This window comes from Shewanella sp. SP2S2-4 (genome assembly GCF_031932025.1).
GTDB lineage: Bacteria > Pseudomonadota > Gammaproteobacteria > Enterobacterales > Shewanellaceae > Shewanella > Shewanella baltica.
Window position 1 is genome coordinate 1 of the sequence record NZ_JAUOER010000006.1, and the last position, 207,636, is coordinate 207,636.

Consider the following 207,636-nt stretch of genomic DNA (forward strand, 5'->3'; position numbering starts at 1 on the left):
TTAGTTTCTGTGAGCACTTGAACGTCACAACCCTTAAGCCGTTTTTCTATATCACTAAACTCTTCATATAACTGATAAAAAATGGCCCGACCTTTGGTGGTCAGCGCATTGGTTTCATCCGCTAAAATATCTGGGAACTGTACTTTAAAAGCCGATTTACTTTTGGTTATCACAATGCCGTATTCCGCTAACATCCCTCGCACTTGGTTGATTAAGGCGGTTGATTGTTTAGTTAATCGTTCGCGCATTCGGTGGAGCAGTTGCACATCTTGCTGCTCGACGCTTTTGGGTTTTACAAACCGCATGTTGGGTCGCTGCGCAGCTTCAGCGATGGCTAAGGCATCGTTGTAGTCATTTTTGTTACCTTGTCGAAAAGGCACGACAAATTGAGGAGCAATTAACTTAACGCTGTGGCCCAACAGCTCAAATTCTCTGGCCCAGTAATTTGCGCCACTACAGGCTTCCATCACAATTAGGCACGGCTCAATTTGAGCGATAAAAGGTAGCAAGTCTTTGCGTCTAAGCATTTTCTTTTTAATTAACTTGCCAGCTTTATCGACACCAACAGCATGAAAAACAGACTTTGCGATATCTAAACCAATTGTAGTAATCTTCATAAGTGGACCCGTCCTCTTTCTGATGAGTTTTAGCGACTACATCGTGGCCCATTGTGAGGCCGATTAAAAGTGGATGGGTCCATTCCATTATCCATGCCGCCAACGGTCACTTACATGCAAGTGATTAATTTCACCAACACTTAAGTATGTCTGTAGCTACATGACTCATATCTCCGTAAACACCATAGTAACCAGTATCATACGCCCACTAAAAGTCACCTAACGGCTAACCCAGAGCCTGCGCCATCATCCATGATATCGCCACGGCATTTTTATCAAAATATTTCAACAGCTTCGCCGGGGAGAGGTGAACTTCTGTGGCATTAGAGTTAACATTTCGCATTAAAAGAGTTATGCATTTTCTGTCTTTTTTTGAGCGCTCCTAAGCATGTGATCCAGTTCGATAGGATGATTGAGCGGTTATCGCCAAACTGTATTCGGGCGATTCGCACTTGTTACGTGTGCAAAGGCCAATTGGCATTGATGGGATTAGACAGTAAGAAGTCGTATGCGTATTGGTTGAGAAGGGCTGAGATAGCTTTAATTAATTGAGAATAAAGAATAATATCACTGTTGTTGAAGTTTACAGATGAAATATAGGGCTAAAGCATGTATATAAGAATTATACGTTTTTGTGATGATTTAATGAGCCCAATCTTAGTTGGAATTATGGTTGGTTTGGTTTTATTTGGCTGTATCTTTATTTGTTTAGATATTCTTACCTTAAGCTTAGGTGTGTTAACTAACATCGTAATAGCCTTTGCATCCATCATCGCTGTCCTAGTGCATGGTAGTGGTTTGTATACACAAGAAAGATCAAGACGGTGGGAACTCAGGAAAGGTATTGTTTTTGATTTGTTGAATGCACTATCGAATAAGTTAGAGTTATCTAAAGAAATGTATGACATTTATATGCGTTTGAACCATATGCAAGAGGATGAGATAGATGAAATGCCAAGGCTTAAAGAGAGAGAGAAGGAGCTTATAAAAAGTTGGAATGATCTTAGTGCAAAACTCAATAATCAAGTTAGAAATATTTTGAATGTCTATAAGCCTGTAATGACTAAAGAATTTTCTGAATATATTGATAAATACAATGTAAATATCTCTGATTTAAATATGTTATCAAGACAAGAGTGGGTTGAACACGATGACTTGTTCGAGAATGAAATTGAAATTTTGTCTGAACTGCAAGCATATTTATTTGGCTTTGTCGCTGATGAATCAGGCCTAAATTAAATGGGTCTCTCAATAGTGTCTAAGTAATAATGTACATTTAACCAATCACTTAGTTTGTTCTTGTTAATAGATGTAGTGGCGCGTCATCACTCAAATAAGTATCATCCACCAGATAGAGCTTATTGGTGCGGATCATCTGACGAATCGCCTCAACATAGGCGTGCCCGCGCTCCGAATATCGGTCTAACGTCCCAGCGAGTTCAGAGCCTGTCACAGCTTGATTATCTTGTCTGGATTGAACACGAAGATCCCGCATCTTTTGATAGGCATTATGGGTATTCAAATTCAGTAGATACCCTTCTACCGAGGCAAGTGGTGTGTCGAAACGGGCTAAACCATAGTTTCCTAATCCTTGGCGTTTTTGCTTAGGTTCCATGCCATCCCCGTTGAAATCCCACTGTCCAAATAATGCATTACCTTCATGGGAAAATCGCGATGTTCCCCAACCGCTCTCTTTTGCTGCTTGTGCTAATACTAGAGATGGTGGCAGGATATCCACCCTTTTAAGCAGCATTTGTCTTTGGGCCTCTAACAGCGGCTTATCTGTACTGCTTAACACTTTGTACTTAACAGCCAAAGCAATCAGCGCTGTGTCATCAATATCTGCCGACATGATAACTTGTCTTTCTTGTAAAATTTTCTCATTAGCCAACAGCACTAAAGGTGTCATTAATCTAAAAAACACCGTTTTCTTTTGCTTCACAGGGAGTTGGCTTGACACTGAACGCCAGCCCTCTCCCACTGCATCAAAGGTCAATCTAGGTATCGATTTATTACCCTTATGAAAATTTTCTAGCGTGTAATCAAGTGAATCAAACAAGAGCATCAATTCGTTAATCGAAGTAATACTGACGTTTTGTGGCTTTAGTTCTGAACTGGGTAAAACGGGCTGTTGGGCCATAGGTGGGAATGGGAAAGAGTTAACGCCTGTCTCCACAACATTGCCTCTATTTAACTGCAAAAGAAAAGCCGTTACATATGTTGACGTACTATCGATAAGAAGCCGAGCACTCGTACTCATAGTTAAAGGATAGGGAGCAGTTTGAGGCAAAGAAGTGGATGTTTGAAATACCATTCCATTTGAAATCTGACTATTAGCTGGCGTCTTTTGTGGATATTCAAAAGAGTACACAACAAACGTACTCATGAATGTGAGCATCATTAACGAAAGCTTGAGCCTTTTAAACATGACATATCTCTAACTGAGGTAAAACGGTAGCAAAGGGACTAACCAATACATCGGGGGCGTAAGGTAACAATTAAAACCTGACAGTTTGCTTAATAGATATAAAAATGACCTTTAATAAGGTCATTTTTAAGGTAGAGAGGCGGAAGTGACCCTTATTACAGGCCACGTCTTACTTATCGCGAGTGGTTCTAGGCGGGTTTTAAAACCCGTTTTTACACTGGGACAGTGCATTAAAAAGCTTGAAAGAAAATCCCGAAGGCGCTGAAGATAGCGACAAACCATGAGAGGGATCGTAGGGTGCCTTTATTGGCAAGGTATAGGATGTGATACACAAAGCGGGCGGCGACATGGGTAATTGCCAACCACTCAGTGGTGGGGTTTACTTTACCCGTTGCGATTACCACTAATACCGCCAGACCAAACACTAACAGGGACTCGAAGGCATTTTGATGTCCTGCTAAGGCGCGAGCACCAAAACCGGTTAACTGTGCTTGCTGGGCGCGGGGATGATTATTATCATAACCGCCCGCCTTGGCCATCGCCCAAGCGACGGGGCCTTTCGCCAGATACGGCAATAACATGGCAACAAATAGGCAAATAAGTAAAATATTCATAGGTTAAGCTTCCTTTGATTGTTGTTCGAGTTCTGTTATTCAAGCTCTGCTGTTTAAGTTCTACTGTTTTAGTTCTGCTGTTTTAGCCCTGCGACTGCGAGTACTGCTGTTTTAGCCCTGCGACTGCGAGTACTGCTGTTTAAGCTCTACAGCGACGAGCCTGTTGCGAGTGCCGCTACGAGAATTTTAGTTAAAAGTGTATGGGTTAACAGCGTTATTTTACTATGTACATGCCTTCACTTGCGGGGCGGCTGAATTTAAAGCCAAACTTTTCATAGAGTTCAGGCACATCGGCCATCAAGGTAATATACGCGCCTTCAAAAGCCTCACGATCTAGATAGGCCATAATGTGCTGCATAATAAGCCGCCCTAATCCCTTACCTTGATGCTCAGGATCCACTGCGATATCGACAATTTCGAAGTTGAGTGCGCCATCACCAACCACACGTCCCATACCCACAGTTTGATCGGCGAGCTTTATTTGCACGCCATATAAACTCCTTGGCAAGGCCTTAATCGCGCCCTCCAATGGTCTAGGGCTTAAGCCAGAAATCTGTCGTAGGCGAACAAAATCATTGGCAGAAACAACACCTTCAAGCACTTGGTACATGATATTTCCTATTGTTTTATTCAGTCACTTGCTTTCAGTCACTTGGCTTTCAACTATTTAGCTTTCTATCACCTCAAGCTCAAAGCCTTCATCCAGAGTCGGCGGCTGAAAATAACCGCTCACATGCCAAAACATCGCCTCGGTATCGAACATAGCCCGCTCAGGGTGGCTTTGTCTGCGTTTATCGAGTTGGCTCAAACAAAGCGCATCGCTGTGGTTAAGGTAAATAAGTTTATGGGCGCCGCAATCGGTAAAAATGCTTCGAAACCACAGGCGTTGATTAACCGTATTAGCAGGAAAGTCCATCACCACAGACACACCCGAACAGAGTAGTTCCTGCACATGCTTTTTAAGCAAGGGCTTAAGACGAGCGGAATACTTCAGGTAAGTATCAAAATCGTTAATCTCATCGGGATATAGCGCAGCAAGCCATTCATCTTCTGAGATTAAAATACAGTTTTCGGCCTCGGCAAGTTGCCGCGATAGCGTTGATTTACCTGCACCCATTTTGCCACAGAGGAATATCAACGTGCCTTTACCGGCTTCTTGCCCTAACGCATTCTGCTGTGTCATCTTCACTCCTTGATTACTGGTCTTTTATCTCAGCCGACGATTTCACTCGCTATGACACCAATGAACGACAGTACAGAGCATCACATAAAGTATGAACACCGAGCAAGACTTGGGACGAGTTTAAGGTAATAAAATCCCATTACATTAATGACTATGCAGTGTTTAGACAGCAGACGTTTACCGCTATTCACGCATTCCACCGTTAGCTTTTTTTGAGATCTTACATCTCTTCGCCCGCTTATATCGCCTCGCTCTCTTAGCCCTATCCTTGCCTTAAATCAGGGAGAAATTAAAGCATTTAACTCGAACAATAAAACAATAAGCCACATTATTAATCTAACAATTAAGCACTAAAGTAGTAATTTACGCTTAGCAATAAAAACATTACCACCATTCATGCTATGACATTAATTTAGGCGTATGCTAGGGTAAGAATGAAAGGATAACCGTCATAAGTGCAAAGGAGGCTCTATGAGCACTGTCGTTCCGCGTACCGTCACTTCCCCTAAAAAATTCATTATCGGCAAGGGCTTATTAGCTCAAATGCATGATTATGTTAAGGACTTTGGTGACAATGCTTTTATCATCTGCGATGAATTTATCCTCAGCCGAGTTGAGAATGAAGCGGTCGCAGGGCTGGACCAAAATGGGATCAGCAACCATCTCGAAAAATTCAACTATGAGTGCAGCGAAGCCGAGATAAAGCGCTTAGGTGCACTAGCAGAACAGCATCATACCAACGTAATTGTTGGAGTTGGCGGGGGTAAAACCTTAGATGCCGCCAAAGCCGTCGCCTTCTATCAAAAACGGCCAGTGGTGCTCTACCCAACCATTGCTTCAACCGATGCACCATGTACGGCACTTGCCGTGATCTATTCCGAAACTGGTGAGTTTGAGCGCTATCTGTTTCTGCCACAAAATCCTGATGCTGTTGTTGCCGACACAGCCATTATCGCTGCGGCTCCCGCCCGATTTTTTGCAGCAGGCATAGGCGATGCACTGGCCACTTACTTTGAAGCCCGCGCCTGTTATCAATCCGATGGCGTCAATCTCGTATTGAAAAAACCTTCCCGCACTGGGCTGGGATTAGCGCAGCTTTGCTATCAGTTACTGACTGAAAATGTTGAAGCCGCTATGGATGCGGTGAGAAACAAGATAGTCACTCCCGCACTTGAGCAAACCATTGAAGCGACGATTTATCTCAGTGGTGTCGGGGCCGAAGCGGGCGGATTAGCCGCAGCCCATGCTGTGAACAATGGTATGTCGGCGGTAGCTGACCTACATAAAGCCCAACACGGCGAGAAAGTGGTGTTTGGCTTGCTCACCCAGCTAGTGCTAGAAAATGCCCCCAAAGCCGAAATCGATAACGTCATTCACATCATCAAAACCGCGGGACTGCCGCTCACGCTCGCCGATTTGGGGCTAAAAACCTTTGTCGAAGCAGAGTGGCGCAAAGTGGCTGAGATTGCCTGCGCAGAGGGCGACACTATGGGCAATATGCGGATGCAGTTAACCGCCGACGATGTCTATCAAGCCATGATCGCCGCCAATGCGATGGCTGAGCGTTATAAAAAGCTTGCGGTTTAAAACAGTTAAAAACGCCTCTGACAGGCGCCCATTATCCATTTGATATGTTTATCAAAGTTAACGGATGTGGCTAAAATTCAGCCTACCACTGCGCGAGTTTAAAGATCATCAATAACTCCCTTGCCTCACATTAATGCTAAGCAAGAGCGCAAGGGAGATAACAACAGACACGATATTTCCACCCTCAATGCCAAGAGTTGGCATTTACTCTCTATTCGTTGAACGCTTGGAGGAACATATGGCTTATGCAACGATCAATCCCTTTACGGGAGAGCTAGTTAAAGAATTTCCAAATGCAACAGATACCGAAGTCACGCAGGCGATAGAATCCGCCCATCTGGCATTTTTAAGCTGGCGAACCACGCCTTTTTCCGACAAGGCCGCTGTACTCACTAAAGCCGCTCACATCCTCAGAGACAGCAAGCCCGCTTACGCTAAATTGCTGACCTTAGAAATGGGCAAAGTCACCGCAGAAGCTGAGGCAGAGGTCGAACTGTCGGCGCAAATTTTCGAATACTACGCCGAACATGCCGAGTGATTGTTAGCTCCGCAAAAACTGCCCGTTGCCGATCCCGCCGAAGGTGAGGCGATACTGGTTAACGAGCCGCTGGGCGTATTGCTGGCCATCGAACCTTGGAACTTCCCTTACTACCAAATTGCTCGCATCCTCGCGCCCCAGCTTGCTGCCGGCAATACCCTACTGCTCAAACATGCGTCTAATGTGCCCCAGTGCGCCGCCGCTTTTGAAGGTCTAATGCGCGATGCCGGATTGCCCGCAGGCGCATTCCAAAACCTATACGCCACTCGAGAACAAATAGGACAGATCATCAACTCACCCAAAGTGCATGGGGTTGCCCTCACAGGCTCAGAAGATGCGGGATCGCACATTGCGGCTCAGGCCGGTAAGGCGCTGAAAAAGTCCACCCTCGAACTGGGTGGCGCAGATGCCTTTATCGTGCTGGAAGATGCCGAGCTCCCCAAAACCATCGACTGGGCTGTATTTGGCCGTCATTGGAATGCGGGTCAGGTCTGCACCTCCTCTAAGCGGATGATCTTAGTTGAAGCCATTTACGATGAATTTATGCAAGGCTATATCAAGGGGATTGAAGCGTTAAAAGCGGGCGATCCTATGGATCCCACCACAACATTGGCACCGCTGTCTTCCCAAGGCGCGGCCGATGAGCTAAAGCAGAAAATCCGTGATGCCGTAAAACACGGCGCTACAGCGACCGAAGTGGGGCCAAAAGTGCCGCAGCAAGGCGCCTTTGTGCAGCCAACAATACTGACGAACCTGACGCCAGATAACCCCGCCTACTATTGGGAATTCTTCGGTCCTGTGTCCAGTATCCACAAAGTGAAGGATGAGCAAGCAGCGATTGCCGTTGCCAATGACTCGCCCTTTGGACTGGGTGGCTCTGTGTTTACCGCCGATACTAAACGCGGGCTCGCGGTCGCGAAACAGGTTTCCACTGGCATGATGTTTGTTAATCATCCGACTATGGTCAAGGCCGACTTGCCCTTTGGTGGCGTGCGCCGCTCAGGTTATGGCCGCGAGTTGATTGATTTAGGATTGAAAGAGTTTGTAAACCACAAGCTGATTGATGTGGTCGATATAGACGCACCTTTCTAACTCCTTAAACAATAGCGACATCGGACTAAACGCCTGACGGAATAATCTGTCAGGCGTTTTTATTTAACGCGCTTTATCCAAGGCATCACATAGGGCTTGAACGCCAAGTAAGGCTCTGGGCGTCGCACGGTGTAATAAATCGGCATTGAGTTGATAAATATGCTGATTTTTAACGGCGGGAATTTCGGGCCATTGGCTCCAATCGACACCTTTAACATTGCCTTCCTCTTGGCTTTGCAAAATCACCTCGGGCAAGGTCAGCAACACATTTTCTAAACTCACCTGCGGGTAATCACTGGCGGCATCGTAAAACACATTTTGGCCATGACACACGTTGATAATTTGTTGAATCCAACTGTTTTTAGAAACCGTCATCAAGGGCGTAGACCAGAGTTGATAAAACACTTTAGGCTCTGATTTACTGGCATTATCAGTCCGTAAACGGATAAGTTCGGCGCGATACGCGGCGGCGGCCTTGCTCGCCTCTTCAACGTGGCCAGTTAATTTACCTAACTCTTCCAGTTCCTTGGCAACCCCTTCTAAGGTTTTGGGATCGCTACCATATAGGTTAAACCCCAGCGTTCGAAGTTGATTGATATCTTCAGCTTTATTGCCCGTATCCCACACCACAATCAGATCGGGATTAAGCTCCATCACCCGCTCCATTTGAATGCCATAGTAACCGCCAATACGCGGGATTTTTTTGGCAGCCTCGGGATAATCCGCATAATCGGTTGCGGCCACTATGGCATCACCCGCGCCTATGGCGTAGAGCATTTCTACCGCGTGGGGCGAGAGCGCAATAATACGTTTAGCGGGATCGGCCAACACACTGTGGGGAAGAAACAAGCTGAGCCCAAAAACGAGTCCAGCTAAGTGTCGCTTAATCATGATATGCCTTAATTTTTAAAGAGTTAAACTAGCAGCTCTGGCCAGCCATAGTGTTCGATATAGGTTTGTAGATTCTTGGGGCGATAGCTAGGGTCTTGATCCCAGCGGGCCTTGACCGAATGATGCAAAAGCACTGGGACTTGCTCAGGGTCGAGTGGCCGCAAATATTCCTGCTTTATCCGATAAAAGCTGCGCCTCGAATCATGCAAGGTGGCTAACGGACTCAGATGCGCACTCGCGGCTAAGTGTGGCTCTAGGCTTAAATCAAACTTCTGCGCCTCGGATATCATCCACAGCAACGCATTGTCCGACAGTAATGCACCGTCTTTATCGGGTTTATAACTGCCGCCAATATTGCTATGGGCACCGGCAAACCACACCTGTTGCATATCCATATTGTCACGCAGTTGCCAAATGGTGGGCTCAAAGTCACTGCGGTGTTCGTCTATGGCTAAGGCATGGCGGGCAACGCGCACATTGCGGCCAATTTTAGTGTCGTAAAACTCATCTTTATCTTCGAACAAGCCTAAAAACGAGATAGGGATCCCCATAGCGCCAACGGTATCCCACACGCCAACAAACTTGATGTCCCGCGATTCATGGCTGTATCTAGCTCTAAATTCGAGGGATTTTTCACCATCAGGCGCAAAGGGCGCACTGCTTTTTTTATAATGGTCGAAGGCTTGCTGGATCAACGCCGCATCGGGGCGTTTGAGTATGCCGCAGTTATTAATCAAGCCACACAGGCAACGCACAGTGTAAGCACCGCGGCTAAAACCAAAGAGGTAAATCTCATCGCCGGGGGAATAGTTTTGCACTATATAGCGATACCCATCCATGATGTTTTTATGTAAACCGCGCCCTGTCGCACCGCCAATGGCTTGATCGTAATAGGAACCCACGCCCCAATCATAAAATACCTGCTGGGGTTTACCATCAGCCGCTATCGGGCTGATAGCACGCGCGAGGCGCAGCACATTGGTTGGGAAATCGACCTTAAGATCTTTCTCGGGCCGATTCCAAGTCCCATCGGCACAAATCACAATACGTTTATTCATCGCATCATCCTTGAGAACACTTTGAACGCTGAACGGTTAGTGAATAACGGCTACTAGTGGCTAAAGACCTAGCTGCCAGCCAATAACAGATAGTCGCTTATGCGCCGACTTTTACCAAGTTCGATTAGTAATCAAAACCTTGCTGTGCCTTGATACCCGCTTCGAAGGCGTGTTTCAGCGGCTGCACTTCGCTGACCGTATCTGCAAGCTCGATGATGGCACGGTGGCAAGCACGGCCAGTGATAATCACATGCTGCATCGGTGGGCGATTTTTAAGTGCGCTAAGCACACGTTCCACATCCAGATAGTGATAGCTCACCATGTAAGTCAGCTCATCCAGCATCAAGCAGTCAATCGACTCATCTTGCAGCAGCTTTTCAGCGGCTTCCCAAGCGAGCACAGCGGCGGCGGTATCCTTTTCTTTATCTTGGGTTTCCCAGGTAAAACCTGTACCCATTACATGAAACTCAACTCCGGCGCCTTCGAGTAAATTACGCTCACCGCACTCCCAGGTGCCTTTGATAAATTGCACTACCGCGGCTTTTTTACCGTGACCGACGGCGCGGGCAACGGTGCCAAAACCTGAAGTCGATTTACCTTTGCCGTTACCGGTTAATACCAGCAAAATGCCCTTTTCTTCTTGGGCGGCGGCAATTTTAGCATCTACACCGGCTTTCACTTTTTGTTGGCGAGCCTTGTGGCGTTCAGCCTTGATTTGCGCTTGTTCGTTGTCGTTCTGTGCTGTCATGGTCTTCTCTTCACTCTGCTGCTAAAAATGTCTGCTTGTATAAATGGTTCAATAGACAGCGGCAAATGGTTAGTTTGTAAATGCCGCTCTCTTAATATCCGTTCTTTGCCGAATTCAACGCCGAACTGCAGCATCCAAAATAGTCTGTAATTTTTGCATGTCTAAATGCTCGGCTAACACATCGGCTAAACGATCGAGTTGCTGCTCACGTATTTGATTGATATCTATCGCCTGAGCATCGTTTAATCCCGCCCAGCGCAGGATCAGCTGACAGGCATCAGGGCTATCAAACAGCCCGTGTAAATAAGTGCCTAAGATTTGCCCATCATCACTTTGCAGGCCATCGGCAAAACTCATCGCTGGCACAGCTAAGCTTGTCGATTCTGGGATTAACTGCAAGGGCGGATTCGTTTGTTCAAGCCTAGGGATAAGATAACGTGATTCGCCGCAGTGGATTTCATAGCCCTGCACTGCAACCCTTTGCCCAAGTAACCTTAGCTCACCGCTCACCCGCCGTAACTGTTTATCGGCTTTCAGTTCTGTGCTCAATGGTAAGTAGCCAAGTCCTTCGGTATCGCCCGCACTGTCTTCAATCCCTAAGGGATCGGCAATGCTTTGGCCTAACATTTGGTAACCGCCGCAAATGCCGAGCACTTTGCCGCCGTAACGCAGGTGAGTGGCGATATCCTTATCCCAACCTTGCTGGCGTAAAAAGGCCAAATCGGCGCGCACATTCTTACTGCCGGGTAAGATCAATATATCGGCGGCGGGCAGATGAGTGGCGTGACTCGCGGCTTGGGTTTGCAATGACACATAGTCAAAATCGATATCGGGATGCAACCGCAGCGGATCAAAATCCGTGTGATTACTGATCCTTGGGTACACTAATACCCGCACTTTTAAGCGGCTGTTAGCGCCTTTAGATGGCGAGCTTATCAGCGCATCTTCGGCATCGAGATGTAAATCATGCAGATAAGGCAACACGCCTAAAACAGGCTTGTTCGTATAAGCTTCAAGCCAATCGAGGCCAGATTGCAATAGGCTAATATCGCCACGGAAACGATTGATCACAAAGCCCTTTACCCGCGCCTGTTCAGACTCAGATAACAGCGCCAGCGTCCCGATCAAATGGGCAAATACGCCGCCCTTATCGATATCGGCAATGATAATCACTGGGCAATCTACGGCTTCGGCAAATCCCATGTTGGCAATATCGCCCTCGCGCAGATTGATCTCCGCCGGACTGCCCGCGCCTTCCACCACTATGGTTTGATACTGGCCACTTAATCGCTCGAAGGATTCCAGCACAGCAGCGAGTGCCATTGCCTTGTAATCCTTAGATTTAGGCCCAAAAAAGGCCGAGGCTTCCAGCGTTGTCAGGGCTTTGCCGTGAACGATAATTTGCGCGCCCGTGTCCGAGCTAGGTTTAAGCAGAATAGGATTAAAATCGGTATGGGGCTCAAGATAACAGGCCGCGGCTTGCAACGCCTGTGCGCGGCCAATCTCGCCGCCATCAATAGTGACTGCACTATTAAGCGCCATATTTTGCGGTTTAAAGGGCGCAACCTTTACGCCCTCTCGGGCGAGCAAACGACAAATACCCGCCACTAAGGTGCTTTTACCCGCATCCGATGTTGTGCCCTGCACCATCAAGACTTTTGCGCGCCGAAACGAATTAACCGCAGGTCTATTCACTGCGGGATTCACCGCAAGATTAGCAGCAGAATGAATAGCTAAAGCGTCAGCGGTATCGAGTGCAGTTGCACAGCCTGTGTTGTCTGTGTTTGGAGAAGGCATAGGGTTAAAAACTTATTCTAGTTTGCAGGGATAAAGATAAAAGTTCAGTCTCAACATCACTTAACTGAGTTAGATTAAAGTGGTTTGAGTGCCAAGGGTAAACCCGCGACCACTAAGGTGACATTGTCAGCTAAGGCGGCAACGGCTTGGTTTAACCAGCCCGCTTCATCGACAAATTGTCGGCTCAACTCGCCTAAGGGCACAATACCTGAGCCCACTTCGTTACTGATCAACACCACCACACCTTCAAGCTCGGCAAGGGAATCCACAAAAGCGGTTTTCTCTGCCTGCCAACTCGCCAAAGCTTCATCGTTAGAGGTTGAACTGGCAGACGGTATAAAGTCTGTCGCATTCCACTCTGTCGGCGCGGGGTCATCATCAATCCTGGCGCTGGATGCGAGTAATTGATTGGTCAACCAAAGGGTTAAACAGTCCACTAAAATCACTCGCCCAGGTTTTGCTAAGCGCTTTAACAGTGCCGTAAGGGCGAGCGACTCTTCAAACAATTGCCATTCGATACCATCGTCCGTTCGTCCCGCTTGATGTTTGGCGATACGGGTCGCCATTTCATCATCCAGCGCCTGCGCCGTGGCCACATAGCAGGCATCGAAGCCTAGCGCAGTGTACTGGCGCACTAAGGCTTCACCGTAGCGACTCTTACCGCTACGGGCGCCGCCTAGGACGAGGTGGATCACAGTATGTTACCTACAACGAGCAATACAAAATAACACACGATTTCTGCTATTTGCTGCGCCGCGCCTAAGGTATCACCCGTGTAACCGCCAATCTGGCGTCTAAAGATCACTATGATCAAACGGCGCAGTCCTATCATCACTAACAGCAATGACAATGCCGCTAACCCCTTGAGGAATAACAGCACTAATACGCCGCTGGCGATCAGGATAAGCAGCTCATTAATGCCTTGATGTTGCGATAGCGGCTTAGACTTACTGGTCTCGTCATCGCGGACATATTTTTCACTAAAGATAATACTGGCTGATACCACGCGGCTGACTGTGTGCGCGACGATAAGTGCCGAGCCCGCGACCACAGGATCGTACAGCGCCAACTCGACTAACAACTGCCATTTCAGCAGCAGGGCCAACATCAACGCCAGTGCGCCATAACTGCCAAGGCGCGAGTCCTTCATGATCCGTAGCTTGTCTTCCGCCGTCCAACCACCGCCAAAACCGTCGAAGGTATCGGCTAGGCCATCCTCGTGAAATCCGCCCGTGAGCAAGACGCCAACCAACATAGCTAACAGCACAGAGACGCCGGCGGGGAGCCAGTTCTGCGTCAGCCAAAATACAATGGCACTTAACAGGCCGACCAAAAGACCGACGAGACCGAAATAACGGCTGGCCTTATTCAACTTATCGCTATCGACTTCGACCCATTTAGGCATAGGAATGCGGGTAAAATAGCCCATGGCAACTAAAAACAAATCTATCTCTTTGTGCCAGCTTTCGCGTTCTGACATAAAGCATCCTTAGTGAATTAACACTTGCTGCAAGGTTTAAGATTAAAACGGTTGGCTAAAAAGTTATTATTTTAAATAAGTAAAATAAGCGACTTAGCAGAGCACATCATACAACAGCCTCAATCCCCGCATCACTAAAACTCGCCATTTGATTGTAAAAATTTACTGAGGCTTGAATAAGCGGCAACGCCAAGGCTGCGCCCGTACCTTCGCCTAATCTCAGCCCGAGTGATAATAAAGGTTTCGCCTGCAAAAATTCTAACATCCGCTTATGGCCTTGCTCGTCTGACTGGTGGGCGAAAATCAAATAATCGCGCACATTGGGGGCAATTTGCACCGCGACTAATGCCGCAGCAGTAGCGATAAAACCGTCCACAACCACCAGCATTTTGCGCTCGGCGGCGGCTAACATCGCGCCCGTCATCTGCACAATTTCAAAACCTCCTAGGCAAGCTAACACTGACTTTGGCCCAGTTAAGGCGCTTTGATGCAGCAATAACGCCAGCTCAATCAGCATGAGTTTACGTTCTAAGGTTTCACTATTAATGCCAGTGCCTCGGCCGACACAATCAATCACATCAAGCTGCATGATCGCCGCCATAATGGCTGCCGCAGCCGAGGTATTGCCTATGCCCATTTCGCCAAAGGCGACTAAGTTACAACCTGCTTGATGGTGACGTTCAATCAAATCGCGCGCCATCGCAAAGCCTTTATCGACGGTTTCCAGCGCCATCGCGGGCTCTAAATGAATCGCCCCTGTGCCCGCGCCAAGACGCTGATCGATAATGCCTTCAACCCCTTCGACTGGCGTTAAAATACCGCAATCGATCACTTCGAGCGTAAAGCCCACCTGCCGACAAAAAACGTTAATCGCCGCGCCGCCATGGGCAAAGTTTTGCACCATTTGGCGCGTCACTTCGCTAGGGGCAATCGACACGCCTTCTGCGGCAATACCATGATCACCCGCAAACACTAACATGGTTGGCTGGACTATTTTGAGCACAGTATTTTGTGGCTGATCCGTTTGTTGTGAATCAGTCGCTTGCACGCGGGCAATCTGTAAGGCTAAGGATTCGAGCTGACCTAAGGCGCCGGGCGGCTTAGTCTTAAGATCAATTTTCTGCTGGATCAATGGATCCTGCGTTTTACTCACAGGGCTGATTTGAAAAGACACGGCTGACTGAGACATCCACACTCCACTTATTATCTTAAATAACCACAACGCATCCTGCGTCTATGACTAACATGTCCAATTTTGCATTTCCAATCGCGGGGCAGATATCAACAAAAATGCTGATTATCTCGCCAGTCTGCGCTTGCTAGATGACTCTAGGATTACGTTCTGACTAAGTGCTTACGCCATGACTCTGCGTTTACGCAAAATCAGCAAAAAGAACATGCTACCTATGGCCGCTGTGATAATGCCCACAGGCAACTCTTGATTGCCCAACAAACAGCGCGCCAGCACATCAATCCACACCATAAATAATCCGCCCACCAGCGCCGTTAATAGAATCGGCTGACGACCGGGAAACAGCATGCGCACTGTGTGGGGGATCATCAAACCGACAAAGCCAATCCCGCCGCAGGTGGCGACCAAAATCGCGGTAATCAAGGAGCAGAGCAGCAACATATTGAGTCGCAACTTAGGCACATTCACCCCTAAGGTATGCGCCGTTTCATCCCCCGCTTGCAACGCCATGATCTGCCGTTTCATGCCTAAAATAATGAACAAACTCGCGCCAATCACCAGTGTCGGCAGCACTAATAAGGACCAACTGGCCTTGGCAAAACTGCCTAAACTCCAAAACAAAACAGAAGCCGTCGCCTGCGGACTGGCGAAATACAGCAGCAGACTCGTTAGCGCGCCGAACATAAAGGAGGTCGCCACGCCTGAGAGCAACATGCGCTCCACTTGGCTATTGAGCCCAAGGCCAGACAAGGCCAGCACTATCAGTACCGACAAACTGGCGCCAATAAAAGCGCCGAAGGGCAAGCTAAACCAAAGCAAACCCGACAAGGCGCCCGAGCCACTAAAAATCCCCGAGTTCGCCGCCATGCCCGCATTTTCAAAAAATCCAGAGCCCGTGAATAACGTCAACATCACCACGGCGCCAAAGGACGCGCCAGAGCTAATGCCAAACAGATAAGGGTCGGCCAGCGGATTGCGGGTCACGGTTTGCAGCACACTACCCGCCAAGGACAAACCCGCACCCGCCACAAAGGCCAGCAAAATACGCGGCAGTCTGAGCTCCATCACGATGCGCTCCGTCATGCCATTGGCTTGAGTGAGGCTGGCCATTTTATTGATAAACACTTGGATAACATCCATAAAGCTGATGTTCGCCGCGCCAAAACTCGTGGCGGCAATGGGGGTTATCAAAGTGATTATGCCTAATGCGACCAGCATCAGTTGTTGTCTCGTCAAAGGTGTCACGATACGCCCCAAATGTGAGATGAAATGCTGTTTACTCCCTGAATCATCCGCCCTCGCCTCGCTCAGCCAAAGCATCAGCCATGTTGTGCGTCGAATCATGGTAGCCATAGAAGTAGCTGATTAAGGGCTTTTTATGTTGTGGATGGGTCGACACCTGAGCGCACACGCCGAACACATCGCCAATTCGCGCCTCGGTTAATACCTCTGTTGGTGTGCCCAAAGCGCTGACTTCACCGTTATGGATCAACAACAAACTGTCGCACAGAGCGCTGGCTAAATTAAGATCGTGAATAGAGGCAATCACGCTGATGCCAAGGCTACGCACTAATTCGAGGATTTGGATTTGATAACGCACATCGAGGTGATTGGTAGGCTCGTCGAGGATCAGCAGTTGCGGCTGCTGCACTATGGCACGGGCGATCAAGGCACGCTGCTTTTCACCGCCGGATAAGTGCTCGTACTGTTGATGCATCTTATGACTCAGGCCGACTTTCTCTAATGCCTTGGCGATGCGTTCGCCATCACAACTCGAATTGGTATCGAACATGCCCTTATGCGGCGTTAAGCCCATGCTGACCAATTGCTCTGTGGTTAGGTCAAAATAGTGCGGCGTGTCTTGTTGCACTACAGCGACACGGCAAGCAAACGCCTTGGGTGATAAACGCTCTATATCTTGATCAAACAGGGTAATTTTGCCCTGAGTCGGGCGAACAAACCGATACAAACAGCGTAGCAAGCTAGACTTACCCGCACCGTTAGGGCCAATCAAACCCAACATCTGCCCCGTTGGCAGCGCAAAGTTAATATTGGAAAGAATGGTTTTGCCATCGATGCACCAGCTTAACTGGCTGACATCGAGCGCGACCGTCTGGCTCGCTGACGGGCGAGTGTCGCTGTCATTCAAAGCATGGCTCGTTTGGATGGCAGAGAGTTTCACCAAAGTGGTGCTCCTAGCGAGTCCAAACCTGAATTAAAAAAGGTTGTGCACATTGTCATCGGCTCCCTCGAGTCACCCGCTCGAGAACTAAGGCTGCACGCAGCGATAACAGAAATAGGCAGGTCTCCTGACTCGTCACTTTTTGTATTGAAAACAATATAAAAAGTCACTCACAGTTGCGGGCACAGTTCGGGCTGACTGACAAGCAGCTCCCCGATTCCCTATTATGTTGAGATTGATTTCAAGCCTTTGCAGCGTGTCTCGGCAATAGTTGCCACAGAACACCCTCGCACCACTCAAAACTCCCAACACCTATTTCTGTGACGTCATCCGATACACTGCCACCAGCCTTGCAAGACCGTGTGCGTCGGGGACGTCAGGAAAAAGCATTATCCTATATTTACCTTAATAGGCAATCGACAATCACGCTGGTAAGACAAGAAAAATCTTCACCTTAGGGCAACGCGGATCACTCGCAGCGCCCGCTCGGCCAATCTAAACGCCAGTAACAAACGCCGTGCTCATCCTGCAGCACAGTAATGCTCACCACGGCCGCCACGGGTAAATCGAGTTGACTGTAAAATCCCACTGCCCGTTCAACCCCAAGGGCGCGCGCCATTAGGTGACGGATCACCCCGCCGTGGGTCACGACCCATACCTTGGCAGCCAGCTCCCCCGTACTCAAGCCCTTACCCACGCTAGCGCCCGTAACCTGCTCGGCGTTATCTGAGTCGATAATCAACCGTTTAAACTCGGCGGCGAGTATCTGGTCAATTGCGCCATTCACCCGCGACTCGAAGCTTGCCATAGTTTCCCCATTGGGCGGCGGTGTTTGCCAAGGGTTTTGCCAATAGGCCGCTAAACGTTCGCCCTCTTGCTGATACAGCTCATCGAGTCGACAACCGTCCCAATCGCCAAAATCAATTTCCTGTAAACCCGACAAAAACTGCGCCTGCAATGGCCTTGACTCTGATACCAACGCCGCCGTCGAATGCAGCTCGGCGGCAAAGGCTTGGGCAAATTCGCCGCAGCGGCGTGAAGTCGAACTGTAAATCGCGCTACAGGTACTTGCCTGCGCCTCAACCGCTGCCGACATTTGCTGCCAACCCTGTTCGCTTAAAGGCACATCCACACGGCCGCGTAAAATGGCGCCGCCTTCACACTCGCCGTGGCGTAACAATAACAATCGAACTTGTTTCATCGTATTCCTATGTCTATCACTCGTGGCACATTTTGTTGAAAGCCCACATTAGACCCGTCGTCCTATATACTCAATTACGCCTTAGCCCAACAACTAGCTCTACAACTAGCCCTAAAAAACGAGCCGTTAAACTGGGTGAAAAGTGCTGATAGGACTCAATTGTCGTCAGTCAATTTTGACCTTGCCCTGACAATCATAAGTCGCGTATTATGGACGTCTATACGTTTAAATGTCCAAAACTAAACTCTAACAATGAATAACTAAAACGAGTAGTCAAATATCGACCGAGCAGAATGGAATGCACTTAGCCTAACTAAGTTAGTGATCTAAGTTCGCTAAATAAGTTAGCTAATTTAGATCACTCACTAAGGTCGATAACGAGAGCCGATATCTGGACTGCACAACACGCTTTACCCTGCACTTAGCATAACAAGGGTCGATGCTTGGACTTAACTTAGCTGTATTTAAGGTAATTATTTATGACGATACCCTCTACCAAAGCCGGCCAGATATTGGCAGACATTCGTAAACAGCTTGCTGAGCGCATTCTAATCTTAGACGGTGCCATGGGCACTATGATCCAAGACCACAAGCTCGAAGAAGAGGATTATCGCGGCGAACGCTTTAAAGATTGGCACACTGACGTCAAAGGCAACAACGATTTATTGGTATTGTCGCAACCCCACATCATCAAAAAAATTCACACCGACTACTTAAACGCCGGTGCCGACATCATTGAAACCAACACCTTTAATGCTACGACTATCGCCATGGCCGACTATGACATGCAGTCGTTGTCCGCCGAAATTAACTTAGCCGGTGCCCGTCTTGCCCGTGAAGCCTGTGATGAAGTGTTTGCTGCCACAGGCATTCCACGTTACGTCGCTGGTGTGTTAGGCCCCACTAACCGTACGTGTTCGATCAGCCCCGATGTGAACGACCCTGGCTATCGCAATGTCAGCTTCGATGAGTTAGTGAGCGCTTACCGAGAATCCACTAAGGCGCTGATTGAAGGCGGCGCGGATATCATTATGGTCGAGACCATATTTGATACCTTAAACGCCAAGGCCGCACTGTTTGCGATTGAATCGGTATTTGATGACTTATTTGGTCAGCATTCTAAAGACAGATTACCGATCATGATTTCGGGCACCATTACCGATGCCTCAGGCCGCACCCTTACCGGCCAAACCACCGAAGCTTTTTATAATTCCCTGCGCCATATCAAGCCGTTATCTATCGGTCTTAACTGTGCACTCGGGCCAAAAGAGCTGCGCCCGTACGTCGAAGAATTATCCCGTATAGCCGAATGTTATGTGTCGGCGCATCCGAACGCGGGCCTGCCGAACGAGTTTGGCGGCTATGATGAAACCCCAGAGGACATGGCGAACGTGATTGAAGATTGGGCGCGCGAAGGCATGCTCAATATTATCGGTGGTTGCTGTGGTAGTACGCCTGAACATATCCGCGTTATTCGCGAAGCGGTCGACAGACATAACCCGCGCGTCTTGCCCAATATCCCCGTAGCCTGCCGCTTAGCCGGTTTGGAACCACTGACTATCGATGCCCAATCCTTGTTCGTTAACGTGGGTGAGCGCACCAACGTCACAGGTTCGGCCAAATTTTTAAAGCTGATCAAAGACGGTAAGTTTGAGCAAGCGCTCGATGTGGCCCGCGAGCAAGTCGAAAGCGGCGCGCAGATCATCGACATCAACATGGACGAAGGCATGCTCGATGGCGCCGAGATCATGCACAAGTTTTTAAACTTGATTGCCTCAGAGCCCGACATCAGCCGCGTGCCGATTATGATCGACTCCTCTAAGTGGGAAGTGATCGAAGCTGGCCTCAAATGCATTCAAGGCAAGGGCATAGTTAACTCGATTTCCCTTAAAGAAGGCGAAGCCAAGTTTATTGAGCAAGCAACACTGGTGAAACGCTACGGCGCGGCGGCCATTATCATGGCGTTCGATGAGCAAGGTCAGGCCGATACTAAGGCACGTAAAATCGAAATCTGTACCCGCGCCTATCGGGTTCTGGTCGATAAGGTCGGCTTTCCGCCAGAAGACATCATCTTCGACCCGAACATTTTTGCCATCGCCACGGGTATCGATGAACACGACAACTATGCCGTCGATTTTATTGATGCCATTAAAGCGATTAAAGCCACCCTGCCCCACGCAATGATTTCGGGCGGCGTATCGAATGTGTCGTTCTCGTTCCGCGGTAATAACCCAGTGCGCGAAGCGATTCACGCCGTATTCCTGTACCATGCCATCAAAGTCGGCATGGACATGGGCATTGTCAACGCGGGCCAGTTAGCCATTTACGACGATATCGATCCTGAGCTTAAAGTACGGGTCGAAAACGTGGTGCTTAACTTGCCCTGCCCAGTCGAAGGCTCAAGCAATACCGAGCAGTTACTTGAAATCGCGGAGAAATTCCGCGGTGATGGCGCACAGGTGGGTAAAAAAGAAGATTTAGAATGGCGCAGCTGGCCGGTGAGCCAACGCTTATCCCATGCGCTAGTGAAAGGCATTACCGAATTTATCGATGAAGATACCGAAGCGGCGCGCCAAGAAGCGAAACGTCCACTGGATGTGATTGAAGGCGCCTTGATGGACGGCATGAACGTGGTCGGTGACTTGTTCGGCTCGGGCAAGATGTTCCTGCCGCAGGTGGTGAAATCGGCGCGGGTGATGAAAAAAGCCGTGGCTTACTTAAACCCCTATATCGAGCTGGAAAAGGTCGAAGGCCAATCTAACGGCAAGATTTTGATGGTGACGGTAAAAGGCGACGTGCATGATATCGGCAAAAATATTGTCGGCGTGGTGCTCGCCTGTAACGGTTTTGAGGTATTCGATTTAGGTGTGATGGTGTCGGTGGAGCGAATTCTCGACGCAGTGAAAGAACACAATATCGATATCATCGGCATGTCGGGCCTTATCACGCCGAGTCTGGATGAGATGGTGCATAATGTGAAAACTTTCCACCGCGAAGGCTTAACCATTCCGGCGATTATCGGCGGCGCCACTTGCTCGAAAATCCACACAGCGGTAAAAATTGCGCCCCATTATCCCCATGGCGCCATTTACATCGCCGATGCGTCCCGCGCCGTGCCTATGGTGAGTAAACTCATCAACAACGAGACTCGCCAAGCGACCATAGACGAAACCTATGCCGAATACGACGACATGCGCACCAAGCGTTTGTCCCAAGCCAAGCGCAAAGAGATAGTGTCACTCGAAGCGGCCCGTGATAACCGCTGCCAACACGATTGGGCCAACTACACCCCATTCACGCCAAACGTGCTCGGGCGCCAAGTATTTGATAATTATCCGTTAGAAGATTTAGTTGAGCGTATCGACTGGACACCGTTTTTCCGCTCGTGGGAATTGCACGGGCATTACCCCGAAATCCTCACCGATAAAGTGGTCGGTGAAGAAGCGCAAAAGCTGTTCGCCGATGGTCAGACCATGCTCAAGCAAATCATCGAAGAAAAGTGGCTCACGGCGAAAGCGGTTATTGGCTTATTCCCTGCCAATACCGTCAATTACGACGACATTGAGCTGTATACCGATGAGTCGCGCACCACAGTTGAAATGACCACACATCACCTGCGGATGCAGCTTGAGCGTGTCGGCAACGATAACTTCTGTCTATCTGACTTTGTTGCACCAAAAGACTCTGGCGTCGCCGATTACATGGGCGGCTTTGCGGTAACCACAGGCCACGGCATAGACGAACATGTGGCGCGTTTTGAAGCCAACCACGACGACTACAACGCCATCATGCTCAAATGCTTAGCCGACCGTTTGGCCGAAGCCTTTGCCGAGCGGATGCACGAACGGGTACGTAAAGAGTTTTGGGGTTATGCGGCCGACGAGCAGTTAAGCAACGAAGCCTTAATCCGCGAGAAATACAAAGGCATACGCCCCGCACCCGGTTACCCAGCTTGCCCAGATCACACAGAAAAAGGCTTGTTATGGGACTTGCTCAAGCCCGATGAAACTATCGACTTGAACATCACCGAAAGCTACGCCATGTTCCCCACAGCGGCAGTATCGGGCTGGTATTTCGCCCACCCGAAATCGCGCTACTTTGGCGTGAGTAACATAGGCCGCGATCAAGTGGAAGATTATGCCAAGCGTAAAGGGATGAGCATTGCGGAAACGGAGAAGTGGCTGGCGCCAGTGTTGGATTATGATCCCGAGTGATTGGGATCTGCAATCACCCGCAGGGCTTAAACTTTCAAACTTCGTTTGAATTAAGCGTTAAAGTCGTGGGGCTTCACCCCACACCCGACCAAGGAGGACTGCTCGTCCTATCCTCCTTGGATTCTCCAAGACGCCCCTAGCGAAGTTACATGCATTAGTGACTGGCTTCGTGCTTATTCGAAAATCGCTAACGCTTCCGATGGGGCGTCCCTTCCCCCCGAAAGCTACGCAGACGTCCTGTCTGCGTCACGCTATTTTCTTCAACGCTCTTCAGCAACTTCGCAGGGGATCGGTGAACTTCTGTGGCATTAGAGTTAACTTTTCGCATTGAAAGAGTTATGCCAACTACACACGCCTTATTGTCCTCAACTTACCAATTTATATAGTAGACTCGAGCTTATCATTGATACTTTTATAAACTAAATATAAGTGTATCAACTCAACCAAAGCTAAATTAACTATTACGACAGTGAAATATTGAAGATGACACATAGCCCATAAGTTAAATAAAAAGAAAACTTCTATAAGTCGAAATTTAGACCATTTAAAGTAATTTGACGGATAATCTTTACCTATAAGCATAGGTAACAGTTTCAAATTAAAAGTGACTGCAATAGCAATATACACACAGAGCATGCTAAGTAACGAAAATAATAACTTGAAGCTAAAAATATTCATCTGCATAAAAATCGATTCAGACTTAAATTCAACCAAAAAATCAACAGCAAGGCCGATAACAAGTGTCAAAGCAAGCACTATGCTCATACCCAAAAAACTAATTTTTTTCATAAAAAACTCTTAAATCATCCCTAAAATAAATCAATAAACACAGTCAGCGAAACGTCTTGAAAGTGAAGTTAATCAAATAAATTCAATCTCTTATACTTTTTCACAAGTATATTAAAAACAAAGAACAAGGTCAGAAACATGAGTGTTTTTACAAAGATATCGATAAAACGTAATGGACTCATCCCGCCAGCTAATAACACATCGAAAACAGGCAGTGATGGCAGCACAACAAATGTAAAAAATGAAGTACCTAACACAGAGTAAATAAAATACCTTGGATACCCAACTCGATTAATAATCAAAGCACATGCTAAAGAAAATATGATCATCAGTGGAAGATGTATCCAAAAGCAAAATACAACCATCCCCAAGTTTTCACTTAATGCTTTTACATTGAAAGATAACAGTAAATCCCACCACCATTTGCTATCGACAGACAACCCACTTCCATGCATAAATATCGACACAGCTATGCCGAAGATAATCACTAAAAACTTCAATTTACCTCCAATTTAAAATTCCGGTAAGATGTCAATCCAAAAAAAAGTCTTTCATATCATTGACCCAATTAGGGACTTTACGATGTACATCTAATTCGCAGTATTTTTTTGCGAATTTAACCTTCATTCCAATCTGATCGAAAAATTCATCTAGAGAAGCTAATTCAGAGATTCTAAAGTCAAATGCAATTCCAGAAACAAGTTCATTTTCAAAGCCAATGCAACTATCAACAACATTTTCAAGAAGCCCTTTGTGACCTGTAGAGCAGTAATATTCCAACACTTCTTTAAATATTTCTGAATTTAAAACATTTTCAATTTCTGTAGGTGGAAAATGGGAATTATCAGATGCTTTTAAAAGCTCAACAGCTTTGCTCACACTGTTTATTTGCATTCTCCTCAATCTAAGATTCTTCATCGAATCTTTTGAAGAATAACCCTCGAATTTTTTATCTGTATCAAGAAGAAAGTAAACTTTACCATTAATATCGCTTCGTTCATCCTCTAGTGCCAAATATATATATTCATAAACTTTCTTAACATACTTACTTCCCCCAACAGAAAGAATGTTAAAACCTTCACCTTCCAAGAAGTGATTTAAATATATTTTATCTGAAGCGCCTTCACAGATAATCCATCGTTTATTACTACGAGTAATTGACGATATAACAGACTGAACAAAGTCATTAACACTTTTAAGCTCAATATTACTCGGCATTTTTCCTTGAGTTTCATTACGTATTAATCTGACATCCTCTCTGAATCTTGATAAATTAATCAAAAAAGAAACTCTATTATCTTCCGAGTCCGCAATATAAACAGCATTACCAGACGATACTGATGGGAAAAATCCGTACCAATGAGTTGAGATAAGTGTTTGCACTCGATTTTTTGATATTTCCTCTAATTTTTCAAACTGCTCAAAACAAGCTGAAGTATGAAGAGATACCTCTGGCTCATCCATAGCAATAACAACCGTTTTATTGTGTAAATCTCTTCCTGAATTTAAAATAAATGCTCTAGCTAAATCAATAATTGCTTTGCGTTTCTCGCCTGAACTAAAATTATATATCGGAGTAAGTTCAGAGTTAGACCTTAAATTTAGAACTTTTGACTCAAAATATGTCTCGATTATTTTTGATGTTAGATGAGTCAAATTGAATAAAGTCTGCATTTTAGCAGGTTTTTTATATTCATACTTTTCTAAATAGACCTCTACTTTTCTAAGGAACTCATCTAAGCCACTGTTTATATCTTTAATAACTCCTTCATCAATGCAATCTTTAATTATTAAATCAACAGAAGTCCCCATTAAAGATTGAATAGTTTTCCCTTCTATTTTTGTATAAGTATCATAATCTATTTCTGACGGTGTATAAATATACTCAAATTCATCCTTTACGTAAGAGTAAATCTCATCCAAAACAGAGCTTAAATCAACATTATGTTCATTAAACAAATCATCTGAGAATGATTGTATCGAGTCAAAAACACCTAATGTAAGCTCAGTATTACTACTAGATATCTTTTTAAATCCACAAGGAAATAAAAAATACTCATCATCACACCTTGAATTATGTAATTTCAAGGCATTAATCTGCTTAACTAATTGAGCAACAATGTGCTTATGGGTATTGTGCGCATCACCTTCTTCAATTTGCCACATTATATCGCTAATTGTTGATAAGTACTTATAAACGTTTCTGTTTTTATTTATCTTAGCCTTTTCAACAATGAAGATAGGACAAATGTTTGGCTCTCTATCAAACCCACTTTTAAGAATAGAGTGGTTATAATTCCACTCTGACATTGGTCTATTAAAGAAAGTATCTAAAGCCTCTAATATAGAGCTTTTACCAACTCCATTATCGCCGATAAATGCAGTAAAGTAATCACCAGTTGAAATAGGGACGTAATTCCAACCTCGATATATTTTAAAATTCCGTAAAAAAATTGAAAATATCAAAGTAACCCCTTTTTTAAAATAGTAAGCAGAATTAAACCCGCCAAAATCAACTGCTCATTTAGTGTATATAACTTTATTGTGGCAGTACTAATTCTCCTGAATCATACGCCCTATCAAATTCTGCTTTTGCATCAGCTTTGTGGTTGATGCAGTTGACCATGTGTTCGTCGGACTTAAAGTTTTTACAGTCTTCGGGGACTAGATAATACTTGCGCCATGCTTCGGCTTTACGTAGTCGCGCGGCCTCGTTTTGCTTGGCTAGTCTGGATTTTTCAGCCGCATTTTGTTGTAACTCTTGCTGAATCTGATACTCAGCAAGCTGGCGATCTTTCGCTGCCTGCTGGCGAGCTAGTTCCGTTTGCTTTTGTTGCATAGCAAACTCATTAAGCCCTTGTGTCAGGCGGTATTCGACATAACTCAAATAGCCAATTCGCACTAACAAAGTGACTAAGCCTGCTAACAATATCCCTAAAGTAATTTGTAAAACTGATTTCATCCCTAACTTCCAAAGTCCATTACTATTCTGAATTGTTATTTTTTAATCAGAGAACATAAATGCTAAGGGCTACACCCAAATTGGCATTGTTGCACCAGTGACGTTGTGAAAAATGGGAAGGTCATAGTAATACTGACCTCCCATTCCGGTGCTTACATCCCAGCGGCTAAATAGCTATATGTACCTATTTAGCAAACTTACTCCCATTGTTTAACAATTAGAGCTTTAATGATTAAATAATGTAGCACAATCAGTTTAATCTAAACTCTATTGCACCAATATCAATAACTTTTGTTCCATTATTATCACCGTCAATTGGTCTTGCTACACCATATAGATCGACATCTACTTTCAAGGGCGCACCTGCATCGATTGCTGGTGAGTTACTAAAAGGATATCCATTACTATCAAGCAAAGGATCAGCAAAAAGAGTATTCACCTCAACTTGTTTATCCTGCATATCTATATACAAGCTCTTAACTTCATTGACTAAATTGTTATTCAAGCTAATGCTAGATTCTGGAGTAAAACTATACAAAGTACTAGCATACGAAGCATTATCAATTAACGATCTAGATTTTGAAACGATATTGTTATCGATTGATATTTTATAATATGGCTCATCAACCCCATGATAAATAAGCTTCACCACAGATTCCAAACCCAAAAAGGTATTATTATAAACTTCTAACTCAGAAGACATACTCGCCCTTAGAAGCTGACATCCGAAATCTAAATTAGGCATATCCAAAAGATTACCAAAATATATATTATTAACTAATACAACCTTACTTTTCTGAGCAATAGCATAATTACCACTTTCAATCATAGGGCAATGGTAATCATCATCTAAATTGCTAGATATATAGCCTGTATCGAGAGCCTTGCCAAACAAAATATTTTGTTCGAAAAACATCACTCCGCTATTTAAAACATACACTGAACTGAGGTTACTTGGTGTACCATCAAATAAGTTACGTGTAATAGCACCACCAACATCACCCACCTTCATATAGTGGTTTGCCAATGTAAAACCATTTACACTACTGTTTTTATCAATAATGAAACTGGGTTGCAAAAATGAAGTTTTACCACTATAAAGCTTAGCCTCTTTTGATTTAGCCTCTAATATCACTTTCTTTTTAGATAAATCTACATCACCAATGTAAATTCCCGCTGGAACATTAATCTTTCCACCATCGACTGCCGTGTCAACCTGCTTTTGCAGCGCTTCCGTAGATTGGCCAATCACTATCGGAAACGGTATCGAAGATAAAGTAAGCTCACCAGTTGAAGCGCTGTAAACATTAAATACTAACTTTCCTTCACCTTGCTCCTTCCCCTTCATTGCAAGTGTAAAGCTATAAACCTGTTGGTAATTTTTGAAAATAATTTCGTTTCCAACCAAACAATCATAATGCTCAAAATTATTATAATCATTTACGCACTCAGCACTTAACACTGTCACATTCTCAGGTATTTCGAGTCGAATTTTGTTGCCAACCACTGGGTCAAATCCACCAAATTTAGATTCTTGTTGGTGAATGTTAAACCCTAACGTTTGTGGACTCCCAACTAACCCCATCATGTACTCTTGACGGTTCTCAATACTCATTCGATAAGAGACATCAACAGCATGTCTTGCAACATCAATCGATGCTTGATTATTCGATAAGTTCTCGTCATAACCAAGATGCTGTATTTTTGCAGTGATAACACTCTTAATCTCTGATACATTCGCTGTCTCAGCATTTAAATAGATCTCTTGAACAGCTTTATGTCCAGGGGATATATTATCCCATTTACAGGTCAGTTCGAGTCGATTATCTGATAAAGAACAAAAATTAGAATGAGTATAACTATCGCTATCAAAATAAATCGGAAGAGATGTTGAATAGGCCATCAACACTGTTCCGCTGTCAGTTGATTTTACATCATTTTCGACTTCAGCTTTTACTATAATCTTTTTAGAATAGCCTTGAGTTTCATGGGATAAGGTAACTCCGAGATCAGCAATTTTAGGAAGTATTTTTTTATCGCGAGGATGGCCAAAAGATAAGAACTCTTGCAAATTAGTAAAACCATCACCATCTAAATCTTGAGTTGCATCCAAAGCCGATGTTGGATTTAAACCAAAAGCCAACTCCCAACCATCAGTCATTCCATCGTTATCCGTATCCTCAAATGAGGTCATTATGGAAGGTTTATAGTATTCCTTTAAAAAAACATATTCTTTATCTATCATGCCACTATGTAGCATGATTTTATAATAGGTATAGTTAGAGGTTACGTTTCCTCTCAACTCATTATAAAATTCAACTGAAAATGTAGCTTGACTACTGTTACTTCCCCTAACAACAAACTCACCACTTTCTTCATAGGCATGCACCATAGTGTTAAGTTTAAATAATTTATTGGTTTGTACATCCCAGAATCCCAAGGATGAATCGAATACGCGACCTTGTATCCTAAAACCATCATTTCCACATAAAACCATCTCATTACCAGTTCTAATAAATTTAAAATTTGAAAATAAGATTTGTTTTTTATTATTTACATCTGAAAACATTAAATTATATGTTGCTTCAGTTTTTGCACAAGTTAAGTCCTGTTCTACATATTGTGCAGTACCAGCAAGTAAACTGTGACCTAAAGTACCTTTTACATCAACATCCTCAAAAATCACGGTACTATCAATAAGTAATCCATCAGTGGAAAATCGGTTTGCTCTAACAGTAGCTTTACCGTTAGTAGTCATGCCATCTTCAACGCAATTAGTGAAAGCAATATTTTTTTCTTTATCTGAACTTCCATTCGACACTTTAATCGTTCCACCACCAGAACAAGTCGAACCTAGTTCACCGTTTTGATCATTATAGTCCGGTAATAATTCAGGGATGAGTGTAAAGATGTACTTGTACACTTGGCCTAATGTTTCTGTATTCAATGGAGCTGCAGACTCAATGCCTGCATATTGGTCTTTAATATTGATAAATTTAGACAATGGATCTTTGGTGACAGGAGGTGGTGTTGGAGTTGGAGTTTCTGCTGAAGAATCTCCGCCACCACATGCGGAAAGACATAAACATAAAAGGAGTACAAGTGCACATTTCATATCATAACATCCATTCGATTGATTTTATTAAGTAATTTAAAATGTTCGGATAGGTATAACTTTTATTTGTTTACAACTGACAACGAGGTTACAGAAGTTCACCATCCCCTCGGAGTTGCCGCAGGGCGAATAGGCAAATTGCGTGAGTCTCGCCATGGATGGCGAGCTAGCTTTCGCAGGTGCAGGGATGCATCCTTCGGAAGCGATAGCAAATTTGGCAATGAGCCCAAGGGGCTTTCAACTCCGTTGGGGCGTCATGGAGCATCCAAGGAGGATAGGACGAGCAGTCCTCCTTGGTCGGGTGTGGGTTGAAGACCCACGACCTTGATTCACCTCGGCCGCTAGGCCGCAAAATTACCAGTTCACAACTTTGTGAAACGGCAAATTGTGAACCGACAAAGCTTCCCCATTGCTACCGCACTTCGCCAACATCTGTCAGCCAAGCCATCACTCAAAACAAGGTTGCACCAGCTCAAAACGCCCACTGCTGAACATTGAGCACAATGCCAATAAGCACTGTGGCAACAAGCATAAGTGCCAAAGCATATTCACCAATTTACAGGAGGAGTTGGGTATCTAAGAAAGAGAAAAGACACATCGTCCTGATGCAAGTGACTCGAATCGCGAGTACGCGATTAAAGCTCATCCTTGTTAAAAACCTAAGATAGCGACATAGCGTACACTTGTCTATAACTTTAGCATTACAAATTAGATAGTTAAGTGATGACTTACATACATTTACTTGAATGGATGCAGGCTTACTCAAGCCCACAAAAAACGAAGGGGCCCGTGGGCCCCTGGTTGATAGCGTATAAAAGTGCCTTATGCCGTGGCTAATAGAGGCTGATTTTTCGTTTTACGCAGATGATAGGCAGTGAAGAGCACAAACCACAGGGCGCTTACGGCGAATCCGGCTAAGGTTGAATGCATAATCCCCATGGCCAAATAGCCTAAGGTGGCACCAAAGGCGATAGCTAACGCATAGGGTAGCAGGGTCATCACATGGTTAATATGGTGGCAGCCTGCACCCGTAGCCGACAAAATACTGGTACTCGAAATCGGCGAGCTATGATCGCCAAACACTGAACCTGCGAGCACTGCGGCAAGCATAGGCAGCATTAACGCGATATCGCTGGCTGCGGCCATGTCACCAGCCAGTGGCAACATAATACCAAAGGTGCCCCAACTGGTTCCGGTGGCAAATGCCATGGCGCAGGACAACACAAACACCACCGCAGGCAACACTTCAATTGGCAAGTTACCGTTGGCAAGGGAGGCCAGATATTTGCCTGTCTCAACATCGCGGACAACCGCGCCAATCGCCCATGCAAATAGCAAGATATTGATCGCAGGTAGCATGGCCATCACGCCTTGCGGCGCGGCTTTAAGCCAATTTTTAGCGCCCAATTTTAACCGCAGCGCAAGCAGAATTGACACCGCCAAGCTGCACAGGGCGCCATACACTAGCGAGGAGCCCACATTGGTGTTTTCAAAGGAGCCAAGTACGCTAAATGGCAGCCCTTTTTCATCCAACACTGCCGCACCAGAAGAAATCATAAAATACACGGTCGCGCCTGTGAGGGTTAGGATCGGCAATACCATATCGATCATGCCACCGTTACTTTCTTCAGGGCTTTCCATATCTAAGCCGATTGGACGTGCCTTAGACGGATCCCAAAGCTTCCCCTCCAGCGCCCATGCTTCATGCTTACGCATCGGGCCGATATCCATTTGAAACGCGATCACCACCAGCACCATTAACAGGGTAAACACGGCATACAGATTCATCGGGATCATCTCAACAAAGGCTGAGATTGGGCTTTGCTCTGTGATGCCGTGGGCGGCCATAATGCCACCGATAAGCGCGATAATATAAGCGCCCCAAGAAGAGATTGGCATCAGCACGCACACGGGCGCGGCGGTAGAATCTAACAGATAAGCCAGTTTGGCGCGGGAGATTTGAAAGCGATCGGTCACCGGACGGCAAATGGCGCCAACCGACAAACTATGAAAAAAGTCGTCAATAAAAAACGCAAACACCATCACGCCTGTTAAGCCTTTTGCGCCGCGACGGGTCTTAGCGCGCTTAGCCGCCCACTCGGCAAAGGCGCGGGTGGCGCCGGAAACCGTCATCAGACTAATGAGTCCGCCAAGCAGCAACATAAATAGCAACATATTGATATTGTCGCGATTAAGTGCGCCATCGACCCAAAAAATCTTCAGCACGGTATTGAACATATAGTGCAATGAATCAAGGGGAGAAAACTGATTGAGTAACAAACTGCCGGCCACAATCCCTACGCCAAGGGATAACAGTACGCGGCGAGTGATGATCGCCAAGGCGACGGCTAACAAAGGGGGAAGCACTGACCAACCGGAGTCAGCAAAATGACTAATGTCCATGATCTCTTTTCACCCAAAAACGGGTGGAGATCTACCGAGAGGATAAAGAAACAAAACCTATGGGGAGGTTATACTCCCCCGCCCCTTCAGGTAGCGCTCCATAGTGGATGACTATGGCAGTCTTGCACCTATTTGATGCAAAACCAGCAGCTCGGTTTGATGACCTGGCTACTTCGGCGCTGACTCCTTTCCTTGTACATCTGCGGCATCACCCTCCGCACAAGTAGTCATAGGCAGCGCGCCTCTACTTAAAGGTATTCGAGCGGGCATTCTAGCGAGATGGGAACTGATAGCAAGTATTTTGATCCCACTCGCGTATAAAACAACGAGTCCCCTACAATTTGGCAACGGAAGAAACATCAGCTTTCCAAGCGTTGCAATAGTGCAAAATGGGCTTATACGAGTATATGTTTACCAAAAAAATCTAAGGTTCTTGTCCATGCCAACTCGGCGGTGGCTTTATCGTATCGTCCTGTAGAGTCGTTATGGAAACCGTGATTCACATTCGGGTAAAGATAGGCGACATAATCGGCTTTATTGGTTTTTAGCTGAGTTTCGTACTCGGCCCAAGTGTCATTAACCCGCTGATCCAATCCAGCAAACTGCAACATTAGCGGCCCTTTCACGCGGCTACGCAGCTCTGCAGCTGCTGGCGTGCCATAGAAAGGTACGCCAGCATTGAGTTCATCGGGAATCGTCGCGGCCAGCATATTGACGATATAGCCGCCAAAGCAAAAACCCACGGCACCGAGTTTGCCATTGCTCTGGGGATGGGATTTTAAAAACTGCGCGGCGGCAATAAAGTCCTGCTCGATTTTGGCTCTGTCTAAACTGCTTTGCATGGCGCGGCCCGCATCATCATTGCCGGGATAACCACCAAGGGAATAAAGTGCATCGGGGGCGAAGGCGATATAACCCTGCGCCGCTAATCGTCGAGCCACATCTTCGATATAGGGATTTAGGCCACGGTTCTCGTGCACCACTAATACCACGGCGGCTTTTTTAGTGGGATCTAAAGTCTTGGGCTCACCAGCGGCACTGCCCGCGAGCAATAATTCATTGGGTATCACTAAGTAGCCACGCCCTTCACCGTAACCATTGGGCGAGGGAAATTTAACATAGCTGGCTTGAATACTCGGGTCGTTAAAGGACACTTGTTCGGCAAGGGCATAGTTCGGCATGAGTGCGCCCGTGAGCGTTGTCAGGGTAAACCCTAGCGCCACCAGTCCTGCGAGCCGCCCCATAAACTCACGGCGGTCGATAATGCCGTGGGCATATTCGTCATACCAGTCAAAGGCTTCCTGCGGTATCGGTTGTACTTTCTGAACACTCATCTGGCTTGTTTCTGCTACGGCTTGCTTGTCTTGCTGTGTCATCGATATTCCTCCGTTGAACAAGCTAACCACAGGTAACCGTCTTCCCTAGCTTGTGGGTATTAAGATTTAACTCAAGAGTAAAGGAAGTATCGCACTTAGGGCAACTGACTTTAACGTGTGCTGTTTTGTAAGCTTGGTTTGAAATAACACACGATTGGCACAAACGGCTGTCGGTTAAGGCTAGGCTAGCTTAAAATAGCGATTTAGATTCTAGAGGGCTTGGCGTGATACAACATAGAGCTAGTCAGATGGTGATATTTCACACTCTGGTGACCAGTGGCAGTTTTACCCAAGCGGCAGCTAAGTTAAAAACCTCGACCTCCTATGTCAGCAAGCAAATTGGCGCGTTGGAAGCTGAGCTGAACTTGCTGTTAGTGCAACGCACCACGCGCACCTTAGTGTTAACTGATGCGGGCCAGCAATTTGCGCGTTATTGTGAGCAAGTGTTTGAAGCAACGCAAAATGCCGATGCCATGATGCTGGATGCCCGTGACGACATTAGCGGCACGATTCGCCTCGGTTCTTCCCAATCCTTTGGCACCTTACACATCATCCCCGCGCTGGAAGTGTTGCAGGAAAAATATCCCGAATTACGATTTGAGCTAAGCCTGTTCGACCATAAGGCCGATATGCTAGAAGAAGGTCTCGATCTGTGGATCACTAACCATGAACAGCTGAACGAAGGCTATATCGCCCAGCATCTCGCCGAGACTAACTTTGTGGTGGTCGCCTCCCCCGATTATTTGCTCAAGCACGGCGTGCCACACCATCCACGGGAGTTAGCTCAGCACAATTGTGTTATCTATCAAAGTAAAAGCCGTAATTATGATCGCTGGAGTTTTGCTAAGGATGACATTGAGCAAACCGTCAATGTCGCGGGCAATTACCGTGTCGACTTAGCCGAAGCCGTGCGTAATGCCGTGATTGCCGGGCGAGGCATAGGCTATGTGGCCACGTATTTACTCAGTGATGAATTTCAAAGCGGCAAGCTCATTCAACTCTTACCCGATTGGAAACCGCTGCAACAGATGCCCGTTTACGTGGTTTACCCAAGGCGGCGCCATTTACCGACTAAGTACAAAGTGATTATCGAATGTTTAAAGTCCCATATCGGCCACCCGCCCTACTGGGATAAAAAGCTCAAACCTTGGTTAGGTAAGACTGTCACCTAAGCTACTGCCACTTAAGCTGCATTTCAAACCTGCACTGACTACTGCACCAGCCTAAAGTCGTCTGTGGCGTGATTTCGATTATTGCCGCAGACACAAATATTATTTCCTCTGGGCAACAGTAGCCGAAATTTATTTTATTCTCCTTCATAAACAGCAAGTTAAACTGTTGCTATTTTCAACACTTTTATCGTAACAGCCCAGTAACGCCCTCGACTTGCCCTTACGCTGACTCGGCCTACAATGCGCGACTTCTTCTATCACTCAAAAGAATAAACCCATTATGACCGCGATATTAGGCATGATTAGCATCTTGTTTTTTGCTTGGTTACTGTCAGTGAACCGCAAGAACATTCCCTACCGCACTGTGATTTTAGCCCTAGGCCTACAAATTATATTTGCCCTGTTAGTGCTCTACGTCCCTGCGGGTAAGGCCGTATTGCAATCTGTTACTGCGGGCGTGTCGAGCGTGATAGCCTATGGCAACGAAGGGATTGGTTTCCTGTTTGGCGATCTCGCCACGGGTAAAGTCGGCTTCGTATTTGCGATCAATGTGTTAGGTATCATCATCTTCTTCTCGGCGCTGATTTCTGCCTTATACCATATTGGGTTAATGCCTAAGGTGATCAACATTATTGGTGGTGGTCTGCAGCGTTTACTGGGCACGGGCCGCGCTGAGTCTTTATCTGCCACGGCGAACATCTTCGTCGGCATGATTGAAGCGCCGCTGGTGATCAAACCTTATTTAAAGCACATGAGCGATTCGCAATTCTTTGCGGTAATGAGCTGTGGTTTAGCCTCAGTTGCGGGCGGCACTTTAGTCGGATATGCCGCTTTAGGTGTCGACCTTAACTATTTGATTGCCGCCGCCTTTATGTCTGCGCCCGCGGGTCTCTTGATGGCTAAAATCCTTATGCCGCCTAGCGAAAACGATAAAAACAGCTCAGATGAAATCACCTCAGTCGAACTGCCACGCGCCACCAATGTGGTTGAAGCCTTAGCCGATGGCGCTATGTCTGGCATGCGGATCTCAGTCGGGATTGGTGCCACTCTGCTAGCTTTTGTCAGCGTTATCGCCCTGTTGAACGGCATGTTAGGCGCTGTGGGTGAATGGTTCGGTTACCAGTTAAGCTTCGAATTTTTACTCGGTTATCTGTTCGCCCCTATGGCGTGGCTGCTGGGTATTCCTTGGCATGAAGCCATTACTGCGGGCTCACTGATTGGCCAAAAAATCGTGGTGAATGAGTTCGTGGCCTTTATCCAGTTAATGAAAGTCGAAGACCAACTGAGCGCCCATTCTCAGGCCGTAGTCACCTTTGCCCTGTGTGGTTTTGCGAACATTTCAACCATGGCAATTTTGATCGGTGGACTGGGTAGCATGGTGCCAGAGCGCCGTGAGTTTATCGCCCGTAATGGTTTTCGCGCCATTGCCGCTGGCGTATTCGCTAACCTCATGAGTGCGGCCATTGCCAGCGTGATCCTCTCGCTGTAGCTTGTTTTCGATAACAGCTTTCTGTCCTCGAGTATCAATCACTGATCTCGAGCATCGAAATAGAAACAGCGGATCCCAGCGTAAACCCAAATCAAGCACGCCTTGGTTTGGGTTTTGCTTTATCCCCCGCTTAATTATCCGCTTAAGCTCGTCTTTACTGCCGCAAGGCTGACCTAAACCTCGTCGCAAACAAAATAAGCACGGACAGTCTCTTTACCTTGCTTGCTCGCCTTTTAAGCTCACATTTTGATGACGTCGTTTTATTGCCTCAGATAGTTTTTGTGTATAATGTCGCCAAATCAAGATTAATACATTTACATTTCAATAACATGCGTAGCCAAGGGAGCACAAATGGCCACAGGGAAATACAAGGCAGTTCACGCCGCAATCGCACTGACAGTGGCAAGTATCACACTCTTATTAACCGCCTGCGATGACTCAACGACGTCCTCAGAATCGGTTACGACGAATATACCCGCAGATCGCGAGTATCAGATTATTTCTACCATAAGCCTCAACGATGGTTTCGAAACTCGCAAAGTGTTGCAGGCACGATTACTGCTGGATTACCAATTACAAGATGTAGAGGGTAAGGCGGCCAGCTTGACCACACCGTTAACCCATAACGCCCGCTTTTTTATCCAACCTAACCTGTTGCAAATTAGCGATTATGGCATGCCGATCCCGGTGAGCAATATTGACCCCAAAGGCAAGTCCAATGAGATCTTTCAGTTGGTTAAAGATGGCTTTAATGTGGAATTTAGTAATGGTGAAGTCCGCGAACTGACCCCCATTGCCAAGATGGATCAAAAAGATATCAAGGAGTTATTTGAGCGCTGGCAAAATCTTAATAACTTGTTTAAACAAGTCCCAACCTTGCCTGTGGCGCTTGAGCCTAGCGTCGGTTATAGCATCAACGCCCCCATGGATGCGCGCTTAACTTGGACGGTTGAGCAGGTCAGTGAAGATAAGTTGATCGCTGTTTTACAAGGGGAGAAAGACAAGTATAAGGCCTATGGCAAGTTCGAAGTTAACCGCAAAACCGGTTGGTTAGAGAGCATGGCGTTTTTTCAACGGGAAGAGCGCCAAGGGCGTACCTTTACCCACCGAGCCGTGATGACGCCTAAGGAGAGGCCGTATATCATGAGCACGCTTTGGCATGCCGATGATAGCTTTGATGCTGAGCGCGATAGGGATGATAGGCAAAAGGAGCTATACCGCATTAGCGATATACCGCAGGAATATCGCCCCAATAATGAGGCATTTATAAAATCCTTATTACCTGATCAACAAGGTATTTTAGATAATCTTGGCCCTTGGGGCACTGATACCCCTGAAGATCTGCAATTGCGCTTTGTCCACAATATGAGTCCGCAATATGTGGAAGCCGATGTGCGTTATGAAGACTTAACCGCCTATGACGCAAACGGCAAACCGATTGACATTCACTTCTGGCAGCATGGCCAAGGTTGGGCGAGGAATTATAATCCCTCGATTGAGTCTGCAACCGATATTATTGCTACGGGTTGGGATAACACCGCGAATAAACTCAAACAGATAGACCATATTACTGCCAAGCTAACACTTATCCCACAGACGAATAAGATAATCGAAAAGTCGTGGGATGAACTGCTGGCAACACCTTACAGGGTTGGCGATGCCAGCCTAACAATCCAAGTGCTCGATGCCGAGGCGAAACTCTTTAAAGTCGTGTCAAAGCAGAGTGAGGATCAGAGTATTAATCTGCCTTTCCAACAATTTAAAGGCATGATGGCTGAGGCCCGTCGCGAAGGTAATTATCCCTCTTGGCTAACGGCGACGGAAAAGGAACTGCTAGAGCAATTGATTGGAGCCGATGAGAGCCATCACCTCACCAGCAACACACTGTTACTCAAGCTGGATGAAATTCCTAAAACCCTGATGTTAATTGAGCAACAACCCCAGCCGGAGTTGACTCAAACCAAAACGATCCGCTTTGTACAATTTAGCGACTACAACAAAAATCTGGCGAATCCTCCCACCGAGTTTGGCAACGCTGGCCTAGGTAGCTTTATCAATCCGGCGCTAGATGCTGCAAAAAATGAGTTCAATACGATCCAAGGGATAAAACCTGTAACTGACAATGGTCATAATCTGTATATTCCCATGTCAGCTGCCTTGGCAAGCGCCTGCAAACCTGAAATAGATCAAAGCTTTAATGAGGGTAAAAATCCCGTCACTTGGCAGTTTGATCCCAACGCCCCAAACGGGGCAGCCTATAGTTTGATGACCCCAGACCGCGTGCGGCAGTTTTTCTACGATAAACAGATCAAGGGCAAGATCCATTGCCAAGGTGATATTCACTGGCAGCCTTTAGAACTGGCTGTAACCGACCGCCCTTGGTTAATCGATTTAGCGTCTTGGCTGACGCAAACCGGATATGGCAATGAGCCAAGTAGCGATCTTAAAAATTACTTTAAGGTCGAAGATGCCCAAGGCAATCTGTTAAGCATTCGACTCCCCGAAAATACTGAGCAGCGGATAAACGAGGTGCTGGTCGATGGCCGTTATTTGAGTATTGCAGGACCCGCCGCCAAGGTGAGTTATATGACTATCTCTAAAGACCCCGTCAATATCCCCTATGAATTCACCTTTAAACCTTTGCCATAAAAAGGAGCGGTTATGCGTCTATTTACAGTAAATCGGCTCCTTGGAGCACTCGTACTTATCAGTACCCATGCCAATGCAGAAAACGTGCTGCTCGATGCCCATTGGAAGGTTGTCAAAGATGAAAAACAGGCTTTGTACTATTTTGAGCAACCCGTTAATCTGACAGATGGCTACTATAAGGTCAAGGTTTACTACAAAGAAAAGAATATGCTTTTCTGCTCAACGGCCATCGCCGATAAAAATATCGGTAAGGCCCTCACTAGCGAGCAATTTCGCGGGCCCTATCAATGTAACTTCGACGATGGAAAGCCCTACGAACAGGGCTTTCGTAACGCACAAGGTCAGCTCGATGGCGTAATCAAAAAGTACATTGCCACTGGCCAATTATATACTGAGTCACACTATGAAAATGGTGTGAAACAAGGCCCTGAAACGGGTTATTGGAATGGCGGCAATATCCGCTACAAAACCGATTTTAAAGATGGTCAACAAGTCGGCATCAGCGAACATTTTGGCCCCGAAGGCGAAGTCACTGCCAAAATTTGCCATGACCCTACCTGTGTGAGCCAATACTTTAACCTTGGCAAACTTAACCGTGAGGAGCACAAGGTCGATGGCCTACTGCAAGGCACTGAGACCACTTGGGGGTTGAACGGGCAAGTCATCTCGACCCAAGAGTGGCTTAAGGATAAAAAACACGGCGACTATTTTGAATATTTTGACAATGGTAAGGTAAAGCGGCACTTTCAATATAAACAGAATTATAAGGTCGGTGAACAACTAACTTACTATGAAAATGGGCAGATCAAATTAAAGGAAGTGACCAACGATAAGGGGGATGTCCTCCAAGCCATCGAATACGATGACCAAGGGCAAATTAAAAAAACCACAGACAGCAAATACCAAGGTAATCGCTGGGTTTATCGTAAACAGCAGCGCTATCGCGATGGCCAATTGATTGAGACTCAAGAAGAAGACAAACTCAAAAACTGGTCACTCTCCGAAACCTTCAAAAAAGGCTTGTTAATCGAGCGCCAGGAGCGACTCAATAACCAATTGAATGGTTTACAGATCAAGTCCTTTGACTACAACGATGTCATCACCCTCTCCCGCGAATATTATGAGGAGGGTAAGCGTGAAGGCGCCTATGAAACGGTAAAAATTGAGCCTGCCACAGGGAAAACTCAGCTAGTAGAGCAAGGTCAATATGCCAAGGATAAACAAGCTGGCACTTGGAAGAAATTTCAAGACGACGCCACCCTCACCTATAGCCACGATGATAATGGTGAGCTCCACGGTGAATACCATAACGAGACCAACTCAGGCCAGTTGCTTGAGTCTATTCACTTTAAACATGGCAAGCCCGATGGATTAGTACAACGTTACGCCAATAATGGCCAAGTGTATGAAAAAGGCGTATACCGCAATGGTCAACAGGATGGCGATTGGATATTTACCGATGGTGAGTACGGTTTCCGCCCAATTCCCAACCCTGAAAGACGCTATTGGTATGGTCGCTTCGACCAAGGTAAACGAGTCGGCCATTGGGAATTACGCTCATCTGAAGACTATGTGCTCCAAATCGCCAATTATGACGAACTAGGCAGGCTTGATGGTAAACAATACGAGTTTAAGGATCATGGCTGGATACGGGTGATTAATAGCTACCATAATGGCCAGTTTTTAAATCAGGAAATGCCACCCCCTGTGGTCACTTCTGATGATGTTTTCCCTCGGTTTTAGCTTAAGCCTAGACGCTGTGCACTGCATTGAGTGCACAGCGCAATAGATAATTAAAATTAGGATTCTTACATAGGCCGTACATACCTTGGCCTTAAGACCCAGAACAAGGAATCAGCATGTTCAATACCCCATTTCGCGTGATTAGCCTCGCCATTGCAGGGGCTAGCATAGTGAGTCTCCATGCGCAGGCCACGCAAAATCTCTCCTCCATGATGGTCGAAATTCGTCAGCAAGACGGAATTCCCAGCTACTACAATCTCGCCACTGGCATGCCCTTAAATGGCGATATCGCCATAGTCCGCGATAACCAAGGATATACCTTAGGTCAGTTTTCCGAAGGGATACCGAATGGTAAATGGCAAGTATTTCATACCAATAACAGCAAGCTTATCGAAGGAAACTATCAGCAAGGTTATCAAGATGGCACTTGGCGACTGTTCGATTTAAGTGGTGCAGTCACAGAAGAGCAGCAATTTACCAAAGGCGTGCCCACAGACGAATGGAAGGAATACAACAGCAGCGGCCAACTCACCCAAACAACGCGCTATAAAGACGGTAAAAAAGAGCAAGTAAAACGCTTCTATGCCAGTGGTAAACTGCAAGCCCAAGAAAGCTACCTCGATAACCTGCGCCACGGTAAATGGGAAAGTTTCTATGAAAACGGTACTTTATCCCAAAGCCAAAGCTATGCGAACAACCAACTCTCCGGCCCCTATTTAGAGCAAAATCCCGACGGGCAAGCCTCTGTGACAGGCCGCTTCGATGCCGAAGGTCGCCGCCAAGGATTGTGGGAAACCTTCTTCGACGATGGAACTAAATCGAGTGCCAGCCAGTTCAACCTTAATCAGCTCGATGGTGAAGAACGGACATTTTATCCCAATGGCGAACTCGCCAGCCTATGCCAATATAAGGCAGGGCAACGCCAAGGCAAGTGTCAGCAATTTAACGATGCGGGTAAATTACTAGTTGAAGAACAGTATGTTAACGACGCTTTAGATGGGCAGCAGCAATATTTTAATGCCGAAGGAAACCTCACCAGCGATCTCAACTATAAGCAGAACCAACTTGCCGGTACGCAAAAGTATTTCTACGACAATGGCCAACTTAAGGAACTGCGCAGTTATCAAGACTCAACGCTAGCTGAAAATGGCCAATATCCGCTTCATGGCCCATCGGAGCGTTATGATGCCGAAGGTAATTTACTCGAAAAAAGCCACTACGACATGGGCATTCGAGATGGACTATTTGAGCGCTATAGCGCAGGCAAACTGCAATCTTCTGAGCAATGGCAACAGGGGCAGCGACACGGTGAATCACGCCGTTACCATAGCAACGGTCAACTGCGCAGCTTAGATGAATATGTCGAAGGTAAACTGACGGGTAAATCAGAGTCCTACTTTGAGGATGGCACTGTTAATGAGCGGGGCAAACGCATTAACGGTCAATGGGTTGGTCAATATGAATCCTTTTATGACAATGGCAAACCTCGCGAACTCGCCCATTATGCCTCGAAGAAAAAGGAGGATGCCAGCCGTTATCCGCTCGATGGCCATTTTGCCCGCTGGTATGCCAATGGCGATCCTAATGAGGAAGGCGAATATCAAAACGGCAACAAACAAGGCTTATGGATCCAGTACCGCGAAGGCCTAAAACAACGGGAGCAAACCTTTAACGATGGAAAACTCAATGGTGACTATATTGAGTATTACCACGGACGTCGCCGTGCTGCTGGGCAATATCTCGACAACCAAAAAACGGGTCTGTGGATTGATTATCGCTACGAAGAAAAAGACCCTACCTATGGCACGATTCCAGAAGGGAATATCCAACAAAAAAGCCATTGGCAGGAAAACAAGCGTCACGGAGTTAGGGAGTTTTACAGCTTTAAGCAAGTGGTTTACCGCTCCGAAACCTATGATAAAAATGATAAAACAGGCCCGTATGCCGAATATTATCCCAATAATGGCCAACTAAAACTCAGCGGCACTATGGATAAAGGCAATCAAACTGGACTATGGGAAAGCTGGTTTGAGGATGGGATGCAAGCGGCCAGCACTGAATTTTTAGACGGGCAAAACCATGGTCAATCGAAGGAGTACTACAGTAACGGCCAACTCAAACTAGAGGCAACATATGCCAAAGGCTCGTTCGATGGTCAGGTTAAACAATATCACCAGAACGGTAAGCCACAACTCGTTGAAACTTGGGTTAAAGGCCAAAAAGAAGGCGATGCCAGCTATTATCACAATAATGGCAAGTTAGCCGAGCAAGGCACGTATCTGAGGGATCGTAAGGAAGGTCTATGGCAAAGCTTTTGGCCTAATGGCGAAAAACGCACCGAAGGCAGTTACATCAGTGACCGAGAGTCAGGTGATTGGAATCACTATGATCAACTCGGCAAACTGATTAAAACCGAGCACCACGGCTAACCTAGAAATGGGGTTTAGGATTAAAAAGCGATCTAGCTCAAATAATTATCCTTAACCCCAAATCTAAAAGAAGTTTCATGCAAAGTGTGCCATAACAAGTGTCTATACTAACGGCCTTTTTTCGCTTTGGACAAACTGCCTATGAAGACATTTATGAAAGACGAGTTCGCCCTGCTACTGGGAATACTGACCTTAGTATTCTTCAAAACCGGTGGCGATAACCTACTCGCCGATGGCACTGCGCTCTCGACCTATATTCCTGCATCACTCGCCCTATTAGGCGTTGTCACTTGGGCTATCTTCTCAGTGGTGCGCCACTCTGATGCGCTAGCAATTAAGCTTGGCGATCCCTATGGCACCTTAATCTTAACCCTGTCGGTGATATCACTCGAAGTGGTGATGATCTCCTCCGTGATGCTGACAGGAGAACCTAACCCTGTGATGGCGCGCGACACTATGTTCGCCGTGGTCATGTTGATTATCAATGGCTTAGTGGGATTCACCTTATTACTTGGCGGCTGGCGTTACCACACCCAGCTTTTTAATTTAGATGGCGTAAAATCCTATTTGGTCGTCATTATCCCCCTCGCCTTACTCTGTTTAGTGCTGCCCAATTTTACCGAAGGCGGCACTATCGGCAGCATGTCTAAAGCCATGTCTTGGATGCTGATCATTATTTCGATTCTGCTCTATGGCGTATTTTTAGTCGTACAAACCAAGAGCCACAGTCATTTCTTTGTCGATGCCGATCATGAAGACCACGAGGAACACCACGGCATATTACGCAGTAATGCCTATCATACCGTGCTATTGATTGGTTACTTGCTTGTGGTGATCTTATTGGCAAAAACCTTAGCCATGCCAATCAATTACAGTGTCGCTACCTTAGGCGCACCGCAGGCATTAGGTGGCTTTATCGTGGCCTGTTTGATCTTGTCACCCGAAGCGGTGGGCGGATTTAAGGCGGCATTAAACAATCAATTACAGCGGGCGATGAATCTGTATTTCGGCTCAGTACTCGCCACAATTGCCCTTACCGTTCCCGCAGTATTAATTATTGGCGGCGTGATAGGTCAAGAAGTGCATTTAGGCTTGTCACCCGCCGACATGGTGCTGTTAATCACCAGTTTAATGGTCTGCAAGGTCAGCTTCAGCAGCGGTCGCACCAATGCCCTGCACGGCGCGACGCATATAGTGCTGTTTATCGTTTACTTGTTCTTAATGTTTGAACACGCCTAAACCTTCTTAAATCCAAAGCCGAGCGCGACTTATTTGCGTCTCGGCTTACGCTTTTTAACTGGGCTATGGCCCTCAATCTTCCGAGTCCCCTGAGCACCTCGAGCCACCTGAGCACCTAGAGCATAACGCAGCGAAAGGTAACCAACCCATAACCCACTCAGCAATCCGCCAACATGGGCAGCATTGTCCACTCCACCCAATAATCCTGCGACCAGACTTATGGTCACAAAAAATGCCAAGTTAATACTCAGTACCCAGTTAATATCCTCAGGGAAAATCTTTTTCCAAACCCAAATCACGAGTATGCCTAATAACCCCATAATGGCGCCTGATGCACCGACACTCACAGTGGCATCATACCAACAGATACTGGCGATACTCGCCAATACCCCAGTGATCAAATACGCCAAAAATAGTCGCCACTTACCGAGTACAGGTTCAAGAAAGCTGCCGACAAAAAACAAGCCGTAAAGATTCAGCGCTAAGTGGGCTAAACCGCCATGGATAAAGGTACTCGTGATTAAGCGCCACCACTCACCAGCAAGCACTTTAGGTCGAAAGTTAGCCCCCCATTCGAGCATGAAACTACCCTGTAAATTAATAAAATGTTGGCTTGACCATGCCATAAGGATAAACACTAATACATTGAAATACATCAGAATAGGAGTTGCAATAAAACCCGGCTTGGGCCGTATCATTTCAAAAAAATCGTTAAGCTCGGCGATTGTGCCCGCATGGTTAAAACGCTTTGTAACTGTTTCAGCTTTAAGCGCTTCTTCATCCAGTTTCACCCGTAGCAAGAGCACAAACCAGACTAAAGCACCTGCAACAAACCAAATCAGCATCCAAGCGAGTTTATTGCCATTACGGGCTTCAAATGGCTCAAACTTCGGCATAAAAATCGTTGGGTATTCAGCTTGATAAAGCGGACTTTTTTCCGCTGCGCTAAGTAAGTATCTCTGCAGCGACGAAGGGGCTAACCGTTCAAGGTAAACAAACGTTTGCGGGTCAAACTTATCAAACTCACGTTGGGATTGAGTCAAAAATGCCTTGTATGCTTGTTCTTTTTCATCGGGTTCGAGTCTATTACTGATCTCCTGCTGATAAGTTTTGCCATACCAAGCTAAGACAGAAGTTCGGCGACGATCGGCGCCACTCGCAAAAATCGGCATCGCAATATAGAGCGTCATATTCAAGTGACTGTTACTTTTTCCTGTCACCTCAATATTTCGCTGCACACTAATTTGCGTCTTATCAATATAAGCTTGCTGTAACTGGTAATACTGTGTCTTTTTATGCAGATACAATTCTTGGATCGATGCTAATTGGGTTAACTGACCCGTTGCTGTTTTAAGATATTCCTGCGCAATAATACAAGGCACAGCCACGAGCTGCACGGCGAAAAGTAGATAGAAAAAGCGCGAATTATCCTTAACAAACTTCAGCAGTTTTAGCCTTGGCCTCAGAAAAATAACCAACAAGAGCCATGACAATATCAGCGGTAATCCCAAATTGACCAGATCTTCATCTAAGCTAAAAAACTCAAATTTAATCAACAACAGCCAATGGATTAAGCTGTAGCCAGAGATAAATAACAGGCTCATGAATAAGAAGGGAAAATAGATCAGTTGAAGTTTTTTTAGCAGAACAGCCACGCGTATTTCTTCCTTGAGTACATCAATCACTATGGTAATAATACCACGGGGAATTTACCAAAAATCATCAAGGACTTACAGTATTAAAAAAACCAAAGGCCAGATGGATTGCTCATCTGGCCTTTGGTTTTTTAGTCTTTATAAAGCCGTTAAGGCAAGAGATATGCTCCTGCTCGACTTCTAGGTCAAAGCCTAGGTCTCACTCAACTTAGCTAATTGCTGCTGGCTACGCTGTTTCTTATATTGCTTAGCTTCGGCTGGGATCGGGGTGACTTTGCCAGTCTCTAACCAGTTACGTAAACGGTTTGCATCGGCGATATGGGTGTATTTACCGTAGGCATCGAGTACCACAAAGGCCACTTGGCGTTTTGCCATTTCGGTGCGCATCACTAAGCAATGCCCCGCTTCGTTAGTAAAACCGGTTTTGGTGAGATGGATATTCCAGTTATCTTTATAAACCAAACGGTTAGTATTACGAAAATCTAAGCTGTATCTAGGTTTAGCAAAGGTGACCGTCTTTTTCTCGGTCGAACTCAACTGGCCTAGCATAGGATAACCTTCACTGGCCTTAAGCAGCACAATTAGGTCGCTGGCGCTGGAGACGTTTTTGTACGACAAACCCGTCGGCTCAACATAACGGGTATTCTTCATGCCCAGTGCTTTAGCTTTGGCATTCATCGCCTTAATAAAGGCTTTGTGACCACCGGGATAATGGTGGGCAAGGCTGGCTGCTGCGCGGTTTTCTGATGACATCAAAGTCAGCAATAACATGTCTTTACGGCTAATTTCACTGCCGATACGCACTCTAGAATATACGCCGCGCATTTCTTTGGTGTCGTTAATATTAACCGCTAACTTTTCGTCCATCGCCAGCTTTGCATCTAAGGTCACCATGGCCGTCATCAGCTTAGTCACTGAGGCGATGGGCACCACGGCATTAGGGTTACTCGAATATAAAACTTCATTGGTTTTAAGGTCGACCACCATAGCGCTACTCGATGCCACTTCTTGCTGTTTTGCAGGTGCTTTTTTAGCGGGTGCATTTTTGTTGGCATGTTTAGTAGTGACAGAGGCCGAATCGGCTGAATGCGCTGTCGCGGCAACAGTGAGACTGCTGCATACAATGATAAAACTACTGAGCAGAAAACGGATCTTCATTTAGATTTCACTGAATAGATAAGGGATAGATTGTGCTATGGCACAAGGTTTGGCTAAGTATAGGAGTTCTACCGTGAAAGAAATAGAATGCAATTAGACTTTTATCTGCAAGATCAGCAGTTTCTCCTCAATTTTTATTATGTAAAACCAGCTTAACCTGTCACTAATCTTGAATAATCAAGCGGCTAGATCCAGCCTTTTGACTTACTACAGCAACTACGTCTTTAAAAGAGGGTTTTGGCAGTGGAATCATTGGCTATAAAAATAATGGACGACTTTTTGCACTTTTAACAAAAGCGGCTGCAGTTCAGGGATTTTAAGGATTGGAAGACGTGATTTATGGCGTATAAACGCATTAACATACGCCATAAATGCCGCGATTGTGCCGTTATAAGCTAACGTAAAACAAATTCGAGCAATGCTTCAGTATCTTGGCTCTCTTGAATTAATTGACCCGTCAGCACAAACCCGTGTTTTAAGAGGACTCGCTGGGAGGCTAGATTATGCTTAGCCACTTCGGCAAAGAGTGGCCTCGCACTCACTAAAGGCAAAAATTGCGCTAAGGTTTGGGTCGCGATGCCTTTGCCCCAGTAATCACGGTCAATCCAATATCCTATCAGCGCCTGCCCGTCACTATGCCAATGGCCTATGTTGCCCACAAACTTGCCATCGAAATCGATAGCCCTCGCTAGCACATTGACTTGTCCAAGAATATTCCCATGCCAATGCTTAAAAAACGCTTCCCGATCCCTTGGTGGAAACTGTGCAAGCTGGTTAGCAATGGGATCGCTTTGATGGGCAAAAATTGCCTCAAGATCAGTTTCATCAACCGGACGTAAACTCACGCTTAGTTGTGTTTCTAACGGTTTATCTCGCTCATTAGACATCTGTAATCATCCTGAATACTTTGTATTTCAACTGGGTACAGCATGCCATATTTAGGACGGGTCACAAGTAAAAAAAAGGCGCATAACTGAGAAGGTGTTAGCGCCCGAAGAGGCAAATTTGCCAAAATTGAGGAGTGTAAATTCAAGCCATAAAACTCACACGATAGAATTCAAAGCCTAGATAAAGATCAACGCAAAAACGGGGGCGCCTAACACCATAGCGATACCAATAAAAATCATCGTCAAACTGGCGATAACGCCCTCTTGCTGGCCGATTTCAGTGGCTTTTGCCGCGCCAGCACCGTGGGCCGAGGCGCCCAGTGCCACACCTTTACCTAACGAAGTACGAATCCGCATAAATTTGAATAACGGCTCACACACCAGCATGCCAATCACGCCTGTGATTAACACCATCATGGCCGTCAACTCAGGCACGCCGCCAAAGGCACTGGTGGCCTCCATCGCAAAAGGAGTCGACACCGAACGCACCAGCAAACTCTTAGACAATTCCACCGGCAGAGGTATAAATTTCACCAGCAACCAAGAAGATATCATCCCCAGAAATAATCCGGCCGTTACACCTAACCCTATCGTCAGTGGATACTGGCGGATCAAGTTACGCTCACGATAAATCGGCAAAGCAAAGGCGATAGTCGCGGGCGCTAACATGGCCATCAACCAATGGGTGTATTCAAAATAGGTTGGCAATGGGATCTTAAGATTAAACACCAATAAGGTAATCACTATCGGCGCTAACACTATGGGCGCTAACCACCAGACTCTGTGGTACTTATAGAGACGCTTAGCACCGAAGTAACAAAATACCGTCAGTAATAAACTAAATAGGGCTAATCCGGTCTGCGACAACACAAAATCCACCACTCTTGAGTCATTCATAACTAAGCAGCCTTAGCGTGGCGACGGGCCTGCTTTTTGATGTTCAGTTGGCGCTCAAAACGAAACACTCTGTCGACCACAAAACCAGTACCAAACATCACACACACACTGCCCATCACTAAGGTGAACAATATATTGGTGCCGTATTGCTCAAATAAACCTTCGTACTTAATGACCGAAATCACTGGCGGGATAAAAAACAGCAATAATTCACCAATCAACCAAGCGGCGCCCAGTTGCACGGCATTTTCGGGGATGAGTTTAAAACCTAATAAAAATAAGAGTATGCCTAAGCCAATCACACTCCCAGGAATAGGAGAATGTGCCCAAGTGGCGAACCAGTGACAAGCGAAGGACAGTAAACAGAAGAGGCCGATTTGGGTTAATAACAAAGCCCAATGTCGACACTGACGTATTGCGGCTTGTGGGAATGACATGATTTTCTCGGTTAGAACAAAGTTTTCTATGGGGCTATTCTAGGCTTGCTTATTTGATAAAAAAAATGAATATTAAGAATGTAATACATGAATTTTAAGAATACATTTAAAGGTGAAGCCCAATGGACCTCAAAGTTATTCGCTATTTTATCGAAATCGTCGATGCCGGAGGCTTTGGTAAAGCCAGCGATAAAGTCCACCTCACCCAACCTGCGTTATCAAAAGCCGTGCGCCAGTTAGAACAAGAACTCGATCTCACCCTGCTTGAGCGGGGTAAACGCGGCACCCAAGTCAAACTCACTCCCGCAGGCGAAGTCGTTTATCGACACGGTAAAGACCTGCTCGCAGGGCGGCAACGCATGCTCGCCGAACTCACGGCGCAGCGCAGCTTAACCGCAGGCGAACTCAATCTGGGATTAGCGCCGCTGGGCAGCGCCGAGATTTTTGCCCCCATTATTGCCAAGTATCGCCAGCAATATCCGCAAATTGATATGCACTTGCTCGTCCGTGGCGGTGTAGAACAAACTTCAGCGATCCAAAAGGGTGAGATTGAACTGGCCACAGGGATTATCGATTTTGATGATGGCTATGATGGTATTCGGGTGTTTAACGATCCTATGGTAGTGGTGCTTCCCAAGGAAAATCCGTTATCCACCAGACAGATATTGTCGTTTAGGGATCTCAGCGCCGATCCTCAAGTGATGTTCGAAACTGAATACACCCTCTATCAATTAGTGCTCAATGCCTGCCGACACGCCGGATTTGTTCCTAAAAACATTACCCGCGTCAGCCAAGCCGATTTCGGGATTGCCTTAGTCGCCGCGGGCACAGGGGTGATGGTATTGCCGCGCTCCATCGCGCGGCGCTACAGCGTGCCCGGCGTCGTGAATATCCCGCTGGCGAGTGACGAGCTGCGCTGGGAGTTATCGCTCTTTTGGCGCAAGGACCAAGTATTATCCTTCGCAGCTCAAGCCATGATCGCTTTAGTCGAGAAGCACTTAACTCATAAGTGACACTATGTTACCAAGGGATCACTAAGCTCAAACGCACTAGCGTATCGCTATCCCATGGCAGAATAGGCAAATACTCAGCCGAGTTAATATCGACTTTGGCATAGTGGTCTAAATTGTATTGCGTGTGCTCGGCGCTCAACACGAGCATGCTGTTAGGCCGCCAAAAATCGGTTTGGTAACTCAGCTCAAAGCGATATTGATTCTCTAACCATTTGCCCTCGTCTTGCCACGTCTGAGCGGCCACTTGCATATGTAGCTTAGGCGTCACATTAGCCCCTACACTTCCCATAAAGGTATAAGCAAACGTACCGTTGCCAAAATCGCCACGATCGTAACCTCGGGTTCTAGGCACATCGTCATCGATTTCGAGATAGTAATAACCCGCTCCCGCCTTCAACTGGGCCTGTAATTCTTGTCCGTCAAAGTTAGCCGTCAGCCCAGGAAATACCTTAGCTTGTTTCTCCACCGAGCTAACAGTATTACGCTTTCCCTGTAAATCGAACTGCCAACCCAATGAAAATTCGGGGTTAATACGATACAACTCACCACTCGCAGCATAGGCAGACTTAAACCACACTGGGATATGGTCAGGGTCGAGTTTATCGACATCTACGTCTATATAGGCATCCAGCGCCGCCGTCAGCAAAATATCACTTTGAGTTTTATGTTCTAACAATAGACTCGCATTCACCCCTAAGGTGTGAGAATCCTCGACCACAAAATCATGGCTGCCTAAGCTGTAATGCCACTGAGTTTGCTCTTCGGCCTGCAGTGCACCCGATAAGCACAGGGCTAAACACACTAATGCTGAGTTGAGATAGTTCACTTTTGACTCCTGAAACATCATTTCTGGCTTGATAATCAAATCAGCCAGAGGGTTAAACTGCATAAAATAGGAATAACACTAACTAAGGTTGCCGTTAAAGAGCGGCTAAACTAGCCAATTTAATCGAAGAATAATAGGCGATAGTTCAAATTATGACACTCTCATTGAGATGCTGCTAATAAACACCACAGAAGTACAGATAGCCAAAAACCTAACAGTAACAATAGATATAGACCAATACACAAGAATTCAACCCAGAAAAAACAACTTATACACAAATTTGTACGGGAAAGCAGCGGCCCTCAATCTTGCGACTGAAAACCGTAAAAATAAAATGAATTTTTAATCAAATTAACAGCATAATTATTGACACAACATGCTCATCTGCCTATAGTCGCCACACTGATAGTGAAATCGATAAGAGAGTCTTAAATGAAAAAATCCATGTTATTAGGCGGCCTGACCTTAACTGCCACCTTGTTGTTAGCTGGATGCGGAAAAAGCGATGACGTGTTAGTCGTTGGCACCAATGCCGCCTTCCCTCCTTTTGAATATGTTGGCGGCCAAAGTGGCGATGAAATCAAAGGCTTTGATATCGATCTGGCCAAGCAAATCGCTAAAGATGCCGGCAAGACGCTCAAAGTCGAAAACATGAAATTCGATTCACTGATCGTCGCGCTCAACTCAGGCAAGATTGATTTTATCGCCTCAGGCATGACGATTACCGCCGAACGTCAGGCAAACGTAAACTTCTCAGAGCCTTATTACGAAGCGACTCAAGTGGTACTAGTAAACAAAGATAACGATAGCATTCATACGCTTGAAGATATTAAAGGCAAACACTTTGCGGTGCAGTTAGGCACAACCGCTGACATCATGTCGAAAAAATACACCCAAAATATCACCGCCTTTAATACGGGTTTCGAAGCCATTATGGAGCTTAAAAATTCAAAGGTAGATTTAGTGTTATTCGACAGCGAACCTGCCGCTAACTATCTGGCTAAAAATCCTGAATTAAAGATGATTAAACTGGATTTTCCTGCTGAGTTTTATGGTTTCGCCGTGTCAAAAGAGCAGCCTGAACTGTTGGCGAGCATCAATAAAACACTGGCTAACATGAAAGCCGACGGCCAATATCAGACGCTCGTTTCTGCCCATATAAAGTGATATCAGCATGATAGACGCAATTAACAGCTCGCTGTTCAGCCCAATTGGCGAAGATGGCATGATAGGTATACTGCTGATATTAAATGGTTTGAAGGTGACGTTAATCGTCACTTTCTTCGCCATGTTATTAGGCGCAGTGTTAGGCATTGGCACCACTTTTATGAAGATGTCGTCTAAGTGGTATATCCGCTTCCCCGCCAATCTTTATGTCGGTGTTATCCGTGGCACGCCAGTGGTTGTACAGTTAGTGATCCTTTACTTCATCGTGCTTTCAGCCTTAGATGTCGATAAAATCACCGCCGCCATCATCGCCTTTGGTCTCAATAGCGGCGCGTATATCTCTGAGATTATCCGCGCAGGCATTCAAGCCGTCGACAAAGGTCAAACCGAAGCGGCACGTTCACTCGGTTTATCCCAAGCGATGACCATGAAGTCGATTATTTTGCCCCAAGCGATCAAGAATATTCTGCCCGCACTCGGAAATGAATTTATCGTGCTCCTCAAGGAAACCGCCGTTATTGGCTTTATCGGTGGCGTCGACCTTATGCGCGCCGGTGAAATCATCCGTAGCCGTACCTTCGAGGACAGTGTGCCGTTATTTACCTGTGCCCTTATTTACCTATTCCTGACCTACAGCTTCACGTTTGTGCTGTCGAAATTTGAAAAGAGGTTGAAGCAAAGTGATTAAGATAACCAACCTGCATAAAAACTTCGGCGATAATCTCGTACTCAAGGGCATTAGTGAGCATATTCGTCAGGGCGAAGTGGTGAGCGTGATCGGTCCAAGCGGCAGCGGTAAGAGTACCTTTTTGCGTTGTATCAATCTGTTAGAGCAGCCAAGCCAAGGCGATATCGAGATTGAAGGTCAACTCATCACAGCACCAAATGCGAGCGTAGATAAACTGCGGCAAAAAGTGGGTATGGTGTTTCAAAACTTTAACCTGTTCCCCCATAAAACCGTCATTCAAAACATCACCTTAGCACCCATCAGCCTAAAACTGATGACGCCAGCTCAGGCCGAAACGAAAGCCCTCGACCTACTGGCACAGGTTGGCTTGAGTGACAAAGCCAATGCCTATCCCGCCAGTTTGTCTGGCGGCCAAAAGCAAAGGGTTGCCATTGCCCGTGCATTAGCGATGGAACCTGATTTGATGCTGTTTGATGAGCCAACATCGGCACTCGATCCCGAAATGGTCGGAGATGTGCTTGACGTGATGAAAGACTTAGCGCTAAAGGGCATGACCATGGTGATTGTCACCCACGAAATGGGCTTTGCGCGCGATGTATCCGATCGAGTGATCTTTATGGACGGCGGTTATGTAGTTGAATCAAGCCCGCCAGATGATCTATTCACCAATCCCAAAGAAGCCCGTACCCAAGCGTTTTTAAGCAAGGTACTGCGCTAGCTTAAGCGGATTTAGTTAAATTCATTATTGGAGGCAGGGGCGGATTGCCATCTTGCATAACTCTCTGGCTTGCCTTTTTAGTACTAACGTAACCAGTAGATTTGAAAGAGATACATAAAGCGCTTTGGGATAAAAGTGCATTGGAAAATGTGCACGAATAGTAAGATGGAGTGACTTATAACTTAAGCTGTTGAGAACTGAATGCATAGGCCCCGACTTAGAGGTTTGCCATGGCATTCGCTCATCGACTCGCAGCCAGTCCATCCGTGGATGCTCGACCGCCCCGTCCATGGGGCGGACGGTCGTCTCGCTAATCACCATGGCTCACCTTTTGGCATTAGCGTAATCTGTAGATTTAAAAGCCTTACGCAGCACGCTTTGGGACAGAAACGTGATAGGCTCTTTGCTCTAACTCGTCAGTTTCGAATTAAAATTTCTATGGGTTTAACGCTGAGTTAAAGAGCCGAAAAAGCGTAGCTTTTTAGGTCCCAATGAACAACGCGAACGGTTGTCAACGCTTTGTTAGTTGCATTGCAGAAAGAAATTTCAACAACCTTCCTGAAGTATCTCCCTATATTCATCACTGAACCTTAATTCAGCGAAAGGATTATCTAACCTTTTCACCTGATCTATCTTGGGTTTAATTTCATCCCAGATATCTATGATGACTCGATGATATTTTTTCATACTGGGCCTTTGAAGGCTCCCTGAAAGGAAGAAATCTTCAGGCACTCCAGACTGCATATTTTTCCTCAGCCAGAAAATCCCTACAGAAAATGAAGACCAAGAAGTAATGTTTATAAGATCGAGACGACTCATATTTGAACCATTCGATTTCAGCAACTCTTGAGTAGAGTAAAATTCAAAAAAAAGAGGCATTGTATTTTCAAGCCTAATCAAAGGTGGAGGGTGACTACCTTCGGGTATTTCGGTGCTTGAATATGATTTAATACCATGAAATCTGTAAAGGACCAAAGCTAAAGCCGATGAGAAGGTCTTTATTTCATTTTCGAGTTCGTCGCTTTCAAAGTGACGCAATAAAGCGCTGAGTACTGATATAGTTGCAAAATAATCAGCAGCCATCTCAGTAGCGTGAGAAACCGCCGATGATTTTCCTTTGGTACTATTATATTTTTCATTGTCGTAGGAAGAGCAATCAATAACATCTGTACTTCCACTACAATCATATAATTTTCTTATATATCCATGTTCTTGAACCAAATGACCTAGCTCATGAAAGAAGATCCACGTTAGGCCACTGATAAACATATTTTTGCAGCAATGTTCTTTCTGCGATTCAGATGATAGGGATTTGGGATAATCAAAGCCTTCAAACCAGATATCAAATTTATCGTTATCAGCACCAAATTTAATATATTCGTAATAGTCTTCAATATCACGATAAAGCAATGTAGCGGTATCATAAGTCAGCTCTATATGATGCAGAGGCGGTTCTTCTACAGAGGACCTGACAGAAGCACAAGCATAAAAAGACCTTTTAGTGCTCCATTTTACAGATAAATTACCGTTCAAATCTTTGTATATCCCCTCGTTTAAATCACCAGATATTGTTGAAAATACATCACAAGCGAGCTCAATTATTTCAAATTTTTCCAACTTTTATTCCTTAAAGTCAACCATGTATAGAATTACCTCAAGAGTAACTAACGTCTCAATAACCGGTGCAGCTTTGCTGCGTACCCACGGGGCCATGAAATAATTTACCAAACTCTGTAGTGAGCTTAAGCCAATTGTCATGGTTAATATTGTCAGTAACTTAGCAACGAATTCACAGAATCCCTATCTAGCACTTCAATTAAGCTTCTTTGTGTTTCAATCATTCTCATCACTTACTCTAAAGCCAGTTTCAAAAATTTTTTGAAACTAATACCTGCCTTGATCACATTGTTTTTTACTTAAACCTGCTTAAAATGCTGCCATTGAATTTGTATTCCTTAATGATTTGGAGCCGTTACATGAGTGATTTAAGTTTCTTCGCCAAAAAGCGCTACACCACTAAGGCCTTTGATCCAACTAAGACGATTCCTGCGGATAAAATATCAGAAATCAAAACCTTATTGCAGTACAGCCCATCATCGACTAACTCACAGCCTTGGCATTTTGTGTTAGCGAGTACGGCGGAAGGTAAAGCGTTAGTTGCCCAAGCGACCGAAAACTATGCGTTTAATACCCAAAAAATTCTCGATGCTTCCCATGTACTCGTACTCTGTGCTCGTGCTCAATTAGATGAAGCACACTTACTGCAAGTACTCGAGCAAGAAGCGAAGGATGGCCGTTTTGCTAATGAAGAAGCCAAGCAAGGCCAACATAATGGCCGCTCTTTCTTCGCTAATATGCATAAATTTGAGCTGAAAGATGCCCAGCATTGGATGGAAAAACAAGTCTACTTAGCGCTTGGCACTTTAATGCTCGGTGCAAGTGTATTAGATATTGATGCGTGTCCGATCGAAGGTTTTGATGCCACTAAAATGAATCAAGTCCTAGGCTTAAGAGAGCAAGGTCTATGTGCCTGCGTGGTTGTTGCATTAGGTTATCACTCAGAAAATGATTTCAACGCTAAATTGCCTAAGTCTCGCTTAGATCAAGAAGTGATCTTCACCGAGATCTAGTCCTTCACTCTATGTAAAAATAAGCATGCCCTTGATTTTATGTGATATAAACAAGGGCATCATATCTAAAGCTAGCCCTCTCTTAACTACCTTCCCCTAAAACCTAACTGCTGTTAACGGCTTATTTACGCCGAGAAACCATCTAAAGTAGGAGTCAACCATCACGGTATTGCTCTAAAATTCATCTTTGCCTACACTTTGGCTCTGTGGCATAGTTTGCGGCTCAACTTCGTGAATGATCATTTATCGTCGCCTTTCGAGTCATCTTTGTTGCAGCACAGCGGTTTTATCGGCGCATTGGTAACACTCACAATTTAGGATGGGACAGTCAGTATGTTATTTGCCAAACCCTCACTCACTGAAGAATCTCAATCGATTCGAGTTGCAAACACTAAGGGCGATAACCCACTGATTTGGCCGTTGCTTACGGTTTTACAAGCTTCAAATCAAAGTTGGAAAATCCATCACTTAGCCACTGAATTACAAACCCAAGGGCTGATCCACCAGCTTGATGAAAATCCGGGTAACGATTTATTCAAACGTAACTTCCTACTGATGAACGCCCTGTTTGAGCTGCAAGAAATATTACTGCCCAAGCAATGGCTGCAAGTCAAAGCCATGGAAATTCAAATCTTCCGCTTAGTACCATCAAACGTTAACCTGCTGATAATGCAAGATACTTCCCTGCGTGAGTATTACCTCGATTGGAATAACTACGACACCAGCGAAAACGTAGTACGAGAATTACTTGAGGCATTCTGGAGCAATTATAAGAGCTATATTGGCTTAAATATCAATCTGATGAACAAAGGTAACGCGCTGCGAGTTTTCGAATTAGACGAGAGTGCTACCGCCCGTGATATCCGCAAGCAATGGCGTCGTTTAGCACTCAAATGGCACCCAGACAGGCCCGATGGCGATGCGGCGCGTTTTCGCGAGGTGTGCGAAGCTTGGCAGTCGCTTAGGGATATTGCGTAAGAATTTAGCCAGTGATGATGCAGAACGGGGCTTTAATCAACATGCACCGACTTAGCGATGCGATCCTGTCTGCAGTCCTGCCAAATCTAAGGTAAAACTTCCATTGAGATCACAGATTTAGCCTACTAGCTTCATGCCAATTCAGTCATAATTAAGCCTTTCCATTTAACCTGAACCTATGTGTCAACGCTGCCATTTGGGCTAGCTTAACTCCTAGGTTGAAGCTCACTCTATCTCTAATGTTGACCGTTGAATGTCAACGATAACAACGACTGACATTGTGAATTCAATCCCACCGAATTTGAGGAAACTATGATTAAACAATTAGCCTTGGCTGTAACCTTAGCGATTGCACCATTGAGCACCTTTGCCGCCAATTTTGTTGAAGGCACACATTACACTCAAATCTCGACCAAAGCGCCTAGTAGCGAACCAAAACTCACTGAATTCTATTCATTTTATTGCCATAACTGCTTCAATATGGAAACCAACTATTTGCCTGATATCAAGGCGAACCTCAACAAACAGATAAGTTTCGACAATAAGCATGTCGACTTTATGAATAGCGACATTGGCACCGAAGTGATGCGTTCATTAGCCGTGATCCAAAGCGTTGATAACAAAGACGCCTTAACCCATGCCATGTTTACCGCAATCCAAGGTGCAGAGGGCGCAAACGGCCACGATCATAGTGCACCAGACCATAAACACGAGCCGCAAATTAACAGCCGTGATGACATCAAAAAAGTCTTCGCCCAATTTGGTGTCGATGCTGCTAAATACGATGAATTAGCCGATAGCAAAGGCACTAATGAAAAGCTTTCCCTGTGGCGCACCCAGCAGAATGAATTCAAAATCGACAGCGTACCCGCCTTTATCGTGAACGATAAATATGCGGTAAATTTAAACAGCATCAAAACCTTAGATGAGTTAATTGGGTTAATTAACTACCTTGCTGTTGAGAAAGATGCCGCCCCCGCTAAAACCTCATCGGGTGGCAGTCTAGGCTGGTTATTTCTAGTCTTCGCCGCCGCAATTGGTGTGACCCGTCAGCAACGTCTTAGCTAATTCAAAACAATTGTTGAAATAAAAAATGGCCTCCAAATTAGGAGGCCATTTTTATGCGTGTTCAATCCAAGTGATTGGTATAAGCGCTCAATATGGGTTCTGAAGTTTATTGCCGAATAAAATCAAGAATATGGCTCGCAGCCAAGACGAGATGTAGGATCAAGAAACCAATAAAAGCCTGCGCAAAGACTTGGTGATAACCACGCCATGTCAGTGCCGTTGGCGTCCCTTGAACAATAAACCAAACGAGTCCCGTAACACCTGTAGCCACCAGCAACAGCATGCCAATACCTTCTATGGCACTAAACAGCCCTTTGCCACCAGCGACGGGGAATTTGCCTTTAGCAAGTCCAACAATATCTTGCTTTAACTGTGTCCAATCGCCCGCCAACCAGCCAAAGTATTGGTGCCACTTGCCACGCAAGGTATTGCTGAGTAAAAAAAGAATCCCAATCACAGTGCACGCTAAACCTAAATATACATGCAAATAATCCCAAAAACTGGCGTTATCGGGTATCCGTCGGCCCATAAAAATCCACGGACTGGAACACACGAGTAAGATAGTCGACACGACAATCCACACATGCAGTTGCGCCATCATGACTCGGAACAAGGAGCTGAGTTTACTCATCATATTTTTCATCCTACTTAATGCTTCCTTTGCCCTTTACGATGAATGCATTCGTGACGGCTTAATGAGCGCGAATAAAGTGGGCTAGGGGCAAAACGCGGCGCCGTGATTTAATGCCAAAATTAGGCGCGATGGATCTGCTCACCAAAATCAGCCACTTTCTGCCAATCCGTGTATTCCACATTCGTAACAGGATCCGTAGGTCCTTTAGTTAACCACATGATGAAACGGATGATATTTCTATCTAAGGCGTTATAGCCTTGGTAATTCAAATTACCACCAAAAACCCGCAACAACTGTGGCCGCCAAGTAGTTTTACTTAAGAATGCCTGCATATAAGGATTAGTTTCTGGGGTGTTTTTCTCGGGTTTACGTGCCACTAAGCTAACGGAGAAAAAACCACTGACCTTATCCGTCAACACGGCTTGATGCTTTTCGATAAATTCGTACAAGCTAGGATTATGTTTACCATGGCGAATACTGGCGCCTATGATGATTTTGTCGAACTCAGTGAGCGCGGGAGCGGCCTTAATATCGGCGGTAACCACCTCATTGTCCAAGGCCGTTAACTGCTGCGCGAGCTTAGTTGCAATCTTTTGGGTCTGGCCGTGAACACTAGAATAAATGATGAGAATTCTTTTCAATTTAGCCTCGATTAATCCCAAGTAAAATAACCATAAGCGGCCTAAAAAATACTGTTACTGGCGGCTTAATTTCGACTCTCTATGCCCGTTTTGCACATCAAGTGACATCACAACGCACAGACTAAATACACAAAAAGCAGCGATGGACACTCAGAGTCATTGGCATTCCCGTGGGATTTAACTGGATATGCAAACGTAAAATAACCATTAAGATATTTCATATTAGGTGATTTACCCTGCAATTTACATGAAATAGATCACGGGCTTAGCCCCAAACCACTCAGGTATATGCGGTAGTTTTAGCAAGCTCACAAAAAAAGGCAAACCCTGAGGTTTGCCCATACTGAAATACAGTAAACAGGATGAATCGACAAATCATCCTGTCACGCTTTACAAAGACATTAAAAATGCAATGACTTGCTCACGTTCATTTTTAGATAAATTCATAAAGGCAATTTGACTCTTTTCAGCTTCACCACCATGCCACAATATCGCTTCTTCTAGAGTTGCGGCTCGTCCATCATGTAAGAAACCGGCTTGAGGATTAACCGTCTGAGTTAAACCTATACCCCATAGTGGCCTTGTACGCCATTCGCTTCCCGAGGCTAAAAAGTCTGGTCGGCCATCGGCGAGCCCTTCGCCCATATCGTGTAATAATAAATCAGTGAAGGGATATATCTTCTGTCCTTTTAAGCTATCACTCATGGCTCGTCCACCAATGTCGCCACTCGTTTTAGTGGTATAAGAGGGCATATGACAAGCGGTACAATTAAGTTGAGTGAATAATCTCGCCCCCTCTCTTACATTCGGTTGAGCGACATTCCGCCTTGCAGGAACTGCCAAGGTTTCAGCATAAAAAACAACAGCATCACTGAACTCAGCTCCGACTTCAGGCGCACCATTTTCATCTTCCCCTGTATCAATAAAACCTGTTCGAGTGAGATAAGCATCGTGTAGCGCCGTACCTTTGATACTTTCATCGGGGAATAAAGGATTGGTTATGCCAATATCGCCACGCAGTGCACCTAGGGATTGTACACGCACACTTGGGGTATTCGCCTTCCAACCAAAACGGCCTAAAGACACAGGTTCCTGATCACCCGCTTGTGCCTTCACAGCATCAAAAACATAGTTTGCCCTTGCAGAAATCCCATCATGATTTGCATCATTTTCATCGACATGTTGCAAAATATCCTCCTGCGCAATCGCTTCGAGCAAACCTAAGCCAAATACTGGCATTCCATTACGCCATCCCATTAACACATCGTCTTGCAAAAGATTTGAGGTCAAATTGGGGCTTTGCTTAGTTTCTCCTGGCGCATCATAGGGGTTTTCCACTTCAAATAGCGGCTTCTTCAATAAGACTTCAGTACCGTCTGGGTAAGTCACTGATTTTGTATCATAGGATAAGTAAACATCCGCTTGCCCAATAAACTGATTCTGTTGCCAATCACCACGTGCTTGCAGTACGCCTCGATGAAACAGTTGTCCGCCGAAATCAGGTACTGGAATGGGTGCACAATAATCATTACTCACATCGCCTTTAATACAGACGTCATTGGCAGCCTTACTTATCCGCAAAAAGATGCCCGCATCTGATCCCAGTTTGACTCGTGCCTGACCTGCGCTAACTTGTGGAGTCGAGTTACGTCCATCACGTTGATGGCATGCATTGCAGTTAGCGTTATTAAATACGGGGCCTAAACCATCTAACTCAGGGTGTTCAGCGTTTGGCGCAGTGGTAAAAGAAGTCTCAAAAAACTTATCGCCCGCCATGTGCAGCGCAAGTTCAGTCGCGGTTAGATTTACCGATGGTGTAGAGAAACCATGTCCTGAATTGCCTGCATCAAAGGTTGTCGTTGCGCCACCGCTGGCAGTGATATCCGTATATTCAGGATAAACAATAGGTTCAGGTATGGGTGTATCAACATCTTGTGCATCGCCACTGCCACCACAGGCGCTCAGCTGTAAACAGCCAATGAAAAATGCAGGTAATAAAACGTGTCTGTTATTCATCAAAAATCTCACACAAATAAAATGACAAAGCAGCAACTATGCAATTGCATCCTTGCTGCTTAAGACATAACTCACCAAACGGGTTCCGTCGTTTAGCGTCATTTCATGACAATGCCAAGAACCTCTATCGCCTTAGCATTGCTCAGAATATGAAATTAAGATTTCCAACGAGAAAGTAATGGTATGACATCAGACTCAAGTGTGGTTTTCAGCTTAGTCAAGGCATCCACAGCCACTTGAGTTCGAGCTCTTCCTGCATCATCTTTAATCGCTTGGCGGAAAGGCTGTTGATTGCTGCCGGCAATAGCGCGGATCTTGATAATGGCATCATCGATTTCACTGCTAACACGTGTCGCTAAGTTCGCATCGGCAGCGGCCACGAAGTTAATGATGCCCTGACGATCACTGTTACCAGTAAACTCTCCTTGATATACATTTCGTACACCAATGATGTTATTGGCAAAGTCATCTAATGAGTTCCAAGAATATTGCGACTCCACCTTTGAAGTATCAGCGGTGGCAAGGGAATCACCAAAGGGATCAGCAATCTTACCGTTACCGACCTCATCGACAATCGCGATCATGCCATTGATCAACTCTTCAACTACAGCCAATTGCGATGAGTAAATAGTATTGCCTGCTACACCGGGATTCTTCAGCAACTCAGCATAGGATTTAGCGGCAGTATCTTGCGGATTGTGGTTTATCTGCCAAGCGTCGTCGAGCTGCTTAGTGTAATCACGGAACACTTCGGCCAGTGCAATGAGATACTCACGTTCTTTTGCTGTTAACTGACTGATAGGTTTAGTATTACCATTCACACCATCGCCGAATAATAAAAATTCAATGGTATGAAAACCTTGTACATCATCGTTCCAGCCCTTAATCGTCTCAGCATCAAAACCTGAGTTAGTATTTAGCTGTGTTTGTAGATCGGTCGTATTGAGTGGCCAGCTATCAAGATGTGGATCGATGCTAAGTGAGTCAACTGGGCCAAAAATATGTGATTCACCTTGTTCCCAAGGTAAACGTGCCGCTTTCCACGCAGCTTGAGCTGCGTCTAAATCCGCTTGTGCTGTTGAGTTAGTGAGCTTCTGAGTCGCCAGTAAAAGTGCTTCCGCTTTCGCGGCTAAGTCCGCATAACCAGCCACGATAACGTCATCGGTCAAGTTAATGATCATCTCAGTGGCGGCGTAACTAAAGCGATTATCCGGTGTAGTTGGTGTTGTGGGCGTTGAATCATCCGATCCAGAACCACCACAGGCAGCTAAGGTACTCATAAGGGCGATGGCTATTGCCGTTTTACGTAATGTCATAGTGCTTAATGTCCTATTTGTTCCATCAAAAGTGAATGTGACTAGAGCGAAAATTGATAACCCACGCCAAGGGCGAAGAAATTAGTATCTGGAATGCTCGCGACAGCCACTTGTTGTAAGCCTGCTTCCGCTTTAATCACTATCTGTGGGATAGGGAAATAGTTAATACCGACACTGGTCCAAGTATTTTCAAAACGCTGAGTCGCTGTGCCAGTTTCGACTTCCATCAAAGGATTGGAATAATCTATGTTGGCAAATACGGTTAACGGAAGAGAGGTGAAATGATTCAAATCGATGCCAGCTTCAACAAAGAAAGCCTGTGACTGCGATCCTAACTGTGCGAAGTTACCGGGCCTTAAGCCTGGCGTTGTTTTATTTGCTTGAGTAATGGCATCGCTGTCGCTCAAGGTACCGTAGAGATACTGACCGCGTAAGATCCAAGGACCTTCAACATAAGCCGCTGCGACGGACACTATGCTAACTGTGCCATCCACATTGATTTTATTACTCTTGTGACGATTACCACTGGTATTGCCATAGTAGTAAGCGACACCAACGGCGGAACCTTTCTTAAAGTTGCCGTAATCTAAACGTCCTGCAAATGCTAAATCGTCGCCATTAACATGCTCGAATCGTTTTTGATGACCCGACGCTGCCCAATCATAGGTTCTAAAATATTCTGAATTGAGACCACTGATAATTTGGGCCTGATAGTGGAAATCAGCCATTTCACCATATATACCGATACCGTTTTCATTCCAAACGGCGGGGATCATGGCGGCTTCGCTTCGATGACGCATCACGGTAAGATATTGATTTGGTTTGTGCAGCATACTGGTCAAGCCAATAGGAACATGGATATTACCAAATTTAATACCAAAGGCTTTAGACGGACGATAACGCAGCTCAGCCTTTTCGATCATCACCTCTCCGCCAGCTTCGACTTCTGTTTCAAATTCACCGAACTCATCAAAACCATCGTATTCTAAAGCGACGCCTGTGCCGCCATGCTCATACTCTATCTCGACTTCCATGCTCCAAGCATCGGTAAATTGATAGCCGAACTCAGTTACAACACGTTCTAAATCGAAACGATTACGGCGCTCTGGTGTGGTGTCTTGGACGTTATCAAAGTACTCATCACTGGTATAAACGGCGGTACCGTAGGATTCAAATGAAAACTTGCTAAGTTTATCGGCGGCGGTTTCAACACGATCTACCGCGACACTGGTCTTAGTTTGATAGTCTGTCTGCTGAACTTGCTGCTGTTTCTGTTGCGCAGCTAATTCTGATAACTGCTGCTTTAATTCTTGTAATTGAGCCTCTTGCCTTGCGATAGCCTGCTCTAAAATCGCAGGGTCCGTCGCTGCCTGTGCAGTACAATTAACACTACCTATGAACGCAGTGACCATGATGGCCAATGAACTCAACTTTAACTCTGCTCTCATTTCTTTCTCCGCGCTGTGTAACAGCTTCCCCGTAAATGCGCGAACAAAATAGATCAATTGAGAATGATTTGCATTAGAATTTACAATTAAATTTACAAACAAATTACATTAGTATCTGATTGTATACCGGATCTGACGGCCGTATTTCTATTCAAAGAAATCGCTATATTGACTCATAAACCACACACACTTTAAGCGTTAAGTGATCTAGCCTATTAGCCAAAAAAGCATTAGCATTTGCACACTTATCGCCTGAGTCCATATCCATGAAATCCATTCAAACCAAAGATCCTAAAGCACTCTTGCTGTGGATGACCTTTGTGATGTCGCTTGTGTTTGCCGTTTGGCAGGCACTGCTCAATAACTTCGTGATTGAAAAAGCCCAGTTCACCGGTGCTGAAATCGGCATGTTACAAAGCCTGCGCGAGATCCCAGGTTTCTTGGCTTTCACCGCTATTTTTGTGCTTTTACTCATTCGGGAACAAGCCTTCGCCCTGCTCTCGCTGGCCTTGCTTTGTATCGGCGTGGCGGTGACAGGTTTCTTTCCTCAAGTCATCGGCTTGTATCTGACGACTGTGTTGATGTCCGTCGGGTTTCACTATTTTGAAACCATCAACCAATCACTGACGCTGCAGTGGGTCGATAAAAAAGATGCGGCTGGTTTTATGGGTAAAGCACTGGCGTGGCGCTCGGCCGCAGCCTTAGTGGGCTACGCCAGTATTTGGCTGGTAATGACCTGGTTGAAACTAGACTATCAACGCATGTATCTGATTATTGGTGCGTTAGGTCTAGTCATGGTGCTAACTATGGCTTGGTATTATCCAAAATTTGAGACCACGGAAGTCCAACATAAGAAAATTATTCTGCGTAAGCGCTATTGGCTCTATTACCTGCTGACCTTTTTCTCAGGTGCGAGACGGCAAATCTTTATGGTGTTTGCGGGCTTTATGATGGTCGAAAAATTTGGATATAGCGTGAGTGAAATTACCGCGCTGTTCTTAATTAACTATGTCGTCAACCTACTGTTTGCGCCTGCGATTGGGCGATTCATTGGTCGGATTGGCGAGCGTAATGCGCTGACAGTGGAATACATTGGACTCATCATAGTCTTCATCAGTTACGCCTTAGTCGAGCAAGCACACATGGCGGCAGCGCTGTATGTTATCGATCATTTGTTGTTTGCGATGGCGATTGCGATGAAAACCTATTTTCAAAAAATCGCCGACAGCAAAGATATCGCCGCCACTATGTCGGTCAGTTTTACTATTAATCACATTGCCGCTGTGATTATACCTGTGCTTTTGGGCTTATTATGGTTAACCGATCCCGCCTTAGTATTTTACATAGGCGCAGGCTTTGCCGTATGTTCGTTAATGCTAGCGCTCAATGTACCGCGCCACCCTGAAGCGGGTAATGAAACCTTATGGTCTTGGACAAGCAAAAAAGCGAAATCCATCGCTAAAGCGGTCGAATAAAGCGGCATAATAACGAGCCAAGGAATCAGCTTAGCTCAATGTTGAGTCTAGCACTGAACGCTTAAGTGATCGCCATCTAAGCTAGGCAAACAAGTTAGACAGATAAAGGTGGGGGCTATGCCCTAACCTAACCCCAATGTAGGCTCAAGGATTAACGCGATGAAGGATTCAGATATTTTACTGTTGGCAGAAGATGGCGAGTCAACATCCGAGGCATCTGCTCGCAAAAAAGCCCTGCTGCTCGGCCGTCAATTAGGTTTAGCCAGTGAGCAAGAATATCGCCCCGCGAATGCTTCCATCGCCGAACGCGCCCAACATAGATCCCGCAAGTTATCGAGCCAGTATCAAGCTAATGTGGAAACCATTTTTGCTTTAGCCCTCAGCTATACGCCGTCGGATGTGACTGGAGTCGATCTCGATCCCGACTGGAGCCATCAATTCTTTTTAATGGCGGAGCAAATCCATAACCGTAGAATGCAAGACTTGTGGGCACGAATATTATCGAGCGAGATAGTCAATCCCGGTAACTTCAGTCTGCGTACTTTAGCGCTACTTAAGCAATTGACCCACAGGGAAGCACAAATCCTTGAAAAGGCCCTTGGCATGGCGGCTAAGGTCAATAGCGAACAGCGTCTAAAACTCATCAGTGGCTACCGCTTGTCGGGTGGGATTGGCCAATATTTCCGTAAAACAACCTCAGTCAATTTAGGTTTATCCCAGTTTGGCCTACCCTACTCCAGCATTCTGACCTTAGTCGATGCCGGGATACTGCACAGCAGCGAGTTCGAAACTGGTTTACTCAACAATAAAACCCCCATTCAATTTGCCCTACAAGGCATACAGATGAAGCTTACGCCCAAGAGCGGTAATCTGCTTTTTAGTTATTATCGCTTAACACCGATTGGTGATGAACTCGCCCAACTAGTGCAACCTAAACCGGATCAAGAATACCTCAAGGCACTGCAACTCTTGTTCGCTAAGGATTTTAAAATAGAATAATTACCCGCCATAAAAATAAATTATAAATCAATAGCATAACCAGTAAAACTCAGAAATAACAAAGGAGCCTAAAGGCTCCTTTAAAGTAAGATAAGGGCTAAATGTTAAGCTAGCGCTTTAGCCTTATCGGCATTGATAACATTGATTGCCGTTAGATAATCGATTAAGGCGCGCACTTGAGTCGCTAAATCGCCTTTGCTGGTATCTATGGTTAATTCGGCCGCTAATGGCGCTTCATAGGGTGATGAAATACCAGTGAAATTACTGATTTCACCACTGCGTGCTTTCACATATAACCCCTTAGGATCACGCTGCTCGCACACACTTAATGGCGTCGACACGTGCACTTCAATGAACTGACTGGCAGGGAAACGGGCACGAATGCTATCGCGCTCCTCACGGGTCGGGGAGATAAAGGCCGATAACACCACAAGCCCCGCATCCACCATCAATTTAGCCACTTCGCCGACACGGCGCAGGTTTTCGTCACGGTCTTCAACCGTAAACCCTAAGTCTTTACACAGGCCATGACGCACATTGTCGCCATCGAGCAAATAAGTGTGGAATCCCGCCTCAAATAACGCCCGCTCTAATGCACCCGCCAATGTCGACTTGCCCGCACCAGATAGCCCTGTAAACCAGAGTAATACGGGATTTTGGCCTTTCTGCTCGGCTCTGGCAGCTTGATCTACAGGATGTTGATGCCACACGATATTTGTCATAAAAACTCCTCAATCCTTATGCTGTCAAACGGCTAACACAAGGGCAATAAACTCAAGCTAATCACTAAAATGGAAAGATGATCGGCACCATAAATATCACTATCAGGGAATACAGCACAGATAACGGCAATCCTAGGCGGACGAAGTCACTGAAGCGATAATTACCCGCATTAAATACCATCAAATTAGTTTGATAGCCGTAGGGCGAAATAAAACTCGCGCTGGCACCAAAGACCACGGCCATAATAAAGGGTCTGGCATCGACACCGTAATTAAGCGCAATCGCGTAAGCGATAGGGAAAGCTAGCGCCGCGGCGGCATTATTGGTGACCAGTTCAGTCAACAATAAAGTCATTAAATACACACCAATAAAGGCGCCAAACACCCCATAACCATTAATAACCGAGAGTAATCCTTGGGCTAAACTGTCCGCAAGGCCAGTGCTCATCATCAAGTTGGCTAGCCCTAACGCACTCCCCACTATCACCACTAGTTCCAATGGAAAACGGCGTTTAAGCTCAGCTAAAGTAACTGCGCCGATGGCAAAATAACTCAGCAGTAGCAGCACTAAACCTTTAGCCAAGGGCAATAGATCGGTGACACTCAAAACGATAGTGACCGCAAAGCCCAGTAATACCCAACGACCACGGTGACTGTCTAAGCGCACATTCAAATCTAGGCCGCTGATCGCCGCAAATTCTGAACTTAATTTTGCGCTATTGCTAAAACCATCGCCGGGCGTCAATAACAACACATCGCCGGGTTGCAAAATAATGTCACCGAGCCCGCCTTTCAGCGGATGATTGCCACGGCGAATCGCCATCACGGCCGCATCGAACTGCTCACGAAAACGCGACTCTTTCAACGAACTGCCGACTAAACTGGATGATGGCGCAAGCACGGCTTCAACCAGATTTTGCCCCTTGGCCTGATGCTTACCAAACCAATCTAAACCGTCGAATTGATGTAATAATTCCACCGACTCCACCGCGCCACTAAAACGCAGTACGTCGTCCGCTTGCAGCACTAACTGGGGCGGCACTGGGCAAATACAAATGCCGCTGCGCTCTAACTCAACCAGATATAACTTTTTCAGTGCCCTGAGTTTGTTATCGACCACACTGCGGCCGACTAAGGACGAGCCCTTTGCCACATGGGCTTCGAGCAAATAAGGCAGCGCCTCTTCATCCGATTCTTCCCGTCTGTCGGGCAGAATGTTCGCCAGTAGGATCAGCAATAACATACCTGCGATAACGATCACCACGGCGACCGGTGTGAACTCGAAGAACCCTAAGGCGGGCAAGCCGGCGTTCTCCACAAAGGAGTTCACAATCAGGTTGGTCGAGGTGCCAATCAGGGTCAGTGTGCCACCTAAAATTGCCGCATAATTCAACGGTAATAATAACTTAGCAGGTGCGTGCGCTTGATTGCGACGCACAACCCCAATAAGCGACGCCACCACAGCCGTGTTATTGGTAAAGGACGACAGCAAGGCAGTAGATAACCCGAGTTTTGCCATTGTCTTAGGCAAAGAACTATTGCCTATGACTTGACTCAACTTTCCCAGCAGGGAGGTTTTTTCCAATGCCGTCGCGGCCAATACCAAGAGGACAAGTGTGACTAAGCCAATATTGGTAAAGCTTGTTAATGCGGTATCGAGCGCAACCATGCCAAGCAAGTAACAGAGCAAAAATGCAAATAAAAACAATACCGCAGGATTAATACGGCCGCTAATTAAGCCAGCCACAAGCCCTAACAAAATAATCGCTAACAGCCACAAGTCACTCACAAATTAAGCTCCAAGCTTAGAAATATCTATCGCTTGCCAATGAGGGAAGTGTTTACGCACTAAAGCATTAAACTCGACTTCAAAGGCACTAAATTGCGATGCGGTTTGTTTGTTAACATGCTGGCCCGACACCACCATCACTGCGGCAACCGTCGCATTGCTCAGGCGATCGATTAAGATCATTCCGCCCGTATCACGCACTAATGAATACGCATCGAACACTATGTCTTCGGTCAGCTCTAAGGTCACGCGAGCAATCGCGTTTAACCCAAGCGTGTCCGTCGCGCTGCGCGCTAAAGTATTAACATCAACCACATAATCGATGCCAGTCACAGAGGCTTGCGTCTTCTTACCGGCCACTTTGATGTCGTATAACTGGCCGAGTTGCAATGGCTTTTCATCCATCCACACTATGTCGGCGCTGATCACGTTAGCGACGGCAGGTGCAGAATCCGGTCTTGCCAGCAAATCGCCACGGGAAATATCAATTTCATCTTCCAACGTGATAGTCACAGCTTGGCCAGCAACCGCTTCTTGTATGTCGCCATCGAAGGTAACAATGCGTTCAACCTTGCTGCGTTTGCCCGATGGTAAAGCCACTAACTCGTCGCCGACATTGATAATGCCAGAGGCTAAAGTGCCTGCAAAACCGCGAAAATCTAAGTTAGGACGCGACACATATTGCACAGGGAAACGCACTGGCAATGAGCTGAGTTCACGTTGAGTATCAATGGTTTCTAGCAGTTCCAGCAGAGTACCACCTTGATACCAGTCGCTTTGCGTACTGCGCTCAACCACGTTGTCACCATTAAGTGCCGATAACGGCACAAAGTGGATATCGAGGTTACCGAAATCTTTAACGAAATCGGTAAAGTCAGCACGAATGCGATTGAATACTTGCTCGTCAAACCCAAGCAAATCCATCTTGTTCACGGCAACAACGAAGTGACGAATCCCCAGTAATGACGCGATAAACGCATGGCGTTTAGTCTGAGTCTGCACGCCGTAGCGGGCATCGACTAAGATCACCGCCAAATCACAGGTCGATGCACCCGTTGCCATGTTGCGCGTGTACTGCTCATGCCCTGGCGTATCGGCGATGATGAACTTACGCTTATCACTTGAAAAGTAACGGTAAGCCACATCGATAGTGATGCCCTGCTCGCGCTCAGCTTGCAGACCATCCACCAGCAAGGCTAAGTCGATAGCTTCACCTGTGGTGCCCATCTTAGCGCTGTCGCTCTTTAGGCTCGCCAATTGATCTTCATAGATCTGGGCGCTGTCGTGTAACAGGCGGCCGATTAAGGTACTTTTGCCGTCATCCACACTGCCACAGGTTAAAAAGCGCAGTAAGCCTTTGTGTTGCTGCAGGGCTAGATATTCTTTCACACCATGGAGGGTAATTTCTGCCGCCATGAGATTGGTTTTATTGACCGCTTTGTCCATCTTATTCTCACTCTTGATCTGCTTGGCTGAAGGTCGCGCTTTACTTGCGCCACCTTCGCGAAATAGGGCTAACCTTGCCGAGATTAGAAGTAGCCTTGACGCTTCTTCTGCTCCATCGAGGCACTTTGATCTGAGTCGATCAATCGACCCTGACGCTCGCTTGAACGGGTTAACAGCATCTCTTCAATAATCTTCTCTAGGCTGTCGGCCTCAGAATGCATGGCGGCCGTAAGTGGGTAGCAACCTAAGGTTCTAAAACGCACCACTTCTTCTTTAAACTGCTCGCCTTCGGCTAACTTCATCCGCTCGTCATCGACCATGATTAACTGACCACCGCGCTCAACCACTTGACGTTTAGCCGCAAAGTACAAAGGCACTAACTCAATGTTTTCTTGATAGATATATTGCCAAATATCCAGCTCAGTCCAGTTAGATAACGGGAACACGCGAATACTTTCGCCCTTGTTCACAGCGCCATTATAGGTGCGCCACAGTTCTGGACGTTGGTTTTTAGGGTCCCATCTGTGGTGACGGTCGCGGAACGAATACACACGCTCTTTGGCGCGAGATTTTTCTTCATCGCGGCGAGCCCCACCGAAAGCGGCATCAAAACCGTATTGGTTAAGTGCTTGCTTTAAACCTTGGGTTTTCATGATGTCAGTGTGTTTCGCACTGCCATGGTCGAAAGGGTTTATCCCCTGCGCCAACCCTTCTGGGTTGATGTGCGTCAGTAACTCGAAGCCAAATTTCTTTGCCTGCGCATCACGAAACGCGATCATCTCTTTGAATTTCCAACCCGTGTCGACATGCAGCAACGGGAATGGGATCTTGCCCGGATAAAAGGCTTTACGCGCTAAGTGCAACATAACGGAAGAATCTTTCCCTATGGAATACAACATCACAGGATTATCGAATTCGGCTGCAACTTCACGAATGATCTGGATGCTCTCGGCTTCCAGTTGTTGTAAGTGGCTTAATTCACGCCCGGCCATACTATTCTCCGTTTACCTTAAATTCGCTGCGTTACCACAGCATGGGTTAGCTTAATTTTCTTAATATATTTAACTACTTAGCACCTTTAACTGCTAAGTATCTTTAACTGTTTGCGGCTTAGCTTATCGACGCGGCGGCCGAGACTCTAACCGATTGAATCTGCTCATCACTGGCATGACTCGATTCAACCGCTTCAGGGTTGAACCAATGCAAAGTGTCACTCAGCGCAACCACTTCACCTATGATCATCAAGGCTGGCATTTGTAATTCAGGATCGGCGGTAAGCTGTTCAAGCTCACCTAAACGGCCGATAAAACGACGTTGTTCTTTAGTGGTCGCCTTTGACACTATCGCCACGGGGGTGTCAGGGCTTCGGCCCGCATCGACTAAACCTTGGCGAATAATGCCGGCGTTAAGGATCCCCATATACACGACTAAGGTATTGTTAGGATTTGCATAACCTTGCCAGTCCATAGGGCGACTCTCTAACTGACAATGGCCAGTGATAAAAGTGACGCCTTGGGCATGGTCTCTGTGGGTCAGGGGAATTCCCGCATAAGCCGATGTGCCGCTGGCGGCGGTAATGCCGGGGACGACCTCAAACTCAACCCCCGCTTCGACTAAGGTTTGCAACTCTTCGCCACCGCGACCGAAAATAAAAGGATCGCCGCCCTTAAGACGCACCACATTTTTACGGGTGTAGGCTTTAGTAACGAGTAACTGATTAATCTCGTCCTGTGCAGCGCTATGCTTACCCGCACGTTTACCTACGGCAATCTTTTCAGCGTCTTTAGGAATAAGATCGAGGATATCTTGACTGACTAAAGCGTCGTATAGCACAGCATCTGCGGTTTTAAGGATGCGCCATGCCTTTAACGTCAATAACTCAACGTCACCAGGACCTGCACCCACCAGCCAGACTTTGCCTTTGGCCGCTTGGCCCGGTAAAGATAAAATTTCCATCAGCATCCCCAAGATCACTTTAGTCTGTAGAAATATAGCGCGTCTTATATTCCATAATAAATAGATAATTATTAGTTTTTATATCTTTTAGATATAAAAGAAATCACTGACGTCGATTTAAAATGGAAAAATATTGAGTTTCAAAATCAAAAATGCCCCAACACACTAATAACCAGTTGAATTTAAATAACTTAATATAGATTCATCTGTTATATAAAACAAACACCGCTCAGCTAAGTGTGTGATTCTGGCACTATGTTATTGCCAAAAATTCTACCCAAACCTGCCCCAACAGGTCGAATACCTCACTAACAAGATAAATTGTCACCAAATGACGCAGAATTTTTACATAACCATAAATTCACTTTCTAATGGTAAGCTGGGCATAACTATCTTTGTTGAGTACGACTGACAAATACACAAATAAGCACATCAAGGAGGGCCGATGAAACGACTTTATTCAGGTATTGCAATGGCTGGGCTATTAGCTTGTACGAGTATAAATGCCGAAGAATCATTAGTAGAAGGAAGAGTCAAAGATGAACTTGCCACGGCAGAACTGCCTTTTGTAATTACACCCCATAAAGTGAATTACATTTTACCTGCGACCTATAGCCCAGATCCCAACATGGCACCGTTCGCTGAAGATGCCCTCATCAATCCCTACACTTTGGATGAGTTCGAGGCTAAGTTTCAAATCAGTTTCAAATTCCCTATTTGGTACAATGTCTTTGGTGATAATGGTCATTTATTCTTTGCCTATACCAATCAATCCTATTGGCAGGTTTATAACAAAGACACCTCGTCTCCGTTCCGTGAAACCAATCACGAGCCTGAAGTCTTTATGCTGTTTAATAACGATTGGAAAATCGGCAGTGTGACCAATTCCTTTTGGGGCGTTGGTGCTGTGCATCAATCAAATGGTAAATCAGGACCGCTTTCTCGCAGCTGGAATCGACTCTATGCCACTATGATTTTTGATGCCGGTCCACTCGCCTTCTCAACCAAAGTCTGGTGGCGTATTCCTGAGGATGAAAAAACCGATCCGCATCAAGCTCGCGGTGACGATAATCCCAACATTGATGACTACATAGGAAGAGCTGAGTTTATTGGTGTCTATGGTATCGATGAACATAGATTCACCTTAACCCTTAGAACAAACCTAGAAGATATCGACAGAGGTTCAGCAGAAGTAACCTGGAGTTATCCTATCATCGGCAACTTACGCCTTTATACTCAATACTTTAATGGCTATGGCGAGAGCCTAATCGATTACAACTATCACAACCAACGTATTGGTATCGGGATTTCGCTCAACGATATTCTGTAGCAAATATAAAAGTGACAGAGTACAAAAATCAGCCATAATTTGCTGCTAATCTACAAAACCTGCTGCTAAATTGCTCAGATGGACCTGAGTTTATGGCCGAGCGGGACGATTTACATTGATCCGAATGGCGTTTAAGCCGATAGTCGCACACCTTCTTGTGCCCTGAAGCCACGCCTTAACATCATGGAGGAATATGAGTTTTAGCTACCGCAGCATAGTCATGCTACTCAGTGTCATTATTTTCGCGAGCTTACTTAAGCTCGCGTTTTTTGCTGTGCCAAAAGATAACACTGCACCTATGCTTAATGCGCAAGAGGTACGCCAAGATCTCTATGCCTTATTAGATCAAATCGAGCAACACTCGGCGTTTTATGCGTTAACGCCCGACAAAGCCAGTCCGCAACTCAAATATATGGCGAGCCTGATTGTCGAGCAGTATCAAGACATCACTCCCAATGATCGCTTTGCCGCTGAAATCACTAAACTACTCAATAGCCTCAAAGATCCCGGTGCTCAAGTACACGACTTCAACGATCAAAGCGGCGAACTCCCGTTAACCTTACGACCACTTAACGACCAGTGGTTAGCCTTAGATAGCAATAATAGTCCAATCAACAACGACTTTCCCTTTGTGACTCATATCGACGGTTTACCTATGAGTAAATGGGTGGCAGCCAGCCAGGCCTATCTACCTGAGCCTGCAAAACAGAGCCAAGAAATGCAGTTACCTTGGCTGAAAAAACTGAACCTGCTGCGTGAAGATTTAGGCCTCAGCATCAAGCCCTATGTGCTCATTACGCTGATTAATGATGATCTGCAAACCCAGCAGGTGACCCTCGCCCTGCCAAGCCGCGAACCGCAGACTCAATTAGTGGAAAATAATCAAGAAGATCAGACACAAGATATGAGTGTTTTTGAATTCATTAATCAGTTATCTCAGTTTGAGCGCACCGAATTTCAAGACACTCCAAATCAATTAGAAACAGTTAACAATACTACGGTCAAACTGAAGATCAGCGATCTGTACGCCTTTGAATTGGATAGAGATCTACAGCAAGAACTGCTAAAGGGCATGACATATCCATTACTCATTATCGATTTACGTCATGCCAGTGGTTTTAGCCCAAAGCTATTAACCCTGTTATCGCGATATCAAGATACTGATTTAAATAACACTTTAGCGCCAAACGTGATGGGATTTGCACACTATCGCCGCTCACCAGAACTGAGAAATGACTATCTGCAGCCACTCAACTTTAAGCCTTTAGCTGCGCTCGAATACAGTGTGCCTCGACTAAAATCCCTCACCCGCAACTTACCCTCAGTCGATGAAGATAAATTCAGCCCTTGGTACGTTCGCACTAAACCTGCGGTGGCTCCTGAAGGGCGAAATCGCTTAGCGCTGCTCGTGAGCCCCAAATGCCGCCAAGAATGTGAGTGGATTGCCTATCGCACTAAATCTTGGTCTAGGGCGAATTTGATTGGTGAAAAAACCTCGGGCGATTTTGCTCGTCAGTACCATTTCAAACTGCCAAACAGTGGGTTAGACATAAGATTCAGTAGTTCGTTAACCTATGATGCCCAGGGAAAACTCTTGTCAGGTGCTGGGACTGAGCCCGATATTTGGCTCCCGCAAAACAGTGATATTCAATGGCAAGGACTAGTGAGTTTAGTGCGTTCGGCTAAGCCAAAAACTCAGCTCATTCAAACATCACAACCCACTAAGCTAGCTCAAGCTAAGCTGAATTGAATCAAAAAAAGAGCCAGCAATCTGCTGGCTCATTTCAAACATTGATTCGTTAACTGATATCAGTTAGCTAAAGAATGGATTCTAGAATTATTTCTTTTCAGTCGCTTTAGAATTGGCAACTGAACCTATAACCAAACCTTGCTTATTCACATCGAAGCTCATTTGAACTCGCATGTTGTAATCTTTAAGCATTTTCATTTCTTCAGGGATTGGCTCGCCGCTCATTTCTAACAACGTCAGCATTGGAGTGAACATCTTGCCGTAATCGGCAGATAAGCTATACATGCCATTCGCAGACAGTTTCTCGCCCGCTAATTTGTTTGCCAACGCCAGACCTTTATCACCGCTATACACCACTAAATGCTGACCTTTAATCGCGAGCATAGGCTTAACACCTAACTCAGGTGGCAACATCAATAGTGGTGATAAGTCAGTGGCATCGCCGTTATCGGCTAATTGCACTTCGGCCAACATAGGCGCGAAAGGTTTCACCATATTGAACAACATAGATGGGTTTTCGGCGCTGAGGCTGACTAACGCATCTAAGCTTTCTAACTTAGGCTCTTGATCTTGTGTGCTCATTTTAAAGTCGAGCAATGAAACGCTCATGCCTTTCACACCGTTCGCCATACCAGTGAACATGCCTAGCATAGCTGGGCTCTGTTGGCTCAACTCAGCTTGCAACTCGGCCAGTGGCGCACAGGTCAATTGCGGCTTTTGTAGATCATCCCAAATAGCCGTTAATGAAGGTGCAACTTCGTTGACATCTAAGCCTATGCCCATAGAGAAAATAGTGCTGTCGATATCCGCCAGATGTGCAGGAATAAAGCCACGCATCTTTTGCATTGCCGCAAGAATTGGTTGATTCTTAGTTTCAACCACAAATGAGGCCGCCATATGGCTTTCTTTTTCTGTCACAGAAAACGCGGTTAAACCCGCAACCGTGCGCGGCCAATTAGCCGCAATCGCGGTTAATTCGGTGCGACATTCTGGTGTTCTAATTTGAGCTAATGGATCTTCACCGACGCTTTCATTAGCAAAAAACTTCGTCAATTGCTTAGATAACATATTGCTATCGGCTGAGGTCAACGCCTTTACAATTTCCACATGGTTGATAAAGCTGATGCTGTGATCTTTAAAACCATGGGTTTTAATAATATCGTCCAATATGCCAGAAGCGGCTAATGACTGCGGCGCCTTCTTAATACCGAATGCCATTTCTAATAATTCAGGCTCGGTAATAGAAGTGCTGAAAGTAATCGTTAATATGCCATCTTTTTGGGCAAATAACAGATCAGCTTTTTCAGTTGAAGCTTCATCCGATAATGCATAAGCGCGATAATCAACATCACCCACTTTACGCATTTCGTGGGTCACGCCACTGTCTTTTTCGGCTTTATCTAATGCAGCCCAAAATGCATCCGCTTGATTGACGTCAATCTTGAATACAGGCAAAGCACCTAGAGTATAGAAATATGGTTTAATTTCATCAGGAAAACCAAAGGTTTTCAACAGTAAGGCTGGATCTTTAATGCCATCCATATACTGCTGATAAATGCTGACGAAGAACTTACCCATAGGGCTATCCAGCTCACCAAATTCGGCAAGCGCGTTACTTGGATATTGCTGATAATTTCCAGAAATAGACTGTAAATACGCTTTCAACGGGAAGGGTTTTAGCTGACCCGAAAATATCGGCGTATCAGCAGGCACATAGTCGAGCAAAGGATTTGCAGAGGCACTCGAGCTAGCACCATTCTGCGTATACCAATAACCACCCGCACCAGCTGCAATAATTGCCGCGGCAATCACAATCTTTTTCATTTAAGAAACTCCATTTAATGACAATTCAATTTTATGAAATCAATACCTAAAGTAATCCCTAGGTATTTGAATATTTATCCGCTCTTACATATCCCTTACGCAGATAATGCAAAATCAGAAAACTAAGGTATAAATTTTGCCCGATAATTTAACATTAAACCGATACAGAAGCGAACAGGATAGGGAATCAAACCGTTAAAACGCATCAGCGTTAACCTTAATTCAACAGGTTTCCAATCTTATTTCAATTCAGTAATAAAAGATCTTTAAGTCGTCGACGATTAACAAAGTGCCCAATGACACATAAATGCATCTGGGCCAAACTCACACGTCAGACCTTCATCCCGCTTCGTGGACTTTTTTAAGCGTGACGTCACCTAACTGGCGCATTTGTTTGCGGATCCAAGCGGAACGCTGCTGCACATAGGACGACGGAGGTGACACTTTATAACGCCAAGGATTGGGTAAGATGGCTGCGAGTAATGAAGCCTCATATTGGGTCAGTTTTGCCGCAGACTTTCCAAAATAATGCTTTGATGCCGCTTCGGCGCCGTAAATACCTGGGCCAAATTCGACGATATTTAAATACACTTCAAGAATGCGCGACTTATCCCAAGTCAGTTCCATCATTAAGGTAAACCAAGCTTCTAATCCCTTACGAAAAAAACTGCGGCTAGACCACATAAACAGGTTTTTCGCCGCCTGCTGACTTAAGGTGCTGGCTCCGCGAACTTTAGTGCCTTTCTGATTGTATTTCAGCGCCGAGCTTATCGCGGCTAAATCGAATCCCGTATGCTCGGCAAAACGTTGATCTTCTGCAGCGATCACCGCCAATTGTAACTCAGGAGAAATGTGCGCTAAATCGCGCCACTGATGCATGACTTCCCCCATAGGTGCAGGTGGAAATAAGGCGCGCTCAATCCGCCAAGTCCACATGGGTGGATTAACGAATCTGAGTAGGATGACCAATAAGATTGAGCAAATTAATGCCCATACTAATCCCTTGAATAACCAAGACAATAAACGACGAAAGCCACGCTTACTCCTTTGAGGAGCAGGACTACTCGACTTATTGGCACTAGGACGCCTGACATGATCTCGCATCGCATATAAAGGAGCCGTCATTTACACCATCTCATCCGCGCACTCTCATCTCTCGTTTATGATACCAGTCAAGCCAATCCATTAGGCATTCTTTACAACACCCAAGGCTTATTAGAAAACCGCCTAAAGCGTTAAGGGAATTGCGGGTCGATCATGCTACGACAATAGGGGAAACACCAAGGATATCTTACTCGATAATCAAAGATAGGCAGAGAAATAACCACAATAACAAATCACTATTGAAGATGGCGAGGGCTTGACTTAACTTGACCTCGGCAGCTTTGACGACAGCTGACCGAGGTAATGATGGCTGATTAACGAGGGCTAGCAAGTCAATCAAACTGCTTGATACTCGCAGCTGCGAGTCCGGTTTTCAACGCTTTCACTGCATCCAGTCGAATGATATCAATACACAGCAAACCCAGCCCATAAATACCGATATACAACCACTTAACCTCGGAAAAGACATGAATCATGTCAATTTCACAGTAAAATCCCTCAAAACCATCTACGGGAACTTCAAAATATAGTCCAGGCTTAACCAATGTGCATAACTCTGTGAGTAAAAATGTACAACATTTTTATCCTTTAAAGAGCCACCAACACTAACTCTATGAATATCAATATATCTCAGTGAAATGACGCTTAAATGACATAGCTTCGCTTTATCGTCAATCCAGAGTATTAAATTCAACCAAAGATAACACTTATCTTACAGAGATATAAAACGCCCCAATGGCAATTGAGGCGTTTAATATTTTAAATCAATAAGATGACTAGATATCGTAATGCAGACCACACTCACGTTTCAGCCCATTAAAGCGCGTTTCTTCCTCTGTCATCCCTAATTCAAGTGGTTTACTCGAATGGGTATCACCAACAGAAACATAGCCTTGATCCCAAAGTGGGTGGTACGGCAAGTCAAATTGAGTCAAATATAGGTGCACATCTTTATTCGACCACTCGATAATCGGCAGTAACTTAAAGCGAGTGCCATGAATCGCCAGTATCGGCAGCGCCTCACGAGTGCTGGCTTGGCTACGTCTCAGCCCTGCAAACCAAGTACCGACGTCAAGCTCGGCTAAGGCGCGTTGCATAGGCTCAACTTTGTTTAAACGGTTGTATTGCTCTAGCCCGTCTAACCCTTGCTCCCACAACTTACCAAAGCGTGCCTCTTGCCATGCAGCTGTCATCACTGCTTGATATACTTTTACATTCAGTGATAAACGCTGTGTCAGCTCATCGATAAACTGATAGGTTTCAGGGAACAAATACCCTGTATCCGTGAGGATAACCGGAATATTCGCCTGTGCCTGGCTCACCATATGCAGCATCACTGCGGCTTGAATACCAAAACTTGACGACAGTGCATGATTACCGGGCAAATAAGTTAAGCCCCACAACACTCGCTCTTGTGCGCTTAATCCAGCTAAGAACTGATTTATGCGTTCAAGCTCTATCGCTTGCTCGGCCTTAGGCGCACTCAATAGCGCCGTTAACTCGGCCGTGCTGACCACAGTCGGCACTGTATCACTGGTTTTTTGCTCAAGATCAACCATGAAAATCCTTAGCGGCATCAATCACCGCCTTCACAACGCCTACGCGGACGGTGAAGTTACCAAAGGTTTCGCCTGCATCACGCTCAACGGCGTAGCGGCCAAACAGGGTATCCAATTCGGCGAGAATTTCCGCCTCTTGGATATTTTCTCTGTGCATCTTGTTCAGACGAGTCCCTTCAAAGCTTGCGCCTAAGTACAAGTTGTAACGGCCTGGCGCTTTACCTACAAGCCCAATTTCAGCGGCAAATGGACGTGCACAACCGTTTGGACAACCCGTCATCCGCACCACAATCGCTTGTTCGCTGATGCCGTGTTTTGCCTGCAGCGCATCGATATGATCGATAAACTCAGGGAAGTAACGCTCAGCTTCCGCCATTGCTAATGGACACGTAGGCAAGGCCACACAGGCAATCGAATGACCGCGGGTTTGCGTCAACACTTGGCCCAGTAGTCCGTGTTTGCGGGCTAAGCCTTCAATCGTGGCTTTATCTTCTGCCGCCACACCTGCGATGATCATGTTTTGATTCGAGGTCATACGGAAATCGCCTTTGTGGATCTTAGCAATTTCACGCAGTCCCGTTTGCAGGGTTTGGCCCGGTAAATCTTTAATACGGCCACTTTCGATAAATAAGGTTAAATGCCATTTACCGTCAACGCCTTCGACCCAGCCATAACGATCGCCGCGATCGCCAATCACTACATCACGCTTAGGCTCAAACTTCACTCCTGCACGCAATTCGACTTCGGCTTTAAATTTCTCGTAGCCATGGTCAACGATAGTGTATTTAAGGCGTGAACGTTTACGGTTAACACGATTACCCCAGTCGCGTTGCACTGTCATGACAGCTTCGGCAAACTTCATCACGTCTTCAGTTTTGATAAAACCAAAGTCGTCAGCCAGACGTGGGAAAGTCTCCACCTCGCCATGGGTCGAACCCATGCCGCCGCCCGCGGTTAAGTTAAAGCCAACCAACTCACCGTTTTCAGCAACGGCGATAAAGCCTAAATCGTTAGTGTAAACGTCAACATCGTTATCGGGAGGAACCGCAACCGCCATTTTGAACTTACGTGGCAGATAAGTTTTGCCATATACAGGTTCAACGGTTTCATCTTCGGTTGAGAGTAACTTTTCTTCGTCTAACCAAATTTCGGCATAAGCACGCGTGTGTGGCAGCAGATGATCAGACAGTTGTTTCGCCACCGCATAGGCCTGCTCGTGTAGTTTCGATTCCACCGGATTAGGATTACACATCACGTTACGGTTAACGTCACCACAAGCGGCAATCGAATCCAGCGCTTCACGATCTAAGTCTTGAATAATAGTCTTTAAGTTACGCTTAGGAATACCGTGGTATTGGAAGGTTTGACGGGTCGTCAAACGAATGCTGTTCGAGCTGGTGAGCGTCGAGGCAATCTTGTCTACGCCTAACCATTGCTGCGGAGAACAAATACCGCCAGGTACACGGGCACGCAACATAAAGCTGTATAAAGGTTCGAGTTTTTGCTCTTTACGTTCGTTACGTAAATCACGGTCATCCTGCTGATAGAAGCCGTGGAATTTGATCAGCTGCTGGTCGCCGTCACTGAAACTGCCGGTTACCGCAGAATCTAAGCCTTCTTTAATCGTACCGCGCAGGTAATCACTGTCGGTCTTTAGGTATTCGTTTAACGCTAATTTTTGCTCACTCATGGCAACTGCCTCTTCAAATTCGGTTCGCTGACTGCACAGGTCATCACGTGTGCAGCTTTGGCTATTCTTATGCGTTTCTTATATGCGCAACGGTTGAGATTAATACACGTCTTTTTGGTAACGCTTATCGCTGCGCAGTGTTTCAAAATAGGCTTCGGCAGCTTCGGGATTCAAACCACCGACTTCAACAGCCACCTCAATCAAGGCTTGGTGAACATCTTTGGCCATACGTTCAGCATCACCACAAATGTACAGATGCGCGCCGTTTTGCAACCATTGCCACAGGGCTTGGCCTTGCTCTTTAATACGGTGCTGCACATATATTTTATGGGCTTGATCGCGCGAGAATGCCACGTCGATACGGCTTAAATCGCCATTTTTCAAATACTGTTGCCACTCAGTTTGATACAAGAAATCCTGCTCAAAGTGAGGATTGCCGAAGAATAACCAGCTATCGCCTTGAATACCTTGGGCCACGCGCTCCTGCATAAAGGCACGAAACGGCGCAACACCTGTGCCAGGGCCAACCATGATCACTGGTGTTTCTGGATTTTCAGGTAAACGGAAATGCTTATTAGGCTCAACATAAACCTTAACTTGCGTGCCTTCCTGCGCAGAGGCTAAGAAGTGTGACGCGCCGCCAAAACGGGCCGCGCCGTGACGCTCATCTTCCACTAACGCTACGGTTAAATGGACTTCGGTTTCCACTTCACTTTGGCTTGAGGCGATAGAGTAAAGTCTTGGGGTTAATGGGCGCAGTAACTCAAGCAATCTGGCCGCGCTTAACGTGACAGCGCTATTTGTTAACGGATACTGGGCGACTAAATCCGCAAATTGATGCTTAAGGATAAAGTGACGCACTTGCTCTTTATCTTCGCTCAACGCTAGCAGCTCAGCGCTGCCGCTCAGTTCGGCCCACGCTTTGACTAATCCAGGATACAACTGAGTCAGCTCTTTCTTCTCAAGCAAAGCTTGCTTAAGGGTCAAGGATTCTGTGCCTAAGGTCACTAACTCATCGGCGGCCAACGACAGACCCACGAGGACTTCATCGACTAACACTTCATTATTGCTAAACCACACACCGAGGGCATCGCCCGCTTGATAGCTTAAGCCTGAATCGCCAAGGTCAATTTCAACATGGCGCACATCTCGGTCTGAACCGCGGCCGGTAATTTTTTGGCTCGCTAGCACTTCAGCGCTATAGGGGTTTTGCTTAGTAAACTCGCTTTCGCCAATCGTTTTAGCGGTACCGATAGATACCACACTGGCGGACGAGGTTTCGATAAGCGGCTTAACGGCCTCTAATACATCGGCGTGCCACTGACCAGCGGCGGCTTCATAGTCCACATCACATTCAACCAAAGGTAACAATGACTTAGCACCCAGTAGCGCTAGACGAGTACTAAAGTCTTTACCGGTTTGGCAGAAGAATTCATAACTTGAATCCCCCAGCGCAAGCACTGAGTAATGTAGATTGTCTAACTTAGGCGCACGTTTCGATGCTAAAAACTTATGTAATTCAATCGCGTCATCCGGCGCTTCACCTTCACCATGGGTGCTGACCACCAGCAAGAGCACAGTTTCTTGTTTCAGTTGGCGAACATTGTATTCGCCCATTGAAGCCAGATTGACCGCATAACCTTGTGCCTGCGCCTTATCAGCGAGCGCTTTGGCGACACCACGGCCATTACCCGTTTGGCTGCCATAGAGAATCGTCACTGTTTGAGCAGTTTGCGCCTCTGCGGCGGGAGCTAGTTGGCCAGCATTGGCGGTGGCAGCAAGATAGCCACTCACCCAAGCCAGTTGCACAGCACTTAACTCAGAAGTGAGTTGTTTTAGCTTCTCGACTTGTCCTTGAGACAATGGCGAAGCCAGCGATGAAAGTTCTTTTAACAACATGAGACGGCCCTATGACAGTGTAATGTCCACAAGCTTATCGCGGTTTAAGAAAAGCAAAAAAGAATAAAATCGGATTTTTAATTCCATTTTGGAATATACAAAGTGCAAAATTTAAGCTACAAAAGTGTGCACTGGTTAAAAGTTTTTGATCCGACCAGTGCAGAAACGGCCTGCTTGAGAAATATGCACTTGTGCCAAGCTAAAGTATTGCCACAATGGTCATGAGCCTGTCGAACAGAAATTTCTGTTGCCCACAGAATAGTTTGTTTTTAAAACAAAAAGTGTCCATCCTAGATTGAATGCCCGAACTGACTCGAATCACCAGCCGAGTAATCGCTGGCGATGACAGATTTTGCAGTTGAGTACGATGAAGGAAGCACAGCAGGCGGAACGATTATATAAACCATCAGGGAGTAGTCATGCAGATTGGAATACCGAGAGAAAGTCTCGCCGGTGAAACTAGGGTCGCCGCGACTCCAGCCACCGTCGAGCAGCTTAAAAAACTCGGCTTTGAAGTTGTTATTGAGGCCAATGCGGGTCAACTGTCAAGTTTCGATGATGCAGCCTTTGAAGCTGCAGGCGCGAAAGTGACAACTGACGTTTGGCAAGCCGATCTGATTTTTAAGGTCAATGCGCCAAGCGACGCCGAAATCGAACAAATCAAAGACGGAGCAACTGTCGTCAGCTTTATTTGGCCCGCACAAAACCCTGAGCTGGTTGAGAAGTTATCTAAACGCAAGATCAACGTGATGGCGATGGACATGGTGCCACGCATCTCCCGTGCCCAGTCACTCGATGCTCTCTCCTCTATGGCCAACATTGGCGGTTATCGTGCCGTTGTTGAAGCCGCGCATCAATTTGGCCGTTTCTTTACCGGTCAAATTACCGCTGCCGGTAAAGTGCCGCCCGCTAAAGTGTTAGTGATTGGTGCCGGTGTGGCAGGTCTTGCTGCCATTGGTACTGCGGGTTCGCTTGGCGCCATAGTGCGCGCCTTCGATACGCGCTTAGAAGTGGCCGAGCAAATCGAATCCATGGGCGGCCAGTTCCTTAAACTCGATTTTGGTAACGAAGAAGGTGGCTCATCCGATGGTTATGCTAAAACCATGTCGGATGAATTTATTGCTGCCGAAATGGCGCTGTTTGCTGAGCAAGCCAAAGAAGTCGATATCATCATCACTACGGCGCTGATCCCTGGTCGTCCTGCGCCTAAGCTCATCACCAAAGCTATGGTTGATAGCATGAAGAGCGGCTCAGTGATCGTCGATTTAGCCGCTGCAACTGGCGGTAACTGCGAATACACGCAATCGGGCGAGCTGTTTGTCACACCGAACGGCGTAAAAGTGATTGGTTATACCGACCTACCCGGTCGTCTGCCGGCGCAATCGTCACAGCTTTACGGCACTAACTTAGTCAACCTGATGAAGTTAATGTGCAAAGAGAAAGACGGCACTGCCAGCATCAACTTCGATGATGTGGTCATGCGCAACATGACTGTGATCAAAGAAGGTGAAGTGACCTTCCCGCCACCACCGATTTCGGTTTCTGCGGCGCCGGCAAAACCTGCCGCGAAAATCGCGCCTAAAGACACCACTCCGAAAGCGCCATCTAAGCTCAAATACGTGCTCGCCGCCTTAGGCGTTGCCGGATTTGCAGCCGTGGCATCGGTTGCACCGCCAGAGTTCCTGTCTCATTTCACGGTATTCTTGCTGTCCTGCGTCGTGGGTTATTATGTGGTGTGGAACGTATCCCACTCACTGCATACGCCTTTGATGTCAGTCACTAACGCGATTTCAGGCATTATCGTGGTCGGCGCGCTACTGCAAATCGGTCAGGGTTCAACTTTGGTCACTGTACTGGCGTTTATCGCCGTGCTGATCGCCAGTATTAACATCTTCGGTGGCTTCACCGTCACTCAGCGCATGCTGAAGATGTTCCGTAAGGATTAAGGGGGTTTAACGTGTCTCAAGGACTGGTAACAGCAGCTTACATTATTGCCGCCATTCTCTTCATCTTCAGTCTCGCGGGACTGTCGAAGCAAGAGACGGCAAAACACGGCAATTTATTCGGTATCTTAGGTATGGCAATTGCCCTACTGGCTACCATTTTCAACCCTGATACTAACGGTATTGCGTGGATCTTAATCGCTATGGTGATTGGCGGCGCGATTGGTATCCGTTTAGCATTAAAAGTCGAAATGACTGAAATGCCTGAACTGGTTGCCATCTTGCACAGTTTTGTTGGTATGGCCGCGGTATTGGTTGGCTTTAACAGCTTTATCGACTTACACCCACAGGAAGTGTCGCAAGTTGTCGTGGCTGTCGGTGGCGATATTAATACGACCCTCGCCGCAGTGCACGATGCTCTAAGTGAAGCGGCCAAAGCCGCCAGCAAAGAACATCTCACTGGCGCCATGCTTAACATTCACTTGGTCGAAGTTTTCCTCGGGATCTTCATCGGTGCAGTCACCTTCACAGGTTCTATCGTGGCCTTTTGCAAGTTACGCGGCGTGATTTCATCTAAACCTTTGATGCTGCCACATCGCCACAAGTTGAACCTAGTGGCTGTGCTCGTGTCTTTCGCCCTGTTGGTGTACTTCGTCCAAACTGGCGGCACTATGCCGGCACTGCTGTTGATGACCTTGATTGCCTTCGCCTTTGGCTGGCATTTAGTCGCATCGATTGGCGGCGCGGATATGCCAGTGGTGGTGTCTATGCTGAACTCCTACTCAGGTTGGGCAGCAGCGGCAGCGGGCTTTATGTTGTCGAACGACCTCTTGATTGTCGTTGGCGCATTAGTGGGTTCATCGGGTGCAATTCTGTCTTACATCATGTGTAAGGCGATGAATCGCTCGTTTATTTCTGTAATAGCTGGTGGCTTTGGCACAGATGGTGTGGCCTCGACTGCCGATGAAGAAATGGGCGAATACCGTGAAACCAACGCCGAAGATGTGGCGGATATGCTTAAAAATGCTACCTCTGTCATCATCACCCCAGGTTACGGTATGGCGGTAGCACAGGCGCAATATCCTGTCGCTGAAATCACCAAAAGACTCCGCGATCTTGGCGTGAAAGTCCGTTTCGGCATCCACCCAGTTGCAGGCCGTTTACCCGGCCACATGAACGTACTGCTAGCGGAAGCGAAAGTCCCCTACGATATCGTGCTTGAAATGGACGAAATCAACGACGACTTTAACGACACTGACGTAGTACTAGTCATTGGTGCGAACGACACGGTTAACCCTGCGGCAATGGAAGATCCAGGTAGCCCAATCGCAGGCATGCCAGTGCTCGAAGTGTGGAAAGCGCAAAACGTCATCGGCTTTAAACGCTCGATGAACACAGGTTATGCTGGCGTGCAAAACCCACTGTTCTTCAAAGATAATACTCAAATGCTGTTTGGGGATGCCAAGGCCAGTGTCGAAGCGATTTTAAAAGCGCTTTGAGCCTGATGTAACTTCAACAGAGTAGAAATCGTTTAGGCGAAACACACTGTTTCAATGATAAAAAGGGAGCCGCTGGCTCCCTTTTCATTTCATATTTTTTTAAGCCTTTTAAGCTAGTCTCCGCCCCCATAGGATGTGAGTTTTTTTGCCCACAATCCCCATCGTTTTCGCAGGCAAAAATACGAAGTAGAATCTAACGCTATTTGAAGGAAAGAGTGAATGTTGCTTGGACTGTTTATCCTGTCTGGCGTATTAATCAAAACCTCATTACTCGGACTTGGCTGGATATCAATTGCCATCGGCCTGAGTGGATATCTGTTATGTCGATGGTTCGATTTCAATTTGGATATCAAACTAATTGATAAATTTAGACGCCTTTTCATCACTGGCGCGGCTTTGCATCTTCTGGTCTATATCGGCTTAATCACTAAGCTTTTCCTTATCGACAGCTTAGAAGACTTACCCACATTCCTGATAAGTCACTTAGTATTTCACCACATCATCAGCGCTGCTATTGCTGCCACATTAACCTTCTTGGCGATTCGCATCTATTTACAGCAGCAAAAACTAACTCAAGCCTATCGACAGGAATTAAGCTAACTCAACAAGGTTTTGATGACAAATGCCGAAGGAGAAAGACTGGTTAAATTCATCATTAGCTTAAGTGCCATAAAATAATGGGGTACTAAAACAGATCATGCAGAGGTGGTGTCAGCAACACTGAATTCATCAATGAATTCAAACATCAGGGATAAGAATGACCCCTGATGTTTAGGGAGGAGCTAAGCCAAGATACGTTAGTCTACGGTAATATCGTTATCGCTAAGCTCTTTTGACAGGGTTTCATAATTCGTTTTAAGCTTCGGCAAAGTATCTTCTTGGATCTTACTCAGTAAACTTTGCAGTAGGCCCTTACCGTAGGAAACACTGTAGTGGCGGGTTTCAATATTACTGATGATCTGCTCAGACTCTAAATAAAAACGACGAATATCGGACAAGATATGACTCGGCGTCTCTAGGGCATTGGCTGAATAGCGCATATTATCCCAAACAAACAGCCCCATTTGCGGGCGCATTTTCACTAAGCTATTACCGCTCACCGTTTCAACCGTGTCGACATAACGGCTCAAAGTGGCCACGTTGTCACTCACTTCATCATAGAGCGCGTGGCGCAGATGATAGTTGTTTTGCATATTACTTAAGTTATCGAACTTAATCGCCTGCGATAAACCTTCCTGCGCGGCTAAATACACACCGACAACCGTCGCAATGATCATAAAGACCTGACTCACCCAAAAACTGGTTTTGATGAGCTCTGTATTATCGAGCTTGATGTTACGTTTGGGAGCATCGGCGGCATTAGGGCTAGGGTTCATGTCCATATGTGTATCCTGTCAAATCAAGAGTAAAAAGCGGTATAACGCAATAAAGGGCCTATCTTACATGACAAAAGGATGAGTTTCCTCAGTAAAAATCACGATTTCCCCCCATAAAAAAGGAGCCATCGGGCTCCATTTTTATATTTGTTGGTCAGTCTTTTATGCTGCTTTTGCCACATCAAAATTGGACAACAACATCATAGCAGTACGGCCTATTAAATGGTTGATCGTGCGATCACCCGCTAAGCCTAACTCAGCAATCGCTTGTTGACGTGCTGTGCTCACAGCTCTAAAGAGAGTGATTTCATTGTTGGCACCACCGCAAAGACTAAAGAACAGTCTCAATACTGCGCGGTAATGCTCTTCCTGCATAGCCTGCATCCATGATGTTTCTAATGCCTCTTGGCTAGAAAAATCCAGAGCCGCAACAAATAGATTACCAATACGGCTATCTAAGCGAACGAGAAAATCGCTCTTGCGTGGAAAATGGTGGCTAATACCTGTGCGGCTAATCCCCGTTGCTTCAGATAACGTGGTATAAGACATAGTCTCAAAGCCGATAGTCAAAATTTGTCTTAACGCTTCATCCATAATCTGATTTATGGTTTGCTCAGTTTGTACTCGCGAGCGCTTAGCCATAGTAAAGTCTCCCCTCTTATTTTTAGGGGGAAAGCTTACCAAAGCCGCTCAGGGATTACTGCTGTTCACTCGGCTGCAACCAGCGTATTTCGCTTTTGTTCAGCTAGGGTTCAGTTTAAAACAGGCTTAAACATAGAATTCATTAACACCTTCATAACATTGAATTTTGTACCAACCAGTTATGCGCTTTTTCCTCGCCCATGAGTAAAACGAAGGTGGGTTGTAGATAATGTCCAAGTTCGGCTTTTCGCCAAAATAGATATTCAGGAAGGGGTTGCAACACACTCGCGCCAAAAGTGCGTTGCATTAAGCTCGAATACTCGCCTAATAACCTCGGCGCTAATTGCTCGGCTTTAGGATAAAAATCCGCCAAAAAATCCCGATAATCGGCAAAACTCGCCACGTGAGCCACCTTATAGCGGCGCAACACTTGTATCATCATAGGCGAACTCCAGTGCGACAAGTATTGCGGACTTGTTAACGCATCGAGATTGCGTCTATGGTATTGCTGCCATGCCAAGGTAAAATCACCTCGCTCCCGCGCGACACGCCAAACCAGATAGATATCGGCTAGCCATTCATGCTGATATGCGCTCAATTGAATCGGTAACACTGTCCCTTGCAGGGCGAGGTTCTCCAAATGACCGAGCTCATGCCATAGGGTTAATTGCGGCTGTTCGAGCAAAGGTAATTGATAGGTCACTAGATCGACACTGGCTAACTGCACTTGCGGCGACTGCAACTCGTTGACTAAGACTAGGCCCGCTATCTGATTGTCATCGACGGGCATAACCATGGCGCCTCGCTGGCCTAAATCGCGCCTAAATTGATCTAACGTAGCGGGCAGCTGCGCCAACACTTGCTTAGGCAATAATGCCAAGCAAGTGCCAAGCTCTGGTAAAGGGCAAATCAAAGCCTGCTTATCGGCAATGGGCGTCCAAGACAAGCTAGATGCGAATACCAGAGCAACTAAGCTCACTGATTAGCCATGATATTTTGAATAATCGCCGTGGTCGAAATGCCATCCTCAAAGCCCAGCACTTGCACTTGACCACCGGCGGCAATCACTTCAGCGCCGCCTGCGATATCTTCAAGCTTATAGTCGCCGCCTTTAACCAGTAGATTTGGCAGCAGTCGAGTGATAATGCGCTGCGGCGTATCTTCACTAAAAGGCACCACCCAATCGACAGAGGCTAAGCCAGCGAGCACGGCCATACGGCGATCAACCTGATTGACCGGACGACCATCACCCTTAAGGCGTTTAACCGAGGCATCATCGTTTACTGCAACAATCAAACGATCGCCTAAGGCTTTGGCTTGTTTGAGGTAACTCACGTGGCCCGCATGCAAAATATCAAAGCAACCATTGGTCATCACCACACGCTCACCGCGCAGTTTGGCCTGCTCTAGGGCATAGGCGAGTTGATCTTCACTCACCACCCCAAAACCCGATTCTCCATGATGCAAAGCTAGAGCTTCGATAAGTTCAATGCGGCTCACGGTAGAAGTGCCAAGTTTACCGACCACCACGCCAGCGGCGGTGTTCGCAATTGCGCAAGCCTGCGGTAAATCGGCGCCCGCGGCTAATGAGGTTGCTAAGGCAGAAATCACAGTATCGCCAGCACCCGTCACGTCATAGACTTCACGGGCAACGGTAGGAATGTGCAGCTCGGGCGCATTGGCAGTCACTAAGGTCATGCCCTTTTCAGAGCGGGTAACTAAGATGGCATCAAAATGATGTTGCTTAAGTAAACCACGGGCTTTTTCCAGCAGATCCGCTTCTGAGGTCACAGTGCCAACAACGGCTTCAAACTCGCTCATATTCGGGGTGATCAATGACGCGCCCTGATAACGGCCAAAGTCACTGCCCTTAGGATCGACTAACACCATCACACCTTTTGCGCGGGCAAGCGCAATGAAATCACGCGGCTGATCGATAGCGCCCTTCGCATAATCTGACAACACCACCACATCGACGGAATCGAGTAAGGCCTCTGATTGCTTGAGCAAACGCACACTATCGGCCTTGTCGAAGGCTTCTTCGAAATCGAGTCGGATCAATTGCTGGTTGCGTGATAACACCCGCAACTTAGTGATGGTTGGCTTGTCTGCAATGGTTAACCATTGGGGTTCAACCCCTAAGGTTTGCACGCCAAGCGTTAAGGCATGGGCGGTATCGTCTTGACCGACGAGCCCAGCAAGTTGGACTTGACCACCTAAGGTCGCGATATTGAGCGCCACGTTGGCCGCGCCGCCGGGTCTGTCTTCGACTTGATTAATCTTCACCACAGGTACGGGGGCTTCGGGGGAGATACGTCCCGTTGGGCCAACCCAATAGCGGTCTAACATCACATCGCCGACGACTAACACTCTGGCTTTTTCAAATGCTGGCAGAGAAACCTTCATAGTGCTCTTATCTTTATGCAGAAATTAAACCGTGATTGTACCTAATTTTCAGTAAAAATTGAGTTAGAATAAGCAGTAATTTTCAAAAGTAGTGAGTATTTTTGTGGTCGAGAAAGCCGAGTTTTCATCTTCTTTATATCATCCTAAGCATTGGCCCATGTGGTTTGGCGTATTCTTGATGCGCTTAACTCAGCTTCTACCGCTCTCATGGCAGATGAAACTGGGTAAAGGTTTAGGTCGCTTAGTGATGAAATTTGCTGGCAGTCGCACTCATACGGCGCGCCGTAACTTGGCCCTCTGTTTCCCTGAAATGTCAGAAGCACAGCGAGAAGCCCTACTCACGCGTAACTTTGAAGAAACAGGCAAAGCCATTTTCGATACCATCAATGCATGGTGGTGGTCCGATGAAAAAGTGCAGCAACACATGAGCATCACAGGCAAAGAACACGTGCAAGACACCCTCGATGCTGGCCACGGCGTTATCCTGTTTGCAGTGCATTGTTTACCGCTGGAAATGGGCGCACGTATTTTCGGCCAATTCCAACCCGGCGTGGGGGTTTATCGCCCACACAACAATCCTGTGATGGAATACCTCCAAGTTAAAGGCCGTTTACGCTCGAATAAAGGTCTCGTTTCTAAACGCGACTTGCGCCAAATGGTGCGCTGCCTACGTAATCCCGATGTCATTTGGTACACGGCAGATCAAGACTTTGGCCGCTCCAGCGCGGTATTTATCCCGTTTTATGCCATGCCAGATGCGGCAACGATTACGGGGGCCACCACGTTAGCCAAACTCGGCAAAGCCAAAGTCTTACCCTTTTTTGTGGAACGTACCGAAGGTGATGAGGGTTATCGGATTGAAGTGATGCCACCGCTGGATAATTTCCCCGGCGAGGATGAATTAGCCGATGCCATTCGCGGTAACAAGATTATCGAATCCATCATAGATAAAAACCGCGCCCAATATATGTGGTTGCATCGCCGCTTTAAAACCCGTCCAGATCCAACGGACAAATCTTTATATCAGTAACTCATTCCGTTTTTAATACAAAAATGCCAGCAAATAAGCTGGCATTTTTTATGGTGACTTTCGATTACAATTGTCGATGATAACTTTCAATGGCAATTGTCGATGACAACTTTCAATGGCAATTGTCGATGACAACTTTCAACTTCAACTCTCTATGGCAAGAAGCATCTAGCGCATGAGATTACAGCGAATGCTCGGTCGGTAAACGAATACCCACGTTAGTGACTTTGCCTTCATACAGCCCCGCCACCACCCAATGCAACGACTGCCATTGGAACTGATCGCCCAGCACAGGGTTTGCACCAAGCTGTGACACCACCAGATCGGCAACTGTCATATCGTCAGCGAGATTATCTAAACTCAAGCCATAAATTGGTGCGAGATCCGCAAGTTTAACGTCTGTTTCAATAAAGAAATCACCGAAGAAACGTTGTACTTCTTTATTTTCTGGCGCTTGGCTAAAGAGGTTACTCAAGGCTTCTAAACTGCGCTCCTGACCCAGCACGCAGAGTATATCGCCCGCTTCGAGGCGAGTGCTACCCGATGGATGCAGTAAAGTGTCATCCCTAAATACCGCCGCAATTCGTGTTCCATCTGGCATAGCTAAACGTTTTAACGGTTCACCAATACACCACTTACTTTCACTCAAACGATAAACAAACACTTCCCATTCGCTGCTCGGGTAAATTTCAACTCCCGAACGCGAAACGGGCAACGGCTTTGGGGGCAGTTCCACCTTAGCTAAACGCGCCGCAGTGGTCAAAGACGCACCTTGAACCAGTAACGAGACTAGTACAACGAAGAAGGCTAAGTTGAAGTACAACTGAGCGCCCGGTAAGCCCGCCATCATGGGGAACACCGCCAAGATGATAGGCACTGCACCGCGTAATCCTACCCACGAAATAAACCAGCGGTCGCGACTGCTGAAGCTCTTAAAGGGCAATAGGCTGATCCACACAGCGACAGGACGAGCAAATAAAATCATCCCAAATGCCAGCGCAAAACCTGGGATCAAGATATCGACTAAATCGGAAGGGGTAAGCAATAAGCCTAATACCAAGAACATGCCGATTTGGCTGACCCAAGTCATGCCATCCAGTACGTTCAAAATCGCATGGCGGCCACGGGTCGGCTTATTGCCGAGGAAAAGCCCGACTAAGTAAATCGATAAAATACCACTGCCGCCAAGTTTGTTGGACGCCGCATAAATGATCAGCCCACCGCTTAAGACTAAAATAGAGTACAGGCCGTCGGCTAATTTGCTCAAATTAACCAGCTTCCACAACATCCAGCCGCCGCCTAAACCTAAGCAAATACCCAGACCAAATTGCTTAATAAAGCTGATAAACATAAAGCTGAAGGACATCTCAGTGTCCACATTGGCGAGAATCGCAATCAGCGTCACGGTTAAAAACACCGCCATAGGGTCGTTACTACCAGACTCGATTTCTAAGGTTGCCCCAACCCGCTCGTTGAGACTGCGCCCTTTCAATAAGGAGAATACCGCGGCGGCATCGGTCGAGCCCACAATCGCGCCCACCAGCAAACCTTGCAACCAATGCAAGTCAAACAGCCATGCGGCCATCATTCCAGTGATACTGGTTGTAATAGCAACGCCAAAGGTCGCTAGCGATAAAGCAGGCCACAGCGCCACCCTAAAACTGGCGACACGGGTACGCATTCCACCATCGAGTAAGATGATAGCTAGCGCTAAGTTACTGACTAAATAAGCGGTGGAATAATCATCAAACAGTATGCCGCCAGGGCCATCTTCACCGGCCAAAATACCCACGGCGAGGAAGATCAAAAGAATCGGGATACCCAAACGGGAAGACATAGGACTGAGTAAAACACTCACTGCAGTTAGCAAGGCGCCAATCAGAAAAAAACTATTGATGGAATTTGCATCCACAAACGCCTCCTTATACAGGTTGTTTAGTTAAACGATAGACAAATCACCGAGGTTAAAAATGACTCAACTTACAATTTTATGATTTTATATTAGCACAAAAATAGCGAATTATTGGAGCGTTAAATATTAAATTTCAATCATCTACATAGAAAACGCCATAAATGTAACTTTGCATTAACCTTGAGATAAAGGCTAACGTAAAACCTAAAGAACCGCAGAACATTTTCACACGACTTATAAAAATTAAAATAAATAAATATCAAATAGTTAAAAACAACAAGCTAAACGTAAACTTAAATCATTCAAGCTAAATCAAGCTCGTAAACCTGTATAAAATAGGGTTATCATAGTGAATTCAGCGCCAGACAAAACAATGTCGACTGAAACGGCGAATATTCGAACATCACCCTCAAGCCAATTGTTTTCACTCCATTTATCCGACAATCAGCTCAGCTAGGCGGACTTTGTCAGGTTGAGCAGCACCCCGTTAGAAAAGTACTTTAAAAAAGTCTCGCAAACGCTGTTTTCGCAAAACCCATCAATTCAGCCACCCTTAATTCGCCATCAAAGAAGACACTTTGCATCACGTCAATATTTTAGACGGAGCAATCACCATAGAAGCGTTGCAACACAGCAGCTTAGATCAGGGAATTGCAGCGCATAGGGCGATAAAGTAGGCAGAGGGTTAAACGGTAAGTCTAAATACTGACAACCTCAGTCATCGAAGAAAACCGTTAAAACAAAAATTAAGCGATAAATACGCTGTACGGATCATATTTCAGTTGAAATAATGTCCAAAATAAGGAAGGATGCGAGCTTCGCGCGCCAGTGCATTTTGCTCGTCAAATTGCCGCTCTCGTTTTAACAGAGAAAGCTGCGTTAAACACGCTTTTTTATTAACAGGAATCGTAGTATCCGCTTATGAGTATGCTTCGCACCACAGCTTTATTATTGACTTTGGTTTTCCCTAGTCTGTCCGCTTTAGCAACGGAATATCCTTTACCAGCCGCCCAAAGCAGGCTAATTGGCGAGAACCAGTATTATACGGTTCCAGAGGGTAAACACACTCTCGAAGATATTGCTGCCAAATACCAGCTCGGTCTCAGTAACTTACTCGAAGCTAACCCAGGTGTAGATCCATTTCTGCCAAAGCCAGGTAGCCAACTGTTAATTCCATTACAACTGATCCTGCCTAACGCTCCCCGTGAAGGCATAGTGATCAACGTGGCCGAAATGCGTTTGTACTACTATCCAAAAGGCAAAAAGACAGTTGAAGTCCTGCCTATTGGTATTGGCCAGATTGGTAAAGACACGCCAGAAAACTGGGTGACCTCAGTACAACGTAAGCGTGCCAATCCAACTTGGACACCGACGCCACGCATTCGTAAAGAATATGCTGCTAAGGGTGAAATCCTGCCAGCAGTATGGCCAGCGGGTCCAGACAACCCTATGGGACTGTATGCACTGTATATAGGCAACTTGTATGCGATTCACGGTACTAACGCGAGTTTCGGTATCGGTTTACGTGTGAGTCAAGGTTGTGTGCGTTTACGCCATGAAGATATCGAGCACTTGTTCAAGAATGTCCCAGTGGGCACCCGCGTACAATTCGTGAACCAGCCGATTAAAGCAACCGAAGAGCCAGACGGTAAGCGCTACTTAGCCGTGCATCAACCTCTGTCTCGCACTGTGGCTGAGTTTGAATCCAATGAGCCAGTCGCGATTTCATTACCTAGAGATATCGCCAAGTTTATCGCTAAAGCTGACACAAATTCTTCTGTGATCAAAAAGCTGCTTGATGAACGTACTGGTGTACCGATGCGAATTAACCAATAATTCACTGGTAAATATCACCTAAAAAAATACCCGCTATCAGCGGGTATTTTTTTGTCATTTATAAGATGATTAAACACCTAATAGAATAACAAGATCAATCACATAAAGGTGCACATAGGGCTAAGAAGTGAGTCATAACAGCACTGTTTGCCAATACGCGTTGGTCGAAGTTTTGCAGCGCTGGCGTTTCGGTACAAGCACCGACACGGGCACCACTTCGCACTAAACACGCTTCAAACGACGTATCGAAGTGATTGAAGATCAAGCCATCCTTCACAGGACACGCATCAATCTCGCCATCCACAGCAATCGGGAAATAACCGCCTAAGGTATCGCGCAAATCGAGGCTAAAGCGTCCTGGCACTTGGCTTGGCTCAAAAGAATACACATAGGCTTCACGGCTCAAGACATCTTCGTGGCAAGTTAAAATACCGTCACGGCAAGCGGCAATCAGTAACTGCGCATGATCTAACAACAACTTACCTTCCACCGACGTATGTTCGTTGGCTTTAGGTTTACCATTCTCAAATACAAAACCGCGATTTGGATTTTCGCCGTACTTGTTAAATCTATGGCCGCGGCTGAATCCGGTTGGATTAACGAGGGGCAATAAACTCAAGTTCACCCGTTCAAATAGGTCTGCTGACGCTTCACTCAAAAAATGCAGCAAACCCCAAGGGCCTGCAGATTCTTCGCCATGAAATCCTGCGCTGATTAATAAAGAAGGTAAGCCTGACTTAGCGGCGGGAGACTGATACAAGCTAACCTTGTATTTACCGACTTCACCCAAATTCTTCTCAACCATGCCCAAACGGGTCATTTCCTGCTCAAGCAGCAGATAAAAATTATCAATATCAGTGCTTTCACAGTTAAAAATATCGCTTTTCCACTGAAAGGATTCGAACGGGGATCTGCTTACCATATCTTGTACTTATGCCAGAAAAAGAACTGTGCCATCATAGCAGTTCTTTTTAAAAACTGAATGCTATTCAACTGATTTCGATGAAATCCGAGCAGTCGCTAACCACATCGCAATCGGTATCGATACCTGTTGATGGGTTAATCGCCACTTGGTAACGGCATTCAGCTTCGATGAGTTATTTAACGAATTCAAAAAATATGCTCAGCAGGATGCACTTATGAGAACTCACATCGTCTTTTTTATCGCCCTTGCGACCAGTGCTTTTAGCAATTCGCTGCTGGCACAATGTCGCGCCGAGCAGGATGCACAAGCCTTATACGCGCTCGAAGCGAACCTAAAAACCTACACTCTCGAAAATGGCCTGACGGTGCGGTTACTGCCCATGGCTGATAAACAGACAGTCACAATCGCCAGCCAATTTAATTTAGGCGCCCGCAACGAAGCTGAGGGCCAAAGCGGTTATGCCCATCTGTTTGAGCACATGTTATTTAAGGGCAGCGAAAATGCCCCCGGCGATACCTATGCCCAGCAGCTCAGTGCCTTAGGTGCACGTTTTAATGCCAGCACACATTTTGACTACACCAATTACTATGTGACGCTGCCAAGCCCAGCATTAGAACTGGGGCTGTATCTCGAAGCCGACCGCTTTATCCGCCCAAGCCTAAATGCCACTACCGTTAAAAATCAGCAGGAAACCGTACTGCAGGAAATGGCGCAAACCATAGATAATCAGCCCTATGTCCGCAGCGCGATGGCGTTCTTACTCGACCAAGTGAAAGGCACGCCCTACGGCCACGGTATTATTGGTAGTCGCGAAGATATCTTGCAAGCCACACCTGAAAGCCTAACCGCCTTTCACCGTGCTTATTATCGCCCCGACGCGATGCAGCTTTCCCTTGTCGGCAAGTTAAGCCCACAAACCCTGCAATGGATTGAGCAAGATTTTGCGACTTGGCCTAAACCAACGACGACTGAACCTAGATTCACTGAGTTGAATATCGAGCCTAAACAAGTGCATGCTGAGTTAGTCGATGAGCACGGACCTTGGCCTGGATTACTGCTCGCTTGGCATACCGTAGGTAAAAATCATCCCGATGCGGCAGCGATTCAACTGCTCGAAGGCTATTTATTTCAAAATACCGCCAGTGCAATCGCGAAACTCAGCCAGCATAATCCCGCGCAGATGCTCAGCTATTCCCTGCCCTTTGAGCTAGAAAATCATGGGATTGCCAATATTGTCTTGGTTCCGCGAGCTCGCACTTCACTCGATGCCTTAGTGGAAAAAGTGCTGGGACTTGTCGCACAAACACAGCAAGAGACTCTGGATGAAACCAGCCTGTGCGCACTTAAACAAGTGTGGTTAAACAATCGATTACAACAACTCAGTGACACCCAAGCACTAGCCACGCAGCTTTCGGCGACCTCAGTTCAAGATAAAGACCATCCCTTTAGCGCGCAGTGGCAGCGGATTAACGCAGTCACGGCTGGCGATATCCAAAGAGTCGCAAAACAGTATTTTACTCAAGACTATGTGCGGGTCGACCTACTGCCACCTTGGTATATTCGCTGGGGAAAAACACTGCTGGAATGGCTACCTAGTGACATGAGCGACAGCCTAGAGGATGCGGTATTATGATGAACCTAACTCCTGTAACTCACGGACGACCTAAACAACTACAAAGCTTAATGTGCTGCGCAGCGGCGTTATTACTGAGCGCCTGCCAGCAAACGCAAATCGTCTTTACGCCGACCGAACCGCCAAGCTTAGCGGGCTTTAACACGCCCTATCCTTTTAACAGTCATTTACCCGAAAGCGGCGTCATCATCCCCGCAACGGATCCAATGTTTAGCGATGAAGTCTATACCGAATTGGATTTACCCTATCAGTTACATAGACTTGCTTCAGTGCAAAGCAATCATGATCTAAACAGTAACAGTCTAAGCACTCATGCTCTAAGCAGTAACAGTCTCAGCAGTAACAGTCTAAGCAACAGGGTCAGTTTAGCGGCGATAAGTCCGCAGGCCCCCTTCAATAATCCCGATATTTTACAGATTGCCCTGCAAGAGAAAGCCCGCGCACTGGCGATTAGCCTCGCAGATCCTTGCCTTGAAACTTTCAGTATTCGCGTTAGCTTACATAGCATAAATCTAAGCCTCACCTGCCCCGACGATGTTAATCATATCTACGGCTTGCTAATGCAATTTTGGCAGCCCAATACCTTTGTTGATGCGACAACCGCCCCCGTCGATGTTGACAATATTCGCCGCCAACTCAAGCTCAATAAGCACTTAAATGCCTTTAGTGGCGCCGAGATAGATAAACTGTGGCGCGAAAAACTGCTCGGGCCTGAACATCCCTACAATACAGTGCTCAATAATAATGAGCTGTTCGATACGCTTAATCTGAATCAACTGCAACAGATCCAGCAGCAGGCGGCATCGCAAGCACAGTGGCATCTGTTTCTACCCAACTCGCAGGCTAAAAACGCCGAATTTGATCTTCAAGCCAGCATTAAACAGTGGCCTATATTGACGACATCCTTGCCTAAATCCTTGTCTAAATCGTCATCGCACGCGGATAAGCTAGAAACAACCACACCTAAGCAAACCCAAAAGATTTACCTTATCGATGCGCCGGGCAGCGTGCAGACCCAAGTCCGCCTAGGCTATCGCATAGGCTATCGCATAGGCTATCGCATAGATCATTCCATAAATCATGCCATAGGTCATACCGTTGATAATGAGTTAGGCGATATGTCCGAGACGAGTCAACTCAATTCACAGGAAGTCGCCTTAAGCTGCCGCAGTTTATCCGCGCTGATGGGGCGCAGTTTTTCGGGCAGACTCTATTATGATTTGCGGGAAAAACGCGGCCTCACCTATGGCATTTACGGCCAGTGTGCCAATGCGCCGCTGTCCAGCAGCATCAAGTTTTACGGCAGTACAGCCATAGAACATACGGGCGCGTTTGTGGTGGGCATACTCGATCACCTCGCGCTCGTTAAAACCCAAAGTGCCAGCCAAGGCGAAATCAATGCACTTAAAACCTATTTGATGGGTGAGGATGTACTCAGCCAAGACAACAGCATTCAGCGTGAAAACCAATATCTCCAACAACTTGCGACAGGATTAACCCAAGTTGATGTGCAAAAGCTGAATGCCGAGTTGCAGGCTCTAACGCCAGAAAGGTTGCAGCATTTAGCCAACGGGGCATTTAGCGGTGAGCCATTGATTATCTTGCGGGGCGATATCGATAGAATAATCCCAGACTTAACCTCCAAGCTGCCAGAGTGGCAGCTTGAAAGGATCAAGGTGGACTAAATTCTGAATGCAAAAAAGCAAAAGCTGAACAGAAGACTAGCGCACTCTGTGGTAGCAACGTTCGGGGCGGCCGATGGAGCCATAACTTTGGTCCGCCGCCAGCTCATTGCATTCCAACAAAAACTCTAAATAACGCCGCGCGGTAGAACGGCTAACGCCTAGCTTTTCACCCACCATTTGCGCCGTGAGTTTATCCTGCGGCTTAGCATCAAACACTTCACGGATTTTCTGTAGGGTCAATTGGTCGACCCCCTTTGGCAAACGAGCAGCAGCCTTAGTCGTCCCTGTCGGCACTTCCATAAAGGCATCGACTACGGATTGAGTCAGCTCTTCGGTGGCAGAAAGTTTGAGCTGCCGGCTCTCAAATCGACTCAGGGCTTGATCTAACCGGCTCAACAGTACAGGTTTCACCAGAAAATCGAACACCCCTAACTGCATGGCTTTTTCTAAAATCTGCACTTCCTTGGCCGCAGTGAGCAATACCACTTCGCTGCGGATCCCTTGGCTGCGTAATTCTGCTAGTAAATTCAAACCATTACCGTCGGGTAAATACACGTCTAGCAGTAAGAGGTCCGGCGTGATGGCGCCCAATAAAGACCGCGCGGTACTGATATCGCTGGCCATCCCAATCACTTTATAACGATTGGTCGAGAACAAATATTGCGCAACCAAATGGGCGACTTCGACTTCATCCTCGACGATGATCACTGTATGCATTAAACAATACCTATTTCAGGCAGAAGTTCAGGAAACAAATACGGTGCGGTTAACTCAGCAACACGCGCAACTTGGTCCGCAACAATCATGACGGTATGCATTAAACGGTACCTACTTCAGGTAAAGGTTTAGTGGGAATATACACAGAAAAACGCGCTCCACCTAAATCTGAGTCGGCAAACTCTAAGCTGCCATGGCAGGCACACAGGTAAGTATTAACGATATACATGCCCACACCGTGCTGCGCCCCCTGCTTAGAGCTGTAATCTGGATCGAATATCGTACTGTACTCGGTTTTAGAAATCCCATCGCCACTGTCTTCCACATCAAAAATCAGGTTAGAGGCAGTTTCATCTAAGGTCACGACCACGCGGCGGGGCTTATGATTGTTCGCCCTGTGCACAGCCTCAATGGCATTATCGATAAGGTTGCCCATAATCGACACCATCCGCTCTAGCATAATGGCGTCTTGCACATCGCTGAGTTGACTATCTGGGCTGATTTGAAACTCAATATTCAGCTCTTTCGCCTTGTGGTACTTACCCAAGAGTAATCCCGCGATCGTCGGCTCATGGATTTGCGACAGTAATAAATGGATTTGAGCCTGCCAACCTTGGCTTTCTTGACCAATAAATTCGACCGCTTTGTCGTAGGCTTTGAGTTGCAACAAGGCACCTAGAGTATGCAGTTTATTCGAGTAATCATGGGTTTGAACTCTGAGCATTTCGGCAAACTCTTGCACTTTTGCGAGTTGTTGGCTCAAGCGCTCAATTTCATCGGCGGGGCGCATCGTCAGTAGCAAGCCATCATTTTGATCCCGTACCTGAAACGGCACCCGCGACATCACCAGCCATTGCTCATTGGCAAATAACTCGAATCCCCTGATGGTTTTGTTTTGGTTCGTCAGTAGAAAATCGGCGTGCTGCGGCAATAAATCACTCAACATCAGAGTATTAGGTTGGCAGGTCGGAGATAAGGCTAAGATCTCCCGCGCCCTTTGATTCAACTTGCGGATACGGCCATCGGCATCCAATGCCACCACCCCCATTCGCACTGTGTTAAGAATCGCGTCCTGCTCGACAAATAAACGCCCAATTTCAGCAGGTTGCAAGCCGAACAACATTTCCCGTACTTGCCGTCCCATCCAAAAAGCCACCAACACGCCCATCAATAACACCCCTAGGACTGTCATGATGATTTCAGGAATACGTTTATCGATTAACGCGCCCACGGACTGGCTCAAAAAGCCCACGGAAACCAAGCCGATAATTTGGCCTTGCTCGTCAAGCACTGGCACTTTACCGCGAATAGAACGACCTAAACTGCCCTGCGCCTCGGAGATATAAGACTCCCCTTCTAATGCCGCTTGGCTATCACCGCCCTCCATCTTCTTGCCAATTTTATCTGAATCTGGGTGCACGATACGGTATTTATGGGTATCGCCCACCACGATAAAATCGGCCTTAGACGCTAGACGTATTCCTTCTATCGCGGCCAGTAATTGGGGACTCGAATGCCCAGTCTGCAAAGCGGTAATCACATCGGTCCGTGTCGCGACCGCATGGGCCAGCCCTAATGCCTTAGCGCCCGATTGCTCAGTAATACTGCGACTCAAAATTTGATAGCTGATGCCGCCAAATAAGGCGCACAGCAACAAACTCAGGCAAGTCACCCCACTGATTAACCACGTTTCTAAGCGCTTAGGGCGTCTCATTAGCGTACCTTTACATTAAGAGGCTTTCGCCAATTTATCACTACGATGACTACGAATAAAACCGATCAATGGCACAGCCAGCATCGCAATTGCCACAATCAAGATAGTCAGTGTTAGCGGGCGTTCCCACAGGAAGCTCAAAGAACCATCGGAGGCGATCATAGCACGACGGAAGTTACGCTCAATCATATCACCGAGGATGAAGCCCAGTAGCAGCGGCGCCATTGGGAATGCCAGCAAACGTAGCACCACAGCGACAATCGCAAAACCTATCATCAAGAACAGATCGAAGGTATTAAATGAGACTAAATACACCCCAATCAAACTGAAAAACAAAATCATCACAGTCAAAATCGACTTAGGCAAAGCCAGCACTTTGGCAAAATAAGGGATCAGCGGTAAATTCAGCACCAGCAGAATAATATTGCCAAAATACATAGAGATAATCACAGACCAAAACACGTCTGGACGCTCTTGCATCAACATAGGGCCAGGTTGAATACCATAAGCGATTAATGCACCGAGCATGATGGCCGTGGTACCCGACCCCGGAATACCTAAGGTCAATAAGGGTACAAATGAGCCAGTACAGGCCGCATTGTTAGCCGACTCAGGCGCCGCAACACCGCGAATCGAGCCCTTACCAAACTCATCGCGTTTCGCGCCGCGGGATAAATTACGCTCAGTGCCGTAGGCCATAAAGCTGGCAATCGTTGCGCCTGCGCCCGGTAATACCCCAATCAAAAAACCGAAAATCGAAGAGCGACCAATCACAGGTGCTATCTCTTTCACTTCCTCTTTGGTTAAGCGAGTGCTACCAATCGGCTGCGCTGAAAAGTTGATGTTTTCGGTCGACTTAGGCGGCTTAATCACATTCATTAACGCTTCCGACAGGGCAAAAGTAGCCATGGCGATTAACAGAAAACTGATGCCATCGAGTAAATCTGGCTGACCGAAGGTGAAGCGTTCCATCCCCGAGAAAGGATCGATCCCCACTGACGAGAGCAACAAACCTAAGTGAGTCATCATCATGGCCTTGAGGAAATCGCCACGATTCGAAAACGCCGCAATGGCCGTCAAACCGAGGAACATCAAGACCACATAATCGCCCGATTGAAAGCTCAGTGATACTTGCGCTAATAATGGCGCCGCGACCATCAACATAATGGCGCCGATAGTGCCGCCGGTAAACGAAGCATAGGCCGCAATCGCTAATGCCTTACCTGCCATGCCTTTTTGCGCCATCGGATAACCATCGAATGACGTCGCAACCGTTCCTGCCACGCCCGGGGCGTTGATCAGAATTGATGAAGTCGACCCACCAAAAATAGCGCCGTAGTACACGCCCGCCATTAAGATCATGCCTGAGCTGGGGCCAATGCTGTAAGTCACAGGGATCATCAAGGCGATCGCTGTGATCGGCCCTAATCCCGGCAGCATACCGATCACTGTGCCGACCAAGCAGCCTAAGACCACATACATGAGGTTTTGCAATTCAAACGCGGTCGATAGACCAATAAACATTGCATCGAACATAGTTAACTCCAAAGAGAACCTGAGGCCAAGTAAATACCTAAGACTTGCGTCATCAACACCCAGAACACCAACACCACGGGCACAGAGGCGAGCAGCAAAATCTTAAAGCGGCGCTCTCCCATCAACCAAAATCCAGCGACCAAAAACAATAAGGTAGCGACAACAAACCCCAACGGTTCGAGTCCGGCGGCATACAAGACCATCAGCACAATCAGCGCCGCGGTTTGTTGTAAGGCGGCTTTTGTCAGCAGCGCCCCCCGCTGTTGAACCGTGTTTCCTTTCAGCAAGACGGCAACCAGAGAAAACAGACTAAACATCAATCCCATGGCAGCATAAATCTTCGGCATAGTGGAAGATGTCACGACTTCAAATTCTTCAAACGGCAATAAGGGAATTTGCCATGCCAGCACGCCATATCCGGTAAACACGGCGACAAATAGCAAGGAACCAATCAGATCACGATTCAACATCTGTCACTCCTTACTTAATAAAGCCCAGTTGCAACATAGTGGCTTTAAGCTGTTGCTCCTGTGCTTCCAATGACTTAATGAATTCGGCTTGGGGTTCAAACAAATTGATCCAACCATTACGGGCACGCACTTGTTCCCATTCTGGCGTCTTAATCAGCGCCGCAAACTTGGCCACATACTCATCAACTTTGGCTTTAGGCGTATCGGGTGCCGCAAAAAAGCCGCGCCAGTTAGTAAACGTCATGTCATAACCGAGAGATTTAATCGTCGGAACCTCTGGATGCTCGGCAACGATTTCAGGTGCCGTCATAGCAAGGATCCGCCCTTGACCACTGCCTGCAATTTCTAACGCTTCACTGAATCCCGTCGACAATAAATCGACTTCGCCCGAGAGTAAGCCAGCCTTAGCTTGACCACCCGCATCGTAGGGAACATAACGTAAACGACCGCCATCTAAGCCCGCCGCCGCAATCGCTTGCGCCGCAACTAAGTGATCCATACTGCCGCGCGCCGAGCCGCCAGCGATATTGAATCTTTGTGGATCCGCCTTAAAGGCCGCCAACACATCGTCCCAGGTTTTCAACGGTGAATCGTTACGTACCACAAAGGCACCGTAATCGGCGACTATGCCTGCAACCGGCGTTAAATCACGATAACTAAACGGGATTTGTCCTGAAAGTGCACGGAGCACAATCGGAGTCGAGTTAACCAGTAAAATATCGCCCTGTTTGTTTTTCGATTTGATCATAGAGGCAATCGCACGACCGCCACCGCCACCCGAGAGGTTCTCAAAAGAGGCATTACCATCGATTTTCGACTTCACTAAAGCTTCACCGACGCCGCGCGCTGTGGTATCCCAACCACCGCCTGGACCGCCAGGAATGATAAAGTGGATATCAGCACTCGCCATGCCAGAGGCACCGAGTAACAGCGCACTCATGACTAAAGATTTCATTTTCAACATGATTCATTACTCCTAAAACACGTATTGCAAACGGGCAGCAAAGGCATCGCCCACATCTTCATTGCCGACTAAGGCAATCGTGCCAGCGCCATCGACGGAAGAATGGATGTAGTTAGCCATCACTTTGATTTTTGGATTAAAGTAGTAAGACACGCCTAAGGTATAGGTCTGAGCTTTAGTACCTTGGAAGTCGGAGCTCGCATCCACGCTAGAAAAACGTGCCGCCAATTCCCATGCATCGGTTACGCCCTTAGGCTGGGAAAACACGGCGCTGCCCTTGGAATAGCTGCGCTGTTCGCCCGTTAAGAAGTAACTCGCCTGCAGGTAATACGCCTGATAACGCTCACCATCGAGCACTGACTGAGGATCTTGGGTGTTTAAACTGCGCTGGGCATATTCGCCCTGCAACAACAAGCCATTATGTTGAAATGCCAGCTCTAAACCCGCTTGATTTAGATTATCAATCGCTGCGGTTTCACCACCGGCGACATAGTTAATCAGGCGAGTATTAGTCTCGCGCAGTTCGCCGCGAGCAAAGCTGGCAGGCAAGTCATCGCCGCCCATTTGACGCGCTGAGTACCACAAGCCTGCATGCAGCACTTGGCCCGGTTCTTTGGCCTGTGACCAAGTCACTCGCGAGCTCAGGGCATAGTTCAAATCATCAGTTTCATCTTTGCCATCGCTACCAAAGGCATCGTTTTTATAAACACCCAAGGCGTAACGTAAACCTGTGCTGGGGAAATATTGATAGGCAGAAACACCCCAGCGGAAGTACGGCGACATAGTATCGGCGAGGCTAGAACGTTCGATCAGCGCAATGTGATTACTGCTGGTGAGCGCATCAAGGCTGATATCCTCACGCAACTTACCAAATTGCAGTTTAGGGCCATTCTCAAAACCCGAATAACGCATCCGAGCCATGACGATTTCAGCGGTATTCTCAGCAAATTCAAGCAACAGCTTGTAATCCCAATCCTGTAATTCGCCTTCAACAAAGGTACGGACTCGGCGGGGGAAAATATCCTGCGCGCTACTGCCGTTATGTTCGGCGTTATAGGCACCATTGAAGAGGTTGTAATCGAGTTGAATGCGACCACCTATCTCAAAAGCTGGCGCGCTAGGCTTAGATGGAGTCGCAGTGGCATTCGCTGCCTGCTGTTGTTTTAGCTGGTTAACTTCTTGAGTCAATTGGGTGAGTTGTGCTTGAAGCTCTTGTGGCGTTAAGTCTTGCGCATTCGCAAAACCAGTAAAGGCCACAGCGGTTGCCGCGGCAAGTAAGGTCAATCTAGGCATCAATGCCTCCTGTATTGCAGTCTGCCATTCCCTGTGGGAATGCCTGTGTTATTAGAATTGTGTCAGGTCTGTGACGGACTACTTCCTCGCCCAGAGGATGAAATGTATCGTTAACATTTCGTTAAAGATATTTAACGCACTTAATCTTCATTAAGGGACTTAAGGTGACTAAAAATCATAAAGTTCATGAACAAAATAAACTTAACTCAAGGGAAACGGCTTGAAGTGCACAAAACGGGTAAGAATGAGAGATAACTCAATGAAAATATGACAGGAATATTAGCGGACGCTGAATGTTAACAGATGAGTGAAATAGCATAAAAATAGGACGGATTTACCCTTGGAACGTTAAATTAAGCTAGAAGCCATCCATAAAAGCAAAGCGCCGTTAAGCGCTTCTGAGGGAACTAGCAACAATACTTGAAGAGAGATTGAGTAGGATTGAGCTGGATTTCGGCGATAAGCATTAGCAACGATGAGCAAATAAGAATGCTCGAACAAAAAACACCAAATGCTCGACCCAACGATGCGAGTACCTATTTATTCGAGATAATTGATTCAAGCGAATAGATTCGAGCTTTCGCTTAGCAATCAGAGCTTATTGCCTGCATTCTCGCTGGCGGGCGCGGTGCCATTATCACCCTGCGCCATCTGTGCATGGCCTTGTTCCATCTGCTGTAAATCTTCCATCGCCGAATCCTGCGATAAAGCCAGCGGATCGGGATCTGCGGATAACGCCGCCGTATTGTCGGCATTCGCGGTATCTGGCGCAGTCGTTTGTTCAGTCAGTAATGGATTGGCAGCCTTTTCAGCATCTAGCCCCTGTGCCACGGGAGACACTTCAGTATTGAGCGGACTATCACTCACATTCGGTAACCACTCACGCAATGGCTCGGGTCCAAAACTAAAGCCCAAGGCGATGACGACAGTTGCAGCAGCAACATACAACCAAGGGCGAATCGCCCGATTATCGCCTCTTAATGAACCGCTCTCACTGGCATATAGGTGCGCATCCGAGCGTTGAGCCGCTGGGGCGATCGCTTTTAGCATGTCAGGCAAGGCATCAAGCTCAGGGCCTTTAATCCGCTGACCAATAAACTGGCCGCCTTCGTAAATCTCCATCTGATGGCTAGCAACTTCGCCGTCAACCACTCCAGAACTGGTAATAATCAACTTATTACAACAGACTCGCCCACTAAATACGCCGCACACCCGCAACTCATCACAGCTGACTTCACCGGAGATCTCGCCGCCAAGTTCGATCTTAATTTGCCCCGCTGAACCAATCTTGCCCTGCAATTTACCCGCAATTAATGCCGTGCTCTCTAACTGGATGTCACCCTCAATCGAGGTTTGTGCACTGATAAAAGTAATGCCATTGCCTTTGCTAGCCATAGGATTCATTCCATATCATTATTTTTGTGACAAAGATGTTAAGGTAAAAGTCCCCGAGAATAAAGCACTGGTTTCGTTTAGTATTTGGCCTAAGCCTCAGAGCGGGATTTAAGTCACGCCAGCGACTATGTTACCCTGAGCATCTTGCAATATGGCTCCCGAGTACCTAAGTATGAGTAGCATTATGCCTCAAAAGGCGAGTACTGATATCGCACTTAATCAAAGCTAAAGCACACACTGACTGCAGCAAACACCTAAAACAACCGCCAACGAGACCCCGACATGGCTCATTCAAACTCCGCTAGCTCGCAATCGATAATGCCAATGATGACGCCACTGGAAGTGTATCGCGCCAAAGTGAGCGAAAATCTAGTTGACGATCCAGCGCAACAACAGGCGGTGTTGGCGCTCGATATGTTATTTAAACACTTGATGCCACAGCCCTATTCAGCACGCCTCTCCCATTCACAATCCATCAAAGGCTTGTATCTGTGGGGCGATGTCGGTCGCGGTAAAACCTTTCTGATGGATTTGTTTTTCGATTGTTTGCCAAGTGAAGGCAAGTTAAGACTGCATTTCCACCGCTTTATGGCACGGATACACAATGCACTGCGTGAGCATTCGGGTAAACGCGATCCGTTAACGCTTATAGCAAAAAATCTAGCGAAAGAATGTAGGGTGCTGTGTTTCGATGAGTTTTTTGTCTCAGACATTGGCGATGCCATGATACTCGCAGGGCTATTTGAGTGCCTATTCGAACAAGGTGTGGTGCTGATCGCGACCTCAAATATTCCTATTGAGCGCTTGTATGAGAACGGCTTAGCCAGACACAGATTTTTACCTTGTATCCAATTGCTGCAAACGCACACGCAAATGCTGCATCTCGCTGGCAACCAAGACCACAGGATGCACGCCATCAATACTTTATTAAACAACGAGATTGGCATTGAAAGCGCTGAAATGAGTGCCTCGATTTCCCGCAATATCGGCATTACCGGAACACTCGATTTTGAGCAGATTTTTGACAAGCTAGTGAATGGGTTAACGCCAAATGCACTCAGTATGAGCGCTGTTGGCATTAGCGATACTGGTATTTGCGATTCTAACGTTAGTGATAGCAGAATGAGCAATGCTAGCCTCACCATCTGCAACCGTGAAATCCCAGTGATCCGCGCCGCTTTAGAGCCCACAGACAACGCCGTTGCTTGGTTCGACTTTTATGCCCTGTGTGATGGCCCAAGATCCCAACTCGATTACATCGAAATCGCCAGTCGATTTAAGATCTTAATGGTGAGCGGTGTTCCTAAACTGGGCGGCGAAGTGAAAGGCTGGATCCGTGCCCGCGGCACGGAGGACGGCACAGGAGCAAACCAAGCCGCAGCTACGGGCGAGCGCAAACTCTCCTACGCCGCCAACGACGACCCAGCGCGACGTTTTATCAGCTTAATTGATGAGTTGTACGATCAAAATGTCAGCCTTTATCTCAGCTGCGACGTGCCACTGAGCGAACTCTACCAAGGTGGCGCACTTAGTTTTGAATTCCGCCGCACCTACAGCCGATTAATAGAAATGAGCCGACATGAATTAGCGTAAAACGATTGATTATTTATTGCTTTGCACAAACAAGAAAATAGACAAGGAAAGAGACAAAAAATAAGCACCAATAATTTACCCATTTATTATTGGACAATCATTAGCACAAAAAATAAAAACGTCCAAAGGAACAGTAGATTACGAAGTCACTTATACAATCAGTATAGTAAAAGTTTGAATAACACCTTTAAAACGACCGACATGAAACATGAGTCTAATGACCTAGATTGCCAATATAAAACCTTATCAAATCAGCACAAAACCTCACCTTAACCGTTTAAAATCAAAAAACTAATCGCAGCTCACACCTTTACTCCAACAGATAGCCTTAATAAAACCAAAGGCATTACCCCACTCAATTCAGCAATACGGTTTGCTAACCTAGATATTTAAGGTACGGTATAACTTAGTTTCAATTATGCTAATTTACGCCCTATAGGTTTTAATCAATTAAATTTACACTCTACGGCAAGAAATTTTAAAAATATAATCTATAGTGTATTAAACCAAAGACTCATAGTTCCGACTCTGCGCGATAACGTTTAGTTTTAAAGTTAGGAAGCATAAGTTCGACTTTATTTACTCGAACTTTATGGCTCGACAGCAGTAGTTCGAAAGCATTAGTTTAAAAGCAGTAAGAACGACCTTAGACGGAACTAATTTAAATACAGGGACGATTCGCTTATGTGGTTACGACAAATTAAAATTGGCTCACGACTCATTACTGCGTTTGGCTTACTCGGTCTAGTCTTGTTACTTCAGGGGCTGATGTCATTACAAACTATGTCATCCATGCGAGTCTCCTCAGAAGAAATTGAAAAAAATACCCTGCCGACACTCGTCACGCTATCGAGCATCAATCTTAACGTGATGCGCGCTAGGGTATTTACATTTCGTCTATTACTCGCCGATTCGGCGGCTGAGCGTGACAAAGGGCTCGAAACCTTAAGGCAAATTCGCGAGAACATTAAAACGGATCAAAAGGCCTACGAGCCTTTAATTAGTTTGCCTGGTGAGCAAGCCCTCTATCAGGATTTTAGTCATAATTTAGAGTTATATTTACAGAACCAAGATCAAATGATCAGTAAGCTGCAGGCCAATGACACGACTGAAGCTAAACGAATAATGGATGAAGTGATGACGTTACAAGCTGATAAAATAACTAAAACGCTTATCAGCATTGGCGACTTAAATACCGAATATGCAGGCAAACAGGGCGAGATCACCGCACAAGCCTACGAGGAAAGTAAGCTACTCAACAGCGTGGTGATAGTAGCCTCCTTGATTGCCGCATTTGTCGTAGCCACACTCTTAACCCGCAGTATTGTGCAGCCGATGAAAGAAGCAGTAGATATTTCAGTGACGGTCGCAAGCGGTGATTTAACGCAGAAAATCCGTACAGATGGCAATGATGAAACCAGTCAGCTGATGCAGTCATTAGCAGGGATGCAGCAGAACCTGCGCGATACCTTATCCCATATAGCAAACTCCTCTAACCAGCTCGCCTCCGCCGCCGAAGAGCTCAATTCTGTGACTGAAGATGCTTCCCGCGGTATACAGCAACAAAATGATGAAATACAACAGGCTGCAACCGCAATTACCGAGATGAGTTCGGCGGTGGATGAAGTCGCCAATACTGCAGTCCTCGCTTCAGAAGCCTCAGAAGAAACCGCCCGCAATACTGAATTAGGTAAAAAACAGGTAGATCAAACCGTCGCCGCCATTATCGACATGAATCAGGATGTGACGCAAAGTTCGCAAATTGTCCAAACCTTAGCCATGCAAGCTGTCGATATTGGCAAAGTTTTAGATGTGATCCGCGCGATTGCAGAACAAACGAATTTACTGGCCCTCAACGCAGCTATTGAAGCGGCGCGAGCGGGCGATACTGGCCGTGGTTTTGCGGTCGTTGCCGATGAAGTGCGCGCGCTAGCCCACCGCACTCAGTCGTCGACCCGCGAGATTGAAGACATGATCAACAAGATCCAGCACGGCACCGAAACCGCTGTGCTATCGATGCAGCACAGTGGTCAAAAGGCAGAGCAAGCACTCGCTGTCGCAAGGCTCGCTGGGGATGCATTAAACACGATTAACACTCAAATCAGTACGATGAACAACAGCAATATGGTCATCGCAAGCGCCGCAGAAGAACAAGCGAAAGTCGCCCGTGAAGTCGATAAAAACATAGTGAACATTAGCGATCTCGCCAGCCAAAGCGCCGCGGGAGCCCAGCAAACCAGTGCCTCGGCGCATGAATTATCAAGGTTAGCGGTAGAACTGAACAACCTACTGACGCGCTTTAAGGTGTAAAGTCGCCTCGTACAGTCGTCAGATTTAAGGCCAAATCTCGTTTTACAATGAGACCTGAGGGTAACTGCACAAGGTGTGCTAAAAGACGTTACCCTCAATGTATCAACACATATCTAACTGAATAAAATCATTCAGTATCAAAAACATGAACTCAGCTAAGACCGAGTTTGCGGCGCATGATTAAAGTGCATAGCCAGTTCACTGATATCGGCGGCAACCCATTCGGGCTCGATACACTCGGCCAAATGCGCCGCCATAAAGTCCACCAGCTGCATGGCAGCATAGGGCAAGCGTCGATCTTTGCGGCCAACCAGATACCAGTTACTTTCGAGCGGAAAACCCATCACTGGCAAAATAGCCGGTTTTTCGCGCCCTTCTTGCAGCGTGTGCGCCGAAATCACCGACAACCCCAAGCCCGACGCGACGCTTAGGCGTATCGCCTCATTGCTCTCAATTTGCATAGTGTCACTAAGCGTGATGCCTTGACCGCTGCACCAAGACTCAAACATCAAGCGGGTGGCAGAACCCGGCTCGCGCACGATAAAACGCTCATGTTTGAGATCGTTAAAATTCACTTGCTCACGGCCCACCGCCCAATGATCTTTTGGCGCAATCAATTGCAGCGGGTTTTTAATGATCCGCGCAGATAAGACGTTATCGCCACTAGGAGGATGACTAAACAGGTATAAATCATCTTCTTGGCGCTCAAATCGACCTAATACATGGGCACGGTTACCGATATTTAGGGTCACTTTAACCTGCGGAAACTGCCGATAAAAGGCCCCTAAAATCCGTGGTAACACGTATTTGGCGGTAGTGACGATACCGATATTAATATGCCCGACGCTGCCACCTTTAGCCTGCTGCATAAAGGCATCGAAATCCTCAAAACGACTCAAGGTATCGCAGGCGGCGCGGTAGAGTTCATTGCCAATCAAGGTCGGTAACATGCGGCCTTCACGACTCTCGAGTAACGGCTCACCCAATACATCGGCCAGCTTTTTAAGCTGTAATGACACTGTGGGTTGGGTTAAATGCAAGGCCCTCGCCGCTGCGGAAATATTGCCTAACCGCACCACTTGCACATACACCTGCAGCAAACGGAAACTCAAGTGCCGCAATTTAAGCTGAGTCGATGACGAACGCTTATCCATAGACAATTATCTATACCTAAGTGGTAAACAATTTATTTTTCAATATAACCAATTAGGTCCAAAATCACCAGCCATCAGGATCACCCGACATTTAAGCCTGTTCTGCACGGCTTAAAAATCAAAATTAATGAGATACTTATGCCCGATATTGTCATTGCCTTTTTTGCCTTAGGCTTGTTAGCTGGCCTAGTGAAGTCAGATCTTAAAGTCCCCCCCGCGATCTACGAAACCCTATCCATACTGTTAATGCTCACTTTGGGCTTAAAGGGCGGAATGGCGCTCCACGGTCACACCCAAAACTTAGTGCTCACTGAGCTGTTAGCGGTTGTTGCTTTAGGCTTCATTATCCCCTTGGCCCTATACCCAGTGTTAACTCGGCTGGTTCGCATTGGTCACACAGATGCCATTAGCATTGCCGCCCATTACGGCTCCGTTAGCGCGGGAACCTTTGCGGTGGTGATGGCTATGGTGGAAAAATCAGGGTTGATATTAAGACCCGAAACCACCCTGTATCTCGTGCTGCTGGAGCTGCCGGCGATCGTCGTGATGCTCTGGCTACACAGGTACTTAAGCGCCAAAAAAGCAATTGAAACATCACCCAAGAATGAAACTCAATCGAGCGTATTGCACGAAGCGTTAACCAGCCGCGGCGTTGTCTTACTCGTTGGCGGCGTAGTGATTGGTTGGCTTTACGGCCCAACGGGGCTTGCGCCGCTCACACCTGTGCTACTAGGCGGATTCAAAACTTTACTGGCATTATTTTTACTTGAAATGGGCTTAGTGACGGCCAAAGTGTGTTTGCCGCTACCACTAAAACAATGGCGCTTATTGGTGTTCGCCGCCGTAACGCCCTTTGTATTGGCTTGGTGCGGTATCGCCGTAGGATTATGGTTGGACTTACCTTCTGGCAGCATTTTAGTGCTAGCAGCATTAAGTGCCAGTGCATCTTATATTGCAGCGCCTGCGGCCATTCGAGCCGCAATACCCGAAGCCAATATTGGACTGGCTATGCTGGCCTCACTCGGCATTACGTTTCCGGTTAATGTGTTAATTGGCTTACCTTTATACCAACACTGGGTGATACTCATTACGGCTTAATGGCGTAGCTTAGTACTTCTTCGCCGAATAAAAATCAATGAAAAGGGAGACATAATTGTCTCCCTTTTCATCTTGCTTAAGCACACATGATTTAAGGCGCATCATTTAGTGCACATAATTTAAGGCGCATCACTGTGGTGGGCGGCTTTATCCTGATACATGGCTTTATCGGCGGAATCTAACAGATCTTCTAAGCTCACATCAGAATCTGGCGTCCAATGGGCGATACCAATACTGGTCGCTAAGCTATGTTGCTTAGGATGCTGTTGATTATATTGCTCAAGTAACTGCTTAAAACGCTCGATCACGCGATCGACTGTATCCCTATACACAAAACTTAATAGCACCACAAACTCATCGCCGCCAAGCCTTGCAATCACATCCGACTCCCTAAAAGCGGTCATCAGGATATGGGCAAAATCGTATAACACTTGGTCGCCCTTGAGGTGACCAAAGTTGTCATTCACTTCCTTAAAGAAATCGAGATCAAAGAAGAGTAAGGCCGCCTCAGATTCGGTACGTCGACAACTCGCCAGCGCCTGATGGGCCAGTAACTCAAATCCACGCCGATTCGAAATCGTAGTCAAAGGATCTAAGGTGTTTTGCGCGATAGAGAGTAATTCCGCCTCCACCATTTCGCCTAAATCCGTCAAGGTTTCAATATCTTCAGCCGTAAACTCCCGCGGTTCAGTGCCGATTAAACACAAGGTCCCTACTCGATATTGCCTGTGAATGGTTAAGGGATAGCCAGCGTAGAAGCGAATATGCGGCTGCTCGGTCACCAGAGGATTGTCACTAAAGCGCGGATCTTTGAGGGCGTCGTTTACGATAAAAATATCGTCTTGATTGATCGCATGGCCACAAAATGAAATTTCCCTTGGTGTTTCAGTCACCTCCAATCCTTGGCGAGATTTAAACCACTGCCGCTCGGCATCCACTAAGGTCACAACACAAATCGGCAAAGAGAAAATTCTGCGCGTGAGCCGAGTAATACGATCGAAACGTTCCTCGGCATCGGTGTCGAGCACATTGAGTGCGCGTAACGTGGCCAAACGTTGCAGCTCGTTTTCAGGGATAGTAGGTAATTGCATGGTGCTCTCTGCTAACTGCTCTCATTAAACTCTAGCCTAAATTGGGCATTCTTGCGGTGTTAAGGCTGATATTCGTTTCAGCCTTACTCCCTTTAGATGACTGTACTATTCAAGCACAGCGCGGTAGATATTGAGCACTCGCTCGGCATGTTCCTCAACCTCTAACACAGGTAACAGCCCCGCCTTTTGTTGCAGAGTCAGGCGATGATTTTCATCCCTGAGTAAGCAATAGGTTTGGGTTAAATGCTGGGCACTCATCATAGGTAAGAGTTCAAGCTCAGCCAACACCCCAAAAATCCGCACATTGTCAGACCAAATCGTTAGTTCTGGGTACTCATGGGCATTAGCCAGCACTAAGTACTGGGCAATAAACTCGATATCAGCAATACCGCCGGGACTCTGTTTTAGATCAAACATGCCATCGCTGGCTTTGAGCAAGTGATCACGCATCTTCTGACGCATCTCACGTACTGCTTTTTGCAGCTCAGTTTTATCCCGTGGTTTTTCCAATACCGAGGCGCGAATTCGGCTAAATTTGACCGCTAAACTATTGTCGCCGAAAACAAAACGCGAGCGCACTAAGGCTTGATGTTCCCACGTCCACGCCTCGTTAGCTTGGTATTCGCCAAAGCGTTCAATCTCACTGACCATCAAACCCGAGGCGCCGGAAGGACGCAGGCGCATATCCACTTCATACAACTCACCCGAAGTGGTGCGAGTCGAGAACAAATGCAGAATACGCTGGGCGAGTTTGAGGTAGAAATGGCCGACTTCAATCGGCCGTTCACCATTGGTCTGGCTGTTATCTGCTTTGTTTTCACACAGGAAGACTAAATCGAGATCGGAGCCGTAACCCAACTCTATCCCGCCGAGCTTGCCATAACCAACAACGGCAAAACCTGTGTCATTGCCCTCAAGGTGGGCGGGCACGCCATGGCGCACTGAAACCTGTTGCCACGCCTGCATCACCACTTGTTCTATGATGGCTTCGGCTAAAAAGGTTAAGTGATCGCTCACTTGCATCACAGGTAAAACCCCAGTGACATCGGCGGCGGCGATTTTAAGTTGTTGTGACAGCTTAAATTGTCGCAGCGCTTCCATCTGCTGCTCCATATCATCCTCGGGCACACGCAACATGTACTGGCGCAGCTCGCTAGGATAATCATCTATGGAGGTTGTGTCATAAAGCTGCGATGGATCGATAAGCTCATCGAGCAGCATGGGAAACTTAGCCAACTGCGCGGCAATCCAAGGGCTGGCGCAGCACAGGCTCACTAACTGTTGCCGTGCGCCAGGGTTTTCGCATAAAAGCTCAAGATAAGTGGTACGAGTTAAAATCTGCTCCAGCACCTTAGACACGGGCTCAAAGGCAGCCGATGGACTCTGTTGATTAATCAACTCTTCCAATAATCTTGGCATTAATTTATCTAAGGTTTCGCGCCCGCGTGGACCAATAGAACGCTTAGTGACAGTCTCACGCCAGCTGCTGAGCATAGGGCACAGCTTGTCATCGTCGATTTGCTGTTCGGCCAATAGCGCTACGGCATCATCAATATCTTGCACATGCCACAGCTGCGTTGTCCAATGCTCGGCCTTTTCTTCGCCTTCTTCACCGCCCACTGTCGCTTTAAAATGACGATGGATTTTGCTCATTGCTGCTTCAATATGGGTGCGTAGATCGACCTCGTTGGCCATATCGAGCACATGACACAATCGCGCCCAATCTAGCGGATTATTCGGCAAGGTTTGGGTTTGTTTATCGTCTATGGCTTGCAGTAAATTCTCCACTCGGCGCAACAGTAAATAGCTGTGTTTAAGCTCATCGACCGCCAAATACTCAAATTGCCCTAAGCTGTAGAGCGTATCGATAGCGCCGAATAAACTCTGCTGGCGCAGTGCAGGCTCGCGGCCACCACGAATTAACTGGAAACTCTGCACCACGAACTCGACCTCACGAATACCGCCCGCGCCGAGTTTAATATTGTCGGTCAAATGACGGCGACGCACTTCTTGGGCGATGAGTTGCTTCATTTTTCGCAGGGATTCAATCGCTGAAAAGTCGATATAGCGGCGATACACAAAGGGTCTGAGCAGGCTGTGTAATTCATCGGAGAAATGGCTCCAAGGTCCGAGCGCACGCGCCTTGACCATGGCATAGCGTTCCCAATCTCGGCCCTGTTCTTGGTAATAATCCTCAAGGCCACTAAAACTCACCACCAGCGGCCCACTTTCTCCGTAGGGGCGCAAACGCATATCCACGCGGAACACAAAACCATCGACGGTAACTTGGTCGAGCAAGTTCACTAGCCTTTGTCCCATGCGGATAAAAAATTGTTGATTGTCTAAACTGCGACGACCGCCGACGGTTTCACCATGCTCAGGGAAAGTGAAAATCAAGTCGATATCAGAGGAGAAATTGAGCTCGCGGCCGCCTAACTTGCCCATGCCTAAAATCAGCAATGGCTGTGCATTACCTTCTTTATCCATCGGCGTGCCGTATTGGGCGCACATATCTTTATAGAGCCAGTCGCGGGCGCAAATCACTAACGCTTCGGCAAGCGTCGACAGATCGAGCAGAGATGCTTCTAAACTGGCATAGTCTAAAAAGTCACGCCAGGCTAAGCGCACCATTTGATAGTTACGAAACCGTCGCAGGCTGGCTTTGGCCATCTCTTCAGTTGTGGCGCTACTCAGCACTTCGTGCAACTCAAGATCAAAGTTTTTACGCTCAATCAAGCTTAACTCGCCGGCAAACAGCCTGTTAATCCACTCGGGATGTCGGCATAACTGGGCCGCCACGTAATCACTGAGCCCTAGAACCGTTTTGAGTTCTTGCTGCTGGGCAGGTGTTAATTGCACGAGTCCTTCGGACCATACTTCCTCTAACCGCAGCCAGTTATGCTCAGCGGTTTGATTAACGAGAATAGACAATGACTTATTACTGTCTTTTTGCATGGTCATAATAATCCCTAACAAATTTAGCTATCGACATATTATGTCGTAAATGATATAGATTGACGCCACATCATGTTATGTTCGACGAGACTTGCAGCTACCTGATGTAGCACACAAATAAAGGTATCCCCTTTTATCTGTGGCATTTAAGGGTACTATAACCTGCGCAGCAGGCATATTGGGCAAGCAGATTATTATTGCCTGCAAGTATTTGAGTTTTATTTCATTACCATTTGGAGAAAACATGGCAGGAATGCTAACCCGTGTTCTCACATCGATCCTCTTTTTAGCCGTTATGCTGTCGCTGACGGGTTGTGGCGATGAGAGACCGGATAAAATCGCGAAGTATCAACAACTCACGCAGCAACGTCTCGCTACGCTCACGACGATGATCGATGACGGGCAGTTGCGTAACGCTAACCTCTTAAAACAATACACCACACTGTTAAAGCAGCAGAAACCTGATTTAGCCCCATTACTTGATGAATTAGCAAAGGATTCTGGCACCCAAGGTCCCATGTATTCCTCGCTGAAACGTCGATTAGATGAATCGAAAGTGGCGAGTAACTTTGCCGATCTCGATCAACAGCTGGCCGAAGCGGAAAATCTTTATCAAGCCGCTGATCCCAGTTTGTTTAACGATATGTTGTCCGACCCTGTCAACGTGGTCGCCGATATGTCCGACGGCAAACTGGCCCGCGTGAATGCGATTAGCCGTGAGGCCGCAACATTAGCCAATGGCGGCGAAGATTTTGGTCCAGGCAGTCAGCTAGTTGGTAATCCGTCTTACGGTAACTGGCAAACCGACTCGAGCGGCACTTCGTTTTGGGCTTGGTATGGCATGTATTCGATGTTTTCGAATGTCTTCAATCGCCCTGTTTCCTACGATCGTTGGTCGGGTAACCGAGGTTATAGCTATTACAATGACGTAGGTCGTTATCGCTATACCTCACCCAAACAAGCGGATGCGCAAAATAAGACCTTCGAACAAACGAAAAAACGTTTCGATTCCCAAGGTAAGCGCTTCGACAGCCCTTATGCCAAACCGCGTACCGGTGGCACGGCGTTATCCCGTGAAAGTACCAGCACGCCCAAGGCCAGCAACACCACGAGCGCAAGCAAGAGTTCGAGTAGTAAGTTCCGCTCTAACTATGCTAAAGACAGCAGTTTCCGTAATTCCAGTAATCGCACGACCCGCAGTGTGCGCCGGGGCAAGTAACTAAGGATTTCCAATGACACTATTTCAGGATTTCGGTATCACACCAGAGCTAGCCATCATTCTGGCTATCGATCTCACCATAGCCGTGATTTTGCTAACGCTGATGCGTTATTTGCAAGGTTGGAGCGTAAAGGTTAACAGCAGTAAAGAACTGGCGGAGCGTGATAACTTTGCCTTCGGTATTAGTACCGCGGGCGCCGTTGCCGCACTGGGTATAGTGCTAACGGGCGCTATCACTGGTGCTTCCGCGCACTCTTATCTTAATGAAGCCATTGGCATGAGCGCCTACGGTTTATTCGGCTTAGTGCTGATTAAACTGGGTCGTTTCCTCCACGATAAGATTGCGTTAAACGAGTTCGATAAGAACGAGCAAATCATCAAAGGTAATGTGTCTGTCGCGATTGTCGATGCCAGTGCTGCCATCGCCACAGCGATTATCATCCGCGCCGTGTTGTTATGGGCAGAAGACTTAACCCTAGATACCTTTATCGCTATCTTCAGCGCCTTTGCGATTTCGCAGTTGATGTTAGTGCTACTGACGCGCTGGCGTGAAAACCGTTTTGCGAGCCGCAATCAAGACTCGTCAATGCAGCAAGCCTTAGTACAAGGTCATACGGCATTAGCACTGCGTCATGCGGGTTATATGATAGCAATGGCGCTGAGCTTTAACGCTGCCAGCCACTTTATTATATTTAATCCAACGGCTTATGTGACTAACGTGATCGGTTGGTTAGTGTTCTCAGTCATCATGCTGATCGCGCTTTCCTTACTGCTGTTTGTCGTGAAGAAACTGGTATTAGCCCGTATCGATTTAGCCGATGAAGTAGAAAGACAACACAATATCGGCATCGCCGCCGTTGAAATGGCGATCAGTATCGCTATCGCACTTATCCTCACGGCACTGATGGCCTAATCGAATGCAAGAAACCAGCTTAACCCCCTCGGCGGCTAAACCTAGCCGCCTAGGTTGGTTCGACGATGTGCTCTTATTGGGCATCATGGCCGTATTAGCAGGCTGCGGCCTGATTTACGAATATCTTTTATCCCACTATGCCGGGCGCATTTTAGGCGCATTAGAAGCCGCCATCTACACCATGATTGGCTTGATGATAGTCTCCATGGGGCTAGGTGCCTTCGCCGCCCGTAAGATCCGTGATGCCTTTACCGGTTTTGTGATCTTAGAACTCACAGTCGCACTCTGTGGCTCACTCGCCATTTTAATCACAGCGGCGGTGATTGGTTTTGGCCAACAACTGCCCTTGATGATTGCCAACACCTTAGGTTTACCACCAGATCAACTGCCCGAAGGCGGCATGATAGGCTCGCTACAAAAACTCAGCGAATACTTACCCTATGTGTGGGGCGTGTTGCTGGGCCTGATGATAGGTATGGAAATCCCACTGATCGCCAGAGTGCGCCAATCACTCTCTGACGAGCATTTGCTGCACAATGCGGGAACAATTTACGGCGCCGATTACATAGGCGCAGGCATAGGTGCCGCCATTTGGGTTGGCTTTATGCTTGCCATTGATATCCAACTCGCCGCCGCTTTAACCGCCAGTTTCAACCTGTTGGCGGGCTTTGTGTTTATCTGGCGCTTCTGGCCTAAAATCCGCCGCCCTAAACTGCTTTTGACTGGGCATGTTATCGTGACAGGCATTTTACTCGTGTTAGCCATCCACGGCCCACGCTGGGAGCAAGAATTTAATAATTTGCTCTTTAAAGATAAAGTGGTTTACGCCAAGGCGACACGTTTCCAACAGCTGACCTTCACCGAGCGACTTCGCGGTAACGGTCTGCCGCCCGTTTATGCGTTATACATCAATGGTCGCTTACAGTTTTCTAGCATAGACGAACACATCTACCATGCGTTTCTTGTGCACCCTACACTCGCAGCCAGTGCCCGCCATAACAAGGTGTTGATCATTGGCGGCGGCGATGGACTCGGTCTCAAACAAGTGCTGCGCTGGGAGCCTGAGCAAGTGACGCTGCTCGATCTCGATGTCGGCCTAGTGCAATTGTTTAAGTCGCCTGATACAGATATGCCCGAGCGTTTGAGCCGCGCTATGTTGACGCTCAACGGCAATGCGCTAAACGATCCCCGTGTCACTGTGATCAACGACGATGCATTTAATGGCGTCGATAAGCTGATTGCCACAGGCGTGAAATACGATGCGATTATCGTGGACTTGCCCGATCCGAGCCATCCCGATCTTAATAAGCTGTATTCGGATTATTTCTACCGTAAATTAAAGGAACTTATGAGCAGTGATGGCGCTCTGACTGTACAGTCAACATCGCCTTACCATGCCCCTAAGGCCTTTATTTCGGTAGCAAAAACCTTGGCATTGGCAGGATTTGACGTCAAACAGTACCATCATAATGTGCCCAGTTTTGGCGAGTGGGGCTGGAGTATAGCCACCGCAGGCGGACTCGATGCACAACACAGATTAGCTAAGTTAACTGAGCTGCCCATCAAAGATGACTGGCTCACCTTAGGTTTAGTGGATGGCGCCTTTGAGTTTCCAGCCAATTTTTATCAAGATGCCGCAAAAATAAAACCCAATGAATTGGGTTCTTTGCAGCTGTATCACTACCATTTGCAAGATTGGTCCGAGAATCAGGGACTGAATCTTTTTTAATAGGACAAGATAGTGCTTGACATATTATGTCTCGGTGCTATCTTTGAATACAGACATAATATGTCAATAAGGACAAATATGAATATCCATACCCTTGCCAATCACCTCAACAGTCTTGGCAATAATAGCCAAACCGGCTTTCAATTCGATTGTTATCCTATTGATGGCGAAGTCGAAGTACTGCAAGTGAATGTGGTTGGCCGTGAAGAAATACCGGTATTCGTATCGGTGACGGATAACCAGATTCTTTGCATCAGTTACCTGTGGGGCGAGAACGAAGTAAACCAAGAACGTCGCAGCGAAATGTTTGAAACCATGCTAGAACTCAACATTCCGATGCCCTTGTCAGCCTTTGCGAAAATTGATGACAAATACGTAGTTTACGGCGCGCTTTCACTGCAATCTAGCATGCTCGAAATCGAGCAAGAATTAGCAGTTTTATCCGATAACTGTTTAGAAGTTATCGATGAAATGGTCGACTATCTAAAATAAGGAGCCACAAAATGGGCATTCTGAATAAAATTTTAACAGCGTTTCGCGGTGGTGCCACCGAAGTTGGCCAAAGCATCGTTGACGCAAACTCAACGCGTATTTTCGAACAGGAAATTCGCGACGCCGAGAAACATTTAACCAACGCTAAACGTGAACTGACCGATGTCATGGCGAAAGAAATGCAAGCCAGCCGTGAAATCGACCGCCTGAAACGCTCGATTGTCGAGCACGAAGGGTATGCGACTCAAGCATTGGACAAAGGTAATGAAGCCTTAGCAATTGAAGTCGCTGAAAAAATCGCCCAGCTCGATCAAGAGCTTGCTGAGCAGCAAACTGCCAACGATAGCTTTAGCGCCCATGCAGCACGTTTGAAAGACTTAGTGAAGAAAACCGAGCGTCAACTGTCTGATTATCAGCGTCAGCTGAGCATGGTTAAAACCACTGAAAGCGTGCAAAAAGCCACGGCAACCATTACTGACTCGTTCGCGTCTAGCAACTCTAAGCTGCTGAACGCTAAAGATTCACTTGAGCGCATCAAGGCACGTCAGCAACAGTTTGACGACCGCCTGAAAGCGGCAGAAACCTTAGCCGATGAAAACAGTGACAAGTCACTGCAATCTAAGCTAGCCGAAGCCGGTATTGGTGAGCAAAAGTCGAATGCAAATGCTGTGCTAGACCGAATCAAAGCACGTAAAAGCTAAGCAATGATTGACCGAATGCCGAGTCTCAGTGGGATCATCACCCCCTACTGACCTCGGCATTTTTTTGTTTCATCCGCATAAAATAATTGACCACTATTGCCCGTTACGATCCGCAGCCAATCGATTTGAAGCCGCACGCGAGCATAGTCAGCAGGAGTCACTATGGGATTTTTCAATAGTATTTTTGGTAAGAAAGCAGCGCCACAGCGTGAGCTCAATCACCCATCCCAGCTCAATGTGGGCGACATGATCTCAATTGATGACAGTTTTGCCCTGCCGCCACAACTTCGTGGTCAACAATTGAGGGTCGAAGCCGTACATACCTACGAGTCTGAACGTAAACAGCAAACCGAATGGTTACTCAAAGGTCATGGCAGCGACACACTCTTTTTAAGTATCGAAGAAGACGACGAAACCTATCTCGCCTTTTCGATTAAGATTTCCCGCGCCCAAGTGGAACAGTTATTCGATCTTGAGCAGTTCAGCGCCCTGTTCGATGAACCGGGCCATGCCGAGTTAACCACTCAAATATTACCGGCCGACTTAGCGGAACAACTAGAACAATGGCTTGGAAAGCAATATCACCAAGTAACGTTTGCCGCTTTTGGCTATTTCCATCGTCAGGATTACCGCGGTCAAAAACCACCACAAGACGCCAATGGCGCCACGGGTGAGCCCTTCGAGTATTATTTACTGCTCGATGACGATGAAAGCTGCGCCGTCGAAGTGGAAGTCTACGAAGGTGGCGACACAGATGTTGTCTTGACCCTATATCGTCCACTGACGGATATTCGAGATTACTGGCCAGCGAAATAACCCGAAAATAAGATAAAGTGCGTGCTCGCACTTTATCGATAATCCCAATACAATCTCACAGATAAGCGCTAGAAACGGTTGATAGCAATAGGTAATACGCCATGAGTAAAACCAAACACCCTCTCCCCGAGCAATGGTTGAAGAACCAACAAGCCGCAAAAGCAACGCAAGTGGCTTTCGATCTCGATGAAAAATTTCAATACTCAATTCGTAAAGCCGCGTTAGATGCAGGCGTGAGCCCTTCGGATCAAATTCGCACTATTTTGGGCTTGAGCGTATCGAAGCGGCCATCGCGTCCGCGCCTTACTGTGTCACTCAATGCCGATGATTATGTGCAACTGGCAGAAAAATATGGGTTAAGCGCCGATTCGCAGCTAGAAATTAAACGCCGTGTACTCGACGATTTAGTTCACTTTGTGGATGAAACCTAACGCCGCAATCACTTCACGCGCCAGCCCTTTATGTGAATGGCTGGCGTGATTAATCGACAAATAGCCCTTTTATTGACTAAGACAATTTACTCATAGCCTAAAGTCTTTTACTTTAGTTGAGATATTCGCCGCACTTAACAGGGATCATGTTTGGCATGACAGATAAAACCCCATGGTCACTTCGCACCCTTGGCACCCCTTCTCCATTCGAAATGGCGATGATGCTGTTATCCTTGCTGTCGGTGATCATAGTGCTCGTCATGACCTTCGGCCGCCTCGATAGCGAAACCTACCGCTTACTCTTTTTCGTCGATACCAGCATTTGTATGATCTTCATGATCAACTTCTTTATTGGGTTGGTCCGTGCTCGCGATAAGCGCTTTTTCATTCGGCATCATTGGATTGATTTTATTGCCAGTATTCCGGCAATTGAAGCCCTGCGCATGGCGCGGCTGTTCCAAATTCTGCGGGTAATACGCCTGATCCGCATGAGTCGTTCACTGCTGCTTCCGCTGATCAAACAACGTAAACAAGCCACCTTAGCCAGTTTGCTCGTCGCCATGGTGACGATTCTGACCTTGGCCTCAGTGATCATTTTGATCGTCGAAAGCGGCACCGAAGGCGCTAATATCCAAACCGCAGAACAAGCGATTTGGTGGGCGTTAGTCACTATCTCGACTGTCGGCTACGGCGATTATTATCCGGTAACGACAGCTGGCCATATCATAGGCGGTATTGTGATTGTCAGCGGCGTGAGCTTTTTCGGGGTGATCTCAGGTTATATGGCGTCGGTATTTGTCGCGCCCGATGAAACAGAGCGTCAGGAACGCCAAGAAGCCCATAAAGCCGAAATCAAATCAGAGCTTGAATTAGCCTTAGCGAGAATGGAAGAAAACCAGCAGAAAATGGAACAGAACCAAGCGCAAATGCTCGCCAAAATTGCAGAGCTTAAACAGGTTATCGAAACCAGAAATAACTGATTTAACGAAGAATGGGCTAACAATCTGCAAAAGAAAGGGCTCAATCCAATGTGGATTGAGCCCTTAGTATTTTTCAGTGCCGAGCTAGAATCAGTGCTGCACCAGTCAATAGACTTAGAATTAGTTCAAAGTTATAAACATAACCCTACCAATAGGCCTGTTGCTGCATCGCGTTACGACGCGTCGACTCCATGGCAAATAACAAACTCTGCTGTTTGTCTTCCAGCCATTCATTTAAATCGATATCCAACTCTCGGCTCGCATCATGCACCGCGCGGTAACAGGCTAAGGTTTTAATCCCGAGTACCAGATCTTGCCAAGGTGCACGAAATGCATCCCGTGATTTCGCCTCATATAAACTGCCATAAGCGTGACCGACTAAGATGCTCTCATCAAGTACTGCAGCCACTTGCAGGTAATTTGCGGTAGTCATGACAGTATTGAGTGGCATTACCTCAACGATCGCCATCCAAGAGGCTTGCTGGGCGCGGTCAGCATGCTGCCGTAAGCTAGGCTGATTGCTGATATCCACTTCACCGGTACTGATCTTAAGCAAAATCTCGACAATCGCCAGCTGTAATTGACCATATTCAGTTTGTTGCCACAGGGAGAGTAAACGTCCCTTCAGATTCATCTCTGTCAGTTGCACCATAAGGCGCGCGTTAACTTGAGCATGTTGACCAAGCTTTGCGAACAAGCCCCTTTGGCTTCCAAGCAAGGCAGTCAGCGCTTGTGCTTGCTCGATAAAATCGAGCTGTTTTTCAATCGACATGAATTGACTAGAGAGTTTCACATTCAATAACTTGAACTGACTTAAGGTCATCCGCAGCAAACGAATACAGGCACGCATTCGCCACCACAGTGCCACACAGGCTTCGGGTTCGCTTTCCTCTGCAATCATGCTTTCTAATAATTGCCAACGCTCAAGCGCGGTTTCAAGCAGGATTTGGCAGTTTGCACTTAAATCCTGTGAAGAAGAATCATGTGACTCTGTCAGTGGCAAAAATTCCAATGCGTTTAAATCGAGCGGCTTAGCTTTACCCGCTAATCGATAGCCGCGCTGTGCTTTACTGGCTTTACCTAACCGCACAGGCACCACGCTCGCCACTTGCATCGCCAGTTTAAGTAGCGCTTCGGTATCGCCACTGAGGAGTTCAAACTCTAACTCGCACAGGGCTTCTTGTTGACCATTAGCGGTGATTTCACCTATGTCTAACGCCACTTCGACCACGCTATTATCAATTTGGACATGCCAAGCGCGGCGATAAAAATCGGTGTGAAATATACAGGTCAACTTGGCTTGTGTGGCGGCTAAATCCGCATCGGCGGGCCAAATACTGGCGGGGAATAGACTTAAATCTGGGCTATCGGCTTGGATAGTCACATTATATTCGGGCCGCGAATGAATCCCGCCCACGACTTGCCCAGCGGTTTTTATGGTCTGCTCTCTATGTGCATCGTAACCGCGCACCCGCAAACCCATGTCCCACTGACGCAGTTGTAAGTCAGGTGTGTCGAAGTAACCATTCGCCAAACGACGTTGACCTTGGGGGACGGCATTATCGAGACTATCTAACTTATTTATCAGGGATTCTTGATATATCGGCAGGAAAAACAGTTTTAATTCAATCTCAGCATTCATTGCGTTACCGCTCATTTTGTCATCAAACATTCATTGATGCGTCATCTTTAGTTCATAATGTCACAAATGTGTCATAAAAATCCCGTAGGATTTGGTTTTGCAGTTGGTATATAACCCGTTAGAATAAAGCTGTCGTTTTTTCTGAAAAAACACAGTTTCAATACGCGGACGCATAGGTTAACATGCGCCCGCTTTTTCCAATAATGGAACAATCTAAATAGGTAAACGGCAATGCCAGTAAACTCTATTTTGGGCGTGTTTGCAAAATCGCCAATTAAGCCTCTTCAAGAGCACATGGACAAAGTACACGATTGCGCATCGTTACTCGTCCCCTTTTTCGAAGCCACTATCACAGGTAACTGGGACAGTGCAGTTCAATTACGTAAGCAAATTAGTTTAGCCGAGAAGCAAGCAGATTCACTGAAGCGTGAAATCCGCCTGACTCTGCCAAGCGGTTTGTTTATGCCAGTAGAACGTACAGATTTATTGGAACTTTTAACTCAACAAGACAAGATTGCCAACAAAGCAAAAGATATTTCTGGTCGTGTTATCGGCCGTCAGCTGTTAATCCCTCAGGTCATGCAAGTCCCTTTTATTGCTTATCTACAACGCTGTATCGATGCGGTAGCACTAGCAAAACAAGTCATTAATGAACTCGAAGATCTGTTAGAAACAGGTTTCCGTGGTCGTGAAGTCGACTTAGTGGCAAAAATGATCAACGAACTCGATATCATCGAAGAAGATACTGACGATCTACAAATTCAGTTACGCCGTCAGTTATTCGCCATGGAATCTGAATTGAATCCTGTCGATGTGATGTTCCTCTACAAAACGATTGAATGGGTCGGTGGTCTTGCAGATCTTGCCGAACGCGTCGGTTCACGTCTTGAGCTTATGCTGGCTCGCGTTTAACAAATAAGGTTATCAAGGTATCAATATGGTTGATGCAGGTATTGAGGTGGCTAACGTCTTAGTCACCAATGGCCCGTGGCTTATTGCCGTTGCGGCTGCATTTGGTTTTCTCATGGCATGGGGTATTGGCGCCAATGACGTTGCCAATGCGATGGGAACCTCTGTAGGTTCAAACGCAATTACGATCAAACAAGCGATTATTATCGCGATGATCTTTGAGTTTGCGGGCGCTTATTTAGCCGGTGGCGAAGTCACCAGCACGATCCGTAATGGGATCATTGATTCAAGCTACTTTACAAACACCCCAGAATTGCTGGTTTACGGCATGATAGGTTCGCTTTTAGCGGCAGGTATTTGGCTAGTGGTTGCGTCAGCTTTAGGTTGGCCAGTATCAACAACTCACTCTATCGTCGGTGCCATCATAGGTTTCGCGGCAGTCGGTGTCGGTACTGAATCGGTCGAATGGGGTAAAGTAGGCGGTATCGTAGGTTCTTGGGTGATTACCCCTGCAATCTCAGGCTTTATGGCTTTTATCATATTCCAAAGCGTACAAAAGCTTATTTTCAACACTGACGACCCATTGAGCAATGCTAAGCGTTATGTGCCTTTCTATATGGCATTCGCTGGCTTTATCATGTCGTTAGTGACCATTCTTAAGGGCTTATCCCATGTGGGTATTCACTTAAGTGGCGCAGAAGCTTACCTGTTAGCGGGCGCTATCGCAGTTGTGGTGGGTTTATTTGGTAAAGTGGCCATTTCACGTTTACAAATGAGTGATAAAAACGACCGTCAAACCCAGTTCAAAAACGTTGAAAAAGTGTTTGCGATCTTAATGGTACTGACGGCCTGTTGTATGGCTTTCGCCCATGGCTCAAACGACGTTGCCAACGCGATTGGTCCTTTAGCGGCGGTGGTTTCTGTCGTTAACAGCGGCGGTGAAATTGCATCAAAATCACCATTAGTCTGGTGGATTCTACCTTTAGGTGCCGTAGGTATCGTGATGGGTCTGGCTATTTTTGGTCAGCGCGTGATGCAAACCATAGGTAAAAACATCACTCACCTGACGCCAAGTCGTGGTTTTGCAGCTGAATTAGCAGCGGCTTCGACAGTGGTTATCGCATCGGGCACAGGCTTACCTATCTCTACCACTCAAACCTTAGTCGGTGCGGTATTAGGTGTGGGTATGGCCCGTGGTATCGCAGCGATTAACATTGGTGTGGTGCGTAATATCGTCGTATCTTGGGTTGTGACCCTACCTGCAGGCGCAGGCCTATCAATCATCTTCTTCTTTATGATTAAAGGTATCTTTAATTAAGAGGTTTCGCTAAATAAGTTACTGAAGTTAAGTAATATTAGCGCCTAGGACTAGAAGGTCTTAGGAAAGATAGAGTGAAATGGGAATGGTCATAGCATGGATGCAGTAAAGTTGAGGGAAGTCTATGACTTCCCTCTTGCATTACAGGCCTCAAATCCATAGCATGTGCAGACTATTTCGTTGATGAGAATACAAAAGTGTTTAGACTCCTGACTCTGGTAGGAATGATGTTACTGTCTTCCAACCTGCTGGCCGAAGGCCAATCCCGTTACATCTCGGATAACGTGTTCCTTTATCTTTTAGGTGGCCCAGGTACTGAGTTCCGAATTCTTGGATCAATTGAAGCCGGTCAACCTGTGACACTGCTCAACGAAACCCAAGGTGATTACTCTAAGATCATCGACCATAAAGGCCGCGAAGGTTGGGTGCAAACTAACCTAATCAGCTCGACTCAAAGTTTCCGTGAACAAGTGCCAGCGTTAACCACTGAGCTTGCACAAGCTAAAGCTAAACTAGCGGAAGTATTAAGTTCAACTGATAACCACGCCGACGAAGTGACCGAATTGAAGGCTAAGCTAAGCGAGTTAGAAACGAACCTCGCCAAAACCACTCAAGAACGTGATGAACTTAAAGTCGCGGTTGATCGCTCAGCCCAAGATGAGCGTTTTGAACTATGGCGCCAAGGCGGGTTAATTGCAGGTATGGGGTTAATCCTAGGCATTATTTTAGTGTATTTACCCAGACCACAACGTCGCAGTAAAAAACGTTGGATGTGAGTCTGACACACAAAAAGTCTTAATTTACCTTCCAAAAGCCAGTGTTTTCAAACACTGGCTTTTTTGTCAATCAAGCGTTACATCTACTTATTAACAAGCCAATCAAACAAGCTTCACAATCTTTCACGCTATAGTGTTGTCCGTCACATTTTGGTTGTATAATCGGCGCGCGCAAACCTTCATATTGTATACAAAATATCAAATGCGTTTGGCGCCTCCCAATTTGTTTCAACAATAGCGCCCCAATAACGGCCAAGATGGAAGCGATAACTATGTTCAAAGCGAGTGAAGTGCTGGCAGGCCGCTACGATTCTGCCAATCTCGACGAACTGTTCAAAGCGATCAGCGACAACTACATTGTCGATGAAGAACAATACTTGTCAGAGTTGATCCAACTAGTTCCCTCCAGTGATGAAGCCATAGAGCGCGTCACTCGTCGTGCCCACGAACTGGTTAACAAGGTTCGTCAATTCGATAAAAAAGGTCTGATGGTTGGCATAGATGCCTTCCTGCAACAGTACAGCTTAGAAACACAGGAAGGCATTATCCTGATGTGTTTAGCCGAAGCGCTGCTGCGTATTCCTGATGCGGCCACTGCCGATGCACTGATTGAAGACAAGCTTTCAGGTGCTAAGTGGGATGAGCACATGAGTAAGAGTGATTCTGTACTCGTTAACGCATCGACCTGGGGCCTTATGCTCACAGGTAAGATTGTTAAACTCGATAAAAAAATCGATGGCACCCCAAGCAACTTACTGAGCCGCTTAGTTAATCGCCTCGGCGAGCCAGTGATCCGCCAAGCCATGATGGCCGCGATGAAGATCATGGGTAAGCAGTTCGTACTGGGCCGCAACATGAAAGAAGCCCTGAAGAACAGCGAAGACAAGCGTAAGTTAGGCTATACCCATTCCTACGACATGCTGGGTGAAGCAGCATTAACGCGCAAAGATGCCGAAAAATACTATACCGATTACGCCAATGCGATAACCGAGCTCGGTGCTCAAAGCTATAACGAAAATGAATCACCGCGCCCAACGATCTCAATCAAGCTATCGGCATTGCACCCACGTTACGAAGTGGCCAATGAAGACCGCGTTTTAACTGAACTGTACGACACAGTTATCCGCCTGATAAAACTGGCTCGTGGCTTAAATATCGGTATTTCTATTGATGCTGAAGAAGTCGATCGCCTCGAATTATCACTGAAACTGTTCCAAAAACTGTTTAATTCAGATGCAGCAAAAGGCTGGGGATTACTCGGCATAGTCGTGCAGGCTTACTCTAAGCGTGCCCTGCCCGTACTGGTTTGGTTAACGCGTCTTGCCAAAGAGCAAGGCGATGAAATCCCCTTACGTCTGGTAAAAGGCGCCTATTGGGATAGCGAACTGAAATGGGCGCAACAAGCGGGCGAAGCCGCTTACCCACTCTACACTCGCAAAGCTGGTACTGACGTGTCTTACCTCGCCTGCGCCCGCTACTTGCTATCGGATGCAACTCGCGGCGCTATCTACCCACAATTTGCTAGCCATAATGCGCAAACTGTGGCGGCGATTTCCGATATGGCAGGCGATCGTCACCATGAATTCCAACGCTTACACGGCATGGGACAAGAGCTGTACGACACTATTCTGTCGGAAGCTGGCGCCAAATCGGTACGTATTTATGCGCCTATCGGTGCCCATAAGGATCTGCTGCCCTACTTAGTGCGCCGTCTGCTGGAAAACGGCGCTAACACTTCGTTCGTCCATAAACTGGTCGACCCTAAAACCCCAATCGAGTCTTTAGTGGTTCACCCACTCAAAACCCTGACGGGCTATAAAACCCTGGCTAACAACAAAATCGTTTTACCTACCGATATTTTCGGTAGCGATCGTAAAAATTCCAAGGGACTCAATATGAACATTATTTCCGAATCTGAGCCGTTTTTCGCAGCTTTAGAACAATTTAAAAATACCCAATGGCAAGCAGGTCCTCTGGTTAACGGTAAAACTTTAACTGGCGAACATAAAACGGTTGTTAGCCCATTCGATACCACTCAAACCGTGGGTCAAGTGGCCTTTGCCGATGATGCGGCCATAGAACAAGCACTGGCATCCGCCGAAACGGCATTTGCCTCTTGGGCACGTACGCCAGTTGAAACCCGTGCATCAGCACTGCAAAAGCTAGCGGATTTATTAGAAGAAAACCGTGAAGAATTGATTGCACTTTGTACCCGTGAAGCGGGCAAGAGCATTCAAGACGGTATCGACGAAGTCCGTGAAGCCGTTGATTTCTGTCGTTACTACGCAGTACAAGCCAAGAAGATGATGGCGAAGCCTGAACTGCTTCCTGGTCCAACGGGAGAGCTAAACGAACTCTTCCTCCAAGGCCGCGGCGTGTTCGTGTGTATCAGCCCATGGAACTTCCCACTGGCTATCTTCTTAGGTCAAGTGTCAGCGGCATTAGCGGCGGGTAACACAGTTATCGCAAAACCCGCAGAGCAAACCTCGATTATTGGTTATCGTGCAGTACAACTTGCTCACCAAGCAGGTATTCCTGTCGAAGTGCTGCAATTCCTACCAGGTACAGGTGCGACTGTCGGTAGCGCAATTACAGCCGATGAACGTATCGGCGGCGTATGCTTTACCGGTTCAACTGGCACAGCAAAACTGATTAACCGTACCCTGGCCAACCGTGATGGCGCGATTATTCCTTTAATCGCCGAAACTGGCGGTCAAAATGCCATGGTAGTGGACTCAACGTCGCAACCTGAGCAAGTGGTTAACGATGTGGTTTCATCGTCATTCACTAGCGCAGGTCAACGCTGTTCAGCACTGCGCGTACTTTTCCTCCAAGAAGACATCGCCGATCGCGTGATCGAAGTGCTGCAAGGCGCAATGGATGAATTAGTAATTGGCAACCCAAGCTCAGTGAAAACTGACGTAGGCCCAGTGATTGATGCTACCGCCAAAGCCAACTTAGATGCGCACATCGACCACATCAAGCAAGTCGGTAAGCTTATCAAGCAAATGCCGCTGCCTGCTGGCACTGAAAACGGCCACTTTGTGTCGCCAACGGCGGTTGAAATCGATTCGATTAAAGTGCTTGAGAAAGAACACTTTGGCCCAATCCTGCACATTATCCGCTACAAGGCATCTGAACTTGCCCACGTGATCAACGAGATCAACAGCACAGGCTTTGGTTTAACCTTAGGTATCCACAGCCGTAACGAAGGCCATGCCCTTGAAGTTGCAGATAAAGTGAACGTGGGTAACGTGTATATCAACCGTAACCAAATCGGCGCTGTAGTGGGTGTACAGCCTTTCGGTGGTCAAGGCCTGTCAGGCACAGGTCCTAAAGCCGGTGGCCCACACTACTTAACCCGTTTTGTGACTGAAAAGACTCGCACCAACAACATCACCGCCATAGGTGGTAACGCCACGTTGCTGTCACTGGGTGATAGCGAAGAATAATATCGCTCACCAGTGAGTATTAAACAAAAGCCAGACTGAGTCTGGCTTTTTTATTGGGCAGCGAATGCTTATCCCCAAATTCAATTCGAGAAATGAACACAGGAATCAGTGGCTTCCCCATCATTTTTTAGAGAGAGCTTTTAGAGACCTGAGCATTGTGGGAGTCTTCGCATTTGCCATTTGAGTTTGTTAATTAAAATCAAAGTCGTGGGGCTTCACCCCTTAATTTTTAATAAAAAGTCGACCAAGGAGGACTGCTCGTCCTATCTTCCTTGCTATTGTTTTCACTAGCAGCCAAGACGCCCCTTGCGAAGTTACATGCATTTAATACTGGCTTCGTGCTTATTCGAAAATCGCTAACGCTTCCGATGGTATATCCTCTTTCCGTTCAACAGAGAGTCCGAAAGCTAGCGAGGCATCCATGCCTCGCTCACGCGATTTTCTTCGACACCCTTCAGCAACTTCGCAGGGGAAGGTGAACTTCTGAGATTACAGTGCTAACTGTTAATCTGAAAAAAGTTCTGCCTGTCCTTCTTTGTGAGCATTGGCCTTGCTATGCCCGAGGTGACCATATGTCTTGATAAATTACAAATTATCTCGTTAATTCCTGAGCATACCTGTCGCTAAATTTAACAATGGATGTCCCAATAAAGTTTCACGGGATACTTTTCTGCCCTGACTTATTAGTTACTTAATTTATAGTTTTTTGGAGCTTTTGTCTGAATCATGTTTCGATTTATTGTTAGTTATTTCCTTATGCCAAATCTCAATTTCGTTCTTTGACTTAAGTATTTCTTCATCTGATAACAAACTTTGAACGTGAGGCAAGTATTTATCGACAGCAGAATTTCCTAGTTCTTTCGATACAATTAGAAGGCTATAGGCTTGCAATATGTCTTTCTTGACGCCCAACCCCCTATAAAAATGATTGGCTAGCCTTTGGGCAGCTAAGGCATTGCCGTTTAATAATGCACGTTTGCAATACTCAAAAGATTTTCCGTAATTGATTTCCGTACCCCAGCCATTTTGATAATAATCACAGACTTTGCGTTGCTCTGTATCGTCGCCTTGCGCAGAAGCTGCCAAATGCCATTTAAGAGCTTTTTCATAATTTATTTCAACGCCTTCACCCGTTTCATACGCAGATGCTAAAAATATTTGTGAAGGACGATCTCCTAAACTAGCTCCGGAGGAAAAAGCTTCAAATGCTTGTATGAAATCATTATTCCCCGTTATTACGCCATCTTTATGCATAATACCAAGATGAAAATATGCATTACCTACATCATGTTTTGCTGCAAAGGAAAAGTACTCAAATGCTGTTTGGTAGTTCTGTTCGACTCCTTTCCCATATAAGTAAAAGACCCCTAGAGCTGATGCACATTTTGGTTGGTTTTCTGCACAGATTTTTAAGTCGTTCATGTCAATTTTATTTGAGATAACTTCAACATTAGGAGGAGTAAAAGATATATTTTTAGTCGAAGTATCTGTTGAGCTTTTGGCTTCAACAAGACCAGTAACTGTGGTTAAGGAGATCATAAAAATAAAAGACTTAAGCATATTGGTTCCTTCCGTATGGTCTAGATGATCTTGTTACAGTGGTTATTATAATAAGTCATTTGGCAGATACGATATTAGCATACATATCTTTATCATTTAAGGTAAAGAGCCAGATACGGTTTATGAAGAGGTAAGGGAATTTATTAAGAAACTCATGAAAAATTTAATGTGTCACCCATTTTTAAATGTCCAGTTATTAATAACTCAATTTCGGGCTTATAAATGGTTAGGGTAATTGAGCATTGCCATAATTGACCATTCGCAGCATGATAACTAGTCTTTTGAACCAGCAGATTACGCTGATTTTCAAAAGGCAAACCATGGTAATGGGCGAGACGACCGTCCGCCCCATGGATGGGGCGGTCGAGCATCCACGGACGGACTCGCTGCGTGTCGGTGAGCGAATGCAATGGCGAGCCTCTGTCGGATGATGTCATATGGCGACAAAGCTTTACTCGCTCAGCACACTGCTCCAAGACGCTACCCCAACGCACTTTTCTAACTAACTTACCTCACCAGAATTTTCCCCAAAACTGAGCCTCACTAAGCAAGAGGCTTCAAAACCAATGTGAGCGGCTTCAAATTGTGAATAGGATGGATTTCAAAGTGATACTAGGGGATTGCGCATAAGAGATACAAACCTTCATAATCAGCCTTCAATCGATTGATTAATTTTCACTTTATCAAGGTCACTTTCTCAAGGTAGCTATGACATTTTCGTTGTTAGATATTTCTGCATTGGTGTGGTTTATCGTTTCTTGGGCTGGCTATACCGCCTTTGCCAGGCGTAAGGCGAAAGATACCGACTGTATTGCCCGTGGTCTGCATAAGCATAGAATTTACTGGATGCTTGAGGTGATGACCCGCGGCGTGCGCGTGGGTGATGCGGCGCTGCTGGCCAACTTAGAACGCAATATTGCCTTTTTTGCCTCGACAACCCTGTTTGTGCTCGCGGGTGTGCTGACCTTATTTGCACAAGTTGAGCGACTAGAAAGTGTGATTGCGACGATTCCCTTCGCAACGCCACCGAATCATGCGTTGGTGCAAGTCAAACTCGCACTGTTAGTCGGTATTTTTGTGATGGCCTTCTTCCAGTTTACTTGGTCGATGCGCCAATACGGTTTTGTGAACGTGATGATAGGCGCGGGTCCTTTAGACAGCGATGGCTCAAACGACAATCTCAAAGCCTACGCAAGGCAGATGGCGACGGTACAAGATCAAGCGGCGCACTCCTATAACTATGGCTTACGCGCCTATTACTTTTCGATGGCAGTATTGTGCTGGTTTGTGCACCCGATACTCTTTATCTCAGCGAGCTTATTTGTGGTCGCGACCTTATATCGCCGCGAGTTTAAGTCCCGCGCGGTTCTGGCGATAACTGCGGCAAAAGGGCATCTGCAAATAGAGAGTCAAGTGCGGGAAACGGCACGCAACCACAAAATAGAGTCATAACCTTAGCGGTTTAGGTCGCAGGTATCATCTTGGTTGAAATTATTGTTCTATACTCTTTGGGTTATGTTTCTATTGAAATACTGGGAGAGTGCTATGAGCGATAACTTATTAACCTTAGATGAAGTGTGCGAAATGTTAGATAAAACACCTGCGACCATCAAACGTTTCGCTCGGGAGAATTTACTCTCGAGTGTTCAAGATGGTGACGAATTGAAATTTCCTGAAGCGGAAGTGAAACGCTATCTCGCCTTTTCACAACGCTTAGGCTAAAACGCATTTGGCAATTAACGGCAAATAAAGCGGGGTAACCGCAGCTTAAATCGTTTGATTTTGAGTTTAAGTTTGTGAAAGTGGCTTGAATGTAAATGCGATGCTTAAGTTTAAATACAAGGCTTAAGTTTAAGTCGTCGATAGCGAGTTAAAACAAACCTTGAATGCGATATGGACAGTGACGCTCAAAGGGATTTGAACTAAGCCATAGCGGTTTGTTGCGAGGGATTGCTTAGCCGGATTTAGCATCCGGCCATTAAACTTACACCGCTAAACTTTAAACTATTAAACGTTAAGCAATGAATTTTAAGCTTTAAATCCAACAAGATTGAACCATCACTGATCATTTAAAGCCTGCTGCAACTGCCGATAGGATAACAACTCCCGCTGCGTTTCACTTAAACCCAAATCGGCGGCGAGTTGTTGTAATTGCGCTTCATACTTAGGCAACAAGGTTTCATCGTTAGTCATAATCGCAAGCTCGGCAAAATCCCCTAAGCCTTCGAGATGATCGATTGTTAGATGAAATTCACCGAGAAAATAGATACTGCGGCGCTTTTTAATTTCCAGTACGCACTCATAACCTAAGGTATGCAACATACTCTTTGCCTTGGTCACTTCGGTGATATTAACGGCTTCACAGCGGTCTTTTTCCGGTCCTTTCACTATCCACAACATAATCCCCGATGGCTGCATCTCACGGATACACAAACTCTTGTGTTCGCCTTTAAGTGATTGCGATGGCAGATCAAAGTAACAGTCATGCTCAAGATTATCTTCGAGCATGATCTCAGGATTTCTCATCTGCAAGGCAGCGAAAAAAGCGTGGCGGTCCAATAAGCGATATTTAAGCTCGACCTCAAACTTACCATTAAAATGGGCATTGATTTGTGGGGCTAATGCTTCTGGCATCGCAGGGTTCATCGATTTATATCCGCTTTTAATGGGTAAAATATATCGCTATTCATCATATTGAACGTCAAAGGTTTGAGCGTTAAAGGCTTGAATACAGGAGGCTTAAGCGAGTCTTTGGTATAAGGCCTGATACTCTGCACAGTTTTCAATTAAGCTCTGGTGAGTGCCAGACGCAATAATCTTACCCTGGCCGAGTAGATGAATGTGATCCATCTTAGCCATAGCAGTTAAACGATGGCTAATCATCAGCAAGGTTTTATCCTGAGCAAATTCAAACAGTAAACTTAAAATCTCTCGCTCGGTGCGCTTATCAAGCCCTTCGGTTGGTTCATCGAGCAATAGCAGCGGCGCATCACGCAGCAGCGCTCTTGCAACACCAATTCGGCGCTGCTCGCCGCCCGAAAGCTGACGTCCACCTTCACCTATCCACATATCCAGCGGTTTATCACCCGTGAGTAAAGCGCCAAGTCCGACCCGCTGTAACACATCAATCAAGCGTGCGTCGTGGGCCGTGCGTTTCTCACCTTCGATAACAGGTAGCGCTAATACTAAATTTTCCCGCAAGGTGCCCGCAAACAAATAGATGCGTTGGCTAATCACAGTTATCGCATCCCTAAGGCCGCGCTCGCTGTAATCTGAAAGAGGAAGACCATCGAGCTTGATGTGCCCTTGCTGCGCTTGCCATTCGCGGGTAATCAGCGCCAGTAAACTCGACTTACCGCAACCCGTTGGCCCAAGTAACGCGACTTTTTGCCCCGCTTTTATCTCAAGGGACAAACCTTGCAGCACGTGTTGATCGTCTCGATAACCAAAGTGGATATCTTCAATCTGCAATGCGCCAGATTTTGCCCTCAGGCCAGTATCGGCAACAAATTGAATATCGGCCTCTTGTTCAGTGATTTCATTAATCCGTGTCGCCGCCAATACGCAGCCAGACAAATGCTGAAACGCGCCCGCAATCGGCATCATCATCTCAACGCAGGCCATAGTGGCAAACACCATAAGCGCAAACATGGGGCCCGGCGGCACAGCATCACCCACACCTTGAGCGGCTAAATACAGCATCATGATCAAGGCTGAGCCAGTGGAGAGGATCAACATGGCTTGGCTGAGCGCAGTGATATTGGCCATCGCACTTTGGCTGCGAAACAGCTCTGTCTGCGCATCATTCAGTTTTTGCCTGAACCTATCGTTGGCGCCAAATAGGCTGAGTTCGGCTTGGCCTTGCAGCATATCTAACAACTGCACCCGATAATGACGCTTGGTTTCGAGCATAGTCCGGCTCGGCGCGTGTCCAAGGCGATAAAATAGCAGTGGCATCACCAGCCAAATGGCGACTAAAAACAGGCAAAGACTGAGGGCAAGTTTGGCATCGAACCATGCGAGAAATAGATACAAGAGCCCAGTCATCAGCAGTGATGCCGCCATAGGCGTGAGCAGTCGCAGATATAGATGATCTAGGGTATCGATATCGGCAACTAAGCGGTTGAGCATGTCGCCACGGCGTAGCCCCTGCAGATTTTTAGCACTGAGCGGCAAGAGTTTACGCCACGCCCAAACGCGAAGCTCAGTCAGCAACTTAAAGGTCGCCTCATGGGTCGCTAAACGCTCGCCATAACGACTGGCAGTACGGGCAATCGATAAAAAACGCACGCCGCCCGCAGGAGTAAAAAAGTTAAAGGACTGGGCCGTAACTATCGTCAAACCCGCGACCGCGGTAGCAGAAAGAAACCAGCCCGAAAGTGACAGTAAACCTATACCTGCCATTAAGGTAATAATGGTCAGCAGCAAGCCCACGGACATCATCAGCCATTGGCGCGAGAACAATCGAATAAAGGGGATTAGCACTTTCATTGGGCCTCTCCTTTAGCGGGCTCGGCGGCAATATCGACCGGAGTATCACTATCAAGCTGCGTATCACTGCCACTGACCGATAACGGTACAAGTTCAATATCCGCCACGGACTCAACATTTTCACGCAGTAAAGTTTGGAATAAGCCGTTTGTGTCAGACAAAGTGGTGTAATCGCCCCGCTGCACTATCAAGCCTTTATCGAGCACAAGAATAGTATCCATTTGATCTAACTGATCTAATCTGTGGGTCACCATAATGCACATCTTACCCGCCATGGCGCGATTCAGCGCAGAACTCACCGCCTGCTCACTCTGGCTATCTAAACTGGCTGTGGGTTCATCAAGGACAAACAAACTCGCCTTTTGCCCAAGCGCCCTTGCTAAGGCAATACGTTGAGCTTGGCCAACGGATAAACCGGAGGATTGTTCACCGACTGGGGCATCTAAACCCAATGGCTGCGCCTTAACGAAGTCGCTGATATTGGCCTCTGCCAGTAAGTGCCACAGTCTATCATCGGGCAGAGTGGGGTCGGCTAAGGCAACGTTATCCCGCACAGTGCCGTGAAATAACTGCGGTTCCTGTCCAAGCCAAGCTAAGTGCTGTCGCCAATGGGCTAAGTCTAATGCGGATAACTCATGGCCATTAATCAACAAATGGCCCTTGTAAGGTAAAAATCCCAATAAGGCGTTGAGTAAACTGGTTTTCCCCGCGCCGCTCGGACCCACTAAGGCTAAGCGTTCACCCTCTTTTAACTCAAAACTCAGTGGACCAAGTAAACGCGTACCATCAACACTGAACACCTCAAGATTGTCGGCACTCAGCGTCTCTATGCTATTGATACGCACTTGGCCGACAAACTCAGGTTCCGGATGTTCGAGCAAGGTAATCAAGGCTTCTGCCGCGCCTATAGCCTGCGCCTTAGCATGGTAATGAGTCCCCATGTCGCGCAGCGGTTGATAAAACTCAGGGGCTAAAATCAGAATAAATAGCCCAGTAAATAAGCTGAAAGGAATACCGCCCATGTCAGGATCTGTACTCGAGCTGATATTGGCATGGGCGCCATAATAGCCAAAATCTAAGTGACCTAAGTAACTGAAACCAAAGTAAACCGCCAATACTGCAATCGATACCGCGGCAAAAAACTCTAATACCGCCGAGCTTAAAAAAGCCATCCGCAGTACCGACATAGTGCGACTACGGAACTCTTCCGAAGCAGTGGCGATTACCTTTAGCTCAGCATCACCACGGTGGAAGAGTTTCAAGGTGCTTAAGCCTTTTAATCTATCCATAAAGTGGCCGCTCAATCTTGCAAGCGCACTGAAATTCTTGCGATTGGCATCGGCAGCGCCCATGCCAACTAAGATCATAAACATAGGGATTAACGGCGCTGTGAGTAACAGAATTAATCCTGCCGCCCAGTTAATCGGGAAAACCGCCGCTAAGATGAGTACGGGAATAAAACCAGCAAGGCTGATTTGCGGGAGGTATCGGGCATAAAAGTCTTGTAAATCTTCGACTTGCTCTAACACTATGCTTGCCCAACTGCCTGCGGGTTTATCTTTAATAAACGCCGGACCTAGCTTAGTCAACTTGTCTATTACTGCCGCGCGAATATGACCACGTAGACGCTTACCCGCCTCAAAACTGGCGCGTTCACGTCCATAAGCCAGCAAGGCGCGCAGTAACATCAAGGCAATTAACGCAATAAAATGTGGAGTATAAGTATCAATACTCACGCTGGAACTGACCATTTGGGCATTGTCAGTTAGCGGTACGACTTGCTGCCCCATGATCACGCCATCCAGAATCGTCGCGATAATATAAGCCTGCGCGACCATAGCGACGGCGCTTATCATCCCAAGCCATAACGACAATTTAAGGAACAAGCCACAGGCTTTTTTCTGGGCTTTAAGCCAAACAAGCAGGGATTTTTCTAACGACTTATCCATGGTGCTCCAACAAGAAAACAATTAAGCGACTCGTAACGGGGATCGGCTATCGATAACACTCAGTTTAAGGGGGCTTGCAACGGCTAAAAAGTTCCGATAGGGACGCAGTATCGCAGGCATCTAAAACAGATGAAACCCTATCACAGACTTTTGCTAGCGGACTCACAAAAACGAGCTAAAGATAAACAAATCCCTGAGTTAACGGAACTTTCCCTAGCACTAGCCTGTTTGGGAAAACTTAAAGTATTTAACCCTGCTCAGTAAATCGCAGCAGTCAGTATTCAAAAAGCCACAAGCAAACCTTAAGTTAGCTCGTTGTTTATATTAAAGACTTACTGCACTGAGCCGTATTTCACTAACACATGCCAGAGCAACTTAAGTTCGTGGGCGACTTGGGCACGGTTACCGCGTTCGCGCCAATGCTGGGGTGAATGATATAAATCCCGCGCGGCCACACCTATCGCATACGCATCGACTCTGTCTTCTATGGCGATACGATTAGCGAGCGATGGCATAGTCGGCCCGCGAAAATCGCTTGGGATCTGCGCCGTATGTAGGCTAAAACCATCATGATATTGCAGCTCGATATCATATCTGTCGCAAATCTTGCTTAAGCTGGCGCCAATATCAGTGCCTTTAAAACTTGGATCGGCCACCAGCATGGCGATATCTTCATCGAGGGAAACATCGCCATGGATCTGCGCCTCGATATAATGGTCAAGATTATTCGATAACGGCCGCTCAAAACGTGACAGCAAGGAAGCATTGAGCTGATGCCCCAAATAATGAATCACATTCAACGGCTTAAAGTCGGATTTGCCTAAGGCATAGTGACGCTCAAAACTCTCGGTCAGCAGCGCCGCTAACACATCATCAAAGCATGATAGCGTGCCCTTCTCTTTCGGATTGCGGTACGAGTCGAGATAACAAAAGGTTGAACGTGCCATCACACTGGCGTGGGTCAGCAAATAGCAGCTACCAAAACGCGGCGCGGGACCGTCCTGCCACATGCCCAGATCGAGTGCGCCATATTTAGGCCGAGATTTAGTGCCCTTGTATACATCACCAAATAGCTGATTTTCCCAGTGATCCCGTGGACCGCCTAATTCAGGGGATAACTGACCGTTGGAAATATGGGTCTCAAACTGACTGCGGTATTGACCATCACGCAGCAAACCTTCGGCCACTGTCATACCACGGCTGTCGATTCTATCGGGGTGAAAATGCAGCGCAATTCGGCCGCAGTTGAGTAATTGTTTGAGGGCGAGTTGCATCTCATGCATGGGGATGTTCGACATCTGCTGCACATTTTTAATCACAGCGACGGCCTGTTCACTGCGACCTCGGGCAAGGCGTTCAATATGCTGTATCGCTGTCATAGTCCACCTATAAATGAGAGGCGTTTAACCGTTTCCCGCGTTGGCTCATCCTAAAATAAACACAAGAGTAATCGCAAGCATGCAGAGAATAGATATTGATGAATTCTACTCCTATCGCCTTGAGTTTATACCACTCAAATTAATCTAGCGTGATCTACCGCTAACTCACTCTAATTTTTAGATAAAAAGTGCCGACGAGTTAACTTTAAACCGGCCTGTTTAGTTGATTGAATCAATCTGATAGCCATACTGTACATTTGGGGAGTCCATTAGGCTCAACCGCACCCCAAAATAACAGTAAAAGTGCGCCTACAAAGCCTCTACCAGTACAAAACGGCACTTCGTAGGACGCAGATTCGCCCTCAATAAGCTCAAATTCGGCTGAGGAAACTTGCGCCTAAAAGATAAGCGAGACCGAGTGAAAGCCGCTGACAAGCGATTTATGTGCCAATATGAATGAAACCCGCTGTAAAAGTCTTTATTCGATGGCACTTAGGGCCCCGATCCTGTAAGCTGCACGCCCGCCAGCAGACCTGGCTATTGACCATAAATGCAGCAAAGCGTTGCCACAAGAGACCAATCTATGAGTTTTACCTCCCTGGGCTTATCGGCCCCGATACTTAAAGCCGTTGCCGAACAAGGCTACGACACACCTTCGCCAATCCAAGCTCAAGCAATTCCCGCTGTGCTTCAAGGCAAAGATGTGATGGCGGCCGCCCAAACAGGAACAGGTAAAACAGCAGGTTTCACCCTACCTATGCTCGAACTCCTGAGTAAAGGTAACCGTGCCCAAGCAGGCCAAGTGCGCGCATTAGTGTTAACTCCAACACGCGAATTGGCGGCTCAGGTTGCAAAAAGTGTTGAAACCTATGGTAAAAATTTACCACTGCGCTCAGCGGTGATATTTGGTGGCGTGCCTATCAATCCACAAATCGCGAAATTGCGCCACGGTGTCGACGTATTAGTCGCCACACCAGGTCGATTGATGGATCTGTACAATCAAAAAGCGGTGAAATTCAGCCAGCTTGAAATCTTAGTATTAGATGAAGCCGATCGCATGCTCGATATGGGCTTTATCCGCGACATCCGTAAGATTTTGGCCATTTTACCTAAGCAACGCCAAAACCTGATGTTCTCAGCCACCTTCTCCGATGAAATTCGTGAACTGGCAAAAGGCTTAGTGAATAATCCGGTCGAAATTTCGGTCACGCCACGTAACGCGGCGGCGACCACAGTAAAACAATGGGTTTGCCCTGTCGATAAGAGCCAAAAATCGGCACTGTTGATCCAACTCATCAAGCAAAACGATTGGCAACAAGTGCTGGTATTCTCGCGCACTAAACATGGCGCTAACCGTCTGGCGAAAAGCCTTGAAGATGCGGGCATTAAAGCCGCCGCTATCCACGGTAACAAGAGCCAAACAGCACGAACTAAAGCCTTGGCCGACTTTAAAAATGGTCAAGCTCGCGTACTGGTTGCGACCGATATCGCTGCCCGTGGTTTGGACATTGACCAATTGCCACAAGTGGTTAACTTCGACTTACCGAACGTGCCAGAAGATTATGTGCACCGCATCGGCCGTACTGGCCGCGCTGGCGCATCGGGTCAAGCCGTGTCACTGGTGAGCAACGAAGAAATCAAACTGCTGAACGATATCGAGCGCTTGATCAATCGCGTATTAGACCGAGAAATGGTTGAAGGCTTTAACCATGTATTGCCTGAGTCACGTTTAGGTGGCGGCGGAAAAAGCAGTGGTAAATCAGTACCAAGCCGTAGAAATACCCGCAGCTCAAACCAACCTAGCTCACGCGATGGCACCCCAAGAAGCGCCGAGCATAAAGATGGTCAACGCAGCGGTGACGTCGCGCGCGGCCACAAGCCAAACGACAAGAATCCAAGACACAGCGCCGATGCCAAACCACGCCCACCACGTTCAAACGATGGTCGAGCTAATAACGCAGGCGCTAGTCGTCCAAGTGAAAGCCGTTCAGGTGCTGGCGAAAATCGTGGCCAAGCGGGTGAGAATCCTTACGCCAATGGCCCAAAGAAAAACACCCGTCGCCCAAATAACGGTGCGAGTCGTCCAAGACATTCACAGGATTAATGCACCCGCTGAGCGAACTCGCTTGGCGATTTAGCCGCATTAAGCCCTAAAAAAACGCCCAACTCCGTCAGGAATTGGGCGTTTTTGTTTGTCTTTGTTTATATAGTCAACAAGCTGCACAATACATTTAGCGCGTTATCCACACATTGACCAATAACTCGCTTGAACAATCGCCGCTTTAAACAACAACCTAAAAAAAACTTTAAACAGCAACCTAGGTTAATTCGCCTTAATATCTGGCAGTTGCTGCAGGACTTCATCCGTAAAATAGGGTTCATCTTCAACCCAAAAAATATAGTCTAGCCCTAGGTAGTTTTGTGCAAAATCCAGCAAGTCAGGCACAGTATTCTTTTTACCTGTTTTGGGATTAATCTGCCGCAAATTACCGTCTTGCACCGCCATGCCTTTCACTAATGCCGCTGGATATTCTTTAATAAAAGCATAACTTTGTGCCATGTGGCTTTTACGATATGGCATTAAATCTGGGCCACCTACCCCCATATTGAGCGCTTTGGCTTGCGCAAACAAACCTCGCATATGGCCTTTGTCATTCCATGGCAGCCATTCGTCTGGTAAAAAGTTCAAATACACCATAGCGGTTGAATGCTGAAATGACTCAGCTAATACTTGCATGTTTTCGCCAATCGCATCGATATAGGCTTTAGGATTAAAATCACTGGGGAACGTCGTTGTTCCATCGGCGTTTTCAGTCCTCACATCAATTGAGCTTTCACTAAAGTTAATGCCCGCAATTTTCCCATCAAACTCTTGACCTAGCTGGCGCACCAATTGTTGATAACGCGCACGTACTGCAGGCTCCCACATTTTGGCTGACCAGCCATACTCATCATCCGTCACAGGTTTATTGGGATCACGCTCTGGCGCGCTCAGCATGCTTTGCTTCAACACACCGCCTTGATAAATCGGAGCATCGAGCAAATACTGAGGCACGTTAAACCTCGGCGTAAAGGATTTCTCTTGCAGCTGGATCCACAATTTTTTGCCTATCGAATCGAGATAGGCAATATCGGCCCTAATCGCGCTGAAATCATATTCGCCCTGCTTAGGCTCTAAACTGCGCCAAGTATAAACAATCTGCGCACCGCCAAAACGGGGATCGCGCAGCGCCTTGTCGGCACGAATGTTTTCTCCGTTTTCCTCACGATGATTAATATAAATGAAGTGCTGTAACGGTTGCGACGCTGGTTGTGACTCTAATTGCCGCTCTGGTTGTGACTCTGGCTGCAACTCTGGCTGAATTGATGCAGCGCTCGCTGCGCTCAAAAAGAGGCTTAGTAAAATAGTCCATCGAAACATAAATACTCCAAACCGATGCAGGCCTTATCACCTGACAAAGTCGTTAATCTGCTCATTTATTTTTTACTCAGAATCACTTCTACCACAGGCAAGCTGAGGGGCATATCAATTCAGCAGACAAATACAAAGTGTTACTTAACTCCCTGCCATAATTAACATTTACAAAACAAACAGACTCAGTCACTGCATTAATCACCCAATAAAAAAGGGAATAAACTCAGGTTTATTCCCTTTAAAAATAGAGCGAATTAAATCGAGGTACGATTCAACTCAAGCTAGGCCAAACTTACTTCATTGGCCAAGCGCGGTAAGATTTTCCTTTAATGCGGCCACCAGTAATTTTGTTCAGTGCTTTCTTGGCAACCTTACGATTAACGGCCACATAGGCGCGGTAATCGGTCACTTGGATTTTACCCACCTGTGAGCCTTCGATACCGTTTTCGCCTGTCAGCGCGCCTAAGATATCCCCAGGACGCAGCTTTTCCTTCTTACCGCCATCGATCTGCAAAGTGATCATGGTTGGGGCTGCAGGCGTGTTGCCGAGCAGACTTTCTGATGGTAGTGATTCGCTGGTGATTTCGCGCTCTAAATACTCTTCTAACAAGGCAATTTTGTAACCGTCTTGGTCGTTATAGAAGGTATAGGCGGCGCCTTTACTGCCCGCACGGCCAGTACGACCGATGCGGTGAATGTGCACTTCGGTGTCGTAGGCAACGTGATAGTTAAACACGGCATCCAGTGCATCGATATCTAAACCACGGGCGGCAACATCGGTCGCCACTAATACACAGGCACTCTTATTAGCAAATTGCAGCAGGGTTTCGTCCCTGTCTCTTTGCTCTAAATCGCCGTGCAAAGCCAATACGCTAAAGCCTAAACCTTCAAGCTCATCGGCCACTTTTTGAGTTTCGCGTTTCGTGTTACAAAACACCACAGCGCTTTCAGGCTTATGTTCTAACAACAATAATTGCAGCGCTTGCATACGCGCCTTGTCATCGTCTAAGTGATAAAAATGCTGGGCTATGCTTAAACTGTCGTGATTACCTTCAACTTTAACCATGCTTGGGTCATACATGATTTGCTTAGCAATCGATTGAATTTGCTCTGGGAACGTCGCGCTAAATAGCAACGTCTGACGCTCACGTGGCGCTTGTTCGATAATCGCATCGAGGGCGGGTTGGAAACCCATTTCTAACATGCGATCGGCTTCATCGAGCACTAACATGTTGAGATTGCTTAAATCTAAGCGATTGCGATCTAAATGATCGACGATACGACCCGGCGTACCCACAATAATGTGCGCGCCGTGTTCCAGCGAGCCAACCTGCGGCCCCATAGGCACGCCGCCGCAAAGTGTCAGTACTTTAACGTTATGAATACCACGGGCAAGGGTACGAATTTCCTGCGCCACTTGGTCGGCCAACTCGCGAGTAGGACACAGTACTAAGGTTTGAATGCGAAAGCGTTTAACGTCTAACTTGTTCAGTAACCCTAAACCAAAGGCAGCCGTTTTACCCGAGCCAGTTTTACCCTGACCTATCACATCCTGCCCCGCTAAAATGGGTGGCAAACTTTGCGCCTGAATTGGCGTCATCTCGTTGTAGCCCATAGAAGAAAGGTTCTCAAGCAGTTCGGGTTTTAGCTTAAGAGTCGAAAAAGCCATTGATGGATTAGGCTTAGTATCAGAGTTGCTCAAGGTGAATATCCTGTGGTGGGTAACGAAGCGGCTGCTAGGTTACTGAAATTGCGTTACTTATCGATTAAACTGGTCTATCAAGATTCTGGCTAGCTTGAGTTAAGAATAAAGCGCTATGCTCGCTCAACCCAAAAGCACGGCTATTGTAGCAACAAAGCGCAGCTTTTACCTCAAGTCCTTAAGCAATAGACATAGCTGGCGTGAACAGCAACAAAAAAGCCCTGTAGGAATACAGGGCTTAGACTTAGATTTAGGCTTGGATTTAGAATTAGCTCAGCGCGGCAGATTTAACAAATTACGCGATGTGGCCGAAACGCCCTTCTTGATAATCGCGAATCGCCTGCTGAATTTCCGCTTGGGTGTTCATCACAAAGGGGCCCATCTGAACGATTTTTTCACGGATAGGTTTACCCGCAAACAGTAACATCCCAGCGCCACGCTCATCGGCTTTAAGCTTAAGCACACTTTGGCTATCAAGCACTAAAAACTCGCCCTGATGATATGACCACTGTGAATCTTCACCCTTGCTTAAGTCACCTTGGTACAAGTACAAGGCGACAAACTCGTGTTGAGACAAATCAAGCGTGGCCTCAGCGTTTGGCGCTAGGCTCAAATCAGCAATGGCAGCTTCGCCCGCTAATCCTTGGATGGCCGCACTAATCAGTGGTTGATCTTTAAAGCCCCAATCACCCGCTAAGGCTTTTAAGCTAGCGCCAGTGTTATTGGTCGCTTCAACGCTAGCGCTACCCGCAGTATCTTGATACTTCGCTGGACGCAGCTTGTCTTTCGCGGGCATGTTGACCCAAATTTGGAATCCATGCAGACCATCGACAGCATCGGCAAGTGGCATTTCAGAATGCACTACCCCGAACCCGGTACTCATCCACTGCACATCGCCGGCACGAATCGCCTTCACATTGCCCATTTGGTCACGGTGCTCAAAACCGCCCTTACGAATATAAGTGAAGGTCTCCATCCCGCGATGGGGATGTGCAGGGAAGCCGCCAATAAAATCTTGTTCATCATCGGATTTTATTTCGTCGATCATCAAGAAAGGATCAAATTTAGTCGTCACAAAATCGGCGACACGGCGAATATTGACACCATCGCCATCCATCGCGGCTTTGGCGGAAAACTGACTTAATACTTTCATTGCTGCTCTCCTATCGGTTGAGCAAAGCGGTGCGTGAAAAGCCAAGATCATACGGCTAAGACAAGACGCAAACGCTTTGCTGATGGAAGCAGAATAACAAGGAAGTTTACAAAAGAATAACGCGAAATCACGGCCTAACTATTCGAAAAAATAGAACGGTAGGCTGTTGATATCCACTCACACAGGTTTGCCATGGCATTGACTCGTCAACTCACAGACAGTCCGTTCTTGGGACGGACGGTCGTCTCGCTAATCACCATGACTCACCTTTTTGGCATTAACGTAACCTATAGATTTAAAAAACATAAGTAACACACTTTGGGACATTTCCGAGTTAAAGCCTTAACTCTAACTCGTCAGTTTCGGATAAAAATTTCTATGGGTTAACGCACGCCTAAACGGCGAGCAACTTGTTGCGAGTCCAGCGGCCGCAGGCCGCGATGTTTAAGGCGCTTGTTAGTTTTCAACTTTTACAACCTCTAGACCAAAAGGCGATATTCGCCCATAAGCTCGTATTTTCGAACCTAAATCAAGATTGCCGTAAACAGATTCTGACAAACAAATATGTTCATTAATAAAAAAACTGACCTCTTTTACAGAAACTCTTGGAGCACATCGACCTTTATAGGCTGCGCTTTCCATTTTTATGACTGTTAACTCAACTACGCCATTACTTACGTAAAAATGATGCAAAAGCTTGGGCAATCCTCCAAATGTAGCTGCCGCTAGCCAGCCAGCAAAAACTATCGGTAAAACTAAAAAGTGTGTGTTTTTCCAGTTTTTTCGAACGTCGGAAAAATTACTTTTATTTAAAAAATACAGACAACTAAATGAACATAACCCAAGCAATAATAAAGATACATACAAACTAAAAAACCACGTTCCAGGTGCGTTTTCAACTGTAACTCTGACATCTGAGAAAATAGATATATACCCACCAGAGAAAAGGAAAATAAAATAAACAAAACCAACTACGCGATTAGCAATTTTAATTGCTGCACTAAATCTCATTTAGTTAACCTAAAAACTAACGCCTGCCACAACGGCTTGGGTGAAGTGGCAGCGTTTTTGCGTCTTTTTGCAAAAACGGTGACAGTTTACCCAAGTCCGATTGATGGCACTTGTTATGCGCCGACATTACGTGCCACCACTATATGGTTTGTAATTTTCAAACTCCCAAGACATATGCTTAGCCAATTGCTCACTTATTGAAGCCCAATCTTGACCTTGGCATTGCTCAAGAATTTTTTCGACCTCAGATACTACACCTGACCAAGAGTACTCATTAAGAACGATTGCATGTTTTGATGAGTTTTTACCGTTTAAATTATTTGGTGTAACGATATGAACCTGAAAATTATCACCACCTTCTGAGTCTGGCCCAACAGTAAAATTCATCCAGAAATCTACGTCGTGCGCATCATCAGGCACCCATTTATCAATGGGGTCGTGATCAGTGCAATCGTAGCTTACGATTATCGGTTTCATTCGTTTCCTTTGTACGCATAACGCTCAAAGCAAGCGCGCGGTATGCGTCGCCTTGCCTTTGTTTGTTATGTGTTTTCTCAAATTACGCAATGTAAAAGTACTCCTATAGTAAATGCGATTAGTAGCAGCCCAAAGAGCGAAACCAAAGAATTTCCCCATAGATAGTTTTCAACTTCTTCATGCAATTCAAGCTCATACTTGGGGTGCTTTCCCGCCGAGATAAGGCGTAAAGAGTAGTAACCCACAACGTAACATAATTTATAAAAAAACATTTCAACAAAAAGCCAAAAAACACCTCTGGCTATTAAAGAAATAAAGTCTTCCATGGCTCACCAAAACACATAACGCTTTACTCAGCGGCTGCGTTAGCAGTCCGATGAAGTAACTTGTTAAGGCCCTGGCTACGCAAATATGCTGACAGAGTCTCGTAATTATTTAGATGATCTTCTGAATAGGCAGGCAAAATATACAGCCCTAGACTAGCGATCAATTCGAACATTTCCAAACAATCCTTCTGATTTTTATATTTAAAGTGAATTGTCCAGTTGTCCTCGAACCAAAGTTCAACACCTAAACGCACAAATACTAAATTGGTTGCATAAACAACATCAAACAGGTTTGCAACATATAAGCCTAAGTCATCACTGCCAATAAAACGCGAAAACTGCAACTTTTGCTTAGTATTGCGGCCAATGTACTTATATTTAATCGGTTTTTCCAACTCAACAAGCTGTGTCAAAAACCTTTTGATGATTCCGTTCCAAGCTCTTATCTGATCATCTGTTGCATCAGCAATAATACTTAAAGAGTCAGATTCATATAGCCAATGATCAAATACTGTCACCGAAGCACAGCTAAAATCCTCTGCGGTACAATCTTCGTTGTACTTCAACAGAAATGAGAACTTTCTAGAAAGTTCTTCATTTTCATTTTTAGACAGATTACGGAAATTTCTCATTATGGCCTTAACGCTCAAAGCAAGCGCGCGGTATGCGTCGCCTTGCCTTTGTTTGTTATGTGTTTTCTCAAATTACGCAATGTAAAAGTACTCCTATAGTAAATGCGATTAGTAGCAGCCCAAAGAGCGAAACCAAAGAATTTCCCCATAGATAGTTTTCAACTTCTTCATGCAATTCAAGCTCATACTTGGGGTGCTTTCCCGCCGAGATAAGGCATAAAGAGTAGTAACCCACAACGTAACATAATTTATAAAAAAACATTTCAACGAAAAGCCAAAAAACACCTCTGGCTATTAAAGAAATAAAGTCTTCCATGGCTCACCAAAACACATAACATTTTATTCGTGCGCATGCGCGTTTATCACGTTAGACCAGTAAAAATGCGCACAGTTAACTATCTGTATGTAAAGAAGTTATCAGATTTTTTACAAATACACCATCCGGAAAAACGCGCATGCGCGTTTTCCAAACCTATTAACTAAGCTCAATATATTTTATCTAATTGATTTAAAATGACTTTCAATTTTATTTTTTGGAAAAACGCGCACGGATGTTGCTCTCAAAACCCTCAAAAACTAGCGTAATACGATATGACTGTATATCTAACCAGGATTCGGCTGTTATAGAGAAGCACTAAAGTGGAGGGCTAATAGATGAGATTTTGTAGGGTAACTCTTTCGTAAAGTCCAGAACGAACAAACGTGTGCTAACAAGCTTTGGGGCAATATCTTTTTAGCTAAACGAACAGCAAAAGTGTTAGTTAAGATTGGCATTGTTGCAACTGTGACCGTTGGCGGCATGGATGCCGTCGTCGAGCCCTCAGGGACGAGTTTATGGCGAGTCATAGGGGAAACAATGACAATTCATGCTGCAAACTGACAACAAAGTTATCTTGCTTTGGGGCAAAAGCTGTTTAGGGCGGATTGTGAATTAAGGACTTAGCTAAGATTGGCATTGTTGCACCTGTGACCTTCTAAAACAGGATGTTTTAGTTGAGCCCTCATGGACGAGTTTATGGCGAGTCACTGGGGAAACAATGACAATTCATGCTGCACAACTGACGCGATCGTTATCTTGAATGGTTAGCCAAGCTTTGGAATGTGACCTTTAAAGTGGTCACATTCAGATTCTCACTTGAATTGAATCTTCAACCTAATCCGGTTTAAACACGCCGATCACAGCGCCGGTGGCTTTTTCAGCAACCTTTTCATCGGTTTGCTGTTCACGGTAATCACACTCTGTGCATTCAACGGTTTCGATGCCGTTTTCCTTGTAGAGTAAAATGCTGTCTTTGGCGCTACATTTTGGGCACTTAGCACCGGCTACGAAACGCTTTTTGATTTTAGTGTTTGTCATAATAGATAAAGGACCAGATAGCAGGGCCAAGGGACTCGGCCGAAGAAATTGCCGCTATTTTGCCACACTGATGATTGAATACCAGTGTTACCTGAAAGTATGAGGTCTTAGGTCGATGTGATGCGATTCGCTAAAGATCATCCTGAAAAGTCGAATAATTGTCCGAGTTATCGGGTCAGGCTGTGGTTTGAAACTGGGTTGTACGCTATTATCTGTGCCCTGACGAATTCACGTTCTAACCAAGTTGTAGTCAATGATCAGCATCAACCAAGCGCAATTAATCCGTGGCAGCAAAACCCTGCTAGATGAGACCTCTCTCACGATTTATCCCGGCCATAAGGTCGGTTTAGTCGGTGCTAACGGCACAGGCAAATCTTCACTGCTCGCATTAATTTTAGGTCACTTAAGCCTAGATAAAGGTGAATTTAGTCTGCCTTCTGGCTGGCAAATTGCCACTGTGGCCCAAGAAACCCCTGCGCTCGACGTCTCGGCACTGGAATATGTGATCGATGGCGATAGCGAATATCGTCAATTAGAAGCCCTATTACACAAGGCCCAAGAAGATAACGATGGCAATGCCATCGCACTCTTACACGGCAAAATCGACGCTATCGGTGGTTATGCGATTCATTCGCGCGCGGGTTCATTGTTAGCGGGTCTGGGCTTTAGTGAAGCCGAACAAAGCAATCCAGTGAAAAGCTTTTCGGGCGGTTGGCGTATGCGCCTTAACTTAGCCCAAGCGCTACTGTGCCGCTCTGACTTATTGCTCCTCGACGAACCCACCAACCACTTAGACTTAGATACCATGTACTGGCTCGAAGGTTGGATTAAGTCCTATCAAGGCACGCTGATTTTAATCAGCCATGATAGGGACTTTATCGATGAAATCGTTGATGAAATCGTCCACGTTGAAAATCAAAGACTCAATTTCTACAAAGGCAATTACAGTGCCTTTGAGCGCATTCGTGCTGAACGTATGTCGCAGCAACAGGTTGCCTTCGAACGCCAACAAAAAGAACGTGCACACATGCAGTCCTTTGTTGACCGTTTCCGTTACAAGGCAAGTAAAGCCAAACAAGCGCAGAGCCGCTTAAAGGCACTAGAGCGCATGACTGAGTTGTTGCCGTCTCAAGCCGACAGCCCCTTTTATATGGAGTTTCGTGCTCCAGAAGCCCTGCCCAATCCACTGATTAAGATGGAACAAGTCGCGATCGGTTATAGCGATAAGCCAATTCTTAGTAAAGTGCATTTAAACTTAGTGCCGGGTGCGCGCATTGGTTTACTCGGCCGTAACGGCGCGGGTAAATCGACATTAATCAAGCTGTTATCGGGTCAATTATCGCCAATGACAGGTTTGTATGAACCTAATCCTGGCGTCAATATCGGTTACTTTGCCCAGCATCAAATCGAATTTTTGCGCCTCGACGATACGCCGATGCAGCATTTAGTGCGTCTGGCGCCCAATGCCAGAGAGCAAGAACTACGCAACTTCTTAGGCGGTTTTGGTTTTAACGGCGATATGGCGCTCTCACCTGTACGGCCCTTTTCCGGCGGCGAGAAAGCCCGTTTAGTGTTGGCGCTATTAGTTTGGCAACGCCCTAACCTATTGCTGCTCGATGAACCCACCAACCATTTAGACTTAGAGATGCGCCACGCTCTGACAATGGCACTGCAAACCTTTGAAGGTGCTATGGTTGTCGTCTCGCATGATAGGCATTTACTGCGATTAACCTGTAGCGATTATTATCTGGTGGATCAAGGTGAAGTGCGCGCCTTCGACGGTGACTTAGACGATTATCACCAATGGTTGCTCGATGCGGCCAAAGCCAACTCGAATCAAAACAGCACCAGTGACGAGATCAAACCTGCCGCTGATAAAAAGCAGCAAAAACGCCTCGAGGCCGAAATCCGCCAAAAGGTATCGCCGCTCAAGCGTAAACAAACTAAGTTAGAAACCGAGCAGCAGAAGCTGAGCGAACGCCTCGCCGAGCTAGAACACTTGCTGGCCGATAGCGAATTGTATGATCAAGATAACAAAGCCAAGCTAACCTCGGTACTAACCGAACGAACGAGCTTGACGCAAACCTTAGAAGACAGTGAAATGCAATGGCTCGAGTTGCAAGAAGAGATAGATGCAATGGAACTTGAGGTCATGGAGCAACAATAACTCCAGCGTTCTTTTACATAAAAGTCAGTAGCAGCGGCAATACAAGGAAATAGTATGGCGGTTTTAACCCAGTTCGACAGTCAACTCTGGCAATGGTGTGATATGAGCTATGCGCAAAACAAAGCGCTCTGTCTCGAATTGCAAAATAGCTGTCAGGTGAACGTCAATCTACTGCTACTGGCGCAATATTTAGATATCACTATGGATGTGTCTGGGCCGCAGCAATACAGCACGGACCAATGGCAATCGCTGATGAGCGCTGTGGGTGAATGGGATGAAAGATTTCTCATGCCCTACCGCAAATTACGTAAACTCGCTAAGTCCAGCCTAAATGAGCAAGAGTATCAGCAGATGCTCGCCGTTGAGCTGATGATGGAACGTAAAGCGCAGCGAACCATCTTGAATAAACTCAATGAACTCAACCCAAGCGGCCAAACGACGAATCTGGTGAGCTACTTAAGCTTGTTTAGACTCAGTGAAATAGACGCCAACGAAATCGGCTTAATCGCGCCCTGACCTAGCCCAAACAAATCACGTTAAATCAAGCACAGCTAAGTTAGATCGAGCTCAATCAAATTAATACTATGATCATCTGAGCCGCTAACAGCTGCGGCCTTGTGAATAGCGTTGACAGTCATCCTTGATCACCAACCAGTTCAGCTGACTCTCAGTATAAATATGGTACTTAGGCTGAACTTGGTTAGCATCGTCCAGACTCGCTATGCTCAAGGTCAAATAATCGGGATATTGAGTATGTCGGTAGGTTAACGATGTACCGCATTGGTCACAAAATCCACGGCGAATAAACTCAGACGATGCAAACTCAGTCACCAGACCTTTAAGCCAAATCACTTGGTTGAGTTTAAAATCCATCCAAGCCCCAAATGCAGAGCCCGTGCTTTTTTGGCACGAACGGCAGTGGCAATAATCCGCATCGAAGGGTTCACCTTCAATCTGATAACGAATCGCCCCGCATAAGCAGCCGCCTTCCCGTAATCTCTTTTTAGGCATATACACTCCCATTTCCGACCAGCCGCACGCTCCCTTGAGTAGCGCTTCATCTCGATAAAATAAACCGCTGCGATTTACCTTATCGAAATTGAACTGCTACAAAAGAACGTTAATTAAGCGTCGATTTCTTGCTGTAACTTTTCCAGCTCATCCAAAATATGCAGAAATTTTTGGCCAAACTCAGTCACTTGATACTCGACACGCGGCGGCAGCTCGTTATAAATGACCTTATCTAAGATGCCAAATTCTATGTTCTTTTTTAAACATTGATTCAATACCTTAGTTGAAAGACCTTCGACTGAGCGCACCATTTCCCCCGGTCTTTGTACCCCACTGGCCAACAGCTGATAAACCGTTAATGACCATTTACAACCATAAATCGTCTCGACCATACGGGCAGAACGCTCAGGGGGCGATTTGCGTGAAATAATTTTTTCATTGTTATTCATAAAGATGTACCAAAAAGTACCTGCCTTACCTATTTGTACTTACTGTTCAGACAGTTATTGAGTTCTTAAGATTACCACCTTGATAATACTTAGGAGTAGAAAATGCAATTTAATACCTCAAATCTCGCCATTATTGTCGGTGGTAGCAGCGGCATAGGTTTCGAAACGGCGAAACAATTAGCCGAACAAGGCGTATCAGTACTCATCGTCGGCAATCAGCAAGATAAACTCACCGCAGCCGTCGCCGCAATCAAACACGCCCATCCGACAGCCGAGTTACGCGTCGACGGTTTTCAAGCCAACCTTTACCAAGCTGCGGATGTTAATAGGTTAACCGCACACATTAGCCAGCTTGAGCAAAAAGTCGGCTACCTAGTCAATGCTGCGGGTTATTTCAATCCAAAATCCTTTATCGACCACTCAGAGGCTGAGTACGATCTCTACATGGCGTTAAATAAAGCCCTGTTCAGGATCACCCAAGCCGTGACCCACAAGATGATTGATGCGGGCGGCGGTAGTATAGTGAACATAGGTTCTATGTGGGCAAAACAAGCGGTTAAAGCCACTCCGTCATCGGCCTATTCCATGGCCAAAGCCGGATTACACGCATTAACCCAGCATTTAGCGATGGAACTGGCGGATAAGCATATTCGCGTCAACGCGGTTTCACCCGCCGTGGTCAATACGCCCATCTATAACGCTTTCATCCCAGAGGCAGAGCTAAACCAAGTGATTGAAAGCTTCAACGCTTTTCACCCGATTGGTCGAGTCGGCACGCCGAGCGATGTGGCGAACAGCATTTGTTTTCTTTTATCCAATGACACCAGCTGGGTGACCGGCGCGATTTGGGATGTTGATGGCGGCGTGATGGCTGGACGCAACTAATATTGCAGACACAGCAAGTATGCTAATACACAGCTAACATCGCAGAGCGCAGCTCGCACACTGTTAGCGCAGCAAGACGCAACGAACACAGTAAACAATCACTATTCTAAGTTAAGGTTAAATAAGGTCTAACACTATGCTCAATATGAACTTTAGCGAACGTGTCGTTATTGATACGCAGCAGCAACCCTGGTTGCCAAGTCCTGCTCAAGGCGTTTGGCGCAAACCACTCGAGCGGGAGGCTAAAGAATCAGGACACACCAGCAGCATAGTGAAATACGACGCGGGTTCGCAGTTTGCGACCCACAAGCATCCGCTGGGCGAGGAAATCTTTGTGCTCGAGGGGGTATTTTCCGATGAAAACGGCGATTACCCCGCGGGCAGTTATCTTCGCCATCCGCCAGGGAGCCAACACGCGCCGTTTAGCCAAGAAGGCTGCGTTATCTTAGTTAAACTCAATCAATTCAATCCGCGAGATCTTGATGTGGTCAAGATTAACACTCAGCAGACTCCTTGGTTACAAGGCATAGGCGGCTTACAAGTGATGCTGCTACATGAATTCGAGCATGAACATACTGCATTAGTGAAATGGCCTAAGGGTGAAACCTTTCAACCCCATCGACATTTTGGCGGCGAAGAAATATTGGTGTTATCGGGCAAGTTTCAAGATGAACAAGGGGAATATCCGCGCCACACTTGGATACGCAGTCCGCACATGAGCGGCCATTTCCCTTTTGTCGAAGAGGAAACCATTATCTTAGTGAAAACAGGACATTTACCCATTAGCACCATTCAGCCCTAAGCCACGGCGAGCATAGTCTTAAGCAACGTAGGTTTCTACAAGCATAAATTACGTCTGCATAAGTTGCTGCGGCATACGTTTCAGCAACTTAATCTGCTGCTGAGTTCTCTGCAACTCAGCATCAGAATCATTGGCTTAGGTAACATCACCCTTTACCGTCGGTGAGCTTTTGCGCGAGTGCAGTGGCATTACGTGCTGTGATGCCATAAATCGACAGCTGCGGGTTAGCGCCAAGGCTGGTCGGGAAGATAGACCCATCCATTACAGACAGATTTTCTAAATAGTGCGACTGACCATAGCTGTTGACCATAGAAAGCTTTTCATCTTCGCCGAAGGGACAACCGCCCATCACATGGGCCGATGCGACGATAGTACGCAGTGGCGCGAGTGACATCTGCGCAATGCTCTCTTTGGCGTCCTTCCACGAAGATAAGTAAGGCATACCATCGCTGATCGGCAACACTTTTAATGCGCCAGCCGAGAATTGTAACTCCGCCATACTAGCAAAAGCGCGTCTTGCGGCCCGCCAAAAGGCATCGGTCAACGGATAATCTAAGGTAAATCCCTTAGGGGTTAAGTGCACTTCACCGCCCTGACTGTCGGGATGATAACCATCGCGGATTAAGGCAATCGTCACTTGCAACTGATTGAACTGCGCCATTAACTCGGCATGACTCGCGCCATAACCTAAGGTTTTAGAGGCAATTAAAATCGGGTGCACTGGCGGAACTTCGAGTTTATAGCCGAGCTCACCATCGGCGTCATTTTTCCACACAAATTCATCGGAATAGATAGATTGCGGCGCGCCACTATGGCCATTGATCGAATCGGCAAACACGCCGCCGGATAACAAAGTCGGATGTAAAAAAGTGCGTTTTCCCAAAAGTTTGTTGGGATCGGGCACCTGCGAGCGCATCAAAATCGTCGGCGTATGGATAGCGCCCGCACTCAAAATATAATGTTTAGCCTTAAATAACAGCTCAACGTCAGTGGGTCGTAAATTCACATCCAGCGCCTGCGCTTTTAACGCAAACACTTGGCCATTATGGTGCTCAATCTTAGTCACTTTAGCGCGGCTGATCAGTTGCGCGCCTTTCTCAAGTGCCGAGGGAATCGTGGTGACTAACATAGATTGCTTCGCATTAACCGGACAACCCATGCCGCAATAGCCGGTATTCCAGCAACCCGCCACATTGCGTTTAATGACTGTGTATTCCCAGCCAAGATTGATACAACCTTGCTTCAGGGCGGCATTATTACGGTTAGGCTCATAGTTCCATTCATGGATATTGAGCCGCTGCTCCATTTGCTCAAACCAAGGGTCTAAGCTCTCGCGATTAAGCCCTGCAACCGACTTATGTTGCGCCCAAAAAGCTAACGCCTCGGTCGGCGTGCGAATAGAAGTGGTCCAGTTAACTGTGGTTGAGCCACCGACTGCGCGGCCTTGAAAAATCCCAATCGCCTTGTCGGCGGTTTTCATCGCAGCGGCTTGTTGATACAAGTTGGGATAAGCGACCCGCTCTTCCATATTAAAATCGCTGGAGGATTTTAGCGGCCCCGCCTCAATCATGATCACGCTTAGCCCTGCTTGGGTGAGGATTTCGGCCGCCACACCGCCACCAGCACCCGTGCCGACAATAATCACATCGGCTTCAAACTGTTGGTTTTCTTGCAATTGGCTCGCGTCGGTATGTAACCAACCTGAGTTTAAACCATTCACTATGGGATCTATGACTGCCAACTTGAGTGCTCCACTGTCGCGGGTAAGATGCTTATTATTGGGCGTTTTATTCAGTTACAAACGGGCGAGCTATTTGAACAGTTCAGGTTTGGCATAATGCAGGCGGCTCCAATGTTCAGGGCAAGCGTAATAACTGGCCATCACTAATTCCCGCAATCCAAGATAAGCGGTTTGTAACAGCGCAAAATAACTGTGGCGCCAGGTTTCTAGCATTTCAGTTAACTCGGCGGGAGAGCGCATCAATAACGGTGTCATGCTTGAGGTCAGTACGAGTAAGCCGAGGCGATTTTCGAGCATATCGAGCAGTTCAAATAACTCGGTTTGCTGCTCCTCGGGTAGCACAGAAATGGACTGTTTGATGGCATCTAAAGTGCGATTTTGCGCCGCGAGCTTGTGAGTTGCCACATCGGGCAAAGCGCCGTCGAGCATCACAGGTAAAAGCACGCTAAACAACAAGCGATAATCTTTGCCTTCGCTGTCCTCGGGCAAACTAAACTCAGGAGAATAGAGATTGACCCCTAAGGCTAACGCCGCCGTACCGGCAAACGCGCCCATCAAAAAGGTTCGTCGCTTCATCTCTATCTCCTAAATATCAATCTAAATGTCGGCCTAAATATCAGCATAAAAAACAATTGTGCTACACTGCCCACGCGTTTATATCCAAGCGACCTCAAAATAAGAATTTCAGCATTTTGAAGTCGCTTGGATATAAATTAAACACACGTTTTAATTTTCAGCAATAGCCGATACCAAGATAAACACCCATGCCAAATTCCTTTATGCCGCCTTGGTGGGCCAAGAGTCCCCATGTACAAACGATTTTACCCGTATTCACTAAAGTGGCCAAACCAGCATTACAGCGGCAGCGCTTAGAGTTGCCCGATGGCGATTTTGTCGATTTAGATTGGCAGGATTTTCCGCAGTCTGGCAAACCTATCGTGGTGATCATCCACGGCTTAGAAGGAAGTGCTCAGTCCCATTATGCGCGGCGGATACTGCAAGCCTGTAAAGAACAGCAACTCGCAGCAGTCGTGCACCATCACAGAAGTTGCTCGGGTGAGGCCAATCGCCTCGCGCGCAGTTATCACAGTGGTGACACGGACGATTTACAGTTTAGTCTATCAACACTGAAAAGCGCGTATCCGCAATCGCCCTTATTAGCCGTAGGTTACAGTTTAGGCGGCAATGTGCTGACTAAGTATCAGGGCGAATATCAGGATGACAGTTTATTAGCTCGCGCAGTGGTTGTCTCGGCGCCGCTGCAATTGTCCGCCTGCGCTAAACGTTTAGAAAATGGTTTTTCGAAGGTATATCAAAGCTATTTAATCAAACAGTTACAGCAAAAAATCAGCCATAAGCTGAACGATCCCGACTTAGCCATCTCTATGCCGCTGAGCCAGTTGCAGGTCGACCGTTTAAATACCTTCTATGGTTTTGACGATAAAGTCACAGCGCCATTGCACGGCTTTGACGGCGTAGACGATTACTATACGCGTGCCAGTGGTTTACCCTTTGTCAGCCGCATTACTAAACCGACGCTTATCATCCATGCCAAGGACGATCCCTTTATGACAGATGAAGTGATCCCCCAGCCAAACCAATTATCGGGTTATGTAGAATACGAACTGCATCCCTATGGCGGTCATGTTGGCTTTATCGAAGGCGGTACACCTTGGAAACCGCGCTTCTATCTTGAGCGACGGATTTTACACTTTTTACTCGGCGATCAAAGTGTTGACCCACTTAGCGTAGACCCCATCAACGGCGACAATATTCTCCAAGGAAGCACCGATGCTCATTCCCTATGAAACCCTATTACAACTCCCGAAGGAAACGCTCGCCAATTTGATCCGCGAATATCTCTTCGGTCAAGTGGAGGATGGCAGCTTTGCCAGTCTTGATGAGCAGGAACTGGCGCAGGCGATAGTCCAATGTCAACAAGCACTTAAACAAGGTAAGCTGAAATTAGAGTACAGTGAGGACGATGAGTCCTTCGCGATACGCTCAGCGGATCAAATAGCACAGCAGCAAGATTGACCAGTCCTACCTCTGTACCGTATAAATAGTACTCGCGTTTTTATCGCTTCCCCATAAGCGGCTCTTTTGGTTCCTAGCTAGGTAGAAAAAATGTCAGCAAAACATCCCATTATTGCAGTTACAGGCTCATCAGGCGCGGGAACCACTACGACGACCACCGCCTTTAGCCATATTTTTCGCCAACTAGGGATTAACGCCGCCTTTGTCGAAGGCGACAGCTTTCATCATTTTACCCGCGCTGAAATGGAAGTGATGATCCGTAAATCCCAAGCTGAAAACCGTAACCTCAGTTATTTTGGTCCAGAGGCCAATAACTTTGCCCGCTTGGAACAATGCTTTCGCGATTACAGCGCCACAGGCCAAGGTGAAACCCGCAGCTATTTACACACCTTCGATGAGGCCGTGCCTTTTAACCAGATGCCCGGCACTTTTACCCAATGGCGACCCTTGCCAGAAAATACCGACATGCTCTACTACGAAGGCCTGCATGGCGGCGTGGTTACCGGTGACGCCAATGTCGCCCAGCATGTCGATCTGTTGATCGGTATGGTGCCCATAGTCAACTTAGAGTGGATCCAAAAAATTATCCGTGACACTTCGGAGCGCGGCCACAGCCGTGAAAAAGTCATGGGCTCGATTGTGCGCAGTATGGATGACTATATTAAGCACATGACGCCACAGTTCTCCCGCACTCACATTAACTTTCAGCGGGTGCCAACGGTCGATACCTCTAACCCCTTCAGCGCCAAAGATATTCCGAGCTTAGACGAGAGCTTTGTGGTGATCCGTTTTCGCGGCATCAATAATGTCGATTTCCCCTATTACCTCAATATGATCCAAGGTTCATTTATGTCACGGGTCAACACCTTAGTGGTTCCCGGCGGTAAAATGTCGCTAGCCATGGAGCTTATCCTCACGCCTTTGATTAAAGATTTGATGGAAAAACGCCAGCAACTCAATACTCCCGAAGCAAACTAAAACTTTGCGAATGGGGGGCGAATTTAACGAAAGGCTAAGGAAATAAAGTCTTTTTTTGCAATAGATTAAGTTTGATTTAAGCCATTAGCGCTAATCTTGTCGGCATCGGGATTTCAGGCGAAAGAACGATAGTTGGCATACTCTTGGGAGTTAATTCCCCCATCTTGATCTGTTGATTTCCTTGAGTATGTCAGCAACCTTTAAGTCTTCAGCGTTACTTCCGCATCCATGCTTGATCTGTTGATTTCCTTGAGTATGTCAGCAACCTTATCTTAAACTCTAAGTCTTCAGAGTTAATTCCACATCCATACTTGATCTGTTGATTTCCTTGAGTATGTCAGCAACCTTTAAGTCTTCAGCGTTACTTCCGCATCCATACTTGATCTGTTGATTTCCTTGAGTATGTCAGCAACCTTATCTTAAACTCTAAAGCTTCAGAGTTAATTCCGCATCCATGCTTGATCTGTTGATTTCCTCGGGTATGTCAGCAACCTTATCTTAAACTCTAAGTCTTCAGAGTTAATTCCACATCCATACTTGCTCTGTCGATTTCCTTGAGTATGTCAGCAACCTCTCAGAAAATAGGTTCTAGGTTCTAGGTTCTAGGTTCTAGGTTCTAGGTTCTAGGCTCTAGGCTCTAGGCTCTAGGCTCTAGGCTCTAGGCTCTAGGCTCTAGGCTCTAGATTCTAGATTCTAGGAAAATAGAACGTTCGTAAACTCACTCACAGAACGCAGCGCTCACCATAAGGGCAAAGCCCGTTGCGTAAATCGTGAGTCACAAAGTGACGTTCTGTAGCAGTTTGCTGCGTGCCGTTATCCGTAGCCGCAACGCGGCGTTCTAGCATTTGCAAAGCAACACCCTAGATTCTAGCAGCAGCGTTTTTTGCGGCGCCCTAGCAGGCCAAAGGCCGCCCTAGATTTTTATACATCACCCTGCACTCTAAGGCTATGCCTCTAGGCGAGCAGTAGATGGATTCCTCTTCTAAACCTTCACCACCAAAACCACAGTGGCGATAGAAATCCACCGCATTCAAAGTCGATTCCAACCTCAGCTGAGCAATGCCCTGATTAAAAGCCATGGTTTCAATAAATTGCAGTAGCGCTTTACCGACACCAAGCCCCATAGCATCGGGGGAAACAAACAGCGCCTCTATCTGGGCATAGGGTTCATCCAACATAGCAGTGCCAACCACAGTCTTAAGCGACAACTCGTCAGAGGACAACTCTGCCACATAAAAATGTGCATCGACTATACGACTAAATTGCTCGGTCAGTTCGCCTTCGGTCCAAATAATCAGATCGCCCACATCATAAAATCCGGCGCAGCCTTTATTGATGGCTGCATTGCGGATATCCCAGCAGGCCTGAGCATCCGCTTTCGTTGCTTTTCGTATAGTTATCATCATGTTTCCTAAATAAAAATGCTCTGCCATAACATGCCATGAAGCCGCTGAAACGCCAAGTAAACTATTGGCCTAGTATTTCACCCAATAAAAAACCGCCCGTAGGCGGTTTTAATCCAGTCTGCAGAACCTTAATGGATCTGCGCTAACCTATCTGACTTAAGTCTTGGCGCTAAGTGTAGAGCTAGGTTTAGCCTTTGATCAATTCACTAATGGTCAATACGCCGTGGGTCGTTGCACCCGCGCCCCACATAGCAGAAGCAGAATCTTCAAAGGCGCCCGCTAAATCAACGTGTAACCATTTAGCTTCTGGTGAAACAAAGCGCCATAGGAAACCAGCCGCATTAGAAGCACCACCTGCACCACCACCTTTCATTGCGCGGCTGTTGGCTGTGTCAGCATAGGCAGATGGACACATTTCTTTGTGCCAAGGATCCAGCGGCAGCGGCCATACACGCTCGGCAACACTCGTGGCTTTTTGCTGAGCCAGTTGCAACACATCAGTCTGTGGCGAGAAAATCGCGTTGTAGTTTGAGCCAACAGCCATCACAGCGGCGCCTGTAAGGGTCGCTGCATCGATAATAAAAGGTGCACCTGTCGCAGAAGCGGCTTGCAGACCATCGGCCAACACTAAGCGCCCTTCCGCATCTGTGTTCACCACTTCAACTGTCACGCCATTTTTGTAGGTAAGGATATCGCCTAACTTATAAGCACGGCCGCTGATCAAGTTTTCAGCACAACATAAGAAGAGTTTAACCCGTTTGTTTAGGCCAGATTTGATCGCTAAACCGAGCGCGGCAGTCACAGTCGCCGCGCCGCCCATGTCGCATTTCATGCCTAACATGCCTTCAGAGGCTTTGATGCTGTAACCGCCAGAATCAAAAGTAATCCCTTTACCCACAAGCGCCACAGACACGGGTGCATCAGCAGCTAATGGGTTGAAGTCTAACTCTAACATTGCTGGTGGACGCTCACTACCGCGACCGACTGCATGGATACCAATCCACTGTTCTTCCAGCAGCGCTTCGCCTTCGATAATCCGATAGCTCACCATATCGCCACCGACTTCAGCCAACCATTTCGCCGCTTGTTGGGCAAGCTTCACTGGCGATAGGTTTTCAGGCGTATCGTTGATCAGTTGACGGGCAAAGGTTGCCACATCGAGTCGACGTTGCAATTCGGCTTGTACAGCTTCATCACCACACCAATGGACTTGATAACCTGGTTTTGCCGTCGCGAAACCTTGGGCAAACACCCACTGGCTATTGAGATCCCAAAGCTGCCCAGCTAACACCACACTGCTAATACCTTGGCTGCGCAGTTTACGGGCCGCCATTTGAATTTGACGCAGCTCATCGCCACCCGCTAAATGAATTTGCGCACCGTCGGTAGTATAAGTCACATCGGCTTTGCCCCAGTGGGCGACCGGCGCTTCTTTGGTTAATTGCACTTTCATTAATTCAGTTACTTTTAGTTCACTCATTAGGGATCCTTATTTTTCGATTCGTTTTAGAACAATCAATCAGCAATCAGAACAAACTTTATGGCGGCAGTTTACTGCTAGCAGGCGATGACGCAAAGCGATTGGCTGAAGTTACTCAGGTAAAATCTGTAAACATTTGCGAAATTTGCTAGGCTTTGCGGCCTAGAACAGCCGATATAAGTCTACCGATGGAATTTACTCCGCCACTACAACAGGGCATTTTACTGCGCCGCTATAAACGTTTTCTGGCCGATGTGCAGTTAAGCGACGGCAGTGAGATCACTCTGCATTGCCCCAATACGGGTTCTATGCGTAATTGCCTGTATCCCGGTGAAACCGTCTGGTTTTCTACCTCTGATAACCCTAAACGTAAATATGCCCATACATGGGAACTGATGACCACGCCAGATGCTGGCCTAATCGGTATCCACTCGGGTCAGGCCAACACCTTAGCCGAAGAAGCCATCAATAAAGGCATCATCAAGGAGCTCACGGGTTATGACAGCCTAAGCCGTGAAGTTAAATATGGTGATGAAAATAGCCGCATCGACATCCTGCTACAGGGTGCTCAAAAACCCGCCTGTTATATAGAAGTCAAAAGTTGTACTTTGCTCGAGGATGGCCAAGGTTATTTTCCTGATGCTGTGAGCCTACGAGGTCAAAAACATTTACGTGAATTGATGCACATGGTCAGTCAAGGCCACAGAGCCGTATTGCTGTTTGTGGTGCAGCACAGTGACATATTCAGTGTTGCTCCCGCTGCACATATCGACCCTGAATATGCTAAGTTACTGAAAAAAGCAGTGTTAGCAGGAGTGGAAGTCCTTGCCTATCGCTGCGAAATGTCCCCGACTGAGATTCACCTAGCCCAAGCCTGCGTTGTCCGAGTATGATGTTAAGGCTGAGTTAAATTTGATTTCATTTGAATTAGCGAACATAGTCAAAAAATTCAATCAAAGCAGAATGAAAAGTTTGCCTCGATGTGAAGATTCTGCTATAGATAGCGGCCGTTCTTAAGGACGCCCTACAAACGCAAATGATTACAGGAGATGCGTTATGCCTGAAGGCACCAAAAAACTTGGCGTACTCGCTATCGCAGGTGTAAATCCTTACCAGGAAAAACCGGGTGAGGAGTATATGAACGCTAAGCAACTGGGTCACTTCAAGACAATTCTTGAAGCTTGGCGCAATCAGTTGCGTGAAGAGGTCGACCGTACTCTTAGCCACATGCAGGACGAAGCCGCAAACTTTCCCGATCCTGTTGACCGTGCAGCACAAGAAGAAGAGTTCAGCCTCGAACTTCGTGCTCGCGATAGAGAACGTAAGCTGATCAAAAAAATCGAAAAAACACTGCAAAAAATTGAAGAAGACGATTTCGGCTTCTGTGATTCTTGCGGTATCGAAATCGGCATCCGCCGTCTCGAAGCGCGTCCAACAGCCGATCAATGTATCGACTGTAAAACGCTTGCAGAGATCAAAGAGAAACAAATGGCTGGTTAATCAAGCATACTGGGCGGGGATTTCCCCGCCTATTTGTTTCTAACAACGCCTTGACTCTTCGAGTTGAAGCCAAGCTCACTCCAATTTACCCCGATTCGCTTTTATCCTTGTATCCCTCTAAAATACGCCCACTTTGACTGACACTAGCTGCTAACTCAGTACTATGGCGACTTTATCTTCCCCAACTTCAACTCATCGCCCCTATGTCGGCCGTTTTGCGCCTTCGCCTTCGGGTGCCTTGCACTTTGGCTCGCTTATCGCCGCCCTTGGCAGTTATCTGCGTGCGCGATCGCAACAGGGTAAATGGTTAATTCGTATTGAAGACATCGATCCTCCACGGGAAGTCAAAGGCGCCGCCGATGATATCTTGCGCACCTTAGAAGCCTATGGATTTGAGTGGGATGATGTGCCTCTGTATCAGAGCCAGCGCACTGCGGCCTATCAAGCACAAATTGATTCGCTGCTCACCCTAGATAAAGCCTATTTCTGCCAATGTAGTCGCAAGCAAATTCAAGCCATGGGCGGCGTCTACGATGGCCGCTGTCACCGCTTGCCACAAACTCAAGCTACAAATGTGGTTAAGTCTGGGGCGGTGCGGATAGTTAATACCGCGCAAGTGCAGCAATTTGACGATAACCTCATGGGGCATATTTGCGTCGATAGCCATTTTGCCGCCGAGGATTTCATTATCAAACGCAGTGATGGCCTGTACGCCTATCAACTGGCCGTAGTGCTCGACGATGCTTATCAAGGCATCACTGAAGTGGTTCGAGGTTGTGACTTAATCGAAGCCAGCTGTCGCCAACTGAGTTTGTATCAAAACTTTGGCTTAGCGGCACCGCAATGGTTGCACTTGCCACTCGCCTGTTTAAGTCAGGGATTTAAACTCTCTAAACAGAATCATGCGCAGGCGATTGATACGCTTAATCCACAGTCGAGCCTCAATGCGGCGCTGGCATTTTTAGGCCAACAACCTGTTGAGACCCAAGGTTCTGTGGCACAAATGCTCGCTCAAGCCGTAGATCAGTTTCAATTATCCACTATACCGCAACAATCTGAGATACTGATCGAGCCCTGATATACTCATTAGGCTGCATTTGGTATATGATAGCCGCCAGATTTTTAATCAAATAACAGATCATATTTCGAGGTGTCCCATTTTTCGCCGTATCAGCCAATTCTGCAAACAGCTATTTGAAGACGCGCCTAAAACGACCGCTCCGACTCAAGCTCAGATTGAACCAACAACGCCAGAACAAAGTTCCGGTGCGTTAAGCTTAGAGTTAGTGCCGAGAGATGCCCATACCATCTCGCGCAAACAAATCAGCGAAAATGCCCTTAAGGTATTATACAGACTGAATAAATCAGGTTTTAAAGCCTATTTAGTCGGCGGCGGTGTACGCGATTTACTCTTAGGGATTGAACCGAAAGATTTCGACGTCGTGACCAATGCGACGCCGGAAGAAATCAAAAAACTATTCCGCAACTGCCGAGTCGTCGGTCGTCGTTTCCGTCTGGCGCATATCGTTTTCGGCCGCGATGTTATAGAAGTGGCGACCTTTCGTGGTCACCATGGCGAAAGCAATGAGAAAGTCTCTAAAGCTAATGCCGAAGGGCGTTTGCTGCGTGATAACGTTTATGGCGAAATCGACGAAGATGCTGAGCGCCGCGACTTTACCGTCAATGCCCTCTATTACGATATCAGCGATTACTCGATCCGCAGCTACGGCGGCGGTATGACAGATCTTAAAGCTGGCACCCTAAGATTAATTGGCGATCCAGAAACCCGTTATCGTGAAGATCCGGTGCGTATGTTAAGGGCGGTGCGTTTCGCCACTAAACTCAACATGGGTATCGAAACAGTAACAGCAGCGCCGATTAAACAATTAGCGCCACTGCTAAAAGATATTCCTGCTGCGCGTATGTACGAAGAAGTGCTGAAACTCTTCTTCGCAGGCAAAGCCTTAGCCAACTTCGAACTGATGCAAGAGTACAAGCTATTCGCGCCGCTGTTTCCGCAAGTGGCCGCTCTGCTAAAAGATGATCCTAAAGGCACGACCATGAAAATGGTGCAAGCCATCATGAAGAGCACAGATCAAAGAGTTAACGAAGATAAGCCGGTGACGCCTTCATTCTTCTATGCTGCGCTTCTCTGGTATCCACTGCGTCAACGCGCCGAAGATATTGCCGTTGAAAGTGGCCTGACCTTATACGATGCCTTCTTTGCCGCTATGGGCGATGTGATGGAGCAGCAATGCCAAACCATCAGTATTCCACGCCGCTTTAGTACGCCAGCCAAAGACATTTGGCAGTTACAGTTACGCTTTGATCGTAGCCAAGGCACTCGCGCCTTTAAACTGATGGAACATCCTAAGTTTAGAGCCGCATACGATTTACTCTTGCTCAGAGGCGAAGTCGAAGCGGGTAATGTCGCTAAGAGTGCCGCTTGGTGGCAACAGTTTGTTGAAGCCGATGAAACTGAACGCTTAGCCATTGCGCGTAGCGGCAGTAAATCGCCAAATCGCAACCGTAATGCCACTCAACGTCGTCGCCGTCCTCGCACGCCGAATGCCGATGGTTCAGCCGCGACGAGCGCACCTAAAACAAGTGGCACGCCAAAAGCGAAAGCGGCTGAATAATGCCTCGCGTCTACGTCGCATTAGGCGCAAATCTTGACGATCCCAAGGCGCAATTGGACAATGCCGTCACGGCATTGTCCGCATTAGCCTTAGGCAATAGTCTACTGGTTTCTCCTTATTATCATTCGACGCCTATGGGCGATGTCGTGCAACCCGATTATGTTAATGCGGTGGTCAGTTTCGATACCGATCTTGAGCCATTAGCCTTACTCGATGCATTGCAGCATATCGAAAACACCCAAGGTCGAGTGCGTCTTGAGCGTTGGGGGCCCAGAACCTTAGATCTCGATTTACTCTTGTACGGCAATGAGAATATTGACATACCTAGACTCAAAGTGCCCCACTACGGCATGAAAGAGCGCAGCTTTGTGCTCGTGCCTTTAGCCGCAATAGCTCCGAATCTTATTCTGCCGTGCAACACTGCAATCTGCAGTCTTATCGATACAAAAATGTTGGCCGAGTTACAACAACTGGGCATTGATCATTGAAGTCCGTCCCCAGTTAGCTTATAACACCACTTCTATTTGGTTTGAAGATCATCCATATGTCTAAAATTACTAGCTCAACCCTGTTGAAATACAAACAGGAAGGTAGAAAATTCACGGCACTGACAGCCTATGATGCCAGTTTTGCCAGCGCGTTCGATAGCGAAGGTGTAGATGTGCTGCTCGTCGGCGATTCTCTAGGAATGGTTCTCCAAGGCCATGACGATACCCTACCCGTCTCTACGGCGGATATCGCTTACCATACTCGCTGTGTCCGTCGCGGTATCGAACGTGCCCTGCTGATCGCCGATATGCCCTTTATGAGTTACGCCACACCAGAACAAGCTATGGTTAATGCCACTGAGTTAATGCAGGCTGGCGCGAACATGGTCAAAGTCGAAGGTGGCCACTGGTTGCTTGAAACTGTCACTAAGCTCACGGAACGCGGTATTCCCGTGTGTGCTCACTTAGGCTTAACACCTCAGTCAGTCCATGTATTTGGTGGTTTTAAAGTGCAAGGCCGTGATGCCGAAAATGCCCAGCGCATCCTCGACGAAGCAAAAGCGTTAGAAGCAGCCGGTGCTCAACTATTGGTTGTAGAATGCATTCCTGCGCCACTCGCAGCGGCGATAACTCAAGCCTTAACGATTCCAGTTATTGGGATTGGTGCGGGCGCATCGACCGATGGCCAAATTTTGGTGATGCATGATGTGTTAGGTATTTCAAGTGGTTATATTCCACGTTTCTCGAAAAACTACCTGAAGCAAACCGGTGAAATTCGTTCTGCCGTGCGTGCTTATATCGACGAAGTTGCCCAAGGAACATTCCCTGGCGAAGAACACACTTTTAACTAATAACCGATTTATGCAAGGTAAGGCTCAATGATCACTAGCGCCCATATTGATGATATTCGCACCCAAGTGCGTGCATGGCGTGCCAAGGGCGAAACCGTCGCCTTTGTGCCCACCATGGGCAATCTCCATCAGGGACACATTACTTTAGTCAAAGAAGCCGCGAGCAAGTGTGACCATGTGGTGGTCTCAATTTTCGTTAATCCAATGCAATTTGGTCAGAACGAAGATTTAGATGCTTACCCACGCACACTGGCTGCCGACAGCGAAGCCCTCAACGCCGCTGGCGCTGAGCTGTTATTCACCCCGACGCCAGCCGTGATGTATCCCAAGGGTCTAGAGCAGCAAACCTATGTCGAAGTCCCAGGGATTTCCGACGTGCTTTGTGGTGCGAGCCGTCCGGGACATTTTCGTGGTGTTGCGACTATCGTTTGTAAATTGTTTAACATAGTACAGCCCGATGTTGCGCTATTCGGTAATAAAGACTATCAACAGCTGTTAGTGATCAAAACTATGGTTGAAGACTTGTCATTACCGATTGAAATTATCGGTATTGATACCATACGTGAAGACTCAGGCTTAGCCATGAGTTCGCGCAATGGTTACCTCACTGCCGCAGAAAAAGCCGCAGCGCCTGCACTAAAACAAGCCATAGATGCCATGGCCACTGGGATCAAGCAAGGTGAAAGTTTTGAACAAGTGACCGAGCTAGCAAAAGCCAAGTTAATCGCGGCCGGTTTTACGCCGGATTATCTCGAAATTCGCCACGCTCACACGCTAGAACAGGCCCAACATCAGGATCAAGCCTTAGTGATTTTAGCCGCCGCCTATATAGGTAAAGCACGGCTTATCGATAACTTAAGGTTCGATCGCTAATAGTTAGCGTCAATCAATAAAGGGAGCTCTCGCTCCCTTTTTTATGCTTTGAATCTGCCGCGCACCATTAAATTTATCGTTTAGAATCAACCTTAGCGCCAAAAAATTGAATCGTCAAAAAACTGGTTTTATCCCTTAACTTACGCCATAGTATGATGCAGATGTTAGCGATAAGTAAAATCTTGGCCACTACAATAAACACAGTAAATTTGCCCCTTTACTGATATATAGCTAATACTTTAATACCTTAGGTTTAATGGCCCAAAAAACCAACGTCCCATGGGACGAGGGATAAATCACTGATTGAATAGACTTAATGGCGCAAGCATTAAGCTGACTATTTATCGATTGTAATCAAAGAACTAAATCATAATCGCTATGCAAGTGTACAAAGGATTTGTGGCCTAATGGTAAGACTGATACTCACCCTAATCTGTGTTATTTTGCCAAGTGCAGTACAGGCAAATACCATTTATAAATGCCGTAAAGATGACAAAATTGTCTTTAGCCAAACCGCTTGCCCGCAGGAGTTTAGTCAACATAAAATCGAATATCAGTTGGGGATCACCACGGAAGTCGACTCAGATAAAAGGGACATTCCAGTCGATCCCCTGCAAGCGCTACTGAATCGCCAAACCATTTCTAAAGAAAAATTGCTGCAATTACTCGATGGCGAAATCTATCGACTTAAACAGGAGAACAGCTATTTTGAAATTCTGCGCGCCAGTGAATTACAAAAACTAGAGCGTAAACGTTATTGGCAAAATAAAGAAAAAAGCGATCCTGAATACATCAACGAAATGGACGATATCAATACTCGCTTCAATGCGCTGACTGTGAACAATAACAGCGCAATGCAGCAACTGAAGGATAGAAAAAACCAGATCAGTGCAGAGGTCTCCCCTGAAGAATCGAAGGAGCCAGAGAAACACTGATCTCATATAAAAGGTTAGTGCTCAGCTTGTCACTCATTCACCAAGGAATTCGACCACTATGGTCGAATTTTTTTACTCATAAAACCGCTCACTAAAATCTTCATTGTGATTTAAAGTCAACCGAAGATAAACACCATATAGTTCGCCTTTAAACATGCTTTAATACCGCTAAATAGCTCTTGAATTGAGTCAATCCCACAACACTATTCTCACCATATTTCCTATAACTTGTTTCCCCGAAAAATATCACGTGATAATCGATGCATTGCTTGATTTGGTTGCAGCATTGTTTAAAAACTGAAGGATAACTTAGCAACGAGTACGACTTAACTACTAGACCAACTAGACTACTCGGCCTAAAAAAACACTCTCTAAAAAACAGATAAAAATAACTGAATCAATTGGATAACGATAAATCCATCATTTATCTACTGTGAATCCTTTGCGTAATAAATACCCTTTTGGCCAATTGCGACATATCAACGGGACTCGTATCTTCAGGGCTGAATTTGGAGTGTCTGTTGTTTTAGGCAGCCCAAGATATTTGATGCAAGGAGTCACCCGTGCCAAATACCTCTATACGCTTTTTGGTACCGCTGCTCCTGCTCTGTAGTTGTATGACCTCAGCACAAGAGCTGAATGTCAATGAGTTACCTATAACCCTGCAGGCATTACTGGAACGTTCCGGTCGCGATAACCTTATCGAACTGGTGCAACAAGGCAATGCTAACCAAGGATTACTGTTCCAATCAGGCAACGATAACAAAGCCGATGTGACACAAGTCGGCAATGATAACGATGCGCTAATCACGCAGATTGGTTCAAACAATAAAGTGCAACTACTGCAAGTGGGCAGTCAAAATACGGCTTCAGTGACACAAATTGGCAATAACAATCTCGTGCAACTGAACCAGCTAGGAAGCGGCAATTTTTCGATTCAACAGATTGCAGACGGTGCTGCAATCTCAATAACTCAATATTAAACAGGGAGCGTCACATGAAATCACAAGCTAAAAAATCACTTATTGCTTTGGCCATTGCAACAGGTTTAAGCGGTCAAGCCTTTGCTGCCAGTACAGTGAGCGAAATTAGCGTAGTACAGTCAGGCCAAGCCCAAGACACCTTAGTCTCACAAACGGGTGGCCTTAATGCTGCAGCAGTTGTGCAAACAGGTAACGATCAAACCGCAACCGTTATCCAAGACGGTGTGTGGCATGAAGCCGCAATTAATTCGACGGGTGCAGAAAACAAAGTCCAGATAACACAACAAGCTGATTGGCATGTGGCAAGTGCAAATGTTGTCGGTGACAACAACAATGTCAATGTGTCGCAAGACGGTTTCTTTAACCAAAGCAGCAATGATGTTACTGGCAACAATAACACTGCAATCGTGAGTCAATTAGGCGAAGTCAACGAAAGCCAAGTTGAAATCACTGGCGTTGAAAACAGCGTATTTGTTGAGCAAGAAGGCGATGCTAACTTTGCAGTATTCCGCGTTGAAGGCAACAACAACGACGGAAAAATTACCCAAGTAGGTGACAACAACCAAGCGGGTCTAATCGCCCTTGATTTAACCGCTAACGTGGGTAACAACAACGACGTTTCTGTTAATCAAGCGGGTAACAATAACTTTGGCGCGGCTAAAGGTATTGCAGGCGACAACAACACAGTAGACATGGTCCAAAAAGGTGATAATCATGTTGGCTTCGTTTACGCTCTTGCTGGCAGCGACAACGATATTTCGATGGATCAAAAAGGTAACGGCAACACAGCTTATCTTGCTATGACTACGGGTGATGACAACACTGTCGATATTACCCAAAATGGCAGCGGCAACACTATCGGCGATACTTTAGTGGCCGATATCCAAGGTGATGATAACGATATTACTATCACTCAAAAAGGCGATGTAAACGGTGCAGAATTCCAAGTATGGGGCGATAGCAACGACGTTGACTTGAAACAAAAAGGCGATGCTAACTTCGCAACCTTTGGTGCATACGGCACAGATAACGACTTCGATTTATCTTCTAAAGGCAATAACAACGAAATCGTTGCCTTTGCTGATGGTCAAGATAACAGTATTGAAGTTAGCCAAGAAGGTGATACTAACTTTGCCTATGTCGATGCAGTAGGTAGCGATAACGAAGTGGATGTTGAGCAAGATGGCGCTCAAAACGAAGCCGTCATTTCCATTGCTGGCAACAATAATGCCGATGTCACTGCACTGCAAAATGGCGATCTTAACCTTATCGATTTGATTATCGAAGGTGATGAAAACACTGCACAAATTGCTCAAACAGGTAACGGTAACTGGATTGGTGGTGACGCAAGTAGTTCATTTGAAGTAAGCGGTGATAATAACAGCCTGTTGATCACTCAAACAGGTAACGATAACTTAGTACTAGGCTCTCAAGCTGGCAATAACAACAGCATCAGCGTTAATCAATCAGGCAATATGAACGTTGCTACTGTAGTGCAATACTAGTCAATCCTGTTAAAACCACCACAGCTACACTCTTTGGTGGTTTATCAAAAGGGTGTTGAACAAAAAGCGGGAATGTTTAAACAAACATTCCCGCTTTTCTATTCTGACTAACCAGCAATTATTAACATTAACCACTCAAAGCGAAAAGCTAACGATCAATATCTTTAACTACCTAGCTGCACAGCTCAAAGTGGGTCTGATAGGTTTGTGCCCAACGCAACAACTCAACACGATTACGGGACTGGGTTTTACGGAAGATAGAGGAAATGTGAGCCTTCACCGTATGTTCGCTGATGCACAATCTGTGGGCGATTTCTTTATTCCTCGCGCCACTCGACACAAATTGAATAATAGTGCGCTCACGGGAAGTCAGCATCTGTAGCATAGCCACTGTATCGGAGAGCATCTCATTATTGCCATCGAGCTTTTGTACTACACGACGGAACACTTTACTCAGTAATGTTCTGTCGTACCAAAGTTCCTCTGCCACCATTTTACGCAAACCCGTCAACATCAAATCCAAACGTTGATCGGCAAACAACAGGCCACGAATACCGAGTAACATAGCCGACTCTTGATCTAAAGAGTCACGCTCAACTTGGTACAGCGCCACGGGGAAATGTGATACTAAGCGCGAAGCCAGTAAAGGGATCCCCTTGTTATCGAGTGCAGCGCCCTTTTGGGTGATCAGATAAAAACTTCGACGACTCTTATCTAAATCTAATTCCGCCGCATGCTTAACGATACGAGTTTTCAAGCCTATGGATTCAGCGAGTAACGCTAAATGACATGGTGCCGCCATTTGATGTAAAAAAACTAATTCATTAATTGTGCTCAATGACTCTCCTCCCTGAAAAGTATTTTCTATTAGCAAAATGGTATGTTTGACCAGCCTCTTTAGTTAGATTTTTAAACATTCCATTAACCTAGTTGATTCTGACTAGTTAAAGACTGAAAAACATCACCCAAATGTACTATTCCCTTTTAAATCCTAGTAAGTTCGACTAACTGACGGAATATAATTGGAATAACAGCATAAAACTCCATTAGGTTTAACCGACTCACGAAATCTAGTACTTTCAAACTATGAAGACACCCATCGAAAGTTGCAACACAAAAATAACATACAGGCAATAAGAAAGTGTGACAGCTAAATGCCATCACACTCATGTTAGAAGCTTTATGGAAGAATGAACTTATGACTCAAGCTGAAACAATCAGCAACTCACGGCCACTAGCGTCTGAGTTTAAGTGCTGCTATTTGCTTATCTTGAAAACGAGACAATAAAACGAGTGCGACAATTGCGCCAATTAATGCCATTAACATATCTGATTGAGTGTCCCACACATAGCCTTGGGTTCCCAAAAAGGCTTCAGCGCCTTCACCTGTTGCCACTGCAACCCACCATTCAATGAGTTCATAAAACGCCGAAAACGCGAGCACAAAACATGTGACCAAAAACGCACACCAAGCACCGGGTTTGACCGCTTGATTACGCAGCATAATTTCACGCGCTAACATGGCAGGGATAAAACCTTGCGCAAAGTGACCTAACTTGTCGTAATTATTACGTTCTGAACCCATCCAATGGGCAATCGTGTCGAATAATGGCACTTCAGCATAGGTGTAATGCGCGCCGACAAACAGCACACAGCAATGGGCTAACACTAAAACATACACCAGCGGCGTTAATGGGAAGCGTTTGCGGGTAAAAAATAGCAGTGGCACAGCCACTAATGCGGGAGCCGCTTCGAGCCACCAAGTGAAAGGATCTGCGGGATTTATCGCCGACCAAACGAGCACTAAGAGGTAAATAGCACACCACGCGATTTTGTTATTCAATGTTTCTTCCTCTTATGCGATATTGTTCTTAATTTAGAATATTAACTTTAGCCATCTAGCCCTCCACACTGAGTAAAAAAAGTGCTATTTTGGTGGGTGAAGGTTGTCAGCATATCATAAGAAACATTTCTATTAATTAGAGGGTACCCATATCATGGCGAAACATTCGCTGGACAAGGATAAGATCAAGATCCTGCTGTTGGAAGGCGTCCACCAATCTGCAGTCGATGTACTTGAGCGTGCGGGATACACCAACATCGAATACCACAAAGCCTCATTAGGCGATGAAGCATTAATTGAGTCCATCAAAGATGCACATTTCGTGGGACTTCGTTCACGTACCCAATTAACTGCCGAGGTGCTGAAACGTGCCGAGAAGTTGATCGCGATCGGTTGCTTCTGTATCGGAACCAACCAAGTTGATCTTGCCACCGCCGAATCCCTTGGTATCCCAGTATTTAACGCACCATTCTCCAACACGCGAAGTGTTGCCGAACTCGTGATTGGCGAAATCATTATGCTGATGCGCGGTATCCCTGAGCGTAACGCCATCGCCCACCGTGGTGGCTGGATGAAAACCGCCGCTGGCAGCTACGAAGTGCGCGGAAAAACCTTAGGCGTAATCGGTTACGGTCATATCGGTACTCAGCTTGGCATTCTGGCTGAGACGCTGGGCATGCGCGTGGTGTTCTTCGATATCGAAGACAAATTGCCACTGGGTAATGCACAGCAAATTCATTCAATGGAACAATTGCTGGCGCAAGCTGACGTAGTGAGCTTACACGTACCAGAAACCCCACAAACCAAAGACATGATAGGCGCAGCTGAATTTGCGGCGATGAAAAAGGGCAGCATCTTTATCAACGCCTCACGCGGTACTGTGGTTGATATCGAGGCCTTAACGGTCGCCTTGAAAGAGCGTCACCTCGCTGGCGCGGCGATTGATGTGTTCCCAGTTGAGCCGCAATCTAATGACGATGAATTTATCAGCCCACTTCGAGGTCTTGATAACGTATTACTGACACCGCATGTGGGTGGTAGTACTGCTGAAGCCCAAGAAAACATTGGTATCGAAGTCGCGGGCAAGCTCGCTAAATACTCAGATAACGGCTCGACCGTATCTGCAGTTAACTTCCCAGAAGTATCGCTACCTATGCATAAAGGCACCTCACGCTTACTGCATATTCACCAAAACCGTCCTGGCGTGCTGATCAAGATCAACCAAGCCTTCTCGGAAAAAGGCATCAACATTGCCGCGCAATATCTGCAAACTACCGCTGAGATTGGTTATGTGGTCATGGAAGTCGACACTCACCAAGCCGAAGAAGCCTTAGTTGAGTTGAAGGCCATTGAAGGCACACTGCGTACCCGCGTGCTGTTTTAACTGCGTACCCGCGTGCTGTTTAATAGTTAAGCCCAATCGCATTCAGCGTATCGGCTAAAGTACACAGACTGAGGCGCACATATCATTCACAGATATGTGCGCCTTATGCTTTTGAGCCAACAGGAATTCCGTTACAATCTAGCCTCTCACATCGTCTTCATTTTCAGGATCTCGCTATGACTATTTCAGTTTCTACGCCCCATTGGGATCTGGACGCTTCTTTGCCTCCACTCATGCTTGCCAACTTATCTCATATGGGCCTTATTAAAGTGGTTGGAGAACAAGGCCGCAGTTTCATCCATGGCCAAGTGACCACTGACATCAGCTCATTAGCCGATAACCAATGGCGCTGGGGTGCACATTGCGATCCAAAAGGTAAAATGCTGGCCAGTTTCAGGACCTTTGCCATTCAAGATACGCTCTTTATGCTGATGCCAAAGGATGCCATCGAAGTCGATTTACCCCAGTTACAAAAATATGCCGTGTTTAGTAAAGCCACCTTAAGCAATGCATCCGCTGAGTGGACTCTGCTCGGCGTTGCTGGTGAACAGGCAAGCCAATTCGTGAACAAACATTTTGGTGACATTCAGCAAGAGCTCACACTCATTGAAAAGGGTGCGATTTTAAAAGACGCTGAACGTTTTATTTTAGTATTAACACCAGATGCCGCAGCAGCTTTAGTTGCGCAATCGGAACTGAGTGTATTTGACGCCAGTGCATGGCAAGCGTTAGAGATTGCAGCAGGTTACCCCAACCTTGCCGCCAGCCATGCCAGCCAGTACGTACCGCAGATGTGTAATCTACAAGCGGTTAACGGTATCAGCTTCAATAAGGGCTGTTACATGGGGCAAGAAACCATAGCGCGCATGAAATATCGCGGTGGTAATAAACGCGCCCTGTATATTTTGCGCGGTCACACTAGTCTTCAAATCACCCTAGCATCAGGCCTCGAAATCGCGATGGAAGACAGTTTTCGCCGTGGCGGTCAAATCATTGAGTTTGTACAGCGTGGCAATCAAGTCTTGTTAACCGCCGTACTTCCTAATGACACGCCTAATGATACTCAGCTGCGTTTTGCCGACGATGAACAATCACATTTAACGATCCAAGCCCTGCCCTACTCATTAGATGAAGCGTAATGCTTTGATTTAATATAATTAGTATAAAATATTGAAGCAAAATAAAGGCGCCAATGGCGCCTTTACCTTAGTCAATGCACTTCGAGCATCAATTTTCTAAATAAGTATCTCGAATGGCAATTGCTTCTGGCAGGATTTGCTTGAACTCCTCCACCAACTTAGGATCGAAATGTTTTCCCGCTTGATTTTCAAATAGCTCCATAGTTGCTTCAATCGTCCAAGCCTGCTTGTAAGGCCGTTGCGAAGTCAGCGCATCGAACACATCCGCAATCGCGGTGATACGCCCTTCAAGGGGAATTTCTTCACCTACCAAGCCATTGGGGTAACCTGAACCATCCCACTTCTCATGGTGAGTTAAGGCGATACGACGGGCCATTTGCAATAACGGATCGCTATGTTCTCCAATAATTTCTGCACCTATGGCGGCGTGCTGCTGCATAATTTCCCATTCCTGCGCATCAAGTTTCCCTGGCTTTTTCAGCACAGCATCGGGCGTACCGATTTTACCAATATCGTGCATAGGCGCCGCATTAAAAATCAAGTCACAAAAGGTTGTCGGTAAGCCGAGCTTTATCGCTAATATGCGGGCGTAATGGCTCATACGCACAACATGTAGACCCGTCTCGTTGTCCTTGTATTCAGCAGCACGGCCAAGACGACGGATAATCTCGAAACGAGTTTCTTCTAATTCGTGGGTACGAACTTTAACTTGTTGTTCGAGTAGACGTTTTTGATCATAGAGCGCAAGATGCGTTTTAACCCGCGCTTTAACGACAGGCGCACTGACAGGCTTAGTAATATAATCCACCGCGCCCAATGCAAAACCTTGGGCTTCATCAGCAATTTCAGATAAGGCGGTCACGAATATCACCGGAATATGGCTGGTCAGCGGCTCTTGCTTTAGCAGCTTGCAGACTTCATAGCCATTCATACCTGGCATCATGACATCGAGCAGAATCAAGTCAGGCCGCGATTTTGTCACTAACGCTAATGCCCTTGGCCCATCGATCGCCACTTTGACTTTGTAATCATCACCTAGAATACCGATCAAAATATCAATATTCTCAGGTGTGTCATCGACGACTAATATTGTTGCTTTTTCCATTAACAACTCCACTCAATGTCACACATTATAAATTCGCGCTACCGCTTTCTATCCTAACTGTGTAATCACATCGTCAATTAAGTCGATTGCCTCATCAAACTGATACTGGTTAATCATAGATAAAGCGGGGCTTAATGTTTGCCACATTGCACTACTCACCTTCGGCTTTAACGCATCAATTTTTGCCACAGCGCTGGCATCGGCTTCATCTAGATTCTGACGTAAGACCCGTAATGCGGCTCTCAAGTCCTCATCTGATAGCAAGTCCACCGCTCGGGGCTCGGCTTGATTCACTATCGCAGGCTTAGCCTGTTCAATCGCATCGCAGATAGAGGCTACTAGCGGTTGAATTTGAACTAATTCATCTTCATAGGGCGCTTTCTCTGTTAAATGCAACTCAAGCAAACGCGCTAATTCCACCAATTTTGCCGAACTTAAATTACCCGCTAAGCCTTTAAGGGTGTGGGCGATACGCACCGCATCTTCGACTTGATTCGCCGCGATGGCTTTGCGAACCTGCTCCACGACATTACGTTGACTGCTCACAAAACGATCAAAGATTCGTTGATAAAGACGCGTCGAATGCTGCACCAGTTGCAAACCTCTATCGATATCCAACTCAGGGTGTTCTGGCCACTTGAGCAATACCGTTTGATCTGCGCCATTGCTGACTTCACCCTGTGTGCTGGACGAAGTTAACCGAGTTGAGGCTTCCGCCCTTATCGCAGCAGAAATTCCAGAAGAAGAGCCGAGGTATTTCAATAGGGTTTGATAGAGCACATTCACTTCTATGGGCTTGGCAATATGGTCATTCATCCCAGCCCGAAGACACATATCTCTATCACCAGCCATCGCATTCGCAGTCATAGCGACGACAGGTAAATTTGCCAACTCAGGCCTTTTCCTTATTGCTTTAGTGGCTTGATAACCATCCATCACCGGCATTTGGCAGTCCATCAACACTAGATCGAAATGCTGTTGGGATAGCTTATCTAAGGCAATTTGGCCATTGGTCGCTATGGATAAAATAATCCCCACTTGCTCTAAAAACTCGCTGGCGACTTCAAGGTTCATCTCGTTATCTTCCACTAATAAGATACGTTTCCCTTGAAGTGGCAATAATAACTGCGGAGCCAGCTCTTCAGTGCGGCGTCTCACTGGCAATATGCCTTCACGGCCAATCGCATTCATTATGCCATCGAGCATGCGTGAGGCGCTGATGGGTTTACTGATGTACCCCGCCAGTGCTAATTGCTCAATTTGAGTGATAAATTCATGATTCGCATGGGCGGATACCATCAAGATCTTAGGCTGAGACTTAGCCTGTAGTTGGATCTGACGGGCGGTTTCTAACCCGTCCATATTGGGCATTTTCCAATCGATTAATGCCACTTCATAGGTCTGCAGTAGGCAGCGGTTTATTGCTTCTTCACCTGAACGAACCGTATCGACTCTAAAGCCCATACTTTCGAGCGTTGTACGCATTATGTCTCTGGCGGTCGCGTTATCATCTACCACCAGCACAGACATGCCCTCAAGCTCTTGCTCAAGCACTAATTTTTGGCCCTCGGAAATTTGTAACTTCACAGTGAAATAGAAGGTGCTGCCATGACCAAATTGACTTTCGACACCAATATTGCCCCCCATGAGTTCAACGAGTTGCTTGCAAATAGCCAAACCTAAGCCTGTACCACCGTATTTACGGGTGGTTGAAGTATCCGCTTGGGTAAAGGATTTAAATAATTTTGCTTGCTGCTGCTCAGTTAAGCCTATGCCGCTGTCACGCACACTAAAACGCAGCACGACATCATCATCTTGCTGCTCAACTAAGCTTAGCGACAATAACACCTCACCCCGTTCGGTGAACTTAATGGCGTTATTCATCAGATTAATCAACACTTGCCCTAACCGCAGCGAATCCCCTAACAGATAACGAGGCACATTGGGCGCAACGGCAAACAATAATTCAATCTGTTTGTGGGCGGCTTTCTCAGAAAACATATCGCTGAGATCTTCCAACATAGTGTCGAGCTGAAATGGCACAGATTCTATGTCGAGCTTACCCGCTTCAATCTTAGAAAAATCCAGAATATCATTGATAATTGATAGTAGAGACTGCGATGCCCGCTCAATCTTCTCTACATAATTTTTCTGTTTTTGATCAAGCTCTGTCTGTAAGCACAGCTGGGACATGCCGATAATGGCATTCATTGGGGTGCGTATTTCATGGGACATATTCGCCAAGAAGTCACCTTTGGCTTTACTGGCGGCATCGGCTTGCTCTTTGGCAAGTAACAGTTCATCGGAGAGTAATTTAAGCTCTGTCATATCGACCATGCTTATCACAGCCGATTCAAATTGTCCTTGGGCATCTAACAGTGCCGACACATTGACCGTCATCCATAAAGGTGCACCAGAAGGACGAATAAAGCTTCTCTCGCCACGATAATGGTCAATTTTGCCACCGACCAATTCCTTAAATTGCTCCTTGGCGATAAGCTTATCTTGCGCGCTAAGGACCTCAAAAATTGCGGTATTGCGTAAACTCTCCCGTGACCGCGCCATATCGGCACAGAATTGATCATTACAATCTAAGATAACGCCTTTAACATCCACATTGACAATACCAATGGTCGCACCATCAAACAGTGCCTTAAAGTGCGCTTCACTGAGGGCTAACTCTTGTTCTATGCTCTTGCGTTGGGTGATGTCCATTACATACCCATTCCAAGTAATAGCGCCATCTTCTTCTACATGGCCGCTCGCACCCGCCTCCATCCAACGTATGCTGCCATTGGGATGGCGATAACGAAACTCGCGGATCCATTGAAACCTATCTTCACTCTTACCCGAAAGTGCCAGCACGACATCCGGCCTTTCTTCATCAAAAATTCGCTCAGCGATGATGTCAAAATTACTAATAAGATCATCACGATGTAGCCCCAGCATTTTCATTGCCGCACCAGAGAGAAAGGTAAATCTGCGATCAGTAGGCGAGTGCCACAACAATTGGTACACGGTACAAGGAATAGACTCTGTAATATTGGTCAATTGCAGGCGCGAAGCCTCTAGCTGCCCTATAGCAAACTTACTCTCTGTGATGTCATCAATACTGCCGTCGAACCAAAGTGGAACGCCCTCTTCGGTATAACTTGCCTTACCTTTCTCATGCACCCAGCGCACACTGCCATCGCGATGGCGGATACGATATTCCACTTCAAAGGTAGCTTGAAGTGCGAGTGCTTTATCCATTTCGTGCAGGCAGAAGCCCCGATCTTCCTCGATGATCAAAGAGATATAAGTACGATTCTGATTATTGATAAATTGGCTTGCGGCATATCCCGTAATTTCACCAATATTGTCACTGATATATTCCATTACCCAAATATCGCCAATACGTAAACGATATACGGCGCTAGGGATATTGGAGACCAATCCACGAAAACGCTCCTCACTCTCCCGAATTTTAAGTTCAACCGCAATTTTATCCGTCATATCGCGAATCGAAGCTGCAACTTGCTTTTGTCCATCCGCATCCGCAGGGAGCATACTCAGCGCAATTTCAGCAATAAATTCATTACCATCGGCTTTTAAAGCCCGAACATGACGCGCATTTGCCATGCCTCTATCGCGGCCTTCGCGAAGGAATTGTTGTCGCTCAAGAACATGTCGGGTACCCAATTCTTGTGGTAGTAACTGCTCAACTTGCAAACCCAACATAGCCCCTGTATCAAATCCAAAAAGCTGCTGGCAACGACTGTTAGTAAAAACGATTAACCCCTGTTGGTCGACAATCAACATGGCCTCAGGCGCAGCCTCAAGCACGGCATTTGACCAAGCCGCCGCCGAAAACTGCTCAGTAATATCGGTAAATAACATTTCCACCGACATTAACTCACCAGTATCTGATAATAATGGCTGCATAAAGACATCGAGCCTTCTTAAATACCCTTTTTCATCTAGCATTTCCACTTGATGCGAAGGCACATTCTGGCCCTTTAAGGCTAAATCGGTATATTCCCAGTTCTTCTCATTGAGGGGATTAGCCGAGAAGAGTCTTTGATATTTGCGCTTGAGCAAATCAGGGGAGATCCCCAGCACCTTAGTTACCCCCTCACTAACCTGGGCGAGTTGGCCATTAGGTTCGAGGGAACAATAGAAAGATTTATCACTCATACCATCAATTAGGCGCGCAAAGCGATTACCGCGGGAATCAAGAATGGCTTGTTCACGTTCTGCAAGTAATTCCGCCATTTGATTGAAGGTATTACTCAGCGTCACAATCTCACTTACGGCACCTTTAGGTACAATAAGCTGCTGAGTTTTACCCTGTCCAAAGGACAAGATACCCGACTCGAGTAGCTCTAACGGCCGAGTTAACCGTTTCGCCGCCAGATAACAAGTCAGCAATAATAAGAGGGTTAATAAGCTTAAATTGAGGATGATAGATGCCAGATCATCAAGCAGGGAGTTGAATAAATCTTGTTCTGGCGCTAATACAATCACACGCCACTTTAAATGCGGTACAGTCGCAATACTCGCAAGATAAACAACATCTTGGTTATCGACAAACCTTGCTTGACCATCAAGCCTTTTATCCTGTAGCGTCCAAAAATCGGCATTTTTATCTTTATTCTTATCGAGCCACTGGGCTGAAGTCGTTGCCAGCACTTTTTCTTTATCTACATGATAAATAAGCCGCCCTTGATCGTCTAAAACCACCAGACGATTTGGTGCAATCCCCAATTGTTTTGGCAATCCATCTAAGGCTAAATCAACCGTCGCAACCCCAAAATAATTACCTACCGCACCAAAAGGAGCCGAATAGGTCAACATCAGAATATTTCCCGCCCCCTCATCAAAGTATGCCTTTGACCAATAACCGTTCGCTTGATTGATAGCCTTGCTCCACCAATCCCAAGTGCCATCGGTATAGTCGTAGCCTTCAGCGCCAATATCGAGGTAGTGTAAATCGTTACCACCACTTGTATCGCGGTAAACATAGGGGGAAAAGAGCTTTCGATTGGGGAAGGTATTAGGTTTAAACGCGACTGCGGAGCCAAAAAAATCAGGGTTACGTATGACTCGATTCATCAAGACACTTTTAACACTCTCAGTGTCATTCATGTCTTCTTTACTTGACAAAAAACCAATAAAATCAGCAAGACCTTGGGTGTTGGCCTCCGCATGCTCGAGCAGAAACTGCAGACGAGAAGCCGAATGACTCGCCTCTTGTGTCAGGCTATGGTAAAGCCGATTCTCTGAGGAGATATAACTAAACCAAGCGTTTACACCATAGACACTCGCCATAATTAAAATGAGAGGCAAGGCTATGTGGGATAAAATCCTACTGCGAAAAGTACGAAGTTTACTTTTTTCCATGGTGTCGCCCTAAAGCCCCCGATTTTATAAGCACTGCATTTAAAAATAGCACTTATAAAGTAAACGAAGAATTTAGTGGCGACAATGTCAAAGTTAAAATAATGTGAAGTAATTTATTGTTTTAACAATACTAATAAGCCGTCTCTAAGAAGCCGTCTCTAAGAAGCCGTCTCTAAGAAGCCGTCTCTAAGGTTTGATTAGGTAAGATACGAGCAAAATAACTTTGGGTTTCGGCGATAATGATATGCCTCAAGCCCACAATGGCGATCAAGTTAGGGATCGCCATCAAACCATTAACCGTATCGGCCAACAACCAAATCACATCCAGTTTGATAAAAGCACCACCGGCAATCAGCACCAAAAACACCACTTGATACATGCGTAGCCCGCGCTCACCGACTAAGTAATACCAACAGCGTTCACCATAATAATGCCAGCCCAAAATCGTTGTAAACGCAAAACACACTAGCGCAATCGTCACCAAATACTGACCCACAAGCGCTGAACCTCCCAGAGCAAAAGCAGCACTCGTCATCGCGGCACCCGCCGTCTCACCACTCCATACCCCAGTGATAATCAGCACTAACCCCGTCATAGTGCAAATGATAATGGTATCGAAGAAAGTACCCGTCATGCTGACGAGACCTTGCTCAACGGGTTCATTGGTCTTAGCGGCAGCGGCGGCAATGGGTGCACTACCTAATCCAGATTCGTTCGAGAACACACCGCGGGCAATACCGATTTGAATCGCCTGCGCGACTGTCGCCCCTAAAAATCCCCCCGCAGCTGAGAGTGGCGTAAAGGCAGATTCAAGCACTAAAGCTAAGGCGGGTAAGATCTGCTCGGAGAAACCGACTAAGATCCACACGCAGGCCAGCACATAACCAATCGACATCGCAGGCACAAGTTTTTGCGCCACATTTGAAATGCGCTTTACGCCACCCAAAGTGACTGCAGCAACTAACACAGTCAACACAGTCGCAGTCAACCAAGTCGGCACCTCAAAGGCAATCGTCAGCGCATCGCTGATGGCGTTAACCTGTGCAAAAGTACCGATACCGAAAAAGGCCACACCAACCCCAAAGAGAGCAAACAATTTCGCCATCCAAGGTAGACCAAGGCCGTGCTCGATATAATACATAGGGCCACCCGCAATCTGCCCACGAGCATCGGTGGTACGGTACTTTACCGCCAACATACATTCAGCATATTTAGTCGCCATGCCGAAAAATGCCGCCAGCCACATCCAAAATAACGCCCCAGGGCCACCCATTTTTATTGCCGTCGCCACGCCAACAATATTACCGGTACCGATAGTGGCGGACAGCGCAGTACAAAGCGCGGCAAAGGAAGATAAATCCCCATGACCTTTGGCAGGTTTAAACAACAATCCCATCGCCATCGGCAGACGAAATACTTGGATAAGCTTGAGGCGCACAGTGAGGTAAACCCCTGTACCCACCAGCAAACAAAGGGTAATTGGGCCCCAAACGATGCCATTAATACTGGCAAGTAAAGCTTGAAAACTCATGATATTCCTCGAATATTAAACAACAAAATTAATAAACGGAGGAGGAAAAGAAATGGCTGTGACGCGCCGCAGTCGGACGCTATAGCGAGCTATTTTGACCTAATCTCGGCCGAGAATCGCCTAAGCTGAACGCTAAAAGCGTAGCAAGCGAGAGCTCTACACGAGTGCTTTCAATAAGAGCAAAAGTGCTCCATCTCAAGCTAAAGAGTAAAAATAGCCCACGACGACAAACGACAGGGACTGTGCAGTCATCCTCTCCTCTGTCCTTTTGCCTGAGCGTTTCGCATCGCAGGTTATACAATAACACCACGACACTTTCGCCTTCGGCGCCACCTGATTGCACAATGAGTGCAACTGGTAGTCTCTCCAGAGGCTCGTCCAGTAACAGTCCACGCCTATCGGCACCTGAAAGAGTGCTTTGTTTTTATAAGAAGACTCGCTTCTGTAAAACCAAAGTTGCCTCGTCGGTGTGGGGTCAATTCCCCACTCTCCTGCTACCTTCATCCGAACGGATTGCTAGATTGAGATTTACTCCCAAGCTAACAGGACGCACAGAATGCAACAAATGCGACGTCAGCTCAAGCCGTTTGCTCACAGTTCGCAGAGGATTTAATCCAGTTGACTATTTTTACACCAAATGACAGTTTATGTTTTGTTACTCCGTGGATGATCCTATTACAAGAAAAATCAGTATCTATCTGAATAGAAAATGCTTTATCTTGAACATAGAATGGCAATGCCAAATTGCGGCCACTAAGTAAGTTGCAGCCGCAATTTGAAACACTGCTTACCACACCCGCCGCCAATGGATATAAAGGAGTTGCTCAATGGCCGACGTCGCTAAGCTTAACCAAGTCACCAAAGGCTTTCGCGATGGTGAGCAATATCATCAAGTACTGCAAGCGGTTAATCTACAGATCCACAGAGGTGAAACCGTCGCTCTCACAGGCCCCAGCGGCAGCGGTAAGAGCACCTTGCTCAATCTAATTGCCGGCTTTGAAACGCCAGACTCGGGCGAAATATTACTAGAACAAACATCCACTTCAGATTGGCAAGATAAAGAGTGGAGCCGTTTCAGACGTAATTCCTTAGGTGTCGTGTTTCAGCAATTTAACTTACTCACGCCACTCAACGTGAAAGACAATATCGCCTTCTCCTTAAGTTTAACCGCGCAGCCATGGTCGCCTTGGTGTGACTATCTGGTTGAAAAACTTGGGCTCTTGCCATTACTTCACCGGCAAGTTGAAGCCCTGTCAGGCGGTCAACAACAGCGTGTCGCCATCGCCCGCGCCTTAGCCCATAAACCGACCTTGCTACTAGCCGACGAACCTACGGGTAACTTAGATGATGTATCGGGTAAGCAAGTCATGGCATTACTGTGTGAACTGGCACGGGAAAGCCAAACCAGCATATTAATGGTCACCCACAGCGAAGAGTGCGCCGCCTTCATGCAAAAACGTTGGCACTTATCCCAAGGTGCAGTCGCTATTTATGAACAATAAACAGCTCACTAAGGCGACTCCCACAGCGCTTAAGCAAACTTGGCTAAAGTCAACTTGGCTTAGGCTGACGTGGCTCAGCCTAAAAGTGTTTATCGCCCATTATCGCCATGCGCCTATACAAGCAGGTGCCATTCTGCTCGGTATCGCCTTAGCTGTCACTCTGCTGATTGGGGTTAAAGCAACCAACGACAATGCCGTGCGCAGCTATAGCGAGGCGACTGAGTTACTGAGTCAACGCGCCGATGTGCTACTCACTCCGCCCCTAGGACAAAACACTTTAGATGAATCCGTCTATTTCGCCTTGAGACGAGCCGGATTAAGTCAGAGTCTCGCCGTCGTAAGTGGCAAAATCTCCGGTAAAAACGGTCAGTTCTGGCAACTGGAAGGCAGCGATTTAGTCGCCGCATTGACACTACAAAAATCGAAACGTAACACCTCGACTGAAACGCAGTCAACAACCTCGCCGCAGATGAATGACTTACCGCTTGCCGATCTGCTCAACGGCGCCCCCACAGTAATAATGAGCCGCAGCCTAGCCGCCAAAGTAGCGCCAGAGGGTAAACTTGTTTTAGAAAATAACACCTTAGATGTCATTGCAATTGATGACAGTTTTGGTCTAGGAAGCGCCATCTTGGCCGATATGTCCCTCGCCCAGCGATTACTAAACATGCAAGGCAGATTGAGCTATATCGCCATGTTCAGTGAACGAGAAAACCTACCTAAATTAAAATCCCAACTCGACGCTTTAGGGATTACGCCGCAAAAGGCCAGCTTTAGCCAACAGGATCAAGGCCAAGCGCTGATAGCGCTGACCCGCAGTTTTCACCTTAATCTTAATGCTATGAGCATGTTAGCCTTCGTTGTCGGCCTCTTTATCGCCTATAACGGTGTGCGTTACAGCCTAATGAAACGGCAAAAACTGTTAGTGCAATTATTGCAACAGGGAATCGAGCGCCGCGCCTTGATGACGGCACTGATGTTCGAATTAATTTTGTTAGTAGTCATAGGTTCAAGTCTGGGCTTTATCAGTGGTTTGCAACTCAGCCACTGGCTGCAACCTATGGTCGCCATGACCTTAGAGCAAATGTATGGCGCCCACTTGCTCCCCGGTATTTGGCAATGGACCTGGCTTTTTGAGGCAATTGCCCTCACCTTAATTGCCGCGCTCGCCGCTTGCTTGCCCTTGTATTTAGATCTTACGCGCCAAGCACTTGCACAAGGGGCGAATCGTTATCAGCAAATGCAGGCACACCGCAAAACCCATAGCATTCAATTTGCCTTAGCCTGTGGCTTATTGACCTTAGCGGCGTTGCTGTTTCCCTTCAGCCAAAGCTATAACATCAGCTTAGTGTTACTCGGTATCGTCGCTATCGCTATTCCCTTATTGTTGCCGCAATTATTGCATTGGGGCGTCAGTGCGTTAATGCCCTTGGCACGTCCTGGATTATGGCAATATCTGCTCGCCGAAACCCGTGAGCTTATCGCACCGCTGTCCCTTGCTATGATGGCGATCTTACTGGCGCTCAGTGCCAATGTGTCAATGAACACCCTCGTGGGAAGCTTCGAGCAAACCCTGCGAACTTGGCTAGAAACTCGCTTGCATGCCGATCTCTATATCCGCCCACCGAGCCAGCGTATCGACACGATTCAAACCCAATTGATGCACGATCCTAGAGTCAGCGGTCTTTATCAGCAGTGGCAGATTGAAGCCCAGCTTTCACTGCCAGTTTCGGCGGATAATCCGAGCGAGCAGACGATTCCGGTGAGCCTACTCAGCCGCGATGAATTTTCGACTCGGCACACCAGTGCGCTTAAAGAAAGCCTGCCCACATTGTGGCAATCCTACTTTAATGCACCCGTTATATTGGTGAGCGAACCTCTTGCCATCAAATACCAATTACACCTTGGTGATACTGTGTCATTGGATGTGCTCGAGAAAACAGGTAGCAGCAAAGCCATTATTGGCGGCATTTATTATGACCACGGCAATACCCGAAACGAGGTCATTATCAGCCAGCCACTTTGGCACCGGGCCCAGTTACCTGTACTGCCAGTCAGTTTAGCGGCAAGTTTTCACGGTAAAGAGCAAGGCAGTAGGATAAGTGAAGCGCAGCTTGATCAACTACAAGTCCAACTGGCGACTGAGTTAGGTTTATCCCAAGCGCAAATCTACAGCCAAACTAAGATTAAAACCCAAGCTATCGCTATGTTTAAACGCACTTTTTCCATTACCTTAGTGCTGAATAGTTTAACCTTGATTGTCGCCGCGATTGGCCTCTTTAGTGCCTGCTTAATGTTGACTCAGGCAAGGCAAGCGCCACTGGCACGGCTGTATTCCCTCGGCGTCAGTCGTAATGCGCTGCGCGGTATGGTGTTTATGCAAATGCTGATTGTGGTGCTGATCACTTGCCTGCTCGCTATGCCAACAGGTGCGCTGCTAGGTTACCTGCTCATCAACAAGATCACCTTGCAAGCCTTTGGCTGGACGATAAAAATGATTTGGGATTGGCAAGCCTATGGCAAAGCAATACTGATTGCCTTAACCACCTGCACCTTAGCCGTGCTCTTGCCGCTGTATTGGCAAACCCGCAAACCACTGGTCGCCAGTCTGCAGCAGGAGACCCTGTGATGAAAACACTCAGTATTGTATGGGCAGTGGTTGGGTTAATGCTTATCGGCGGCTGTGATAAAACGCCATCGACGCAAAACACTCAGTCCAAATCCATGGCCAATGTGGTGGGAAAAACCTCTACTAATCAAGATGATTTAGCTTTTACGCCTGTTGTTCCCGGCTATAAATTTGAGTTTCCGCGGGATCACTTGGCGCACAATGGCTTTCGCCAGGAATGGTGGTATCTGACCGCCAATTTAACCACAGAAACAGGTGAGCAACTCGGCGCCCAGTGGACGCAGTTTAGAGTTGCCCTTAACCCCACAGATTTGCAAGCAATCATTTCACACACAACAGATCTGCAAGCAACTGATGCAACACCCAAAAGTGAATCAACTTGGGCGACTCAGCAGCTTTACTTGGCCCACAGCGCATTAACCTCAAGTCAAACTCATCTGGCTCACGAAAAGTGGTCGCGCCGCCATAGCGAGTTTGCCGAGGTGAAATTAGATCCCTATCAAATCCGCCTCGATAACTGGCGCTGGCAGAGCGAAACCAATGCTCTCTTTCCCGCCACATTAACGGTGGAGAATCCTGATTTTAGCTACCGACTTCAGCTTAACAGCCAAGCACCACTGCAATTCCAAGGCACTAACGGCTATAGCCTTAAAAGCCGCGATGGCCAAGTTGCCTCTTACTATTACAGCCAACCCTTTATCGAAATCTCAGGTGAAATCAACCGCAATGGCAAAGTGGAGCGAGTCGCAGGCCAAGGCTGGCTCGACAGGGAGTGGAGCTCGCAATTTCTCACGAAAACGCAACAGGGTTGGGATTGGTTTGCGCTCAGATTAAACGATGGCTCGACGCTGATGTTGTTTCAACTACGAGATCAGTCTCCAGCAGAGTCCGCAAAAAATGCGCCTATCTCGGCATTTTATAGCGCCAGAAGAATGTTTACCGATGGCACAGGGCGCAATATCAATTCCACTGACAATCCCAATGACATTCAGATGACGCCACTTAAATGGCAACACACTGTCAATGGCGACTATCCCGTTAGCTGGCAAGTTAAGATCCCCAGCGAGAATATCGATATCACTATCACCCCGCTCAATCCTAATAGCGCCATGCCATTATCGACGCCCTACTGGGAAGGCCCAGTACAACTCTCTGGCAGCCATACTGGTACAGGTTATATGGAACTGACGGGCTATTGAGCCCAAACATAGTTCTTATAACCAGAAATGCTAAGTCAGCGCGAAGTAACATAACAAGACAGTTATTCAGAGAATCATTTTAAACTGCTGTTATATAAAGATATAGCAACACGCCGTACGTGACCAAGCCCACAATAACACCCTATTTGCGATCGAGTTCAAGACTAATAATCAACCAATTGTTGCATTTTAAAGTCAACCCAAATACAGTATCATAAATTTAAATGACAACGTTGTCATAACGTACAAATAACAGTTTAACTCTCACGTTTATGAGTGACTGCAATGCGCATCAACCGACACAAATGGAGTTGTGAATGAGTTCTATCATCCGCATAGAGAAAGGTTTTACCTTAATTGAACTCATGATCGTCGTTGCAGTTATTGGCATTCTCGCTGCTATTGCTATCCCTTCTTTTTCCGAATACCTAAAGCAAGGTCGTCGTTTCGATGCCCAGCAATATCTGATGACAAGCGTGCAAGCATTAGAGCGCAATTATTCCCGTCATGGTAAGTACCCTGCAACGCAAACCTTAACCAATAGTCCTTATTACACCTTTAGCTACATACCAGCGGAAGACAAGTTAAGTTTCTCCCTCTCGGCAATCCCAACCAGCCGCCAATCGGATAGCTGTGGCACGTTAAGCGTTAATCAGAAAGGTGTGCGAACTCCCGCAGCCAATTGTTGGACGAATTAAATGTCAAACACGTGGAATCAAGGATTTACCTTAGTTGAGCTTATGGTTACCGTCGCGATTATCGGTATTTTAGGCAGCTTAGCCCTCCCTTCGTACCGCGACGTTATGGCACGTGAACAGCTAACAGCCGCTGCGAATGAATTGGTCTCTAGCTATAAATTTGCCCGCAGCGAAGCGATAAAACGCAGTACTTTAATTACTCTCACGGCAACAGAAGCAGGACTTTGGGTCATTAAAGATAGCGACGATAACGAATTGAAGATTTTTACGCCTCCGACGCATGGAATTGATGTAACAGGACTGACGAGCATCAGCATCAGTGCCACAGGCAACACCGCCAAAACCAGTATTTCATTGACGAACAGTCAAGGTGAAAACATGAATTTATGCATTTTACCGAGCGGCCAAAGTCAACTTCAAAGTGAGGATTGTGCATGAAAGCCTTCAATCACATAGGTAAAAAGCACCTTGGCTTTACCATGACAGAAGTTTTAGTTTCACTCGTGGTATCAGTCACTTCATTGCTTGCACTGGCAAAAGCGCAGCTATCATCGCTACAACATGCCAGCAATAGCTTTCAATACACAGTTGCCACAGTGCAAGCGCAAAATGTCATTGAGCAGATTTGGCCAAGATTATGCGAAGTGCAAAAGCAACCCGCCCGCTTCGAAGATATCAATTTTAGAGCCAGTTTAAGCCAAGATTTCCCCGCAGGCTTTGACTTAGTATTACCCGCCGCTTATCAAGACAGCATGGCAATTACTGTAACTTGGCAAGATGGTCGAGTCGATACCAATAATAGCGTCAGTCTTAACGCCAGCTTTCCGCATCTGTGTAAGGTTTAACTGTGATTTCAGCTCATCGCACTCAACGGAGACACATTAAACTCACCTCAAGACAAACGGGGTTTAGCTTATCCGAACTGATGATTGCCATGGTATTAGGGCTAATCATCATGATCGCTGTGATCAATTTCTTTGCACCACTTAAGACTACTGTTGAGGAAAGTAAACGTCTAGAAAATGCCGCCGACGCCTTAAGGTACGCCACGCTAACGCTCAGTAAAAGCATCAAACAGGCGGATAATGTCGCCCTTGTATCGGCTAACGAACTCGTCCTAAGCACGCGTGCCTCCGCAAACCAACCGAGTATTAGCTGTTTAGGCCAAAGTAAAACCGCTGATTACACCGAAACCTTTAGCTTTTTAGCACCTAACTTATCCTGCGACGATGGTGATGGCGCACAAACGCTTCTCACTGGGCTAGAAGCGGCTCACTTCTCTCAAACTGGTGAACTCGTCAGTATTAATTTGAAACCCTTAGCTTTACCGACCCAATATGATCAGGGTATTAGCTTACAGATCGCACTGCGTAAACCTCTTTGGCAACAAGCCATTAATTCACAACAAGTGCCATAGGCACGAGGAAGCACAGACATGCACACGGAACGTTCATTTGCTCACGCTTCGCCACTTCGCGGCAATATTAATAAGCAAAAGGGTGCAGTGTTACTTATCGTCTTAGTCTTCAGTATATTAGCCAGTTTATTGGTCGTGACATCACTGCGAGATAACTTAGTACAAGAGCGGCTGAGCGGGAACTTCCAGAAGCAAGTCAATGCGCAACTCACCGCCGAACAAGGCATGTATGAAAGCTATAACACCCTCAAAGCGACTTTAATTAAAGCGCCTCAAAGCACCGCGGCCTCCTTACATGACAGTCTGCCAAAGAGTGCCTCAGGCAGTATCGACAGCAGCGCCTATACATTGACAAAAACCGTGACCCCGAGCGCCGAACTCAGCGTCAACAGCACTGGGCAACACTTAGAAGGTCAGGCCAAACTCAATGCACTCTTCGCCCTAAAAGGCGCAAAGGGCAATAACATTTTTAACGATGCCATCGTTTCCTGCGAGAGCCTCAATCTGACTGGTAGTAGCACAATCGATGGTTATGACTCACGAAAAGGCGCCTACGGCGATAGCTTCAATAATGATCAAGGCAACAGCCAACTCAATAAGCACGGCAAAGGCAATGTGACGACGGTTGAACCGAATGCCGATGTAACCTTGTCGGGCAATTCGCCGATTTACGGCGATGTCAGTGCAACGGGAAATGTCACATTAACTGGCTCATCTTCCCTAATGGGCAATATTCAAAGCAATAAAGATGTCATCGTAGGCACAGGTACGGTCGGTGGGAATATCGCTGCGGGTCATAATTTCGAGCTAAAAAACAGTGGCACTGTTGAAGGCTCAGTGCAAGCCAATAACAACGCATCAACGGCCCCTGGTGCCAAAGTGAATGGGACACTTCAATATGGTGGTGATGGCAACTTCCATCAAAATAGCAACATTGGCCAAGCAGTGAAACAAGCGCCTAATGTCCCTCCCGTTCCCACTAAGTCCTGCGATCCCTTAGATATTGGCGCCGTGATGGGAGGGTTTAAAATGCCCAACAATGGCGCGAGAACAATAGCATCAACCCAAAATGTCACCATTTCGCCAACGGGCTCGACAGCGAGTTCAGGTAACAGTAATGCGTTTCCTGCCCTGTCCTCAAGTTCAGAGAACATCTTCGGTTCTGAAACCCCAGTATTTAATCTCGACAGTTTAGTCATGAGTAGCGATGGTGTATTAAACATCAGCGGTGGGGATGTCACACTGATCATCAATGGTGACTTTAAAATGAGTGGCGCAAACCAACTCAATATCGCCCCAGGCTCAAGCCTAACGCTATTTGTGAATGGTGAGATTTCCTTTACGGCGGGTACTAACAGCGGTAATAACATTAAAAGCCAAACCCTAACCAGCAGCAATAAACCGCCGTTAGCGATTTACTCTGGTTCAAATAAAGATGTAACTGTCAGTGGAAGCGTGCCGATATATGCCGCGCTTTACGCGCCTAAATCCAAAGTCAATCTGCCCGGTGGGCCCGAAATCTTCGGCTCGGTAAGAGGCAAATCCATTACCGCTACGGGCGATGGCAAAATCCATTATGACAATGCTTTAGGCGAAGCCGATTTAGGCAGTGACAATGCCATTCCCCCCGCGATAGTACTTAAAGGTTGGCAATATTTATAATCTTGAATTATTGGCCGTATCCCATATACGGCCAAGTACAACACACCTCATCCACAATAAACACACCGCTTAAATTTCAAACTGAGAGTTAGATCACTCGCAAAACTTTGATCCGGATCGACTATCGCTTTCAATACCTCTTGTGAGGTATACCCACATTTTTTATCAGGTCTAGACTCGCCTGTATCAGCACTCGTTTGCTCTGCTTTTCCAAATCAAGTAACCGAGTTTACGCCACTACAGGTCACCCCAATGAGTCAGGAATACCACGTCACTAGCCTTGTGGTGCATGCCGCTCCTAAAGCCTTACAACAGGTTGAAGCCAATATTTGCGCATTAATGGGCGCTGATATTCATGCGGTTACGCCAGAAGGGAAATTGGTTGTCACCCTCGAAGGGAGTAGCCAAAGAGCAATTCTCGACAATGTTGAAGCCATCAATGCCCTGTCCGGCGTGTTATCCGCCAGTTTGATTTACCACCAAGTCGCACCTTTAGAACAAGAAAATGAGGAAAGATTATGAGCATAAGCCGCCGCGAGTTTCTCAAGGCCAACGCAGCGGTTGCCGCCGCAACAGCCGTTGGTGTCACGCTTCCGATTAAGATGGTGGAAGCCGCCGAACAGCCAGACAATATCAAATGGGATAAAGCCCCATGCCGCTTCTGCGGTGTGGGTTGTAGCGTATTAGTGGGCACCCAAGCGGGCAAAGTAGTCGCCACTAAGGGCGATCCTGAGAGTCCAGTCAACCGTGGCCTTAACTGTATTAAAGGTTATTTCCTATCAAAAATCATGTATGGCAAAGACAGATTAACCACGCCATTGCTGCGGATGAAAGACGGCAAGTACCACAAAGAAGGTGAGTTTACACCAGTCAGTTGGGATGTGGCCTTCGATACTATGGCCGCGAAATGGAAACACAGTCTCGCCACCAAAGGTCCGACGTCAGTGGGTATGTTTGGCTCCGGCCAATGGACTATTTGGGAAGGTTATGCCGCCTCTAAACTTCATAAAGCTGGTTTCCTTACCAACAACATAGATCCTAATGCACGCCACTGCATGGCCTCTGCCGTGGGCGGCTTTATGCGCACCTTCGGTATTGATGAGCCCATGGGTTGTTATGACGATTTAGAAGCCGCCGATCAGTTTGTGCTTTGGGGCGCGAACATGGCCGAGATGCACCCAATTCTATGGGCACGTTTATCCGATAGACGTTTAAGCAGTCCAACTTGTCGCGTGCATGTGCTGTCGACCTTTGAAAATCGCAGCTTCGATTTAGCCGATAATCCTATGGTGTTCCGCCCACAATCGGACTTAGTGATCCTCAACTTTATTGCCAATTACATTATTCAAAACAAAGCCATAAATACCGACTTTGTCACTAAACACACTAAGTTTGCCTTAGGCGTTGACGATATCGGCTATGGCCTGCGTCCAGACCATCCGTTAGAGAAAAAAGCTAAAAATCCAGGCAATGGTAAATCCACCCCCATTAGCTTTGACGAGTACGCCAAGTTTGTCAGCACCTATACGCTGGAATACGCAGCTAAGATGAGTGGTGTTGAGCCCGAAAAATTAGAAACCTTAGCCAAGGCCTATGCCGATCCTAAGGTTAAAGTCATGAGTCTGTGGACCATGGGCATTAACCAACACGTTCGCGGCGTGTGGGCGAACAACATGCTCTATAACATCCATTTGCTCACGGGCAAAATTGCCACACCGGGTAACAGTCCTTTCTCATTAACGGGTCAACCTTCGGCTTGCGGTACAGCACGTGAAGTCGGTACTTTCGCCCATCGTTTACCCGCCGATATGGAAGTGACGAACGACAAACACCGCGCCATTACCGAAAAACTATGGCAAGTACCTGCTGGGACGATTCCCGCCAAACCTGGCTACCATGCCGTACTCCAGAGCCGTATGCTCAAAGATGGCAAGCTCAACTGCTACTGGACCATGTGCACCAACAACATGCAGGCGGGTCCCAACATCAACGATGAAATTTATCCGGGTTTCCGCAATCCAGAAAACTTTATAGTGGTTTCAGATCCCTATCCAACCATCACGGCCATGGCGGCGGATTTAATTTTGCCAACGGCTATGTGGGTCGAAAAAGAAGGCGCTTACGGCAACGCCGAGCGCCGTACTCATATGTGGCACCAACAGGTTAAAGCCCCCGAAGGCGCGACCTCAGATCTGTGGCAATTAGTCGAGTTTTCAAAACGTTTTAAAGTATCTGAAGTCTGGCCAGCTGAGTTGATAGCTAAGCAACCAGAATATGCGGATAAAACCTTATATGAAGTGCTATTCGCCAACGGCGTGATCGACAAGTTCCCCACATCGGATTGCAAAGCAGATCTCAACGATGAGAGCGAGCACTTTGGTTTCTATCTGCAAAAAGGCATTTTTGAAGAATATGCCACATTCGGTCGTGGCCACGGCCATGATCTAGCCGACTTTGACCGTTACCACGAAACACGTGGCCTGCGCTGGCCAGTCGTTAATGGCAAAGAAACCCTGCGCCGTTTCGTTGAGGGGAGCGACCCTTATGTCAAAGCGGGTGAAGGCTTTAAATTCTATGGCAAACCCGATGGTAAAGCGGTGATCTTCGCCCTACCTTACGAGCCCGCCGCCGAAGAGCCGAATGAAGAGTACGATTTGTGGATGTCGACCGGCCGCGTGTTAGAACATTGGCACACAGGCTCGATGACAGCGCGCGTACCCGAGCTTTACCGCGCTTTTCCCGACGCGCAGATTTTTATGCACCCAGAAGATGCCAAAGCCCGCGGCGTACAACGCGGCGATGAAGTCATAGTGGCATCACCACGGGGTGAAGTGAAAACCCGTGTCGAGACCAAAGGCCGTAACAAACCGCCACGCGGCGTGGTATTTATGCCTTTCTTCGATGCACGCCAGTTAGTCAACAAACTGATATTGGATGCGACCGATCCCCTGTCAAAAGAAACTGACTTTAAAAAATGCCCAGTGAAGGTCTTCAAGGCGGAGAATAACCAATGAGAAAAATACTCACCTTAACTGCGTTACTTATCGGCATAGCGGGTTGTTCCGATCAGTCTGCCGACACCAATGCAGTGCCAGTTAATATTCAATCCCTCGCAGGAAACATGGCGATCACCGACATTCGCCCAGCTGATGCCATGGCGATTTATCCCAGTCGCGGCACCGCCATTGAGCGCAGTTTTAGCGAGCAACCACCGCTCATCCCACATAAGGACGATTACAAAATCACCTTAGATAAAAATGGCTGTTTAAGCTGCCATAGTTGGGACAAGGCAAAACGCATGAAAGCCACGCCTGTCGCTAAGTCCCATGTGATTGATGATAAAGGCACAGTGAACGGACATAACTATTTCTGTACTCAATGCCATGTCGCTCAAGCCGAAAACAAACAACCACTCGTTGAGAATCAATTCTCCGGCCAATAAATCACTTTCCCCTGCAGAGCAAAGCCACCCGAGTTTATAGGGTGGCTTTTTTACTATTTAAGCATCCTATCCTAATGAATAGGCTTAGAGTCAGTAATGAGCATTCAAGTAAATATAAGACTAAACGTCTATCGCTGGCTCAGCGTCCGTTACTGAACAGTACTTTCACCGAGGAAGGATTGAGCAGAGGTTAAAAAGGCAAAGTGAGAATACAGGGAAATAAAGATAAGAGCAGAACCTAAAACGCAGAAAAGTAAAAACCCAGCCTAGGCTGGGTTTACTTGTTGTTTTGCTTTATGCAAATCACCCGCTGGAGCCGTTTTAGTGACTTGCGCCGCTTTAGCGTTTTGCACCTCTTTTGCCACAGGCATAGCCGCCTGCCACAAAGCCCCTACCCACAGACTCGAACTTGATTTCATCGGTATACCCCTGTTTTGTTAACAAGGTCAAAGTAATATTTAAGCCATCATTAGTAAAATGAATAAATTCCATAATATGAATTCCATTTGAGCATGAACATCCCAATCAAGACCTTACAGTGTTTTCTGACCCTAGTGGAAACTGAAAACTTTACCCGCGCCGCGCAGAAATGTTTTATCACTCAGCCGACACTGAGCAAAATCATCCAAAGACTCGAAGAAAGCCTAGGGGAAACCTTGCTGATCCGAAATAACCAAAAGGTTGAGCTAACTCAGGCAGGGCAGCTATTTGAGCATAGTGCGCGGGAAATCCTCGGTCAATGGCATAGATTGCAGGAGGACATGAGTAACCTCAGCGGTCTCAAGTCGGGGCGATTACGGCTAGGGGTGTGTCCCATGATGAGCAGCCTAATTATAGGTTTGCTCACTAGCTATCGTAAGCGCTACCCAGGAGTTGAGCTACACATGCATGAGTACGGCGGATTTGGCTGCGAGCAAGCCCTACTCAATAACAGTCTCGATATCGCCTTTACTGCGCTCCCCACGACCCATGAGACCGAACTCGTCAATCAACCCCTGACTAAGTACCCTTTACTCGCATGCCTGCCAGAGGGGCATCCCTTAGCCGAGAAAGACCACTTAAACTGGCAGGACTTCCAACCCTACCCTTTTATCCTCTATAACGAAGACTTCTCCCTCGCTAAACTGATCAATCGGCTCAGCCGCAAAGCAGGTGTTCAGCTCAATATTGCCTTTCGCAGCGGCCAATGGGATTTTCTCGCCGCCATGGTTGAGGCCGATATGGGTGTCGCCATTTTACCTGAGCCTATCTGCAATAGACTAAGCACCAGCAAACTGGTCTTTAAACCTATGCAACCCGCAATGACATGGGATCTGGCGCTTATTTGGCGTCAAAGTTTACCTTTAACACCGGCGGCCAAGGCCTTGCTTGAATTGAGTAAACAAAAAACTGAGCGCTGAAATACTGAGAAGATAAAGCGAGAAATGACATTCTGTAAAACAAAAGGATACGGACTTTAAACAAAGAGATACGAAGCTTCGTCAACCGAAGCGGGTGATGACCGTTGGAACTCACCCATAAAAAAACCGCTGTGAGCCTAGGGGCCTACAGCGGTTTTTATTAGCTAACTAAATATTAGCTAATGTAAGTTAAGAATTACTTCTTAGCTTCAGCAGCTTTACGTTCTTTAACTTGAGCAACAACTTTCTCAGCTACGCTAGCTGGACATTGGCTGTAGTGTGAGAACTCCATAGAGAACTGACCACGACCAGAAGTCATTGTACGTAAAGTACCGATATAACCGAACATTTCTGATAACGGTACGTCAGCTTTAACGCGAACACCTGTTACACCAGCAACTTGGTCTTTGATCATGCCGCGACGACGGTTTAAGTCACCGATCACGTCACCCACGTTGTCATCTGGGCTGAACACGTCAACTTTCATGATTGGCTCAAGAAGTTGTGGTTTAGCTTTAGCAATAGACTGACGGAAAGCACCTTTAGCAGCGATTTCGAACGCGATTGCTGATGAGTCAACTGCGTGGAATGCACCGTCAGTTAATTCGAACTCAACGTCTAACACTGGGAAGCCAGCGATAGTACCTGTGTTCATCATGCTCGCGAAACCTTTCTCAACTGCTGGCCAGAATTCCTTCGGAACGCTACCACCAACTACTGAAGATTTGAACACGAAACCAGTGTTTGGCTCACCTGGGCGGATGATATATTCGATCTTACCAAATTGACCAGAACCACCTGATTGTTTCTTGTGTGTGTATTGATCTTCAACCATTTGAGTAATGGTTTCACGGTAAGCAACTTGTGGCTCACCTACGATCAATTCAACGCCATAAGTACGCTTCAGAATGTCTACTTTGATATCTAAGTGAAGTTCGCCCATACCTTTAAGGATGGTTTCACCTGAATCTTCGTCAGTTTCTACGCGGAATGATGGATCTTCAGCGATCATCTTACCGATAGCGATACCCATTTTCTCAGATCCGCCTTTATCTTTTGGCGCAACTGCGATAGAGATTACTGGCTCTGGGAACACCATGGCTTCAAGAGTACATGGGTGTTTCACGTCACATAAAGTGTGACCAGTTTGAACGTTTTTCATACCTACGATAGCGATAATGTCGCCAGCTTGAGCAGATTCAATTTCAATACGGTCATCAGCGTACATTTCACACATACGGCCGATACGCTCAGTTTTACCTGTAGCGCTGTTCAGGATGGTGTCACCCTTCTTCAGTTGACCAGAGTAGATACGTACGAAAGTCAGGGCGCCGAAACGGTCATCCATGATTTTGAACGCTAATGCTTTTAACGGTAAATCAGCAGAAACGATAGCGAATTCGCCAGTTTCGTTGCCTTCTTCGTCAGTTAATGGCTGTGGATCAACTTCATCTGGTGATGGTAAGTAGTCAACAACAGCATCAAGAACCAGTTGCATACCTTTGTTCTTGAATGCAGAACCACAGTATGTTGGGAAGAATGCCATAGTACGAGTACCCGCACGGATACAACGCTTGATGTCTTCCATAGATGGCTCTTCGCCTTCCATGTAAGCTTCCATCACAGCATCGTCTTGCTCAACGGCTGTTTCGATCAGCATTTCACGGTATTCTTCAACAAGATCAACCATGTCAGCAGGAACGTCTTGAACTTCGAAGTTCTCTGGTAAACCTGAATCATCCCATACATAAGCTTTACGAGTTAACAGGTCAACAACACCTGTGAATTCGTCTTCAACACCGATTGGTAAAACCATAACCAGTGGATTAGCAGCTAATACGTCTTTAGTTTGCTTAACAACACGTAAGAAGTCAGCACCCATACGGTCTAACTTGTTTACGAAGATAATACGCGCAACTTCAGATTCGTTCGCATAGCGCCAGTTAGTTTCTGATTGAGGCTCAACACCGCCTGAACCACAGAATACACCGATACCGCCATCAAGCACTTTCAGAGAACGATAAACTTCAACTGTGAAGTCAACGTGTCCTGGGGTGTCGATAACGTTGAAACGGTGATCTTTCCAGAAGCAACTAACTGCAGCAGACTGAATAGTAATACCGCGCTCAGCTTCCTGTACCATGAAGTCAGTGGTAGATTCACCATCGTGAACTTCACCGATTTTATGGATTTTACCGGTTAGCTTAAGGATACGCTCGGTGGTCGTGGTTTTACCCGCGTCAACGTGAGCGAAGATACCAATGTTTCTGTATTTGGATAATTCGGTCATGATTCAACTTTAATGAGTAGTTTAAGAAGTAGACGGAGTATGCGACAAACACCGACACACCGCACATCAGATTATTTTAGGCGCATATTGTAAATTGGAACCCTTCTCGGCGCAAATGGCTAGACTACTTTTTCACGATAAAGTCGCGTAATAATTTAAGAAAATGGTCATAAACACGAACTAAAACAAATGAGTAAAACACTTTAGCTTATTTTTCACCCAATCAATAAAAATCGTTAAATAAACCGCATTCTAATGGGATAAGGCGATTTTCAAGGGATTTCTATCATATCGTCAGTACAAACATCGAACATTAACCGATATGCATTGCTGCTGGCGCAATAATGCTAATCCTTTCTTTAAAATAAAGATGACATCATTGATTCAACTGAGTGGAAGCCATTTGCTCAGATAACGGCAAATCACGCTTGTGTAAATACTTACTTGTCGGTGCACATTTGATTACGCCCTTGTGCTTTAGCGCGATAAAGCGCGCGATCGGCACGTTCAAAGCACAACATCATAGGTTCGTTATCGGCGAGCTTAGCAACACCAAAACTGCAGGTTAACTGCACATTGTCAGTAAATTGATAATGTTTGATCCTCTCAGCTATCCGCACACACAAGCTTTCAACTAAGGGTAAAGATGACTGCTGACAGAGGATCACAAACTCTTCGCCGCCCCAACGGGCAACCACATCAGATTCACGCACACAGTGCTGTAGCACCTGCGACACTTGCTCAAGGATCCGATCCCCGACGTTATGCCCTAGCGTGTCATTAATCTCTTTAAAGTAATCGATATCAATCATCACCAAGCACATGCCTGCTTTAGCAGATTTATCATGCTGCTCATTATTAATAAAAAGGCGATTAAAGTAATGTCGGTTATACAACTTGGTCAGGGGATCATGGGTAGATAAAAACTCGAGTTCGGCATTTGAAGCCTCGAGCTGCTGTCGTAAGGTTTCGAGCTGCTGATTCTTATCGGTGAGTCTACGGTTATACTGGCTGATAAAGTAAGTTCTTGCCCCCAGCATTAGCAATAACAAACACGTCGCGCAGATAACTTGATAAACAAGCGAATAGTTAGTCTCATCTATGACAGTCACATTATTCCACTTCTGATAAATCAAGATCCGCTCCTGCTCACTCACAGCATTTAAGGCCTTATTTATCACAGGTAACAAGGACTCTTGACCATAGGCAACCCCCATCCGCAACTCATCTTCTGGTCCGCCCCAACCGGCTATTTTCAAATGATTAAATCCAGTTTGTTGGATGTAGGAGTTAACCGAAAACATCGATCCCACAAACAGATCGGCACGTTTATCCAGCACCGACTGCAATCCTGCTGGCTCACTGGCCACGGTAAGCGTCTCAATTTGAGGATAATAATGCTGAATATATTCGGCTAAACGATAACCTTTAGGCACGGCTAAAGTACGCGCCCCAATATTCTCAAATCCTTGCAAGAAAGGCTGATCTTTAAGTGACACCAATACATTAGGAGAGCGGAAATAGACATCACTGAAGTGCAGATAAGTCTCTCGTATCAGGGTTTTATTCAGCATAGGGGTTAAATCACACTGCCCGCTTTGCAAAAAGGATAAGGTCTCGGTCCAAGAGGAAGTCGGCACCAGCTGAAACTTAAGGGAGGAATGCGATTCGATATAATCAATATAGTCTGACGAAATACCCAGATGTTTATCCTCTCGGATTCCTTCATAGGGTAACCAGTCAGGATCAACGCAATAACGGACTGTCTGAGTCATGCTAACGCTAACGTCTTGGCTAGCAAGCTTGGCATTTGCCATCGCTAAACGGTCGGCATGAGCCAATAATGGCATACACATCAATAGCGGCAATAACCTCAATAAGCCACGCAATTCCATTGATAGTTTCAACCTAAAAGCAGACGCTCGATGGGGAATGTAAAAAAAGTGTATACGTGAAAACCGCATAATACCAATTCCCATCATTACGAGTGTGTAGCGGTTATTTATCAATAGTCGGTTCAAAACGCTGAAATATGTGTCTGCGCGACGCAATAAGGGGTGTATAGACTGGAAAGAAAACCTCTTGAGTGAGGAAGGTTAACGTCGCTGCAAGTGACCATTGAGACTAAGTATCACTTTTTTCAGATTTGGGCTTTCAAATTTGATGAGCCTAACAGGATGCAATGAATTGATAGTGATATCGAGGATGTACCTGTCTATAAAGATAAAGCAAACCCGCAATCGGTTTGGCAAAAGTGATATTGTCTAAAATGCCGAAATGAAAAAAGCCTCTACATTGCTGTAGAGGCTTTCATCTTTATGTTGGCGGGTGAAATATCGCGCAGCGATGAGCTCATGAACGAGAGACA

163 protein-coding genes, 4 pseudogenes and 3 riboswitches are annotated in these 207,636 nt (G+C 46.6%); of the genes and pseudogenes, 78 read left to right on the forward strand and 89 right to left on the reverse strand.

What is annotated here, in order from left to right:
* Nucleotides 1-617 (reverse strand): annotated as a pseudogene (locus Q4Q54_RS06625) (IS110-like element ISSba19 family transposase); the annotation flags it as partial.
* A gap of 372 nt (nt 618-989) precedes the next feature.
* On the opposite strand from Q4Q54_RS06625, the pseudogene Q4Q54_RS06630 reads away from it, so the two are divergent.
* Both Q4Q54_RS06630 and Q4Q54_RS06635 read left to right on the forward strand, forming a co-directional pair.
* Nucleotides 990-1,169 (forward strand): annotated as a pseudogene (locus Q4Q54_RS06630) (hypothetical protein); the annotation flags it as partial.
* Nucleotides 1,170-1,262: 93 nt separating this feature from the next.
* Nucleotides 1,263-1,856 (forward strand): hypothetical protein, encoded by a 594-nt coding sequence (locus Q4Q54_RS06635; protein ID WP_311889592.1) that lies wholly within the window; start codon nt 1,263-1,265, stop codon nt 1,854-1,856.
* Nucleotides 1,857-1,905: 49 nt separating this feature from the next.
* Here the strand turns inward: Q4Q54_RS06635 and Q4Q54_RS06640 are convergent, their stop codons facing one another.
* The 4 genes from Q4Q54_RS06640 to Q4Q54_RS06655 all read right to left on the reverse strand — a co-directional run bounded on the left by Q4Q54_RS06640 (nt 1,906) and on the right by Q4Q54_RS06655 (nt 4,842).
* Entirely contained in the window at nt 1,906-3,045 is a 1,140-nt protein-coding gene (locus tag Q4Q54_RS06640) for a glucosaminidase domain-containing protein (protein WP_311889593.1), read from the reverse strand.
* A gap of 230 nt (nt 3,046-3,275) precedes the next feature.
* A complete protein-coding gene (locus Q4Q54_RS06645; RefSeq protein ID WP_311988019.1) occupies nt 3,276-3,659 on the reverse strand; it encodes an MAPEG family protein in 384 nt (127 codons plus the stop codon).
* Between the two features lie 214 nt (nt 3,660-3,873).
* On the reverse strand, nt 3,874-4,269 hold the full coding sequence (locus Q4Q54_RS06650) for a GNAT family N-acetyltransferase (RefSeq protein ID WP_311988020.1): 396 nt from the start codon (nt 4,267-4,269) through the stop codon (nt 3,874-3,876).
* A 57-nt stretch (nt 4,270-4,326) separates the two neighbouring features.
* Nucleotides 4,327-4,842 (reverse strand): ATP-binding protein, encoded by a 516-nt coding sequence (locus Q4Q54_RS06655; RefSeq protein ID WP_311988021.1) that lies wholly within the window; start codon nt 4,840-4,842, stop codon nt 4,327-4,329.
* 471 nt (nt 4,843-5,313) lie between these two features.
* Between Q4Q54_RS06655 and Q4Q54_RS06660 the strand changes: the two genes are divergently transcribed.
* Nucleotides 5,314-6,429: a glycerol dehydrogenase gene (locus Q4Q54_RS06660; RefSeq protein ID WP_311988022.1), complete on the forward strand. Its 1,116-nt coding sequence runs from the start codon at nt 5,314-5,316 to the stop codon at nt 6,427-6,429.
* A gap of 238 nt (nt 6,430-6,667) precedes the next feature.
* A pseudogene (locus Q4Q54_RS06665) lies at nt 6,668-8,059 on the forward strand (NAD-dependent succinate-semialdehyde dehydrogenase).
* A gap of 63 nt (nt 8,060-8,122) precedes the next feature.
* Here the strand turns inward: Q4Q54_RS06665 and Q4Q54_RS06670 are convergent.
* The 10 genes from Q4Q54_RS06670 to Q4Q54_RS06715 form a co-directional block, all read right to left on the reverse strand.
* Nucleotides 8,123-8,950, reverse strand: coding sequence for a cobalamin-binding protein (locus tag Q4Q54_RS06670; protein WP_311988024.1), 828 nt, complete (start codon nt 8,948-8,950; stop codon nt 8,123-8,125).
* Between the two features lie 23 nt (nt 8,951-8,973).
* Nucleotides 8,974-10,008, reverse strand: a complete 1,035-nt coding sequence (locus Q4Q54_RS06675) for a DUF2235 domain-containing protein (protein ID WP_311988025.1) — start codon at nt 10,006-10,008, stop codon at nt 8,974-8,976.
* Between the two features lie 124 nt (nt 10,009-10,132).
* A complete protein-coding gene (gene cobO, locus Q4Q54_RS06680) occupies nt 10,133-10,756 on the reverse strand; it encodes a cob(I)yrinic acid a,c-diamide adenosyltransferase (RefSeq protein WP_006085878.1) in 624 nt (207 codons plus the stop codon).
* A gap of 114 nt (nt 10,757-10,870) precedes the next feature.
* The gene (locus Q4Q54_RS06685; protein ID WP_311988026.1) at nt 10,871-12,553 is read right to left on the reverse strand and encodes a cobyric acid synthase; all 1,683 of its coding nucleotides are present in this window, start codon (nt 12,551-12,553) and stop codon (nt 10,871-10,873) included.
* Nucleotides 12,554-12,627: 74 nt separating this feature from the next.
* Nucleotides 12,628-13,248 carry a bifunctional adenosylcobinamide kinase/adenosylcobinamide-phosphate guanylyltransferase gene (cobU, locus tag Q4Q54_RS06690; protein WP_071940151.1) on the reverse strand — a complete coding sequence of 207 codons (621 nt, stop codon included), beginning with the start codon at nt 13,246-13,248 and terminating at the stop codon, nt 12,628-12,630.
* Nucleotides 13,245-14,033, reverse strand: a complete 789-nt coding sequence (locus Q4Q54_RS06695) for an adenosylcobinamide-GDP ribazoletransferase (protein WP_006082834.1) — start codon at nt 14,031-14,033, stop codon at nt 13,245-13,247. Before Q4Q54_RS06695 ends, cobU begins: the two co-directional genes overlap by 4 nt.
* Nucleotides 14,034-14,139: 106 nt before the next feature.
* Nucleotides 14,140-15,222 (reverse strand): nicotinate-nucleotide--dimethylbenzimidazole phosphoribosyltransferase, encoded by a 1,083-nt coding sequence (cobT, locus tag Q4Q54_RS06700; protein ID WP_011847602.1) that lies wholly within the window; start codon nt 15,220-15,222, stop codon nt 14,140-14,142.
* A gap of 165 nt (nt 15,223-15,387) precedes the next feature.
* The gene (locus Q4Q54_RS06705; protein ID WP_014620827.1) at nt 15,388-16,545 is read right to left on the reverse strand and encodes a FecCD family ABC transporter permease; all 1,158 of its coding nucleotides are present in this window, start codon (nt 16,543-16,545) and stop codon (nt 15,388-15,390) included.
* Entirely contained in the window at nt 16,514-17,407 is an 894-nt protein-coding gene (locus tag Q4Q54_RS06710; protein ID WP_311988027.1) for an ABC transporter ATP-binding protein, read from the reverse strand. The genes Q4Q54_RS06705 and Q4Q54_RS06710 overlap by 32 nt, the downstream gene beginning before the upstream one ends.
* Nucleotides 17,408-17,506: 99 nt before the next feature.
* Nucleotides 17,507-17,673: riboswitch (cobalamin riboswitch) on the reverse strand.
* 203 nt (nt 17,674-17,876) lie between these two features.
* Nucleotides 17,877-18,608: a histidine phosphatase family protein gene (locus Q4Q54_RS06715; RefSeq protein WP_311988028.1), complete on the reverse strand. Its 732-nt coding sequence runs from the start codon at nt 18,606-18,608 to the stop codon at nt 17,877-17,879.
* A gap of 479 nt (nt 18,609-19,087) precedes the next feature.
* Here Q4Q54_RS06715 and metH point away from each other — a divergent pair, with 479 nt between their 5' ends.
* Complete coding sequence (gene metH, locus Q4Q54_RS06720) at nt 19,088-22,822, forward strand: methionine synthase (protein ID WP_311988029.1); 3,735 nt, start codon at nt 19,088-19,090, stop codon at nt 22,820-22,822.
* 857 nt (nt 22,823-23,679) lie between these two features.
* On the opposite strand, the gene Q4Q54_RS06725 is transcribed toward metH, so the two are convergent.
* From Q4Q54_RS06725 to Q4Q54_RS06750, 6 genes are all read right to left on the reverse strand, one after another.
* The gene (locus tag Q4Q54_RS06725; RefSeq protein WP_311988030.1) at nt 23,680-24,111 is read right to left on the reverse strand and encodes a hypothetical protein; all 432 of its coding nucleotides are present in this window, start codon (nt 24,109-24,111) and stop codon (nt 23,680-23,682) included.
* Nucleotides 24,112-24,142: 31 nt separating this feature from the next.
* On the reverse strand, nt 24,143-26,077 hold the full coding sequence (locus Q4Q54_RS06730; protein ID WP_311988031.1) for an AAA family ATPase: 1,935 nt from the start codon (nt 26,075-26,077) through the stop codon (nt 24,143-24,145).
* Nucleotides 26,078-26,150: 73 nt separating this feature from the next.
* Nucleotides 26,151-26,573, reverse strand: coding sequence for a hypothetical protein (locus tag Q4Q54_RS06735; protein ID WP_311988032.1), 423 nt, complete (start codon nt 26,571-26,573; stop codon nt 26,151-26,153).
* A 250-nt stretch (nt 26,574-26,823) separates the two neighbouring features.
* A complete protein-coding gene (locus Q4Q54_RS06740) occupies nt 26,824-29,688 on the reverse strand; it encodes a thrombospondin type 3 repeat-containing protein (RefSeq protein WP_311988033.1) in 2,865 nt (954 codons plus the stop codon).
* 822 nt (nt 29,689-30,510) lie between these two features.
* On the reverse strand, nt 30,511-32,091 hold the full coding sequence (locus Q4Q54_RS06745) for a Na+/H+ antiporter NhaC family protein (protein ID WP_311988034.1): 1,581 nt from the start codon (nt 32,089-32,091) through the stop codon (nt 30,511-30,513).
* Nucleotides 32,092-32,174: 83 nt separating this feature from the next.
* Nucleotides 32,175-32,346: riboswitch (Lysine riboswitch) on the reverse strand.
* A 140-nt stretch (nt 32,347-32,486) separates the two neighbouring features.
* Nucleotides 32,487-33,467, reverse strand: coding sequence for a dienelactone hydrolase family protein (locus Q4Q54_RS06750; RefSeq protein ID WP_311988035.1), 981 nt, complete (start codon nt 33,465-33,467; stop codon nt 32,487-32,489).
* 224 nt (nt 33,468-33,691) lie between these two features.
* Between Q4Q54_RS06750 and Q4Q54_RS06755 the strand changes: the two genes are divergently transcribed.
* The 6 genes from Q4Q54_RS06755 to Q4Q54_RS06780 all read left to right on the forward strand — a co-directional run bounded on the left by Q4Q54_RS06755 (nt 33,692) and on the right by Q4Q54_RS06780 (nt 44,188).
* Nucleotides 33,692-34,639 carry a LysR substrate-binding domain-containing protein gene (locus Q4Q54_RS06755; protein ID WP_311988036.1) on the forward strand — a complete coding sequence of 316 codons (948 nt, stop codon included), beginning with the start codon at nt 33,692-33,694 and terminating at the stop codon, nt 34,637-34,639.
* Nucleotides 34,640-34,919: 280 nt separating this feature from the next.
* Nucleotides 34,920-36,128: a NupC/NupG family nucleoside CNT transporter gene (locus Q4Q54_RS06760; protein WP_006085893.1), complete on the forward strand. Its 1,209-nt coding sequence runs from the start codon at nt 34,920-34,922 to the stop codon at nt 36,126-36,128.
* A gap of 351 nt (nt 36,129-36,479) precedes the next feature.
* A complete protein-coding gene (locus tag Q4Q54_RS06765) occupies nt 36,480-38,777 on the forward strand; it encodes a hypothetical protein (protein WP_311988037.1) in 2,298 nt (765 codons plus the stop codon).
* A 12-nt stretch (nt 38,778-38,789) separates the two neighbouring features.
* Entirely contained in the window at nt 38,790-40,520 is a 1,731-nt protein-coding gene (locus Q4Q54_RS06770) for a hypothetical protein (RefSeq protein WP_311988038.1), read from the forward strand.
* Nucleotides 40,521-40,636: 116 nt separating this feature from the next.
* Nucleotides 40,637-42,949: a hypothetical protein gene (locus tag Q4Q54_RS06775; RefSeq protein ID WP_311988039.1), complete on the forward strand. Its 2,313-nt coding sequence runs from the start codon at nt 40,637-40,639 to the stop codon at nt 42,947-42,949.
* A 141-nt stretch (nt 42,950-43,090) separates the two neighbouring features.
* The gene (locus Q4Q54_RS06780; protein ID WP_311988040.1) at nt 43,091-44,188 is read left to right on the forward strand and encodes a calcium:proton antiporter; all 1,098 of its coding nucleotides are present in this window, start codon (nt 43,091-43,093) and stop codon (nt 44,186-44,188) included.
* A 29-nt stretch (nt 44,189-44,217) separates the two neighbouring features.
* On the opposite strand, the gene Q4Q54_RS06785 is transcribed toward Q4Q54_RS06780, so the two are convergent.
* From Q4Q54_RS06785 to Q4Q54_RS06805, 5 genes are all read right to left on the reverse strand, one after another.
* A complete protein-coding gene (locus Q4Q54_RS06785; RefSeq protein WP_311988041.1) occupies nt 44,218-45,843 on the reverse strand; it encodes a rhomboid family intramembrane serine protease in 1,626 nt (541 codons plus the stop codon).
* Nucleotides 45,844-46,035: 192 nt separating this feature from the next.
* Nucleotides 46,036-47,001 (reverse strand): D-alanyl-D-alanine endopeptidase, encoded by a 966-nt coding sequence (gene pbpG / locus Q4Q54_RS06790; protein ID WP_311988042.1) that lies wholly within the window; start codon nt 46,999-47,001, stop codon nt 46,036-46,038.
* 395 nt (nt 47,002-47,396) lie between these two features.
* On the reverse strand, nt 47,397-47,888 hold the full coding sequence (locus Q4Q54_RS06795; protein ID WP_107402531.1) for a GNAT family N-acetyltransferase: 492 nt from the start codon (nt 47,886-47,888) through the stop codon (nt 47,397-47,399).
* Between the two features lie 177 nt (nt 47,889-48,065).
* Complete coding sequence (locus Q4Q54_RS06800; protein WP_259213504.1) at nt 48,066-48,785, reverse strand: LrgB family protein; 720 nt, start codon at nt 48,783-48,785, stop codon at nt 48,066-48,068.
* Nucleotides 48,786-48,787: 2 nt separating this feature from the next.
* On the reverse strand, nt 48,788-49,222 hold the full coding sequence (locus Q4Q54_RS06805) for a CidA/LrgA family protein (RefSeq protein WP_006082862.1): 435 nt from the start codon (nt 49,220-49,222) through the stop codon (nt 48,788-48,790).
* A 122-nt stretch (nt 49,223-49,344) separates the two neighbouring features.
* Between Q4Q54_RS06805 and Q4Q54_RS06810 the strand changes: the two genes are divergently transcribed.
* Nucleotides 49,345-50,235 carry a LysR family transcriptional regulator gene (locus Q4Q54_RS06810; RefSeq protein WP_259513872.1) on the forward strand — a complete coding sequence of 297 codons (891 nt, stop codon included), beginning with the start codon at nt 49,345-49,347 and terminating at the stop codon, nt 50,233-50,235.
* Between the two features lie 7 nt (nt 50,236-50,242).
* Here Q4Q54_RS06810 and Q4Q54_RS06815 read toward each other — a convergent pair whose 3' ends face one another.
* Complete coding sequence (locus tag Q4Q54_RS06815) at nt 50,243-51,061, reverse strand: hypothetical protein (RefSeq protein WP_409438282.1); 819 nt, start codon at nt 51,059-51,061, stop codon at nt 50,243-50,245.
* A gap of 432 nt (nt 51,062-51,493) precedes the next feature.
* Here Q4Q54_RS06815 and Q4Q54_RS06820 point away from each other — a divergent pair, with 432 nt between their 5' ends.
* The 3 genes from Q4Q54_RS06820 to Q4Q54_RS06830 are packed head-to-tail and all read left to right on the forward strand — an operon-like array spanning nt 51,494 to nt 53,634.
* The gene (locus Q4Q54_RS06820; protein ID WP_011847627.1) at nt 51,494-52,228 is read left to right on the forward strand and encodes a basic amino acid ABC transporter substrate-binding protein; all 735 of its coding nucleotides are present in this window, start codon (nt 51,494-51,496) and stop codon (nt 52,226-52,228) included.
* Nucleotides 52,229-52,235: 7 nt separating this feature from the next.
* Nucleotides 52,236-52,916 (forward strand): amino acid ABC transporter permease, encoded by a 681-nt coding sequence (locus Q4Q54_RS06825; RefSeq protein WP_006082866.1) that lies wholly within the window; start codon nt 52,236-52,238, stop codon nt 52,914-52,916.
* Complete coding sequence (locus Q4Q54_RS06830; protein ID WP_311988044.1) at nt 52,909-53,634, forward strand: amino acid ABC transporter ATP-binding protein; 726 nt, start codon at nt 52,909-52,911, stop codon at nt 53,632-53,634. Before Q4Q54_RS06825 ends, Q4Q54_RS06830 begins: the two co-directional genes overlap by 8 nt.
* Before the next feature lie 546 nt (nt 53,635-54,180).
* Here the strand turns inward: Q4Q54_RS06830 and Q4Q54_RS06835 are convergent.
* Together Q4Q54_RS06835 and Q4Q54_RS21650 are read right to left on the reverse strand one after the other, a co-directional pair.
* Nucleotides 54,181-55,251, reverse strand: coding sequence for a hypothetical protein (locus Q4Q54_RS06835; RefSeq protein WP_311988045.1), 1,071 nt, complete (start codon nt 55,249-55,251; stop codon nt 54,181-54,183).
* Nucleotides 55,252-55,306: 55 nt separating this feature from the next.
* Nucleotides 55,307-55,402: pseudogene (locus tag Q4Q54_RS21650) on the reverse strand (transposase); the annotation flags it as partial.
* A 208-nt stretch (nt 55,403-55,610) separates the two neighbouring features.
* Between Q4Q54_RS21650 and nfsB the strand changes: the two are divergent.
* The 3 genes from nfsB (at nt 55,611) to Q4Q54_RS06850 (ending at nt 58,310) form a co-directional block, all read left to right on the forward strand.
* Complete coding sequence (gene nfsB / locus Q4Q54_RS06840; RefSeq protein ID WP_263204506.1) at nt 55,611-56,264, forward strand: oxygen-insensitive NAD(P)H nitroreductase; 654 nt, start codon at nt 55,611-55,613, stop codon at nt 56,262-56,264.
* Nucleotides 56,265-56,597: 333 nt separating this feature from the next.
* A complete protein-coding gene (locus Q4Q54_RS06845) occupies nt 56,598-57,242 on the forward strand; it encodes a DNA-J related domain-containing protein (RefSeq protein WP_131524261.1) in 645 nt (214 codons plus the stop codon).
* Nucleotides 57,243-57,554: 312 nt separating this feature from the next.
* Nucleotides 57,555-58,310: a DsbA family protein gene (locus Q4Q54_RS06850; protein ID WP_311905164.1), complete on the forward strand. Its 756-nt coding sequence runs from the start codon at nt 57,555-57,557 to the stop codon at nt 58,308-58,310.
* Between the two features lie 106 nt (nt 58,311-58,416).
* Here Q4Q54_RS06850 and Q4Q54_RS06855 read toward each other — a convergent pair whose 3' ends face one another.
* The 5 genes from Q4Q54_RS06855 to Q4Q54_RS06875 form a co-directional block, all read right to left on the reverse strand.
* Entirely contained in the window at nt 58,417-58,944 is a 528-nt protein-coding gene (locus Q4Q54_RS06855) for a cytochrome b/b6 domain-containing protein (RefSeq protein ID WP_311988046.1), read from the reverse strand.
* A gap of 119 nt (nt 58,945-59,063) precedes the next feature.
* On the reverse strand, nt 59,064-59,585 hold the full coding sequence (hemG, locus tag Q4Q54_RS06860) for a menaquinone-dependent protoporphyrinogen IX dehydrogenase (protein WP_259527273.1): 522 nt from the start codon (nt 59,583-59,585) through the stop codon (nt 59,064-59,066).
* A gap of 390 nt (nt 59,586-59,975) precedes the next feature.
* The gene (locus Q4Q54_RS06865) at nt 59,976-61,601 is read right to left on the reverse strand and encodes a di-heme oxidoredictase family protein (RefSeq protein WP_311988047.1); all 1,626 of its coding nucleotides are present in this window, start codon (nt 61,599-61,601) and stop codon (nt 59,976-59,978) included.
* A gap of 155 nt (nt 61,602-61,756) precedes the next feature.
* On the reverse strand, nt 61,757-62,917 hold the full coding sequence (locus Q4Q54_RS06870) for an imelysin family protein (RefSeq protein WP_311988048.1): 1,161 nt from the start codon (nt 62,915-62,917) through the stop codon (nt 61,757-61,759).
* A 41-nt stretch (nt 62,918-62,958) separates the two neighbouring features.
* Nucleotides 62,959-64,365, reverse strand: coding sequence for a hypothetical protein (locus Q4Q54_RS06875; protein ID WP_259590504.1), 1,407 nt, complete (start codon nt 64,363-64,365; stop codon nt 62,959-62,961).
* A 266-nt stretch (nt 64,366-64,631) separates the two neighbouring features.
* On the opposite strand from Q4Q54_RS06875, the gene Q4Q54_RS06880 reads away from it, so the two are divergent.
* Both Q4Q54_RS06880 and Q4Q54_RS06885 read left to right on the forward strand, forming a co-directional pair.
* Entirely contained in the window at nt 64,632-65,840 is a 1,209-nt protein-coding gene (locus Q4Q54_RS06880; protein ID WP_311988049.1) for an MFS transporter, read from the forward strand.
* 159 nt (nt 65,841-65,999) lie between these two features.
* On the forward strand, nt 66,000-66,839 hold the full coding sequence (locus Q4Q54_RS06885) for a TIGR03899 family protein (protein ID WP_041411022.1): 840 nt from the start codon (nt 66,000-66,002) through the stop codon (nt 66,837-66,839).
* A gap of 104 nt (nt 66,840-66,943) precedes the next feature.
* On the opposite strand, the gene cysC is transcribed toward Q4Q54_RS06885, so the two are convergent.
* The 5 genes from cysC to cobA all read right to left on the reverse strand — a co-directional run bounded on the left by cysC (nt 66,944) and on the right by cobA (nt 72,752).
* Nucleotides 66,944-67,561 (reverse strand): adenylyl-sulfate kinase, encoded by a 618-nt coding sequence (gene cysC, locus Q4Q54_RS06890; RefSeq protein WP_006082881.1) that lies wholly within the window; start codon nt 67,559-67,561, stop codon nt 66,944-66,946.
* A gap of 64 nt (nt 67,562-67,625) precedes the next feature.
* A complete protein-coding gene (locus Q4Q54_RS06895; RefSeq protein ID WP_311988050.1) occupies nt 67,626-69,350 on the reverse strand; it encodes an SLC13 family permease in 1,725 nt (574 codons plus the stop codon).
* A 3-nt stretch (nt 69,351-69,353) separates the two neighbouring features.
* Complete coding sequence (gene cysN / locus Q4Q54_RS06900) at nt 69,354-70,796, reverse strand: sulfate adenylyltransferase subunit CysN (RefSeq protein ID WP_311988051.1); 1,443 nt, start codon at nt 70,794-70,796, stop codon at nt 69,354-69,356.
* Nucleotides 70,797-70,879: 83 nt separating this feature from the next.
* Entirely contained in the window at nt 70,880-71,788 is a 909-nt protein-coding gene (gene cysD / locus Q4Q54_RS06905) for a sulfate adenylyltransferase subunit CysD (RefSeq protein WP_006082884.1), read from the reverse strand.
* A gap of 118 nt (nt 71,789-71,906) precedes the next feature.
* Nucleotides 71,907-72,752: a uroporphyrinogen-III C-methyltransferase gene (gene cobA / locus Q4Q54_RS06910; RefSeq protein WP_071940116.1), complete on the reverse strand. Its 846-nt coding sequence runs from the start codon at nt 72,750-72,752 to the stop codon at nt 71,907-71,909.
* A gap of 445 nt (nt 72,753-73,197) precedes the next feature.
* On the opposite strand from cobA, the gene Q4Q54_RS06915 reads away from it, so the two are divergent.
* A complete protein-coding gene (locus tag Q4Q54_RS06915; protein WP_311988052.1) occupies nt 73,198-74,082 on the forward strand; it encodes a phospholipase A in 885 nt (294 codons plus the stop codon).
* Between the two features lie 193 nt (nt 74,083-74,275).
* On the forward strand, nt 74,276-75,832 hold the full coding sequence (locus Q4Q54_RS06920; RefSeq protein WP_311988053.1) for a S41 family peptidase: 1,557 nt from the start codon (nt 74,276-74,278) through the stop codon (nt 75,830-75,832).
* Between the two features lie 87 nt (nt 75,833-75,919).
* Here the strand turns inward: Q4Q54_RS06920 and Q4Q54_RS06925 are convergent, their stop codons facing one another.
* From Q4Q54_RS06925 to Q4Q54_RS06950, 6 genes are all read right to left on the reverse strand, one after another.
* Nucleotides 75,920-77,656: a hypothetical protein gene (locus Q4Q54_RS06925; protein WP_311988054.1), complete on the reverse strand. Its 1,737-nt coding sequence runs from the start codon at nt 77,654-77,656 to the stop codon at nt 75,920-75,922.
* Between the two features lie 339 nt (nt 77,657-77,995).
* A complete protein-coding gene (mtgA, locus tag Q4Q54_RS06930) occupies nt 77,996-78,781 on the reverse strand; it encodes a monofunctional biosynthetic peptidoglycan transglycosylase (RefSeq protein ID WP_311988055.1) in 786 nt (261 codons plus the stop codon).
* A 311-nt stretch (nt 78,782-79,092) separates the two neighbouring features.
* A complete protein-coding gene (locus tag Q4Q54_RS06935) occupies nt 79,093-79,236 on the reverse strand; it encodes a hypothetical protein (protein WP_226059344.1) in 144 nt (47 codons plus the stop codon).
* A gap of 300 nt (nt 79,237-79,536) precedes the next feature.
* Nucleotides 79,537-80,319 carry a phosphoadenylyl-sulfate reductase gene (locus Q4Q54_RS06940; protein ID WP_311899044.1) on the reverse strand — a complete coding sequence of 261 codons (783 nt, stop codon included), beginning with the start codon at nt 80,317-80,319 and terminating at the stop codon, nt 79,537-79,539.
* Nucleotides 80,312-82,009, reverse strand: a complete 1,698-nt coding sequence (cysI, locus tag Q4Q54_RS06945; RefSeq protein WP_006085931.1) for an assimilatory sulfite reductase (NADPH) hemoprotein subunit — start codon at nt 82,007-82,009, stop codon at nt 80,312-80,314. Before cysI ends, Q4Q54_RS06940 begins: the two co-directional genes overlap by 8 nt.
* 99 nt (nt 82,010-82,108) lie before the next feature.
* Complete coding sequence (locus Q4Q54_RS06950; RefSeq protein WP_311988056.1) at nt 82,109-83,908, reverse strand: assimilatory sulfite reductase (NADPH) flavoprotein subunit; 1,800 nt, start codon at nt 83,906-83,908, stop codon at nt 82,109-82,111.
* Nucleotides 83,909-84,327: 419 nt separating this feature from the next.
* On the opposite strand from Q4Q54_RS06950, the gene Q4Q54_RS06955 reads away from it, so the two are divergent.
* The 3 genes from Q4Q54_RS06955 to Q4Q54_RS06965 all read left to right on the forward strand — a co-directional run bounded on the left by Q4Q54_RS06955 (nt 84,328) and on the right by Q4Q54_RS06965 (nt 87,950).
* Entirely contained in the window at nt 84,328-85,854 is a 1,527-nt protein-coding gene (locus Q4Q54_RS06955; RefSeq protein ID WP_006082895.1) for a Re/Si-specific NAD(P)(+) transhydrogenase subunit alpha, read from the forward strand.
* Nucleotides 85,855-85,865: 11 nt separating this feature from the next.
* Nucleotides 85,866-87,350 carry a Re/Si-specific NAD(P)(+) transhydrogenase subunit beta gene (pntB, locus tag Q4Q54_RS06960; protein ID WP_006085934.1) on the forward strand — a complete coding sequence of 495 codons (1,485 nt, stop codon included), beginning with the start codon at nt 85,866-85,868 and terminating at the stop codon, nt 87,348-87,350.
* A 219-nt stretch (nt 87,351-87,569) separates the two neighbouring features.
* Nucleotides 87,570-87,950 carry a hypothetical protein gene (locus tag Q4Q54_RS06965; protein WP_012088382.1) on the forward strand — a complete coding sequence of 127 codons (381 nt, stop codon included), beginning with the start codon at nt 87,570-87,572 and terminating at the stop codon, nt 87,948-87,950.
* A 197-nt stretch (nt 87,951-88,147) separates the two neighbouring features.
* On the opposite strand, the gene Q4Q54_RS06970 is transcribed toward Q4Q54_RS06965, so the two are convergent.
* From Q4Q54_RS06970 to hldE, 4 genes are all read right to left on the reverse strand, one after another.
* Entirely contained in the window at nt 88,148-88,732 is a 585-nt protein-coding gene (locus Q4Q54_RS06970) for a hypothetical protein (protein ID WP_311988057.1), read from the reverse strand.
* 156 nt (nt 88,733-88,888) lie between these two features.
* Complete coding sequence (locus Q4Q54_RS06975; RefSeq protein ID WP_106649592.1) at nt 88,889-89,368, reverse strand: TetR family transcriptional regulator; 480 nt, start codon at nt 89,366-89,368, stop codon at nt 88,889-88,891.
* A gap of 151 nt (nt 89,369-89,519) precedes the next feature.
* The gene (locus Q4Q54_RS06980; RefSeq protein ID WP_311988058.1) at nt 89,520-90,347 is read right to left on the reverse strand and encodes a hypothetical protein; all 828 of its coding nucleotides are present in this window, start codon (nt 90,345-90,347) and stop codon (nt 89,520-89,522) included.
* Entirely contained in the window at nt 90,344-91,774 is a 1,431-nt protein-coding gene (gene hldE / locus Q4Q54_RS06985) for a bifunctional D-glycero-beta-D-manno-heptose-7-phosphate kinase/D-glycero-beta-D-manno-heptose 1-phosphate adenylyltransferase HldE (protein ID WP_006085938.1), read from the reverse strand. The genes Q4Q54_RS06980 and hldE overlap by 4 nt, the downstream gene beginning before the upstream one ends.
* 103 nt (nt 91,775-91,877) lie before the next feature.
* Between hldE and Q4Q54_RS06990 the strand changes: the two genes are divergently transcribed.
* Complete coding sequence (locus tag Q4Q54_RS06990; RefSeq protein ID WP_006082902.1) at nt 91,878-92,804, forward strand: LpxL/LpxP family Kdo(2)-lipid IV(A) lauroyl/palmitoleoyl acyltransferase; 927 nt, start codon at nt 91,878-91,880, stop codon at nt 92,802-92,804.
* A 181-nt stretch (nt 92,805-92,985) separates the two neighbouring features.
* Here the strand turns inward: Q4Q54_RS06990 and Q4Q54_RS06995 are convergent, their stop codons facing one another.
* Nucleotides 92,986-94,716: a potassium/proton antiporter gene (locus Q4Q54_RS06995; protein WP_311988059.1), complete on the reverse strand. Its 1,731-nt coding sequence runs from the start codon at nt 94,714-94,716 to the stop codon at nt 92,986-92,988.
* Between the two features lie 921 nt (nt 94,717-95,637).
* Here Q4Q54_RS06995 and Q4Q54_RS07000 point away from each other — a divergent pair.
* Entirely contained in the window at nt 95,638-96,552 is a 915-nt protein-coding gene (locus tag Q4Q54_RS07000) for a L,D-transpeptidase family protein (protein ID WP_006082904.1), read from the forward strand.
* 94 nt (nt 96,553-96,646) lie between these two features.
* Here Q4Q54_RS07000 and Q4Q54_RS07005 read toward each other — a convergent pair whose 3' ends face one another.
* Nucleotides 96,647-97,474, reverse strand: a complete 828-nt coding sequence (locus Q4Q54_RS07005) for a M14 family metallocarboxypeptidase (protein ID WP_311988060.1) — start codon at nt 97,472-97,474, stop codon at nt 96,647-96,649.
* A 217-nt stretch (nt 97,475-97,691) separates the two neighbouring features.
* Between Q4Q54_RS07005 and Q4Q54_RS07010 the strand changes: the two genes are divergently transcribed.
* Entirely contained in the window at nt 97,692-99,110 is a 1,419-nt protein-coding gene (locus Q4Q54_RS07010) for a pitrilysin family protein (protein WP_311988061.1), read from the forward strand.
* Nucleotides 99,107-100,795 carry an insulinase family protein gene (locus Q4Q54_RS07015; RefSeq protein ID WP_311988062.1) on the forward strand — a complete coding sequence of 563 codons (1,689 nt, stop codon included), beginning with the start codon at nt 99,107-99,109 and terminating at the stop codon, nt 100,793-100,795. The genes Q4Q54_RS07010 and Q4Q54_RS07015 overlap by 4 nt, the downstream gene beginning before the upstream one ends.
* A gap of 36 nt (nt 100,796-100,831) precedes the next feature.
* Here the strand turns inward: Q4Q54_RS07015 and Q4Q54_RS07020 are convergent, their stop codons facing one another.
* The 7 genes from Q4Q54_RS07020 to Q4Q54_RS07050 form a co-directional block, all read right to left on the reverse strand.
* On the reverse strand, nt 100,832-101,512 hold the full coding sequence (locus Q4Q54_RS07020; RefSeq protein ID WP_012088376.1) for a response regulator: 681 nt from the start codon (nt 101,510-101,512) through the stop codon (nt 100,832-100,834).
* A gap of 100 nt (nt 101,513-101,612) precedes the next feature.
* Nucleotides 101,613-103,226 carry a sensor histidine kinase gene (locus Q4Q54_RS07025; RefSeq protein WP_006085946.1) on the reverse strand — a complete coding sequence of 538 codons (1,614 nt, stop codon included), beginning with the start codon at nt 103,224-103,226 and terminating at the stop codon, nt 101,613-101,615.
* Between the two features lie 15 nt (nt 103,227-103,241).
* Nucleotides 103,242-104,762 carry a tripartite tricarboxylate transporter permease gene (locus Q4Q54_RS07030; protein WP_011623841.1) on the reverse strand — a complete coding sequence of 507 codons (1,521 nt, stop codon included), beginning with the start codon at nt 104,760-104,762 and terminating at the stop codon, nt 103,242-103,244.
* Between the two features lie 2 nt (nt 104,763-104,764).
* A complete protein-coding gene (locus Q4Q54_RS07035) occupies nt 104,765-105,232 on the reverse strand; it encodes a tripartite tricarboxylate transporter TctB family protein (protein ID WP_006082912.1) in 468 nt (155 codons plus the stop codon).
* A 10-nt stretch (nt 105,233-105,242) separates the two neighbouring features.
* Nucleotides 105,243-106,196, reverse strand: a complete 954-nt coding sequence (locus tag Q4Q54_RS07040; protein ID WP_006082913.1) for a tripartite tricarboxylate transporter substrate binding protein — start codon at nt 106,194-106,196, stop codon at nt 105,243-105,245.
* 12 nt (nt 106,197-106,208) lie between these two features.
* A complete protein-coding gene (locus Q4Q54_RS07045) occupies nt 106,209-107,489 on the reverse strand; it encodes a porin (RefSeq protein ID WP_311988063.1) in 1,281 nt (426 codons plus the stop codon).
* Between the two features lie 591 nt (nt 107,490-108,080).
* A complete protein-coding gene (locus tag Q4Q54_RS07050) occupies nt 108,081-108,884 on the reverse strand; it encodes a polymer-forming cytoskeletal protein (RefSeq protein ID WP_012586906.1) in 804 nt (267 codons plus the stop codon).
* A gap of 282 nt (nt 108,885-109,166) precedes the next feature.
* On the opposite strand from Q4Q54_RS07050, the gene zapE reads away from it, so the two are divergent.
* Nucleotides 109,167-110,477, forward strand: a complete 1,311-nt coding sequence (zapE, locus tag Q4Q54_RS07055) for a cell division protein ZapE (RefSeq protein WP_311988065.1) — start codon at nt 109,167-109,169, stop codon at nt 110,475-110,477.
* 684 nt (nt 110,478-111,161) lie between these two features.
* On the forward strand, nt 111,162-112,787 hold the full coding sequence (locus tag Q4Q54_RS07060) for a methyl-accepting chemotaxis protein (RefSeq protein WP_311988066.1): 1,626 nt from the start codon (nt 111,162-111,164) through the stop codon (nt 112,785-112,787).
* Between the two features lie 155 nt (nt 112,788-112,942).
* Here Q4Q54_RS07060 and Q4Q54_RS07065 read toward each other — a convergent pair whose 3' ends face one another.
* On the reverse strand, nt 112,943-113,941 hold the full coding sequence (locus Q4Q54_RS07065) for a LysR family transcriptional regulator (RefSeq protein ID WP_311988067.1): 999 nt from the start codon (nt 113,939-113,941) through the stop codon (nt 112,943-112,945).
* A gap of 138 nt (nt 113,942-114,079) precedes the next feature.
* On the opposite strand from Q4Q54_RS07065, the gene Q4Q54_RS07070 reads away from it, so the two are divergent.
* A complete protein-coding gene (locus tag Q4Q54_RS07070) occupies nt 114,080-115,039 on the forward strand; it encodes a sodium-dependent bicarbonate transport family permease (protein ID WP_259483516.1) in 960 nt (319 codons plus the stop codon).
* A 119-nt stretch (nt 115,040-115,158) separates the two neighbouring features.
* On the opposite strand, the gene Q4Q54_RS07075 is transcribed toward Q4Q54_RS07070, so the two are convergent.
* Together Q4Q54_RS07075 and glnE are read right to left on the reverse strand one after the other, a co-directional pair.
* Nucleotides 115,159-116,130: a diguanylate cyclase gene (locus Q4Q54_RS07075; RefSeq protein ID WP_259483515.1), complete on the reverse strand. Its 972-nt coding sequence runs from the start codon at nt 116,128-116,130 to the stop codon at nt 115,159-115,161.
* Nucleotides 116,131-116,235: 105 nt separating this feature from the next.
* Nucleotides 116,236-119,091, reverse strand: coding sequence for a bifunctional [glutamate--ammonia ligase]-adenylyl-L-tyrosine phosphorylase/[glutamate--ammonia-ligase] adenylyltransferase (gene glnE, locus Q4Q54_RS07080; RefSeq protein WP_311988068.1), 2,856 nt, complete (start codon nt 119,089-119,091; stop codon nt 116,236-116,238).
* Nucleotides 119,092-119,329: 238 nt separating this feature from the next.
* Here glnE and Q4Q54_RS07085 point away from each other — a divergent pair, with 238 nt between their 5' ends.
* From Q4Q54_RS07085 to Q4Q54_RS07120, 8 genes are all read left to right on the forward strand, one after another.
* Nucleotides 119,330-120,304, forward strand: coding sequence for a hypothetical protein (locus tag Q4Q54_RS07085; protein WP_006085957.1), 975 nt, complete (start codon nt 119,330-119,332; stop codon nt 120,302-120,304).
* A 13-nt stretch (nt 120,305-120,317) separates the two neighbouring features.
* Entirely contained in the window at nt 120,318-121,217 is a 900-nt protein-coding gene (locus Q4Q54_RS07090; protein WP_311988069.1) for a DUF350 domain-containing protein, read from the forward strand.
* 4 nt (nt 121,218-121,221) lie between these two features.
* Nucleotides 121,222-122,946: a polyamine aminopropyltransferase gene (locus Q4Q54_RS07095; RefSeq protein WP_311988070.1), complete on the forward strand. Its 1,725-nt coding sequence runs from the start codon at nt 121,222-121,224 to the stop codon at nt 122,944-122,946.
* A 78-nt stretch (nt 122,947-123,024) separates the two neighbouring features.
* Entirely contained in the window at nt 123,025-123,438 is a 414-nt protein-coding gene (locus Q4Q54_RS07100; RefSeq protein ID WP_007645549.1) for a YjfI family protein, read from the forward strand.
* 11 nt (nt 123,439-123,449) lie between these two features.
* On the forward strand, nt 123,450-124,139 hold the full coding sequence (locus tag Q4Q54_RS07105; RefSeq protein ID WP_311988071.1) for a PspA/IM30 family protein: 690 nt from the start codon (nt 123,450-123,452) through the stop codon (nt 124,137-124,139).
* A gap of 162 nt (nt 124,140-124,301) precedes the next feature.
* Nucleotides 124,302-124,955: a DUF4178 domain-containing protein gene (locus Q4Q54_RS07110; RefSeq protein ID WP_006082927.1), complete on the forward strand. Its 654-nt coding sequence runs from the start codon at nt 124,302-124,304 to the stop codon at nt 124,953-124,955.
* A gap of 101 nt (nt 124,956-125,056) precedes the next feature.
* The gene (locus Q4Q54_RS07115) at nt 125,057-125,386 is read left to right on the forward strand and encodes a hypothetical protein (RefSeq protein WP_006082928.1); all 330 of its coding nucleotides are present in this window, start codon (nt 125,057-125,059) and stop codon (nt 125,384-125,386) included.
* A gap of 155 nt (nt 125,387-125,541) precedes the next feature.
* Nucleotides 125,542-126,366, forward strand: a complete 825-nt coding sequence (locus tag Q4Q54_RS07120) for an ion transporter (RefSeq protein WP_006082929.1) — start codon at nt 125,542-125,544, stop codon at nt 126,364-126,366.
* A 145-nt stretch (nt 126,367-126,511) separates the two neighbouring features.
* Here the strand turns inward: Q4Q54_RS07120 and Q4Q54_RS07125 are convergent, their stop codons facing one another.
* On the reverse strand, nt 126,512-128,008 hold the full coding sequence (locus tag Q4Q54_RS07125) for a CYTH domain-containing protein (RefSeq protein WP_311988106.1): 1,497 nt from the start codon (nt 128,006-128,008) through the stop codon (nt 126,512-126,514).
* A gap of 231 nt (nt 128,009-128,239) precedes the next feature.
* Here Q4Q54_RS07125 and Q4Q54_RS07130 point away from each other — a divergent pair, with 231 nt between their 5' ends.
* The 4 genes from Q4Q54_RS07130 (at nt 128,240) to putA (ending at nt 134,463) form a co-directional block, all read left to right on the forward strand.
* Nucleotides 128,240-128,920: a TIGR00153 family protein gene (locus Q4Q54_RS07130; RefSeq protein ID WP_105251552.1), complete on the forward strand. Its 681-nt coding sequence runs from the start codon at nt 128,240-128,242 to the stop codon at nt 128,918-128,920.
* Nucleotides 128,921-128,945: 25 nt separating this feature from the next.
* Complete coding sequence (locus Q4Q54_RS07135; protein ID WP_220592105.1) at nt 128,946-130,235, forward strand: inorganic phosphate transporter; 1,290 nt, start codon at nt 128,946-128,948, stop codon at nt 130,233-130,235.
* Nucleotides 130,236-130,462: 227 nt separating this feature from the next.
* On the forward strand, nt 130,463-131,011 hold the full coding sequence (locus Q4Q54_RS07140; protein WP_037391127.1) for a TIGR04211 family SH3 domain-containing protein: 549 nt from the start codon (nt 130,463-130,465) through the stop codon (nt 131,009-131,011).
* 257 nt (nt 131,012-131,268) lie between these two features.
* A complete protein-coding gene (gene putA, locus Q4Q54_RS07145; RefSeq protein ID WP_311988072.1) occupies nt 131,269-134,463 on the forward strand; it encodes a bifunctional proline dehydrogenase/L-glutamate gamma-semialdehyde dehydrogenase PutA in 3,195 nt (1,064 codons plus the stop codon).
* 696 nt (nt 134,464-135,159) lie between these two features.
* On the opposite strand, the gene Q4Q54_RS07150 is transcribed toward putA, so the two are convergent.
* Nucleotides 135,160-136,023: a tetratricopeptide repeat protein gene (locus tag Q4Q54_RS07150; protein WP_311988073.1), complete on the reverse strand. Its 864-nt coding sequence runs from the start codon at nt 136,021-136,023 to the stop codon at nt 135,160-135,162.
* A 708-nt stretch (nt 136,024-136,731) separates the two neighbouring features.
* On the opposite strand from Q4Q54_RS07150, the gene Q4Q54_RS07155 reads away from it, so the two are divergent.
* Nucleotides 136,732-137,475 (forward strand): DUF599 domain-containing protein, encoded by a 744-nt coding sequence (locus Q4Q54_RS07155; protein WP_300481399.1) that lies wholly within the window; start codon nt 136,732-136,734, stop codon nt 137,473-137,475.
* Nucleotides 137,476-137,568: 93 nt separating this feature from the next.
* On the forward strand, nt 137,569-137,745 hold the full coding sequence (locus Q4Q54_RS07160; protein ID WP_311988074.1) for a helix-turn-helix domain-containing protein: 177 nt from the start codon (nt 137,569-137,571) through the stop codon (nt 137,743-137,745).
* Nucleotides 137,746-138,081: 336 nt separating this feature from the next.
* On the opposite strand, the gene cyaB is transcribed toward Q4Q54_RS07160, so the two are convergent.
* The 4 genes from cyaB to Q4Q54_RS07180 all read right to left on the reverse strand — a co-directional run bounded on the left by cyaB (nt 138,082) and on the right by Q4Q54_RS07180 (nt 143,842).
* Nucleotides 138,082-138,669, reverse strand: coding sequence for a class IV adenylate cyclase (cyaB, locus tag Q4Q54_RS07165; protein ID WP_259483505.1), 588 nt, complete (start codon nt 138,667-138,669; stop codon nt 138,082-138,084).
* 93 nt (nt 138,670-138,762) lie between these two features.
* Entirely contained in the window at nt 138,763-140,514 is a 1,752-nt protein-coding gene (gene cydC / locus Q4Q54_RS07170) for a heme ABC transporter ATP-binding protein/permease CydC (RefSeq protein ID WP_311988075.1), read from the reverse strand.
* On the reverse strand, nt 140,511-142,463 hold the full coding sequence (cydD, locus tag Q4Q54_RS07175; protein WP_311988076.1) for a heme ABC transporter permease/ATP-binding protein CydD: 1,953 nt from the start codon (nt 142,461-142,463) through the stop codon (nt 140,511-140,513). Before cydD ends, cydC begins: the two co-directional genes overlap by 4 nt.
* 332 nt (nt 142,464-142,795) lie before the next feature.
* Nucleotides 142,796-143,842 carry a DUF3626 domain-containing protein gene (locus Q4Q54_RS07180; protein WP_311988077.1) on the reverse strand — a complete coding sequence of 349 codons (1,047 nt, stop codon included), beginning with the start codon at nt 143,840-143,842 and terminating at the stop codon, nt 142,796-142,798.
* 583 nt (nt 143,843-144,425) lie between these two features.
* Here Q4Q54_RS07180 and Q4Q54_RS07185 point away from each other — a divergent pair.
* Nucleotides 144,426-145,946, forward strand: coding sequence for a DEAD/DEAH box helicase (locus Q4Q54_RS07185; RefSeq protein ID WP_311988078.1), 1,521 nt, complete (start codon nt 144,426-144,428; stop codon nt 145,944-145,946).
* Between the two features lie 219 nt (nt 145,947-146,165).
* On the opposite strand, the gene Q4Q54_RS07190 is transcribed toward Q4Q54_RS07185, so the two are convergent.
* The 7 genes from Q4Q54_RS07190 to Q4Q54_RS07220 all read right to left on the reverse strand — a co-directional run bounded on the left by Q4Q54_RS07190 (nt 146,166) and on the right by Q4Q54_RS07220 (nt 153,915).
* On the reverse strand, nt 146,166-147,263 hold the full coding sequence (locus Q4Q54_RS07190) for a hypothetical protein (protein ID WP_311988079.1): 1,098 nt from the start codon (nt 147,261-147,263) through the stop codon (nt 146,166-146,168).
* 286 nt (nt 147,264-147,549) lie between these two features.
* Complete coding sequence (gene dbpA / locus Q4Q54_RS07195) at nt 147,550-148,926, reverse strand: ATP-dependent RNA helicase DbpA (RefSeq protein ID WP_011847678.1); 1,377 nt, start codon at nt 148,924-148,926, stop codon at nt 147,550-147,552.
* Nucleotides 148,927-149,254: 328 nt separating this feature from the next.
* Nucleotides 149,255-150,112, reverse strand: a complete 858-nt coding sequence (locus Q4Q54_RS07200; RefSeq protein ID WP_006082946.1) for a pirin family protein — start codon at nt 150,110-150,112, stop codon at nt 149,255-149,257.
* A gap of 456 nt (nt 150,113-150,568) precedes the next feature.
* Complete coding sequence (locus tag Q4Q54_RS07205) at nt 150,569-151,123, reverse strand: hypothetical protein (RefSeq protein ID WP_311988080.1); 555 nt, start codon at nt 151,121-151,123, stop codon at nt 150,569-150,571.
* A 126-nt stretch (nt 151,124-151,249) separates the two neighbouring features.
* Nucleotides 151,250-151,600, reverse strand: coding sequence for an Imm8 family immunity protein (locus Q4Q54_RS07210; RefSeq protein WP_311901196.1), 351 nt, complete (start codon nt 151,598-151,600; stop codon nt 151,250-151,252).
* 349 nt (nt 151,601-151,949) lie between these two features.
* Entirely contained in the window at nt 151,950-152,558 is a 609-nt protein-coding gene (locus Q4Q54_RS07215; RefSeq protein WP_311988081.1) for a hypothetical protein, read from the reverse strand.
* Between the two features lie 1,153 nt (nt 152,559-153,711).
* Nucleotides 153,712-153,915 carry a YheV family putative zinc ribbon protein gene (locus tag Q4Q54_RS07220; protein ID WP_011788205.1) on the reverse strand — a complete coding sequence of 68 codons (204 nt, stop codon included), beginning with the start codon at nt 153,913-153,915 and terminating at the stop codon, nt 153,712-153,714.
* A gap of 253 nt (nt 153,916-154,168) precedes the next feature.
* Between Q4Q54_RS07220 and Q4Q54_RS07225 the strand changes: the two genes are divergently transcribed.
* Both Q4Q54_RS07225 and Q4Q54_RS07230 read left to right on the forward strand, forming a co-directional pair.
* Nucleotides 154,169-156,082 carry an ABC transporter ATP-binding protein gene (locus tag Q4Q54_RS07225; protein WP_311988082.1) on the forward strand — a complete coding sequence of 638 codons (1,914 nt, stop codon included), beginning with the start codon at nt 154,169-154,171 and terminating at the stop codon, nt 156,080-156,082.
* A 54-nt stretch (nt 156,083-156,136) separates the two neighbouring features.
* Nucleotides 156,137-156,598 carry a TIGR02444 family protein gene (locus tag Q4Q54_RS07230; RefSeq protein ID WP_311988083.1) on the forward strand — a complete coding sequence of 154 codons (462 nt, stop codon included), beginning with the start codon at nt 156,137-156,139 and terminating at the stop codon, nt 156,596-156,598.
* A gap of 84 nt (nt 156,599-156,682) precedes the next feature.
* Here Q4Q54_RS07230 and Q4Q54_RS07235 read toward each other — a convergent pair whose 3' ends face one another.
* Both Q4Q54_RS07235 and Q4Q54_RS07240 read right to left on the reverse strand, forming a co-directional pair.
* Nucleotides 156,683-157,093, reverse strand: coding sequence for a GFA family protein (locus Q4Q54_RS07235; RefSeq protein WP_311988084.1), 411 nt, complete (start codon nt 157,091-157,093; stop codon nt 156,683-156,685).
* Nucleotides 157,094-157,206: 113 nt separating this feature from the next.
* Nucleotides 157,207-157,542: a winged helix-turn-helix transcriptional regulator gene (locus Q4Q54_RS07240; RefSeq protein ID WP_006082956.1), complete on the reverse strand. Its 336-nt coding sequence runs from the start codon at nt 157,540-157,542 to the stop codon at nt 157,207-157,209.
* A 102-nt stretch (nt 157,543-157,644) separates the two neighbouring features.
* Between Q4Q54_RS07240 and Q4Q54_RS07245 the strand changes: the two genes are divergently transcribed.
* Nucleotides 157,645-158,427, forward strand: a complete 783-nt coding sequence (locus tag Q4Q54_RS07245) for an SDR family oxidoreductase (protein ID WP_311988085.1) — start codon at nt 157,645-157,647, stop codon at nt 158,425-158,427.
* Nucleotides 158,428-158,563: 136 nt separating this feature from the next.
* Nucleotides 158,564-159,229, forward strand: coding sequence for a cupin domain-containing protein (locus Q4Q54_RS07250; protein WP_311988086.1), 666 nt, complete (start codon nt 158,564-158,566; stop codon nt 159,227-159,229).
* 145 nt (nt 159,230-159,374) lie between these two features.
* On the opposite strand, the gene Q4Q54_RS07255 is transcribed toward Q4Q54_RS07250, so the two are convergent.
* Nucleotides 159,375-160,970 carry a GMC family oxidoreductase gene (locus Q4Q54_RS07255; RefSeq protein WP_311988087.1) on the reverse strand — a complete coding sequence of 532 codons (1,596 nt, stop codon included), beginning with the start codon at nt 160,968-160,970 and terminating at the stop codon, nt 159,375-159,377.
* Nucleotides 160,971-161,039: 69 nt separating this feature from the next.
* A complete protein-coding gene (locus tag Q4Q54_RS07260) occupies nt 161,040-161,546 on the reverse strand; it encodes a hypothetical protein (RefSeq protein ID WP_006082960.1) in 507 nt (168 codons plus the stop codon).
* A 188-nt stretch (nt 161,547-161,734) separates the two neighbouring features.
* Here Q4Q54_RS07260 and Q4Q54_RS07265 point away from each other — a divergent pair, with 188 nt between their 5' ends.
* From Q4Q54_RS07265 to Q4Q54_RS07275, 3 genes are all read left to right on the forward strand, one after another.
* Nucleotides 161,735-162,778 (forward strand): hydrolase, encoded by a 1,044-nt coding sequence (locus tag Q4Q54_RS07265; RefSeq protein WP_311889704.1) that lies wholly within the window; start codon nt 161,735-161,737, stop codon nt 162,776-162,778.
* The gene (locus Q4Q54_RS07270; RefSeq protein ID WP_006085983.1) at nt 162,762-163,007 is read left to right on the forward strand and encodes a YheU family protein; all 246 of its coding nucleotides are present in this window, start codon (nt 162,762-162,764) and stop codon (nt 163,005-163,007) included. Before Q4Q54_RS07265 ends, Q4Q54_RS07270 begins: the two co-directional genes overlap by 17 nt.
* Before the next feature lie 90 nt (nt 163,008-163,097).
* A complete protein-coding gene (locus Q4Q54_RS07275; protein ID WP_006082963.1) occupies nt 163,098-163,985 on the forward strand; it encodes a phosphoribulokinase in 888 nt (295 codons plus the stop codon).
* Between the two features lie 722 nt (nt 163,986-164,707).
* On the opposite strand, the gene Q4Q54_RS07280 is transcribed toward Q4Q54_RS07275, so the two are convergent.
* From Q4Q54_RS07280 to pepB, 3 genes are all read right to left on the reverse strand, one after another.
* The gene (locus Q4Q54_RS07280; RefSeq protein WP_311988088.1) at nt 164,708-164,830 is read right to left on the reverse strand and encodes a hypothetical protein; all 123 of its coding nucleotides are present in this window, start codon (nt 164,828-164,830) and stop codon (nt 164,708-164,710) included.
* Nucleotides 164,831-164,878: 48 nt separating this feature from the next.
* Nucleotides 164,879-165,388 carry a GNAT family N-acetyltransferase gene (locus Q4Q54_RS07285; RefSeq protein ID WP_311988089.1) on the reverse strand — a complete coding sequence of 170 codons (510 nt, stop codon included), beginning with the start codon at nt 165,386-165,388 and terminating at the stop codon, nt 164,879-164,881.
* A gap of 190 nt (nt 165,389-165,578) precedes the next feature.
* A complete protein-coding gene (pepB, locus tag Q4Q54_RS07290; protein WP_311988090.1) occupies nt 165,579-166,871 on the reverse strand; it encodes an aminopeptidase PepB in 1,293 nt (430 codons plus the stop codon).
* 188 nt (nt 166,872-167,059) lie between these two features.
* On the opposite strand from pepB, the gene sfsA reads away from it, so the two are divergent.
* From sfsA to Q4Q54_RS07340, 10 genes are all read left to right on the forward strand, one after another.
* Complete coding sequence (gene sfsA, locus Q4Q54_RS07295; RefSeq protein WP_006085987.1) at nt 167,060-167,764, forward strand: DNA/RNA nuclease SfsA; 705 nt, start codon at nt 167,060-167,062, stop codon at nt 167,762-167,764.
* Nucleotides 167,765-167,927: 163 nt separating this feature from the next.
* Entirely contained in the window at nt 167,928-168,371 is a 444-nt protein-coding gene (dksA, locus tag Q4Q54_RS07300) for an RNA polymerase-binding protein DksA (RefSeq protein WP_006082967.1), read from the forward strand.
* A 163-nt stretch (nt 168,372-168,534) separates the two neighbouring features.
* On the forward strand, nt 168,535-169,449 hold the full coding sequence (gene gluQRS, locus Q4Q54_RS07305; protein WP_107402591.1) for a tRNA glutamyl-Q(34) synthetase GluQRS: 915 nt from the start codon (nt 168,535-168,537) through the stop codon (nt 169,447-169,449).
* 19 nt (nt 169,450-169,468) lie between these two features.
* A complete protein-coding gene (locus tag Q4Q54_RS07310) occupies nt 169,469-171,010 on the forward strand; it encodes a polynucleotide adenylyltransferase PcnB (RefSeq protein WP_311988091.1) in 1,542 nt (513 codons plus the stop codon).
* A complete protein-coding gene (gene folK, locus Q4Q54_RS07315) occupies nt 171,010-171,498 on the forward strand; it encodes a 2-amino-4-hydroxy-6-hydroxymethyldihydropteridine diphosphokinase (RefSeq protein WP_311988092.1) in 489 nt (162 codons plus the stop codon). Before Q4Q54_RS07310 ends, folK begins: the two co-directional genes overlap by 1 nt.
* Before the next feature lie 56 nt (nt 171,499-171,554).
* On the forward strand, nt 171,555-172,349 hold the full coding sequence (gene panB / locus Q4Q54_RS07320) for a 3-methyl-2-oxobutanoate hydroxymethyltransferase (RefSeq protein ID WP_006082971.1): 795 nt from the start codon (nt 171,555-171,557) through the stop codon (nt 172,347-172,349).
* Nucleotides 172,350-172,376: 27 nt separating this feature from the next.
* A complete protein-coding gene (panC, locus tag Q4Q54_RS07325) occupies nt 172,377-173,222 on the forward strand; it encodes a pantoate--beta-alanine ligase (RefSeq protein WP_311889713.1) in 846 nt (281 codons plus the stop codon).
* A gap of 407 nt (nt 173,223-173,629) precedes the next feature.
* Nucleotides 173,630-174,157 carry a DUF4124 domain-containing protein gene (locus tag Q4Q54_RS07330; RefSeq protein ID WP_261273446.1) on the forward strand — a complete coding sequence of 176 codons (528 nt, stop codon included), beginning with the start codon at nt 173,630-173,632 and terminating at the stop codon, nt 174,155-174,157.
* Between the two features lie 563 nt (nt 174,158-174,720).
* Nucleotides 174,721-175,140 carry a curlin gene (locus Q4Q54_RS07335; protein WP_107946592.1) on the forward strand — a complete coding sequence of 140 codons (420 nt, stop codon included), beginning with the start codon at nt 174,721-174,723 and terminating at the stop codon, nt 175,138-175,140.
* A gap of 14 nt (nt 175,141-175,154) precedes the next feature.
* Nucleotides 175,155-176,645 carry a curlin gene (locus tag Q4Q54_RS07340; RefSeq protein ID WP_311988093.1) on the forward strand — a complete coding sequence of 497 codons (1,491 nt, stop codon included), beginning with the start codon at nt 175,155-175,157 and terminating at the stop codon, nt 176,643-176,645.
* 172 nt (nt 176,646-176,817) lie between these two features.
* Here the strand turns inward: Q4Q54_RS07340 and Q4Q54_RS07345 are convergent, their stop codons facing one another.
* Both Q4Q54_RS07345 and Q4Q54_RS07350 read right to left on the reverse strand, forming a co-directional pair.
* Nucleotides 176,818-177,483, reverse strand: a complete 666-nt coding sequence (locus Q4Q54_RS07345) for a helix-turn-helix transcriptional regulator (RefSeq protein WP_006085993.1) — start codon at nt 177,481-177,483, stop codon at nt 176,818-176,820.
* A gap of 396 nt (nt 177,484-177,879) precedes the next feature.
* Nucleotides 177,880-178,488 (reverse strand): DUF2238 domain-containing protein, encoded by a 609-nt coding sequence (locus Q4Q54_RS07350; protein ID WP_012088339.1) that lies wholly within the window; start codon nt 178,486-178,488, stop codon nt 177,880-177,882.
* Nucleotides 178,489-178,642: 154 nt separating this feature from the next.
* Here Q4Q54_RS07350 and serA point away from each other — a divergent pair, with 154 nt between their 5' ends.
* Nucleotides 178,643-179,872: a phosphoglycerate dehydrogenase gene (serA, locus tag Q4Q54_RS07355; protein WP_012088338.1), complete on the forward strand. Its 1,230-nt coding sequence runs from the start codon at nt 178,643-178,645 to the stop codon at nt 179,870-179,872.
* Between the two features lie 176 nt (nt 179,873-180,048).
* The gene (ygfZ, locus tag Q4Q54_RS07360; protein WP_311988094.1) at nt 180,049-181,011 is read left to right on the forward strand and encodes a tRNA-modifying protein YgfZ; all 963 of its coding nucleotides are present in this window, start codon (nt 180,049-180,051) and stop codon (nt 181,009-181,011) included.
* 88 nt (nt 181,012-181,099) lie between these two features.
* Here ygfZ and Q4Q54_RS07365 read toward each other — a convergent pair whose 3' ends face one another.
* The 3 genes from Q4Q54_RS07365 to Q4Q54_RS07375 form a co-directional block, all read right to left on the reverse strand.
* Entirely contained in the window at nt 181,100-182,116 is a 1,017-nt protein-coding gene (locus Q4Q54_RS07365) for a two-component system response regulator (protein WP_028759378.1), read from the reverse strand.
* A gap of 48 nt (nt 182,117-182,164) precedes the next feature.
* On the reverse strand, nt 182,165-187,498 hold the full coding sequence (locus tag Q4Q54_RS07370; protein WP_311988095.1) for a PAS domain S-box protein: 5,334 nt from the start codon (nt 187,496-187,498) through the stop codon (nt 182,165-182,167).
* A gap of 172 nt (nt 187,499-187,670) precedes the next feature.
* Complete coding sequence (locus tag Q4Q54_RS07375; RefSeq protein WP_286992952.1) at nt 187,671-189,029, reverse strand: sodium:alanine symporter family protein; 1,359 nt, start codon at nt 189,027-189,029, stop codon at nt 187,671-187,673.
* Between the two features lie 250 nt (nt 189,030-189,279).
* A riboswitch (glycine riboswitch) is annotated at nt 189,280-189,409 on the reverse strand.
* Between the two features lie 447 nt (nt 189,410-189,856).
* Between Q4Q54_RS07375 and Q4Q54_RS07380 the strand changes: the two genes are divergently transcribed.
* The 11 genes from Q4Q54_RS07380 to Q4Q54_RS07430 all read left to right on the forward strand — a co-directional run bounded on the left by Q4Q54_RS07380 (nt 189,857) and on the right by Q4Q54_RS07430 (nt 201,578).
* Nucleotides 189,857-190,531 carry an ABC transporter ATP-binding protein gene (locus Q4Q54_RS07380; RefSeq protein WP_311988096.1) on the forward strand — a complete coding sequence of 225 codons (675 nt, stop codon included), beginning with the start codon at nt 189,857-189,859 and terminating at the stop codon, nt 190,529-190,531.
* The gene (locus Q4Q54_RS07385) at nt 190,521-193,160 is read left to right on the forward strand and encodes an ABC transporter permease (protein WP_311988097.1); all 2,640 of its coding nucleotides are present in this window, start codon (nt 190,521-190,523) and stop codon (nt 193,158-193,160) included. Before Q4Q54_RS07380 ends, Q4Q54_RS07385 begins: the two co-directional genes overlap by 11 nt.
* Entirely contained in the window at nt 193,160-194,359 is a 1,200-nt protein-coding gene (locus tag Q4Q54_RS07390; protein WP_311988098.1) for a lipocalin-like domain-containing protein, read from the forward strand. Before Q4Q54_RS07385 ends, Q4Q54_RS07390 begins: the two co-directional genes overlap by 1 nt.
* A 317-nt stretch (nt 194,360-194,676) precedes the next feature.
* Nucleotides 194,677-195,057, forward strand: a complete 381-nt coding sequence (locus Q4Q54_RS07395) for a type IV pilin protein (protein WP_311988099.1) — start codon at nt 194,677-194,679, stop codon at nt 195,055-195,057.
* Entirely contained in the window at nt 195,058-195,495 is a 438-nt protein-coding gene (locus tag Q4Q54_RS07400) for a GspH/FimT family pseudopilin (protein WP_311889722.1), read from the forward strand. It abuts the gene before it with no gap.
* Nucleotides 195,492-195,902, forward strand: a complete 411-nt coding sequence (locus tag Q4Q54_RS07405; protein WP_311988100.1) for a prepilin-type cleavage/methylation domain-containing protein — start codon at nt 195,492-195,494, stop codon at nt 195,900-195,902. Before Q4Q54_RS07400 ends, Q4Q54_RS07405 begins: the two co-directional genes overlap by 4 nt.
* 2 nt (nt 195,903-195,904) lie before the next feature.
* Nucleotides 195,905-196,474, forward strand: coding sequence for a prepilin-type N-terminal cleavage/methylation domain-containing protein (locus Q4Q54_RS07410; RefSeq protein ID WP_311889723.1), 570 nt, complete (start codon nt 195,905-195,907; stop codon nt 196,472-196,474).
* An 18-nt stretch (nt 196,475-196,492) separates the two neighbouring features.
* Nucleotides 196,493-198,136 carry a polymer-forming cytoskeletal protein gene (locus Q4Q54_RS07415; RefSeq protein ID WP_311988101.1) on the forward strand — a complete coding sequence of 548 codons (1,644 nt, stop codon included), beginning with the start codon at nt 196,493-196,495 and terminating at the stop codon, nt 198,134-198,136.
* 252 nt (nt 198,137-198,388) lie between these two features.
* Nucleotides 198,389-198,658: a chaperone NapD gene (locus tag Q4Q54_RS07420; RefSeq protein ID WP_126491205.1), complete on the forward strand. Its 270-nt coding sequence runs from the start codon at nt 198,389-198,391 to the stop codon at nt 198,656-198,658.
* Nucleotides 198,655-201,150, forward strand: a complete 2,496-nt coding sequence (napA, locus tag Q4Q54_RS07425) for a nitrate reductase catalytic subunit NapA (protein ID WP_311988102.1) — start codon at nt 198,655-198,657, stop codon at nt 201,148-201,150. The genes Q4Q54_RS07420 and napA overlap by 4 nt, the downstream gene beginning before the upstream one ends.
* Nucleotides 201,147-201,578 carry a nitrate reductase cytochrome c-type subunit gene (locus Q4Q54_RS07430; RefSeq protein ID WP_311988103.1) on the forward strand — a complete coding sequence of 144 codons (432 nt, stop codon included), beginning with the start codon at nt 201,147-201,149 and terminating at the stop codon, nt 201,576-201,578. The genes napA and Q4Q54_RS07430 overlap by 4 nt, the downstream gene beginning before the upstream one ends.
* 266 nt (nt 201,579-201,844) lie before the next feature.
* Here the strand turns inward: Q4Q54_RS07430 and Q4Q54_RS07435 are convergent, their stop codons facing one another.
* Nucleotides 201,845-201,997, reverse strand: coding sequence for a hypothetical protein (locus Q4Q54_RS07435; protein WP_006082989.1), 153 nt, complete (start codon nt 201,995-201,997; stop codon nt 201,845-201,847).
* 93 nt (nt 201,998-202,090) lie between these two features.
* Between Q4Q54_RS07435 and Q4Q54_RS07440 the strand changes: the two genes are divergently transcribed.
* Nucleotides 202,091-202,978 (forward strand): LysR family transcriptional regulator, encoded by an 888-nt coding sequence (locus Q4Q54_RS07440; RefSeq protein ID WP_261273461.1) that lies wholly within the window; start codon nt 202,091-202,093, stop codon nt 202,976-202,978.
* A gap of 196 nt (nt 202,979-203,174) precedes the next feature.
* On the opposite strand, the gene fusA is transcribed toward Q4Q54_RS07440, so the two are convergent.
* Together fusA and Q4Q54_RS07450 are read right to left on the reverse strand one after the other, a co-directional pair.
* Nucleotides 203,175-205,268, reverse strand: a complete 2,094-nt coding sequence (fusA, locus tag Q4Q54_RS07445) for an elongation factor G (RefSeq protein WP_220592060.1) — start codon at nt 205,266-205,268, stop codon at nt 203,175-203,177.
* A gap of 440 nt (nt 205,269-205,708) precedes the next feature.
* Nucleotides 205,709-207,163 (reverse strand): diguanylate cyclase, encoded by a 1,455-nt coding sequence (locus Q4Q54_RS07450; protein ID WP_311988105.1) that lies wholly within the window; start codon nt 207,161-207,163, stop codon nt 205,709-205,711.
* Nucleotides 207,164-207,636 lie beyond the last annotated feature (473 nt).

Bases quoted from the DNA above. Each gene is read 5' to 3' on its own strand.
- cysC (WP_006082881.1), bottom strand. From the start codon at position 67,561: ATGACAAATATCGTGTGGCATCAACATCCTGTAGATCAAGCTGCCAGA.
- Q4Q54_RS07275 (WP_006082963.1), top strand. From the start codon at position 163,098: ATGTCAGCAAAACATCCCATTATTGCAGTTACAGGCTCATCAGGCGCG.
- Q4Q54_RS06925 (WP_311988054.1), bottom strand. From the start codon at position 77,656: ATGAAAAAGATTGTGATTGCCGCGGCAATTATTGCAGCTGGTGCGGGT.
- Q4Q54_RS06940 (WP_311899044.1), bottom strand. From the start codon at position 80,319: ATGGTTGATCTTGAGCAAAAAACCAGTGATACAGTGCCGACTGTGGTC.
- Q4Q54_RS07000 (WP_006082904.1), top strand. From the start codon at position 95,638: ATGAGTATGCTTCGCACCACAGCTTTATTATTGACTTTGGTTTTCCCT.
- panB (WP_006082971.1), top strand. From the start codon at position 171,555: ATGTCTAAAATTACTAGCTCAACCCTGTTGAAATACAAACAGGAAGGT.
- Q4Q54_RS07125 (WP_311988106.1), bottom strand. From the start codon at position 128,008: ATGAATGCTGAGATTGAATTAAAACTGTTTTTCCTGCCGATATATCAA.
- sfsA (WP_006085987.1), top strand. From the start codon at position 167,060: ATGGAATTTACTCCGCCACTACAACAGGGCATTTTACTGCGCCGCTAT.
- Q4Q54_RS06750 (WP_311988035.1), bottom strand. From the start codon at position 33,467: ATGACACAGCAAGACAAGCAAGCCGTAGCAGAAACAAGCCAGATGAGT.
- fusA (WP_220592060.1), bottom strand. From the start codon at position 205,268: ATGACCGAATTATCCAAATACAGAAACATTGGTATCTTCGCTCACGTT.
- Q4Q54_RS06970 (WP_311988057.1), bottom strand. From the start codon at position 88,732: ATGGACATGAACCCTAGCCCTAATGCCGCCGATGCTCCCAAACGTAAC.
- cobO (WP_006085878.1), bottom strand. From the start codon at position 10,756: ATGACAGCACAGAACGACAACGAACAAGCGCAAATCAAGGCTGAACGC.
- cydC (WP_311988075.1), bottom strand. From the start codon at position 140,514: ATGAAAGTGCTAATCCCCTTTATTCGATTGTTCTCGCGCCAATGGCTG.
- Q4Q54_RS07035 (WP_006082912.1), bottom strand. From the start codon at position 105,232: ATGTTGAATCGTGATCTGATTGGTTCCTTGCTATTTGTCGCCGTGTTT.
- Q4Q54_RS07005 (WP_311988060.1), bottom strand. From the start codon at position 97,474: ATGGTAAGCAGATCCCCGTTCGAATCCTTTCAGTGGAAAAGCGATATT.
- Q4Q54_RS06670 (WP_311988024.1), bottom strand. From the start codon at position 8,950: ATGATTAAGCGACACTTAGCTGGACTCGTTTTTGGGCTCAGCTTGTTT.
- Q4Q54_RS06810 (WP_259513872.1), top strand. From the start codon at position 49,345: ATGGACCTCAAAGTTATTCGCTATTTTATCGAAATCGTCGATGCCGGA.
- Q4Q54_RS07285 (WP_311988089.1), bottom strand. From the start codon at position 165,388: ATGATAACTATACGAAAAGCAACGAAAGCGGATGCTCAGGCCTGCTGG.
- Q4Q54_RS06675 (WP_311988025.1), bottom strand. From the start codon at position 10,008: ATGAATAAACGTATTGTGATTTGTGCCGATGGGACTTGGAATCGGCCC.
- Q4Q54_RS07375 (WP_286992952.1), bottom strand. From the start codon at position 189,029: ATGAGTTTTCAAGCTTTACTTGCCAGTATTAATGGCATCGTTTGGGGC.
- Q4Q54_RS07020 (WP_012088376.1), bottom strand. From the start codon at position 101,512: ATGCATACAGTGATCATCGTCGAGGATGAAGTCGAAGTCGCCCATTTG.
- cysI (WP_006085931.1), bottom strand. From the start codon at position 82,009: ATGAGTGAGCAAAAATTAGCGTTAAACGAATACCTAAAGACCGACAGT.
- Q4Q54_RS06660 (WP_311988022.1), top strand. From the start codon at position 5,314: ATGAGCACTGTCGTTCCGCGTACCGTCACTTCCCCTAAAAAATTCATT.
- Q4Q54_RS06975 (WP_106649592.1), bottom strand. From the start codon at position 89,368: ATGGCTAAGCGCTCGCGAGTACAAACTGAGCAAACCATAAATCAGATT.
- Q4Q54_RS07235 (WP_311988084.1), bottom strand. From the start codon at position 157,093: ATGCCTAAAAAGAGATTACGGGAAGGCGGCTGCTTATGCGGGGCGATT.
- Q4Q54_RS07075 (WP_259483515.1), bottom strand. From the start codon at position 116,130: ATGCAATTACCTACTATCCCTGAAAACGAGCTGCAACGTTTGGCCACG.
- hldE (WP_006085938.1), bottom strand. From the start codon at position 91,774: ATGAAGGTTTCTCTGCCAGCATTTGAAAAAGCCAGAGTGTTAGTCGTC.
- ygfZ (WP_311988094.1), top strand. From the start codon at position 180,049: ATGACTATTTCAGTTTCTACGCCCCATTGGGATCTGGACGCTTCTTTG.
- metH (WP_311988029.1), top strand. From the start codon at position 19,088: ATGACGATACCCTCTACCAAAGCCGGCCAGATATTGGCAGACATTCGT.
- Q4Q54_RS07340 (WP_311988093.1), top strand. From the start codon at position 175,155: ATGAAATCACAAGCTAAAAAATCACTTATTGCTTTGGCCATTGCAACA.
- Q4Q54_RS07085 (WP_006085957.1), top strand. From the start codon at position 119,330: ATGGCAGGAATGCTAACCCGTGTTCTCACATCGATCCTCTTTTTAGCC.
- Q4Q54_RS06645 (WP_311988019.1), bottom strand. From the start codon at position 3,659: ATGAATATTTTACTTATTTGCCTATTTGTTGCCATGTTATTGCCGTAT.
- folK (WP_311988092.1), top strand. From the start codon at position 171,010: ATGCCTCGCGTCTACGTCGCATTAGGCGCAAATCTTGACGATCCCAAG.
- Q4Q54_RS07250 (WP_311988086.1), top strand. From the start codon at position 158,564: ATGCTCAATATGAACTTTAGCGAACGTGTCGTTATTGATACGCAGCAG.
- Q4Q54_RS07120 (WP_006082929.1), top strand. From the start codon at position 125,542: ATGACAGATAAAACCCCATGGTCACTTCGCACCCTTGGCACCCCTTCT.
- serA (WP_012088338.1), top strand. From the start codon at position 178,643: ATGGCGAAACATTCGCTGGACAAGGATAAGATCAAGATCCTGCTGTTG.
- Q4Q54_RS07095 (WP_311988070.1), top strand. From the start codon at position 121,222: ATGCAAGAAACCAGCTTAACCCCCTCGGCGGCTAAACCTAGCCGCCTA.
- Q4Q54_RS07210 (WP_311901196.1), bottom strand. From the start codon at position 151,600: ATGAAACCGATAATCGTAAGCTACGATTGCACTGATCACGACCCCATT.
- Q4Q54_RS06770 (WP_311988038.1), top strand. From the start codon at position 38,790: ATGCGTCTATTTACAGTAAATCGGCTCCTTGGAGCACTCGTACTTATC.
- pepB (WP_311988090.1), bottom strand. From the start codon at position 166,871: ATGAGTGAACTAAAAGTAACTGAATTAATGAAAGTGCAATTAACCAAA.
- glnE (WP_311988068.1), bottom strand. From the start codon at position 119,091: ATGACCATGCAAAAAGACAGTAATAAGTCATTGTCTATTCTCGTTAAT.
- Q4Q54_RS06795 (WP_107402531.1), bottom strand. From the start codon at position 47,888: ATGTCTAATGAGCGAGATAAACCGTTAGAAACACAACTAAGCGTGAGT.
- Q4Q54_RS07385 (WP_311988097.1), top strand. From the start codon at position 190,521: ATGAACAATAAACAGCTCACTAAGGCGACTCCCACAGCGCTTAAGCAA.
- Q4Q54_RS07025 (WP_006085946.1), bottom strand. From the start codon at position 103,226: ATGAGACGCCCTAAGCGCTTAGAAACGTGGTTAATCAGTGGGGTGACT.
- napA (WP_311988102.1), top strand. From the start codon at position 198,655: ATGAGCATAAGCCGCCGCGAGTTTCTCAAGGCCAACGCAGCGGTTGCC.
- Q4Q54_RS06885 (WP_041411022.1), top strand. From the start codon at position 66,000: ATGAAGGATTCAGATATTTTACTGTTGGCAGAAGATGGCGAGTCAACA.
- Q4Q54_RS06855 (WP_311988046.1), bottom strand. From the start codon at position 58,944: ATGATGAGTAAACTCAGCTCCTTGTTCCGAGTCATGATGGCGCAACTG.
- cobA (WP_071940116.1), bottom strand. From the start codon at position 72,752: ATGGAAATTTTATCTTTACCGGGCCAAGCGGCCAAAGGCAAAGTCTGG.
- cydD (WP_311988076.1), bottom strand. From the start codon at position 142,463: ATGGATAAGTCGTTAGAAAAATCCCTGCTTGTTTGGCTTAAAGCCCAG.
- Q4Q54_RS06955 (WP_006082895.1), top strand. From the start codon at position 84,328: ATGCAGATTGGAATACCGAGAGAAAGTCTCGCCGGTGAAACTAGGGTC.
- zapE (WP_311988065.1), top strand. From the start codon at position 109,167: ATGGCTCATTCAAACTCCGCTAGCTCGCAATCGATAATGCCAATGATG.
- Q4Q54_RS06735 (WP_311988032.1), bottom strand. From the start codon at position 26,573: ATGAAATCAGTTTTACAAATTACTTTAGGGATATTGTTAGCAGGCTTA.
- dbpA (WP_011847678.1), bottom strand. From the start codon at position 148,926: ATGGCTTTTTCGACTCTTAAGCTAAAACCCGAACTGCTTGAGAACCTT.
- Q4Q54_RS07065 (WP_311988067.1), bottom strand. From the start codon at position 113,941: ATGGATAAGCGTTCGTCATCGACTCAGCTTAAATTGCGGCACTTGAGT.
- Q4Q54_RS07390 (WP_311988098.1), top strand. From the start codon at position 193,160: ATGAAAACACTCAGTATTGTATGGGCAGTGGTTGGGTTAATGCTTATC.
- mtgA (WP_311988055.1), bottom strand. From the start codon at position 78,781: ATGACGGCTCCTTTATATGCGATGCGAGATCATGTCAGGCGTCCTAGT.
- Q4Q54_RS06875 (WP_259590504.1), bottom strand. From the start codon at position 64,365: ATGAGAGCAGAGTTAAAGTTGAGTTCATTGGCCATCATGGTCACTGCG.
- Q4Q54_RS06880 (WP_311988049.1), top strand. From the start codon at position 64,632: ATGAAATCCATTCAAACCAAAGATCCTAAAGCACTCTTGCTGTGGATG.
- Q4Q54_RS06935 (WP_226059344.1), bottom strand. From the start codon at position 79,236: ATGATTCATGTCTTTTCCGAGGTTAAGTGGTTGTATATCGGTATTTAT.
- Q4Q54_RS07415 (WP_311988101.1), top strand. From the start codon at position 196,493: ATGCACACGGAACGTTCATTTGCTCACGCTTCGCCACTTCGCGGCAAT.
- Q4Q54_RS07240 (WP_006082956.1), bottom strand. From the start codon at position 157,542: ATGAATAACAATGAAAAAATTATTTCACGCAAATCGCCCCCTGAGCGT.
- Q4Q54_RS06920 (WP_311988053.1), top strand. From the start codon at position 74,276: ATGAGTTTTAGCTACCGCAGCATAGTCATGCTACTCAGTGTCATTATT.
- Q4Q54_RS07270 (WP_006085983.1), top strand. From the start codon at position 162,762: ATGCTCATTCCCTATGAAACCCTATTACAACTCCCGAAGGAAACGCTC.
- Q4Q54_RS07230 (WP_311988083.1), top strand. From the start codon at position 156,137: ATGGCGGTTTTAACCCAGTTCGACAGTCAACTCTGGCAATGGTGTGAT.
- putA (WP_311988072.1), top strand. From the start codon at position 131,269: ATGGAAGCGATAACTATGTTCAAAGCGAGTGAAGTGCTGGCAGGCCGC.
- Q4Q54_RS06715 (WP_311988028.1), bottom strand. From the start codon at position 18,608: ATGAAACAAGTTCGATTGTTATTGTTACGCCACGGCGAGTGTGAAGGC.
- Q4Q54_RS07045 (WP_311988063.1), bottom strand. From the start codon at position 107,489: ATGCCTAGATTGACCTTACTTGCCGCGGCAACCGCTGTGGCCTTTACT.
- Q4Q54_RS07265 (WP_311889704.1), top strand. From the start codon at position 161,735: ATGCCAAATTCCTTTATGCCGCCTTGGTGGGCCAAGAGTCCCCATGTA.
- Q4Q54_RS07110 (WP_006082927.1), top strand. From the start codon at position 124,302: ATGGGATTTTTCAATAGTATTTTTGGTAAGAAAGCAGCGCCACAGCGT.
- Q4Q54_RS07135 (WP_220592105.1), top strand. From the start codon at position 128,946: ATGGTTGATGCAGGTATTGAGGTGGCTAACGTCTTAGTCACCAATGGC.
- Q4Q54_RS07105 (WP_311988071.1), top strand. From the start codon at position 123,450: ATGGGCATTCTGAATAAAATTTTAACAGCGTTTCGCGGTGGTGCCACC.
- Q4Q54_RS07155 (WP_300481399.1), top strand. From the start codon at position 136,732: ATGACATTTTCGTTGTTAGATATTTCTGCATTGGTGTGGTTTATCGTT.
- Q4Q54_RS06635 (WP_311889592.1), top strand. From the start codon at position 1,263: ATGAGCCCAATCTTAGTTGGAATTATGGTTGGTTTGGTTTTATTTGGC.
- Q4Q54_RS06760 (WP_006085893.1), top strand. From the start codon at position 34,920: ATGACCGCGATATTAGGCATGATTAGCATCTTGTTTTTTGCTTGGTTA.
- Q4Q54_RS06845 (WP_131524261.1), top strand. From the start codon at position 56,598: ATGTTATTTGCCAAACCCTCACTCACTGAAGAATCTCAATCGATTCGA.
- Q4Q54_RS07435 (WP_006082989.1), bottom strand. From the start codon at position 201,997: ATGAAATCAAGTTCGAGTCTGTGGGTAGGGGCTTTGTGGCAGGCGGCT.
- Q4Q54_RS06865 (WP_311988047.1), bottom strand. From the start codon at position 61,601: ATGAATAACAGACACGTTTTATTACCTGCATTTTTCATTGGCTGTTTA.
- Q4Q54_RS07090 (WP_311988069.1), top strand. From the start codon at position 120,318: ATGACACTATTTCAGGATTTCGGTATCACACCAGAGCTAGCCATCATT.
- dksA (WP_006082967.1), top strand. From the start codon at position 167,928: ATGCCTGAAGGCACCAAAAAACTTGGCGTACTCGCTATCGCAGGTGTA.
- Q4Q54_RS07450 (WP_311988105.1), bottom strand. From the start codon at position 207,163: ATGGAATTGCGTGGCTTATTGAGGTTATTGCCGCTATTGATGTGTATG.
- Q4Q54_RS07420 (WP_126491205.1), top strand. From the start codon at position 198,389: ATGAGTCAGGAATACCACGTCACTAGCCTTGTGGTGCATGCCGCTCCT.
- Q4Q54_RS06780 (WP_311988040.1), top strand. From the start codon at position 43,091: ATGAAGACATTTATGAAAGACGAGTTCGCCCTGCTACTGGGAATACTG.
- Q4Q54_RS07245 (WP_311988085.1), top strand. From the start codon at position 157,645: ATGCAATTTAATACCTCAAATCTCGCCATTATTGTCGGTGGTAGCAGC.
- Q4Q54_RS07030 (WP_011623841.1), bottom strand. From the start codon at position 104,762: ATGTTCGATGCAATGTTTATTGGTCTATCGACCGCGTTTGAATTGCAA.
- gluQRS (WP_107402591.1), top strand. From the start codon at position 168,535: ATGGCGACTTTATCTTCCCCAACTTCAACTCATCGCCCCTATGTCGGC.
- Q4Q54_RS06640 (WP_311889593.1), bottom strand. From the start codon at position 3,045: ATGTTTAAAAGGCTCAAGCTTTCGTTAATGATGCTCACATTCATGAGT.
- Q4Q54_RS07330 (WP_261273446.1), top strand. From the start codon at position 173,630: ATGGTAAGACTGATACTCACCCTAATCTGTGTTATTTTGCCAAGTGCA.
- Q4Q54_RS06685 (WP_311988026.1), bottom strand. From the start codon at position 12,553: ATGCCTTCTCCAAACACAGACAACACAGGCTGTGCAACTGCACTCGAT.
- Q4Q54_RS06740 (WP_311988033.1), bottom strand. From the start codon at position 29,688: ATGAAATGTGCACTTGTACTCCTTTTATGTTTATGTCTTTCCGCATGT.
- Q4Q54_RS07180 (WP_311988077.1), bottom strand. From the start codon at position 143,842: ATGACAGCGATACAGCATATTGAACGCCTTGCCCGAGGTCGCAGTGAA.
- Q4Q54_RS07370 (WP_311988095.1), bottom strand. From the start codon at position 187,498: ATGGAAAAAAGTAAACTTCGTACTTTTCGCAGTAGGATTTTATCCCAC.
- Q4Q54_RS07215 (WP_311988081.1), bottom strand. From the start codon at position 152,558: ATGAGAAATTTCCGTAATCTGTCTAAAAATGAAAATGAAGAACTTTCT.
- Q4Q54_RS07400 (WP_311889722.1), top strand. From the start codon at position 195,058: ATGTCAAACACGTGGAATCAAGGATTTACCTTAGTTGAGCTTATGGTT.
- Q4Q54_RS07060 (WP_311988066.1), top strand. From the start codon at position 111,162: ATGTGGTTACGACAAATTAAAATTGGCTCACGACTCATTACTGCGTTT.
- Q4Q54_RS07160 (WP_311988074.1), top strand. From the start codon at position 137,569: ATGAGCGATAACTTATTAACCTTAGATGAAGTGTGCGAAATGTTAGAT.
- Q4Q54_RS07010 (WP_311988061.1), top strand. From the start codon at position 97,692: ATGAGAACTCACATCGTCTTTTTTATCGCCCTTGCGACCAGTGCTTTT.
- Q4Q54_RS06965 (WP_012088382.1), top strand. From the start codon at position 87,570: ATGTTGCTTGGACTGTTTATCCTGTCTGGCGTATTAATCAAAACCTCA.
- Q4Q54_RS07225 (WP_311988082.1), top strand. From the start codon at position 154,169: ATGATCAGCATCAACCAAGCGCAATTAATCCGTGGCAGCAAAACCCTG.
- Q4Q54_RS07130 (WP_105251552.1), top strand. From the start codon at position 128,240: ATGCCAGTAAACTCTATTTTGGGCGTGTTTGCAAAATCGCCAATTAAG.
- Q4Q54_RS06705 (WP_014620827.1), bottom strand. From the start codon at position 16,545: ATGCTTTGGCTGAGCGAGGCGAGGGCGGATGATTCAGGGAGTAAACAG.
- Q4Q54_RS06825 (WP_006082866.1), top strand. From the start codon at position 52,236: ATGATAGACGCAATTAACAGCTCGCTGTTCAGCCCAATTGGCGAAGAT.
- Q4Q54_RS06870 (WP_311988048.1), bottom strand. From the start codon at position 62,917: ATGACATTACGTAAAACGGCAATAGCCATCGCCCTTATGAGTACCTTA.
- Q4Q54_RS07440 (WP_261273461.1), top strand. From the start codon at position 202,091: ATGAACATCCCAATCAAGACCTTACAGTGTTTTCTGACCCTAGTGGAA.
- Q4Q54_RS07190 (WP_311988079.1), bottom strand. From the start codon at position 147,263: ATGTTTCGATGGACTATTTTACTAAGCCTCTTTTTGAGCGCAGCGAGC.
- Q4Q54_RS06775 (WP_311988039.1), top strand. From the start codon at position 40,637: ATGTTCAATACCCCATTTCGCGTGATTAGCCTCGCCATTGCAGGGGCT.
- Q4Q54_RS06655 (WP_311988021.1), bottom strand. From the start codon at position 4,842: ATGACACAGCAGAATGCGTTAGGGCAAGAAGCCGGTAAAGGCACGTTG.
- nfsB (WP_263204506.1), top strand. From the start codon at position 55,611: ATGAGTGATTTAAGTTTCTTCGCCAAAAAGCGCTACACCACTAAGGCC.
- Q4Q54_RS07100 (WP_007645549.1), top strand. From the start codon at position 123,025: ATGAATATCCATACCCTTGCCAATCACCTCAACAGTCTTGGCAATAAT.
- Q4Q54_RS07200 (WP_006082946.1), bottom strand. From the start codon at position 150,112: ATGAAAGTATTAAGTCAGTTTTCCGCCAAAGCCGCGATGGATGGCGAT.
- cobT (WP_011847602.1), bottom strand. From the start codon at position 15,222: ATGTCTCAGTCAGCCGTGTCTTTTCAAATCAGCCCTGTGAGTAAAACG.
- Q4Q54_RS07380 (WP_311988096.1), top strand. From the start codon at position 189,857: ATGGCCGACGTCGCTAAGCTTAACCAAGTCACCAAAGGCTTTCGCGAT.
- Q4Q54_RS07430 (WP_311988103.1), top strand. From the start codon at position 201,147: ATGAGAAAAATACTCACCTTAACTGCGTTACTTATCGGCATAGCGGGT.
- Q4Q54_RS06915 (WP_311988052.1), top strand. From the start codon at position 73,198: ATGAAACGACTTTATTCAGGTATTGCAATGGCTGGGCTATTAGCTTGT.
- Q4Q54_RS07150 (WP_311988073.1), bottom strand. From the start codon at position 136,023: ATGCTTAAGTCTTTTATTTTTATGATCTCCTTAACCACAGTTACTGGT.
- Q4Q54_RS06695 (WP_006082834.1), bottom strand. From the start codon at position 14,033: ATGTCAGAACGCGAAAGCTGGCACAAAGAGATAGATTTGTTTTTAGTT.
- Q4Q54_RS06765 (WP_311988037.1), top strand. From the start codon at position 36,480: ATGGCCACAGGGAAATACAAGGCAGTTCACGCCGCAATCGCACTGACA.
- Q4Q54_RS07070 (WP_259483516.1), top strand. From the start codon at position 114,080: ATGCCCGATATTGTCATTGCCTTTTTTGCCTTAGGCTTGTTAGCTGGC.
- Q4Q54_RS07185 (WP_311988078.1), top strand. From the start codon at position 144,426: ATGAGTTTTACCTCCCTGGGCTTATCGGCCCCGATACTTAAAGCCGTT.
- Q4Q54_RS07050 (WP_012586906.1), bottom strand. From the start codon at position 108,884: ATGGCTAGCAAAGGCAATGGCATTACTTTTATCAGTGCACAAACCTCG.
- cysN (WP_311988051.1), bottom strand. From the start codon at position 70,796: ATGGACAAAGCGGTCAATAAAACCAATCTCATGGCGGCAGAAATTACC.
- Q4Q54_RS06650 (WP_311988020.1), bottom strand. From the start codon at position 4,269: ATGTACCAAGTGCTTGAAGGTGTTGTTTCTGCCAATGATTTTGTTCGC.
- Q4Q54_RS07220 (WP_011788205.1), bottom strand. From the start codon at position 153,915: ATGACAAACACTAAAATCAAAAAGCGTTTCGTAGCCGGTGCTAAGTGC.
- panC (WP_311889713.1), top strand. From the start codon at position 172,377: ATGATCACTAGCGCCCATATTGATGATATTCGCACCCAAGTGCGTGCA.
- Q4Q54_RS06805 (WP_006082862.1), bottom strand. From the start codon at position 49,222: ATGTCATTCCCACAAGCCGCAATACGTCAGTGTCGACATTGGGCTTTG.
- Q4Q54_RS07205 (WP_311988080.1), bottom strand. From the start codon at position 151,123: ATGAGATTTAGTGCAGCAATTAAAATTGCTAATCGCGTAGTTGGTTTT.
- Q4Q54_RS07280 (WP_311988088.1), bottom strand. From the start codon at position 164,830: ATGCTAGAACGCCGCGTTGCGGCTACGGATAACGGCACGCAGCAAACT.
- Q4Q54_RS07365 (WP_028759378.1), bottom strand. From the start codon at position 182,116: ATGGAAAAAGCAACAATATTAGTCGTCGATGACACACCTGAGAATATT.
- Q4Q54_RS07405 (WP_311988100.1), top strand. From the start codon at position 195,492: ATGAAAGCCTTCAATCACATAGGTAAAAAGCACCTTGGCTTTACCATG.
- cysD (WP_006082884.1), bottom strand. From the start codon at position 71,788: ATGGCCGGGCGTGAATTAAGCCACTTACAACAACTGGAAGCCGAGAGC.
- pbpG (WP_311988042.1), bottom strand. From the start codon at position 47,001: ATGAAGATCCGTTTTCTGCTCAGTAGTTTTATCATTGTATGCAGCAGT.
- Q4Q54_RS07015 (WP_311988062.1), top strand. From the start codon at position 99,107: ATGATGAACCTAACTCCTGTAACTCACGGACGACCTAAACAACTACAA.
- Q4Q54_RS06950 (WP_311988056.1), bottom strand. From the start codon at position 83,908: ATGTTGTTAAAAGAACTTTCATCGCTGGCTTCGCCATTGTCTCAAGGA.
- Q4Q54_RS07260 (WP_006082960.1), bottom strand. From the start codon at position 161,546: ATGAAGCGACGAACCTTTTTGATGGGCGCGTTTGCCGGTACGGCGGCG.
- Q4Q54_RS07115 (WP_006082928.1), top strand. From the start codon at position 125,057: ATGAGTAAAACCAAACACCCTCTCCCCGAGCAATGGTTGAAGAACCAA.
- Q4Q54_RS06800 (WP_259213504.1), bottom strand. From the start codon at position 48,785: ATGAATGACTCAAGAGTGGTGGATTTTGTGTTGTCGCAGACCGGATTA.
- Q4Q54_RS06820 (WP_011847627.1), top strand. From the start codon at position 51,494: ATGAAAAAATCCATGTTATTAGGCGGCCTGACCTTAACTGCCACCTTG.
- cyaB (WP_259483505.1), bottom strand. From the start codon at position 138,669: ATGAACCCTGCGATGCCAGAAGCATTAGCCCCACAAATCAATGCCCAT.
- Q4Q54_RS07140 (WP_037391127.1), top strand. From the start codon at position 130,463: ATGTTACTGTCTTCCAACCTGCTGGCCGAAGGCCAATCCCGTTACATC.
- Q4Q54_RS06745 (WP_311988034.1), bottom strand. From the start codon at position 32,091: ATGGACATTAGTCATTTTGCTGACTCCGGTTGGTCAGTGCTTCCCCCT.
- Q4Q54_RS06850 (WP_311905164.1), top strand. From the start codon at position 57,555: ATGATTAAACAATTAGCCTTGGCTGTAACCTTAGCGATTGCACCATTG.
- Q4Q54_RS07395 (WP_311988099.1), top strand. From the start codon at position 194,677: ATGAGTTCTATCATCCGCATAGAGAAAGGTTTTACCTTAATTGAACTC.
- Q4Q54_RS07040 (WP_006082913.1), bottom strand. From the start codon at position 106,196: ATGTTGAAAATGAAATCTTTAGTCATGAGTGCGCTGTTACTCGGTGCC.